182 protein-coding genes, 1 tRNA gene and 1 pseudogene (2 of these 184 only partly in view) are annotated in these 230686 nt (G+C 60.1%); 69 read left to right on the top strand and 115 right to left on the bottom strand.

Annotated features, from left to right (window positions below; genetic code table 11):
* Together JIN84_RS19565 and JIN84_RS19560 are read left to right on the top strand one after the other, a co-directional pair.
* Positions 1–669: the 3' end of a sensor histidine kinase gene (locus JIN84_RS19565; protein ID WP_200352758.1), read on the top strand. Its footprint begins 2187 nt before the window's first position; only the last 669 of its 2856 coding nucleotides appear in the window; the start codon falls outside the window, past its left edge; its stop codon occupies positions 667–669.
* Positions 670–684: 15 nt separating this feature from the next.
* The gene (locus JIN84_RS19560) at positions 685–1362 is read left to right on the top strand and encodes a response regulator transcription factor (protein WP_200352757.1); all 678 of its coding nucleotides are present in this window, start codon (positions 685–687) and stop codon (positions 1360–1362) included.
* Positions 1363–1380: 18 nt separating this feature from the next.
* On the opposite strand, the gene JIN84_RS19555 is transcribed toward JIN84_RS19560, so the two are convergent.
* From JIN84_RS19555 to rnhA, 3 genes are all read right to left on the bottom strand, one after another.
* Positions 1381–2337 carry an N-acetylmuramoyl-L-alanine amidase-like domain-containing protein gene (locus JIN84_RS19555; RefSeq protein WP_200352756.1) on the bottom strand — a complete coding sequence of 319 codons (957 nt, stop codon included), beginning with the start codon at positions 2335–2337 and terminating at the stop codon, positions 1381–1383.
* 75 nt (positions 2338–2412) lie between these two features.
* Positions 2413–3303, bottom strand: coding sequence for a lysophospholipid acyltransferase family protein (locus JIN84_RS19550; RefSeq protein ID WP_200352755.1), 891 nt, complete (start codon positions 3301–3303; stop codon positions 2413–2415).
* A gap of 54 nt (positions 3304–3357) precedes the next feature.
* Positions 3358–3831: a ribonuclease HI gene (rnhA, locus tag JIN84_RS19545; RefSeq protein WP_234043576.1), complete on the bottom strand. Its 474-nt coding sequence runs from the start codon at positions 3829–3831 to the stop codon at positions 3358–3360.
* A 145-nt stretch (positions 3832–3976) separates the two neighbouring features.
* Here rnhA and JIN84_RS19540 point away from each other — a divergent pair, with 145 nt between their 5' ends.
* The 3 genes from JIN84_RS19540 (at position 3977) to JIN84_RS19530 (ending at position 15068) form a co-directional block, all read left to right on the top strand.
* Positions 3977–4567 (top strand): RNA polymerase sigma factor, encoded by a 591-nt coding sequence (locus JIN84_RS19540; protein ID WP_200352753.1) that lies wholly within the window; start codon positions 3977–3979, stop codon positions 4565–4567.
* Between the two features lie 38 nt (positions 4568–4605).
* A complete protein-coding gene (locus tag JIN84_RS19535) occupies positions 4606–7902 on the top strand; it encodes a YfbK domain-containing protein (RefSeq protein ID WP_200352752.1) in 3297 nt (1098 codons plus the stop codon).
* Between the two features lie 404 nt (positions 7903–8306).
* A complete protein-coding gene (locus tag JIN84_RS19530) occupies positions 8307–15068 on the top strand; it encodes a hypothetical protein (RefSeq protein ID WP_200352751.1) in 6762 nt (2253 codons plus the stop codon).
* Positions 15069–15236: 168 nt separating this feature from the next.
* Here JIN84_RS19530 and JIN84_RS19525 read toward each other — a convergent pair whose 3' ends face one another.
* Together JIN84_RS19525 and JIN84_RS19520 are read right to left on the bottom strand one after the other, a co-directional pair.
* Entirely contained in the window at positions 15237–15500 is a 264-nt protein-coding gene (locus tag JIN84_RS19525) for a hypothetical protein (protein ID WP_200352750.1), read from the bottom strand.
* Positions 15501–15521: 21 nt separating this feature from the next.
* Positions 15522–16457 carry an RluA family pseudouridine synthase gene (locus JIN84_RS19520; protein WP_200352749.1) on the bottom strand — a complete coding sequence of 312 codons (936 nt, stop codon included), beginning with the start codon at positions 16455–16457 and terminating at the stop codon, positions 15522–15524.
* A gap of 77 nt (positions 16458–16534) precedes the next feature.
* Between JIN84_RS19520 and JIN84_RS19515 the strand changes: the two genes are divergently transcribed.
* A complete protein-coding gene (locus JIN84_RS19515) occupies positions 16535–18934 on the top strand; it encodes a serine/threonine-protein kinase (RefSeq protein WP_200352748.1) in 2400 nt (799 codons plus the stop codon).
* Positions 18935–19037: 103 nt separating this feature from the next.
* Here JIN84_RS19515 and JIN84_RS19510 read toward each other — a convergent pair whose 3' ends face one another.
* Positions 19038–20024, bottom strand: coding sequence for a glycoside hydrolase family 43 protein (locus JIN84_RS19510; protein ID WP_200352747.1), 987 nt, complete (start codon positions 20022–20024; stop codon positions 19038–19040).
* 13 nt (positions 20025–20037) lie between these two features.
* On the bottom strand, positions 20038–20766 hold the full coding sequence (locus JIN84_RS19505; protein ID WP_200352746.1) for a pseudouridine synthase: 729 nt from the start codon (positions 20764–20766) through the stop codon (positions 20038–20040).
* 232 nt (positions 20767–20998) lie between these two features.
* Here JIN84_RS19505 and lepB point away from each other — a divergent pair, with 232 nt between their 5' ends.
* Positions 20999–21487, top strand: coding sequence for a signal peptidase I (gene lepB, locus JIN84_RS19500; protein ID WP_200352745.1), 489 nt, complete (start codon positions 20999–21001; stop codon positions 21485–21487).
* A 144-nt stretch (positions 21488–21631) separates the two neighbouring features.
* Here the strand turns inward: lepB and secA are convergent, their stop codons facing one another.
* From secA to JIN84_RS19485, 3 genes are all read right to left on the bottom strand, one after another.
* Entirely contained in the window at positions 21632–24835 is a 3204-nt protein-coding gene (gene secA / locus JIN84_RS19495; RefSeq protein ID WP_200352744.1) for a preprotein translocase subunit SecA, read from the bottom strand.
* 131 nt (positions 24836–24966) lie between these two features.
* The gene (locus JIN84_RS19490) at positions 24967–25755 is read right to left on the bottom strand and encodes an SDR family oxidoreductase (RefSeq protein ID WP_200352743.1); all 789 of its coding nucleotides are present in this window, start codon (positions 25753–25755) and stop codon (positions 24967–24969) included.
* A gap of 134 nt (positions 25756–25889) precedes the next feature.
* On the bottom strand, positions 25890–26762 hold the full coding sequence (locus tag JIN84_RS19485) for an SDR family oxidoreductase (protein ID WP_200352742.1): 873 nt from the start codon (positions 26760–26762) through the stop codon (positions 25890–25892).
* Positions 26763–26906: 144 nt separating this feature from the next.
* Here JIN84_RS19485 and JIN84_RS19480 point away from each other — a divergent pair, with 144 nt between their 5' ends.
* From JIN84_RS19480 to JIN84_RS19455, 6 genes are all read left to right on the top strand, one after another.
* Complete coding sequence (locus tag JIN84_RS19480; protein ID WP_200352741.1) at positions 26907–27296, top strand: winged helix-turn-helix transcriptional regulator; 390 nt, start codon at positions 26907–26909, stop codon at positions 27294–27296.
* 56 nt (positions 27297–27352) lie between these two features.
* Entirely contained in the window at positions 27353–28321 is a 969-nt protein-coding gene (tilS, locus tag JIN84_RS19475) for a tRNA lysidine(34) synthetase TilS (RefSeq protein WP_200352740.1), read from the top strand.
* Between the two features lie 177 nt (positions 28322–28498).
* Positions 28499–28897 carry a thiol-disulfide oxidoreductase DCC family protein gene (locus tag JIN84_RS19470; protein WP_200352739.1) on the top strand — a complete coding sequence of 133 codons (399 nt, stop codon included), beginning with the start codon at positions 28499–28501 and terminating at the stop codon, positions 28895–28897.
* A gap of 54 nt (positions 28898–28951) precedes the next feature.
* A complete protein-coding gene (gene hisS / locus JIN84_RS19465; RefSeq protein ID WP_200352738.1) occupies positions 28952–30247 on the top strand; it encodes a histidine--tRNA ligase in 1296 nt (431 codons plus the stop codon).
* A 47-nt stretch (positions 30248–30294) separates the two neighbouring features.
* Positions 30295–32103: an aspartate--tRNA ligase gene (gene aspS, locus JIN84_RS19460; RefSeq protein WP_200352737.1), complete on the top strand. Its 1809-nt coding sequence runs from the start codon at positions 30295–30297 to the stop codon at positions 32101–32103.
* A gap of 200 nt (positions 32104–32303) precedes the next feature.
* Complete coding sequence (locus JIN84_RS19455) at positions 32304–32753, top strand: YiiD C-terminal domain-containing protein (RefSeq protein WP_200352736.1); 450 nt, start codon at positions 32304–32306, stop codon at positions 32751–32753.
* A gap of 8 nt (positions 32754–32761) precedes the next feature.
* Here the strand turns inward: JIN84_RS19455 and JIN84_RS19450 are convergent, their stop codons facing one another.
* The 4 genes from JIN84_RS19450 to JIN84_RS19435 all read right to left on the bottom strand — a co-directional run bounded on the left by JIN84_RS19450 (position 32762) and on the right by JIN84_RS19435 (position 37612).
* A complete protein-coding gene (locus tag JIN84_RS19450; RefSeq protein WP_200352735.1) occupies positions 32762–35083 on the bottom strand; it encodes a WD40 repeat domain-containing protein in 2322 nt (773 codons plus the stop codon).
* Between the two features lie 21 nt (positions 35084–35104).
* Entirely contained in the window at positions 35105–36079 is a 975-nt protein-coding gene (locus JIN84_RS19445; RefSeq protein ID WP_200352734.1) for a D-2-hydroxyacid dehydrogenase, read from the bottom strand.
* Positions 36080–36356: 277 nt separating this feature from the next.
* The gene (locus tag JIN84_RS19440) at positions 36357–36860 is read right to left on the bottom strand and encodes a hypothetical protein (RefSeq protein WP_200352733.1); all 504 of its coding nucleotides are present in this window, start codon (positions 36858–36860) and stop codon (positions 36357–36359) included.
* Between the two features lie 176 nt (positions 36861–37036).
* Positions 37037–37612 (bottom strand): TetR/AcrR family transcriptional regulator, encoded by a 576-nt coding sequence (locus JIN84_RS19435; protein WP_200352732.1) that lies wholly within the window; start codon positions 37610–37612, stop codon positions 37037–37039.
* 408 nt (positions 37613–38020) lie between these two features.
* Between JIN84_RS19435 and rplI the strand changes: the two genes are divergently transcribed.
* Positions 38021–38494 (top strand): 50S ribosomal protein L9, encoded by a 474-nt coding sequence (rplI, locus tag JIN84_RS19430; protein ID WP_200352731.1) that lies wholly within the window; start codon positions 38021–38023, stop codon positions 38492–38494.
* A 633-nt stretch (positions 38495–39127) separates the two neighbouring features.
* On the opposite strand, the gene JIN84_RS19425 is transcribed toward rplI, so the two are convergent.
* The 6 genes from JIN84_RS19425 to JIN84_RS19400 all read right to left on the bottom strand — a co-directional run bounded on the left by JIN84_RS19425 (position 39128) and on the right by JIN84_RS19400 (position 44683).
* Positions 39128–39784 (bottom strand): response regulator, encoded by a 657-nt coding sequence (locus JIN84_RS19425; RefSeq protein WP_200352730.1) that lies wholly within the window; start codon positions 39782–39784, stop codon positions 39128–39130.
* Positions 39781–41715 (bottom strand): sensor histidine kinase, encoded by a 1935-nt coding sequence (locus tag JIN84_RS19420; RefSeq protein WP_200352729.1) that lies wholly within the window; start codon positions 41713–41715, stop codon positions 39781–39783. Before JIN84_RS19420 ends, JIN84_RS19425 begins: the two co-directional genes overlap by 4 nt.
* Before the next feature lie 270 nt (positions 41716–41985).
* A complete protein-coding gene (locus tag JIN84_RS19415; RefSeq protein WP_200352728.1) occupies positions 41986–42999 on the bottom strand; it encodes a chorismate-binding protein in 1014 nt (337 codons plus the stop codon).
* Positions 43000–43129: 130 nt separating this feature from the next.
* Complete coding sequence (locus JIN84_RS19410) at positions 43130–43510, bottom strand: YraN family protein (RefSeq protein ID WP_200352727.1); 381 nt, start codon at positions 43508–43510, stop codon at positions 43130–43132.
* Positions 43497–44120, bottom strand: a complete 624-nt coding sequence (locus JIN84_RS19405; RefSeq protein WP_200352726.1) for a ribonuclease HII — start codon at positions 44118–44120, stop codon at positions 43497–43499. Before JIN84_RS19405 ends, JIN84_RS19410 begins: the two co-directional genes overlap by 14 nt.
* 11 nt (positions 44121–44131) lie before the next feature.
* Positions 44132–44683, bottom strand: a complete 552-nt coding sequence (locus JIN84_RS19400; RefSeq protein ID WP_200352725.1) for a CAP domain-containing protein — start codon at positions 44681–44683, stop codon at positions 44132–44134.
* A gap of 294 nt (positions 44684–44977) precedes the next feature.
* Here JIN84_RS19400 and JIN84_RS19395 point away from each other — a divergent pair, with 294 nt between their 5' ends.
* Positions 44978–45667, top strand: coding sequence for an RluA family pseudouridine synthase (locus JIN84_RS19395; RefSeq protein WP_200352724.1), 690 nt, complete (start codon positions 44978–44980; stop codon positions 45665–45667).
* Positions 45668–45680: 13 nt separating this feature from the next.
* Here JIN84_RS19395 and JIN84_RS19390 read toward each other — a convergent pair whose 3' ends face one another.
* The 5 genes from JIN84_RS19390 to JIN84_RS19370 form a co-directional block, all read right to left on the bottom strand.
* A complete protein-coding gene (locus tag JIN84_RS19390; RefSeq protein WP_200352723.1) occupies positions 45681–46232 on the bottom strand; it encodes a DUF1697 domain-containing protein in 552 nt (183 codons plus the stop codon).
* Positions 46233–46309: 77 nt separating this feature from the next.
* Positions 46310–47335: an arabinan endo-1,5-alpha-L-arabinosidase gene (locus JIN84_RS19385; protein ID WP_200352722.1), complete on the bottom strand. Its 1026-nt coding sequence runs from the start codon at positions 47333–47335 to the stop codon at positions 46310–46312.
* A 76-nt stretch (positions 47336–47411) separates the two neighbouring features.
* On the bottom strand, positions 47412–47801 hold the full coding sequence (locus tag JIN84_RS19380) for a YciI family protein (RefSeq protein ID WP_200352721.1): 390 nt from the start codon (positions 47799–47801) through the stop codon (positions 47412–47414).
* A 54-nt stretch (positions 47802–47855) separates the two neighbouring features.
* Positions 47856–48287 carry a YciI family protein gene (locus JIN84_RS19375; RefSeq protein ID WP_345714415.1) on the bottom strand — a complete coding sequence of 144 codons (432 nt, stop codon included), beginning with the start codon at positions 48285–48287 and terminating at the stop codon, positions 47856–47858.
* Between the two features lie 104 nt (positions 48288–48391).
* The gene (locus JIN84_RS19370; RefSeq protein ID WP_200352719.1) at positions 48392–49648 is read right to left on the bottom strand and encodes an RNA polymerase sigma factor; all 1257 of its coding nucleotides are present in this window, start codon (positions 49646–49648) and stop codon (positions 48392–48394) included.
* Between the two features lie 252 nt (positions 49649–49900).
* On the opposite strand from JIN84_RS19370, the gene JIN84_RS19365 reads away from it, so the two are divergent.
* The 7 genes from JIN84_RS19365 (at position 49901) to JIN84_RS19335 (ending at position 59798) form a co-directional block, all read left to right on the top strand.
* Positions 49901–50374 (top strand): L,D-transpeptidase family protein, encoded by a 474-nt coding sequence (locus JIN84_RS19365; protein ID WP_200352718.1) that lies wholly within the window; start codon positions 49901–49903, stop codon positions 50372–50374.
* A gap of 389 nt (positions 50375–50763) precedes the next feature.
* A complete protein-coding gene (locus JIN84_RS19360) occupies positions 50764–54405 on the top strand; it encodes a CHASE domain-containing protein (protein ID WP_200352717.1) in 3642 nt (1213 codons plus the stop codon).
* A gap of 150 nt (positions 54406–54555) precedes the next feature.
* Positions 54556–55284: an RDD family protein gene (locus tag JIN84_RS19355; protein WP_200352716.1), complete on the top strand. Its 729-nt coding sequence runs from the start codon at positions 54556–54558 to the stop codon at positions 55282–55284.
* On the top strand, positions 55281–56252 hold the full coding sequence (locus JIN84_RS19350; protein ID WP_200352715.1) for a stage II sporulation protein M: 972 nt from the start codon (positions 55281–55283) through the stop codon (positions 56250–56252). The genes JIN84_RS19355 and JIN84_RS19350 overlap by 4 nt, the downstream gene beginning before the upstream one ends.
* A complete protein-coding gene (locus tag JIN84_RS19345; protein ID WP_200352714.1) occupies positions 56242–57672 on the top strand; it encodes a hypothetical protein in 1431 nt (476 codons plus the stop codon). The genes JIN84_RS19350 and JIN84_RS19345 overlap by 11 nt, the downstream gene beginning before the upstream one ends.
* A gap of 11 nt (positions 57673–57683) precedes the next feature.
* Positions 57684–58763 (top strand): DUF4350 domain-containing protein, encoded by a 1080-nt coding sequence (locus JIN84_RS19340; RefSeq protein WP_200352713.1) that lies wholly within the window; start codon positions 57684–57686, stop codon positions 58761–58763.
* 6 nt (positions 58764–58769) lie between these two features.
* Positions 58770–59798, top strand: a complete 1029-nt coding sequence (locus tag JIN84_RS19335) for an AAA family ATPase (RefSeq protein ID WP_200352712.1) — start codon at positions 58770–58772, stop codon at positions 59796–59798.
* 49 nt (positions 59799–59847) lie between these two features.
* On the opposite strand, the gene JIN84_RS19330 is transcribed toward JIN84_RS19335, so the two are convergent.
* Positions 59848–62193, bottom strand: a complete 2346-nt coding sequence (locus JIN84_RS19330) for a glycoside hydrolase family 2 TIM barrel-domain containing protein (RefSeq protein WP_200352711.1) — start codon at positions 62191–62193, stop codon at positions 59848–59850.
* Between the two features lie 59 nt (positions 62194–62252).
* Positions 62253–62852, bottom strand: a complete 600-nt coding sequence (locus JIN84_RS19325; RefSeq protein WP_200352710.1) for a L,D-transpeptidase — start codon at positions 62850–62852, stop codon at positions 62253–62255.
* 133 nt (positions 62853–62985) lie between these two features.
* Between JIN84_RS19325 and JIN84_RS19320 the strand changes: the two genes are divergently transcribed.
* From JIN84_RS19320 to JIN84_RS19300, 5 genes are all read left to right on the top strand, one after another.
* The gene (locus JIN84_RS19320; RefSeq protein ID WP_200352709.1) at positions 62986–64473 is read left to right on the top strand and encodes a malate:quinone oxidoreductase; all 1488 of its coding nucleotides are present in this window, start codon (positions 62986–62988) and stop codon (positions 64471–64473) included.
* A gap of 87 nt (positions 64474–64560) precedes the next feature.
* Positions 64561–66816, top strand: a complete 2256-nt coding sequence (locus tag JIN84_RS19315; RefSeq protein WP_200352708.1) for an FdhF/YdeP family oxidoreductase — start codon at positions 64561–64563, stop codon at positions 66814–66816.
* Positions 66817–66829: 13 nt separating this feature from the next.
* A complete protein-coding gene (locus JIN84_RS19310) occupies positions 66830–68035 on the top strand; it encodes a prepilin peptidase (protein WP_200352707.1) in 1206 nt (401 codons plus the stop codon).
* 3 nt (positions 68036–68038) lie between these two features.
* A complete protein-coding gene (locus JIN84_RS19305; RefSeq protein WP_200352706.1) occupies positions 68039–68326 on the top strand; it encodes a hypothetical protein in 288 nt (95 codons plus the stop codon).
* Between the two features lie 81 nt (positions 68327–68407).
* Positions 68408–70207, top strand: coding sequence for an alpha-amylase family glycosyl hydrolase (locus tag JIN84_RS19300; protein ID WP_200352705.1), 1800 nt, complete (start codon positions 68408–68410; stop codon positions 70205–70207).
* 42 nt (positions 70208–70249) lie between these two features.
* On the opposite strand, the gene JIN84_RS19295 is transcribed toward JIN84_RS19300, so the two are convergent.
* Positions 70250–71188: a type I phosphomannose isomerase catalytic subunit gene (locus tag JIN84_RS19295; protein WP_200352704.1), complete on the bottom strand. Its 939-nt coding sequence runs from the start codon at positions 71186–71188 to the stop codon at positions 70250–70252.
* A gap of 147 nt (positions 71189–71335) precedes the next feature.
* Here JIN84_RS19295 and JIN84_RS19290 point away from each other — a divergent pair, with 147 nt between their 5' ends.
* Positions 71336–74740, top strand: coding sequence for a translocation/assembly module TamB domain-containing protein (locus JIN84_RS19290; RefSeq protein ID WP_200352703.1), 3405 nt, complete (start codon positions 71336–71338; stop codon positions 74738–74740).
* Positions 74740–76728, top strand: coding sequence for a BamA/OMP85 family outer membrane protein (locus JIN84_RS19285; RefSeq protein ID WP_200352702.1), 1989 nt, complete (start codon positions 74740–74742; stop codon positions 76726–76728). The genes JIN84_RS19290 and JIN84_RS19285 overlap by 1 nt, the downstream gene beginning before the upstream one ends.
* Positions 76729–76845: 117 nt before the next feature.
* On the opposite strand, the gene JIN84_RS19280 is transcribed toward JIN84_RS19285, so the two are convergent.
* From JIN84_RS19280 to JIN84_RS19235, 10 genes are all read right to left on the bottom strand, one after another.
* On the bottom strand, positions 76846–78108 hold the full coding sequence (locus tag JIN84_RS19280) for a hypothetical protein (protein ID WP_200352701.1): 1263 nt from the start codon (positions 78106–78108) through the stop codon (positions 76846–76848).
* Entirely contained in the window at positions 78105–79223 is a 1119-nt protein-coding gene (locus JIN84_RS19275; RefSeq protein WP_200352700.1) for a hypothetical protein, read from the bottom strand. Before JIN84_RS19275 ends, JIN84_RS19280 begins: the two co-directional genes overlap by 4 nt.
* 1096 nt (positions 79224–80319) lie before the next feature.
* Positions 80320–81045 carry a hypothetical protein gene (locus JIN84_RS19270; protein WP_200352699.1) on the bottom strand — a complete coding sequence of 242 codons (726 nt, stop codon included), beginning with the start codon at positions 81043–81045 and terminating at the stop codon, positions 80320–80322.
* Between the two features lie 9 nt (positions 81046–81054).
* Positions 81055–84711, bottom strand: coding sequence for a hypothetical protein (locus JIN84_RS19265; RefSeq protein WP_200352698.1), 3657 nt, complete (start codon positions 84709–84711; stop codon positions 81055–81057).
* 346 nt (positions 84712–85057) lie between these two features.
* Entirely contained in the window at positions 85058–89224 is a 4167-nt protein-coding gene (locus JIN84_RS19260; RefSeq protein WP_200352697.1) for a beta strand repeat-containing protein, read from the bottom strand.
* A 363-nt stretch (positions 89225–89587) separates the two neighbouring features.
* Positions 89588–91015 carry an anti-sigma factor gene (locus JIN84_RS19255; RefSeq protein WP_200352696.1) on the bottom strand — a complete coding sequence of 476 codons (1428 nt, stop codon included), beginning with the start codon at positions 91013–91015 and terminating at the stop codon, positions 89588–89590.
* Entirely contained in the window at positions 91012–91566 is a 555-nt protein-coding gene (locus JIN84_RS19250) for an RNA polymerase sigma factor (protein WP_200352695.1), read from the bottom strand. The genes JIN84_RS19255 and JIN84_RS19250 overlap by 4 nt, the downstream gene beginning before the upstream one ends.
* Before the next feature lie 57 nt (positions 91567–91623).
* The gene (locus tag JIN84_RS19245; protein ID WP_200352694.1) at positions 91624–92277 is read right to left on the bottom strand and encodes a class I SAM-dependent methyltransferase; all 654 of its coding nucleotides are present in this window, start codon (positions 92275–92277) and stop codon (positions 91624–91626) included.
* Positions 92274–93047: a glycosyltransferase family 2 protein gene (locus JIN84_RS19240; RefSeq protein ID WP_200352693.1), complete on the bottom strand. Its 774-nt coding sequence runs from the start codon at positions 93045–93047 to the stop codon at positions 92274–92276. Before JIN84_RS19240 ends, JIN84_RS19245 begins: the two co-directional genes overlap by 4 nt.
* A 101-nt stretch (positions 93048–93148) precedes the next feature.
* On the bottom strand, positions 93149–93967 hold the full coding sequence (locus JIN84_RS19235) for a lysophospholipid acyltransferase family protein (protein ID WP_200352692.1): 819 nt from the start codon (positions 93965–93967) through the stop codon (positions 93149–93151).
* A gap of 105 nt (positions 93968–94072) precedes the next feature.
* Here JIN84_RS19235 and JIN84_RS19230 point away from each other — a divergent pair, with 105 nt between their 5' ends.
* Complete coding sequence (locus JIN84_RS19230) at positions 94073–94489, top strand: 3-hydroxyacyl-ACP dehydratase FabZ family protein (protein WP_200352691.1); 417 nt, start codon at positions 94073–94075, stop codon at positions 94487–94489.
* Between the two features lie 149 nt (positions 94490–94638).
* Here the strand turns inward: JIN84_RS19230 and JIN84_RS19225 are convergent, their stop codons facing one another.
* From JIN84_RS19225 to JIN84_RS19175, 11 genes are all read right to left on the bottom strand, one after another.
* Entirely contained in the window at positions 94639–95622 is a 984-nt protein-coding gene (locus JIN84_RS19225) for a PDZ domain-containing protein (protein ID WP_200352690.1), read from the bottom strand.
* A 58-nt stretch (positions 95623–95680) separates the two neighbouring features.
* Entirely contained in the window at positions 95681–96313 is a 633-nt protein-coding gene (locus JIN84_RS19220) for a hypothetical protein (protein ID WP_200352689.1), read from the bottom strand.
* Between the two features lie 18 nt (positions 96314–96331).
* Complete coding sequence (locus JIN84_RS19215; protein WP_234043573.1) at positions 96332–96907, bottom strand: RNA polymerase sigma factor; 576 nt, start codon at positions 96905–96907, stop codon at positions 96332–96334.
* A 164-nt stretch (positions 96908–97071) separates the two neighbouring features.
* Complete coding sequence (locus tag JIN84_RS19210; protein WP_200352687.1) at positions 97072–97401, bottom strand: putative signal transducing protein; 330 nt, start codon at positions 97399–97401, stop codon at positions 97072–97074.
* Between the two features lie 68 nt (positions 97402–97469).
* The gene (locus tag JIN84_RS19205) at positions 97470–101522 is read right to left on the bottom strand and encodes a M60 family metallopeptidase (RefSeq protein WP_200352686.1); all 4053 of its coding nucleotides are present in this window, start codon (positions 101520–101522) and stop codon (positions 97470–97472) included.
* Positions 101523–101695: 173 nt separating this feature from the next.
* A complete protein-coding gene (locus JIN84_RS19200) occupies positions 101696–103501 on the bottom strand; it encodes an NPCBM/NEW2 domain-containing protein (protein WP_200352685.1) in 1806 nt (601 codons plus the stop codon).
* 308 nt (positions 103502–103809) lie between these two features.
* On the bottom strand, positions 103810–104835 hold the full coding sequence (locus JIN84_RS19195; RefSeq protein ID WP_200352684.1) for a glutamine synthetase beta-grasp domain-containing protein: 1026 nt from the start codon (positions 104833–104835) through the stop codon (positions 103810–103812).
* A 151-nt stretch (positions 104836–104986) separates the two neighbouring features.
* Positions 104987–106924 (bottom strand): response regulator, encoded by a 1938-nt coding sequence (locus JIN84_RS19190; protein WP_200352683.1) that lies wholly within the window; start codon positions 106922–106924, stop codon positions 104987–104989.
* A gap of 1 nt (position 106925) precedes the next feature.
* Positions 106926–108050 (bottom strand): FIST signal transduction protein, encoded by a 1125-nt coding sequence (locus tag JIN84_RS19185; protein WP_200352682.1) that lies wholly within the window; start codon positions 108048–108050, stop codon positions 106926–106928.
* 165 nt (positions 108051–108215) lie between these two features.
* Complete coding sequence (locus tag JIN84_RS19180; RefSeq protein WP_200352681.1) at positions 108216–109031, bottom strand: PP2C family protein-serine/threonine phosphatase; 816 nt, start codon at positions 109029–109031, stop codon at positions 108216–108218.
* Between the two features lie 16 nt (positions 109032–109047).
* Positions 109048–109479: a protein kinase family protein gene (locus JIN84_RS19175; protein ID WP_234043572.1), complete on the bottom strand. Its 432-nt coding sequence runs from the start codon at positions 109477–109479 to the stop codon at positions 109048–109050.
* A gap of 147 nt (positions 109480–109626) precedes the next feature.
* Between JIN84_RS19175 and JIN84_RS19170 the strand changes: the two genes are divergently transcribed.
* Entirely contained in the window at positions 109627–110055 is a 429-nt protein-coding gene (locus JIN84_RS19170; RefSeq protein ID WP_200352680.1) for a YlbF/YmcA family competence regulator, read from the top strand.
* Between the two features lie 122 nt (positions 110056–110177).
* Here the strand turns inward: JIN84_RS19170 and JIN84_RS19165 are convergent, their stop codons facing one another.
* The 8 genes from JIN84_RS19165 to JIN84_RS19130 form a co-directional block, all read right to left on the bottom strand.
* Positions 110178–111035 (bottom strand): ROK family protein, encoded by an 858-nt coding sequence (locus tag JIN84_RS19165; RefSeq protein WP_200352679.1) that lies wholly within the window; start codon positions 111033–111035, stop codon positions 110178–110180.
* Positions 111036–111045: 10 nt separating this feature from the next.
* Complete coding sequence (gene eda / locus JIN84_RS19160; RefSeq protein WP_200352678.1) at positions 111046–111678, bottom strand: bifunctional 4-hydroxy-2-oxoglutarate aldolase/2-dehydro-3-deoxy-phosphogluconate aldolase; 633 nt, start codon at positions 111676–111678, stop codon at positions 111046–111048.
* Between the two features lie 75 nt (positions 111679–111753).
* Positions 111754–112581, bottom strand: a complete 828-nt coding sequence (locus JIN84_RS19155; protein WP_200352677.1) for an amidohydrolase family protein — start codon at positions 112579–112581, stop codon at positions 111754–111756.
* 111 nt (positions 112582–112692) lie between these two features.
* A complete protein-coding gene (locus JIN84_RS19150) occupies positions 112693–113109 on the bottom strand; it encodes a response regulator (RefSeq protein WP_200352676.1) in 417 nt (138 codons plus the stop codon).
* 119 nt (positions 113110–113228) lie between these two features.
* The gene (locus tag JIN84_RS19145; protein WP_200352675.1) at positions 113229–114479 is read right to left on the bottom strand and encodes a tagaturonate epimerase family protein; all 1251 of its coding nucleotides are present in this window, start codon (positions 114477–114479) and stop codon (positions 113229–113231) included.
* Between the two features lie 57 nt (positions 114480–114536).
* Positions 114537–115568: a zinc-binding alcohol dehydrogenase family protein gene (locus tag JIN84_RS19140; protein ID WP_200352674.1), complete on the bottom strand. Its 1032-nt coding sequence runs from the start codon at positions 115566–115568 to the stop codon at positions 114537–114539.
* Positions 115568–116506: an aldo/keto reductase gene (locus JIN84_RS19135; RefSeq protein WP_200352673.1), complete on the bottom strand. Its 939-nt coding sequence runs from the start codon at positions 116504–116506 to the stop codon at positions 115568–115570. Before JIN84_RS19135 ends, JIN84_RS19140 begins: the two co-directional genes overlap by 1 nt.
* A complete protein-coding gene (locus tag JIN84_RS19130) occupies positions 116503–117306 on the bottom strand; it encodes a sugar phosphate isomerase/epimerase family protein (protein WP_200352672.1) in 804 nt (267 codons plus the stop codon). Before JIN84_RS19130 ends, JIN84_RS19135 begins: the two co-directional genes overlap by 4 nt.
* A gap of 121 nt (positions 117307–117427) precedes the next feature.
* Here JIN84_RS19130 and JIN84_RS19125 point away from each other — a divergent pair, with 121 nt between their 5' ends.
* On the top strand, positions 117428–118231 hold the full coding sequence (locus tag JIN84_RS19125; protein ID WP_200352671.1) for a helix-turn-helix transcriptional regulator: 804 nt from the start codon (positions 117428–117430) through the stop codon (positions 118229–118231).
* On the opposite strand, the gene JIN84_RS19120 is transcribed toward JIN84_RS19125, so the two are convergent.
* Both JIN84_RS19120 and JIN84_RS19115 read right to left on the bottom strand, forming a co-directional pair.
* Entirely contained in the window at positions 118221–119024 is an 804-nt protein-coding gene (locus JIN84_RS19120) for an SDR family oxidoreductase (RefSeq protein ID WP_200352670.1), read from the bottom strand. The genes JIN84_RS19125 and JIN84_RS19120 overlap by 11 nt on opposite strands.
* Complete coding sequence (locus tag JIN84_RS19115) at positions 119021–119341, bottom strand: nuclear transport factor 2 family protein (protein WP_200352669.1); 321 nt, start codon at positions 119339–119341, stop codon at positions 119021–119023. Before JIN84_RS19115 ends, JIN84_RS19120 begins: the two co-directional genes overlap by 4 nt.
* Before the next feature lie 65 nt (positions 119342–119406).
* On the opposite strand from JIN84_RS19115, the gene JIN84_RS19110 reads away from it, so the two are divergent.
* On the top strand, positions 119407–119793 hold the full coding sequence (locus JIN84_RS19110; RefSeq protein ID WP_200352668.1) for a winged helix-turn-helix transcriptional regulator: 387 nt from the start codon (positions 119407–119409) through the stop codon (positions 119791–119793).
* Positions 119794–119811: 18 nt separating this feature from the next.
* Here JIN84_RS19110 and nspC read toward each other — a convergent pair whose 3' ends face one another.
* The 8 genes from nspC to JIN84_RS19070 all read right to left on the bottom strand — a co-directional run bounded on the left by nspC (position 119812) and on the right by JIN84_RS19070 (position 126762).
* Positions 119812–120993, bottom strand: coding sequence for a carboxynorspermidine decarboxylase (gene nspC / locus JIN84_RS19105; protein ID WP_200352667.1), 1182 nt, complete (start codon positions 120991–120993; stop codon positions 119812–119814).
* A gap of 444 nt (positions 120994–121437) precedes the next feature.
* Entirely contained in the window at positions 121438–122529 is a 1092-nt protein-coding gene (locus JIN84_RS19100) for a phosphotransferase enzyme family protein (protein WP_200352666.1), read from the bottom strand.
* Between the two features lie 8 nt (positions 122530–122537).
* Positions 122538–123449: a nucleotidyltransferase family protein gene (locus JIN84_RS19095; RefSeq protein ID WP_234043571.1), complete on the bottom strand. Its 912-nt coding sequence runs from the start codon at positions 123447–123449 to the stop codon at positions 122538–122540.
* Between the two features lie 156 nt (positions 123450–123605).
* Positions 123606–124445, bottom strand: a complete 840-nt coding sequence (locus tag JIN84_RS19090; protein ID WP_200352665.1) for a metal ABC transporter permease — start codon at positions 124443–124445, stop codon at positions 123606–123608.
* 4 nt (positions 124446–124449) lie between these two features.
* Complete coding sequence (locus JIN84_RS19085) at positions 124450–125211, bottom strand: metal ABC transporter ATP-binding protein (protein WP_200352664.1); 762 nt, start codon at positions 125209–125211, stop codon at positions 124450–124452.
* On the bottom strand, positions 125208–125645 hold the full coding sequence (locus JIN84_RS19080) for a hypothetical protein (RefSeq protein ID WP_200352663.1): 438 nt from the start codon (positions 125643–125645) through the stop codon (positions 125208–125210). Before JIN84_RS19080 ends, JIN84_RS19085 begins: the two co-directional genes overlap by 4 nt.
* 365 nt (positions 125646–126010) lie before the next feature.
* Positions 126011–126364, bottom strand: coding sequence for an Hsp20/alpha crystallin family protein (locus JIN84_RS19075; RefSeq protein WP_200352662.1), 354 nt, complete (start codon positions 126362–126364; stop codon positions 126011–126013).
* A gap of 14 nt (positions 126365–126378) precedes the next feature.
* Positions 126379–126762: an Hsp20/alpha crystallin family protein gene (locus JIN84_RS19070; protein ID WP_200352661.1), complete on the bottom strand. Its 384-nt coding sequence runs from the start codon at positions 126760–126762 to the stop codon at positions 126379–126381.
* A 240-nt stretch (positions 126763–127002) separates the two neighbouring features.
* Between JIN84_RS19070 and JIN84_RS19065 the strand changes: the two genes are divergently transcribed.
* On the top strand, positions 127003–128202 hold the full coding sequence (locus JIN84_RS19065; protein WP_200352660.1) for a hypothetical protein: 1200 nt from the start codon (positions 127003–127005) through the stop codon (positions 128200–128202).
* An 8-nt stretch (positions 128203–128210) separates the two neighbouring features.
* Here JIN84_RS19065 and JIN84_RS19060 read toward each other — a convergent pair whose 3' ends face one another.
* The 6 genes from JIN84_RS19060 to JIN84_RS19035 all read right to left on the bottom strand — a co-directional run bounded on the left by JIN84_RS19060 (position 128211) and on the right by JIN84_RS19035 (position 134744).
* The gene (locus tag JIN84_RS19060; protein WP_200352659.1) at positions 128211–129167 is read right to left on the bottom strand and encodes an SAM-dependent methyltransferase; all 957 of its coding nucleotides are present in this window, start codon (positions 129165–129167) and stop codon (positions 128211–128213) included.
* Positions 129168–129175: 8 nt separating this feature from the next.
* A complete protein-coding gene (locus JIN84_RS19055; RefSeq protein WP_200352658.1) occupies positions 129176–130126 on the bottom strand; it encodes a PQQ-like beta-propeller repeat protein in 951 nt (316 codons plus the stop codon).
* A 102-nt stretch (positions 130127–130228) separates the two neighbouring features.
* Positions 130229–130558, bottom strand: coding sequence for a hypothetical protein (locus JIN84_RS19050; RefSeq protein ID WP_200352657.1), 330 nt, complete (start codon positions 130556–130558; stop codon positions 130229–130231).
* Between the two features lie 111 nt (positions 130559–130669).
* Complete coding sequence (rpsP, locus tag JIN84_RS19045; RefSeq protein ID WP_200352656.1) at positions 130670–130927, bottom strand: 30S ribosomal protein S16; 258 nt, start codon at positions 130925–130927, stop codon at positions 130670–130672.
* 126 nt (positions 130928–131053) lie between these two features.
* Entirely contained in the window at positions 131054–133813 is a 2760-nt protein-coding gene (glnD, locus tag JIN84_RS19040; RefSeq protein ID WP_200352655.1) for a [protein-PII] uridylyltransferase, read from the bottom strand.
* A gap of 37 nt (positions 133814–133850) precedes the next feature.
* Complete coding sequence (locus tag JIN84_RS19035; RefSeq protein ID WP_200352958.1) at positions 133851–134744, bottom strand: phosphatidylserine decarboxylase; 894 nt, start codon at positions 134742–134744, stop codon at positions 133851–133853.
* 214 nt (positions 134745–134958) lie between these two features.
* Between JIN84_RS19035 and JIN84_RS19030 the strand changes: the two genes are divergently transcribed.
* From JIN84_RS19030 to JIN84_RS19020, 3 genes are read left to right on the top strand one after another with little or no spacing between them, the layout of a single operon-like run.
* Positions 134959–135546, top strand: coding sequence for a hypothetical protein (locus tag JIN84_RS19030; RefSeq protein WP_200352654.1), 588 nt, complete (start codon positions 134959–134961; stop codon positions 135544–135546).
* Positions 135547–135585: 39 nt separating this feature from the next.
* Positions 135586–136821: a cytochrome c biogenesis ResB family protein gene (locus JIN84_RS19025; RefSeq protein ID WP_200352653.1), complete on the top strand. Its 1236-nt coding sequence runs from the start codon at positions 135586–135588 to the stop codon at positions 136819–136821.
* Positions 136814–138799, top strand: a complete 1986-nt coding sequence (locus tag JIN84_RS19020; protein ID WP_200352652.1) for a cytochrome c biogenesis protein — start codon at positions 136814–136816, stop codon at positions 138797–138799. Before JIN84_RS19025 ends, JIN84_RS19020 begins: the two co-directional genes overlap by 8 nt.
* Positions 138800–139009: 210 nt before the next feature.
* Here the strand turns inward: JIN84_RS19020 and JIN84_RS19015 are convergent, their stop codons facing one another.
* A complete protein-coding gene (locus JIN84_RS19015) occupies positions 139010–139777 on the bottom strand; it encodes an ABC transporter permease (protein WP_200352651.1) in 768 nt (255 codons plus the stop codon).
* A gap of 357 nt (positions 139778–140134) precedes the next feature.
* Between JIN84_RS19015 and JIN84_RS19010 the strand changes: the two genes are divergently transcribed.
* Both JIN84_RS19010 and msrB read left to right on the top strand, forming a co-directional pair.
* Entirely contained in the window at positions 140135–140887 is a 753-nt protein-coding gene (locus tag JIN84_RS19010; RefSeq protein WP_234043569.1) for a succinate dehydrogenase/fumarate reductase iron-sulfur subunit, read from the top strand.
* Between the two features lie 50 nt (positions 140888–140937).
* Positions 140938–141525 carry a peptide-methionine (R)-S-oxide reductase MsrB gene (msrB, locus tag JIN84_RS19005; protein WP_234043568.1) on the top strand — a complete coding sequence of 196 codons (588 nt, stop codon included), beginning with the start codon at positions 140938–140940 and terminating at the stop codon, positions 141523–141525.
* A 129-nt stretch (positions 141526–141654) separates the two neighbouring features.
* On the opposite strand, the gene JIN84_RS19000 is transcribed toward msrB, so the two are convergent.
* The 4 genes from JIN84_RS19000 to JIN84_RS18985 form a co-directional block, all read right to left on the bottom strand.
* Positions 141655–142536 carry an SCO family protein gene (locus tag JIN84_RS19000; protein WP_200352650.1) on the bottom strand — a complete coding sequence of 294 codons (882 nt, stop codon included), beginning with the start codon at positions 142534–142536 and terminating at the stop codon, positions 141655–141657.
* 62 nt (positions 142537–142598) lie between these two features.
* Complete coding sequence (locus tag JIN84_RS18995) at positions 142599–143243, bottom strand: PEP-CTERM sorting domain-containing protein (protein ID WP_200352649.1); 645 nt, start codon at positions 143241–143243, stop codon at positions 142599–142601.
* A 35-nt stretch (positions 143244–143278) separates the two neighbouring features.
* Positions 143279–144655: a YncE family protein gene (locus JIN84_RS18990; RefSeq protein ID WP_200352648.1), complete on the bottom strand. Its 1377-nt coding sequence runs from the start codon at positions 144653–144655 to the stop codon at positions 143279–143281.
* 247 nt (positions 144656–144902) lie between these two features.
* On the bottom strand, positions 144903–145391 hold the full coding sequence (locus JIN84_RS18985) for a hypothetical protein (protein WP_200352647.1): 489 nt from the start codon (positions 145389–145391) through the stop codon (positions 144903–144905).
* 142 nt (positions 145392–145533) lie between these two features.
* Here JIN84_RS18985 and JIN84_RS18980 point away from each other — a divergent pair, with 142 nt between their 5' ends.
* Both JIN84_RS18980 and JIN84_RS18975 read left to right on the top strand, forming a co-directional pair.
* Positions 145534–146670, top strand: coding sequence for a hypothetical protein (locus JIN84_RS18980; RefSeq protein ID WP_200352646.1), 1137 nt, complete (start codon positions 145534–145536; stop codon positions 146668–146670).
* A gap of 21 nt (positions 146671–146691) precedes the next feature.
* The gene (locus tag JIN84_RS18975) at positions 146692–147342 is read left to right on the top strand and encodes a hypothetical protein (RefSeq protein WP_200352645.1); all 651 of its coding nucleotides are present in this window, start codon (positions 146692–146694) and stop codon (positions 147340–147342) included.
* A 23-nt stretch (positions 147343–147365) separates the two neighbouring features.
* Here the strand turns inward: JIN84_RS18975 and JIN84_RS18970 are convergent, their stop codons facing one another.
* The 6 genes from JIN84_RS18970 to JIN84_RS18945 form a co-directional block, all read right to left on the bottom strand.
* Positions 147366–148406, bottom strand: coding sequence for an alpha/beta hydrolase fold domain-containing protein (locus JIN84_RS18970; RefSeq protein ID WP_200352644.1), 1041 nt, complete (start codon positions 148404–148406; stop codon positions 147366–147368).
* Positions 148407–148431: 25 nt separating this feature from the next.
* Positions 148432–149838, bottom strand: coding sequence for a DUF4340 domain-containing protein (locus JIN84_RS18965; RefSeq protein WP_200352643.1), 1407 nt, complete (start codon positions 149836–149838; stop codon positions 148432–148434).
* Positions 149839–149887: 49 nt separating this feature from the next.
* Positions 149888–151780, bottom strand: coding sequence for a Gldg family protein (locus JIN84_RS18960; RefSeq protein WP_200352642.1), 1893 nt, complete (start codon positions 151778–151780; stop codon positions 149888–149890).
* 33 nt (positions 151781–151813) lie between these two features.
* A complete protein-coding gene (locus JIN84_RS18955) occupies positions 151814–152545 on the bottom strand; it encodes an ABC transporter permease (RefSeq protein ID WP_200352641.1) in 732 nt (243 codons plus the stop codon).
* Between the two features lie 25 nt (positions 152546–152570).
* On the bottom strand, positions 152571–153302 hold the full coding sequence (locus JIN84_RS18950; RefSeq protein WP_200352640.1) for an ABC transporter ATP-binding protein: 732 nt from the start codon (positions 153300–153302) through the stop codon (positions 152571–152573).
* Between the two features lie 219 nt (positions 153303–153521).
* Positions 153522–154061, bottom strand: a complete 540-nt coding sequence (locus JIN84_RS18945) for a 5-formyltetrahydrofolate cyclo-ligase (protein ID WP_200352639.1) — start codon at positions 154059–154061, stop codon at positions 153522–153524.
* A gap of 54 nt (positions 154062–154115) precedes the next feature.
* Between JIN84_RS18945 and JIN84_RS18940 the strand changes: the two genes are divergently transcribed.
* The 4 genes and pseudogenes from JIN84_RS18940 (at position 154116) to JIN84_RS18925 (ending at position 155712) form a co-directional block, all read left to right on the top strand.
* Positions 154116–154682 carry a hypothetical protein gene (locus JIN84_RS18940; protein WP_200352638.1) on the top strand — a complete coding sequence of 189 codons (567 nt, stop codon included), beginning with the start codon at positions 154116–154118 and terminating at the stop codon, positions 154680–154682.
* Positions 154683–154759: 77 nt separating this feature from the next.
* On the top strand, positions 154760–154945 hold the full coding sequence (locus JIN84_RS18935; protein ID WP_200352637.1) for a hypothetical protein: 186 nt from the start codon (positions 154760–154762) through the stop codon (positions 154943–154945).
* A 17-nt stretch (positions 154946–154962) separates the two neighbouring features.
* Positions 154963–155232, top strand: a pseudogene (locus JIN84_RS18930) (type II toxin-antitoxin system RelE/ParE family toxin); the annotation flags it as partial.
* Between the two features lie 18 nt (positions 155233–155250).
* A complete protein-coding gene (locus JIN84_RS18925) occupies positions 155251–155712 on the top strand; it encodes a CYTH domain-containing protein (protein ID WP_200352635.1) in 462 nt (153 codons plus the stop codon).
* A gap of 26 nt (positions 155713–155738) precedes the next feature.
* Here JIN84_RS18925 and JIN84_RS18920 read toward each other — a convergent pair whose 3' ends face one another.
* From JIN84_RS18920 to JIN84_RS18905, 4 genes are all read right to left on the bottom strand, one after another.
* On the bottom strand, positions 155739–156308 hold the full coding sequence (locus JIN84_RS18920; protein ID WP_200352634.1) for an ATP-dependent zinc protease family protein: 570 nt from the start codon (positions 156306–156308) through the stop codon (positions 155739–155741).
* Positions 156309–157958 carry a DNA repair protein RecN gene (recN, locus tag JIN84_RS18915; RefSeq protein WP_200352633.1) on the bottom strand — a complete coding sequence of 550 codons (1650 nt, stop codon included), beginning with the start codon at positions 157956–157958 and terminating at the stop codon, positions 156309–156311.
* Between the two features lie 337 nt (positions 157959–158295).
* On the bottom strand, positions 158296–159618 hold the full coding sequence (locus JIN84_RS18910; protein WP_200352632.1) for a glycoside hydrolase family 183 protein: 1323 nt from the start codon (positions 159616–159618) through the stop codon (positions 158296–158298).
* A 66-nt stretch (positions 159619–159684) separates the two neighbouring features.
* Positions 159685–160620, bottom strand: coding sequence for a DUF6807 domain-containing protein (locus JIN84_RS18905; RefSeq protein ID WP_200352631.1), 936 nt, complete (start codon positions 160618–160620; stop codon positions 159685–159687).
* A 264-nt stretch (positions 160621–160884) separates the two neighbouring features.
* Between JIN84_RS18905 and JIN84_RS18900 the strand changes: the two genes are divergently transcribed.
* The gene (locus tag JIN84_RS18900) at positions 160885–162243 is read left to right on the top strand and encodes a replication-associated recombination protein A (protein ID WP_200352630.1); all 1359 of its coding nucleotides are present in this window, start codon (positions 160885–160887) and stop codon (positions 162241–162243) included.
* A gap of 47 nt (positions 162244–162290) precedes the next feature.
* Here the strand turns inward: JIN84_RS18900 and mgtE are convergent, their stop codons facing one another.
* Positions 162291–163661: a magnesium transporter gene (gene mgtE / locus JIN84_RS18895; RefSeq protein ID WP_234043566.1), complete on the bottom strand. Its 1371-nt coding sequence runs from the start codon at positions 163659–163661 to the stop codon at positions 162291–162293.
* 179 nt (positions 163662–163840) lie between these two features.
* On the opposite strand from mgtE, the gene JIN84_RS18890 reads away from it, so the two are divergent.
* Positions 163841–165718, top strand: coding sequence for a beta-L-arabinofuranosidase domain-containing protein (locus JIN84_RS18890; protein WP_200352628.1), 1878 nt, complete (start codon positions 163841–163843; stop codon positions 165716–165718).
* A 228-nt stretch (positions 165719–165946) separates the two neighbouring features.
* Positions 165947–166435, top strand: a complete 489-nt coding sequence (locus JIN84_RS18885; RefSeq protein WP_200352627.1) for a hypothetical protein — start codon at positions 165947–165949, stop codon at positions 166433–166435.
* Positions 166436–166692: 257 nt separating this feature from the next.
* Here JIN84_RS18885 and JIN84_RS18880 read toward each other — a convergent pair whose 3' ends face one another.
* From JIN84_RS18880 to JIN84_RS18835, 10 genes are all read right to left on the bottom strand, one after another.
* Positions 166693–167988, bottom strand: a complete 1296-nt coding sequence (locus JIN84_RS18880; protein ID WP_200352626.1) for an AAA family ATPase — start codon at positions 167986–167988, stop codon at positions 166693–166695.
* Positions 167989–168177: 189 nt separating this feature from the next.
* Complete coding sequence (gene speD, locus JIN84_RS18875; RefSeq protein WP_200352625.1) at positions 168178–168573, bottom strand: adenosylmethionine decarboxylase; 396 nt, start codon at positions 168571–168573, stop codon at positions 168178–168180.
* A gap of 53 nt (positions 168574–168626) precedes the next feature.
* Positions 168627–169019 (bottom strand): hypothetical protein, encoded by a 393-nt coding sequence (locus tag JIN84_RS18870; RefSeq protein WP_200352624.1) that lies wholly within the window; start codon positions 169017–169019, stop codon positions 168627–168629.
* A 20-nt stretch (positions 169020–169039) separates the two neighbouring features.
* On the bottom strand, positions 169040–169735 hold the full coding sequence (locus JIN84_RS18865; RefSeq protein WP_200352623.1) for a PspA/IM30 family protein: 696 nt from the start codon (positions 169733–169735) through the stop codon (positions 169040–169042).
* A gap of 12 nt (positions 169736–169747) precedes the next feature.
* Positions 169748–170161, bottom strand: a complete 414-nt coding sequence (locus tag JIN84_RS18860) for a CesT family type III secretion system chaperone (protein ID WP_200352622.1) — start codon at positions 170159–170161, stop codon at positions 169748–169750.
* Positions 170158–171267 carry a potassium channel family protein gene (locus JIN84_RS18855; protein ID WP_200352621.1) on the bottom strand — a complete coding sequence of 370 codons (1110 nt, stop codon included), beginning with the start codon at positions 171265–171267 and terminating at the stop codon, positions 170158–170160. The genes JIN84_RS18860 and JIN84_RS18855 overlap by 4 nt, the downstream gene beginning before the upstream one ends.
* Positions 171264–172100, bottom strand: a complete 837-nt coding sequence (locus JIN84_RS18850) for a hypothetical protein (RefSeq protein WP_200352620.1) — start codon at positions 172098–172100, stop codon at positions 171264–171266. Before JIN84_RS18850 ends, JIN84_RS18855 begins: the two co-directional genes overlap by 4 nt.
* Before the next feature lie 11 nt (positions 172101–172111).
* A complete protein-coding gene (locus JIN84_RS23450) occupies positions 172112–172999 on the bottom strand; it encodes a DUF350 domain-containing protein (protein ID WP_200352619.1) in 888 nt (295 codons plus the stop codon).
* Positions 173000–173017: 18 nt separating this feature from the next.
* A complete protein-coding gene (locus JIN84_RS18840; protein WP_200352618.1) occupies positions 173018–174001 on the bottom strand; it encodes a hypothetical protein in 984 nt (327 codons plus the stop codon).
* The gene (locus tag JIN84_RS18835; protein ID WP_200352617.1) at positions 173998–175680 is read right to left on the bottom strand and encodes a polyamine aminopropyltransferase; all 1683 of its coding nucleotides are present in this window, start codon (positions 175678–175680) and stop codon (positions 173998–174000) included. Before JIN84_RS18835 ends, JIN84_RS18840 begins: the two co-directional genes overlap by 4 nt.
* 199 nt (positions 175681–175879) lie before the next feature.
* On the opposite strand from JIN84_RS18835, the gene JIN84_RS18830 reads away from it, so the two are divergent.
* The 6 genes from JIN84_RS18830 to JIN84_RS18805 all read left to right on the top strand — a co-directional run bounded on the left by JIN84_RS18830 (position 175880) and on the right by JIN84_RS18805 (position 180446).
* Positions 175880–176527 carry a hypothetical protein gene (locus JIN84_RS18830; protein WP_200352616.1) on the top strand — a complete coding sequence of 216 codons (648 nt, stop codon included), beginning with the start codon at positions 175880–175882 and terminating at the stop codon, positions 176525–176527.
* A 186-nt stretch (positions 176528–176713) separates the two neighbouring features.
* Complete coding sequence (gene rpmI / locus JIN84_RS18825; RefSeq protein WP_200352615.1) at positions 176714–176926, top strand: 50S ribosomal protein L35; 213 nt, start codon at positions 176714–176716, stop codon at positions 176924–176926.
* Between the two features lie 140 nt (positions 176927–177066).
* On the top strand, positions 177067–177444 hold the full coding sequence (rplT, locus tag JIN84_RS18820) for a 50S ribosomal protein L20 (protein ID WP_200352614.1): 378 nt from the start codon (positions 177067–177069) through the stop codon (positions 177442–177444).
* A 168-nt stretch (positions 177445–177612) separates the two neighbouring features.
* Entirely contained in the window at positions 177613–179199 is a 1587-nt protein-coding gene (locus JIN84_RS18815) for an MFS transporter (protein ID WP_200352613.1), read from the top strand.
* A 294-nt stretch (positions 179200–179493) separates the two neighbouring features.
* The gene (locus JIN84_RS18810; protein ID WP_200352612.1) at positions 179494–179943 is read left to right on the top strand and encodes an RDD family protein; all 450 of its coding nucleotides are present in this window, start codon (positions 179494–179496) and stop codon (positions 179941–179943) included.
* Between the two features lie 44 nt (positions 179944–179987).
* Positions 179988–180446, top strand: coding sequence for a phage regulatory CII family protein (locus JIN84_RS18805; RefSeq protein WP_200352611.1), 459 nt, complete (start codon positions 179988–179990; stop codon positions 180444–180446).
* On the opposite strand, the gene JIN84_RS18800 is transcribed toward JIN84_RS18805, so the two are convergent.
* Positions 180443–181027, bottom strand: coding sequence for a glycosyltransferase family protein (locus tag JIN84_RS18800; RefSeq protein ID WP_200352610.1), 585 nt, complete (start codon positions 181025–181027; stop codon positions 180443–180445). The two genes, JIN84_RS18805 and JIN84_RS18800, sit on opposite strands and share 4 nt — an antisense overlap.
* 130 nt (positions 181028–181157) lie before the next feature.
* On the opposite strand from JIN84_RS18800, the gene JIN84_RS18795 reads away from it, so the two are divergent.
* Together JIN84_RS18795 and JIN84_RS18790 are read left to right on the top strand one after the other, a co-directional pair.
* Positions 181158–183653, top strand: coding sequence for an FtsK/SpoIIIE family DNA translocase (locus JIN84_RS18795; protein ID WP_200352609.1), 2496 nt, complete (start codon positions 181158–181160; stop codon positions 183651–183653).
* Between the two features lie 288 nt (positions 183654–183941).
* Positions 183942–184014: transfer RNA gene (locus JIN84_RS18790), tRNA-Phe, on the top strand.
* 349 nt (positions 184015–184363) lie between these two features.
* Here the strand turns inward: JIN84_RS18790 and JIN84_RS18785 are convergent.
* The gene (locus tag JIN84_RS18785) at positions 184364–185437 is read right to left on the bottom strand and encodes an NAD(P)-dependent alcohol dehydrogenase (RefSeq protein WP_200352608.1); all 1074 of its coding nucleotides are present in this window, start codon (positions 185435–185437) and stop codon (positions 184364–184366) included.
* A 67-nt stretch (positions 185438–185504) separates the two neighbouring features.
* On the bottom strand, positions 185505–186557 hold the full coding sequence (locus tag JIN84_RS18780) for an AraC family transcriptional regulator (protein ID WP_200352607.1): 1053 nt from the start codon (positions 186555–186557) through the stop codon (positions 185505–185507).
* A 429-nt stretch (positions 186558–186986) separates the two neighbouring features.
* Between JIN84_RS18780 and JIN84_RS18775 the strand changes: the two genes are divergently transcribed.
* Entirely contained in the window at positions 186987–195836 is an 8850-nt protein-coding gene (locus JIN84_RS18775; RefSeq protein ID WP_200352606.1) for an InlB B-repeat-containing protein, read from the top strand.
* Positions 195837–196326: 490 nt separating this feature from the next.
* A complete protein-coding gene (locus tag JIN84_RS18770; RefSeq protein WP_200352605.1) occupies positions 196327–197619 on the top strand; it encodes a PQQ-dependent sugar dehydrogenase in 1293 nt (430 codons plus the stop codon).
* A gap of 19 nt (positions 197620–197638) precedes the next feature.
* Here the strand turns inward: JIN84_RS18770 and JIN84_RS18765 are convergent, their stop codons facing one another.
* The 3 genes from JIN84_RS18765 to JIN84_RS18755 form a co-directional block, all read right to left on the bottom strand.
* Entirely contained in the window at positions 197639–198175 is a 537-nt protein-coding gene (locus JIN84_RS18765) for a hypothetical protein (protein WP_200352604.1), read from the bottom strand.
* A 92-nt stretch (positions 198176–198267) separates the two neighbouring features.
* A complete protein-coding gene (locus JIN84_RS18760; protein ID WP_234043565.1) occupies positions 198268–199707 on the bottom strand; it encodes a DUF1501 domain-containing protein in 1440 nt (479 codons plus the stop codon).
* A gap of 33 nt (positions 199708–199740) precedes the next feature.
* Positions 199741–202959: a DUF1553 domain-containing protein gene (locus tag JIN84_RS18755; protein ID WP_200352602.1), complete on the bottom strand. Its 3219-nt coding sequence runs from the start codon at positions 202957–202959 to the stop codon at positions 199741–199743.
* A gap of 296 nt (positions 202960–203255) precedes the next feature.
* Between JIN84_RS18755 and glmM the strand changes: the two genes are divergently transcribed.
* The 6 genes from glmM to glmS all read left to right on the top strand — a co-directional run bounded on the left by glmM (position 203256) and on the right by glmS (position 209096).
* The gene (gene glmM, locus JIN84_RS18750) at positions 203256–204614 is read left to right on the top strand and encodes a phosphoglucosamine mutase (RefSeq protein WP_200352601.1); all 1359 of its coding nucleotides are present in this window, start codon (positions 203256–203258) and stop codon (positions 204612–204614) included.
* 165 nt (positions 204615–204779) lie between these two features.
* A complete protein-coding gene (locus JIN84_RS18745; protein ID WP_200352600.1) occupies positions 204780–205619 on the top strand; it encodes a hypothetical protein in 840 nt (279 codons plus the stop codon).
* 10 nt (positions 205620–205629) lie between these two features.
* Positions 205630–206034, top strand: a complete 405-nt coding sequence (locus tag JIN84_RS18740; protein WP_200352599.1) for a hypothetical protein — start codon at positions 205630–205632, stop codon at positions 206032–206034.
* A 13-nt stretch (positions 206035–206047) separates the two neighbouring features.
* On the top strand, positions 206048–206635 hold the full coding sequence (locus JIN84_RS18735; RefSeq protein ID WP_200352598.1) for a YdcF family protein: 588 nt from the start codon (positions 206048–206050) through the stop codon (positions 206633–206635).
* A 50-nt stretch (positions 206636–206685) separates the two neighbouring features.
* On the top strand, positions 206686–207219 hold the full coding sequence (locus JIN84_RS18730; protein WP_200352597.1) for a GNAT family N-acetyltransferase: 534 nt from the start codon (positions 206686–206688) through the stop codon (positions 207217–207219).
* 35 nt (positions 207220–207254) lie between these two features.
* Complete coding sequence (gene glmS, locus JIN84_RS18725; RefSeq protein WP_200352596.1) at positions 207255–209096, top strand: glutamine--fructose-6-phosphate transaminase (isomerizing); 1842 nt, start codon at positions 207255–207257, stop codon at positions 209094–209096.
* Positions 209097–209205: 109 nt separating this feature from the next.
* On the opposite strand, the gene JIN84_RS18720 is transcribed toward glmS, so the two are convergent.
* The 4 genes from JIN84_RS18720 to JIN84_RS18705 all read right to left on the bottom strand — a co-directional run bounded on the left by JIN84_RS18720 (position 209206) and on the right by JIN84_RS18705 (position 220104).
* Positions 209206–209586 (bottom strand): hypothetical protein, encoded by a 381-nt coding sequence (locus tag JIN84_RS18720; RefSeq protein WP_200352595.1) that lies wholly within the window; start codon positions 209584–209586, stop codon positions 209206–209208.
* A 16-nt stretch (positions 209587–209602) separates the two neighbouring features.
* A complete protein-coding gene (locus JIN84_RS18715) occupies positions 209603–214141 on the bottom strand; it encodes a response regulator (RefSeq protein ID WP_200352594.1) in 4539 nt (1512 codons plus the stop codon).
* A gap of 325 nt (positions 214142–214466) precedes the next feature.
* The gene (gene gltB / locus JIN84_RS18710) at positions 214467–219131 is read right to left on the bottom strand and encodes a glutamate synthase large subunit (RefSeq protein WP_200352593.1); all 4665 of its coding nucleotides are present in this window, start codon (positions 219129–219131) and stop codon (positions 214467–214469) included.
* A 124-nt stretch (positions 219132–219255) separates the two neighbouring features.
* A complete protein-coding gene (locus JIN84_RS18705; protein ID WP_200352592.1) occupies positions 219256–220104 on the bottom strand; it encodes an alpha/beta hydrolase in 849 nt (282 codons plus the stop codon).
* 82 nt (positions 220105–220186) lie between these two features.
* Here JIN84_RS18705 and JIN84_RS18700 point away from each other — a divergent pair, with 82 nt between their 5' ends.
* Positions 220187–221065, top strand: coding sequence for a hypothetical protein (locus JIN84_RS18700; protein ID WP_200352591.1), 879 nt, complete (start codon positions 220187–220189; stop codon positions 221063–221065).
* Between the two features lie 26 nt (positions 221066–221091).
* Here the strand turns inward: JIN84_RS18700 and JIN84_RS18695 are convergent, their stop codons facing one another.
* On the bottom strand, positions 221092–221268 hold the full coding sequence (locus tag JIN84_RS18695; RefSeq protein WP_234043564.1) for a hypothetical protein: 177 nt from the start codon (positions 221266–221268) through the stop codon (positions 221092–221094).
* Positions 221269–221701: 433 nt separating this feature from the next.
* Between JIN84_RS18695 and JIN84_RS18690 the strand changes: the two genes are divergently transcribed.
* Positions 221702–222508, top strand: a complete 807-nt coding sequence (locus tag JIN84_RS18690) for a hypothetical protein (RefSeq protein WP_200352589.1) — start codon at positions 221702–221704, stop codon at positions 222506–222508.
* A gap of 55 nt (positions 222509–222563) precedes the next feature.
* Here the strand turns inward: JIN84_RS18690 and JIN84_RS18685 are convergent, their stop codons facing one another.
* Positions 222564–223967 carry a TonB-dependent receptor gene (locus JIN84_RS18685; protein ID WP_200352588.1) on the bottom strand — a complete coding sequence of 468 codons (1404 nt, stop codon included), beginning with the start codon at positions 223965–223967 and terminating at the stop codon, positions 222564–222566.
* 117 nt (positions 223968–224084) lie between these two features.
* Between JIN84_RS18685 and truA the strand changes: the two genes are divergently transcribed.
* A complete protein-coding gene (truA, locus tag JIN84_RS18680; protein WP_234043563.1) occupies positions 224085–224831 on the top strand; it encodes a tRNA pseudouridine(38-40) synthase TruA in 747 nt (248 codons plus the stop codon).
* Between the two features lie 36 nt (positions 224832–224867).
* On the opposite strand, the gene JIN84_RS18675 is transcribed toward truA, so the two are convergent.
* From JIN84_RS18675 to JIN84_RS18660, 4 genes are all read right to left on the bottom strand, one after another.
* The gene (locus JIN84_RS18675) at positions 224868–225032 is read right to left on the bottom strand and encodes a hypothetical protein (RefSeq protein WP_200352586.1); all 165 of its coding nucleotides are present in this window, start codon (positions 225030–225032) and stop codon (positions 224868–224870) included.
* Positions 225033–225078: 46 nt separating this feature from the next.
* Positions 225079–226317 (bottom strand): RsmB/NOP family class I SAM-dependent RNA methyltransferase, encoded by a 1239-nt coding sequence (locus JIN84_RS18670; RefSeq protein WP_200352585.1) that lies wholly within the window; start codon positions 226315–226317, stop codon positions 225079–225081.
* A gap of 132 nt (positions 226318–226449) precedes the next feature.
* A complete protein-coding gene (locus JIN84_RS18665) occupies positions 226450–227514 on the bottom strand; it encodes a BPSS1187 family protein (protein WP_200352584.1) in 1065 nt (354 codons plus the stop codon).
* A gap of 28 nt (positions 227515–227542) precedes the next feature.
* Positions 227543–228421 carry an alpha/beta hydrolase gene (locus JIN84_RS18660; RefSeq protein ID WP_200352583.1) on the bottom strand — a complete coding sequence of 293 codons (879 nt, stop codon included), beginning with the start codon at positions 228419–228421 and terminating at the stop codon, positions 227543–227545.
* A gap of 143 nt (positions 228422–228564) precedes the next feature.
* Between JIN84_RS18660 and hemB the strand changes: the two genes are divergently transcribed.
* Entirely contained in the window at positions 228565–229545 is a 981-nt protein-coding gene (hemB, locus tag JIN84_RS18655) for a porphobilinogen synthase (protein ID WP_200352582.1), read from the top strand.
* 319 nt (positions 229546–229864) lie between these two features.
* Positions 229865–230686, top strand: the 5' portion of a protein-coding gene (locus tag JIN84_RS18650) for an AI-2E family transporter (protein WP_200352581.1). 501 nt of this gene lie beyond the right edge of the window; 822 of the gene's 1323 nt are visible here — the first part of the coding sequence; its start codon is at positions 229865–229867; its stop codon lies beyond the right edge, outside the window.

The raw sequence follows: 230686 nt of genomic DNA, 5'->3' as shown, positions 1-230686 counted from the left end.
AGCCGGCTGAAGAGGCGCATTTCACTTTTGAAAATCCGCAACACCCGGGAAGTGGAACGTGCCCGGATCGCCCGGGACCTGCATGACGACCTTGGAGCCTCGCTCACCGAGATCGCCCTGCTCGCGGATCTCGGAGCAGAGCAGGCGGCTGGCAGCGCTTTCCAAAAACACCTCGACGAACTTTCCAACAAGGCCCGCATGCTCGGTCTCACCCTCGACGAAATCGTCTGGGCGGTGAACCCGCGCGAGGACACCCTGGGCTCGTTGCTGGACTATCTCGCGAGCTTCGCCACCGAGTTTCTCGACCGGGCGGGGATCACGCTCCGTATCAACATCGCCAGCGGGATGCCGGACGTTCCGCTGGATGCGAACATCCGGCACTCGGTTTTCCTGGCAGTGAGGGAGGCGTTCAACAACATCGTCAAGCATTCGGAAGCGAAATCCGCCTGGCTGAACGTGTCGGTCATCGGCGGCACTCTCAACATCAGCGTGGAAGACGATGGCAAGGGGGTGGACGACTACGCGCTTTCCCGCGGCAATGGTCTGAAGAATTTCGAAGTCCGCATGCAGGCCTGCGGCGGGCGGTCGAAGGTCTCGCTGCGTGCGGAGGGGGGCACGGTCGTCCGATTCCTCGTTCCCATGCTTGCGCCCCAATCCCACACTGACTAACTTTTTCACCACCCCATGCTGCCGGAAAACCAGAAATCCATCGAAGTCGCCATCGTCGAAGACAATGAGGCTCTTGGCGAGAGCCTGCAACGGGTGGTCGAGTCCATTCCCGACGCGCGTTGCATCGGCGTATGGGGATCCGCCGAGGAAGGATTGAAAAAAATCGATGCCTTCCGCCCCTCCATCGTTCTGATGGATATCAATCTCCCCGGCATGTCCGGCATCGAGGCGACCGCGCTGCTCAAACGCCACCTGCCGGAAATCCAGGTGATCATCGTCACCGTCCATCGGGAACATGAGAAGATCTTCGACGCGCTCAAGGCGGGGGCCTGCGGTTATCTGATCAAGCGGTCACGGGCGGCGGATGTCCGCCAGGCCATCCTCGATGTGCATTCCGGCGGCGCCCCTATGAGCGCGGAGATCGCCCGGCGGGTGGTGGAGGCCTTTCACCAGGGACCTGCGAAGGCCCAGGAAGACCAGGAGACCGTCCATCTCTCACAGCGTGAAACCTCGGTCGCCCAACTCATCGCCGAAGGGCTGGCCAACAAGGAGATCGCCGACCGCCTCGGGATCAGCACGGAAACCGTGCGAGGGCATTTGAAGAATATTTATGAAAAACTCCATGTCCGCTCGCGGACCGAAGCGGCGGTGAAGTATCTCGACTCCGTGCGGCACAAGAACGTCTTCCCGTGAGTTGGGTGTGGGCAGGGTTCACTGCCTGGCCATGCCATTCTGCCAGAGAGCGGATGGCGGCACGTCGTCCGGCCTGCAGATGATGATTCCGGCGTGTTTGGAGGCTGCGTTCACGTAGTCGGCGATGGGCCTGTCGATGATCACCATGCGGCCCTTGTCGCGATCCGAGGTGGCATGGGTGAAATACGCGCGGTCCTTCATCCGGACGATCAGCCCGACATGGGAGGTATAGCCGCCCGGACCATTGGTGGTGATGGCGCAGATGTCGCCGTTCCGCAGGTATTTTTCCGCGTCGCGGACCTTGGTTTTCGGCACCTGATAGACCGGCAGGTTGGAGACCTGTGCCTCGATTTTTCCCATCGGTTCGATCAATGCCGGGTTGGAGCGCAGGTAGCGGTAGGCCTTCCACTGCACGGTCATCTCACGGATCTCCCGGCGCATGCGCACGGCACCGGGGATGCGGGAGGTGATGTTCGAGGCATAGCCGCGGCGCTGGTTGTCGTAGAAAACCTCCTCAAGGTGGTGCATGCGGCTGAGGTAGTTGCCGGTACACACGCCGTTGCGGTAGCGTTCGATCTCCACCATGTGCAGCATGTCCTCCGGCTTGTAGGGAGCCGGCTTGTAACGCAGCATCCGGGCGAGCGCGAGTGCGTTCTCGTAATAGGTCCAGCAGTCCATGGCCCTGAGATTCACCACCGGAGATTCGATGCGGTCGTCCACTTCCAGCGAATAGTTCACATACGGGGTGCCGACCATTTCCCGTGCCACGCGGATCGTTCTCTCCCCGATCGGGAGCTGTCTCCAGTTTTCCCGTTCCGCCTTGGCGACGATCGCGTGAAATTTTGATTCCCCTTGGAACACCGTAGCCATCGGCAGCCGTGGAGCGGTCGGTGGCGGCACGGATTTTTGCGCCATCAGCGGGTGCGCGCCGGCAAGGGCCATGGTGAGGCCGAGAGCGATGATTCTCAAATTCATGCTCCCCTTATACTCGAAATTCACAATGATGGAAGGGAAGATGTGAGGTTGAACGGAAGTGTTTCCGGCCATTGGTCAGACTGGCCGGTCAACGTGCGGGGCTCTCTTTTCGAGAAGTGGTTCGAAGACATACCACTGCCGCCAATGCCGGCGCACGATGTTGAGAATCGTTCCCGCCCAGACTTTCGCCGCTTCGTCGTCGTCCCCGCGTTTCCTCGGCGGCAGCTCCATTTCAGGCAGCACGATGACCCGGTAACGCCGCCAGCCATCGCGGACGATGAAAAGCGGGAAACAAGGCGCGCCCGTGGCCCTGGCGAGGAAAAGCGGTCCCTTCGGCAGACGCATGGTCAGTCCGGACTCCACCTCCACCACCATCGGCGAGACATCGAAGATCACCCGGTCTCCCTGCACCGCCACAACGTTTCCCTCGCCCAGCAATCGGGAAAGCTCGATGCCGAGCAAATTGCCTTCCTGATTGTAAAGCGTGCGGAAGTTCGGGGTCAGCGCCTCCCGGCGGCGGATTTCCGTCTCGCGCAGCATCTGTGTTTCCGGTTCCCGCTCCGGAGCGCGCACCGTGTAGAGCGTGCGGTTGAAGCGTGAGGCGAACATCGGAGCGGCGAGGTCGTAATTCCCCATGTGTGCCGTGAGAATGATGCAACCTTCCTCCCGCTTCGCCAGATCCTCCAGCGAGGCAAGCCCGTCCACGACCCAGTCGACGGCACCGGTGCCTGTTTCGCAGCGCTGGGCGTCCACGTAGGTCAGGGCGAAATTCCAGAACACCTGCCACGCCCCTGCTGTCGCCCGCATCCCGCTCCATTGGGGAAACAACGCCCGCAGGTTTCCCGCCACCGCCCGCCTCTGATCCTTGGCGACGCCGAAAAAAACAGATGTCCAGAAGGCGATGAGGACGGGTTCCAAAAACCACGGCAACACCCGCAGGGTGTGCAGCATCAGGCGGGTCGGCACGTCGCCGAAAATCCCGCATCTCGCCACCCAGCGTGATTTGCCTGCCTGCTCCATCTAGCCACGGGCGGTTTCGAATCCCACATCCTCCAGCAGGTTCCTGCCCGCCACCGCGATATTGCCAAGCTCGTCGCACCGCTCGTTTTCCTTATGGCCCGCGTGCCCCTTCACCCAGCGCCAGTCCATCTTGTGTGGTGCGGCGGCGGCAACCAGCATCTGCCACAGGTCCTGGTTTTTCACCGGTTGCTTGTCCGCCTTCACCCAGCCGCGTTTCTGCCAGCCGGCGATCCATTTCTTCGACATCGCGTCGATCACATATTTGGAGTCGGAGTGCAGCTCCACCTCGCAGGGCTCGCTCAGGCATTGCAGCGCCACGATGGCCGCGCGCAGCTCCATCCGGTTGTTGGTGGTCAGGCGGTAGCCGGCGGACATCTCCTTGCGGTGTTTCCCGCACACCAGCACCACGCCGTATCCGCCGGGCCCCGGGTTTCCCTTGCAGCCGCCGTCGGTGTGGATGATCACTCGTTTCATGAGCGGCGAGGCTGTGTGCCGCGCCAATTCATGACAAGCCAAACGGCGGCGGAAATTCATTTCGGGAAATTGATGGAAATTTTCTAAGGATTTCCCGACATCCGTGTCTTGATACATGAAAGCATGACCCCGCCTCCAACGATTCATGGAAACCCTCGCCGCCAACGCCTGTCCTGAGGCCGATATCGGGTGCGCCCCGGTGGTTTCCTTCCGACAGCCGGACCCACCCGCGGAGATCCGGCCGACGATACGCGAGGTTTTCGCGACGGAGGAGTCGCCGTTGCTCCGTTTTGCCTACGGTCTCGTGGGACAGCGGGAAACGGCGGAAGACCTCGTTCAGGATGCGTTTGTAAAACTCCACGCCCATTGGGACGAAGTGACCCACCCGAGGGCATGGTTGTTCCGCTGTGTCAGAAACCTCGCCCTCAGCCATATCCGGGATCACAAACGCGAAATTCCCATTTCCGAAGACCACGAACTCCAAAGCACCTCCCCGGGTCCGGAACAGACTCTCGGAAAACTCGAAGCCATCGGCACCCTCCAGCTCCTCGTCGCGGAACTCCATGAAGACGACCGCAATCTGATCTCGCTCAAATACCACGAAGGTCTGAAATATGACCAGATCAGCCAACGCACCGGCCTCAGTGTCAGCAACGTCGGCTACAAGCTCCACCACGCCTTGAAAAATCTTGCCGATTCCCTCCGCCGCCTCGGCGTCGAGACCATCGACGGCTGATCCTTTCAAAATCACAAACTTCCAAATTTCCAATCACCATGAATGAAGAACCTCCAACCCCACCCGATGCAGGGAACGACGGATCCGTCGAAGCCCGCATCGTCTCCTGGGTGCTGGGTGAGGCCTCGGCCTTCGAGGCCGCCGAACTCGAGCGTCTCTGCGAGGAACGCCCCGAACTGCTGGTTTTCCGCCGCCGCATGCGCGAGCTTCACGGCTTGCTCACCGAGTCGGAAGCCTCCGAGCCTGATCTCTCTTGGAAACTTCCGGAGGAGAAGCGCAGGATTCTTGATGATATCTTCGGCGAGGAGAAAATCCCGCCCGCCGCCTCATCGCCGGAAGCGGGGCGCGTCAGACGCAACGGTCTCCGGGTGTTGTCCGCCATCGCCGCCTGCGTCGCGATCTCGCTGTTCGTCATCCGTCTGGAGCCATGGAAGCATGAGTCGGCAGTGGCGCGCGCTTACCAGTCCGATCGTGCGGAAAAGGCAGCACGTGAGGCGGAGAAGGAAATGGCCGCGCTGACCAAGGCCATCCGCGACCAGGAAGACGTGGTGGAGGACAACCGCAAGCTCCTGGCCACCATTTCAAAGACCAAGGGAATCATCTACCGTGGCCAGGATTCCTACTATGGCACTGGTGAGGCGGAGGAAAAAAGTGCCAGAGACGCGCTGGAGACCTACAATCAGGTTCGGAAGGACAAGATGCAACTGGAGTCGCAGATCGACAGTCTCCGGAGAATCGATTCCGACCAGCTCATGGTGACTGCGGCAGGACTGGATCTGCCGGATAATGCGATCAAATCGGACTATCCGAAATACATGGAAGCGCAGAGGGATTTGGAAGCCCTCAAACTCTCTGGATTGGGAAGCGATCATCCGGACATGAAAGCCGCTGAGGAGCAGGTCCATGCCATGAAGACGCGGATGGACGAAGGGGTCGCCAAAATCAAGGAAAGCCTGGAGACCAAGCTGGACATCGCGGCCAACACCTTGAAGAACGCTGAAATGACGAAAAACACGGTTGGGGAGGAAGCCATCAACCGTGGACTTTCCGGTCACGATTATGTCGATGCCAAGCGTGAGCTGGAGTCGAGCCAGCGGCTGTTGGAATCCATGAAACTCAGGAAAACCGTCGCCGAGGCCACCTTGAAGATGTCGCACGACGCGATCACCATTCATGGAGAATCCGAACTTCTTGCGAAATCGGAAAAGCCGGATACCGGATCCCAGCCGGCTGTCTCACCTGGGACCGGGATGACTCTGAATCTTAATACAACCGCCAGATACGAACAGCGCGCCAAGCGATCTGGACCGCAGGACCCTGCCACGCCTGCGGTGCCAGACAGCCTTGCGCTCCCGCAAATCGCCGGTTCCAAGGAGAGGGAATCGCCACCTGTGGACGCGTTCACAGATTCGGCGGGAACAGACCTGGCTCATGTTCCTCCTGCCGGACGGTCAGGCGCGGGATCACAGATGGAATCCCTCGCGGACGACTCGGTCTCGCCTGGGGTGGTGGATTCGTTCGCTCCTGCGCAATCGGCTGAAACAAGGAGTGGAACAAAGTCCGGGGCGGCTTCAGTTCCCGCCGTTCTCTCCTCCAGGCAACCCATAAATCCCGCTTCCCCCGAACCTGCCAAAAAATCAAGCGATCTGGTGCAGAAGGAGGTGATCCGCGATTTCGAAGCTGCCCAAACGACTGCCCGCGAAATAGGTCTGACCGCAGAACGCCAAAAGAATGTGGATGGCCTTGGTAGCGATCTTTATAATGTGGGAGGAAGCCATAATGATGTGACATATGACGATGACACTTCGCCACCCATCGGAGGAGTGTCCCAAGGCGATCTTGAGGCGCTGAAGAGAATGTATGGCACGGTTGAGACAACCGCCGGGCATACGCAGGAGACAAATTATCCGCTGTCGGAGATAGGACGGAATTCCGTAATCGCTGGCGAGCTTGCTGAGGATGCCGGGGATCTCCGTCCCGCGGAGCCGGCCGCGCCTTCCGAGGCGGACTCTTCAAGCGGTCCTCCCATTGAGGAAACCCCGGCTGCGGAGAATCCCTACTCCACCTTTTCACTAAACATAAACGACGCCTCGTTCCAACTCGCCAAGGCTGCTCTTGCGAAAGGAGAACGCCCCGATCCCGCAGGCATCAAGCCGGAGCAGTTCTACAATGCCGTGGATTACGGCGACCCTGCTCCATCAGCGAACGAACCTGTCTCCGCCGTCATCGAGCAGGCCGCCCATCCCTTCATTCCGGGGAGAAATCTCGTCCGCGTCGCGGTCCGCACGGGTTCCACCGGTCGCAGTGCCGCGCAGCCCCTGCGCCTGACCTTGCTCGTCGATCAATCCGGTTCCATGGTGAGGGACGACCGCCGTGCCGCGATGGAACAGGCGCTCGCCCAGCTCGGAAGCCTCCTGACAAAAGCGGACCTGGTCACCGTCATCGGTTTTTCCCGCACACCCCGTCTGCTTGCGGATGGCATGGCGGGGGATCAGGCGGCGGAGCTTGGCAAGCTCGTCAACCAGACCGCCAGCGAGGGCGGTACGAATCTGGAAGAAGCGATGAAACTCGGTGCGCAACTCGCCACCCGCCACCAGCTCGCCGGGGCGCAGAACCGCATCGTGCTCTTCACCGATGGCGCTGCGAATCTCGGCGATGCCAAGCCGGAGCGCCTCGCGGAGCAGGTGAAGGTCCTGCGCCAGAAGGGCATCGCCTTCGATATCGCTGGCATCGGCGCGGATGGCTTGAATGACAGGCTCCTCAGCGAGCTCGCCCGCAACGGGAACGGTCGCTACTACGTGGTCGGTGGTGAAAGCAACAGCTTCGCCCGCCAGCTCGCAGGCGCTTTCCGCCCTGCCGCGGAAAATGTGAAAATCCAGGTGATCTTCAATCCGCAGCGTGTCGGGAGATACAAGCTCATCGGCTTCGAGAAAGACCGGTTGAAGACCGAGGACTTCCGTAACGACTCCGTGGACGCGGCGGAACTCGCCGCCGACGAGGCGGGCGTGGCCATCTATCAGGTGGAACCGCTTGCCGAGGGACGCGGTGAGATCGGCGAAATCAGCGTGCGCTTCAGGGACACGAACAGCGGAGAAATGGTCGAGCGCGGTTGGACACTTCCCTATGACACCAAAGCTAGCGCCTTTGACCGCGCCACGCCATCCATGCAACTCGCCGGGTTGTCCATGCTCGCCGCCGAAAAACTCCGTGGCGGCCCGCTCGCCACCGCCATTGATTTCAACCAACTTTCCGGCTCCGCCGCCTTCGTCAGACAGTTCTACGGCAGCGCTCCCCGCGTCACCGAAATGCTGCGGGTCATCGAAGCTCTCAAATAACAATTGGAGCGCGGAATTCATTCCTCGCGAAGTCTCAGGAGCCCGGAAGAATATCGTTTCCCAATGAAATCTCATGATGCCAACCGCACCATTTGTATCAACCGCGGGTGGACGCGGATGAACACAGATCGAAGAAGATCACATGGAACAGACAATTAGCGCGAACGGCAGGGAACCGATACGTCGAACCTTTGTCGCAAGCATATCAAAGGCCGGAATCATTGCCCGGCAGCAACGCTTGTATCTTCTCTCTATTTGAGTTCATCCGCGTCCGGCTGCGGTTGGATAAAACGTCCTCAGCGAGGCATGGGTCTCACCCGCCCGCGCGGGATGAATCCCGCGCTCCGATTCTTTACACATCATTTACCCACCGGCCCTTCTGGCCGGGTTAGAAAACACAATCCATGAAAACGTTCCTTCAGCGTACCCTCGTGCCCATATGCTGCGCGGCGCTCGCAGCCATCTCAACCGCCCAAGAACCGGACAAGCGTTTTGTCGTGCTTCCTATCGGTGATCTCCCGACGACCGCACCCAAGCCGGTGCCGCTCTTTTTTTCCGTGGCCGCGGAGGTGAAGGCACAGGCCGGTCCGGAGACCATCACCAGCGAGCAGCGGATCGATTTCAAGATCCACCAAGGGAAGGCGGAAACCCTCACTCTCGCTCTTTCCGGCAATGGCGAGGTTGCGTCCGTTACCGGGGACGGACTGCGGGACTGGTCCGTCAGGGTGGAGGGGGATGGCGCGCGTTTCCTGGATCTGCGGCCGGTCATTGATACTGAAAATCCACCAACCGCCTTGCAGGTCATCGTGAAAACCCGGGCGAAAGCCGTAAGACCGACGAATGCGTTGCTTTTGCCCGCGCCCGGCTCCGCCACCGGATTTTCACTGAAGGTCGTCCTGGCAGCCGATGAAGGAACGGAACTCCGCATCGGCAGGGCGGAAGGATTGGTTCCTGTGGAGCAGGGTAAGGTTCACCAGTTTCTCGGCCATGGTGTGGCGTCATTGGAATTCGCCACCTCTCCCGCCGGCTTCATCTCTCCGGATATCGAATTGACGGACACCAAATTGACCGGCTTGCTCGCTGCCGATGGAAACAGCGTTTCATTCCGTCTGGAAACCCTCGCAAGGGCCGGAACGGAAGGTGTGAAAACCCGGTTGATCGAGGGAGTGGCGCTCTCAGGAAACATTTCCGGAGAAGGCTGGCATGTGGAGTTGGACAAAGCGGGATACAACCTCGTCACCGAACGGGGTGGCGATTTTCCCGTGGTGTTGGATTTCGTGGTTCCCGTTAAATCACGCGGAGACTGGCGCACGTTGGATTTCAAGGTTCCCGCCGGGACTGTCGTCCCCGTCGGCATCACGGGTTTGGCGGAGTCCGTGACCTTTGACCGCAGCCTGTCGGTAGTCCCGGAGCATGAGCGGGGCCAGTGGCGTGGTTTCCTTCCCGCGGACGGCGCGGCATCAGCCGCATGGAGGGCGGCGGGGGAGGTGGCGGCGGGCGCGCTGTTTTTTTCAAGCACGGAATCCAGCGACGTGCGGGTTGGCAGCGGGCTGATGCGCCAGCTCACCACGCTCGACCTGCGCGTGTTGCAGGGAGAGATCCGGGAGCTCAATGTCAGATTGGAGGGGCCGGGTGAAATCCTCGCGGTTACGGGGGATCCCGTACTTGGCTGGAAGGTGGTGGAGGAAGCGGGTGCGCGCCGGCTGGAGGTGAGGCTGAGCCGTCCTATCGAAGGAACCGGGCGCATCATCATTGAGGCGCAGGCCGCTCTTGGAGGGTTCCCGGTGAAGTCCGGGGCGCTGCGCATGCTTCCTCAGGGATCTCTCCGTCACAGCGGAGCCCTGCGGGTGGCGAACGACGGTGCGGTCAGGATCGAGGTTGCCGAGGCTACAGGCCTCATCCAGCTCGCCCCCGGACAATTCCCGGGTGGTGTGGATGATACCCTGCGCCAGGTGTTCGTCTATCGCTTCCCCTCGGCGGACTACGGTTATTCGGTTTCGGCGAACCAGGTGTTGCCCGAGGTTTCCGTTACGGAAGTCACCGTTTACGAACTCGCGGAGACGGATCGGAAAATCACGGCGGACATCGAACTGGACATCCGCGAGGCACCGCTGCGCGAGTGGGAAATGGAGATCCCGTCGGACCACGCAGTGGCTTCCGTGACCGGGGCGCAGGTCGCGGACTATGCGGTGGCCAGCGAGGAGAAGGATGGCAGGCGTCGCCTGAAGATCCTTTTCAAGCAAGCGGTGGCGGAGCGGCAGCTTGTCGCCGTGCGGTTGGAGAAGAATGAAGCGGCGAAGGCGGGCGTGTGGGACCTTCCGGCCCTGGGGTTTCCCGGCGCGAAATCCCGACGCGGCTACGTCGGAGCGATCGCGGCTGCCGGATACCGGCTGGACATCGGGAAAACCGCAGGCGTCGCAGAAGTGCCGGTCACGTTTTTTCCCAAGAAAACAGGCGGATTACAGCAGGCGTTCCGTTTGAGGGAAGGTCTATGGCAGGTTTCGCTGGATGCGAAGGCGCTTGGCCAGAGCCTGCAGGCGGACGTCTTCCATCTCTACTCGCTCAAGGCGGGAGCCGTGTATGGCAGCGTGCTGGTGAACTACTTCGTCGTCGGCGCCCCCGCCAGCGAGTGGCGCATCTCCGTGCCACCGGGTATCGGCAATATCGATGTCACGGGACAATACGTCAGCCGAGACTGGAGGCGCGAGGGGGATACGGTCATCGTGCCGCTTTCACGTCCGCTGTTGGGAACCGGCACGGTGCTCCTCACCTTCGAGCAGCCCATGAGCGAGCGGGGCGGGGATCTTTCTCCCGGTGTTGTGAGTCCGCTCGGAGTGCAGGCGGAACGCGGCTACATCCATGTCGTCAGCCCGCTTCAGGTGAAATTTGAAAAGCCTGTGGGCGAAGGTTCTCTGCTGGAGATCGATGCGAGCGAACTGCCCGCCGAGTTCCGCCTGCTCAGCAGCGCTCCGAGTCTCGGGGCGTGGCAATACACGGCGCGGGACTTCAGGATCGGCATGAAGGTCGAATGGTTCGAACCAGGAAACACCGTGGAACAGTCGGTCGATTTCATGAAGCTCGAGAGCAAGATTTCCCGCGACGGCCAATGGGTGACGGATGCCGGATTCTTCGTGAAATCCCGCGGCCGCACCACCTTGCGCACCACTCTGCCGCCTGGTGCGGTGTTGTGGGACGCACGGGTGAACGGAGGAGCGGTGAATGCCCAGAACGACGGTGGGGCCACCCTCATCCCGCTGCCGCCAAAGACAGATCCCAACGAGGCCGTCGAAATCAGCCTGCGCTACGGTGCGGCGGGCGAAGAGAAGGAGGTGGAACTCGCCGCTCCGCTTCTGGAGGCTCCGGTCATCATCGGCGAGTGGCGCGTGACCGGAGACGATGGCCGCCAGCTCGTTCCGCGCGGAGGGACCGCGGAGCTCCTGCGCTCCGGGCTTGCGGAAAATGGCTGGAGCTGGCTCGCACGGAATCCACTCATGGTAGGTGGGCTGATTCTTGCCGCGCTGGTGTCGGTGGCCGCGGGCAGTGCCGGGAGGTCGCTCGCCGCACGTCGGTTGTCGCTTTTGGCGGGTGTGGTTTTCATTGCCGTTGCGGGTATTGCCGCGATGTCCTCGCCCGGCTCGGCAACCGGTTCCTCCGCCCCATTGGAGTACTCCGTGCCGGTCATGTCTCCGGGGCATGTGGTGTCGGTGGTGGTCGGAAACCTCACCCCGTGGCAGGCGTCCGCAGGGTGGGGGATGTGGGCGTTGTTCCTGGCGGGTATCGGACTCGTCGCGTGTGGAGCATTTCTGGGTGGGAATGGTTGGCGCGCGGCGGGTGTCACGTTGATCGCCGCCGCGACCCTGATGGTCCGTGGTGGCGCGCCATTGTTCTTTGCCATGGCCGCGCTGGTCGCTGTGGTGTGGCTGCTGCCGGAAATCCTCAAGATGATGCGCGGGAAAGGAGTGGCGGTATCCGCCATGGTGGTTTGTCTGACGGTTATCGGCCTGGGCGACGCCCGGGCCGAGAAGACACCCTCGCTCAAACCTGCCGAATCCATGGTTCACGACTGGAGGATCCGGGAGGGGCGATTGCAAGGAACCGTTGAGGTCTGCGTGCGTGCGGAGGCGGGCGAGAGGTTTCTTTTCCTCCGTTCCCCGGCGGTGTTGCGCGGTTTCGAGGGCGAGGGGTTGCGGGTGGTCAAGGAGCAGGGCGTGTATTTCCTTGTCGCCGAAAAGGACGGACGCCTGACGGGGGAATCCTCGTTTGAAATGCCGCTTGCCGATCCCGCCAAAGCATGGGGGATACCCGCGGGCCCCGCCGCGATGCGGCAGGTCACACTTCGTTGGGACCAACCCGGATGGGAATTTTTTTCAGCCGGTGCCGCGAAGGTGGAAGCGCCCGCCGGACTTGGCGTTGATGAGAGCGGGGCCGTGATGGTGCTCGGACCCGCCGACCCCGTGACCGTGCAGGCAAGGCCGAAGCAACGCGATGTTGCCACGGAGGCAACGCGTTTCTTCTCGGAGGTATCCAATCTTTATCTGCCGGGACCCGGTGTGGTGAACGGTCGTCATAAGATCTCCATAAGGCCTGCCCAAGGGCGGGTGGCTTCGCTGCTGGTGACGGTGCCGGAGGGTTTCACGGTGAGCGATGTCATCGAAGGGCCGGCAGGAGCGTGGCGGTTCGATCCGGAAAAACGCGAGCTGCGCGTGTCCGTGGAGCCTGCACAGGAGAGGGCTTTTTCGCTGACGGTCGAGACCCAGCGTGGAACAGGAAGTCTGCCGCTGGACCTGCAGCTCGAGCCACTGCGGGTGGAGGAAGCGGGGGGAGAAATCGGTTTCCTCGCGCTGGCGTTCGGCGAGGACGCACAGCCGGAGTCTGTTGATGTGACAGGGCTGTCGCGGGTGAATCCGGAAGATTTCACGGATACCTTGCTGCCACGCGATGCCGAGGGGAATCCGCTGGTCGTCATGCAGCATGTTTTCCGCTATGGCTCGGGTGAGGTTGGTGCCCGTGTCCGCGTGTCTCCTGTCGCTCCGGAACTCCGTGCGGAAACCTGGCAACTGGTTTCGCTCGGGGAGGACCGGCTGGTGGTTTCCACTGATTTGAATGTGACCATCACCCGGTCCGGGGTGTTCCGGCTTGAGGTTGCGGTTCCGGATGGCCTGGAAGTCGAGACCGTCACCGGCGAGAGCCTCAGCCATTGGTCGGCCAGCGAAGACAAACGCACGGTAAGCCTTCACCTGGCCGGGAAAACCATCGGCAGGCGTGCGTTCAACCTGACCCTGACAGCCCGTCCGCCGGGCAATCAGGATGACTGGCAGGTGCCCCGGATTTCCCTGCGGGGCGCCTCACGCGAGACCGGTGTCCTCACGGTGGTGCCTGAGAGGGGGCTTCAGGTTCGTGTGACCGGAAGGAATCACGTTTCGCAAATGGAATCCCGAGAGCTGTCGGAAGCACCGAAGGAATCCGCACAAGCAGCGAAGCGTCCGGGTGCGCTTGCCTATCGGTTGCTGCAGGGGGATTGGTCGCTCGGCCTCTCGATCAGCAGGCTGAACCCATGGGTGACGGCGCAGGTTTTCCACGAATCCACCCTGCGGGAAGGACAGCTGTTGAGCCGTGTGGTCATCGGCTACAAGATCGAAAACGCATCGGTGAAATCATTGCGCGTCCGCATTCCGGGACTGGACGAGACCGCGGCCGCCACGGTGCGCGCGAGCGGCTCCAGCGTGGCCGGGCTTGTGCCGGTGGAAGGAGAGCCGGGATTGTGGGAGATCCGCTTCCAACGCGGCGTCGCGGGGGATGCGAACGTGGAACTGGAATACCAACGTGCCGGAAAGGAAACCGGTGTGGAGATGATCGAACCGCTGGTCTTGCAACAGGTCAACCAGACGACCTATTTCGCGGCCATCCGTGCTGGCGGACGGCTTGAACTCGTCGCCGGAAACCCGCCACGTGGTTGGCAGAAATCGGACTGGGCGGTGGTGCAGGCGACGCTCGGCCAGGCCGCGGGCACGGTCGCTCCGGCGATGGCTTTCCGCGTGGCGGATCCGGAGGGATCGCTGCCGGTCACGCTGAAGCGCCACGAACTGGCGGATATTCACAAGCTCCGTGTCTCGGAAGGACAGCTGACGACCCTGATGTCTCCCGAGGGTGTGGTGCTGACGGCCGTGGATCTTAAAATGAAGGTTGTGGAGAAGGGGACCCTTCGCCTGAAACTCCCGGCAGGTGCGTCGCTGTTCAATGTGCTGGTGAATGGCGAAGGCGCGACACTTGTGAGGGCGGGCGAGGATTGGTTGTTCCATGTTTTTCCCGCCCCGGAAGCCGGACGTCCGGCGTCGGTAAGGTTTGTCTATTCGGCGGCCAACCCGAAGGAGTCCCGGCTTGAAGGGCCCCTGTTGAATGTCCCGATGGAAAACCTGACATGGCGTGTGCTGGTGCCGGAGGGCTGGCGGATGAAGTCCCACAGCGGAGACTTCGATCTGAAACAGCAGGCGGCCGGCGGCAGGTTCCGCCTGGAGGATTACCAGTCGTTCATGAAGTCGAAGAAGCAGATCGACTCCAGGAACGCCGTCGCCTTGTTGGATCAGGCGAACGGCTGGCTGGCCGCGGGCGATCAGGAGAAGGCGAGCCAGGCCTTCAGCAATGCCGTGCGGAGCAACCAACTCGACGCGGCGTCCGGAGAGGACGCACGTGTCCAACTCCGCGAGTTGAAAACCGAACAGGCGGTGCTCGGACTCAACACCCGCCGCCAGAAGATGGTGATGGACAACCGTGGCGAGACTCCCCAGGCGGACCGCGCCCAACTGGATCGGGCCGTCGAGGCGAATCCGGTGCTGCGTGGCAACTACAACTACGATCCCAAGCAGTTCAACCGGTTCTTCGAAGGCAACACCGCCGACGAAAACTCCGCGCTGAAGGAAATCGCGAACCGCATCGTCACCCAGCAGCTCGCGGCGGAACCCGCACCGGTCTCGTTGGACATCGTCCTTCCCGAGCGGGGGACCGTACTGACATTCGGCCGCAGCGTGCAGACCAAGGGGGAAAGACCGATGTCCATCGACCTGAAACTGAAACGAACGGGCAATGGCATCGCCTGGCTGGCGATCGTGCTCTGTGCGTTGTTGGGAGGAATGGGGTGGACCATGTCCCGCACCAGGCCTGCCGCCTGATCCCAATGAAGCGAGCTGCCACCGGGAGCGCGGAATCCATTCCTCGCGAACGGCGGGAGGCCTGTGGGTTTCAGGAGCGGGGTTGCCGGATCATCAGGGCCGGAACTTCCATTTGAAAAATGGCGGCCTTATTGTCGCCCTTTTTCACCTTCGACCGGCGAGGAATTTTCATGACGGGTCTCCGTCTTTCTCTTCTTCAAAGGGCAGCTCATCCAACGCCGCGCGGTAGGCCTTTTCATTGAAAGGTTTGCGCGTCTCATTCATGTTGTCGATTTCCTCGCCGAGGCAGAGGGCGATCTGGGTTTTCGCCTCGGTGGCCTCGATGCCAAGCGCGACAAGCCTGTCGAGTGTGTTGGAGACATAAGGGGTCTCGGGTGAGACAAGCTGTTGCTCGATGGCCGCGAGAAGGTCGGGAAGGAGATCGTCGTTCATAGGATGAATGTGGGAGATTGTTCAGTGGTGCGGAAGCGCTTTTCCACCCGGGAGATCGAGCCACTGGTTGTATTCCGGCGGGATGGGAGCTTCGAATTTCATGTTCTTGCCCGTGACCGGGTGCTGGAAGCCGAGCCGCCACGCATGGAGCATGAGCCGGCCGGTTTGTTCCGACGCCTTGCTGGGTTTTCCGTAGATCGGGTCTCCGACGAGCGGAGTGCCCTTGTGGTGCATGTGGACGCGGATCTGGTGGGTGCGGCCGGTGTGGAGGTGGCAGAGCACCAGCGAGGTGAGGGTGGCGGCGTCCGTCGCGAGGATCTCGTAGTCGGTGATGGCTGTTTTCCCGCCGGGTGGATTGACGACCGCCATCTTCTGGCGGTTCACCGGGTGGCGGCCGATGTGGGTGAAGATAGTGTCTTTCTCCGGTTTCGGGATGCCTTGGGCGACGGCGAGGTAGAGCTTCTCCATCGTGCTGCGTTCGGAAAACTGGTTCACGAGCGATTGGTGCGCGACGTCGGATTTCGCGACAACCAGGCAGCCGGAGGTGTCCTTGTCCAGGCGATGGACGATTCCCGGCCGCTCGACTCCGCCGATGCCGGAGAGCCTGCCCTTGCAATGATGGAGCAGCGCGTTCACCAGCGTGCCGTCCGGATTGCCCGGAGCGGGGTGGACGACCATCCCGGACGCCTTGTTCAGGACCACGAGGTCGTCGTCTTCAAAAATGATGTCCAGGGGGATGTCCTGGGGGGCGTTGTCCAGCGGCACCGCTTCCGGCAGAACGATGGTGATGCGGTCGCCGAGCTTGACGGAGTCGCGCGGTTTGGCCGGGTGTCCGTTCACCTGGATGTATTGCTCGCGGATGAGGGTCTGGATGCGCGAGCGCGACAGCTCCGAGAGGCGTGCGGCGAGAAACGCATCGATGCGCTCGCCCGGACTGTCTTCGACTTGGATTTCCACGTCGCGATTCTCTCCGTAGGAAAAACTGCCGCAAGTTTCAAGTTTCCACGGCTCCATCGCGTAGATAGCATATGCCCATGCCGGAGCGCACCGAAATCATCGCCTACTGTCATTCCTGTGGAAACCCGATGAACGTCGCCGCTGTCGCTCCATTTTCCAATGTCGAGTGTCCGACCTGCGGCAAACACACGCGCGTCAAACGCGAATTCGGCCCCTACACGCTGGTCCGCCGGCACGCGGCGGGCGGCATGAGCATGGTTTTCGTCGCCCACGACAACACGCTCGACCGCGAGGTGGCGTTGAAGATTCTCAGCGAGGACTACTCGGCGGATGAGAAGCGCATCGCGGCCTTCGAGGAGGAGGCGCGCATCACGGCTTCGTTCAGCCATCCCCATGTCGTGCGGGTGCTGCGGACGGGAAAATCCTTCGATCGTTTCTACATCGCCATGGAACTCGTTCCGGGCGGACATTTCGAGCACCAGATCCGCGAGCGCGGGAAGATCCCGGAAATCGAGATGCTTCCTCTCGCCATCCAGGTCGCCCAAGGACTGAAGGCCGCGCACGCGGCGGGCCTGATCCATCGGGACGTGAAGCCCGGCAACATCCTGTTGGACGCCGAGGGACACGCCAAGCTCGTGGACTTCGGACTGGCTCTTGTCACGCAAGGGGGGAAAGCGAAGGCGGCGGAGTTGTGGGCGACACCGTACTATGTTCCGCCGGAGACCATCGAGGGGGATGCGGAGGATTTCCGTTCGGACATCTATGCTTTTGGCGCCACCCTTTATCATGCCCTGGCGGGTTACCCTTCCTGTGGTGAGGAGACGATGGCCACGGACATCCTGCGGGAGGCGAAGAAACAGGTCATCCCGCTCGGCACCGCGGACCCCACCTTGTCGGAAGGCACCTGCCGGATCGTCGAACGCGCGATGGCCTATCAGCCGAGGGACCGTTACGCGTCGTATGACGAGATGATCGGCCAGTTGGAGAGCGCTCTGAAAAGATTGAAATCGGGCAACGCCGATTCCGCGGAGTCGTCCGCCAACGCCGCACGCCGGAGGGCGAAGAAAAAACAGGGAGAGTATGTCACTCTCGGTGCCGCAGCTGTGGTGTTGTTGGGAGCCGCATCCGCAGGGATCTGGTGGATCACCCGCGAGGAACCCGCCCGCGACATGGAAAAGCCGCTCTCATCCACGACATCACCTGCGGTTCCATCCTCGAATCCCGCCGCAGCCGTGGAAATCGCGAAGAGCTACCGGGAGGCCCGGGCCGCCACGGAAGCGCGGGACTATGAGAAATCCGCTCCTGCATTCATCGCGTTGAGCGAAAATCCGTCGCTGCAGGAACCCACGCGGACCTGGGCGGGAGTCGAAGCCGTGCTCGCCTTGCTTCTGGATGGAAAATCCAACGCGGCGAAAGAGCGGGCACAAGCGACGGCCGTCCATGCGTCGGGCCTGCCTGACGAGCGGAAAATTTCATCAGGACTGCTGATCATGCTCGAAAAAATCGACGAGCGTCCGGGAATCCCTGCGAAGGATATTGATTTCTCCCCCGGCGACGCGGCACATGTCATCGGATGGATGCTCGCGGGTTTGAAAAATTGGGAACAGGGCATGCCCGGGGAGGCGAGCGTCTTTTTCGACGCCGTGGCCGCCGCGAAAATCTCTCCGGATGAATCGTGGCTCGGCATCTATCAGAACCTGGCACGGGAATATCTGGAGGATCGTCAGGCGTTGACGGCACCTGTTTTTGAGGAATTTCCCGCCGATCTGGCGGGTTGTGAGGCTGCGAGAAATGATCTCGACGGCATCCTCGCCAAATTGAAAACCCGGGGACGCGCGCGCTTCGATGTGAGGGCGTGGCAGCTCGATCTCGCGAGACACGCCAAACTCCTCAGAAATCCGAAACCCGCCGTCCTTCCGGCCGCCGCCCCGGAGGCTGAACCGGAGCCGGTCACTGGGGATGAAAAAACTCCCTTGGCCAAGCTCGAGGAATTCGCGAAACATTGCCAATTTTCCGAAGGGGTTGCCTATCTGAAATCTCTTACGATCGACCCGGAAGGAGCGTCCCGCGCCTCGCTGATCATGGTCACGGAAGCCTGTGCCGTCTTCCTGGGGGATTTGGAGACAGATCTCACCCGTGAACCCGCGGAAGGCGAGTTTCTCATGAAATCCGGCGAAACCGTGCGGAGGATTTCCAGCACCGTGCTCGGCATGCTCACCGTCACCGGGACGGATGGCCAGATACGCCCTGCGAAATGGGAGGACTTTTCGCCGGACGCGCTCATCTATCTCCACCGCTATTTCGTGAAGAACTCGAAGAGTGAACCGGAACGGCTCCGCCGCCACGAATATGCGATCTGCTTCGACTGGCTTGCGGGAAACCGCGAACGCGCGCTGAACGCCGCCGTCCAGTTGTCGACCACCAGCACGGCCTTCAGGAAACGTTGGGAAAGCATCCTGAGCGGTCTGCCGAAGTGACCGGCCGCACCGGTTTTTCCGTGGTCATCAGTCCGGGCCGGGGCCCTTGGTGGAGGGTGGTAGAGGGGCTGGCCGGTGGCCAACCCCGCCCTGAAAGGCCCTGTCAATCAATCTTCAGCGCCTTCACCCCTTCGGTGGTGATCTTGATGGGTTTGATATGGCCCTCTTCGTCGAAGAACATTTCCTCGATGCACGTCTCACGCGAGTTCGCGCCCTTCTCCGTGATGGGACGCCGGTGATAGACCGCGAACCAGCGGTCCTTGCCCGGCACGTGGATCACCGAGTGGTGCCCCGCTCCGTTGGCGATCGCCGGGTCTTGTTCGAGCACCTTCGCGATCCGTTTGAAGGGACCGAACGGGGAATCCGCGATGGCATAGGCTACGCAGTAGTCCGGGCCGGTCCAGCCGCCTTCCGACCACATGAAATAGTATTTCCCGCCGCGGATGAACATGAACGGCCCCTCGACGTATCCCTGCGGGGTGATTTCCTTGAAAATCGTTCCGTCCGCCTGGGGGATGAAGCCGGTGAAGTCGTCCTTGAGCTTGGCGATGTTGCAGTGCCTCCAGCCGCCATAGATCAGGTAGTGCGAACCATCGGCGTCCCTGAAGACGAACTGGTCGATGGGTTGCGCGCCGTTGTGGAATTTGTCGACGAGCGGCTTGCCGAGGTAGTCCTTGTAGGGACCCTGCGGCTTGTCTGCGACGGCAATGCCGATGCCGCCCGGTTGTTCGTCGTTCTGAATGTCGTTCGCACCGAAAAAGAGGAAATACTTGTCATCCTTCTTGATGATCGACGGTGCCCACATCGCGCGGTTCGCCCATTTGATCTCCTTGTTGGTGAGAATGTTTTCGTGCTTTTTCCACTTCACGAGATCGTCGGAGGAAAACGCGTCGAAGTGGATCTGCTGGTCGTATGGAGCGGAGAAGGTCGGGAATATCCAGTAGGTCTTGTCGAAGATGATGCCTTCCGGGTCCGCATACCATCCGGGGAACACCGGGTTGCCTCCTTTCTTCGCATCGGGAGCGGCGGTGGCGTTGAGGGTCAGGGCGAGGGCGGGGACCAGACGGGCGAGCATACGGGTGAATCTCATGCCCGCATGTTCGTCAAATGGGGCGGACTGTAAAGGTCCGCGATGGATGATCTGGAATGAAATACGAGATTTCATCTTTTGCCAGATGACGATACTCTCCCTCTGGCAGTGGTGCCAACACCAGTGGCCCGATGCTTTCGCGGTGCAAGCCCACCACCTGGTTTCCCACCGCGTGGAACATGCGCTTCACCTGGTGGTAGCGCCCCTCGTGGAGGGTCAGCAGAGCCTGGTGGTCATCAAGAATTTCCAACACCGCAGGGCGTGTAGTCAGGTCCTCGTAAGCGAAGTAGATTCCGGCGGCGAAAATGGCGGCGGTTGCCGGAGAAATGGGATCGCGTGTTTTCACCCGGTAAACCTTGGAAATTTCTTCCTTCGGTTCGGTCACGCCTTTCGACCAGCGTCCGTCGTTGGTGAGCAGGACCAGACCGGTCGTTGCACGGTCCAGCCGCCCTGCGAGATGCAATTCGTCTTTCAGGGGATGGTTGATCAGGTCGATGACGGTGGGATGGAGCGGATCGATCGTCGCGCTGAGGTAGCCGGCAGGCTTGTGCAGCATGAGATAGACCGCCTCCTGTGCCTGCAGGATTTCATCACCCAGCTCGATCCGGCTGAAACGGTCGATTTTCCGCAGGCCGCTGGTCTCTATTTCCCCATCCACCCGCACGGATTGTTCAGCCAGCAGCCGTGCGACTTCCTTACCGGAATGGGTGCCCCGGCGGATGAGGTAACGGTCGAGTCGCATGGGGGGATCAAACGACGGGATCCTCGCGATACTCAAGCGTCCATTCCTTCACAAGGCGGACCCAGGCCAGGGAAATTTGATGAATGATGATTTCAGATGATGGATGGAGCTTGCACGGATCAGGGAATTGTGTCCCAAACTTGAATAACAGCAGGTCACGGTCCGTGAGAACGAGTGGATGGAGACCGAACCCGGCCTGATATCATCCTGTTCCCCCCATAGCCGAACGAATATGAAAAAATGGCCCCTGATCCTCTTCGCAACCGTGTGCGTGCTAGGCCCGTCGATCTGCTTTTTTTCGCTCTATTTGAGCGGATACAGGCTTTTCATGATTCCCGGAAAAGCAATGGAACCCACCATCGCTGATGGCGAACGGACGGTGGCACGGCTGTCCGAGAATTATAGAAAAGAAATCAAACGGTTTGATATTGTGATCTATAGCGATGGCCGAACACCTCCTACCCTGAGAGCCAGGCGTGTGGTGGGGTTGCCCGGTGAATCGATATCGGGATCGGCGGCGGGAATCAGCATCGGGGCCATACCGATCAAGATGCCCTCCGGATTCAGGGTTGATGATATCAAGGACCGGCCTTTCCTTACGAAAATTCCCTCCGATTGTGTTTATCTCTTGGGAGACAATCCCCGCGAATCGTTGGACAGCCGTTACACCGGACCGCTTCCTCTCAGGTTGGTTGTCGGAAAGTTGCCTTTCAAACACTAGGATTCCACGAGAAGGCGAAAGCAAGAGACTTGCTCCACGGGTATCCGGTGAATCAGACCTTGCTCCCTATTGCCAAAAAGGGAGCTGGTCTCTGACAGGGACCGGCGACAAGCGGAGCCTTAGGAGCGGACCGGGGGATCCAATTCAGATCACCTCGCCCTGTGACTCCTCTTCTTTTCCGCAGCAATCCTTGAACTTCTTGCCGGAGCCGCATGGGCAGGCGGCGTTGCGACCGGTGGTCTCGATCGAGAAGCTCGGCTTCCGCTTGGGCAGATTCAGCTTGAGCTTGGTGCCTTCCGGTGAAGGAAGCGCGGAAGGGTCGAGATTTTCGGAGCTGCCTGAGGTGGCGACGTTGTCGTGGGTCAGCGCGGCTTCGCCGCCGTGGAGTTCCTGCGGGGCGCTGTGGAGCTGGCGCAGGAAGGCTTCGAGGTTCGCGGCCGAGCGGAAGAGGTTTTGCAGCGCTTCCTGCTTGATGGAGTCCATCAGGGTGACGAAGAGGTTGTATGCCTCGTTCTTGTATTCCACGAGAGGATCCTTCTGACCTTGGGCGCGGAGACCGACACCTTCCCGGAGGGCGTCCATGTTGTAGAGGTGGGCCTGCCATTGCTTGTCGATGGCGACAAGCACCATGCGGCGCTCCTCCTGGTCCAGCACTTCCATCGGCAGGTCGCCGACACGGATGCCATAGGCCTCCTTGACCTTGTCCACGAGGAGCGCGGAGATCGCCTCCTCGTTCTGGGCGTTGAGGAAATCCCCCTCGGTCACATTGACGGGCAGGGTGGCGTTCACCCAGTGCATCAGCTCGTTGTAGTCGGGGGTGTCCTGGTCGCGGTCGGAGAGATATTCCCGGACCTTGGCAGGGATGGTTTCGTCGATGATCTCGTTGACGAGGTCACGCGGGACCTCGGTGGTGAGCACCTCGTTGCGATAGCCGTAAACGACCTCGCGCTGGAAGTTCATCACGTCGTCGAAATCGAGAACGCGCTTGCGGCCGGTGTAGTCGCGTTGTTCGACACGCTTCTGGGCGGTTTCCACCGAGCGGTTCAACCACGAGTGTTCGAGGGCTTCTCCCTCTTTCATGCCGAAGCGCTCCATCATGGCGGTCATCTTGTCCGCCGCGGCGAAGTTCCGCATGAGGTCGTCCTCGAATGAAATGAAGAACTGCGAGCGGCCCGGATCACCTTGGCGCGAGCAACGGCCGCGGAGCTGGCGGTCGATCCGGCGGTTCTGGTGACGTTCGGTGCCGATGACAAACAGTCCGCCCGCTTCCGGCACACCCGCGCCGAGCTTGATGTCGGTTCCCCGGCCCGCCATGTTGGTGGAGACGGTGACCGCCCCGAGCTGTCCTGCGGCGGAGACGATTTCCGCTTCCTGCGCGTGGAACTTGGCGTTCAGCACGGAGTGGGCGATCTTCGCACGCTTGAGCATGCGGGAAAGGGTTTCCGAAGATTCGACAGACGCGGTGCCGACGAGCACGGGCTGGCCCTTGGCGTTCGCTTCCTCGATTTTCGCGATAACAGCGTTGAATTTTTCGCGGCGTGTCTTGAACACCTGGTCGTTGTCGTCGATCCGGATGTTCGGCGTGTTCGTCGGGATCGGAAGCACGTCGAGACGGTAGATGTCATGGAACTCCGCGGCTTCTGTTTCGGCGGTGCCGGTCATGCCCGCGAGCTTCTGATAAAGACGGAAGTAGTTCTGGATCGTGATGGTGGCGAAGGTCTGGGTCTCCTTTTCGATGGAGACGTTTTCCTTCGCTTCCACGGCCTGATGGAGGCCGTCTGACCAACGGCGGCCCGGCATTTCGCGGCCCGTGTTCTCATCGACGATGATGACCTTGTCGTCCTTCACCACGTATTGCACGTCCTTTTCGAACACGCAGTAAGCCTTGAGGAGCTGTGAGATGTTGTGGATTTTCTCCGCTTGGGAATCCATCCGCACCTGAAGGTCTTCCTTTGCGAGGATCCGCTGCTCGTCGGTGAGTTCGCGGTTCGTATCGATATCCGCGTAGAGGGTGCCGAGGTCGGGCAGGGTGAAGGATTCCGGATCGCCGGGGGAGAGATATTCACGGCCGATCTCCATGAGGTCGGAGTCGTGACCTTTTTCATCGATGATGAAATAGAGTTCTTCCTTGAGGGCGAAAAGTTCCTTCTTTTGTGCGTCCTGGTGGAAGGAAAGCTCGGATTTTTCGAGCAGCTTGCGCATCTCGGGCTCCTCCATGAAGCGCATGAGCTGGCGGTTGCGCGGTTGGCCGAGCTTGATCTTGTAGAGCGCGCGGCCCGCTCCGACGGTGTCGCCGGAATCGAGCATCTGCTTGGCCTCGGCGGCGAGCTGGTTGCAAAGCTCGGTCTGCTTCTTCACCAGCCTCTCGACGAGCGGCTTGTATTTGTCGAACTGGTGGGACGACTGGGTGGAGGGACCGGAAATGATCAGCGGCGTGCGGGCCTCGTCGATGAGGATGGAGTCCACTTCGTCGATGATGGCGAGGTAGTGGCCGCGCTGGACCTGTTCGTCCTTGGTGGAGGCCATTCCGTTGTCACGCAGGTAGTCGAAGCCGAATTCGGCGTTCGTGCCGTAGGTGATGTCGCACGCATACTCGGAGCGGCGCTCCCATGGGGGCATCTGGTTCTGGATGGTGCCGACGGTCAGGCCGAGGAAGCGGAAGAGGGAACCCATCCATTCCGAGTCCCGTTTGGCGAGGTAGTCGTTGACTGTGACGACGTGGACTCCGAGGCCGGTCAGAGCGTTCAGGTAGACGGGTAGGGTCGCAACCAGGGTCTTGCCCTCGCCGGTCTGCATTTCCGCGATCATGCCACGATGAAGGGCGATGCCGCCGATGAGCTGTACGTCGAAATGGATCATTTCCCATTTCAGCGTGTGGTCGTTGACGAGAATCTCGCTGCCACACATGCGTCGCGCGCCGTTTTTGACCACGGCGTAGGCTTCCGGCAGGATTTTTTCCAAATACTTCGCACGGGATCTCGGGAACTCCGCTTCGACCTCATGGAAGGCTGCCTTGGCAGCCTCGATGGACTCCGCCGTCGCAAGCACTGTGGAAGGAAGGGAGGAAAATTCACCACGCAGGGCGGCGATGCGGACTTCCAACGCTTGGGCGGTGGCGCGCAGTTCGGACTCATCCATCCGCTGGACAACCGGCTTCGGCGGCGCGTCAAGGACGTGGTAGCGGGCGAGGTCCGCCTGCCATTTCGCCGTGAATTCACGCAGTTTTTCGACAGGCTCGCGCTGCAGGGCCTCTTCAATTTCATTGATGCGGGCCACCGTCGGGCGGATGCGGCGCACTTCGCGCTGGTTCTTGCTGCCGACGATTTTCTGGAGAATCCACTTGATCATATAGGAAGGGGTAGGGGCGGAATCGCCCGCCGCGCCGCAGGCGATACACCATCAGTTCCAGAGGTGCAAGCCCGGCCGCGAAGCGGAAATTTAGGCGGAAACGGTCCGCTGTAAATCCCGGAGTTTGCTTATTAAATGGTCATCGCCTGGAAGCCGCCGTCCACGATCATTTCGATGCCGGTGATGAAGGAGCCGGCCTTGTCCGAAGCGAGCAGCAGCGTCGCGCCGATGAGCTCCTCCGCATTGCCGAAGCGTGAGGCCGGAGTCTGGCGGAGAATGTCGAGCACGCGGGACTCGTCGAGCACCTTGCGGTTTTGTTCCGCAGGGAAAAAGCCGGGGACCAGCGTGTTCACGCGGATGTCCTTGTCCGCCCACTCGCGGGCGAGGTTGCGGGTGAGGTTGTGGACCGCAGCCTTGGAGGCGGAATAGGTGAAGACGCGGGAAAGGGGATTCAGCCCGGAAATCGAGCCCAGGTTGATGATGGAGGCCGGGCGGGATTCGTCCACGAAGTATTGGCCGAACACCTGGCAGGCGCGGAAGACCGCGGACAGGTTCGTGTCGATGATGCGCTGGTATTCATCCTCCGGGATTTCAAGGAAAGGCGTGGGTGAGTTCGTTCCCGCGCCGTTGATGAGAATGTCCACCTGGCCCGAGCGTTCCAACACGGTGTCGAGGAGCGCGTGAAGCGACTCGCGCGACGTCACATCCACCGGAACGTAATAGCCTTTTCCGCCGAAAGACTCGATCTCCGCCAACCGCTTCTCCGCCTTTTCGGGAATCCGGCCGCCGAGCACGACTTCCGCACCCGCACGGGCCAGACCGACGGCCATGGTGCCGCAAAGTTCACCAGTGCCACCAATGATGACGGCGGTTTTTCCAGATAGGTCGAAGAGGTCTTTCAGAAATGCTGCGGTTTGCATGGCCCGAAGTTTCATGGCAATTCCGGCATGTGCCAAGCAAAGATTCCGAAGATGAAACGACTGTTGGATTTTTTGAAAATCCACGCGTGGATCGCCCACCGAATCTCTCGATCCGGTGGAATTTTTTCAAATAATCAGACGTGATCCTTGAGAAAATCGCTGAGGGTGGTGGGTTGTTTGCCTGTGAGATCGCGTACGGCGGAGGTGAGGACGTTGAATTCTCCTTTCGCCTGCGCCGTATCGAATGTCGCGAGCAGCCGGGCGAAAATGTCGGGCAGACCCGCGTTGAGAAGTGCGTGGGTGAGTGTCGCTTCATCGGTGGCGATGGCGGAAACGGGTTTTCCGGATAACCCGCTGATGATGGAAGCTGTCTCGTCATGGTCCAGCAGTTCCGCGCCGCTGATTTCGATGATGCGGTTACCGGAAAAATCAGATTCCAGTGCGGCCGCGGCAGCTCGTGCGCAATCTTCCCTCGTGGCCATCGCGATTTTCCCTCCCGCTGCCGCGTGGAACCACTGGCCGGACGACAGGATTTGGGGCAGGGACATGAGGAGATTGTCCATGTAAAGGGTGTTTCGCAGAATGGTATGCCCGAGTCCCGAGGAAATGACCGCCTGCTCCGTCTCATGATGATCGCGCAAGGCGATGGACGCGGAATCCGGGGATGCGTTCGTGGCGGAGGTGTAGATGATGTGTTTCACCCCCGCGTCGATGGCCGCCTGGATCGCGGCGGTGTGCTGGATGAGCCGGCGGCCGGGTTGGTCGATGGCATCGGTGCTGACGAGGAGCAGGCGGTCCACTCCGGCGAAGGCTGTGGCCAGGGTTTCCGAACGATTGAAGTCGACCGCCCGGGCTTCCGCTCCTTTTGCGACGAGGTCGGCGATTTTTTCAGGATCACGAGATCCTGCGATGATATTTCCTTTTCCCGAGGCGAGAAGGAATTCAACGGTCTTGCGACCGAGGTGTCCGGAGGCTCCGGTGACGAACAAGGTGGGGCGTGTGCTCATGATGGTTGTTATGGTTTGACGTGATACATCGGACTCGGTATGATTTGGTGAGTCGGTTACGAAAAGATACCGATTCGCAAATTTCCCACAAGAGGGGTCTTTTTTGTCAGTCAGTTACGCAAAAGTAACCGTCCTTCAAACTTCATGAACCTGAATTTCCCACCTGTCGAGCGAGGCACGGACCATGCCCTGCAGTGTCCCATCCGTGATGTTCTGGATCGCATCGGAGACCGCTGGAGCCTGTTGATTCTCGCAACGCTTTCCCGGGGCACCATGCGTTTCACCGTTTTGAAAAGGGCGGTGGGGGATATTTCCCAACGCATGCTGGCACAGACGTTGAGGACCTTGGAGCAGGACGGGCTGCTCACCCGCAAGGTTCATCCCAGCATTCCACCCAAGGTGGAATACACGCTGACGCATCTCGGAGAGTCGTTGCTGGAGAAGCTCACACCGCTTTTTCATTGGGCGGAGGACCATCACGAAGAGGTCAAGGCGGCGAGGGCGGGATACGTGCCTCCGGAGTCATCGATGTGATGGAAGTCATGAAAATGGGGTTTGTCTGTGGGTTGAAAGGAGGCGAAAAACAATCCGTGCTTCCCGCGAAAAACATCCCTTGGTTCGCCACCGCCTCCCGGGAAGAACGCTGGCTGGTTGGCGTGTCCGGCGGTGCGGATTCCGTCGCGCTGCTGCATTTCCTGGTGGAAGCGGGATTCGAGAATCTCGTGGTGTGTCATCTCGACCACGGATTGCGTGGCAGCGCTTCCGCAGGTGACGCGGATTTTGTCGGAAACCTGGCGGCTGGATATGGAATTCCTTGTGAAATCGGTCGGGCGGACGTCGCATCGCGGATCAAAGAGCGGAGCGAATCACTGGAAACCGCGGCACGGAACGAACGCCATGCCTTCTTTTTCCGGTGTGCGGAGAAACATGACTGCCCGAGGATTCTTCTCGCGCATCATGCGGACGATCAGGCGGAAACCGTGCTTTGGAACCTCTTGCGCGGGTCGCACGGTTTGAAAGGCATGCGCGAGCGGTCCATGATGGCTACGAAAAAAGGGACGAGCTTGGAAATTGTCAGGCCGTTGTTGGGCGTCCGCCGTGCCGAACTGGTCGGATGGCTTACATCCCGCGAGCTTCCATGGCGCGAGGACGCCAGCAACGCGGAGCCCATCGCCATCCGCAACCGCCTGCGGAATGAAGTGCTGCCATTGTTGGATGAAATCACCGGGCGTGACTCCATCCAAGCCTTTGCTCGTGGGGCGGCGGACACCGAGGAGCGGGCTGCTCTTGAAGATTGGGCGTTTGTTCAGGCGGATGTCCTGGACCCGCAGGGGCGTTTGCATGTGCCCGCCTTACGGAAATTGCCTGTCTCCTTGCAGCGCCTCGCATTGCGGAAATTCCTCATTGATGACGGAGTCACGGCTGTGGATCGGGAGCTGTTGGAATCCGCCTTGGGCTTGTTGGATGTTGGAAACGCCCCGGTCATCAACTTGCCAGGCGGCGGACGGCTCCGGCGCAAAGAAGGAAGATTGTGGGTGGAAAAGATGCATGAGGAGTGAAGTCAAGGAGTGGCGATCTCCGAATCGCCATGTCCATGGAGCGTCAATGAGCCGCGCTGAAGCACTCCTCATTGTCATCTCATGGGCTGCGGCGGATCTGAGTCCGTCGCTCCTTGGGGCTTCGCGTTTTTGGTAATTTGCTTTGGTAAAGGTTCATCCACAGCCTAAGTTGCTTCCATGAGCTGGGTACTATTCTTCGACGGTGACTGCGCGTTCTGCTCGCGTCTGGTCCGTCGGGTGGTGGCGTTCGACAAGCGCGGACATGTGTCCTTCGCTCCTCTGCAGGGCAGGCTCGCGGCGGAACTCGACCTCACCCGCCATTCTGCGAAAACCGGCGGCACGATGGTTGTCATGAGCCAACCCGATGGGAAAATTTTCATGAAAAGCGACGCACTCATCGAACTCGCCCGCGCTCTCGGCGGTTGGTGGCGGGTGACGAGAGCCGCCCGGTTCATTCCTAAGCCGTTGCGGGACATGGTCTACGGTTGGATCGCGGACAACCGCTACCGGTTCGTGGGGAAATCCGACGTTTGTTCGCTTCCGGACCCGGAGGTCCGGAAACGTCTTCTTGAATAAGCGGCAATCCTGTCTTGAAAAGCGGGGAACGCCGTGCATCCTCGCCGCCCGCCCATGGCAGGACCCATTTTCCAAGCACTCCCAGGATTCCGCGACTTCACCCCCCGTGAATGCGCGGTTCGCAATTATTTGTTCGAGACCTGGCGCGGCGTGGCACGTCGATTCGGGTTTGTCGAATATGAGTCTCCGATCCTTGAGGACACAGGACTGTATTTGAAAAAATCCGGTGGTGAACTTTCCACGCAACTCTTTCGTTTTGAAGATCAGGGTGGACGTGATGTCACCCTGCGCCCCGAGGTGACCCCGTCGCTGGCCCGTATCGCGGCACAACACCAGCGGGATTTTCCCAAGCCTCTCAAGTGGTTCGAGATCGGCCAATGTTTCCGCTATGAAAAACCGCAGAAGGGAAGGGGACGCGAGTTCCACCAGTTCAACGTGGACATCCTCGGCGAAGCCGGTCCGTCCGCGGATGCCGAGCTGATCGCGCTTGCCATCGAAACCATGTTGTCCTTCGGATTCGTCGCCGGTGACTTCGTGGTGCGGGTTTCCGACCGCAAGGCATGGACCGACTACGCCGCCGCAAACGGTGTCCCGGAGGAACGTGTCACGGATTTCCTCAGCATCATCGACAAGATCGAGCGCGACAAACCGGAAGCGCTGGCGCAGAAACTCGCGGAATTTTCCCTCACGCCGGAAGACGTGCGCGGATTCATCGCCGATCCGGCGAACGCTTCCGCCGCTTATCTCGCCATTCAAGAGGACTTGGCCGCCCGTGGTTTCGGGGATTTCGTGGAGCTGGACCTCTCGATCGTCCGCGGACTCGCCTACTATACCGGCGTTGTTTTCGAGGTGTTCGATTCGAAGAAATCCATGCGCGCGGTCGCCGGTGGCGGTCGTTACGACACGCTCATCGCGACCATCTCGGATGGTGCCGCGGACATGCCGGTGACCGGATTCGCAATGGGAGACTACGTCATCCGGAACCTCATCGAGGAGACCACCCACGCCGCGATGCAGATGGAGGTCTGGCTCCAGCGCAACGCGGCGGCCTGCGACATCTACGTTGTCGTGGCGGATGAAACGAAGCGCGCCGAGTCCCTCCAACTCGTCACCAGCCTCCGTCGCGCCGGGATTTCCGCAGACCTGCCGCTGGCAAATGCCAAGGTCGGCAAGCAGTTCCAACACGCCGAAAAATGCGGCGCGCGTTTCGCCCTCGTTGTCGGAGCCGAGTATCCCGAACTCAAGCTCAAGGTCCTCGCCAGCCGTACCGAGGAATCCGGTTACGCCTCCACCGCCATCGACTGGCTCACCGACCGCCTGCTCCAACCCGACGGTCCATTGCTGGCTTGAACGCCGCACCGTTTAGAACCTAAGATTTTAGAATCAGAATTTCCTCCATGCGCACCCATCATTGCAACGAACTCCGCGAATCCCACATCGGTCAAACCGTCCAGCTCATCGGTTGGGTCAATTCCGCCCGTGACCAGGGTGGGGTGATCTTCATCGATCTCCGCGACCGCGAGGGGGTGACCCAGTGCGTGTTCCGCGCGGAGGTTTCCCAAGAGGCGAGCGATCTCTCCCACAAGCTGCGCGTCGAGGACGTGGTCCAGATCACCGGCACCGTCGAAGCCCGCCTGAAGACCGCGGACGTGGACACCACCAATGACAAGCTCGACACGGGAAAAATCGAAATCGTCGCAACGGAACTGATCATCGTGAACAAGGCGGACGTGCTCCCGTTCCAGTTGGACAAGGAGCTTTCCAACGAGGACCTGCGGATGAAATACCGCTACCTCGACCTGCGCCGCGCGCGCATGAGCAAGAACATCCGCCAGCGCAGCGTCATCACCTCCGCCGCCCGCCGCTATCTCGACGAGTCGGGATTTTTCGAAATCGAAACGCCCATCCTCTCGAACCCGACGCCGGAAGGCGCGCGCGATTTCCTCGTGCCGTCGCGCTTGAACCCCGGTCGTTTCTACGCGCTGCCGCAGGCACCGCAGCAGTACAAGCAGCTTCTGATGGTCGCCGGCCTTGAGAAATATTTCCAGATCGCCCGTTGTTTCCGCGACGAGGACCTGCGCGCCGACCGCCAGCCGGAGTTCACCCAGATCGACATCGAGGCAAGCTTCGTCAACCAGGAAGACATCATCAAGCTGGTGGAAGGCCTGCTGGCCGGCATGTTCAAGGCGGGACTCGGCATTGACGTGCCGAGCCCGTTCCCCCGCATGACCTACCGCGAGGCGGAGGACATTTACGGATCCGACAAGCCGGACACGCGCTTCGACATGAAGATCACTGATCTCGCGGACGTCTTCGCGGCCACCGAGTTCAAGATCTTCCGTGGCACGCTGGACGGCGGCGGCGTGGTGCGCGCCATCAATGCCAAGGGCTTCGCCGGCATCACCACCGGCCAGATGAACCGCCTGAACGAGATCGCGGTGCAGGCCGGACTTCCCGTGAAGAACCTCGCGTTCATCAAACTGGAGAACGGCGAATACAAGAGCCCGCTCTGGAAAATCTTCACCGATTCCGAGAAGGAAGCGGTCATCGCCAAGCTTGATCTGGCCGATGGCGACATCGTCTTCTTCGCCGCAGGTTCGCGTGAGAGCGTGAGCACGATTCTAGGTCGTGTCCGCACCGAGTGCGCCGTGATGATGGAGCTCAACAACGACCCGACGAAGTTCAACTTCCTCTGGGTGGTGGATTTCCCATTGCTCGCCCACGACGAGGAGTCCGGCCACTGGGTTGCCGTTCACCACCCCTTCACCCGTCCGCATCCGGACGACATCGAAAAGCTCGACGCTGGCGACTATGCCAATGTCCGTGCCGTGGCCTACGACGTCGTGCTCAACGGTTACGAACTCGGCGGTGGCTCCATCCGGATTCACGAAAAGGACTTGCAGTCGAAGATGTTCAGCGTGCTCGGCGTCGGTCCCGAGGAGCAGCAGGTCAAGTTCGGCCACTTGCTCGACGCCTTCCGCTTCGGCGCGCCGCCGCACGGTGGTCTCGCACTCGGTCTCGACCGCATCGCGATGCTTGTCGCCGGTGAGGACAGCATCCGTGAGGTCATCGCCTTCCCGAAAAACAACAAGGGAGCCGATCTCATGGCGCAAAGCCCGTGCACCATCGAGCACAAGCTGCTGCGCGAGGTTTACGTCCAGTCCACCTACAAGGATCCGAAGCTCGCGACGGAAGCCAAGGCGTGACCCGCCACCGGGAGCGCGGAATTCATTCCGCGCGAACCGGGGACTCTCCTCCCGATTCAATAGCCCCGCACCGGATCCATCCTGGTCGTGTCTCCTCTTTTGGAGTTCGTGGGAAATTTTCAGCCGCCGTTTTCGTGTGAGCCGGGGAAGCGTATGCTTTTCCGGAACTCGTGCGGAATGAATTCCGCGCTCCAATTTCCATGTCCAACGAAACACTCCGCCGCGAAACCGAAGCGTTTTTCCACGCGCAGATCCCCATCACCCGGGCGATGGGCGTTGCCGTGGAACGGTTCGATGCGGAGGCCTTGATCCTGACCGCGCCACTGGCGGTGAATCACAACCACCTCGGCACGGCGTTTGGCGGCAGTCTCAGTTCCATCGCCACGCTCGCGGGCTACGGCGTGTTGTGGATGCTGTTGGATGACCGGAACTGCCACATCGTTGTGAAAAGCAGCTCCGTCGAATACCTGTGTCCGGTGCATGGGGATATCCGGGCGATCGCGAGATGCCCGGATGAAACAACTTTTGCCGCTTTCAAAAACCGGTTCGGGAAAAAAGGCAAAGCCCGCATCCGGCTCCACGTCACCATCGAGGAAGGTGGCGAAACGTGTGTCGGATTCGAGGGAATTTTCGTGGCGTTGAAGGAGTGAGTTTCCGTTTATCTGGAAGGAGGCAACGCCTGTTTCCCGCTGAACCGCCAGCGGACCAGCGAGCCATACCCACGGACTGAGCCGGGTTTTCCGATCAATGCGAACAGCCCGTCCTCTACCGCGACCATTGAGGACACCCAATTGCCTGTATACGTCAATGACTTGCTTGAAATGCCGCTTTTCACATCCACCCGTGCGATTTGATCCATACCGCCTTCGAGGTAAAACGATGCTGAATCCGGCGAGAATTCCACGGCTGCCGCATGGGATGTTGTATTGACCCATCCGTCGAGAGACTGACCGGTCCGGGCATCCCACAACAACACTCTCGTCTCCTCGCCGACGGTTACCAGCCACTTGCCGTCAGGTGAAAACGCCGCCTGTTGAGGTACATCGGAATGCCCCCGCAGCACCGCCACCGGTGTGCCATTTCCCGGCTCGAACAAGTGGATCAGCCGGTTGAATCCGTCGGATACCGCAAACCGGGATCCGTCGTCAGCCATGGAAATCATCCCCAGTCCACGGATCGGCATCTTCTTGTTCCACGCCAGCGCCTTGTTCTCCAGGTCCCATACCGAGATTCCGATATCGTTGGCTTCCCTGCTGGCCAGCCATCTGCCCTTCGCATCGATCACGGATTCGTCCAGCGGCATCCCGTTCAATTTCACCGTTTGCAAGAGTTTCACCGGATCAACCTGCAATGTGCTCATCAAGGATCCGTTCGGATTCCGTATCAAAAGTGCTCCATCAGAAATCCGGAAGCTCACCATGGGACCCTCTCCCGCAACCTTGGTTTCCCCGACCACCTTGCCATCCGTCGCGTCGTGAACCCGCACGCGCCCGGTGCGTTCCGCGACGGCCAGCCATCTGCCGTCCGGACTCAATGCCAGTGAGGTCGTGGGCTCCTCCACCGGGACCTCCCAAGCAGGCTCGATCGACGGTCCGGAAAATGGCCGGATGCGCTTGATGGATATTCCAGGCAGTCCGAAATGCTCCCGCAGCAGGTTCCGGATCTCCGACTCGTTTTCTTCCTTGCACGCCATTTCCTCGACCACCGTTTTGCCTCCGAGTTCGTTCACCAGGCGTGCGAGATGGATTGTTTCCAATGGATTCATCCGCTCGAAACCCTCATGTGCCACGAGTTCTTTGACGGATTCCCTCCAGTCTTGAGGCGCCCTTCTGCGATACTCTTTGATGAAAACCGACTCAGCGGTTGAACCCGTCTGCTGGGTTTCCAGTTGATAGAACCATTTTACCACGAAATTCCTTTCCTGGGCACCACGGAGATCCAGAAGAGCTGCCATTGCCCGGGCTCGATCCCATCCCTGACTGTCTCGGTTCCATTCCCTGCAGGCTTCCCTGAGCCATACCCCCGCCATTTCAGGATCCACATCCGCTGCTGCGATGAAGTGACCCAACCCGCGCAATGCGGGTGCGTCCTGCTTGCGGAAAATCTCTTTCGCGTTCAGCAGGAGGAACCTTTTGCCTCGTTCCGGATCATCCAGCTTTGGATTCTGCAGTCCCGCACGGGTCCCGTCGGTCAGGAACGCCAGCAACGCGTCCGGTCCCAGCCGCTTCGCCATCGCTATCAAATCCTCCCGCGTGCCGAACAAGGTATTTTCCTCGGGTATCATCAACAGGTCATCCGCATGGCCGAACGCCAGCCAAGCCCGCACGGCGAAGGGACGGTTTTCCAGCAAGTCATCAACAGCCAGGATACATCCCGCCATTCTTTCTCTCACCGAGAATGATCCCCGCATGATCTGCCTCAGCTTGAATTCATACCAACCAAGCCAGTCCGGATTTCCCAAGCGTGGCGCACTCCACTCTTCGAAATCCACATTCCCGTGAAATCCCACGTTGGCCAACATCATCCTTACCACGTCGCCGACTTTTTCTTCCTCCACCTCGGGTTCGCGATTTTCCGCTTCCGTGTCGAGACTCAGGGAGGCGCTTGACCCGAAGAACGGGATCGCGGGAAAGGTGATGCCGGGGTCGCCCGACCTCGTATGTATGGAACGGAACGCCTGTGGATCGCCGGATCGGTATAGCTTGAGCAATGCCAGCATTCTCACCCGTGGATCGGAATGATCCACCAACCGCTTCATCTCCGCCATTTCCATCGGTTTCGCAAGCGTTTCCCTCAATGCGACGTCGTCAATAGGCTCGGAAGGTGGACGATCATGCAGGACATCCTGATATGAAACATACGGAATCACGCTAGCCAGCCGCACCAGATCCGCTTCCGACAATTTCCCATGTCCAGGGGCGACGGCGGAAACCCAGATACAGCCGGCAATCAGCGTGATTTGGTTTGGGAAGAATCTCATGGGTTCAGGGTGCCCACTTCCTCACATGATCCTATCCCGCAGGGGTTCACCCGCCAGATATAGATTGAGATTGGTGAGGAAATGGCGGACCAGTGTCCCGCTTTCATCGCCATGACCCCCTGCGATGTGCGGGGTGATGTGGCAGTTCGGCACGCTCCGCAGCGGGTGGTCGGCGGGGAGGGGTTCCGGTTCGGTCACGTCCAGCCAGGCGGCACCGAGGTGGCCGCTGCGGAGGGATTCCAGCAAGGCATCCTGATCCACCGTGGTGCCTCGGCCGATGTTGTGGAAGATGACCCCGGGTTTCATCTGGGCGAGGCGCTCCGCATTGATGAAATGTTGTGAGGCGGCGTTGTCGGGGAGGATGTTGATGACGTGGTCCGCCGTCGCCAACGCGGCGGGCAGTTCCTCCGTGGTCACCGTGGGGAATCCCTCGTCCCCACGAGGCTGGCGGCGCATGGCGGTGATTTTCATCTCAAAGGGGACCAGCAATTTCACCAGCTCGGTCGCGATGCCGCCAAATCCGAGGATGACGACGTGTTGTCCGCGCAACGAAACCGAGTTCGAACGCAGGCGGAACCATTCTTCCGATCCGTTCGCCGCCTGGCTGGCGAGGGCTTCCGGCAGCAGCCGGGATTGGGCAAGCATGAAGGCGAAGACGTGGTCGGCGCAGGCACGGGCATAGACGCTGGAGCTGTTCGTCACCACAATGCCCCGCTCCGCGACCAAGGCGCGGAATTCCGGAGTATCGTAGCGGGTGAAGCCCGCGGTGCTGATGTGCAGCCACTTCAGTTTCCCGGAACTCCGGATGCTGTCCAGGTCCGGCTGGCCGAAGGCGATGTCGGCAAGGGCGAACGCAGGATCGGGCTCGGGCTTGGCGAGCACGGAGGCGACCGCCTTTTTCGGAAACAGGATTTCATGCGGTGCCGCACCATCCACGAGAAGGCGGGCATGGTCGGCACTGAGCGGCGAATCGGAGAAAATGCGGTGTGTTTCCATGCGACGAGCTAGTGGGAATAAGGACGAGGTGGCAAGAATGGAGATCAAGGATGTTGATCGCCGATAGATGACCGTTTATTGAAGGAAGAAAGCGGAGACCGAGGGGAGGCGATGGATCGCTTCATTTCGCCGGTCGGAAGAGAAAGCTGAAGCGCAATGCCTTCAGGGATTGGCATTTACGGGTTCTGGACTTCTTCTGAGGTTCTTATTTCGGATTTCAACAGCCCTTGGGGCGGGGAGCGCTAGGCTTCCCCGTCCGGTCCGGGTTTTTGCAGGCCTATTTGGCGATTGGCTGGATTGCTTCCGCGCGGCTTTGTTTCCTGAGCGAGCGTATTTGCAGTGTGAGGCCGATGATGAGGCCGAGCAAAAGGATGCCATGAACTCCTTTGAGCAGGGGCGAATTGAGGTCAGAGACGAAGGGATGGCCGTCAGGGACGCGGCGGAGGATCTCGGTGACGGTGGGGAGCATGAGCAGAAATGCAGTGAGTGTCAGGCTGATGGTTTCCACATGGACAGCAGCACGGCTTCTGTGGGGGATCCTGGAAATTCCGTAGCCGGTCAGGAGCAGCACGAGCGTGATGATCGCAAAGACATTTCCGACGGGTGAATGGGAGACGGGGAAGACAGTGGCGATTCCGATGAGCATGAAGATGAAGTAGAGCGCGCCAGCCCTCGACCGGGGATCGATCCGCCCGGCACGGGCGAACATGTAGAAGGCGACCGGGATCGCGGGAAGGCTGCCGAGGGTATGGAGCCAGCCTAGAGGAGATATTCCGAACATGATTTTGATTGGTTGGTTTGTTGTTGATGGGGGGATTTCACTGAGAATGATTCGAATCAGCGGAAACTTCATGGAACAGCTGATCGAAGGCATGACTACCTACTAGTTGGTAGTTTTTGTATCGCGGCTTTTTGCATCTGAGGGCAGGATCCTATTTGCTACGATGGGGGCGGACGTCAGCCGGTGAGGCGAGCGAAGGTCGGCTGGACGATGGCGTGGAAGACCTGACCGTCGCCATAGGCGCGGGCGGAAATCATGGCACCATGAATGGTGGCGACGAAAATCCCGGCTTCGACAGCAGCAGGGGCCGAGAGGCGGAATTGTTTATCAGCCACGCCCCGCTCCAGGACGGAAGTGACCCATTCAGTCAGCATATGAAAGTAAGCGCGGACTTGGGTGGCGACCTCTTCGGGAATACCGGGCATCTGCCCCGCGAGAAGGGCGCAGACACAGAATGGATCGGATGAATCGGCGAAGCACTTTTCCCAGTAGCCCGTGTAGGCGCGGAGGAGGTCGGAGGGACTCTGGAAATGATTTCCCATGGCGGCCAGTCCGGCTTCCGCCTCTTTCCGATATTGGGAAACAAGGGTGGTCACCAGATCCGCCTTGGTGGGGAAGTGATGATGGATGCTGGCCTTGCGGATACCTACGACGGCGGAAATATCCGCATAGCTGAAGCCGTTGTAGCCACCGGTGGTGATGAGGCGGCGGGCGCAACGGAGGATTTCTTCCGATGTCGAAGAGTCAGGCATGAATGATGTCTACCTATTGGAAGGTAGGATGTCAAATGATTCATATTATCTCATTATTCTGGCGGAGAGGTGGGGAAACAATCGACAGGTGTCGTCAGCTTCGGCCAGTTATACGACAGTCGCTTTCACGGGTCTCTTCCAAGAGTCGGGCAATCGACGCTTCTCACCCCGTCAAGCGCAGCGCCCAGCGGCGCTTGTAGGCGTGCCCAAGCGCTTTCCTATCACACGCTATTGCCAAGCCCCGCCAATGTCTTGGATCATTTTGTGTCACCAAGGGATGAAACCTGGTCCGGGTGGCCTCGGAGATATTTCGGAAATGTGAAATAAAATGGAATCATTCTTCTTGACTCAATTTGGTACGAAGCCTAAATCGCCGCCCCCAAACGAACTTTTTTACCTCAGACTCCTATGGCCAACGCACAAGTTATTCTCAAAGAAAAAATCGAAGGCCTTGGTGCCGAAGCTGATGTCGTCAAAGTCCGCGCCGGATATGCCCGGAATTTCCTGATCCCACAAGGCAAGGCGTTTGAAGCAACCAAGTCGAACCTTCGTCACGTGGAGGCGCTCAAGGCCACCCGCGCCGCCCGCGAAGCGGAAGAGCTCGTTGCTTTCCAAGCAACCGCCGCAAAGATTTCCAAACTGAAGCCGAAGTTCGTGCTTTCCACCGGCCAAGGTGGCAAGGCGTTCGGCTCCGTCACCAGCATTGACATCCACAAGGAACTCGAGGCCGCGGGCATCGTCATCGACCGTCACGCGATCGAGCTTGAGAAGCCCATCAAGAAGTCGGGCAAGTCGGAAGTCTCCATCCGCCTCCATCCGGAAGTCACCACCACGCTTGTCATCTCGGTGGACGCGGGTGATACCGAGGAAACAGAAGGCTGATTTAAAGCGATTCATTTTTTACAATCCCTGGCTCGTTTTTGGCGAGCCGGGGATTTTTGTTTAGACCTGAGGTCGGTGAGATCCTGAAGAGCAACCGGATGTCACCTGTTTGCGAAGAAATCGTATCTCTTCCAGGAAGTAATGTGACTCGTAATCGCGTCTCATCATTCTGTGGTGCATGAGCAACGACAGATTCCGCACGTCGTTTAGCCTTTTAAGGCGTCTTTTGGGCGTGCGAAAAACGCCTTAAAAGGCTAAACTACATGCAGAGGCGTCATCCCGCGCGTCCTCATAATCCTCTATTTGTTGGAGATGGGATCATACCAGTTTCCGAAAATAAAGTGACGATTGGAGCCAGCGACGTTTTCGGAATGCGTGCGGCTCGCTGGCCGCCTTCCGTAGTCAGCTTGCTGACACGGCGGAACCAGAGCCAATCATTGATTGCTCAGCAGGCTGTCGCACAAGGGGAGGCGCGCCCTATGAATTCGGACCTTCGTCCCGGCCAGCGAGCTGGCAGATGAAAGCGGCAACAAGCTGCACGCAGTCCACGGGGTCGCGACTCGGGATCAGAGTCAAATGGTATCAGCCGCCCTTGATCACAGTCTGGCAACCCGATCCAGATTGCCACGTGCCTCACACCAACCCTTGACGAAGCGCCTTGGAGACGGCTTCGGTCTGCGAGCGGACTTGGAGTTTCCGATAAACCGAGCGCAAATGCATGTCCACGGTGTGTTGGGAAATGAGCAGTTCGTCGGCGATTTCCTTCTTGATCAAGCCACGGACCAGAAGCCGCAGGACTTCTTCCTCCCGGCTGGTGAGGGGTTCGATGTGTTCCACCGGGCCGTAACGGGCGAATCCTTGGAGGATCATACTGGCGATCGGCGCGCTGAGCGCCGAGGCTCCGTGGATGACGTCCCGGATGCCGGAGAGGATTTCTTCGGGATCGGCGGTTTTCAGCAGGTAGCCGGAGGCTCCGCTGCAGATGGCACGGTAGACCTTGTCCCGGTCGTCCGATGCGGAGAGGATGAGGACTTTGAGATCCGGCAGGATCTGGCGGAGGTCCGCAAGAACTTCGAGACCACTGCGGCGTGGCAGTCCAAGATCCAGAAGCAGGAGATCGGGCCGCTCGGTCGTGAACTTGAGCTTGTCGAAAAGATCCGCCGCGCTGGTGAAGTGATGCGGGCAGGTGAGATCCGTCTCATGGCTGATCAAACGACGGATCTGCTTGGCAAATACTTCGTGATCTTCCAAAATCCAAATGCAGGAGGTGGTGGAGTCTCCGGAGATCATGCGAGTGTGGGGTGGGCGGTGAGGTGGGAACGTTTGACGAGTAGGCGGATGGCGGTGCCTTTTTCCTTGGATGAAGCGATCTGTAGAAGCCCGTCGAGCACACGTGCACGGTCTTCGAGCTTGTGCACGGTCGTTGACTTGGTGTCGTCATTGAGCGGAAGTCCTACGCCGTTGTCGAGAATTTCTAATGCAAGTTTGTCATCTTCGTCCCAAAGGCGGATGGATACTCGGTTGGCTTGGGAGTGTTTGAGCACGTTGTGGATGGCTTCTTTGTAAAAAAGGAACAGGTGACGCTTCGCATCAAGTGAAAGTTTCGCGGTTGTTTTGTTCGACTCGCACTCGACGGTGTAGCTGATCTCGCGCAAAAGGCGTCCCGCGGTCTCCCGCATCCGCTGGACGAGGTCGCCGATGGAGTCCTGGCGGCGTTCCAGCAGCCAGACAATGTCGCGCATGGCCAACGAACTCTCACGGGCGATGGATTCGACCTGGCCGAGGTCTTCCGCCACTTCTTCCGGCCCTTGCAGGCGGACAAGATCCTTGCGCGCGGTGCGGGCGATCAGGGAAATGCTCCCCAGGTTGCTGCCGATGTCGTCGTGGAGATCCGAGGCGATGCGTTTCCGGAGCTGGTCGAGCTGGTCGCGGGACATCAGGCGTCGCCGTTCCACGATGAAAACAGGGATCAGGAAGGTCAGCCCCAGCACGACGGCGGAGCCCCATGTGGCGTTCAATTCGCTTTCCGAGGCAAGCTGGCGGTGGACGGGCCGCAGGATGGCGAGTTCCCGTTCGATCCGTCCGCGTTCATAAAGCTGGTCCAGCCAGATGCCCATGGGGATGATTTTATTGTCCGAGGTGTAGCCGTCGGTGAGGGTGGTGACAGTGGCGGCAGCCCCCTCCGACTCGCGGATGACGGGAAGTGCCGTGGCGAGATTCTTTCCGGAGGACCAGACTTCGATTTCCGAAAGGGCGTGGATTTTCAGATCTCCCATGACCCACGGCCGGGTTCCGGTGATGCGGATGTTCCTGCCTGTCCTGCCATTGAGGGGAATCACGATCGGTGTCATGTTGACACTACCGGCGAGCGGATTTCTCCATTCCGCCGCGAGCGTTTCCTCCTGACCGCCGGCATCCTGGAGGTGGATGGTGACGGCTTCAGGAAGGACCGAGGATTCAAAGGAGCGGTCGATTTGATAAGGAAACAGGACAACCCGGTCGAGTTCCGCGGCTTGCGGCAGAGAGATGCTCCAGGAGACCGTGTCGCTTTCCCGGGAAACATTCACCGAATCGCCGGCCTCCGAGGTGGGTTTGCCGCCGTTCTGCCAGATGCCAAGCGGGGTCCGCCCGTCCGTAAGGGACTCCGGATACCAGATGCCCCGGACGTTGAGATTGCCGATGGTGGTTACCGGCGCGCCCAATGATACCGGATCGTTTTCCGATATGACGACGATTTCGGATAGCCCGAAAAGATCGAGCATTCCCTTTTTGTGACCTTCGTGAACCGTGAGCCGCACATAGCGCGCGGAGGTGTTCCGGGCGTTCAACGGAACCGGATTTCCATCGTTCAACCGACTGGACGGAGAAATGGAATTCGAGCTGAACAGCACGGTCCGTTGGGCGAAATCCGTCCGGTTCGAGAGTTCGACGGTGTAACGCTTCGGAAAAATGCCAGTGTCATCGATGGATTCCCGCTGGCACGGGACGAGGAAAATGGTGTCCAGAGGATGTTCCTTGCCCAGATCAATTGTGACGGCAGGATCTGCGCCCCCTTTTTTGGAGCGGTATCCCCGGTGGCCCAGGCCGACTTTCATTGAATGCTCCCGATGCGGGGCGAAGGTGGAGACGCGGTTGTCCAGCCATGAAACCCGGTCTTCGGTCCGAACCAGTTGTGAGTCGAAAATCCGGGCGATCCTGCCGATAGGGTTGCCGAGATTCATGGGCTCCAAAGCTTTGGCTTCATAAGCGCCCATGCATGTCAATGCCGCCGTCAGCGCGAGGCTGTGGAACGGACGAGCATGACTGTTAAACCACATGATCGAAGGATGCGATGCGCCCGCGATAATGTTGGATTTTCAAAAACAATCAATCTTTTTTAATTAATTGCCCGGAAGCATGCGGCGCCGGATTCTTGTTCTGAATGAGCCATATCCGGCGATTTTCCAAGATGGTCAGAAACCCGGGAAGCAGATCATGCCAAACATCATAAACTAAAGAATGAAATTTTTAACAGACTCGCGCTTCAATCTCAGTTCCCGCCACTCGTTGACGAGGCGGCTGGCCTCGATGATGCCGCAACCGGCCGGGAGCATGAGTTGCCGATGCTCCCACCAGATTCCGCGGATCGCCACGATGGCGTCGAAACGGTCATGATCCCAAAGTCCGAACGGAGCTCCGAACTCCGCAGGGCAGCCCAGGCGTTCCCGCCAGTCCAACAACAGCGCCAGAGTCTCCACGGTGCGTGGGAGCGGGCCGAGAGCGGGGGTGGGGTGGAGACGCCGGAGCAGTTTCGCGGGCGTCTGGGGAATCTCCAGGTCCAACGAGATGGTCGTGAGGAAATGAACGATGCTGCCGAGATCCAGGATCTCGCGTGACCGGCGCTGGATTTTTCCGAGATCCAACAATTTGGATGCGAGTGTCTGGGCGACATATTCATGCTCACGGATCTCCTTTTCATCCGCCGCGAAGACATGTCGGTCCTCGCTGCGGGCGGTGCCGGCGAGTGCCATGGTTTCCAGCCGGTCCCCATTCAAGGAGAAAAGCAGCTCCGGAGTGGCTCCAGCGAACCCGGAACTTCCCCGCACCCAACCGTAGGAATGGAGCGGGGAGGGTTGCCGGATCATGCCTTCGATGATGCCCGGTCCCGGGGCTTCCGCCGACGTTCCCCTCTCGGTGACCACTGGTACGGTTTTTTCAAAGATCCCGCTGTGGATGGACGACATCACCTCCTGGAAGACGACTGAAAAGGGGGCGGCGTCCAACGGGTCCCAGACCCATTCCGGAGGTCGCGTCGCGCGGTTCATCGCCCCCAGCTCGGCGGGAGTGCTCCGTTCGACACGGCTGGGGATTTTCCACGGTTCGGGGTCTTGGAGGGCGAAGTCCTGCACATGGAAGGCCACGCCACCGGCAGGAGGCTCGACCGAGCTTTCGAATGGTCCGTAACCGATCACCACGCTGCCGTCCGGCTTGCCCAGCCATGCCATTGAATCCGAAAAGTAATCCATGAAATCCTGCCCGGAACGTGGAGGTGCCGAACCGCTCCGGCAAGCAGGATTCGGGCACAGGTTTCCAGCGACGCATGGGCAAGCTGTCGTTCACCCATGTTCTTCGTAAGAGGACGGTCACGGACCCGCCTTAGAACGCGTCTTTCACCCGGTTCACCCGGGGCTTCCGTCCTTCCTCCACGCTGACTTCGATGACGTCGAACCTCCAAGGCAGGTTGCGGGTGCCGAGACGCTTGAGCCACGAATTCGCACCACGCTCGATCAGTGCCTGTTTGTCTTTTCCTACGGCGTCCAGTCCCCGGATCCTGCTGCCGGCCTGGCGGGTTTTCACTTCCACGAAAAGCAACAGCCTTCCATCCCTTGCGATGATGTCCACCTCGCCCTTCCTCGGGCTGCGGTAGTTTCTCGCCAGAATCCTGCATCCCTGCGAGCGGAGCCATGCGGCGGCGACGCGTTCGCCATAATTTCCCAACCAGATCCTGTCGCGCGTTTTGCCGTCAGGTCCAGCCAAACGGCAGGGTGAGTTGAGCGACGGGCTGAAACGAGCGACGATGGTGGCGACAAGGGCCGTGAATCCGTAGCGCTTCAAGATGCGCCTTGGTGCCATATCCTTGGTGTTTCGCAAAGCCGTATTGTGGAAATTCCTGGTCGAGGGCGTGCATGATGCGGTCGCGGGTGACCTTCGCGATGATGCTTGCCGCGGCGATGGAGAGGGACAGGCCGTCGCCTTTCACCACACCATCATGGGGAATGGGAAAGTTTTTAACCGGAAGACCGTCAATGATGCAATGCTCTGGCACCGGATCCAGCGCCTCCGCGGCGCGCCTCATGGCCAAGTGCGTCGCGCGAAGAATGTTGAGGCGGTCTATCTCGTCGCAGTCAGCGGTGGCGACCGCCCAGAAAATCGACGGATCGTCGGTGATCCGGGCATACAGAACCTCCCTGCGCGCGGGTGAGATTTTTTTGGAATCGTCCAGCCCGGGGCATTTGAACTTCTTTGGAAGGATGACCGCGGCGGCGGCCACCGGGCCGGCGAGGGGCCCACGGCCTGCCTCATCAATCCCGGCGACACGCTTGATACCGCGGGATTGATGGGCTTTTTCCAGGCTGAGGTCGGGCATGCGCCCGAGTATTAGTAGCCGTTGAACCGATTGCGAGATGTCATTTGTGAATAGCTGATGGTTCCGAACAATTGTGTGGAGAATACGGTTCCATCACTGTCTTTCACAATGCCGATGCCCGTGTGGGTCCAGTCGTCCACCATGTTTTTTTGATGGCTTTTGGAGTTTGTCCAAATCTTGACCAGCGTGGGGGCGATGCCATGACTCGTGTCGCTGGTGGATGCGACATTCTCGGCGCAGGTCAGCATATTGTAGTTCTGGCGGGCCATCAAGGCGCGGCCATCGAAGCCCATATGGCTTACGTTGGCTTGTCCGCGGATTCCGAACTTGCCCCGGTTCTGACGGAGGAATTCGCAATGCTTCTGTGCGAGACGATCAAGGCCGGCATGGCGTTGCAGCTCCCGCGCGCCGTGGTTGCGGCGGTAGCTATTGACTTCCTGAAGCAGCTGACCCGTAAGGGACGGATCTTGCTTGGATGAGGTGGTGGATACGGGGATCCGGGCTGTTTTAGGCGATGGGCTGGCGCAGGAGGCAAAAGCTCCCGTGCAGGCGATCGCGATCACTTTCAGGTTAGGGGTATTTATCATACAGGGACGGCACCCGAGATATATAACATATTTTTGTGAAAAGTAAAGATGTGTGGATATCCATTGGTAAAATATTTTAAAATATTATTGATTTTCTCAGGCTTGAGAACCCGAATTGTTGAAAATTCCGGACAATTTCTAATGTGTTTAACCAATTGATGTTTAGGTTTACATATCAATTTTTAACTATCGAATCGATATGTCGCGAATGATTAACTCCGGGAGCGAAAACAATTGAACCATTGTCGATAGGAGACGACCTTCCGCGCGATGCAGCCGCTGACCATTCTTTTTGAAGACGATTTCCTTGTCGCGATCGACAAGCCGCCGGGCATGCTGGTGCATCCGGCAAGTGGTGAGGATGAGCCGGCGCAGATCGCGATGAAGCGCTTGCGCGACCAACTGGGACGGCAGGTTTTCCCCATACATCGTCTTGATCGGCCGACCTCCGGTGTGCTGTTGTTCGCGCTCGATAAAACGACCGCCAGCGCGGTCCAGCAGGCATTTGAACGAAGGAATGTGATCAAGACCTACCACGCGGCCGTATGTGGTGCTGCGCCCCAAGCCTGGGTCTGCGAAACTCCGCTGCGAACGAATCCGGAAGACGAACCGCTTGCGGCCCGGACCTCATTCGAGCGTCTCGTGACGAAGCCTCCCTCCAAGGATTGCCCGGACCCGCTTTCGCTGGTCAAGGCGGTTCCAACGACAGGACGGTTCCACCAGATCCGCCGCCACCTGCTGGATGCCGGATTCCCGATCGTCGGGGATTTCCGCTACGCGGGAATGGAGAAGAGTCATGAATTGTGCGGAATTCTGGGAATCGGCACCCGCATGTTGTTGCAGGCGAAGTCACTGGAACTCACTCATCCCCGCACGGCTGAACCCCTCCGGATCCACGCTCCTGCGGACGAGGATTTCCTCAGGTGCTTCGGGAATGGAGCCGCGGCCGGGTTTTTATAGTTTGGAACGGTGATCACGGCTTTTCACCGCAGGCATGCCCGAGTTCCGAAAGCTTGAGCACGGTATTCCAGTTCCGCGCGGTGTTGGTCACGGCGATCCATTTGTCGAACTTCTCCGCCAGCTTGCTCCTTCCGAATCCGTTTGGCGTATGGAGGTAGGCAACTTTCCCGATCACCCGGATTTCTTCTCCTTCCGAGGCCACGGCGAGCAATCGCGCGAGGTTTTCCCCTGCGGGCACCGCGTCGAGCAAGGCCGCATGGACCGTGGTCGGTGCTTCCGCGGCGGCCTCGGGGAATGGATTCGCCGCGATAAGCTCATCCCACTCGCCGAGCGTGGGAGCAAAGATGGCCTTGTCGAAATCGAACTCCTTACGGCAGATCGCCGCGACGGTGGAAACCACCTGGTCCCGGCGCATCCGGCTGCGGACGATCGCGTTCCCGCTGTTGATATAGGTGGCCACGTTTTCAAAACCCGCCTCAAGGAGTTTTTCGCGCAATGGCTTGGTGGGAAGCTGGGTTTTCCCGCCCACACCACGGAAGAGGATGAGATGGACGACGGGTTTCATTGTCGGGGTGATATCAACCTCCTGAGGAATCCCATGGTCGGAGACAGGTCACGGATTTATTTCATGACGGGCGGACGTCACTTGGTTTTGTCCGGCGGCAGGACTTCCGGCCAGCCGTCCTCGCTCCATTGGAGAGGCATCACTCCGACGGTGGCCTTGCCGCTCATGCGCTCGTCCGCCTCAAAGTGGCAGCTGAACCAGCTCTTGCCGTCCTTTTCGATGATGCCGGCGTGTCCCGCGCCGATGAGGGTGCCGGTCTTCGTCGCGAGTACCAATGTGCCACCGCCTTCGAGCATCGGTGCGTCATCTTTGGCGATATACGGTCCTTTGATGTCCTTGCTGCGCCCGACGGTGATGTGATAGGTGCTGTCTGCTCCGGAGCAGCAGGTACCACGGTTGACAAAGAGGTAGTAGAAGCCCTTGCGCTTGTAAATGTAGGCTCCCTCGATGGGGTCTCCATCGGCGATCGAGGTCATCGCTTCGTCCGGCTTCAGGCGTTTGCCCGTCGCTGGATCGAGCTCCACCAATTTCAGCCCGCTCCATTGCGAGCCGAAGGACAGCCAGACCTTGCCATCATCATCCTGGAAAACAGCGGGATCGATGGTGTTGAAATCGCCGCCCTCCCGCGACTGGACCACCGGCCCCTCGTCCTTCCATTTGAAGTCCGGGCTCTCCGGGTCCAGTGTGGGGGTCGTCGCGAGGCCGATGGCGGAGTGCATCGCGTTCATGCTGGAAATCGAGTAATACAACAAATAGCGCCCGCCGACCTTCATCAGGTCGGGTGCCCAATACTCGCCATCATTCGCCGGAACCTCTTTGGAAATCCAGGCGGGTGCTTCCTTGAAAACGGACGGGCCGCGTTCCCATGTCACCAGATCCTTCGAATGCAGCGATGGCACGCCGTGTCCGCTGTAGAAGATCCAGAAGGTGTCGCCATCACGGACGATGGTCGAGGGATCACGGGCGGTGACCCCACGGCTGGCGGTGACTTCCAGCGGGCCGCCGGGGCCTTCTTTAGGGACTTCCGCCGCTGCCAGCCAGCCGGTGAGCGAACCGGCGGCCAGCAGGGTGAGAGGAAGGAAACGGAACGGGGAAGGTGTCATCCTGTGCATGGCATAAGAACACAGGGCGACGTTTCCGGTGACAAGGTGAAAAGGGTGGGGATGCGGGAATGATGCCTCACATACCCGCACGCCGCTTTTCGCTTTCGCTGATCATTGCCGAAAGATCCGCCGCGGGACGAATTTCGAAAGGACCCGCCTTCACGCCCGGGTGCTTCGACATGAGCTGGATGGCGTGGTTCAGGTCGCGGGCTTCGAGGATAAGGATGCCGCCGAGTTGCTCCTTGGTCTCGGCGTAGGGTCCGTCGGTGACGGACGCCTTTCCTTCCTTCCAGCGCAGGGTGATGGCGGTTTCGGGCGGCTGCAGCGCATGGCCGCCGGCGAAGTGGCCGTTCTTCCTCAGCTCATCGTCGTAGCTGAAGCATTCGTCCGCCATCGCGTGCCACTCGTGTTCGGGCATGTTCAGGGGTTTGTTCGGTTCGATGTATCCAAGGCAGATGTATTTCATGATGATTGTGGGTGGGTTGTCTGGTTCGTTATATCAGAAGGCTGGGGAGGGGAGTCATTCGGGCGCTTGTCCGTCTGTCGTCTCCATTTCCTTGCGAAGGTCCGGGGCGAACTCGGCGAGGAATTCATCGAATTCGTGGATCGGACGGATTTCGATGTCCGACTCCTCGCCTGGCATCGGATTCGGACAACGTTTGGCCCATTCGATCGCCTCCTGCAGCGAATCGCATTTCCAGATCCAGAATCCGGCGACCAGCTCCTTGGTTTCGGCGAACGGTCCGTCGGTCACGGTGCGCCGGATTCCGGAAAAGGTCACACGGGCACCTTTCGAGCTGGGTTGCAGCCCATCGGCGGCCAGGAGAACTCCGGCATGTTCCAGTTCCTCGTTGAACCGTCCCATCGCGGTGATCATTTCGAGTGTTTCGGGAGAGGGCGGTGCGCCGGACTCCGAGTTTTTCGTAGCTTTGACAAGGACCATGAATCTCATGCTTTTGTTTTCGGTTGTGGGTTGGGGTGAATCGAACGTGTCGTTCTGAGAAATGGACGATCGGCGGTTCCGGAATTCGACAACACCTGGTGTTTTTCCGGAAATTATTTTTCCTCCAGCTCCCGCAGCCTTTTTTCGAGGAAACGGCGCTGGGGCGGCATGTCCGTGAGGGCCAGCGCGCGTTCGTAAGAAGTCCGCGCCTCCTCCTTGTTCCCCAGCCGCCGATATAGATCCGCCCGCGCCGCATGGGCGAGGGGGTATGTATCCAGTCCTCCTTCGACAAGCAGCTTGTCGATCAACCGGATTCCCGGTTCCGGCCCGTCGCGCATGGCGACGGCCACGGCACGGTTCAGTTCCACGACCGGAGAGGGGGTGATGCGGGCCAGTTCTGTGTAGAGGGCCACGATCTGCGCCCAGTCGGTGGAGGCCGCATCAGGAGCTTCGGCATGCACCGCCGCGATCGCCGCCTGCAAGGTGTGGGAGCCGAAACGGCGTGAAGAGAGTGCCCGCTCGACGAGCGCCACCCCTTCCGCGATTTGGCCGTGATCCCACAACGTGCGGTCCTGATGCTCCAGCAAAACCAGTTCGCCATCGGCGGTGGTCCGGGCGGCACGGCGGGATCCTTGCAGGAGCATGAGGGCGAGCAGGCCCGTCACCTCCGGTTCCGGAAGAAGCTCCAGCAGCAGGCGTCCGAGCCGGATGGCTTCATCCGACAGATCCGTCCGTAGCAACGAGTCGCCGGACGAGGCATGGTATCCTTCGTTGAATACCAGATAAATCACCTGCAGCACGGGTCCCAGCCGCCCGGGCAGCTCTTCTTCGGATGGGATCTGGTAAGGGATGCGTTCGTCACGGATCTTCCCCTTCGCCCGGACGATCCGCTGGGCGAGCGTGGGAGCCGGCGTGAGGAATGCGCGGGCGATTTCCTCCGTCGTCAAACCGCAGATTTCACGCAGCGTCAGTGCCACGCGGGCATCCTGCGCCAGAGCGGGATGGCAGCAGGTGAAGATGAGGCGCAGACGGTCGTCCCCGACACTTTCGTCCGTTCCATCCGCCGTCGCATCGGCCCTGCTCTCCAATTGCTCCGCGATTTTTTCCTGCGCGGCATCGAACCGCGCGCGCCGGCGCAATCCGTCAACCGCCTTGAACCTGCCCGTGGATACCAGCCATGCGCGGGGATTCTCCGGGACGCCATCCCGGGGCCAACGTTCCAGCGCCACGGCGAAGGCATCGTGCATGGCGTCCTCCGCCCTGTCGAAATCCCCTAGCAGGCGGATGAGAGTGGCGAGGATGCGACCGGAATCCGTGCGGTAGATGATGTCCAGATGCCGCTGGATCTGTTCGTCTGCGATTTCCTGCATTGTTCGGAAGCTATTGGACGGGCTGGTATAAACTCAACGCGAAATCGCCCGGACGAACCTGCCGGAAGCTGAAATCACGGAAGGCCCTGATCCGGAGCCAGACAATCCGCCATTTGGGCAAGGATTACCGTTTGACCGGCGTGGCTCTCGGCTTACTGGTCTCAACCAATGACAAAACCCGCCGTTTCCCGACCTGCCGTATCCTCTTCCTGGTTTTTTCGCGCGATCGCGATGCTTTCCTGCCTATGGCTCATGAGTTGCACGACCGTGCCGGAACTGGGAGGCTTGATGGACCGGGGCGGCACAAGCGGGCGGCGCATCGTGGTGAGCCTCAAGTCCCAGCAGGCGACTCTCTATCATCAGGGGAAAGTCGTGGCGGTCGCTCCCATATCCTCCGGCCGGGAGGGCAAGGACACCCCTGTCGGAAGATACAGCGTCATTCAGAAAAGCCCGGACCATCGCTCCTCGATCTATGGGAACTACGTGAGGAACGGCAAGGTCGTGAAGGAAAACGTGGACAACCGCAAGACCCCGCGTCCCGCCGGTAGCAAATTCGAAGGCGTGCCGATGCCGTATTTCCTGCGCTTCACGGGTGCCTACGGACTTCATGCGGGGAACGTCCCTGGTTATCCCGCATCCAGCGGCTGTGTCCGCCTCCCCAAGCGCCATGCCAAACGTTTCTACGATGCCGTCAGAATCGGAACCCCTGTGGTCGTCCAACGGTGATCCGACCGGGTGCCGAAGAGCGGGATTTTGACAACAGGCGTCCCCGTGCCTCGGCATGGTGGATACAGGTATCCGCATGATCTCCGGTTGATAACCCGCCGTTCCGGACCGTGTTTTTCGGGACGCAAGGGTTTCACAAAGATTCTTGGCAAAGCATCTGACGGGCTTACGTTGGCCTTGGATGAGTGCCTCTTGGAAAAAGTTCCCGACCCCGACACAATCCCGTGTCGTCCGAAAATCCGTTCCGATGCCCATCGTTGCCGACCGGTACGCATCCCCCCGCCTCGGATCGCTTCCGGGATGTTCTTCATGTGGCACCCCGGACCGGTGGAGCGATCGCGTTCCGCATCAATAAATTTCCCCAGTATCCAATACGAAACGTCCGACGCATGCCGAAGTCATCGAATGTTCCCCGACTTATTGTCGAAATCCTTGTAATCGTTGGTCTTTGCGAGCTGCTGATCGTCCTCTTTCTCCCTGTGATCGCGCCGGGCGTTGGAATGGCACAGGAGGTGATCCTGCATGCGGCGATTCTGATACTGTTGGCCGCACCGCTGATATTCTGGCGAAGCCTGGTGGCCTACAAGGCAAGTCGCGAAACGGCGGACCCGGCCCTGCCGGATCCGCTGACCATCAGTTGGCTGCCTCCGGCGATCATCCTGCTTGCTGGATTCGGCTTTTCCCTCTGGGCGGGTTATGGAGTGAGAAAGATCGGGCTGGACCAGGCGCGCGTCCGCTTTGACCGGGTCGCCGAGAGACTCTCCCGCGAGGTGGAGCGGCGTGCGAATCTGAGCGTTTATGGACTCAATGGAGCCCGCGGCATGTTCGTGGCCAGCAAATCCGTCGAACGGGACGAGTTCAGCCGCTATGTGGCGTCCCGCGATCTGAAGAAGGAATTCCCGGGGGCGCTGGGCTTCGGTTTCATCAAACGCGTGCCCCGTGCCGAACTGGACGCGTTCATCGCGGCGGAACGTGCGGACAACGCGCCGGATTTTTCGGTCAGGACCACCGGAAACGCGCCGGATCTCTACGTGGTCAAGTTCATGGATCCGATCGAGACCAACCGTTCGGCCTGGGGCTATGACTCGGGCAGCGAGCCGGTCCGCCGGGAAGCCATCGAACGCGCTGTCCGGACCGGCCTGCCTTCCCTGACCGGACGTATCACCCTTGTCCAGGATACCGAGAACCATCCGGGCTTTCTCTATCTGGTCCCGATCTATAAAAACGGCACCCACCCGGTCACACCGGAAGAGCGCGAGGCGTCCCTTGACGGTCTGGTCTGTGCGCCACTGATCATCAACGAACTGTTCCGGGGGCTCCTGAATTTTACGGAAAACCAGGTTGATGTGGAAGTCTTCGACGGTATCTCGCTGACCCGGGAGCACCTCCTTCTCGATGCCGACGACACGCTTGTAGGAGCGACCGACGTGCCGACTGCCAAGCCGTTTGGCGGACGTTTGTTTCACCGCACCCTCCCGGTCATGATCGGCGGGCGGCCATGGAGCCTTGTCGTCACCACGAGCGGGAAGTTCGAGGCCGGCCTGGACCGCACCAGTCCGGTGCTGGTCGTTTGTGGCGGCATGATGATCACCCTGCTGCTGGCGGGGGTGGTGTTGTCGCTTTCCCGGAGCCGCGGGCGGGCGGTGGCGCTCGCACATGAAATGACTCTCCATCTTCGAGCGACCGAGGCCGAGGCTCGCAAGCTCGCCCGCGTTGCCAGTGCCACGAACAACGGGGTGGTCATCAGCGACACCGAGGGCCGCATCGATTGGATCAACGACGGTTTCACGCGCATCACCGGTTATACATTGGACGAGGTGAAAGATCAGCGTCTGGAGGATTTGTTCCAAGGGCCGCTTACCGACCCCGACACCCTCTCGACCATGCGCGGAGGGGTGTCCTCCCACGAGGGATACAAGGTCGAGCTCATCAACTATGACAAGGACGGCAGTGCCTACTGGGTGGAGATCGAAGCCCAGTCCCTGCGGGACCAGTCCGGCGTCCTGACCGGTTTCATGGCCATTGAGAGCGACATCAGCGAACGCAAGTTCGCCGAGCGGAAACTCCTGGCCAGCGAGCAACAGATGGTCGCTCTCACCGCGAACGCGCCAGGCGTGTTTTTCCAGTTCGAGGTGACTCCCGAAGGCCATCGTGCGTTCACCTTCATCAGTGCTGGCTTCCGCGACGTGTTCTGTCGCGATCCCGAAGGCGTGCTTGCGAATTCCTCGCTGCTCTATGTTGCTGTGGAGGAGGGCCACCGCGAGCGCATCCACGAGGGGTTGGAGAAAGCCATTGCCGCCGTTCAGCCTTGGTCCGACACCTTCCCGATCCTGCGCCCGGATGGAACGCGCCGCTGGATCAACGCCCGCTCCTCGGCCTCGACACGGGCCAGCGGCACGAAGGTGTGGTTCGGCATTCTGGCCGACATCACCGAGCTCCAGGAGGCCCGGCAATCCGCCGAACAGGCCAACATCGCGAAGAGCCAGTTCCTCGCGACCATGAGCCACGAGATCCGCACCCCGATGAACGGGGTCATCGGAATGACCTCGCTGCTCCTGGACACCCAGCTCACCTCCGAGCAGAGGGAATTCACCGAAATCATCCGCGTGAGCGGCGAGAACCTCCTGTCGCTCATCAGCGACATTCTGGATTTCTCCAAGATCGAATCCGGGGCGATGGATCTCGAACGCGAGGTGTTCAGCGTGCACGAGTGCATCGAGACCACCTTGGACCTGCTCTCCGCCACCGCCGGCAAGAAGGGCCTCGATCTCCTCTACGAAATCGGTGACGGCGTGCCTGCCGAGGTCCGGGGCGATGTCACCCGCGTACGGCAGATCCTTGTCAACCTGGTCGGAAACGCCCTCAAGTTCACCGAAGAGGGGGACGTGGAAGTCAGCGTCCGTGTCGGCGAGACTTTGGAGAATGGCAGGACCGAACTCGTCTTCTCGGTGGCCGACACCGGCATCGGCATCCCTGGGGATGCGATCGGAAAACTCTTCCAGTCGTTCAGCCAGGTGGATGCGTCCACCACGCGCAAATACGGTGGCACGGGCCTCGGCCTCGCCATCAGCAGACGCCTTACCGAGCTCATGGGAGGAAGGATGTGGGTGGAGAGCGAGCCGGGTGTCGGTTCCACCTTCTATTTCACGGTGGTTGCCGAATGGATCGCCGCCGGCCCGCGCCCATACATCGGTGCCAATTCCACCAGCCTCCGCTGCAAGCGTCTGCTCGTGGTGGACGACAACGAACACAGCCGGCGCATCCTTTTCACCCTCGCAGGAAAGTGGGGGATGTCCTGCACCGTTGTTCCCGATGCGTTGGAGGCATTGGAAATATTGCGGGACAACCAGCGTTTCGACCTCGCGATCCTCGACATGCAGATGCCCGTGATGGACGGCCTCATGCTCGCCACCGAACTTCGGAAGCTTCCTGCCGGGGCCTCGCTTCCGCTCGTGCTGCTTTCATCGATCGGCCGTCCCGCCGCTGCCTATGAACCGGAGATGTTTTCATCCGTGCTGACCAAACCGGTCAAGCCCTCGCAACTGTTCGACGTGATCGCACGACTGCTCGGCGAGAGCGGTATCACCTCGGTTCCCGCCAGGGAAAATTTCATCCCGGCGGTTGCCGAATCGCGCTCCGAACGCATCCTCCTTGCCGAGGACAACTCGGTGAACCAGAAGGTCGCCCTCCACATGCTGTCACGTCTCGGCTACCGGGCGGACGTCGCCGGTCACGGAATCGAGGTGCTCGCCGCGTGCGAACGCCGCGCCTATGACATCATCCTGATGGACGTGCAGATGCCCGAGATGGACGGCTTGGAAGCAACCCGGCGGATCAAGGCTGCTCCTGGAAAACCCCATCACCCCTGGATCATTGCCCTGACCGCCAATGCCATGGATGGTGACCGCGAGGTATGCGTGCAGGCCGGGATGGACGACTACCTGAGCAAGCCCATCAAAAAGGATGAACTGGAGGTCACCCTCGCGCGCGCCATCGCCGTCATCCAGTCACGGCAGAATCCTTCCAGTTGACGGTCGTCCGAGGATGGGTGCTGGCAGTTGCGACAACCGAAGCAGGAAAAGCGCGCACGCGGCGTGCGTTCCTGCAAGAGATGTGGGATTTTCTCTCCGCCTGTGCTTTACCTGTTCCCCCAGACGGATAATTTCCCAGCGACACCGACCATGCCGGAGCCAGAAAAACTAGACACCTTGCAGGCGGTGGAACTCGCCGAGGGCATTGAGATCCGCCTGCGGATGGCGGGACCGATGTTGCGTGCGAGTGCCTATCTCGTCGATTTCCTGATCCGGGGTGTGATTCTGATCGTTGGCGGGATCGCTGTTTCATTCGCAGGCATCGCCATGGGCGGCCAGGTGGCGCAAGGGGTGATATTGTTATCCTGGTTCCTCATGGACTGGCTTTACCCCGTTGTTTTTGAAGCCGGAAAACGCGGAGCCACTCCCGGCAAGCGCGCGATGGGGCTGCGTGTGGTGCAAGCCACCGGTTCACCGATCACGCTCGGCCAGGCCGTGATCCGGAATTTCCTGCGTTTCATCGACGGCATGCCGATGTTCACCTACTGCTTCGGACTGACGAGCTGCATGGCGACGAAGCGTTTCCAGCGTCTCGGAGATCTTGCCGCTGGCACGGTGGTGATCTATGACCGCATCCCTCCGCAGCCGATGTTGCCCTCGCCGCCCCCGGTTGTCGCGGTGCCGCTGCCGGTCGGACTGACGGCGGATGAAATGAGGGCGTTGGCGTTGTTCCGTGATCGTGCGGGGTTGTGGTCGGAGGGGCGGCGCGAGGAGATCGCGGACCAGGTTTCCGTGCTCAGCGGCTCGAGCGGCGTGGCGGGCGTGGACCGCCTGCTGGCGATGGCGCACTGGGCGCAGATGGGAAGGGGGGATAAATGACGTCGGGTGAATTCGAGAGCCGCAACGCCGCCCGCTGGGCGGAGTATGAATCCCTGGTGTCGATGCTGGAAAAAGGAAAACGCGGACCCGAGGCGGAGAAACTGCCACGGCTTTTCCGCGAACTCAGCCTGGATCTGTCGCTCGCGGAAGAACGCATGTATGGTCCCCGCATCACGCAGCGTCTGAATGAACTCGTCATTCGGGGTTACGAACTCATTTACCAGAGACGGCGCGGGAGCTGGGAGAATGTGGTGCGTTTCATCGCCGTGGGGTTTCCGCGTGCCGTGCGGGCCGACTGGCGCCTGTTCTGGATGTGCAACCTGGTTTTCTGGCTGCCGTTTTTCGCGATGATGCTCTCCGCACACCACGACATCCGCTGGGTGCAGGCTGTCCTGGGAGCCAATGGCATGGCGGGCATGGAGCAGATGTACGGTGGAAAGGAAGAACAGCTCAGCCACCTGCGGAGCGAGTATGGTTCGAATTTCATGATGTTCTGCTTCTACATCTATAACAATGTGGCCATCGATTTCCGCATCTTCGCCGGTGGCATGGCGGCGGGGGTGGGCACCTTGTTTTTCCTGCTGTTCAACGGCCTCCACCTCGGTGCCGCGGCAGGCTACGTGAACCACGCGTGCAATCCCGAGTCATTCTGGACGTTTGTCTCCGGCCATTCCTCGTTTGAACTTCTCGGCATGATCGTTTCCGGCATGGCGGGCATGCGCCTCGGTCTGGCGATCCTGCGGCCGGGAAGGCTGCCACGTGTGAGGGCGCTGGTCGAGGCGGCCCGGCAGGCGCTGCCGCTGATCTATGGCGCCGCCGTCATGACCACTCTCGCCGCGGTGGTGGAGGGGTTCTGGTCGGCGCAGGACATGCCTTCGAATCTGAAATACACCGTGGGCATCGTCGGCTGGTTGCTGCACATCGCCTATTTCACCCTTGCGGGAAGGAGGTTCGGGCATGCGCCTTGATACGGTGACCGCGGAGATCCGTCCCCGCAGCGACTGGGAGGCGGTGGATCTCGGATTCGCCATGGTCCGTCGGAGTTTCTGGCGGTGCCTCACGGTGTGGTGGCTCGCCATCGGCATTCCCACCGCCATCGCGGCGGTGTTTTTGTGGGACCATCCCATCGTTCTGCTCATCCTTTTCTGGTGGTGGAAACCCGCCGGGTCCCGGCTGGTGTTGTTCGAACTGAGCAGGCGGTTGTTCGGCGAGGAGCCGACGTGGAAATCCGTTTGGCGGGAAATCCCGCGCGCATGGTGGCGGCGGTTTTTCTATCGCTACATCTGGGCGCGTTTCTCGCCATGGATGCCGGTGACGCTGGCAGTGGAAGACCTGGAAGGATTGCGCGGGAAGCCCTACCGTCTGCGTTGTGGCCAGTTGGTAAGGCGTGGAGAAGGGGCTGTCATGTGGCTGTCGGGCATCGGTCATCTGACGGTGGAATGGTTGGGGTTCGGAATCCTCGTCCTGATCCACATGATGCTGCCGGAGGGGCAGGATGGGATCTGGCAGCAGACGAAGGAGGCATGGGATCCCAATTTTCCGCTGGAGATCCCCCTCGCCGCGTTGCGGGTCGTGGTCGGAAGCATGATGTTCGCCTTGTCCCTGACCGACATCTTCGTGATCGGCGCAGGGTTCGGCATCTACATCAACAACCGCACATGGATCGAGGGCTGGGATGTGGAGCTGGCCTTCAAACGGCTCGCCCAGCGATTGGGGAAGGTGGCGCTGTTGTTGCTTTCATTTTCCCTCATCAGCCTGTCCGCCAGGGCAGGGGAAACCGGATCTCCTGCCGAGGTCATCCAAGAAGTGAAATCCGACAAGGCTTTCGAAGTGCACAGCGTGATGGATCGGGTGCAGAAGTCGAAGACGTCATCCTCCAGGACCCTTCCTGTGGAGTTGATCCAGGCGATCATGGTGGTTTCCGCTGTCTGCACGGTGGTGCTGCTCGTGGGTCTTGTGGGCTGGATGGTATGGAAAAACCGTCATGCGTTCCAGCTCCGGGGTGGTGCCGGGAAGGAAAAAGGGCCGCCACCGGCAGCCCGGGTGGTGATGGGCATGGAGGTTTCTCCCGATTCCCTTCCCACGGACATTCCCACCGCCGCGTGGGTTCTCTGGCAGCAGGGACGGCAGCAGGATGCCTTGGGGCTGCTTTACCGGGGTTCCATTTCCCGGGTGATCGAGACGGGTCGCGTGGAGATCCATGAGTCGGATACCGAGGGCGACTGCATGCGCCGCGTGGAGCAAACGGGCGTGGCCGCGCATCCGGGATATTTCCGTGGCATCACCGGCATGTGGATCCGTCTTGCCTACGCGGGCGTCACGCCGCCGGACGCTGAGGTGCGGGCGGCGTGCGAGCAGTGGCCTTTTGAAGAAGGGAGGCGGCGATGAAATTTCTTCTCATGCTGTTGGCGGTTCTGGTCATCACGGGATGTGATTATACCGAGGTGAAGCGTGAGATCGGCTACAAGGGAAAGGCACGTATCAATCCCTGGCTCGCCGCCGAGCGGTTTTGCGAACAATACGATGGTGAGGTCCGTTCGCTCGCGGTATGGACGGCTCCGCAATACGACGATGCGATATGGTTCGTGCCGGCGTCCGTTCCCAGCAATACGAGCTACATCCGCCAGTTGGAAAGCTGGGTGGAAGAAGGGGGGCATCTGGTTCTGCTGGTGGAACATGCGGACGCGGAATCCAGCGACTGGTCCCGCCATGCGATGCCTCCGGATCTCGAACCGGTCCTCCTGGAGATGTTGGATCGCGCGGGGATCGAATTGAAGCCGGACGCCGCGGGTCGTGGGGAGGTGACCGCGGAAAGGATCCGCTTCCGGAAGGAATCCTACGAGGTTGATGCGAAGTCGGATGCCGGTGTGGCCCGCAAGGGCGGGAAACAGGGCGTGTTCGCATCTGTCAGAAGCGGGGACGGCCGCATCACGGTTCTGACGGACGCCAGGATTTTCCGCAACCGCTGGATCGGCGACAAGGATCATGCGGCATTGCTTGACGCCCTCGTCGCAGCCACCGAATACGAGGGCAACATCGGTTTCCTGCGGGGATCAGGCTTGTCGCTCTGGGGCTTGCTGAAAGACCATCTGTGGCCCGTGCTGGTGGGGCTGGCCCTTCTCATGGCGTTGTGGCTTTGGAGGAGTTTCAGCCGTTTCGGCCCCATCGAGTCGGCGGACGCCGGTTCCCCCTTGCGTGGTTATGACCATCATCTGGAAGCCCTCGGTGATTTCCAATGGCGGCTCGATCGGGCCGCCGCCCTTCTGGTTCCGTTGCGGGAGCAGATCATCGAACGCGGTCAGCGGATACGTGCCCGGGCCGGACGGCGGGATGACGACTTCATCCAATTCCTGGCCGAGCGTGCGGAGATACCCCGTGAACGCGTCCACCGCGCCCTGGTGGAAGCGGCACCGGCGGATTCGGCAATCCTCACCCGCACCACCGCGGACCTGCAACGCCTTCTCCAAGTTTTACATTAACTCCTTATGAATTCCGAACCCGACTCCCCGACACCTCAAGAGGCGCCGATCATCCAGAATACCCCGGTGCCACAGGACGCTCCGACCGCCCATGGACCCGCCGCGCTGATCCGGCAGATGCGCGAACAGATCCGCCACGTCATTCTCGGACAGGATGCCGTTGTGGAGCAGGTTCTCGCCGCATTGCTGGCGGGAGGCCATGTGCTGTTGGAAGGCAAGCCGGGGTTGGGGAAAACCCACCTGGTCACCACATTGGCGAAGACCTTCGGCGGCAGCTCCGCGCGGATCCAGTTCACACCGGACCTCATGCCTTCCGATGTGACAGGCTTCCGGCTTTTCGACATGAAGAGCCAGACATTCCAACTGCGGCATGGTCCCGTTTTCACCAACCTCCTCCTGGCTGACGAAATCAACCGTGCTCCTGCCAAGACACAGTCCGCACTGCTGGAAGTGATGCAGGAGCAACAGGTCACCATCGATGGCGAAACACTGAAGCTGGCACCGCCATTCATGACGCTCGCGACGCAGAATCCGGTGGAGCACGAGGGCACTTACCCGCTTCCGGAAGCACAACTGGACCGCTTCATCATGAAGGTGCTCATCGACTACCCCGTGCGGGAGGCCGAGTGCGAGATCGTCACACGGGCCGCCGCCGAGACGCCCGGTGCCGCCCGTGACGAGGTTTCGATCATCTGTGGCCCTGAGGAAATCGTGTCCGCACAGCGGGCTACCGCGGCGGTCCAGGTGGTCCCGGAAGTGGTGGCTTACGCGGTGTCGCTGGCGCAGGCGACCCGCGAATCCAGATCCGTTTCCCTCGGAGCGGGCACTCGTGGAGCGATCAGTCTGGTGAAAATCGGCAAGGCCTTCGCCGCGCTGGATGGCAGGGGCTTCGTCACCCCCGACGATATCAAACGCGCCGCCCTGCCGGTCCTGCGCCACCGTGTCCAGCTCACGCCGGAAGTGGCGATCAGCGGCCAGGAGGTGGACGAGGTTCTCCAGGCGATCGTGGAAAGCGTCCCGGCCCCGAGGCAGTGAGCCTGCCTGTGATTCGTTGCAGGGTGGGGTGGTCCCACCCTCCGGTGGATCAGCGCTCCGGGTTGATTTCGATGCTCTTGCCGTCAAGGCCTTCCGAACCGGCGGCCACCGTGATCTTGCCGGTGCCTGTCGCACGCACGATCGCTAGCGCGCGGCCTTGGTAAGCCTTTCGCCGGTTCGCTTGGAACGGCTCGGTGCTGACGACATTTCCGCTGTCCACGCCGATGATCCTACCGGGACCCGTGAGGTTGAATGTCACGAGATTCTCCGCGTTCGGGACGACAATGCCGTTTTCGTCCAGCAGACGGACCTCGATGTTGGAGACATCGTCAAAGCTGGTTCCAAGGGTGTTCCTGTCCGGCAGTAGTTCGATTTTCACTACTTTTCCAGCGGTGCGGAGCTGGTCGGTGGCGGCTTCCCTGCCGTTTTTGGAAGCGATGGCTTTGAGGGTTCCGGGTTGGTAGGAGACTTTCCAGTTCAGCGGACCTCCATCCTTGCGGGTGGACTTTTTCCCTAGCGATTTGTCGTTGAGAAAAACCTCCACCTCGTCCGCGTTGCTGTAGATTTCCACCTCCTCATCGTGTGGCTCGCGGTTGGAGGGTGTCCAGTCGGGGAACAACACCTGGCGGCGCTGCCATTCCAGCGCTTCATATCCGGGGTCCGCCGGGGTGGCGGCGGTGACCCCGATGCGGCGGAAAATGCGGACCATCGGTTCGTCGCTCCACCAGCTCCTCCGTTCCTCGCCCCGCGGCTGGATGAAACCCGCCCGGTCAAGCAGGCCGGCGTTGAACACGGTGAGCGGCCAGCTCCGGGATTCTCCCAGGTAGTCGATGCCCACCCACAGGAACTGTCCGGAATGTTGGGGATTGTCCCGGCAGGCCAGCCAGGTGGCCCGTTCATGACCCTGTTCGGTGCCGACGATCTTCCGCCCCGCCTTGTCCTTCCATGCCTCCAACAGTTCCTTGTCGCGATAGTTTGTCCCGATGACATCCAGCATGTCCGCCAGACCATTCTTGTAATCGCCGGAGACGTTGGAGCGGAACAACGCCTGGGTCACCGCGCGCGACGGATCCAGCTCATGGCAGATATCGACAAGGCCGCGGAGGATGGGCTTGGCAAGGTCCGGCTTCGGTGTGTCGTGGATCTCGTTTCCCACACTGTAGAGGATGATGCTCGGGTGGTTCCGGTCACGGAGAATTCCGTCGCGGAGATCCCGGTGGGACCATTCCTTGAAATGGAGGTGGTAGTCCTGTTTGTTTTTCCCCTTCGTCCAGCAGTCGAAAAACTCATCCATCACGAGAAATCCCATCTGATCGCAAAGATCGAGGAATTCCGGCGCCACCGGATTGTGCGCCGTGCGGATGGAATTCACGCCAAGTCCGCGCAGGGTTTCCAGGCGCCTGCGCCAGACGCCCAACGGAACAGCCGCACCCACGGCTCCTCCGTCGTGATGGAGCGCCACTCCCTTGAGTTTGAGATTCCTGCCGTTCAACCAGAAGCCGGTGTCCGAACGGAACTCCGCCTTGCGGATGCCGAAGGGAGTGCGCACCTCATCCAGATCGACTCCTCCGGCCGTGACGCGGGTGACGAGCGTGTGGAGATGCGGGGAATCGAGGTTCCAGAGCTTGGGGGAAGAGACCTGAAGCTTCTGCGTGAGAGCGATCTCCTTGCCCGGGCCGAGTGTGGTGTGGGATTCGGTATTGCCGAGGGTTTTGCCGTCCGGTCCGACAAGGGAGGATTGAAGGATGATTTCCCCTGATTTTTCCGAGGTGTTCGCGAGGGATGTTCGGATCTCCACCGTCGCGGATTCTTTGGAAACCTCGGGCGTGGTCACATACACCCCCCACGGGGCCACATGCACCGGGTGCGCGGCGACGAGTCTCACATGGCGGTAAATGCCGCCACCGGCATACCAGCGCGAGGCGGGTTGGGCCGAGGTGTCCGCCCTGACGACGAGCACGTTGGCCCCGTCCTGCCTGAGATGTTCCGTCACGTCGTAGCGGAAGCTGACATAGCCGCTGGGCCGGTGCCCGAGCAGCTTGTCGTTCAGCCAGACATCGCTGTTCGCCATCACCCCGTCGAACTCGATCCACATGCGCTGTCCCCCGCTCCCGGCAGGTGGTTTGATCTCCTTGCGATACCACGCCACTCCGGTCGGCAGCCAACCACCGGATCCTGTGGCCGGGGCGGATTGCGAGAAATTTCCAGCGATGCTCCAGTCGTGCGGGACATCGGTTTTCTGCCATGAGGAAGCATCGAAATCCGGCTTCTCTGCCCCCGGAGCGTCACCTTGGAAGAATGCCCATTCCGCATCCAGGGGGGTGATCGTGCGGGCGGCAAGCGATGTGATGCACGACAAAAGGGCGGCGAAAAGGGCGGACAACGTGGGTTTCACCCGGTGATTCAACCCGCCTCCGCCGGAAAATCCAATTACCGGAACGGGTTAATTTCTTCTCAGCCCAGTGTCCCGGGGCGGCTGAGCCTGGGCTTGCCCCGCGTGATTTTCACCGGCGTTCCGACCTTGGTCACTTCATACAATTTCGGAACGAAGTCCCGTGGCAGACGGATGCAGCCATGGGATGCAGCCTCGCCGGGGCGGGGGATTTCCCCCGCATGCAGGCCGATGCCGTAATTCGTGATCCGCATCCAATAATGCATGGGGGACGGGTGATAAAATTCGCCGGGCGGGACCGGTGTCGTTGGCTTCGCATCGCCGTTGGTGACGGTACCTTTGGCATCGGCGATCCAGCCGTAACGATTGGACAGCTTCAGCGGCAGCCTTTCCGTGATGGTGTAGTCGCCGGTTGCCGTCGAGTGGCCTTCCTTTCCGGTCGAGACGAACGACCATCCGATGACGCGGTCGCCACGCTTGTAGGTCGCGATTTGTTCGGAGAGATCGATTTCCACCGAGATCTCGCCGGGGCCGCCATCGTCGGCCCACTCGTAAAGCACCGCCTTCGCCTTCGCCGGCTCTTCGGGTTTGAAAAGTCCGCAGGAGGTGGTGAGCACGGACAGGCAGACGAGGGAAAAACTGATGAACAGGCGGGGGATCATGTGGCTGTGCCTGAGATAGGTAGACGGCACGCTCCTGCCAAGCCCGTTCATTTCGCACGATGCGGTTATCGAAATTTTCTCCCAAATGGCTTGCCGGATGGGGCGGGCCTGCCTATCGCACCGCCAGCTTGTCATGAAAAGGGTCGAAACTATCGCGGAACCGGACGTCATTCTCATCGGCGGAGGCATCATGAGCGCCACACTCGGCGTGCTGCTCTATCATCTGGATCCCACGCTGAAGATCCAGATCGTCGAGGCCCTCGCCGAGGTCGCGAAGGAAAGCACCAATCCTTGGAACAACGCCGGGACCGGCCACGCCGCACTTTGCGAGCTGAATTACACGAAGGAGAACGCTGACAAGACGGTCGATATTTCCAAGGCCATCGAGATCAACGAGGCCTTCGAGGTTTCCAAACAATTCTGGGCCTATCTTGTGGGCGAGGGCGTGCTGCCCGATCCCGCCGAGTTCATCACCAAGGTCCCGCACATGAGTTTCGTGCGTGGAAAACAGGATCAGGCCTATCTCAAGCGCCGTCACAAGACGATGTCCAAGCATCACTTCTTCGCGGAGATGAAATACAGCGAGGACTCCAAGACCATCGGGAAATGGGCGCAACTGTTGTTGGATGGACGAAACGCGCAGGAACCCATCGCCGCGACCCGCGCGGAGGGCGGCACCGATGTGAACTTCGGCGCGCTCACCCGCAGCCTTGTGGATTTCCTCTCTTCCAAGGAAACCATCAAGGTCGCGACCCGTCACCAGGTCCACGACATCAAGCGCAAGCGGGACGGACGGTGGGAGCTGGTCATCCGCAATTTGGAAAAAGGCATCAACCGCAAGGTGACCGCGCCCTTCGTCTTCGTGGGGGCCGGCGGCGCGTCGCTGCCGTTGTTGCAGAAATCGAAAATTCCCGAAGGCAAAGGCTTTGGCGGATTCCCGGTCAGCGGCCAGTTCCTCGTTTGTGACAATCCGGCGATCGTCGAGCGCCACCACGCGAAGGTGTATGGAAAAGCCGCTGTCGGCGCGCCACCGATGTCCGTGCCGCACCTGGATACCCGGGTTATCGACGGCAAGCTTTCACTGCTCTTCGGCCCGTTCGCCGGATTCTCTCCGAAATTCCTGAAGTCCGGTTCGTTTTTCGACCTTCCCGGCTCGGTGAAAATCTCCAACCTCATCCCGATGCTCGCGGTCGGAAAAGACAATATCGACCTCACCCGCTACCTGATCGAACAGGTGATGCAAAGCCCCGAGGACCGTCTTGACGCCCTGCGCGAGTTTTTCCCCGACGCGAAGCTCAAGGATTGGAAGCTCCTCACCGCCGGCCAACGGGTGCAGATCATCAAGCAGGATGCGAAAAAAGGCGGAGTGCTCCAGTTCGGCACGGAAGTCGTCGCGGCGGGGGATGGATCGATCGCCGCATTGCTGGGTGCGTCTCCCGGTGCGTCCACCGCGGTGGATGTGATGCTGGACATTCTTGAAAAATGCTTCGCCAAGCGGCTTCCCGAATGGCGATCCAAGCTGGAAACCATGATTCCATCCTACGGCAGGAGCCTGGCGGGAGATCCGGAATTGTACCAGAAATTGCGTGTGGACGCGGATCGTGCTTTGGGACTTGAGTGAGTCTGCCACTCCCTCCACGGATCCAGTGATTCGAATTTTCCCCTTTTGGGTTGAATCAGCCGCATCGCCGCACATGTTTGGGGTTCGATGCTTGAACCCGAGAAGCTGAAACAAACCCCTCCCAAGACGTGGGCCGCCGGGATGCCGGCTGTCAGTTCGTCGATGCAACATATCCTGCGGGAAGCCGGCGCGCTGCGGGGCACCCGCGGGCTTCTCGACATGAACCAGATCGGTGGTTTCGATTGTCCGAGCTGCGCGTGGCCGGATCCGGACGGGCATCGCTCGCTTGCCGAGTTTTGTGAAAACGGGGCGAAAGCCCTCGCGTCCGAGGCCACCCTCACGCTCGCCGATCCCGCGTTTTTCGAAACCCACAGTATCGAAGAGCTCGAAGCCGAGAGCGATCTCTGGCATGACCGGCAGGGCCGCATCGCGTATCCGATGGTCCTGCGGCAGGGCTCCGACCATTACCAGCCGGTGACTTGGAGCGACGCTTTCGGCATCATCGCCAAACACCTCAACAGGCTCGCATCACCGGATGAAGCGATCTTCTACACCTCCGGCCGCGCCAGCAACGAGGCCGCTTTTCTTTACCAGCTCTTCGCCCGCAGTTATGGAACGAACAACCTGCCGGATTGTTCGAACATGTGCCATGAGTCCAGCGGTCTCGCCATGAAGGACGCCATCGGTATCGGAAAAGGGACCGTGACGCTCGATGACTTCCTTGAGGCTGATACCATCCTCTGCGTCGGGCAGAACCCCGGCACCAATCATCCCCGGATGCTCGGCACGCTGGAAGCCGCCGTGAAAAACGGGGCGAGACTCGTCGCCATCAACCCGTTGAAAGAAGCGGGACTGGTGGGCTTCGTCCACCCGCAGCATCCCGTCGCCACCGTGTTCGGCCGGGCGACCGCGCTCGCTTCGCAATTCATCCGGGTGCGGGTCAATGGTGATCTGGCCCTGTTCCGGGGCGTCGCCAAGGCGCTGCTTGAGGACGAGTCCCGCGAGCCCGGCACGGTGCTGGACTCCTCTTTCATCCGGGAACATACCGGGGATTTCGCAGCCTACCGCGATCTCGTGCTCGCCACTCCGTGGGAAGAGATCATCGAAATGAGCGGAGTGGGGGAAAGCGAGATCCGTGCCCTGGCCGAAACGCTTGCCGGTGGCAGCCGCCGCGTCATCACCTGTTGGGCGATGGGACTCACCCAGCATCGGAATGCCGTGGCCACCATCCGTGAGGTGGTGAATGTCCACCTCCTGCTCGGTGCCATCGGCCGGCCCGGAGCGGGCCTCTGCCCCGTGCGCGGCCACAGCAATGTCCAAGGGGACCGCACCATGGGTATCTTCGAAAAGATGCCGGAATCCTTTCTCGCCGCGCTGGATCGGGAATGCGGGATCACCTCACCCCGCCGCCACGGTTACGATACCGTCGCCGCCATCCATGCCATGCACTCCGGCCGGGCCAAGGTGTTCTTCGCCCTCGGCGGAAATTTTCTCCAGGCCTCGCCCGACACCGATTACACCGCCGCCGCCCTGCGGAACTGCGAACTCACCGTCCACGTCTCCACCAAGCTGAACCGCAGCCACCTCGTCACCGGTCGCACCGCTCTGATCCTGCCCTGCCTTGGTCGCAGCGAGCGCGATGGAGAGGGCAGGTTCATCACGACAGAGAACTCGATGGGAGTCGTCCAGATGTCCCAAGGCGCGCTCCCCCCGGCTTCTCCCTACCTGCTTTCGGAAGTGGAAATCGTCGCCCGCCTCGCCGAGGCCGTGCATGGTGTCAAAAGCCCCGTGCTCTGGCGCTGGCTCGCCGAGGACTACGACCGCATCCGCAGCATCATCGAGCGGGTCATTCCGGGTTTCGAGAACTTCAATGAACGTGTGCTCGAAGAGGGCGGTTTCTATCTTCCGAACGCAGCCAAGGAGCGGATCTGGAACACTCCCACCGGCAAGGCGAATTTCAGCCTCGCCCTGATGGACGTCTTCCAACCCTCGCCCGGCCGCCTGGTGCTGCAAACCCTCCGCAGCCACGACCAGTTCAACACCACCATCTATGGTCTGGACGACCGCTACCGGGGGATCTCAAACGCCCGCCGCATCCTCCTGGTTCATCCGGAGGATCTCGCGCTGCGGAAGATCCCGCCTTGTTCTCAAGTGACGATCACCAGCTTCTGGGGCGACGAACGACGCGTTGCCCGTGGCTTCACCGCGGTTCCCTATGAAATGCCCCGGGGCAGTGCCGCCGCCTATTTCCCCGAAGCCAACGTGCTGGTCCCCGCCACCAGCCAGGCTGAAGGCAGCGGCACGCCGACGAGCAAGGCGGTGGAGATCGAGATAAGCGGATGAGGATAGGCGATCCATGCCCGATCATTATCCTTGGCAGTCGCACGGGGGTGGCTTGAATGGCGGGACTTTGGACGCAGTGATTTCCCAACTTCCTTTCGCGCCGTGGAGCTGGCTGGTACCGGCGTTTGTCCTCGGTGCGTGCATCGGCTCGTTTTTGAACGTGGTGATCTACCGGGTGCCGTTGGGAATGTCGGTGAACGAGCCGAAACGGTCGTTTTGTCCGATCTGCAAGGCCGCCATCCCGATGTGGCTGAACCTGCCGCTGGTGAGCTGGTTATGGCTGCGGGGAAAATGCAGACAGTGTCACGCGCCGATCGCTTTCCGCTACTTCGGTGTCGAGTTGCTGACCGCGTTGCTTTTTGTGGCGGTGGCATGGATCTTCCTGCCCCAGTCGGCCGCGGTGGTGATCCCGCTGTGGATTCTGATGGCACTTCTGGTGAGCATCACTTTCATCGATGCCGAGCATCTCATCATCCCCACCTCGCTGACCTGGGGGGGATCGGTGGTAGGACTGGCGGGTTGTGCCCTGTGGCCGCAGCTTCCGGTCCTGGCAGGCTATGGTTATGAGTGGTTGAGCGGTATGAAACAGGGAGGCATCGGTTGGGCGGTGGGTTTTTTCGGGCTTTGGGGTGTGGTGGAGCTGGGCAAACTGGCTTTTGGCAAGAAGGCGCTGAAGTTCGACAAACCGGTGGCCTGGTCGCTGCGTGAACCGGAGAACGACACGGATCCGATTTATTTTGTCATTGGTGAGGATGAGATCCCGTGGTGGGACATCTTTTCGCGGAAGGAGGACAAGCTGATCGTGGACACCACGGAGGTGCGTGTGAACGGCGTGGCGGTGGTGGCGGGAAAATTGGTGATCCGGGAGACCGGTATCGAACTGGCGGATGGAACGACGCACGCGCTGGAGGACATCAAGGCGCTGGACGGGGTTGCGACGAACGCGGTGATCCCACGTGAGGCGATGGGCATGGGGGACGTCCATCTGTTGGGGATGATCGGCGCGTTCTTCGGCTGGTCGGGCGTGCTGTTCTCCTTGTTCGCCGCGTCCCTGTTCGCGATTTTCGCGGCGATCATCGGGCGGATCGGTTTTGGCAGGCAGTTGCCGTTCGGGCCGTTCCTCGCGATGGGCGCGGTGGCGTGGATGTTCGGCGGGTGGAGACTGTGGGCGTGGTATCTGGATTTCCTTGGACCAATCGGAATCGGGAGTAATTTCTGAGGTATGAAAAACAAGGAGCCTGGAAGTTGGGATGCGAGTACCGGTCTCGCGCGGGCGATCCTGCATGACCGCACGGAACGCCGGAAGTGGATGGGCCGGATGGTGCTCGTGCCGCTCGGCATGCTGGCCGTGGGACTGTGGGTGATTGACGCATGGATCTGGGAAAGCCCGTGGCGCGTGCTCTTCTGGTGGGGGGGATGCGCGGTGGCGACGGTGATGGTGATGCTCTTCGCGATGTATGACGCGCTGGCGGTCATCCGGGAAGAACGTGAAAAGCATAAGGACTCGTGAGAGACGTTCGTGGGGTCGAGGCCCCGCAGTCTCCAACCATTCTCTTGGCAGTCGCCCGCTTCTGGTGTAGTCGTGGCCATAATGACATCAAGTGCCCTGTCCGCCGTGGCGACGCGTCCGGTAATCTATCAGCTTCTGGTCCGGACCTTCGGAAATACGAACGAAACCCGCAGAATCAATGGCACGCTCGCTGAGAACGGCTGCGGGAAATTCAACGATATCAATGATGCCGCGCTGGGTTCGCTGAAGGACATGGGTTTCACCCACCTCTGGCTCACCGGGGTCTTGGAACAAGCCAGCGGCACCGCCTATCCGGGCCGCCCTGCGGATGCGCCGGACATCCTGAAAGGCATCGCCGGAAGTCCCTATGCCATCAAGGATTACTTCGACGTCTGTCCGGATTACGCGATCGACCCGTTGAAACGACTCGAAGAGTTCAAGGCCCTGCTGGACCGCTGCGACACGCATGGGTTGAAGGTCGTCATCGACTTCGTGCCGAATCACGTGGCGCGTTCCTATCAATCCGACGTCAAGCCAGAGCTCTCTTTTGGCGCGGGTGACAGGCACGACGTGTTCTTCGACCGGGACAACCATTTCTATTACCTCGGCCCGGAAGATCCCGGCGAAGGACCGCCGCTCAAGCTGCCCACGGCAGGGATGCCGGGATGCAGCGGACTCTTCGAGATGGAGACGATATGTGGAAGGGTCACGGGAAACAATGTGATCTCATGGGCTCCATCCATCCATGATTGGTATGAGACGGTGAAGCTGAACTATGGTCATGATTTCACCCGGGGCCGTGCGACAGGGGACCTGCCCGGCGCCGGTGCCGACGTGTCCGAGGTGCCGAAAACGTGGCGCACGATGGATGAGATCCTCGCCTACTGGCAGGGAATGGGCGTAGGAGGATTCCGCTGCGACATGGCCCACATGATACCGATGGAGTTCTGGCGTTGGGCGGTGAAGCGGGCGCGTGCGCGCCATGAGGATGTGTTTTTCTCCGCCGAAGCCTACGACAGCGACCCGGCGAAGCTCACGGACAAGGATGTGCTCGACGAGTTGTTGGATTCCGGGTTCGACGCCGTTTACGATCATCCCGCCTACCGCCTGCTGGAGGCGGTCTATGACGGCGGAAAGTGGGCGAACGACCTCGATCCGCTGACATTCACCGGGAAAAAATTCCACCAGTCCGTACGTTACGCCGAGAATCACGACGAGGTGAGGATTGCAAATCCGAAGGTATGGGGGGGGCTCGGGATGAAAACCGGCAAGCCGGTCTCCGCGGTCTTGTTCGGCATGGGTCGTGGCGCGGTGATGCTCTACAGCGGCCAGGAAATCGGCGAACCCGCCGTCGGATCGGAAGGTTTCAGCGGCGACAACGCGCGCACGACGATTTTTGATTACTGGTCCATGCCCGAGTTTGTGAAATGGGTGAACGGAGGGAAATACGATGGCGGGAGACTCGGCGACGAACAAAAATCACTGCGTGGGTGGTATGGGAAACTCCTCGGAGCGATCGGCTCTCCCGCATTCACCCAAGGAGAATTCTATGGCTTGAACCATGCGAACCACGGCAATCCGAAATTCGGAAGGATAGGAGACGAAACAGCGTCCGGGCACTGGCTCTACGCCTTCATCCGTCACGACCCGGGAAGCGGTGAATCCGCCCTGGTCGTGGCGAACTTCCACGGCAGCGAAACCCTGCGGGGAGTGAAGGTGGACATCCCCCGGAACGCATGGGAATTCATGAACCGGACGGAAAAGCCTTCGTGGAGATTCACCGACACTCTCGACAGCGGTTGGGCGGGTGAATCGGATGCGGAAGGCCTGGCTCTCCCCGACCTGCCGCCGTGTGGCGCGATGATTCTGAAAATCGGGTAGGGACATTTCTTTCCCCACCCGAATCGCGATGTGACGGGCAGCTCAGAGCGGCAGCGTGATCTGCAGGACCGTGGAGTCCGCCACCGCCTTCAACGGGGCACCGCCACGAGGCACCAACAGGAACTGTCCTTTCTCAAACCGTGTTCCTTCGGCGCTTTCCAACTGGCCGTTCGCGACCGAGAGGATCGAGAAGCGGTCTTCGCGGGGATTGACGATGCTTTCGCCCGCGTTGAGCAACTTGCGATCCGTCTTGAAGTAATCACAGCTCGCCAGGTTGTCACCCAGCGGGGTGTCCATGGTGGGCTCGAAGTCGTGGAAATCGATGCTCGCCAGCGACTCGGCGACATGGAGTTCGCGGGGTTTCCCATCCAGGCCGAGGCGGTTCCAGTCGAACACCCGGTAGGTCGTATCCGAATTCTGCTGGATCTCATGGATCAGGAATCCCGCGCCGATGGCGTGCAGGCGTCCGGAGGCGATGAAAATGGAGTCACCGGCCTTGGGTTCGACGGCGTGCACGCAATCCGCGACCGTTCCGTCCGCGATGGACTTCTCGAAATCATCGCGGGTGATGCCGTTCTTCAAGCCGACGTAGAGTTTCGCGTCCGGCTCGCAATCCGCGATGTACCACATTTCGGTTTTCGGCTCGCCACCGAGGGAATCAGCAAGGTGGACGGGCGGATGGACCTGGATGGAGAGGTCGTCCCGGGCGTCAAGCACCTTGATGAGGATGGGGAAGCGAGGGTGGTTCTGGTAGCCAAGGCCGAAGATTTCCTCGCGGTGGTTGGTCCACAGGTCATGCAGCGCGGCACCGGCATAGGTGCCGCCCGTGACGACGGACTGCTCGTTTTCCCGGTCCACGATCTCCCATGCCTCGCCGAAGGGCAGGGACGGATCCGGCAGTGAGCGTCCATAAACGTGTTCCAGTTCGCGGCCGCCCCAGACGCGTTCCATGTAAAGCGGGGTGAAGATGATCGGTTCCATGCGCGGGGTTGATAGATGGAGGTTTGGCAATTGGCAATTCTTGAGAATCGAGCTGTTGACCGGAGCGGAAGTTCCGTCAAGGTTACTGACGCTTTGGCAGAATCAGAACCCATTACCAATGCCCCCGCAGCGCCGCGTAAACGGCGTTTGAAATACCGACTGCTGATTTTGCTCGGCCTTCTGTTGCTGGGGCTTGTGTGGCTGAACGGACCGGGGTTGCGCCTCATCACCCCGAGGGTGGCGGTGCATTTCCTCGAAAAAGCCGGACTGCGGGGAAATTTTACTGTCGGAGGGAATTTGACCGGCGGACTCTCGTTTTCGGATCTCCACATCGAGGGGGACAAGGAACTCGCCAGTCTTTCCATCGACAAGGTGACACCCGAATACGAGTGGAGGGGACTCATCAGGGGGGAATTGAAAGGCCTGACCATCGATGGTGTTCATGCGGATCTCCGGCTCGGGCTGGAAAAGCCTGAGGAGCCGGAAAAACCGCCGCTCGACTTGAAAAAACTCGTCACCACCGTGCGCTCCATCCGCGGTCGGGTCATTCCGTTGAACTTGGAACTCAGGAATCTTACCCTGGCTGCGACCCGGGAGGGTAAACCGGTGATCGGTCTTGCGAAAAGCGGTCTCTCCCACGCTGCGGGAAGCGATGACATCCGGCTGGAGTTGGGAGCCATCACCGATGCGTCCGGTCGCGAATGGCCGGCCCAGCAGTCCGCCATTGTCTGGTCGCAGGACGCGCTGGACATCCGGCGGATCGATCCGCTGCCCGGGGTAAGCTTGCGGGACCTCGTCGTGCAGCTCCCTGCCGGTGGCGAACCTTCGCTTGATGGCGAACTGCATCTGGATGAGGCCGTTTTCCTGCTTTACGCGGCACCGGGTTTTTCTTCGGCCAAGATCGACCTGAAGGAGGGGAAACTCCAGGTGGACGAGACCGCCAGACGTTTCGGCGTGGAGTTGCCCGCAGCCGCGACCCTCACCTCCCTCTCTGTGGAGCTGGACCAACTGCTGCCAGACCCGAAGTCCGCCACAGGCACGGTGCGGACGCTGTTGGAGAATGTCGCCTGGCAGGATTGGCTTTCATCGGAGTTGAGCCTGGACGCCACGCTCACCGACGCGCAGGCCACCGTGAACGGCCGTAGCAAGTTGCTTGGCACGGAGATCGCGGTGGAGGCCACCGCTCCTGTCGCCCGCTCGGAGAAGAGTTTCACCCTCGGTGAAACGACTGGAAAATTCAATGTCGCGGACGTCCCGGCATTGCTGCGGGAATTGTCCGCGAGGGTTCCAGCCATCGATCCGGAAGCGGTGGCTCCGGCGTCCTCGATTGACGGCAGTTTCAGCGTCGCCTTCGCATCCAACAAGCCTCAGTCGGCCGACGTGGATCTGTCGCTCAAGCCCCAGGATGTGACGATTGCCACTCCCATGAACATCAAGGCACGCTGGGCTCCTGATCAACCGCTTGCCGCGGACCTCGTGTTGGATGGTGCCAAAGTGAATACCACTTACCAAATCCAAACCGCCGGTTACAAGGCTTCGGCGGAGTTCGAGGAATTCACCACCGCCCGGATCGAGCGCTGGCTTTCCATCGCCAAGGTAAAGTTGGGAGGAACCGCAAGTCTGACAGGCCGGTGGGATGGCGGAGGCGAAATAAAGGCCAACAAGCACCGGGGAGAACTGTCCTTCACCCAAGCCACCTGGTCGAGGGAGATGGCCGAGCCGATCACCGCCATCGGCGGGATGGCCTATGATTGGCCCTCCGGGTTTGAGACCAAGGGGCTGAGAGTGCGCATGGGGGAGCAAGGTGTGGCATTGGAAGCGGCGCTTTCCCATGGGTTGCTGGACCTCCGTAATTTCACGTGGACCCGTGGCATCGAGGAACTCGCCCATGGCACGGCCAGTCTTCCCATACCGGAAGACTTTTCAAAATGGCGCGACACACTGGCGAGGGACGCACGTCCGTTGGATGTGTCCATCGACTCGAAGGTGCTTTCATTGGGACTCCTGAAGGAGTGGGTTCCCGCTCTGGAACAACTGGATCCACGCTCCACCGGGCAGCTCGGCATCCATGTCTCCGGGACCTATTCCGATCCGCTGATCGACGCGAAATTCGTCGCCCGCGACCTGCGTTCGCCCGCCCGGCCGCAACTTCCGCCCGCGGATTTGAAGATCTCGCTCGTCGGGGGCGAAGGACGTCTCAGGTTGGAAGGTGAGGCGACCTCACCCGATTTCCCCGCCGCCGTGATGAAGGCGGACATGGCGTTCCGTCCGGCGGAATGGGCGCAGAACCCGGCGTCCATCAAGGACGAGGATTTGGTGGCACGATTGGACCTTCCCCGCCTCGACCTCTCCCGTTTCAACACCCTGGTCCCCTCAGCGGAGCAACTCTCCGGTGCCTTGACCGGGAATGTCGGCGTCAGCGGAAAAGTCGGCAAGCCTGAGATCAAGGGGCTGCTGGAACTGACAGGTGGCGCGCTCCGACTGAAAGACCAGCGCATCCCGCCGCTGGAAGGGGTGGCGGCAGCCGTGGAATTCGCGCTGGACCGGGCGGTGGTGAAAAATCTTCGCGCGACCGTCGCCGGTGGCAGCTTGCAGGGGGAGGGAACCCTCTCGCTGAGCGAGGGCAAGCCGGGTCCTCTGGATGTTCGCCTGCGTGGCAACCATCTGCCATTGCTGCGGAACGACTACCTGATCGTCCGTGCCAATGGTGATCTACGGTTGCAAGGCGCTTGGGAAAATGCGGTCGTTTCGGGCAGCGTGGGCCTGGTGGACAGTATTTTCTACCGGGACATCGAGCTGTTGCCGATCGGCACGCCCTTCACCGGTCCCTCCGCCGCCGCGATTCCCAAGTTCGACAAATCACAGACGCAGGTCGGCGGCATGCCCGAGCCGTTCCGGAACTGGGGACTGAATGTGACGGTGCGCACCGATGCCCCGCTCATCATCCGGGGGAATCTTGCGAATGGTGATATCTCGGGCAGCATGAAAATCGGCGGGAATCTGGGCAACCCCGCCCCGGACGGTGACTTCAAGGTCCGCAATTTCAAGGCGAGCCTGCCTTTCAGCACCTTGTCTGTCAGATCGGGACTGATCAGTTTCAAACCGGACTCCGGTTTCGATCCCATCCTTGAGATAAGGGGGACCGCCGAGCCCCGCCCCTATACGGTGAATGTCTATGCCTATGGGAACGCCTCCAATCCACAACTTCTCCTGACTTCGAATCCTCCTCTGCCGGACAACGAGATCATGACCCTTCTCGCCACCGGCACGACAACTTCCGGATTGGAGGACCCGTCTGTGGCCTCATCGCGGGCGATGCACCTGCTCGCCGAGGAAATCCGTCACGGGCGTGTCAGCTACACCCGCAGGCTGCGACCGTTGCTGGGTTTGTTGGACAAGGTGAACTTCAGTGTGGCGGAGAGCGATCCGTATTCGAACGACAAGTTTTCCACAGCCACCATTTCACTTACTGACAAGTGGTTCCTCTCCACCGGCATGGGAGAGACCGGCGATTCACGAATCCTCGCCATCTGGCGGCTTACCTTCCACTGATGATGCGCCGCACTTTTCCCATCCTCATGCTCACCGCGCTCGCCGCGACGGCCGAGACGCGCATCCACATCACCGGCCTGACCCGCAAGAGCGAGGGGAACGTGCTGGATCTGATGGGCGGGCGGCTGGAATATGTGAGGAACAACCAGGCATCCGCATCAAGTGCGGACGATGCCGCCTTCCTTCTGACCCAGGTGTTGCGGAAGGACGGATACGCCGATGTGCGGGTGAGTTCGAAAATCGTCAGCCGCGACGAAATCCTGCTGACCGTATACGAAGGCCGGAGATTCTCCCTCGGGACCGTGACGGTCCGCGGTGTCGATTCGGATCAGGCGCCCAAACTGGCCAAGATCTATGCCGCACCCGCCGAGAAGGCTCGTCCGTTGGGAGCCGGGTCCGCCCCCTTCAGGGAGGAAGACGTCGAGAAGGGGGTATCCAACATCCGGCAACAACTCAACTCGCAAGGCTATTGGTCAGCCGAGGTGACGATCGCCTCCCGCAATACCGATCCGGTTGAGGAGCGGGTGGATCTCGCCATCGACGTGGTCACCGGACCGCTTTTCCGAATTTCTCCCGCGAAAATCTTCAGCCCGGACAACCGCGGGGTGATCCGCACGAAGACGACCGTTGACCCATTCATCGGCAAGGAAGCCACCACCGCGAACCTGAATGCCATGCGCCTCGCGGTGGAGGAGGCTTTCAACAGCCGTGGTTATCCCGACTCCAGAATCACCATGGGCCGCATTCTGGAGGCTCCGAAATTCATCCCGGATTTCTACATTGATCTCGGCAACCGCGTCCGGCTGAACAACGTCCGTATCGAGGGGCTCGAGCGGACGAATCCGAAACGAATCGCCCAACGAATGAAGGTTTTGGAGGGGGAGTGGTATGACGAGGCGGCGATGAACAAGCGCATCCGTGGATTCCTGGCGACCGGAGCATTTTCTTCAGCGACCGTGGAGAGGGTTCCGGTGAGCGAGAAACGGATCGATGCCTTGCTGCATTTCGACGAAACACGCGCGCGAGAGATTTCAGGTGCGGCGGGGGTGGATTCCTATCACGGACCTCTCTTCCGGGTATCCTATGCGGACAGGAACCTGTTCGGGCAGTTGCTGGGCTTCAGCTCCGGTTTCGAATTCAGCGCGCGTGGCATTCTGGGAGAAACGAAACTGACGGATCCCTGGATGTGGGGTTCCGATGTTTCGGGAACAGTCCGCGCTTACGCGCTGTTTTACGGACGGGAAGGCTATACCGCCCTGGAAACCGGTCTGGAGGGCAAGGTGAATTGGAAGCTGGGCGACCACTATTCGTTGGAAGTTCTCGCGGGCACCTCCATCGTGAACCTCGAACCTGACGGCCTGCCGCCTGCGGAATTGGGCGAAACGGTATATGGAAACCCGCGGCTTCGCTTCACCCAGACATTGGATTATCGCGACAGCACCGTCCTGCCGAAGAAGGGATGGCACCTGGACAGCCCGTTGGAAATCGGTGCCGCGGTGGGGGATCTCACCACCTCCTACGTGAAGGGAGGCGTCAACGGGGGATGGTATCACCCGATCAATGCGAACTACAGCGTTGGTTTGGGAGGTGAGTTCGGCATGCTGGTCCCGACGGGCGACGGTGAGAACCTGCCCATCGACCTGCGGATGTTCAATGGTGGCGCACGGAGCGTTCGCAGCTTCCCCGAGCGGGAACTGGGGCCGACGGTGAACGGCCATCCAACAGGCGGCGAAGCCGCTTGGAATGCGAATGCCGAGCTGATCCGCAGTATCACGGGAAGTGTCAGCGCGGTGGTGTTCCTGGACGCGGGTGCGCTGTCCCGCGAGTATTATGAACTGTCCCAGAGCGAACTGGAGATGGCGGTCGGTCTCGGCGTCAGGCTGAATCTGCCGATTGGCCCTGTGCGGTTGGAGTATGGTTACAATCTGACCCAGGATCCCGGCGAACCTGTTGGCACGCTGCATTTCGCAATCGGAACGGCGTATTGAACGCGGGCAACGAGGGAATTTATTGCCCCTCTTTCCATCATGCTGGTCCGAATGGAACAGTGGCGGGGGCGATTCTCCCAAGGCTTCGGCTTGGAAAAGTCCGAGCCCGAAAGCGAGCTACCTTGGATCTGGATCCTGCGGAGTGTTGAGCACGGTATCGACCTTTTCCCGCGATGCCGGACCGAGGTCGAGCTGATCCATGGTTTTCCCGAAATAAGTATGGATATCCCTGGCTGAAGGATCGTCAGGATCGGAGGCGACCCGGCTGAAGGTTTTCGCGGATCTCACGAGCGCCTGCACCTGCAGCGACTCGGAACCGAGCGATTTCAGCACATTCGAGCCTGCCGTGGGATTGGCGAACGGATTGACGATGCTGGCCGCCAACGCGACGCGGTCGGCATCATGCGGAAATTCCGCCATCAGGGTTTCGTAGGTGGCGTTCTGGGTCAGCTCATTGGTGAGGAGCGAGGAAACCGCGCGTTCCCGGAGATCCGGCGGGAGTTCGTCCAGTTTGCCGGAAATCCAGCGCGCCGCCTGCCGCTCTCCTTCGATCGAGGCGATGCCGGTGAAAGCCGAACCGAAGAAATTGACGCCCTTGTTGGCATCTTTGACCATGATTTCCCGGACTGCGGCCCAGGCGTTCTCGCGATCTTTGGCAGTCCAGTATTCCATGGCCTGTCCCAGTGATGCGAGGTTCGGGGATTCCGTGATGAGCAGGTGGAAATCAAAGTCGTTGGGTATCGGTCCCATGGGAGCGGTTGAGCCGGTTCCCATGATTATCCGCAGTTGAAGAAGGTCCGCCGCGCCGCGCCGGGTGGCACCGGTTGCAGCGGCGGAGGGAAACGGACTGAATCTGTCTTTCCCGAATTCCTTCTCATACCGGTCGATCCATTGTTTTCCCATTTCAGGCGAGGCGGAAACCGCAGCCACAACGACATGCTCGAGAATGGCACGACGTCCGGACGCGGGATCGAGAGAGTCCGCCCATTCGAGTGCCTTTTCTCCTTCACGGTGGAAGAGCTCCTTTGCCGCGGCATCCAGGATCAGGCGGACCTCCATCGGGCCATCCTGTTGTGCCGCCAGCACACCGGTCATCATCTCGCGTATGGTCGAACTATCCATGCGTCCGATTTCGTTCCGGATCCCGGGGTCTCCATCGGCCCGTTGCGAACGCCAGCGGAGGAGGGCGGCGAGATTGTGTTTTTCCTGTGGCGGTTCCGTGAGATGATGAGGTGTTTGTTCGTTTGGACGGGCAGAAGCGGAGGGGAGGAGGGCCGGTTTGGATGCGATCCCGGAAAGCGTCGTCAGATGATCTCCCGACCAATATCCGGTGATGAAGCCGGCACACGCGAGCACGGGGAGTGAAATGGATTTCCTCATGGCTTGTAGCGGGAAACAATGGATTCGATTTGTTCGGGCGATGCTTTCCAGTCGATGAGCTTCTGTCGCAGAAGGGGCTCGCCCGCGCCGTCCGTCTCCGCCGGTGGCACATTTTTCAACAGGGAGATCCTGATCGCGGTGTCCCCGATTTCTTCCAACACCCTCATCTGGTCTTCTACATTTCCGCGTAGGATGTTCTGCGCCAGCATTTCGTAGGCTCCCTGAAGAGCGATTGGATCACCGATACCTTCGATGAATCCTGCGACGAGGGCTGGTGGGATCGTATTTGAAGACTTCAGGTCGTCCATGAATTCGGCGCGTTGCCCGGCATCGAGTGTTTCAAATTTGCTGCCGAGCCACTTGCAATCCTGCGAGCACTTGAAAAGGAGGGGCAACGAATCCGCACCCGGGTATCCCAGAATCCAGTCGAAGGCCTGATCCGAATTCTGGGCAACCCATTGTTCCAAAAATGCCTTCGAGTCACTGTTGCCCCAGATCGCCTTGATTTCCGTGCTCCGGCTCAAGGTGGCGAAGTCGAAGTCTGGGGGGAAACGCCAAGACCCACCCGGTGTGTCGATTTCATTTTCCCGCAGGATTTTCAGCATCTTCTCCATCGCCGCGGGGCCTCTCCGTGCGGCGGCTTCAAATGCCTTGTTCAGAATGGAGTCGCCGAGACTTAAGGGGAAAAGTTCGCGATTCGCTTGAAGAAAGGCGAGACCTTGATCCGCTTTGTCCGCAGGCCAGCGGTTGCCGAGTGTCACCGCCAGCCTGCTTTTCGCGGAGCGGGATTCGAGTTTTTCAAACCATGCGAGCGCGGAATCGAAATCACGCCGCATCCATTCATCCAACAGATTTCCATCCAGGAATTCCGCGGAGCCGGCCCCCAGAACCACATCAGGATCGGTGAGACAGGCATCAAGGGCGGCGATGATTTCCGAGTCGGTCCAGTCGGCAAGGGTTTCGGCGAGGGGATTGTAGCCGGGCTGGCCCATGATGCGGGCGCGGTCGCGGGCAAGCTTGATGAAATCATCGGTCGTCCAAACGGGACGTGGTGGACTGGCGCGTGGAGAGGTCTTCCTTGTGGTTTCGAGAGGTGCCGGGGTGGGTGACTCCATATGATTCCAACCTGCCGCCAGCCCCGCAATGAGCGCGCAGGAAAAAAGGATCAGGGACCGCTTCAGCACAGATCGACCTAACGGATTGAAAGGGAATGCGTCAACGGATTTCGGCAACGGAGCGGACAGGAAAAGGAGCGGAGATCTCCGAATCGCCAACATCATGCATGGCGGACGATGAAAGGGCTGAGACAACTGGCATTGATTTCTTCCGTGCCGGACGAGCTGGCCTCTCCCTAGGTGGCGGTTATGAATGCTTCTGTTGTGTTCGTCGGGGTGAGGAAGAGAGGAAAAAAGGTTGAAAAGCCAAGGACTCCGGAACCCGTCGAATTCCTGTTAAATTCGTCATCGACCGAGCGGTCTGAAGGTTGTTCACGATGTCCTGATGCCGTGCCGGCCTCTTCAGGCCGAAAGGTGGTTTTTACGGAAAATTCTTCAGACTTCCGGCAAGAGTTACCGGGTATTTCACCTCCTACCTCGTGATAATCAGATGAGAGGATGCTCTTTTGAGTTGATGATGAGAGAGTTGATCTGTGTGCGAAGTCACGTGGCACGAAACGTGCGTGCATCAATGGTTTTGCTACCTACGTCCAGCGATCGTGCCCCCTCCCCACATCATGGATCGAACTGTTTGCCCCCGATGAATATTTGTATCAATTCCAGAGGTTTATCCGAATGCCAACGCGGTCGGATCCAGCAATATTTTGTGGATCATTTTACCTTTGGCGGGAAGGGCCCCAGATTGATTTGGAAAGACGATGAGTCGGATTACATCCTCTTGGGATTCCCTCAGGGACAGGGGGCGGAGAGTGGGTTGAAGCCCTTGGGGAGGGACGCACACGAGGCTCCGATTGTGATGTTCCGCGTGCACGAGGACGAACTGCTGCGCATCGCGGGGAGGAAATTGGAAAATGTCGGAAAATGCGGGCTTTCTTGTTCCACAGAGCCTCTGCCGAATCTCTGAAAAGGGAGGGGAGGGATGGGAAGTTACCCTGGAACTGGGGCGGTGGTGATCAGGCAAACCGCCCGACATGTATCAAAAAAAACGGCGGTCGATCGACCGCCGTCTATGGATGGATTACCGAAGCAAAACGGATTATGGTTTTCCGGCCTTCTGCTTCGCGTCGTTGACCGCCTGGATCACCCGGCGGTCCTCCAGAATCATCTTCGTGGCCACAGGGCCGAGCCGTTCATCCTCGCTAGGCAGGAGGAAAACCAGCTTCCTGACGTTGCTGTTGATTTCCCAAACCGCGGAGTAGATGGGGCGCTCGGGTTGGTCACGGAAGAACATCTTCACTCCCACATTGCGATCTTCACCACCCGGCGACAGTTGGATAGGGGTCCATGAGGGTGGCAAAGAGGTGCCTTTCTTCTCTTGCACGAAAATCACTTCCTTGCCCATCGCATTGATGAAGCGGGTTGTCCCCCATGAGAAACCGCTGGTGTCGTCCTCGAGAACAAATATGCGGATTCCGGTGGTGGCCTTTTCATCCGGAAGAATGACAAGAAGCGGATTCTTGACGCCTGCGGGAATCTTGATCGGGCTGACCGCCGGCTTGCCGTCCGGCCCCTTTTTGTCCAAGGCGACAATTCCGGAAGGTGCGTCTCCAGTGTTGACCTCGTAAGGCTCGGTGCGCTGCGTGGGGTGCATCGCGACGATTTTCGAATTCTTGTTCGCGTCACCGATGGCCAGGGATCTCCCCGCGATGTCGGTGTCCCACGCGAGTACGCGGGCCGGTATGGCGAGGAGCGGGCCGCAGAGCAGCGGGGTAGCAAGGGCGAGGACGAGCGGGCGAACGAGACGCAGGGCTGTGTGATTCATGGATGAAAATTACGTGGTTGGACCGGGAACGACCTCATTATCGGAAAGATACCGGAACGACACAATCTTGAATTTACGTCCGAAATTCTGGTTCGTGGTGTTCAGGTCGGCGATCTGCGTTTCCGGTGGGTTGATTTCATCCACGAATTCGGCGACGCGCTGGACCACCGCTTCGCAGCGTGCCGTAGCGATGACTTTTCCTGTCCCGTCCTTGGCTTCGCCGTAGGCACGGATGGTGAAGGTGTCCGAGCGCGGGGTGATGACTGGAGCAAGGGATTGCAAAAGATCCGCCTGGGTCAGGTAGCCGGGGATGCCGACGCCGATGTTCGGGGTATTGTTGGGATTGGAGACGTTTGGACGGAACGGATAGATGTTGGGATCAAACGGATCGCATGAGTCTGTGACAGCCTTGTTGATCGTGGTGCTGTCGATGGCCGCTTGGAGGGCACCCTTGTATGAGAGGTTCGAGCTGTCGACCCGGCGGTTGACAAACTCACCGAGGGAAAGAAACGGTCCGCGCAGGCGGACCTGGGCGATGATCTTGTCGGCGAGGAGGTCGATGTCGGAGTCCGTCAGCGAACGGTAGCCCTGCCACAGGTTCGAATCGGTACCCATGGGGTAGCGCATGCGCGGGAAACCTGTTTTCTTGAGGCCGGAGGCGGAGCTGGTGCTGCCATTGTCGTTCTTCAGGGTGAAGGCTGCTTCCCGCAGACCGCTGAGAACCGCGATCCATGCCTTGCGGCTGGTGGAATTGATGTTGAAGGCTCCGTCGACCTGGAGGTGGGCTGCGATCTTGAGGCAGCCTTCGGGTCTCATCAGGTCCGTCTTCAGGTCCGCAATCTCGGACTTGCCTGGGAAGAACTTCATTCTGGGATTCCGGAGCGGATTCTTTTCAGGATCGTCGAGGAAGTTGGCGAGCACAGTCTCGGCCTTGACCTTTTTCGTGGCGATACCGTTCCCCTGCCAGGCTGCCTCGGTGCCTGCGGTGCTGCCAAGCTGGAAGGTGTCGGTGATGCTGCTGCAGAAGAAGGAATCCCAAAGGGCCTCGTTCGCGAGGTAGGAATAATCATAAACCCCCATCATCTGACGGGTATAGTTCGCTTCGGTGCCGGTATTGGCACCGCCGCTCTGGATGGCATTCATCGCACGGCTCTTGTCGAGATAGGGGCTGGCCCAGCTGTTGCCGATCTGATAGGAGGTGGAGAAGGCGGTTCCGCCGAGATCCGCGTGCTGGAACGCGGCAAGGGAGATGATCGGCTGCTGGGGAGCTTCGAAGAAGGCCAATTGCGATTGTCCGTCGGGCAGCGCATTGGATCTGCCATAGAAGGCGTTGCGGCCCGTCTCGTCGGTTCTGATCACTTCCTCGAAGCTGGAAACGGTGCGCACCACGGTTTCATAGTGCGGGGCTGTGAGGAAGGAACCGTCGCTGAGCGCACGATTGACGAAGGGCTGGCGCGGATTGACGGTATAAACGATGTCGGAGCGGCGGGCGGTCCTGCTTTCCTTGGCGACGCGGTGGTAGGTCTCGATGACGCCGAACGGCTGACGGGTCACACTCAACTGGGCGAATGGCACTGTGGGTGAATTTAGATTTGCGATGGTGGCCGACTGGGCGAAAGCGGTCATCTGGACATCGGTGATGGCCTGGCCCCGGGGGAATGGAGGATTGGTTTTAGCCCGTGTGGCATCCTCCAGCGTTACCGAGAACGGGTAGTCCTGAGCCCTGTTGCTGTAGAAGTTGACATTGACAGTGTCGCCAGGACTGAAGGACCGGGTGAAACCATCACCGGATTTCGCGTTTTTCATCGGAACCGCCAGTCCTCCCTTGAGGTTTTTCATGTCGTTCGCGTTGGTGACCGGTTTCATGTAAACGGTTTGGCCCACAGGCAGGGCTCCATTTCCAGGAATGGTTGCCGCGGTATTGTATTGCACGTCGATCTGACTCGCAGGTGCGAATACACGAACCTCACCGGGTTTGAAGCGGATGGTTTGACCGGGGCTTATAGGACCGCCGTTGGGTGTGATGGCAGCATAAAAATAGGGTCTGATCTGCCGGCCCTCCACCCTGGGGTCGACATTGCCCATCATTTTCGACATGGCCAGAGGGTCTTTCGGATCACCTTCCTTTGCGGGGGTGAAGGTCCATTTGGCGCTGTATGGCATATCCATCCAAGGGCAGGCGACGGCGCCCTCGATCTCAAGCGCCACATTGTAAGGATTCCACAGGGTGATGACAGGGGTGAAGACGAGACGGACTTCGCTTCCGAAAGAACCAAGGCTCAAAACGAACAGGACGCGGTCCAGCACGGGACGGAAACTGGTCTGGCTGTATTGCCCGCGAGGAGGAGCACCGGGATAGGGGAAAGCGGCGTCGACTCCGTTTGCGGCGGTGGAAAGGGTGGTGCTGTCCATGGCACGTTCGAAAACCGTGGGACCGTCCGATGTGTTATACAGGAAGTTGGGAGTCCTGTAGTAGGAGCGCAGGGTGGTGAAGGTTGGAATGATCGAAGCGGGGAAATGGAAGAAGCCGTCCGCCGACCTGAAGTTCAGTTTCGTCACGGTGGTGCCGGAGCTTACGTTGGTCGGATTCTTGAAAAGCGGTCTCTGGGTTCCGCGGAACATCGCTTGGGTGAAAGTCTGCACCCCCCGGAGGCCTGCACCCATGAAGGGATTCCTATAGGACGGAGATGTTCCCCAGGTGGTTTGGGTGAAGTTGCCGTTCGGCATGTCAAAGCCGAGGTTGATATCGGTCTTGAGGCCGCCGTAGACGGTGTCGGTCAGAAGGCCCATGCTGGAAGCGGTGTAGTCGCCCGATTCCACCGTGTTGGTTACTTCACCTTCCCATAGAGCCGTGTCGAGTTTCGCCTGGGCGGTGGTGAGGATCTTGCCCGCACGGATGTTCCATTCCGATGACGGCTGTTTGAAGTTGTTGGAGCCGATGAGGTATGGCCGGGGTTGCGCCTGGAGCCGGTCGTTCTGATCCTGCAGGTTGTTGTTCTCCGGGCCTCCGACATTGATTTTCGCCTTGGTGCCTTCCTGAACCACGGTCCAGGCGATGCTGCCGCTGAATTCCTTGCCCGGCGTGCTGTTCTCACCCTGCTTGACCAGATTCACGTTCACCTTCGAAGCCGATTGGGCATGTCCATCGGACTTCATGGTGAAGAGTTCGACAGGGTCGGCGTGCGAAGGATTCGTAGCCCAGGTCGTGGCCTTCAACTCATCCGGGGAGGGGCTGGATGAGAGCCAGCCCTTGAAATTCGAGGTTTTCTTGGCCGCATAGGTCCCGCTGGCGGAGGTCAGCACGCCGTTGCCTTCCGTTGCAAGCTTTGGAGACCAGCTTTCCCAAACTCCCACGGTGTTCTTGTCCGGAGTGTCGTCCGGGATGTTGGGGTTCGAAGCTGCGGGCTGGTAGATCGACGCGTCCGCCGTGACCCGTTGGTCAGGACCGGCATTTCTCTGCAACTCGCCCAACGCAAGCATGAGCGCCATCTTGGCGTTCGCCCGGGCGACGGTCGTGGCGTTTTCGTTGCCGGATTTCCGCAATGAAATCGAACTGAGGGACAAGAGACCGACAGCGATGACAGTCAGGAGGATCATCATGCTGAGCGTGACGACGAGGGCAAAGCCTCGATCCTTGTCTCTGGGGAGCTGGTGGTTTGATTTCATGGGTGAATATGGTTTTTTGAGAATGAATTTACCACTTTTGTGTGAAAAAGCGGTGAGGGGATGGCGGTAATGTGGGTGACGGTGTTCGCGGGGGCGGGCTGACTGCTTGGCACGTGATGGCCTGAATTGGCACTGAAATGGGATTTTCGAGGGTGTTCGTGCGGATCGGTATTCCTTATGGCAATACAAAGTAAATTTAATTTTCCCCTAGTCGAATAAAAAATTAACCCATTTGGGAAAAATTTCACAACCCCAAAAAGCGGATAATGTCTGAAAAATAAGGAACAATGACGAAAAAACAGCCGCCCCGGCTTGATGACCGGAGCGGCTGGATTCTTAGCAAGGATTATTTCACCACTTTCAAACGCCCGAAGAGTTTTCCGCCGCCCGCGTTGGTGGTGGGGATGCGGACCACCACGGTGTCGGGCGCGGTGCCGTTGTCAGTGATGTTGACGAGGACGCCGTTGGCATCAGGTCCCGAATTCGCGTCTCCGAGGATCACATCCGTCCAGCCGGTCAGGCCCGGGCCGTATTGGGCGAACTGGGAGGTGACGTCGTCGTTCGCATCATCCCGGCGGTGGAAGGTGAGCGTCAGGTAGTTGGCATCCGTGGTTTGCGTGACCAGGGAGGCTCCGTCGGAGGCAAGCGGATTTCCATCGAGGTAGAATTCGAGGAGATTGGCGAGTCCGTCGTTATCGGGATCCTGTGTGGGACCGTTGTTGGTGGCGTCCAACCCCTTCTCAGCCGCCCATGAGGAATAGCCGCCGGCGATGACAACACTGCCCGTGCCGGTGAAATAGCTGCCGTAGGTGGGGTGGCTGGAATTGTAGGTGCCGGGTGGCACGCTGACGCCGCCGAGGATGAGCACGCCAATGGTGTCGGCCGCTCCGGTGGAGAGATCCAGGTGGGCTCCGCTGGAGATGCTGACCGTGGCGGTATCACCAAGGGAGGGGGTGGTGAATGACAGCGTGCCTTGGCTGACGGTGGTCACGCCGGTGTAGGCATTCGCACCGCTGAGGGTGAGAGTTCCACTTCCGGTTTTGGTGAGACCCAGCGGGGCCGTGGCCCCGTCGAGGATGACACCGGTATAGGTGGAGCTGGTGTTGTCTCCACCCACGGTGAGCACGGATGGTGTCGTGGCGTGGTAGTTGCCGATTTTTCCGCCTGTTCCGCTGAGATTGGCGAAGGTGAAATCGAATCCGTTGAGTTTCAACATGGACTCCGCGACGACGAGCGGTCCGGTGCTGAAGGCGTTGGCATTCCCAGCGACCGTCGAACCTCCGACGCGACCGTTGATTTTCGTGATGGTGTAGGAGTTCCTGCCGCCGGCCGGGTTGATCACAAGCGTGCCATTTTCCCCGGCGTTGTCACCCGTGTAGAATTCACACTGGTAGTTGCCGGAGATGGGACCGGTGATCTCAAATGTGGCCCCGCGTTGGGAGGTGATGCCGGAGTCGGCGGTGAGTGTCACAGCGCCGGCCCAGGTTGCCGTGGCGGTGGCGGCCAGCCGCAGGCCGTTGGGGTAGCCGGTTTCTCCCCAGCCTCCACCGGCGATCTCGATGGGAACCGTATAAGGATCAACATTGCTGAAGGCGAGCAACTGGGCACCGGAGAGAATCTGGATTTTCGTTGTCCCGCCGAGGGCGGCGGAACCGCCGTTCAGACCGATCCGGCCTTTCTCCACCACCAGGGTGCCGCCGAAATTCTGCGAAAGGGCGATGGCTCCCCAGTCGAACGAGGTGGGGGCGGTGAGACCGATCACACCAGTTCCTGTGATGCTTCCCCAGTTCTTGGCGACGGCGGAAACCTGGTTGAACCTGAGCCTGGCGTTCGGAGCGATTTCATAAATCGCGGACGAGCCGAAGGCTCCGTTCACAAGCCCGTCGCCTATCTGGTAGGTTCCCTCGTTGATCTGGATCCGGCCGGAGTAATCGTTGACCGTGCCGGTGAAGATCTGAGTTCCGGGACCCACCTTGGTCAGGCTGGCCGGGCCGCCCAAGTCATTGTAACCGGCGAGCGATCCGGACTGCGTGGCGCTGGCGGTCGTGTTGTAGATCACATTGGTGTCGTTGACAAGCAGCGGACCGGCGATGGAGCCGTCATTGACACCGTCTCCAAAGCGGAGCGTGCCTGCGATAACGTTGGTCAGGCCGGTGTAGGTATTGACGGTGGCGAGGGTGAGCATGCCGCTTCCCGTCTTGTTCAGCGTGGTGCCGCCGGTGATGGACCCGGTTCCCGATATCGTGTAGGTCTTGTTGGTGTTTTCCACGTTGATCGTGGCCGGAGCCACGACAGCCGCCAGGGAAATGCTGGTGATCCCCGAGGCCGTGTCGTCGAAGCGGACATTGTCATTCTCCAAATACTTGGCCGCCGGGATTCCGAGCGTCCAGTTGGAGGTGGAGTTGACATCCCATGTGGAATTCACGTTTCCTTTCCATTTCAGGACGTTCAAGGCCTTGACGTTCAGAGCAATCGAGCTGTCATACACGATCAGCTCCGCATCGACGCCGCGGGGCAGGGGGGCGAGCTTGAAAGAGCTCAAGCCGTTCGGAGCCAGGGAGCCGAACCGGATGAGAGGGAATTTGTTGACAGCCGGCATCCCGGTGATCTTGAGGGTCACATCGCCATGAGGAGTTAGGGTGCCCGTGGCATCGATGGCGGCTCCTCCCGCAACCGGGTCGAAATTCCGGATCTCCACGGTCATTCCGGTGGAGGAGCCGAGGGTGAGATTGGTGGTTCTCCACGGCAGGCTGGGTTCGCCCGTCACGATGAGTCCGGTCCCATCAGCGAACGTCGCCGGAGCGCCTTCGTTGTTTCCGGTGGCGACCTGCAGCGCGCCGGCGCTGACGGTGGTGAGTCCGGTGTAATCGTTGAAATTGGACAGCGAGAGAGTGCCCTGGCCCAGCTTGGTCAGGCCGCCGGTGCCGTGGAGGCCCGTTTGGATTCCCACATCGAATCCGTTGGTGTCGAATTTCAATCCTCCCGCCTGCAGGTTCAAATAGACCCGGCCTGGGGAGAGGGTGCCGTTCTTGAGGAAATCCGGCTCGGTCGCGAGCGCCTTGATGGTGCCGCCGTCGGCGTTGACAAGGTTCCGGGTGGCGTCCGAAAAGTCGCCACCCTTGATGATGTAGCCGGTGGAAAGTGTCCCGCCGTTGAGATTCAGCGAGGCGATGATGCTGGAATTTTCAGCTCTGTCATCGCGACCCATGGTGATGAAATTGGTGACCGTGAGGTTCGAGGAGCCCGTGAGAGTCACCGTTTCCGTCGCTGTCGGACCGCCGATGTGGCCGATGGTGAATTCCTTGAGCGTGAGAGCCGCGCTGTCCGCCAATGAAATGGTGGTGCTGCCCGCGTTGCCGTTGCCGCCGAAGTCACCGGTCTTCCATTTCGTCGTCGCGGCGTTCAGTACGCTGGTTCCCGATAGGCTGACCGTGGCGTTTCCATTGTTTCCTCCGCCGATGATGTCCACGCCTGTGTTGGTGACGGTGAGCGTGCCTCCGCTCATCGAGAGGGTGCCCTTGCTGGTGCCGGTGCCGACCGCGAGATTCCCCGTGATGTTCATCACGGCGGCGCCGCTCATGAGGCAGGTTCCCGCTCCGTCGTCCACAACGGCGTTGCCCGTGGTGCCGATGCCAAGCAGTCCCTTGATGTTGACCTCGCCGCCATCGATCTTCAGCAGGCCCTTGTCGTTGTAGCCCACCCTGACATTCGTGTTGCCCGCTGCGTTCGTGAAGTTCAGCGTGCCGCCGCTGACGTTGATCTTGGCCTGCTGGTCGCCGTTGGCAGCCAGATAGCCGACCCTGGCTTCGGTGTATTTGTCGAAGGTGACCGTTCCGTTCGTGACATTCAGCTCGGCGCTGCCGGAGAGCTGCACGTTCGCGGTGGATCCGCCGGTTTTTTCAAAAGTCGCGGTGCTTCCGGTGATGTTGAATTTGTCGGTTCCGACGCCGTTCCTGCCTTTGCCGAACCATACGCTGCGAAGCTCCTCACCGACCCCGGAGTCGGTCGCGGACTTCACGCTCAGTGTTCCGCCGGAGAGATTGTAAACGGAGCCGGAATCGCCGTCACCATCCGAGAGGAAGAATCCGCGTCTCAGGGTTGTATCCACCGAACCGCCGCTCTGGGTGAAGGTGCCGACTCCGCCGTTCCCCACGATGAAATACTCGCCGCTTTGCACGAACTGTCCGCCCAGCATGTTGAAGGCTCCGTTGTTGAGAAAGCGTGCCCCGCCCAGCGCGAGGTTCACGATCCCGGTGCCGTCGATGGTGGTGGTGCCCGCGCCCTTGCGTTCCCAGTTCCCGGAAGGAATGTTGGTGGGGTTGGGGGTGCTGGTGTTGATCAGGACGTTGTCGGCGCCACCGGGGGTTCCGTTGGGATTCCAGTTGCCGGCCACATTGGAGACGTTGCTGGTCGTCCCTGTCCAGGTGTAGTCCAGCGCGAGGAGCCGGGTGGCCGGAGTGAACGAGGCGATCACGGTCGTGAGGCCGAGAAGGTTGCGGAATTTGGATTTCATGAGGTGGGGTTCAGGTGGGTGAATGTTTGTTTTCGAATTCGGCGGGATCGTTCCTCCGGAGATGTATGTGGGCAACGGATTCCATGTATCGAAAATGACACAAAAATATAATATATTATCACGAGATACTATAATCGATCAAAAGATGCGATATCGATCGATGAAAAGATGATCGAGGAAGCTCCGGGATATGAGGACTTCCGATGGTGGCTCGCCCGTTGGGTGGGGGCTGGCGCTTTTTTTACCTTATTTCAGGCTGTTTTGAGAATGGCACGCCGATCATGTGGAGATCGTCCCCGGGTTGTGGGCCGATCAGGTTCCATTGCCGCCGATGGTGTCGGATCAGTTATGGATCGGGTTTTCCTATGGTTCGTTTCTGGGTGTGGCAAGCAAGGTGGTTTCTATAGATGAAAATGCAAGATCTCCGCCATTGCGGTTCGCTATGGAAATGCCGGAAACCGGGTCGGGTTTGTCCAGTCTCATCTCCGCGACGACGGGGGCCTGGGCGGTCGCTCCGTCATGCAGTGTCGCGCGTCCGTCCAGTCCGTAGCAGAGGGTGAGGGAGTGGGTCCACAGCGCGCAGACGGGGGTCAGCGCGGTGACCGCCTTCGACCTTTCATCCCGGAGCTGCCAGCGGTGGCTGTTGGCGGCCTCCGCGAAAATGCTGATGATGGGCTGCCCGGCGGAGTCGGTGAGAGAGATGAGTTCGACGCCTTCCCTGCGGCTCACCTTGTCGTGGATCCACTGCGGCGGCACGAGGTGGAAGGTGAGGATGTAGACCGAGCGCGCGCCACCGGCATCGTGCGGGGCGAATGTTCCGAACAGATTCCGGGCTCCGCTGGAGGTGTCGAGGGTCTGGTTTCTCAGGTAGGTGGGATTGGTCTCGTTGGTCGCTTTCCATGCCTGCCCGATCTCCGGTCGGTGGGACGTCAGGAGCTGATCGCCCGTGGTTTGGAAATCGTCGCGGAAGATGGTGACCTGCTCGGGCAGGCCGGAGAGGAAATGTTGGTTCGGCAGGCGGATGGGGTGGCTCGCGCCATTGGACTCCAGGCGGATGGCGTCCCCCGCTTTCAGGTAAAGCGCTTCCCGTCCTCCGCGCGGACGGATCTCCAGCATGCCGGACTCGATGCGGACATTCGCTCCGCCATCCGCGAGCACCTCGGTCGTGAAGCGCGAACTCATGTCCCGCAGGATGCCGCCCGGGACCCGCACATCGAAACGGTTCGCGCTGGTGCTGACCTGGAAGGACGCCATGCCTTCCAACAGGCGGATGTTTCCGGACGAATCCGCGAGTTCGATCGCGGCGGGGCCTTCGAAGTTTCCGGAGACCGACGGATTGAGCTGGATGGCGGCGGTTCCGCGTTCGAGCCGCAGGAGTTCGCCGACTTCCCAACGGGAGCTGTCCTGCCGTTGGGCGATGGTGATGCGGCTGTCGATGCTGCCGGCGATTCTGGGACCGGATTTTTCAGATTCCGGGAGCTGGCGGGTGAGGAAAAACGCGGCGAAGAGCGACAGGGCGACGAGCGCCGCGATGGCGACGATTCTCGCGGGGAAAAGGCGGATTTTCGGAGAGGAGGTGGCGAGGTTGTCCGCCAGCGAATTCATCATCCCGAGGCTGGAGGAAACCGTTTCCTGGGTTTCGTTCAGCATTTTATCCACCATCAGAAGCTCATAATAAACGCGGCGTGCTTCGGGATCCTCAACCAGCAGGCGTTGCACCGCAGCCTCTTCAGGAGGCGTGAGATCGCCCTCGAGCCAACGGTTCAGCAGTCGTTCGAGTTTGGGATTCATGCGGACACCTCCGACAGTCGTTCGCTGATACAGAGCCGCAGGGCGGCACGGAGTTGGAAAAGCCGGGCTTTGAGAGTGCCGATGCTGCGGTCGCTGGAACTCGCGAGGATCTCCAGCGAGCTTTCCGACCAATAGCGGTGCCGGATCAGTTCGTGATCCTTCGGAGTCAGGCGCTCCATGCAGCCTTGCAGGGCCCGCCGGCGCTCGGGAAGCTCGTCGGTGGAGGCGGGAAGTTCCGCGGCGAAGTAGTCCAGCAGTTCCGGATCAAGGGAGGTGACCGAACGGCGCTTGGTCTGACGGAAATGGTTTTTCACTTCCAGGTGTGCGATCCGGTAGGCCCAGCTTCGGAAACTCGTGCCCGGGGCGAATTTTCCCCGCTTGCGCCAGAGCACCATGTTCACCTCCTGACGGATGTCCGCAGCGAGATGAAAATCACCGCAAATCGTCCGGATGAACAGGATGAGATCATCCTGACAACCGGTCAGCTCCTGTACGAAGCTGTCTACGTCGTCGATTTCTGGTGAGGATTCCACTCCACCTAGACGGTCCATTTCGGCAAAGGGTTTAGTCGGGGATGATAAAAAGTGAAAAAAAGGCTCACTTTTTTATCAAATCGGCCGACTGAGGACGATCAGATAATTGTTGAACGGTGTTTTTCCCCACAGGGACGTGACCTCCACGCTGCCGAAGGGGGATAAAACACGTTCGAAATCCTCCCGCGTCGGATAGTGGGTGGGGGCGGCTTTCATCCAGAATGTCGCCTTCGCCAGCAGGTCGCCGAGAACGGTGACCTTGAAACGCAGCGATCCATCCCGCAGCCCGGAACGGATGACGAGCTTGCCCCCCGGTAAGACCCTTGAGGCGGCGAGCTGCAACAGATTCTCCTGTTCGGAGGGGGTGAAGAACTGGAGAATGTCCAGGATGCTCACATTACCGTGATGTTCGGGCAGGCCGGTACGGGCGTCGTGATGAGCGAAAGAGAGATCACGCCGGCCGGATTTTTCCGCAGCCTGCCGTGCCGAATCGATTTTTCCCGCATCGTAGTCCAGACCGAGAATCGGGACCTCGATACCTCTCGATCTCAGGAAAAACGCCAGCAGGCCGAGACCGCAGCCGAGATCGAGCAGGGGAAACGGCGAATGCCCGAGGGTGTCCGCGAGCGCGGTGTAGAGCGGATCCGTCCGAAGCTTGGTGGCGACGTAGTTCCGGTTCCAGCGGCCGGGAAAAAGCGCTGCGATTTGATGTTCCGCAGGATCGCTCATCGGGCGGGTGGGCTCAGGCTCTCGAGCGGGTTCGATCCGCGGGCGATGAGCAGTGGAAGGCGGGCGAAAAATCCGAACAGCAGCCGCAGGTGCATCCAGGTCAGCAACGTGTTGTCCCGGAGATAGCGGAATTGTGAAACGCCGCCGTCCTCCTTGCTCGGGTAGCGCACCGGCGTCGGAAGGTTGATGACAGGTACGCCACGCCAGCACAGGCGCACGGCCACCTCCGGGTCGAAATCAAAGCGTCTGGCAAATGCCGTGGATTCGAAAACCTCCAGCAGGTCCTGTGCGGGGTAAAGCCGCATTCCGAAGAGGGAATCATCCATCCCCCAGCCGAGAGTTTCCAGATTCGCCCAGAAATTGGATACCTTACGCCCGTTCACGCGCAGCGCGGGGGCGGATGAGTCGAAGATCGGCCGGCCGAAGACCGCAGCCTCGGGGTGAGATGCGGAAAGCCGGAAAAATTCCGGCACCGCCGTCGCCGGATGCTGGCCATCAGCGTCCATTGTCAGGACGTGGGTGAAGCCGTCACGGATCGCCTCGCGAAGACCGTACAATACCGCCGCACCTTTGCCGGAATTCTCCGGCAGCTCGATAACACGGAAATTTTCCCCTTTCAGGTTATGGATCAGTGCGGGAGAGCCGTCCGTAGAGCCATCGAAAACCACCCAGACCGGTGTTCCCAGCGAGAGGGCGGACTTCACCGTTTCCAAAAGAATCGGTCCGGTGTTGTAGCTCGGAATGAGGATAAGCGGTCGCGCATCTGGCATGTACCCCTTGCTTTAAACGCCAAATCCCGTTGGGGCAAGAGCTGTGATGAAAGTTGGGTCTGGAGATGTCGACGGGCGGCACGGCTTCAGTCCGGCGTGGATCAGCCATGGGTTCTGCGCAGCGGATCCGGCTTGGAGAGCTCCCGCTCGTACACCGCCGCGAGGCGGGCGGTGAATTCCTGGGAGCTTTCGCCCGGTTCCGGCACCATGGGTTCGCCCACGTCAAACCGCATGTGGATCGGAAAAACGGGCCTCCGCCATAGCGGCCAGCCTTTTTGCAGGAAACGGGTGTCGCTGCGGATGAAAATGGGATAGACCGGCACACCCGTCCGTTTGGAGATGATCGCGCAACCACCCTTGAGCGGGTTGATCCAGCGGGCGTCCGGCCGTGTCCGCGTGCCCTCGGGGAACATCAGCAGCTGGCCGCCGTCCGCGAGCGACTTTGAGGCGTCGCGCATGACGCGCTTCATCCCGTCGTTCGCGATGTAGCCCGCCAGCCTAGCCCCCCCACCGAGCACGGGATTGGTGAGGATCTGTTTTTTCATCACGCACACGGCGCAAGGCAGGCGGGCGATGATGAACACGACATCCCATAACGAAGTGTGGTTGGGTGCCACGATGAACGAATGGGTGAGGCCTCCCAGCGCGTCCAGGCCTGTCAGGTCCGCCCGTACCAGATCAGACAAGCGCAAGTAGACGACGAATTTGCTGAACAACTGTTGCAGGAGTCTCCTGCCGATTTTCTGGCCGATCCTCTGTGGCAGGACCAGATGCAATGGCCCTCCGACCAGTGTCAGCAACCCTCCGAAAACGCCCCAGTAAAGCAATCCCAGAGCCATCATCACATAGTCCCACGGCGCGCGCAGCCACCGCCGGAGCGGTGAGCGGAGGGGGGAGGCGATGGGGTCGCTGATGGCCACGGGGGTTGAGGCTACAGACGAAATTCCAGCGGGTCAACACGGCGATGATTCACAGGTTGGCTTGGGGGGCGGGACGTGCCAGGGTTCTTTCACATGACATCAGAAATGCAGGTCGCACTCCAGTCCCTTCCTCACGGGCCGTCTTTCCGCTTTCTCGATGAACTCGTTACCTTGGAACCTGGAAAAGAAGCGTCGGCGAGGTATCTCGTGCGGGGCGATGAGGGATTTCTCGCCGCTCATTTTCCCGGAAACCCGATGATGCCGGGCGTGCTGCTCATCGAAGCCATCGCACAGCTCGGCGGCATCGTCGTCCAGCCCGCGCTGACGGAACTGCGCCTGACCGGAGTGCGTGCGGCGAAAGTCCTGGGAGCGGCGGTTCCGGGGGACGTGCTGGAGATCCGGGCGAAAATCGAGGGATCTCTCGGAGGGCTCGTGCAGATCGAGGGGGATGTGAGCGGACCGCACGGACTGCTTGCGAGCGCAAAAGTCACGCTGAGCGGAGCGGTGCCAGGCAATGGCTAGAAATCGGAGCGGCGGGCGCGGGAGGGCGGCATTTTCGTGAACCGGGATCCGGGATCGCACGTTCCAGCAAGGTGGAGACCGAAAAAACACACCCGCACCCGTGTGAACGGATGCGGGTGTGAACCCTTTGCCATAAAAAACTCGTTCGATTATTCCTCCGGAGGGACGGGATGGGAGTTCATGCGGAGCCGCAGGCCGCCACCCTTGAAGCTGGAGTCGAGGTTGAGCCGGGCCACCCGGGTCTGGACATCGCCGGGAGCGGCCTGTTTGTCCGCCGCGGTGTCCCAAGGACCGCTCCAGACCACGTTGTCCTGATGGTCGCGGACGGTGACCTGCTTGGCACCGTTCTTGGACTTCACCTCCACGCTGCCATCATTGTCAGACATCCTGACCGTGGCCTCGCTGTTTGTCGTCCGCGTCTCCTCCTTGCTCTCCTGTTCATCCGCCATGGCTTCCGCAAAGGCGCCTTGCATGCGCTTCTGCATCTGCTCGACGGCGTTTTTCATCTCCAGCGAGAGTGTTTCGGCATCCATGTCCTGCTGGAGGTCGAGGGCACCGACGTTGCCGGCGATGGCACCGCGCACCCGGTCGGCCAGTTCCTTCGGCAGGTTCTCCAGGTCGAGCTGCTCTGGTGGGAGCTGGTCCATCATCGTGAGCTCGGCAGGCTTGCTCTCCAACTTCACCTCCAGTTTGGATGGCTGGCCCTTGTGGATGATCTGGAGGACGACGCTTTCGCCCGGTTTGAACGAGGTGATCTGCTGGGTGATGTCGGCAGGACTGCCCACGGAGATCTCGCCCACCTTGGTGATCACGTCATTCACCGCCAGTCCGGCTTTCTCGGCAGGGCTGTCCGACACGACCGAGCGGACTACCACTCCCTGGCCCTTGTCGAGGACGAGGTGGTCGGCCAGGAGTTTCGGGAGCTCGCCGGTGACGACGCCGAGGAACGCCGCGGCCGGCTTCGGTGCCACCAGTCCCTTGACCTGCGGGATCTGGATTTTGGGCACCGCCGCCCGGTCCTCCTTCACCGCGGGTGGTGGCGGGGCGTTGTCCGCCGGGGCCTCCAACGCGAGGGCGGGGGAGATCATGGCGGCCAGGCCCGCCGTAACAAGATGGAATGATTTTGTTTTCATTGTTTACATACTATAAGCGTAGTAGTTTGATGTCTTTGTCTTTTTTTGAATCGTGTTTTCAGTCCGTTTTCGCGGGAACCAGCATGTATTTGACCTTCGGCTGCTCGACCTGATAGGTCCGGCCGTCCCCATCCTTCAGGGTGATGCGGTCCTGATAGACGACACGGACGACGCTGTGCGGCTGGTTGTTGGACTTCCAGACGATGCCCTCGTCGCTCACCTCGCTCACGCCGCGGTTGAAGCTGGCGGGAATGAGGTTTGCCGGACCGTCTTGAGAGAGAGGGGCGGGGTCTGCCTGGCGGGCGGTCCTCTCCGGAGTCTTCCCGGTGGGAATCATCAGGGCGGAGATGGCGCCGACCAGCGCGACGGCCGCCGCAGCGCTCCACATCGGACGGTTGGTGCGGGCGGCGGGTGTTTGTTTGCCCTGCTGGGCCTTGGGAAACATCACGATCTTCTCATTCACCGGGAATGGAACCTCATGCACCACGGCTTCGAGACGTGTGAGGAAATCGAGAGAAAGCCGGGCGGGTGAATGCCTGCGGAGGGAGTCCTCGAACCGGAGTTCCTCACGGGTGAGCTGCGTCTGGGTCCCCTCCGCGGCGGCTTCGAGCCGCCGGAGCAGTTCGTCATCGAGCATCGCGGCCTGCAGCGACCGGAGTTCCGCTTCGATGGATGAATGATCTTGCTTCATGTGGTTTGGTGGAAGGTGTCAGATGGAAAGGTCGCCACGGTTGCGGGCGTTGCTGAGAAGTTTCTTGAGCGCTTCAAGGCCGTAACGGTAGCGCGAGGCGGCGGTGTTCTGTGAGATGCCGAGCGTTTCGCCGATTTCCGCGAACGTGCGTTCGCCCCATATTTTCATGGTGATGACCTCGGCGAACTTTTCGGGCAGTTCCTTGAGACCCCGTTCGAGCTGGGAACGTGTCTCGTCGTCGGATGACTCGGTTTCAAACCATGGCTGGAGATCGTTGGAAAATGCTTCCGCATCGGCGGACACATTGTCCTCGCGGCGCTTGCGGCGGTCGTCCCGGCGGCTCAGATCGATGGCGAGGCGGCGGATGGCGGTATAGAGGTAGGGAAGCCATGCTTCCTGCCCGCCGACGAATTCGCCGCTGCGGACCTTTTCGACGAGTTTGACGAGAGCATCCTGGAAGATGTCCTTGGCATCCTCATGAGATCTGGACTGCTGGCGGGCAAAGAGCAGTAGCTTGGGGCCGTGCTCTTCCAGCCACTCGCGCCATGCGGAGGCTGCGGGAGATGCTTCGGTGGCCGCGGTTGAATTTGCCATGGGATTGTCGCTGGTTTCATCCATAGAGCGTTGCGGTCGGGAGGATTTGTTTTTTGTGATGATAAAATATCGAATCCGGCACCCATCGTCGCGTGTTTCTCCGCGTCCGGCCCGCCGGTTCCCAAAGGTGGGGGGGAGAAGCCGGATCCCGGTTGCCTGTGCCACTAGTCCTGACGCCACGGCTGTCGTCCGAAGATCGGCAAGGGCACGCTGAAGAGAATGGAAAGCAGTATCACCACGGGCCACGCGCGGACAGGTTGCAAAGGATAGGGGCCTTTTCTCAGGGTGTCCATGTAGGCCTGATGGATGTCCGCCGCATGCTCCAGATCCTCGTCCTGCACCGCCAGTCTCACTCCGCCGAGGGTGTTGCTGTAATACCAGAAACTCTGGATGAAATGCTCATCCAACAAAAATGCCTCGATCCCGTGGGACCCGAGAAAGGTGCGGAAGAGATGTGCGTCTTCCGGGGTCGTGAAGGTGGCCACGGTTTGCATGGTCGGACGCTAGCCTGGATTTCCCCGCGTGGCGATCTGCTATTTTCCCCCCACAGCCCCGCGCGCCCTCAACGAAGGGAGGCATGGACGCGCATGAATCTGCGGATGGGGGCGGGGGAGTCGTTTGCGACGAAGTCGCTGACGGATACGTCGCGAGTTGCTCCGCCTGGGGATTCCGTAACCACCACCCCCGGGATCAGGGCTGAAAACGCTCCTCCATCGGTGCTGACGGCGAGGTCGCTCCATTGCCCGGTAACTTCGTCACTTGCCTGCACCTTCAAGACCACATCACTGGCGGAAGTGTTGCGGGAGAATGAAAGAGTAAGCCGGTTTTCGAATATCGCTCCTCGCACAGGGGGAGAAGAAAAAGGGGAGTTTGGTTCCGTGCCGAGAGCATACTCCAGAAGGTTCACGAGGCCGTTGTGATTGGGGTCCGCGTGAGGACCCGAGACTGACGGGTCGCCCGCCGCCGCACCAAATTTGGCATTTTGCCAGGACGTCATGGGTGTTTGCGGAGCCACGGTGACGGTGATGGCGATGGAATCGAGCGTGCCGACGGTATGGAAAACACGCGCGCTCAGGGAATGGGGGCCGACCTCCGGATTGATCCAGTTGATGCTGTAAGGCGGGGTGTCGTCCTCGCCGATCAGCGTCTCACCATCAAAAAACGCCACTCTGAAAATGGTGAGCGTGTTGTCACCGGGTGTGGCGGATACCGGGAATGTGCCGGGGGTGAACAGTCGTTCACCCGAGTCAGGGGTTGTCAGCGAGACCGTCGGCACGGATGGGCGGGGAGGGAATGCGGCTGTCGCATTCCGCGGGATGAGCACCGCGTTCGGGATGACCTGCCGCGCGATGCCGGGGCCCTCCCATGCCACGGAGACATGGTCGCCGCCGGAGCCTTCCGTCTGGATCGCCTCGATGTAGTAGGCCCGACCCATCTCCAGAAAAACGGGTTGGGATTTCTGCGACGAGGATGCCGTCCATTGCTGGAAATTCGTGTAGCCGCTGACGGTGGCGATGGCTCGTTTGTTGGCTTCAGTCCCGTCGGTGCTGAGTGAGAGCGTGCTGCCGTCGTCCGAAGAGATCCAGAAGGTGTGAATCCCTGTTTTCATCGGGATCAGCCAGCCGGATACGCGGCGGATGTAATTGTTCGACACGTTCTGAGCGGAGGTGAAGGTGGTGTAAGTGCTGGTTGACGAGGGGTTTCCGCCGATGGCGGAGCCGGCCCAGCGCTCTTCGAGGATGCCTTTCGTGCGGTTGCAGAGGATCGTCGCGGTGCCGAAGCCGCTGGCTCCGCTGCTGTCCGTGACCTTGACGGTAAGAACGATCACACCCGGATCGGGAAGGGTGCTGGCGTTGGTGACGGTGATGGCTCCGGTGCTGGAGTTGATGGCGAAATGGCCGTCGTTACCCGCCACGATGGAGCGGCTGACGACCGTGCGACCTTGTTCGACAGTGGCGGCCGGCGTGCCGAGCGACGTACCGTCGGCCATCGTCTTCGTCGCCGTCAGGAGCTTGCCTTCGACCTGCGGCGGTTCGCCGGTGTTGAGGATATTGATGGTGAAAGTCTGGGTCGCGGCGTAGCGCGGTACTCCGCAATCCTGCACCTGGACGGTGAGCGTGTGGCTTGCCAATGTTTCCGCATCCACCTTCTGAACCCGGAGCCTGCCGGTTCGTTTGTCGATACTGAAGGCGTTGTCGGGATTTCCGCCGGTAATGGAGTATTCGTAGATCTGGCCCGGCTCTTCCGCATCCGTGGCTGAGAATTGGTAAATCTCGGTGCCCGGCACGGAGTCCTCCCTCAAGCTGAGAGCCGGAGGGGTGGAAAGCGAGTCGATCGGTGTGTTGCCGGTCCAGGTGGGATAGCCCTTTGCGGCGATCTGGTCCTTCACCGATTGGGTGATTTCAAAACCCGCACCTGCTTTTCCCAAGCCGTAGCGTTGGAAATAAGCGTCGAGATTCCGCCCCGTGGCATCGCAAAACAACAGGTAGAAGCGGTTGCGCTTGAAGTTCGGATCGGCGGTATTCAAAGCCTTCAACGGAGCATCCGTCGCGGAGGTGGGATCCTGCAGGTAGCGCATCAGGCGGGAAAGGGCCGTTTTATAGCATTGCCAGCCGAACGCCTCGGCCAGGTTGAAATAGAAGTCGTAGGCGACAGGGTAGGAATCGTTCGCCTTCTGCCAGGTCTGCTGATCCACCGGCAGTGCAAGATACGTGTTTCTTGCCGCAATACGGTCGACCGCATCGTAGCTGGAATGTGCGCCGTCCCATGCCGTGCGGTCATGGAGGATCGTGTAAATCATTCCGGGAAACAGATTCACATCCACCTCGGCGCTGGTCGCGATCACGAAGGAGCTGTCGAAATCATCCTGAAACCCATGGCCGAGCTCGTGATAGGTGCCCCAGTCTCCGTTCACCCGTGCGGAATTCAGCAGCGATTCCGCATCGGTTCCCCAACCCGCTTCGATCGGGTAGCCCGCATAGGCGGCACCATAGGCCACGTAGCGTGACGTGCTCACGACTTCCGCGCGTTTCCGATAGTTGGAATAGCCGTAGCAGTCGTCCGCGATGTCCATCACCTGTTTCCAATAGGCGGTCACCTCCGTCGGGTTGCTCATCTTCGAGAGTTGGGCGCTGGGCAGATACAGCGTCAGCTTTTCATTCCGGATGTAGCCATAGGGGGCGGGATTGTTCTTGATGCCGTCATTCCATTCGGCGTCGGTGGTCTGGCCGAGTACGAATGCCGGAGCCTTGATCCCGCCGTGCACGGTCACCTCGAAATTTCCCAGCGATTTGCCTGCGGGAACAAGGATCGTCACCAGCCCGCCCAATACGCTGCCGGTCTGGGTGGCGGCTTGGGTGAGTGGCACACGCCGCCAGAGTTTCGGGAAAAACGTCCAGGTGGTGGTGTCGAAGGTTGAGTCCTCGCTACCGTTTGGTGAGATGAGGACTTGCAGGCCTTGGGCGATCTTATCCACCGGAATGGCAACCGTCACTGTGGCACCGGGGGCGGCGTAAACGCCCGTTTCGACACGGGTCGGTTTGCCGCCTTGGTTCATGTAGAAGTCCGTGGCGGTGTTGCCATTCACCGTCACCGTTCTGCTCACAGGGATGGCACCCGCGGCGGCGGAACCCGGGAAATCCGCAGCACACGGATGGGCGAACAACTGCCCCGGAGCCATCGCGTCGTAAGTCTGCGATTGGTAGCGCGCGAGCATCTTTTCGACCGGTTTGGCCGTGGTATTGATCGGTGAGGCGAGTGTCGGCGCGATAATGCCGTAATGGGTGGCGTCACCCAAAATGTCCAATTTCGCGGCCAGGGTCGGGATGTCGATACGGACCTGTGTGACTTGGAAAATCGCGTTCGCCGCGATGCCGCGGTTCGCTGCAGTCATGACCGCCGTGCCCTCTTTGTCAGCGATCAACGCGTCTGCGGCCACCAGAGCCGAGTTGATCGCCGGGTGCGCGGCCGGCGCAACCGTGTATGAAGGATCGGCCGAATAGTCTCCGGTAAAAACGAGTCCGAAGGGTTTTAAAATTTCATTGCTGTCCGCATAAGCGCCCGCGGATGCCGCCCAAGGGGTGGCGCTCATCACGATGCCGCCGCCCGCCGTCGCGAAACCGGCGATGCGTGTCATTACGGTGTTCGAATAGTCCGTATTTCCACCCAGAATAAGCACATGCGCGCCATTGAGGTTCGCATCCGTGATACCCGATGAAACATTGCGCACCGTGTAGCCTGCGGTGGTGAGGAATGTTCCGACCGCCGTGTTTCCGACAACGACCGCGATCGTTCCGACCGGAACCGGCTGACGGCTCGCCCATAGCACCGAGTTCGCAAACAAGGTCCCGCGCGGACCCGCCACTGTATCAAAAAATCCCGTGTGTGAAAAGCCCACCGCCCGGGCTGCTGTTCCGGCGTAGCTGTCACCGTAACGCCCCGCGCCCATCACCGACTGGGGTGGACCGGCCGTTCCCAGGAGAACGGGAAACGCTGCCGTGCCAAACATGGCCACCGTCCCCGGAGTGCCCGGTGCGGTGATGACCTGCGATTCCGCTCCGCTGACGAGACTCGCGTAATCCCCGGATAAATCCGCACGGGATGATGCTGTGAACACGAACGAGAGCGCCAGAAAGACGGCCCGAGAGATCAAAGGGAAACGATGCATGGCAACAAGGGATGGGGAATCGTCCGGACGGGTAAGCTCCAATTGATTTGGTCATATCATTCCGAATTATCTCGTGCTAGTAAAAATTTCAGCCGGTGGGCCGCACGTGGCGGAGGCGGGCTTCAACGGGAAATTTCGGGAGCGAGCCAGAGCCCCCAGTCACCCCGGGTTTCGTCCCCGCCGTCTTCCGTACGCAGGGTGAGTTTTCTGATTCCGCTGAGGTCGGCTTGGAATGGCAGGCTCTTGCCGGCCTTGACCACGTCCGATTGCCACAGCAGCTTGCCATCGCCCTCGATGACGAACCGGACGGTGCCGTCATGACCGTCCGCGATACCGGCTCTTCCTTGAAGGGACTTCCATGAGCCGTCCAGTTCCCACACATGGCGGGCGGGTGCGTGGGCGTAGAGTCCGCGTGCATATGCCCGGCCGCCACAGATGAGAATCCCGTCTCGTCCCGGCAGTCCGTCGCGGGTCGGTGGACCATAGCCGGTAAGCGCCTCGGCGGTGGCCATTTCGGAGAGAAGCACCCGGTTGGTTCCGGGGCCGATTCCTGATTTCAAGCGGGGTGAGATGGAATTCGCATAGCATCGGGCGATTTCCGAAAGGGAATCGTCTTTGAATGAGGCAAGTTCTTTCAACCGCAGTTCCACAGCAGCCGGGGCACGGGCGGCGACCGCGGCGACGAGTGGTTCCAGAAGCAGCCGGGTTCTCGATGCGGAAATATCAACCTTGCCCGAAGAATCCACCAGATAGGGATAGCTGTAGGGGGTGGCGCTCAAGAATCCGGAGGCTACGCCGTTTGACTGGAGATAGACCACCCGCAGCTCACCCGCCTTGCCTTTGGCGAAGGTCTGGCAGTGCAGGACGAATTTGCCGTTCTTGTCCGGCACCGCCGTGGTGGTCGTGGCGTCGTAATCGCCTCCACCCTCGGGATCCATGTAGGCGACCACCCCATATACCGGCGGGTCCGCCTTCACCGTGGCGGAGAAATCGCAGCCATTCCCGGCTTGCTGGATCGAGGCATCCGTCACCAATACGTTTGCGGGAATGTCCACGCCCTTGATGGAGCCGCAGAAAATCGGGTGGGACGCTAGCCGCAGCGCGTGGGCGAGGGTGAGGAACGTGCCCTTGCCTTCGCCCCGCAGATTCTCACCGTAAGAGCGGTTTCCGGATCCCATGAGCGCGGTTCCGAATGATTCTTTCTCGTCCTCCCGTTCGCACGCATGGGGGAGACCCAGGGCGTGCCCCAACTCGTGGGCCACGCCACCGATGAAGATCGAATTATAACGGCCGACCGAGATGTTTCCATACTGGCCGTCATGGAAAACCGGCTCCTTTTTCGCCAGGAAGTCCAGGTTCAACAACGGGGAATCCACCTGCCATGCGGTGCCCTTCATATGGGTTCCGCCGGCATAGTAAGGGCTGTTCTGGGTCATTGTTCCCTTGTCGGCATCCCAGTTCGCCATGTTGCAGAAGATCACGATCGTTTCCTTGTCCGCGTCCACACCGGCCTGCTTCAGCGGCTTGAGGCATTCCTCGCGGATTTCGCTTCCGCTTTTCGTGGCGTAGTGAGCGTAGGGGTGCCTGCCCCGCACCTGATGAATGCGGATCATGCCGCCAGATTCTTCATCAAATCTCAAGGTGCGGGGACCGAATCCGACGCGTGTCATTTCCTTCGCATAGAATTTCTGGATGTCGTGCAACACGGCGGAAAGCCGCTCGCGATATCCCGGTGCGGGTTCCCGGTCGGAGGGGGTCCACAAGATCACGTGCAGTTTTCTCTGGGCCCGCTCCGGTTTTTCCGCCTGCCATTCATCCAGGATGGCCCTCGCCGCGGGTACCTGCGAGGCGATGTCATTTTCGGGAGTTGCAAGACCTGTCATCAGGGATGCCAACAGGAGGCAGCATGAGTTGATTCGGATTTTCATCGGATAATGGGTTGGACCGCGTGGGTGGCAGGGGTTGTCGCCGGCGTTGTAAAATCCACTACGTCTATTATCTCGCGATAATTCGCAAATGAACCAGGATTTTCAAAAAAGGTATCCGAGGGTTTTCGGCCGATGACGAAGCGACTGTCTGCCACCCGCCGCAGAAGTCCTGGCACCCCGTTGCGATCACCGGAAGGGCGGCACCGGAGGCCATGCAACAGGCCGTTGTCGGTTTCCCTATCTCAAAAAACAAGCCGCCTTCCCGTGAAGGAAGGCGGCTTGAGGAAAACTCACTCTAAAGGGTCAACTCAAGGAGTCGGCACGAGGGAGATCGTCTTGAGGATCCGCGAGGCGATCTGGTACGGGTCGCCTTGGGAGTTCGGACGGCGGTCTTCGAGATAGCCTTGATATTTGTCGCCCTTGACGAAGCTGTGCGGGATGCGGATGGACGCACCGCGGTCAGCGACACCGTAGGAGAACTTGTCGATGGCCTGGGTCTCGTGGAGACCGGTGAGGCGCATGTGGTTGTCAGGACCGTAGACGGCGATGTGCTCTTCCACGTGGTCGGCGAAGGCACCCATGAGTGCTTCGAAGTACTCCTTGCCGCCCTTGGTGCGGAGGTACTCGGTGGAGAAGTTCGCGTGCATGCCGGAGCCGTTCCAGTCGGTGTCACCGAGTGGTTTGCAATGGTATTCCACGTCGATGCCGTATTTTTCGCAGACGCGGTTGAGGAGGTAGCGGGCGACCCACATTTCGTCGGCGGCTTTCTTGGAGCCCTTGCCGAAGATCTGGAATTCCCACTGGCCTTTCGCCACCTCGGCGTTGATGCCTTCGTGGTTGATGCCTGCGTCGAGGCAGAGGTCGAGGTGCTCCTCGACGATCTGGCGGGCGATGTCGCCCATGAACTTGTAGCCGACACCGCAGTAATACGGGCCTTGGCCGATTTTCGGGAAGCCATCGACAGGGAAGCCGAGAGGACGTCCGTCCTGGTAGAGGAAATATTCCTGCTCGAAGCCGAACCATGCGCCGGGATCGTCAAGGATGGTGGCACGCGCGTTGGTCGGGTGCGGGGTGGTGCCGTCCGGCATCATGACTTCGCACATCACGATCGCACCGTTCTTGCGGGTGGTGTCCGGGTAGATGGCGACCGGTTTCAGGACGCAATCGGAGCTGCGGCCTTCAGCTTGCTGGGTGGAACTACCGTCGAAGCCCCAGAGTGGGAGCTCTTCCAGGGTTGGAAAACTGGCGTATTCTTTGATTTGCGTTTTTCCGCGGAGATTTGGCACGGGGGTGTAGCCGTCGAGCCAGATGTATTCCAATTTGTATTTGGCCATATGTGGTTGTTTTCAGTGATTAACGGTAATTTTGTCTCAGAAATCCTTGTGAATCCGGGTGCTCCCGTGGCCGCCAAGGATGACTGACATTCATGAAAAAGCATCATGCATGCCAAGCCAAATTGTTTTTGGCATTCACGTTGGGGGGTATTTAAGGGTTTGCCATGAGCCAGATGTGGGCTCTTTCGAGGGCGTTCGCGAGTGATTCCGGGCGCAGCGGTTTGCTGAGGTAATCCTGGAATCCGACCTCCCGTGCTTCAATCTGCTGCTCGGACTGGACGTTCGCGGTCAAGGCGATGATGTAGGGGCGCGAGGCGCCGTTGGGGTTGGTGCGGAGCATGCGGGTGGCGGCGACACCGTCCATTTCCGGCATCTGGAGGTCCATCAGGATGATGTCATGGTTTCCCGCGGCGTGGGCGGCAAGCACCTCCAATCCGTCGGCGACGATGTCCGCCCGATAGCCGAGCCGGGTGAGGAACAGGCTGATGACCTTCTGGTTTACGGCGATGTCTTCGGCGACGAGTATTTTCAACGGATACTTGTTGGCGAAGGAGGTGTCGTATTCCGGCGCCGCACGGGTCGGCACCCGGATGTGGCTGGTGGGCAGCAGCGTTTCGGAAATCAGTGAGAGCAGCTCGCTGGGTTTGACGGGCTTGGCGAGCCTGCGGCTGATCAGGGGGCCTGCCTCATCGGTCAGGTGTCCCCGCGAACTCAGGAGAATGAAGGGCGGCAGGCTGCGGGGATGTCTGCGGTCGAGCTCCAGGGCGAGTTCCGCACCGTTCATGACCGGCATGTTGTAGTCCAGCAGGACGAGGTCGCAGGAATTCCCGAGCAGGAAAAACTCGATGGCGGCTTGGGGACTCGGGGCGAGGGTGACGACAAATCCCGCGCCACGGAGTTGCTGTTCGAGGATCCGGCGGTTGATCGCGATGTCGTCCACAATCAGGATATGCCGTCCGGCGAGAGGACGGATGTCGAGTTGTTGTGGCGGACGCAGCTCATTGAGACCGACCGCCTCCGCGCGGATGTCGAAGTGGAAGGTGGTTCCTTCGCCGGGCTCGCTGGTCACGGAAATTTCTCCTCCCAGCATGGACACCAGCCGCTGGGAGATGGCCAGTCCGAGCCCGGTTCCGCCAAATCTCCGCGTGGTGGAACTGTCCACCTGGGTGAATGCCTTGAACAGGCGGTCGAGCCTCTCGGCTGGAATGCCGATTCCCGTGTCCTCGACATGAAACCTGATGTTCCATTTGTCTTCTTCCCGCATCGCGCTGACGAAGATGCCGATGCCTCCCTGAGGAGTGAACCGGATGGCGTTTCCCACGAGGTTCACCAGAATCTGGCGCAGCCGGGTGGGATCCGAGTTGACCCATCGCGGCACCTCCGGGGAAATGAAAGCTCCGAGATCCAACATCTGCGCGGAGGTCTGGGCGGAGAACATGTCGATCACCTGTTCCACCGTGGTGTGGATGTCGGTGGGAATGCACTCGACCTCCATTTTTCCGGCCTCGATCTTGGAAAAATCCAGGATATCGTTGATAATGCTGAGGAGCGCGTCGCTGCTGGCGCGGATGGTCTCGGTATAGTCGAGCTGGTCGGGAGACATCTCCGAATCGAGCAGAAGGCTGGTCATCCCTACCACGGCGTTGAGCGGCGTTCTGATTTCGTGACTCATGTTCGCCAGAAACTCGCTTTTCGCCCGGTTGGCGGAGTCCGCGGCGACTTTCGCGGATCTGAGGGCGTTTTCCGTATCGCGCCGCAGTTCCGCGAGTTGCTCGATGTCATGGGCGACCTGCAGAAGATCCAATCCGCCGCGGTGGCCGGATTCGTCGTCGTTCAGCAGGTTGATCGCCTTTTCCAACCGTTGGAGCACTTCGGCATTGCGGTTGTTCTGTTCGATCAGGGTGGCGTTGGATTCGGTCAGTTCGCGGGCGCTGACAGTCATCACGTGCTCCGTCAGCAGGCGGTCGCTGTCAAACTGGGCGTAAGCGCCATCCACCAGCTTGATGAATGGCAGCACTTCCGGTGGCACCGTGTCTGACGAGCCGAAAACTCTCCGCAATTGCCGGGCCAGTAGCGGGTGATAGGTCATATCAGACTTCCCGGAAACTGGTGATGGTCATGGTTTGATTGTGGAGCTGGCTTTCCAGTTGATGCCCGGAGGGGGCCAGTTCGCCGTAGGAATAGAATCCGCCGATCACCGGAGAGTCCCCGAAGGCCGCCCGCACGCTCTCGAGTTCCTCCTCGGTGCGCTGGCCCAGCACGATCCTCCGGCCGACGCAGCTGACGCAGAGCACCAGTTCCGCTCCGGGCAGTTCCGCTTGTTCCGCCGCCGATTGCGCGCCATCGATGAGATCCTCATAGGACGCCCGCATGAGCTGGACCTTGGCCCCTTCCGGGACGTCACCGGCGAAAGTCATGGTGTTCGCATCCTCATCGATCGAGAGGATGGTCCTGACGATGAAGGGGGTGTTTTCTCCCTGCGACACCCGGAGGGGGAACCTCAGGGCGGAGGCTGGCAGGCCGGCTGCCTGGCTGCCAAGGTAGGTTTTGTAAAGATGGAGTGCCGGCTGCCCGTCCAACTCGTGGAGGCAGTTGCCCTCGGACCGGGTGACCAGGCGTTCCGGGCCGAATCCGCTCCAGCCGCCCGCGCTGCCGAAGGCCAGTTCCACATTTCCGTAAAACCCGATGGCGACGATAGTTCCGGTCGTGGGGACGCTGTCCAGGCCCACGACGGTCTTGCTGAAGGCGGTGCCGTCTCCGGCCAGACCGCCGCTGAGTGTCACCTGAGGTGGAAGCTTGCTGTTGAATGTGTTGCTCAATTCCGTGCCGTTGACGGAACTGCCGTCCGAAAGCACGAATACGTGACGGAGATCGTCCGCCGCGAGCACGTCGGCGAGGTGGGCGCACAAGGTTTCGAGGTCCGGGTGGGATGATAGATTCGCAACCTCCGCACGGGTGCGGGACTTTTCCATGCGGAGAGCGGTGCAGAGCACTCCGCTGTCATCGATGATCTGGTCCGCCAGGTTGCCGGAGGTCGAGGCGAGGGCGATGTGGGCGGCAGGAAATCGTTTTTTCAGCTCCTGATAAATATCGGGAGACTCGATGATTTCGCGGATTCCAAAAGCAAACACCAGTTCGGCGTCAGCCGGAGCGAGCCGCCCGTGGTCGTTTTTCCATTCGAGGGAGGGCAGGAGGAGGGTTTGAAGTAATTTCATGGAAATTCTAGGGAGAAGGTGGGGCGGATCTGAAGAAAACCACGCATCAGTTTCTGTTAGAAATGTTTTGTCTGATCCTCCACCCAACCAAGGAATAGGAAAGCCAAAAAGTTGATTGCCGCAAAAAGTGCTGCGGGAGGCCGGGGGGAGGAGGGTGGGGGTGTTTCAGGCGATCACCGAGATCACGATCAGGCTCGTGTCGTCGATACCCGAGTTGTCCACGGCGCGTTTCAGGAGTTTTTCGGCGGTGGCCATCGGACAATCCGTGCAACCGGCGAGGGCTTCCGAAATGTGGCGTTCCCACAAACCGTCGATGAGGCCGTCCGAGCAGACGAGGAAACAGTCGCCCGGTTCGTAGGATACGGCGGCGAAGTGGGGATTCACCCGGGCATGGCCCCCGCCGACGACTTCATAGAGCGCGGCGCGGCGGGGGTGGTTCCGGTATTGGATCTCGCTGATCTCCCCCCGTTTCCACTGCCCCCAGGCGGCGGTGTGGTCTCGGCTGAGCTGCTCCAGCACGCCACCGCGCGAGCGGTAGATGCGCGAATCCCCTGCATTGGCGAGGTAGAGGTTTTCCGGAGTGAACCAGGTGAGCGCCAGCGTGGCGGCCATGCCACTCTTGTCCGGGCAACCATTGGCGGCGGCGTTGATCTGTTCGTGGATGCTGCGCAATGCGTCTCCAAGGTGGCTGATGGAATCGGGGAAAAAGCCCGCGGCAGCCGCCTTGAACGTTTCCGGGATGATCTCCGCCATCTGGGTGACGATGGTTGAGGACGCGATGTCACCGGCATTTCCTCCGCCCATGCCGTCGGAAACGGCGAAGACGAGATCATGCTGGGCAAGGGGCAGGCTGCCCTCGGCGGGTAATGTTTCCGCACCGAGCGCTCCGGAGGCGAAGGCGATGAGCGAATCGTCATTGCGGGGTTTCCGGGAGCCGCTGTGGGTCAGCGACGCCCAGTGAAAAATGGCGGATTCCGTCACGAATGATGGGTTGGGTTTATGGGTGTTCGGGATTTTTGGGTGAGGGAGTGCCGAGCTCCGGCGGTGGTGGAAGCACCTCCGCCAGCTCGAAGTCGATGATGCAGAAGCAACCGAGCTTGTCGGAGTAGGTGATGTTCCGGGGCTCCGCGTCGAGATGGCGCACGCCATACTCGCGCTCCAGTTTCGCGAAAAGCTGGTTGGCCTTCTCCTTGGTAATCATGGACGCGGGCTTCCCGCAGTTCGTGGAGACGAAATAAAGCTCCTCCGGATGTTCTTCCAGCAGGCGTGGGACATACGGGCAGCCGCGTTCTTCCAACACCTTCAGGACGGAGACCTCCATGGCGTAGCGCTTGTCCGCATCCGTGCCCCGCAGGCGCTTGTGGACGTGGCCGTAGAAATCGATCCGGACGTTGGAACGGATGCCGTCTTTGAGTGGGTCGATGGCCATGGGGAAGTGAGTTGCATTACGAAAACCGGGCTTCCGCCCGCTGTCACGCTTTTTGAGGAGCACCGTGTTTTGAAGGACGCCGGCGGATCGACCGGCCCCCGTTTTTATTTCCGTTGCCAGTCCGGTTTTACAGGCGTATTGAGCGGCATGTCCATTGTTGCCGAAGACTCACAAGTCATCTCCAAAACCAAGGAACTGTGCGCGCAAATCGTCAGTGATCCTACCTTTCTCAAGCTTCAGGCCCAGGTCGAGCGCTTCCTGGGCGACGACGCGGCCCGCCTCCAATACCAGAGCGTGCATGAGCGCGGCGAGGAACTCCACCACAAGCAACACGCCGGCATCGAGCTGGGCGCTGTTGAAATCCGCGAGTTCGAGGCGGCCCGTGACGCTTTGTTCGCCAATGAAATCGCCCGTGATTTCCTTACCGCCCAGCGCGAACTGGAAGGCCTCCAGAAGGAAATCGGCAAGTACGTGAGCAGCACCATCGAAAACGGCCGCGTGCCAACGGCTGACGACCTCGTGGAATCCGGCGGCGGTTGCTGCGGTGGCCACGGTGGCGGCGGCTGCGGTTGCTAAAACGCACCGGTGAATCTCCAAAGCCCGTCATCCCTGCGGATGGCGGGCTTTTTCGTTTCCTCCTCCATGCTTGTGGCTGTCACTGGATCGGGGGCGCGATCACAAGGCAAAACCGCACCCGTTCAAGAACCCGTCAGCAGAAACGCCCCGCATATTCCCGCTTCCTGGCCGAGGGCGGGCGGGACGACGTAGTCACCATCGGTCAACAGAACGGGGAAATACCCCGCGCCGATTTCCACAAGCAGCCTGTTGATCTTTTCATGCAATCCCGCCACCTGGGAGACCCCTCCGCCGACGATGACCTTCTCCGGAGAAACGATGGCAAGCAAGGAAAGGATCCCATGCGCGAGGTACCACGCCTGCATGTCCCAGGCGGGATGGCCGACCGGCAGTTCATCAGCCGGTTTCCCCCACCGGGCCGCGATGGCCGGGCCGCTTGCCAAGCCCTCCAGACAGTCCGCATGAAACGGGCATACGCCTTTGAACGTGTCCTCGGGATGACGCGGCACCTTCAGGTGACCCGTCTCAGGATGAAGTGAACCGTGGATCAGATGTCCTCCGGACAGGATCCCCGCTCCGATGCCGGTGCCGATGGTGATGTAGGCGACGTCATCCAGCCCGGCCGCCGCGCCGATCCGTGCTTCCGCCAGGGCGGCCGCGTTCACGTCGGTGTCGATGGAGTAGCGGGCCTCGGGAAATACTTCCGCCAGCGCGCCTGTCAGCGAGAAGTCCGACCAACCGGCCTTCGGTGTCGCGAGGATTTTTCCATAATTCTCCCGCCCTTTCACCACCCCCACCGGACCGAATGCGGCGATGCAGATGTCCCCCGGAGTGCCTCTCGCGCGCAGCCATTCCGCCGCAACGGCAAGCGTCTCTTCCGGGTGGGTTGTGGGGAAGCGGAACTCTTCCACGACCTTCCCTTCAGGCGTGCCAATGGCGACGACGGTCTTCGTCCCGCCCAGTTCGATTCCTGCGATCATGGGAACGGTGTTAGCGGGCTTCCGCGGCGGCGGCAAGAGCCTCGCGTGTGATGCGAGTGATTTCCGCCCACTTCCCATCGTTCACCAACTGCTTGTCCACCATCCACGAACCGCCGATGGCGGCGACGACAGGCAGCTTGAGATAGGCCGACAGATTGCCGGAAGACACGCCACCGGTCGGGATGAACCGGACACCTGTATGACCGTATGGACCGGCGAGGGCCTTGAGCATGTCCACACCGCCCGCGACCTCCGCCGGGAAAAATTTCAACAGTTCGCAACCGAGCGACAGCGCCTGTTCCACATCGCTGGGAGTCATGACCCCGGGGGAGAATTGCAGGCCGATCTCCTTCGCCGAGGCGATGATGGCCGGGTTCAGGCCCGGTGCCAGGCCGAACACGGCACCCGCGTCGCGGGCACGCCGGACCTGTTCCTTTTCAAGCAATGTTCCGGCCCCTAACAGGATCTCCGGAAACCGCGCGGCGATGCGCCGGATGGACTCCTCCGCCGCCGCCGTCCTGAACGTGATTTCCATGATGTCGAGCCCCCCCTCCAACAGCGCCTCCGCAAGCGGCTCGGCGGATTCGACACGGTCGAGAACAACGACGGGAACAATGCGTTTGGCGAGGATGCGGTCAATCATGGGATGGGTTTCGAAGTTGAAGGAAATTCTCGGGATGACAATGGAAATGGCGGTGTCCTTTGGAAAGTGCAGGATTTAAAGACCATAGATCCGCGCGGCATTGTCATGCCCGACGGCGGCTTTTTCATCACTGCTCAAGGAGGCGGTGAAACGGCGGAACATTTCCGTCCACGTTTGGCAGGAATCCACACGAAGCAGGCACACCGGCCAGTCCGTGCCGAACATCAGGCGGTCCACGCCGAAGATCCGGAGGGTTTCCTCGAAGTAGGCGCGCAGCGTGTCTTCATCGATCTCCGGGTCCGACACTTCCGTCACCATGCCCGAGATTTTAACGCCAAGGATGTTCTCGCGTTTGGCAAGCTCCGTCATGCCTGCTTTCCAAGCGGGATCGATCCTGCCTTTGAGGATCCGGGGTTTGGCGATGTGATCGATGATGATGCCCAGGTCCGGCTGGCGATCCACCAGCCGGATGGAGGCCGGGAGCTGGTTTTGGTAAACCAGCAGGTCGTAGCGCAGGTCCAGATCGGGAAGCAGCGACAGGCCGCGATGAAAATCGTCCCGCAGGAAATAGTCATCCGGTTCATCCTGCAGAACATGTCGCACGCCCTTGAACTTGTCATGTGCCGCGAGGCGGGCGAGCGGCTCGGCGACATTTTCATCCACAAGAGGAACCCAGCCGACAACCCCGGCGATGAGTTCCGACCGGTCCGCCAGGGAAAGCAGCCGGTGCGACTCCTCCACCACCTGCCGCGCCTGCACCACCACGGTGGCATCCACCCCTGCGGAGGCCGTGGCTTGTTCCAACTCCGTGAGGAGATGGTCGTTCGCCAGAGGCGAGCCGGGAGGAATCCACGGGTATTCCCCGGCGGAGTAGCTCCAGAGGTGGTGGTGCGAGTCGATCATGCGGAAAACAAGGAGTGGACGTTCCTTCCGGACGGGCGAGGAATTGATGCGGGTGGATCCGGAAACGATCTTTCAACGGGCCTGCCCCGGTCGGATGGACCGGCCGCAGGCTCATTTGCCGGTTGTCAGGACCGTCTTGATGGTCTCAGCCAGGGTGTCATGATCGAAAGGCTTTTTCAAGGTGGCGGATGCTCCGAGATACTTGGTGACGGTGAGGCAGTCCCTGCCGATCCCGCCCACTCCTCCGGAGATCGCGATGATTTTCAGCTCAGGACGTTTGGCATGGATTTCGCGGATGGTCTCGATTCCATCCTTCTCCGGCATGAACAGATCCGTGATCACCAGGCCGAAGTCACGTGATTCGAGCCGCTTGAGCGCTTCGGCCCCATTCTCCGCCATTTCAACGGCGAAGCCCTGGGAGATGAGCATCAGGCGGAGGATATCACGCGTATGCTTGTCGTCATCGACGACAAGGACCTCGGTTTGAACGGGCGTGTGGTCCTGAGAAGAAGCGGTGTTGGTGGTCATTGTTAGGGCCGGGCTTTGGCTATGAGAAGCCATTACCCGCACTTGTCAAACAGAACCGGGAATAACAGGAATCCTTGGCGGTCTTCTTCCCGAACATTTGCGGCCCTTGTGGCTTCCTGTCACAGGAAAAGCGGCTTCATGTGACGTTCCAACAGGTTTCCCGTCACATTTTTCGCAACAACGGCCGAGTTGTCGTGCAAGGCCTGGATGTATTCCGGTCCGAGCTGGGCGGCGATCTTGAAACCGACGTGCAGAAGCTGCCGGAGGTCCGCGTTGTAACCGGGGTTCGAGGGATCATGACGCAGTGCGTCGGTGAAACGGGTGCTGCTCCAGCCTTCCACTTCCGTGGCGGACGGGAGGTTGGCGTCATTGATGTCGATGACGGTGGCGTAGGGTTCGCAAAGGGCGGCTTTTTTCTCCAACGCTTTCGCATAAATCGTCTTCGCCAGCGCGAGTCCGGCACCACCGGCCTCCGCCAGACCGATGATTTCCTCCAGCCAGTTCGTGCCCGCCGTCTTGATGTGCAGCCCGGCTCCGGTGCGCTGGATGGCTTTCCTGATGATCGGATAGATGGAAAACTTGTCCGACCCCGAGTGCACGGAGAGCTTCAGCCCGGCTGGCAGTCCATAGGTCCTGATGGCGTGGGCGATGACGGCGAGGTCGTCGTTGAACTCCTTTTCGAACTGTGCGGGATCGCCCACATAATCAACTCCCTTGTTGAAGCGTCCGGTGAACTTCGGAGCGATGGTCTGGATCGGCACACCCTGGTCGGCGATGGCGGCGAGGATGATCAACAGCTCGGGCGGAGTCTGCGGGCTGTCGGTCTCGTCCATGGAAACCTCGGTCACGAAGTTGTCCACCCCGCCTTTCGCCGCGACGATGTGCTGATAGATCGCAGCGGCCTTCTGGGTGGCCTTGAGGAACTGGTTGGCGGTCTTCTCCACGTCCGCACGGGTGATTTCAAACGGAGTGTCGATGCCCTCGATGGCGACGGTGCCGATGAGTTCCGGGTGCTTCGCGATGAAGGCCGCCACGTCCGAGGGATCGGCGGCTTCCCCGATGTCTTCCGCCACATCGAGCGTGAAGAAATCGCAGGGCGCGACGAAGCGGTCCACGGTGGTCAGGTTGATGTGGTCCGCATCCAGGAGGTATTCATCCGTCCATCCGAGATCCGCCACCGCCTTGTCCGCCGCCTCGCGCGTCTGGACCGGCTCGGAGCCGATGATGTTGTGCTCGCGGTTCGACTTGTTCCATACTGGGACGATGTCGATGCCGAGTTTCTTCGCCTCGATGAAGGCGGCGAGTTGGGCATGTGCGCCGTTGGCGAAGCGATCGCCGACGCCGAAGGTATATTTGGGGCAGGTTTTCATGAATGGTTCGGAAGGGTTTTATCCGGCGGTGCGGACAGGTGGAAGGGACCAAACGGGTTATCGGACTTCGATGACCGCCTTGATCGCGCCAAGCGACGGATCGGTGAAATCCGCGAACTTCGAAGGCACTTCATCGAAGGAAATCCGGTGGGTGATCCATGCGTCGGTATCGATCTTTCCCTCGCGGATGAGCCGGATGATATGGCGGAAATCCTCCGGCATGGCGTTCCGCGAGGCCATGAGGGTCAGCTCGCGGCGGTGGAAAACCGGCGCGTGCGGGAACGTGAGTTCCGAGGTGGTGATGCCGACGTAAACCACACGGCCGGTGAAGGCGGCATAGTTGAAGCAGGTGGACATGGACACCGGGTTTCCCGTGGCATCGATGATGACATCGGCGAGCCGGCCATCGGTCAGGTTTTCCAATTCCGCCAGATGCGAGCCATCCGCCTTGAATGGAATGGCGTGGCGGATGCCGAGATTTTCCCGACAGAAATCCAGCCGGCTTTCCACCATGTCCATGACGATGGTCGTCACCTCCATCAGTTTTAAAAACTCCAGGCAAGCGAGGCCGATGGGGCCCGCCCCGATGACGAGCACGGTTTCTCCCACCGCGGGGTTCCCGCGTTGCACCGCATGATAGCCGATGGCCAGTGTTTCCACGAGCGCGAGCTGGTCGTAGGTGAGATCGTTGCCCGGATGCAGCTTGCGGGCGGGCACAGCGAAGACTCCCTTGCGCAGGCCGCCATTGTTGTGGACGCCGATGACCTGAACGCCGGGGCAGCAATTCTGTGCTCCCTTGAGCGAGGTGGCGGAGTCCGGATCATTCACATAAGGTTCCAGCGAGCACTTGTCGCCGGGTTTCACATTCGTCACGTCCTCCGCCACCGCCACGACTTCCAGTCCGAGTTCATGGCCCGGTGTGCGGGGATAGGCGAAGAAGGGAAATTTTCCGAGGTAACATGCGAGGTCCGTGCCGCAGATGCCCATGCGGTGCGTGCGGACGAGAGCCTCGCCCGGTTTCGGGACGGCGGGTTCCTCCAGATCGACCAGATTGATCTCCCGAGGCGCGGTGAATTGGATGGCTTGCATCAGTTGTTTTCCGGAAGGCCCTCGGTGTGGCCGATGTTCCTGACCGGGGAGAAAATGGCGAGCACGTCGGCCAGCAGTTCGCGGTCGATGGGTTGTTCGAGCCATTCCGCCCACTTGCGGATGTTGGCCGGATTCGCGGAACCGGCGATGGTGGTCGCCAGACCAGGATGCTCGCAGGAAAACTGGAGCGCCAGTTGCGCGAGATCCACACCGCGGCCGGCGCAGAGCTTCGCGGCGGCCCGTGCGGCGGCCTTCACTTCCTCCGGCTCCTTCAGCCATGCGGGCAACTCGGCATTCGTCAGAAGCCTCGCCGAGAACGGACCGGCATTCATCGCGCCGATGGATTTCGCCTCCAGGCGCGGGAGCAGATCTTCCGCAAATGACGTGTTCTGCAAGGTGTGTCGATTATAGGAAAGCACGCAGTCGATCTCATCCTCCACGTGATCCAGCACCGAATGAAAGGTCTTGAGCGGATAACAGGAAAATCCCACCGCGCGGACCTTTCCCTGCCGCTTCAGTTTCAGGACGGCGGGCAGGGTTTCCTCCCAGATTTGTGCGAGGGGCACGAATTCCACATCATGCAGCAAAAGGATATCCAGATGATCCGTGCCGAGCCTTTGCAGCGAGACGTGTACGGATTCCTCCACACGCCTTGCCGAGAAATCAAAGTGGATGTCCGAGTAACGTCCCAGTTTGGTGCCTAACAGATAGCTCCCGCGTGGAATTCCCTTGAGGCCCAGGCCAAGCATGATTTCCGACATGCCGCGCCCGTAAAATGGCGAGGTGTCGATGAAGTTCATGCCGAGATCGATGGCTGTCTTCGTCGAAAGCATGGCTTCCTCCAGAGTGATGGAACGGAACTCCGCCCCGAGCGACGACGCTCCGAAGGAGAGGATCGGCAGCTCGATGCCCGTCTTGCCAAGCGTGCGGGTTTTCATGATGCCGACAGTTCGCGGATGATGGAGATCGTCTGGCGGGCGGCGGTTTCCGGATCGGGCAGGGGAAGGATCTCCGCGGACAGGTAGCCGGGGTAGCCGATCTCACGCAGCGCGGAGATCACCGCCGCCGCGTTCGTATGGCCGAAGCCCATCGCCTGCCTGTTGGAGTCCGCGAAATGAACGTGCCCGATGTGTCTGCCCGCATCCGACAATGCCGCCGCGATGTCTGATTCCTCGATGCTCATGTGGAATAGGTCGGCGAGCAGCAGCACGTTTTTCAGGTCGTTGGTTTCAATGAAAAGCGCGGCGTCCGAAAGGCGGTTGAAGAGATTCGTCTCATAGCGGTTCAGTGGTTCGTAGACGAACGGGACCACATGCGCGGCGGCGGCTTGCGAGCATGCGTGCAGACCGGACAGGAAATGGTCCATCGATTCATCATCCACCTTTTTTCCCTGCATGGACCCTAGGATGGCGGGCGCTCCGAGCTGCCCGCCGAAGTGGATCATGGAAAGGATGAACTCCAGCGCAGCTCCGCGTTTTTCGGCCGAGGGATCGGTGATGGAAAGTCCGTGTCGCAGCCAGCCGGCCCCCGTGCCGATGGCGGCGATCGAGAGGTCGTGTTTTTCCGCCAGGGATTTCACCTCATCCACCGAAACGAAATCGGGTCCGGGCAGAAACAGTTCCACCGCATCGAATCCGAGTGCGGCGGCGGTGGCGAATGCTTCCGGCAGGTGAGTGCGCAGGACGAAGGGACCGGAGGCCGCTTCCGGGACTTGGCAGAGGGTGATGGCGGTTTTCATGCGTGCCGTTTCCACGGCGGGTGGGTTTCAAGATGTCATACCATTACTCGTGTCCCTCGGTTTTTCATACGGAAAAAAGCTAGCTCATCGCGGCGCGGTGACATAAAATGCTATTACGTCCATGATGATTCCGAAAGGTACCCTCAGCCCGCCGCCGGGCCGCCCGAGCTGGGGTGGGGGAGAGGAACTGCCGCTCCTCTATCTCGGCTGGGGACAGCGCGATTTCGAGAAGGATCCGCTCGCGTTCCATTATGATCTCGGGACGAATTATTATCTGGTGCTGCGGGGGGAGGTAATTGTCACGACGGGGAACGAAAGCCATACGGTGAAGGGGCCGGTGGCGATGTTGTTCGATCCGGACTGCGCGTTCGGCATATCGCAGTTGAAGCGGACGGCGGTTGAGATCCTCGTTTGGATCTGGCAGGGTCGGCCGGTGCTCCCTGAATTGCGTCCGGAGGAGGGAGGCTATCTCGCGTTGGAACTACGGCCAGGCTCCGTGGCGGCGCTGACAGAGTTGCACAGCCGCTGCAGGAATGAGGTCGCCCTGGCCGATGGACAATTGCCGCGTGCCTTGGCCGCCTTGCGGGAGTTGTTGGAGATCGAGATTTCCAGATCCAGCCAGACCGCTCCGGCGGTGGACGAGATGCGCTGGAAGCTCGCCCATGCGTGGATGGCTGGAAACCTCGCCATCCACGCACCGGTGCCCGCGTTGTGCGATTACCTCCGGATGTCCCCCAGCACCCTGCACCGTTTCTTCCGGGCGCAGACGGGGTTGTCTCCCGGCGCTTATTTCCGCAGGATCAAATCCGAGGAGGCACGGCGGCTGATCCGTGAGGAAGGCTGGCAGGTGAAGGCGGTGGCCTACCATCTGGGTTATCGTCATCCGAATGATCTCAGTCGCGCGCTGGCTTCGCTCAAAGCGTAGGGATCGTTCCCCCGTCGATCACCAGTTCCGCGCCGTGGATGGATGCCGCGCGGTCGGAAGCGAGAAACGCGGCGAGTTCCGCAACCTCTTCGGGCCAGGCCGCACGACCGATCGGAATGCCTCCGAGAGAATCGACGATGCCCTGTCTGGCGGTTTCCTCATCCGTCCCGGCATGTTCCGCCATGCGCTTCACCAGCTTTTGGGCGGCGGTGGTATTGATCCACCCGGGAGCGATGGAATTCACCCGAACCCCTTGCGGACCGAGTTCTTTCGACAAAGCCTTGCTGTAAGCGGACAGCGCCGCCTTCGCCGCGGCATAGGCGGTGGTCGATTCGTGCAAGGGCAGCGTCCGCTGGATGGATGAAATATGGACCACCACACCCGCGCCCTGGCGGATCATCGTTGGCAACAACGCGCGGTCCAACCGCACCGCGGCCAGCAGGTTGAGGTTCAGTTCCTGCGACCACAGCTCATCCGTGATCGCGGCGAAACCGCCACCCGGGGTGCTCGAGCCACCGACATTGTGAACGATGATGTCGATTCCCCCATATGCCTCCAACAACGCGGTTGAGAGTTTTTCGGTTCCATCCGGAGAGCCGATGTCGGCTTGGATGAAGAGATCAGGAGACAGTCCTTCCGGCAGCGTGGACCGTGCCGCCGTCGCCACCCGCGCACCAGCGGCGATGAACCGCCGCACGATGGCCTCCCCGGCTCCTTTGGTCCCTCCCGTCACCAGAACGCGCTTGCCTGCGAATTCACGGGGATCACATGAAAATTGTGGGGCTGTTTTCATCCGATGGACAGGTTGGAAATGGTGTTGTTTTGAAGGGTGAATTGGTAATCAAGCTCTGCCGGACTGCCCGGAAAGTCGCCCGATACCAGCCCTGTCACACAGAGGATCGTGTCTTTTTTTCCGATGCGGAGCATCTCGACCTGCGGATGATACTTCTTCGTCGTCGAGTCGATCCATGTACGGATCGATTGGTTTCCCTCGTGGGTTTGTCCTTCGTCGCTGACGGCCGCATCGGAGGCGAAGCAGTCGCAGGCCTCGTCGATGTTGCCAGCGTTCGCGGCGTTGAAATAGCGGATGATGATGTCGGGCGGATTCATGGAATATTGCTTGTGGAATTTGGGATGGCGGCACGAGCCGATCCGGACGAGCATGCACGAACACCATGGAACCGACAAGAACCCACAAAAAAGTAAGTGACCCACCTGCGGGTGAGGAACCCGGGTGGACACCCGTCACTGCTGCTCTCGCGGTCGGGGAGGCGCTCCGTGTATTGGAAGGGCGCTGGAAGCTGTTGATCCTTTTCCAGCTTTTCGGCGGAAACGTCCGGCGCTTTTCGGAACTTGAACGGGCGATCCCGGAGGTGACCCAAAAGATGCTCGCACAGCAGCTCCGCCAGCTTGAGGCGGACGGTATCGTCCGACGGGTGGTCCATCCTGAGATTCCGCCCAAGGTGGAGTATAGCCTTACCGTATGGGGGCAATCCCTCTGTCCCGTTCTCGACGCACTCTTGAAATGGTCCGCAAGACGGGAAGAGACTCCGGAGGCGTGAACGTGGCGTGGTCGTCCGTCAGGCCAGCCGGTCCCGGAAATCCGCATAGCCGAACTCACGGATGACTTCCAGCGAGCCATCCTCGTGCTGCAGCGCGATGGCCGGGTGTTTCACTCCGTTGAATGTGGTTGTCTTCACCATCGTGTAGTGCGCCATGTCATCGAAGACCAGGGTGTCGCCGGTCTTGAGTTCGCGCGGGAAGGAAAAGTCACCCACGACATCGCCCGCGAGACAGGTCGGGCCACCCAGTCGATAGAGCCATTCTCCGGCCTCGCCCGCCGGATGGTAGTTCTCTCCTGCGAATGTCACCGCAGGCTTCGCATCCGATGGTGCGGGATCGACCAGGAAAACATCCGGACGATAGGGCATTTCCATCACGTCCGGCATGTGGGCGGTGGCGGAGATGGAGAGGATGGCCAACCGGTGTCCTGCGGATTCGAAGACGTCCATGACCGTGGCGCGCAGCACGCCCGTGTGGATGGCGACCGCCTCGCCCGGCTCAAGCCAGACCTCCACACCATACTTTTCCCGGGTCTCCCGCACGAGGCGGATGAGCCGCTCGCGATCATAGAACGGCTTGGTGATCCAGTGGCCGCCGCCCATGTTGAGATAGGTGAACTGGTCCGACCCCAGCAGGTGGCCGAATTTCTCCTCCACCGCGGCCAGGGTTTTTTCGAGATCGTCCGAATTCTGCTCACAGAGGGTGTGGAAGTGCAGGCCTGACAATCCGGAGAGATCCGCGCCTTCGAGTTGCTCCGCAGTGATGCCGAGTCGTGAGCCGGGTACGCAGGGATCGTAAATCGGAGTTTCGCCCGTCGAACATTCCGGGTTCACCCGCAATCCGCATTTCAAGTCGCCACTGGTGAAACGCGGATGCGCCATCACGGTTTCCCGGAAGCGGTACCATTGAGAGAGAGAGTTGAAGTCCAGATGGTCGGTGAATTCGCACAGCTCCGCGATGTCATTTTCGTCGTAGGCGGGCGAATAGGTGACGACGTGCTTCTTGAAATGATCCCGCGCAAGAAGCCCTTCCCACAAGCCGGAAGCGCAGCAGCCGTCGAGATCGTCACGCAGATGGGGAAACGCCTTCCAACAGGAAAATCCCTTCAGTGCGAGTACCAGATGACAGCCTGCGGCTTCCTTTACCTGGCGTAAGATGGCGGTGTTTCTCTTCAGTGCGGGGATGGAAATGACAAACATGGCGTATGCCCGCGACTGAGAGGCGAAATCGGGTGGGATGCCAGCAAGAATTTGAGGCGATGTTCTGGAACGGATTCCGGCTCTCTCCTCCAGAATCATGTGCTGGTCGGCGTGCTCTCCTGTAAACTTAAAAACCAGCGTGCCGGTGGAATGTTGTTCCGATCGACACACTGGTTTTAGCGGGACCGGAGTCCCTGTTTTCTCCCCCCGGAGAACATCAGGAATATCGCAAGGAGTGTGCCAAACAAATACATATCGCGTAACTTTATGGCTATGAGTTTGTTAAAATGATTATTTTGTTCTGCTACGAAGAATTGCTTAGGAATGCTGTAATATCTGCAATCAATGGCTGCAAATTTCGCTAAATTTGCAGGATCTCGCTGAAAGTGAGTAAAATGAAAACGCCGCCTGTGGGGAGGCGGCGTGAGATTTGATCAGGGCTTGTCAGGCGTTCGCAACGATCTCTTCCATGGCTGGCATGTTTTCCTCAAGCGTGCGGACGAAGGCGAACTGGTTCCGGCAACGATCAAGGTTGTGCCTCGGCCTTTTGATTTTGAAATAGGTGTCGCCGTTCAGGTAATCCGTCAGGAAACGGATGCCGCATTCCAAGGTGAGAAGTTTGCCCGAGAACGCCAGGTTGGCCCGTTCCGCCGGATTCAGGAATGTGGCGGTGGAAAGATAGCCCCGGACCAGCGCCTCGAAGCGGTCCAGCCGGAGGCCGATGTGGGTGACATCCGGATCGTCTTCCCGCGTGGTCGGGGCGGCGGTGCGCACCATATCGCCGAAATCATAAAGCGCGGAACCTGGCATCGTGGTGTCCAGATCGATGACGCAGATGCCTTCGGCGGTGGTTTCGTCCAGCAGGACATTGTTGAGCTTCGTGTCGTTGTGGGTGACACGCTCGGGGATCTCGCCGCTGGCGATGAGATCCGTGATACGCGAGCAATCCGCCGCACGGGCGCGGGCGAAGGCGATTTCCTCCGCCACTCCAGAAGCGCGGCCCGCGGCGTCATTCAGAACGGCCGCCTCCAGTGCTTCCAGACGCCTGGGGGTGTGGTGGAAATCCGGGATCGTCTCATGCAGACGCTCGCCCGCGAGACCGGCGGTCAGGTTTTGAAAGGCCCCGAACGCTCTCGCCGCCTCGTAGGCCTGCTCGTTGTTCTGGATTTCATCATATCCGATCGCCCGCTCGATGAACGGATAGGTGCGCCAGAGGCTTCCTTCCGCATCGAAGGCATACGGCTTGCCATCTTTCGCGGGAATGCAAGTGAGCGTCCGGCGGTGGGAGTCCGGATTGCCGCTCGCCAACAACTCGTCCAACGCATGCCGGGTCACACGCGCGACATTTTCCATGACCTTCACCGGCTCCTTGAAAACAAGGTGGTTCACCCGTTGGTGGATGTACCTGACACGCCTTCCGGCCTGGTCATACCAGGCGGAATACGTGTCGTTGATATGGCCCGAGCCGAATGCCTGCGCGTCGAGGAAATCGGCGCGCATGTCGAACAGTGCGGAAATCGCGCGGATGTCGTGCATGGCGATGCTTACGAGAGATTCGCAGGGTATTCTCCGGCCTCGATGAGGCGTGCGATGGATGCCACGACATGCTGCTTGTCATCCGGGTAGGTGACGCCGAACCAGTGGCTGCTCGTTTCAAGCACGGTGCAATCGGCCTTGCCAGCGCGGATCAGCGCGTCGACGACGGTGGGGATGTAGCACTCTGATTTCTCCAACTTGCCGTTGATCTTCAGGAATTCGGTGAACTCGTGTTCAAGGAAATCAAAGAAGCAATGGCTGAACGCCCAGAAGTTCATGGACACGGGGGAGGTCTCGCTGACCTCGCGGCGGGTGCCGTCCAGCGCGTTTCCACGGACCACGCCATCGGCCTCGCGCTCGATGTTCACGTATTCCTCCACCGTGGTGAGGAGAGCGTCTTCATTGGTGGCGCAGATGCCCCGGTTCACGTCGCCGTGGTCGGAAAGGGTGTTGATGAGCGGGTAGCCGACCATCGCGTAATGAGCGCGCGCGAGTTCGGCGCGCGGGTGGGTGAGGAAATTCGCGGCACAGACATAAGCGTCGGCTCCGTAGAAATCGTCCGCGTTGATGACGGCGAAGGATTCTTTCACGAGGTCGCGGGCCGCGCGGATGGCGTGCGACGTGCCCCATGGCTTGGTGCGTCCCTCAGGAACCTCGAAGCCCTCCGGCAGGTCCGTGAGTTTTTGAAACGCGTAGTCCACCTGGATGCGGTCGGCGAAACGGGAACCCACGCCCTCGCGGAACGCGTCCGCGAAATCCTCGCGGATGATGAAAACGACGCGGCCGAAACCGGCGCGGATGGCATCATAGACGGAGTAATCCAGCACGGTTTCACCATTCGGACCCATCGGATCCATCTGCTTGAGGCCGCCATATCGGCTGCCCATTCCGGCTGCGAGAACAAGGAGTGTAGGTTTCATGGGAGGCAAATCACCGCAGGGTAGGGAAAAAATCGCGCGGCGCGGCCTTGCAATGCCAACTGGCGGGCTTCCTTGCAATCCCTCATATCGGGGGAACGGGAAGTATTTGGGGAGAAAGCCGCTCCGTCCTTACCATTTCAAGCCACTGACAGGGAATCAGTGCCGCTTCGGAGCGAAGAGCCCGTACTTCGGACTGAACAAATAGGCCGCGACGAAAAGCAGTCCCAGCACGATCACGATCGCCGGTCCCGGGGCGATTCCGAAGTTGCCTGAAAATAACACCGCCGCCACCGAACCGAACCCGCCGATGAGTCCGCCACCCCAGAACAGCGAGGACGTGCGGTCGGTGAGCAGCGAAACCGTCGCGGCGGGGGTCACCAGAAGCCCGACGGAAAGCACACAGCCAACGGCCTGCAGGGAGGAGACCAGCGCCAGGACCAGCAGTCCGAAAACCAGATACTGGATGAACCGGACCGGCACGCCCTGTGCCGCCGCCACATTCGGCTCGAAGAGTGTCAGCAAGATGGGGCGCATCAGCAGATTCGTGATGAGCAGGGTGAAGGCTCCGATGCCGAATGCGATCCAGATGTCCGCATTTCCCACGGCGATGATGTCTCCGAAGAGCCAGTGTTCCAACTCCTGTCGGGTGTCGAGCTTGGGCAGAAGGGCGATGCCCGCCGCGAAGGCTGCGGTGTAGAGCACGGCGAGCGCGGTGCCCTGCTGGACACGTTTCCCACGCGCGACCGCCACCGAACCGAGGCCGACGAGCAGGGCCGCGAACATGGCTCCGAGAAACGCGTTCCATTGGCTGAGCGCTCCTGTGAGAAAAATCCCCAGCGCGATGCCCGGCAGCATGGTGTGCGAGAGAGCGGAGACGGAGAGAGCGTCCCGACGCAGCACCACAAAGCCGCTGAAGAAGCCGTTGGCGAAGCCGATGAACCCCGCCGTAGCGAGCGCGCGTTGATAGAATGGATTGGTCAGCAGTTCGAAATCCATGATTTCAGGCGCCGGGGGCGGGTTGATGGAACGTGTGCTCGATGAGTTCCGGTGTCAGGACTTCTCCAACCGGGCCGAATGCCAGCGGCCGGGTGGCGAGCACCAGGGCTTCGTCAAACAGGCGAGGTACCGTGTTCAGGTCGTGATGCGAGGCGATGACGAGACGGCCTTCGTGCGCGAGCTTGTTCAAGAGATCACCGAGAAGCTGCGAGGCATTTCGGTCGAGTCCGGTGAAAGGCTCGTCCAGCAAGAGCACGTGCGCTTCCTGCGCCAGCGCCCTCGCGAGGAACGCCCGCTGCTGCTGGCCACCGGAAAGCTCGCGGATCTGGCGGTGCTGGAGTCCTGTCAGGGCGAGGGATTCCAGGGCCCTGTCCACGGCTGCGGTATCTTCCGAGGAAAATTTTCTCCACCATCCGGTCTGGGGATAGCGGCCCATTTCCACCAGACCCCGGACGGTGATCGGGAACGACCAGTCAACCTCCTCACGCTGGGGCAGGTAGGCGAATTCCCGGGACCACTTTTTCACCGCCGTACCCCGCCAGCGGATCGTACCGCTCTCGCGCGGGACCAGCCCGGCGATGGCCTTGAGCAGCGTGCTCTTGCCGGCACCGTTTGGTCCGATCAGCGCCACGCGGTTTCCGCATGAGGTGGCAAGCGAGACTTTTTCCAAAGCCAGGACGCGGCGATAGCTCACCGTGAGCCGGTCGATGACCAACTCATGATGTTGGCCGTGGTGGGCGCAGCAATCGTGGTGGGTATCACTCATTTTGCGATCGGGAGTTCCAGGAAATCATCAATATCGCCACCGGCATCGAACACGTGGTTGAAGGTGTCCTGTCCTGCGGCTTCAAGCGTGAGTTTCGCAAAGCGGTGTTCACCCGGCGCGGGAGGATTTTTCCATCGGACGGAGAGGGAAACGGCTGGATTGGCTGGATCGATTTCCAGAGTCCCGGAAACGCCGCCGCCTGCCGCACCGGTGCGGATCTCGTTGGTAGCGCTCAACACCACCTCCGTCGCGGGAGCGGAAAGAACCAAGCGGAACGGAGCCGCATTTTTGGTCTTCTCCGGTTTAGCTACCGGAGCGGAGGATTCCGTCGGAACCGGACCACTTCGGGAAGAAGTCACCCGGGCAAGTCCCGCCGCTGTCGCCGCCAGGGCGAGAGCGAGAAGAAAAAAACGGATGAGTGGTGAGCCGCGCACGCCGCGAACTTGGAACTGCCATCATCAATTTGCAAGAAACTTGCATATGTCTTTCTGCGTCGATTTGAGGAAAGCGGTTTCCGTGATCACGTATACGCGATCACGCGCTGGTGGAATGGCCGGGAATCAGATAAATCTACTTCCGTCGCCGCGGGCAACCTTCCCCCCAAGCAAGCAAGTAACGATCCCCCCAACTCCCCCCGCTGAGAAAAACCGGCGTGAATCGCAAGCTCCCCCCGCTTCGATTCCGCCGGTTTCTTGTTGGAACGGTGATCCTCAGTTCCGGCACGGAAAAACCGGCCTGCCGGAGAGCGCGCACGCGCTGACCTGCAAGCCGGTTCCCATCAATTAACCACCCAGGAAAATCAGTTTACCGCGATCTGACGAGGCTTGGATTCCTCGCGCAGCGGGACTTGCAGCGTGAGGACTCCCGCATCGATGGTGGCCGTGGTCTTGGTCCCGTCGAGCCGGTTGGTCAGGCGGATGTCGAGGCCGTAGCGTTGGACGGCTCCGGTGTCGCGGTGTGTTTTCCAATCTTCCGGCACCGTGTCGCCACGGGTGGCGTCGATGCGGAGACTGGATTCATGTAAGGTGAGGTTGATGTCTTCCTTGCGCACGCCGGGAAGGGCGATTTGCAGGGTGGCTCCGTTCTCATCCTCGCGGGTGCGGAATTGCGGACGGACGGCGGCGGTTTCGGTGGGGCATTGGCAGTTGCTCATGATGATGGATTGGTTCAGTTGTTGGAAGATTGGATCTCGATGTTGGTGGGCTGGGGGACCGCCTTCGGCTTTTTCGGAAGTGTCAGTTCCAGCACGCCGTTATCGAGGCGGGCGTTGGTGTTGGCTCCGTCCACATCCCCGCCGAGTTTCCACCGGCGGACGAGTTTTCCACCGAAGGCCGTTTCGGGCGATGTCTCGGCGGTGAGTTCGAGGATGTCGTCGGTAAGCGAGAGTTGGATGTCTTCCTTGGCATAGCCCGGAAGATCGATGCGGAGCACCCAGGCATTCTCGGTTTCGTGAAAGGTTTCACGCGGCGCGTTGAAGGCGCTGCGGTCGAACAGACGGTCGAATTCGTTGAACCAGGTGCGGGTGGGCTGATAGCGTTGGGTGAAGTTCATGTGTTGAGTTCGTTGTTACGTCATCTCTTGTCGCAGGAAGCGTGCGAGATGGTTTTTGATGGATATAATTCGTTTGAAATGAATGAAAAATGACAGTTGGTGCCGGGTGAATCATTGTCTGCCAGGATCGAAAAAGCGCGCGAAGACGTCGCACTTGTGACTCCTTGACCCGGTCACTGTGGCGCGGGGGCCGCCTCTTGGAATGTGGACAGAAGCAACGGCAGCTGTTACGGGTGCCGCATGAATTTTTTCCGTGCTTTGATCTGTCTGCTGCTTTTCGCATCCGGTGTCCGGGCCGCGGAAGAACCCGTGCCGACGGTGCCGAAAGCCGAGCTCGTGCCGGGCGTGGCGCTCAGCCAGGGTATCACGGAAATCACGGGTGTGGCGATTTCCCCGTTGCTCGGCGTGAGTTCGGTGGGGGTGTGGCGTTACTGGCATACACCGGCGGAACACAGGGCGAAGCTGCCGTGGTATGCCCAACCCTGGGCTTGGGGAACCGGTTTCGCGCTGCTCTCCCTGTGTTTTCTCAAGGATTCGCTGGGCACCGCGGTTCCCGGATTGCTGAAGAAGCCGTTCGACATGGTGGAGCTTTTTGAAAACAAGCTGAGCGCCTTGGTCGCGAGCAGCGCCTTCGTGCCGCTGGTGGCCCACGAAATGGCGAAGCACATGGAGGCCGGACGGGTGGCTGTGCCGGCGGCATGGGTGGCTGGCCCGGGCTTTGCCATGCTGGATGTCTCCTGGCTGATGATTCCGGCGGCGGTGGTGGCCTTTCTCGTGGTGTGGGTGTGCAGCCACGCGATCAACGTGCTGATCATCCTGTCTCCCTTCTCGACGCTGGATGCGTTGCTGAAACTGGCGAGGACCGCCGTGCTGGCGTTGGTGGGCGTGATGTATTTCATCGCGCCCTGGCTCGCGGCGGCGCTGTGTGTCGGGATCATCCTGCTGGCGGCATGGCTGGCTCCGGCGGCGATGCGTTTCGCGATCTTCGGCGCGCGTTATGCGACGGACATTCTCCTGCCGTGGCGGGCGCGGAAATCCGCCACTCCCGAGCAGCCACACGCGTTCACGCTCGGCCGCGTGGCGGGTCTGCCACCGCGGACCGGAGGACGTGTGGTGCTGCTGGGTGATGGTTCGATGGTGTTCCGTTACCGCCGGTGGTGCGTGCTGGACGAGCGGACCGTGCCACTCCCGGACGGACGCCGCCATGTGGAGAAAGGCTTGTTTTCCCCATCACTGATCCATCGCACCGACGAGCCAGAGGAGCAGAAGCTGCTGCTTTTCCTGCCGCGTTATCGCGGACATGAGGAGCGTGTGGTGGAGCATTTGAAACTCCACGGAGTGCGCGATCACGCGGTCGCACGTGGATTCGCCGCGTTCAAGGGCTGGTTGAAATCACTTTTCCGCCAGAAGGAGGGCGGTGCTCCGGTCCATCCCGGTTGATCAGCGAATCAACCCTCCGCACGTTTCTGGTCCAGCACGAGGAAGGCATTTCCCGCACCGTCCGGATCGATCAACTGTGAATCGCCGCAGTCCGCGCTTTTCAAAAATTCATGGAATGTCAGGAGCTGGTGGTCATCGACCCATGGCCGCGACCACTCGATGAGATCGGTGAAATTCACGTCCGCAGTCAGATCCTGGTGTCCCGCGTTTTCATAGACTCCCGTGCCCTGGATGAGCTGGTGGTGCAGGTAGGCCCGGACGCTGCCACGCGGACGGCGGTGGTAAAGCGTGCGGGAAATATCTCCGTAGTCGATGGTCAGCAATCGCCCGGATTTCCACCCGGGCATCCACTCCGCGAGATGGCGGTGGTAGGAGTCATGAACCTCGATCTGCTGGCCGGGCGGGTGGTTTTCCCGGAAGCCCGAAGAATCCGGCAGCGGGGAAGGGGGAAGCAGGGATTCGACGGGACGCTTCCGCTCGTCGAACGCGACGGCCATTTCCTGCCAGTCTGGTCCGTTTTTCTGAAACCGGCGGACAGGAAACGCGTCCACTAGCTCGTTCGAGTAAATGACCGCGTTTCCTCCGCAAACGGCGAGCGCTTCTTGAATCGTCCGATGATGTCTGACCCGGCTTCCCAGCAATTCCTGCTGGCGGGCGGCGAGGGGGACTGACGTCTCCACGAGGTGGAAGCGGGTTTTCCAGCGCACCTGCCAAGGCAGATGCCGGAGAACGTCCGCCGCAAGCCTGCCTTCTCCCGGGCCGACCTCGATGAGATCACGGCAGCCGGTTTCCTTCATCGCCCGCACCGCCCACGTGGCGATGGCGCGGGCGGGGGCGTCCGAGAGCATCGGCGCGGTGGTGAAATCCCCGCGCCGTCCCACGCCGGAGATACGGCGTGCGTAGTAGCCGTGCTGTGGATCGTGCAGCGCACGCGCCATGAATTGTTCGAAGGAAACGGGCTGCATGTTCACTTTCAGCGGAATTCGCCGAAGTGAGCGTCTTCCGGCGCGCCGGGCTTGTCGAGCAGTTGGATCGTCGTGGAGGGGCCGAGGTTCTTGTCCCCGTTCCATGACTTCAACGTCCACACGATTTTCTTGTCCGGAGTGAGTTCGAACGCCTGCGCCGGAGCGGTGGCGAAGTCGATGGGGCCGTCCCACGAGTTCACCCAGTTGTTCACGAGGGTGTTGCCGTTCGGCAGGCGGTTGGCGATCTGGAAGCCCTTGATGTCGTGCCCCGGGAAGTCCTCGGCGGTGCATTCCCACACCGTCTCGCCCGTGGTGGTGATCTCGCGCACCAGCTTGGTGGAGGTGATGAGGGTGTTGCCGTTCGCCAGGCGTTTCGCCGCCCAGGGGCCGGTGGGGAACTTCGCCGTCCACACTTCCTTGCCGTGGTCATCATACTCGGACACCTTGCCATTGTCCATGTGGGCGACGAGCAACGTCCCCGCGGCCGTGAGGCTGGCGTGGCGGAACTGCCCGTGCGTGCCCTTCGGATTGCCGACAGGGAGTGGGAACTCGCGCTCGGTTTTTCCCGTCACGATGTTGACGACGACGCACTTGGGCTCCGGGCCGTTCTGGATGAATACGACACGCTCCTTGCCGATCGGCTGGGCGGTGTGGGTTTCGCATCCCTCCGGGGCCTCATATTTCCAGAGGACCTTTTTCTCCGAGTTGATGAGGGTGATGCCGTATTGGTGGGCGAAAAGCACGCTGCCGTTCGACATCAGCACCGCGTCGCTGATCTCGCCACGGCTGCCGGGGTTGTGGAAACTCCAGACGATCTCGCCTTTTTTGACGAGATACATGTCCTGGGTCTTCGCCTCACCGGCGTAGAAAAAGTCATGCCCGGCGAGCGGATTGGCATCGGCGGCGAAGCTGTGGGAAATCGCGGCGAAGAGGGAAACGAGAATGAGTCGGGTTTTCATGGATCGGGTGATGGTGTGCGCATGATGTCCTTATCAAACCCCATGCCAAGCTGACATACGGGTAGTTTGTGCCCGGTCATGCTTGGAATTTTCAACGTCCGTTCACGTTTTTTTCTGTTGCTTGCGGCCATCTGGCGGGGTGTCGGCAGCTTTCGTCACAAACCCGCCAACGGTCGATTTCGCCATCCGGTCCACTTGATCGTAGGCTTCCTGAGAGGTCCGTGACGACTTCGTGGCGCGGACGGCCGCGATGCGGGAGAGATAGTCGTTCTGGCTCATCAACGTCGGATGCTGGATCGTTTGCCAGAAGTTGATTCTGTTTTCAAGCGGTTCACCGGATTTCGGGGGAACAAGGAGTTGCGGACTCCGATCCGCCGCAGCCCATGGGGTGGCAATGGGAAGAGCTTCCGCACGGTTCATTGGCTTTTCCATGGACGGGGGCGATTCGGAGATCGCCACTACTTGAGGAGTCCGGATCCGGACACGAAAAAACAACCGCGTCTCTCCTGAGACGCGGTTGTTGGAAAAGTTCTGAAAGTCAGATCAAGCGGAAGCGGCAGCAGCGGTGCGAGCCTTGCGGATCATGCTGTTGACGGTTTCGGAAGGCTTGGCACCAACGGCGAGCCACTTGTCGGCGATCGCGAGGTCGATGGTGTAGTTGACACCTTCGAGAAGCGGATCGTAGGTGCCGATTTGCTCGATGAAGCGGCCATCGCGGCGCTTGCGGCTGTCAACGGCAACGATTTTATAGTAAGGGCGGTCTTTGGTGCCCTTGCGGTTGAGACGGAGAGATACGGCCATGATATTGAAGCTCTTTTACGTTGCCCGGAGACGGGCGGGCGCGGAAATTGCAAGAACCACGGCCACTTGCCAAGCAGAATCTTGCGGAATTTGGAAATTATTTCAGTTTTGTTAAGTTTTATTGCTTCAGCCCGATGTCTCAGGTCGGGAAACAAGTGCGGAAAACTCCGTCTCCAGTTGCTTCAACAGTTCCGGGTCCTCGATCTTCCGTCCATCGGCTGTCGTGATGTAGAGCGTGTCCATCGCCACGCCTTTTTCCGTGCAGATGCGGGCGTGCGCGGTGTTGAGACCGTGGTGGTTGATGGTGTGGAAGAGGTCGTGCAGCAGGCCGATGCGGTCGAGGCCCTGGATTTCCACGGCGGTACAGGTGGGGTGCAGCGAGTTCGTGACGTAGGCTCGGACGGGCACCTTGATGCCGTGGTCGGAGCGGGGCTTGAGGAAGTTCACCTTGCGCCGGAGGAATTTTTCCGGGTCGTAGCTGTCGGCGACGAGGATGGCCTCGAAGGTGTCGAGGAAGCGCTTGCGCGTGGAGTTCGCGGAGACCGGTTCGAAGTTCGTGGTGCAGACGCGGAAGATGTTCACGACGATGCCGTCCTCACGGGTGAAGAGATCGGCGGAGAGGATGTTGATCTGCTCGGAGGCCAGCGCGCAGCAGACTTTTTCCAGAAGCAGCGGCTTGTCACGGGTGGCGAGCACCAGTTCGGTGTAGCCCTTGTCCGTGTGGTCGATCCACTTGATGCAGGAGGCGAGGGGATCGGATTTTTCGGTCTCCCGGTGGAGGAAGTGACGGACGGTGCGGACCTGGGTGACGATGTGCGCCGCCTGGCGGTAGTGGAAGGCGGCGGGCGGCATTAGCTCGAAATGGCGTCTGACGTCCGGGTGATAGTCCTCCCGCATCATGGAAATGACCTCGTCCTGGAGTGCGGTGCGGTCGGCCAGCAGCTTGAGCGAGTAATTTTCGTGACCCGCCTTGAGGTAGTGATGGGTGGCGGTGTGGAGTTGGAGCATGAGGCTCTCTTTCCATCCGTTCCAGCCGTCGGGCGAGGTGCCGTTCGAGTCGGCGAAGGTGAAAAGGAACAACGCGTCGAGGTTGGCAGGGGTCTTGACGATTTTCGCGAACTCGCCGATGACTTCCGGGTCGTCGAGATTCCGGGTCGTCGCCGTGCGCCAGAAGGTGAGGTGGTTGTCCACCAGGAACATGATGAGGGTGCGGCGCTCCCCTTGGATCTGCAACCGGTTGCACAAGCGGGACGCCAGCATCGCGGAACCATCGATGTGTTCGCGGACGTTCTCCGCGCGGCCCGTGTCATGCAGGATGACAGCAAGGTAGAGCGCGTAGGGATCCTGGATTTCGTGGAAAAGCCGGCGGTAGATCTCCCGGCGTGGTTCCGTCTCGGCGACCAGTTGGTCGAGCTGGTCCACGCAGCGCAGCGTGTGTTCGTCCGCGGTGTAGCGGTGGAAGAATTCGTGCTGCACGAGGCAGTCCAGCGCTCCGAACTCCGGCAGATATCTCCCCAGAATGCCCACGCGGTGCATGAGCCGCAGGATGCGGGCGACCTCGCCCTTGCGTTCCAGGATTCCTTGGAAAATCTGGCGGTTCGTCTTCGAGTAGCGGAAGGGCCGGTCGATGTCGCTCCAGTGGTTCGCGATCAGCCGGCGGATCTGCGGGCTGAGTTCGAGATTCCGCAACTGGCAATGTTGGAAAAGCCGCATCAGGCGGTGCGGATCGTCGCTGAAAATGTCCTGGCTGGAGGGGAACAGGCGGCCGTCCCTTGCGATGAAGCCGTCGAATTCCTCGCGGTTTTTCTGCCGGAAGGTGAGGAACGACCGGAACCCGGACTCCGCGCGGGTTTCCTGTTCGATCTGGAAGGTCTCCATCAGCGAGTTCGTGTGCTGGTAGAGGTGGCGCGTGTGGCGGTAGTAGTCGCGCATGAAGGCCTCGACGCGCCGCAGGATGTCCTTCTGCGGGTATTGGAAGGCGGTGGCGACCACGCCCTGGAGCTGGAGGGTGAGCTGGTCCGTCGCTTTTTTGTTATGGTAATGCAGTTCGTTGCGGACGCGGTGGAGGAAATCGTGAGCGGCTTCCAGTTCGTTGCGCGTGTTCGCCGTGATGATGCGGTCCTCGACGAGCGTGGACAGGTCGGTGCTGCCACGTTTCACCCGGGCGACCCACAGGATGTTGTGGAAATCGCGCAGCCCGCCGCAGCTTTCCTTCACGTTCGGCTCCTGGAGGAAAACCGTGTGGGAGTATTTCTTGTGCCTTTCCCGGAGGTCCTGGCGGCGGATCTCGAAAAACTCCGCCTGACCCTTGCGGATGCATTCCTTCTCGAAGCGGCTCTGGAATTGCTCGAAAAGCTCGACATCACCCGCGATCAGCCGTGCGTCCATCAGGGCTGTTTTGTTTTCCTGGTCCGCCCGCGCCTGTTCGACGCACTCGGTGATGGACCGGCAGGCGTGGCCGACCTTGAAGCCCACATCCCAGAGCAGGTAGAGGATTTCCTGCACCAGTTCGCGTGGTGCCTCTGGCAGCTTGGTCGATGCGCGGGGCAGGAGAAACAGGATGTCGATGTCCGATCCGGGGTTCAGCGTGCCGCGGCCGTATCCACCGGTGGCGACGAGCGAGATCGGCAGCATGTCGCCGGATTGGCGGCTGTTGAGGGACGCCAGCATCGTCGAGCGGATGAAGGTGTCGATGAGTTCGGCCCGGGCCCGCGCGACTTCCAAACCACCCGCACCGGAACGGTGAAGCAACAGGATGCGGTGTTCCTCGGTCTTGATGAAGCGCTTGTAGAGAGCGATTTTCTCGGCAGGCGAGAGGTGGCCTTCCAGAGCGGGCTTGAGGGCTTCGCGGGCGTGCTCTTCGAGATTCTTCAAGTGGTGCTGCATTGGGGAGAACCGGATGGTGGGTGCTTTTCCCCGGAGGTCAAGCGAAGCGGCCCATCCGGGTGCCGATACGCGCGTAGAGTTCCGTCTGTTTTGCGGAATTCTCCACCAGATCCTCCTCCAGAACCACCGATCCGGGTTCGAAAAGCGTGATGGTGGATGATCCGCCGAAAGCGAAATAGCCTTTTTCCCCGCCCTTTCGGACAGGGCGTCCAGGGGTGTAGGTTTGATGGATGCTGCCCACGCAGGTCGCGCCGATCTCCATGCAGATGACGGTTCCAAACTTTTCCGTCCGCAGTTCCGTGACCGTGCGCTTGTTGGTCCAGAGATAGGAAAGTTTCTGTCTCAGTGCGATGGGGTTGACTGAAAAAAGAGGCCCTTCGATCAACCGTGTCTCGCCAGGAATTCCGGCCACAGGGAAGTGGAACCGGTGGTAGTCCACCGGACAGAGCCGCGAGAGCACCAGCGCGCCTTCCGCGTATTTCGCCGCCAGCTTCGCGTCGCCCAGCAACGACGGGAGGTCGAATTTCTGGCCCTTCACGAACACCCCCGAGATCCCGGATGCCTTCTGGAATCCCAGATGCCGCCCGTCCGCCGGAAAGACGACACTGTTCTCGTCGGCATCAATCGGGCGCGCCTCGGGCTTGAGCTTGCGGAAGAAAAATTCGTTGAAGCTGCGGTAGCTCTCCGGAGCGTCGGCGAAATCCGCCGGATCCAGTCCGTATTGTTTGATGAATGGCAGCACCCGGGCGGAGGACTCCGGAGCGCTCATCCGTTGTCCGTACCATTTCGAGAAGAAAGGACGTTTGACGAAAGCGTTCAGGGAGATGGCGCCCAGCGGGTTTCCATAAGACCAGCGCAGGAATCCCTCCCCGTAAACTTGTTCGGTCTCTATATTTCCTGAATGACGGTTATAATAGCGGATGGCTTCCACACAGCGCATGTAACCGCGATGTGGGTCCGCCGCAAGTGTGGCGGCTCGTGGAAATCCAAAACCGGGATGGAAATTGTGTGTTCGAGGAGGTGGATGATGGAATATTCCATATTTTTCATCCCGGCCACATACTTTGATTTTTAAGCGGAAACTTCCATTTCCATCGTCACTTCCGCCTTGCACGGGCCCGTGGGCGGCCTTACGCCCCTTCGGCATGAAACACCGTGTCGCCTGCCTGCTTGCCAGTGTCGTGATGTTCTCCGGATGCGAAAAGAAGACGGAAGTCACCGTCACGGAAACCCGCGAACCCGTGGCTCGCGACGCGAATCCGAAACTCTTCGCCACCAGTGACGAGCGTTTCCGCGATACCAAGCCCAGCCCGGTCAAGGCAGACACCCCTGCCGGTTGGCTCGCGCTGCCCGGCACCCAGTTCCGGATCCTGAACTATCGTTTCGGCGAGAGCGGCACGGGTGAGACCTGGGTGTCCCTGTCGTCCGGCAGCGTGCTGGACAATGCGAACCGCTGGCTCGCCCAGTTCGGCGAGAAGCCGCTGGACGAGGAGGGTGTGAAGCAACTGCCCGCAGTGACCCTCGCCGGCGGGACGGGAGTCTGGATCACCGCCTCGGGAGAATATGCGGGTGGCATGGGTGCTCCACCGAAAAGCGGGTATGGCCTCGCCGGAGCCATCGCGACGGTGAACGGCCAGATCCTCACGGTGAAGATGGTCGGGCCCAAGGCGGAGGTGGAGGCCGCCAAACCCGTGCTGGAAGCTTTCGCCAGGAGCCTGCGCATGGCTGAATGATCCGCCCTTGGAATTCCGTATTTCGATCCGCTTTTTATCATGGAAATCACCGAAACGCCGCCGCCGAACAAGGCATCCAGATCCCTTCCGGGGAAAATTTTCGATGTGCTCTCCGGCTTCGGCCTCGCCACCATCACCCTGCTCCTGCTCGCGCTGCTCACGTGGTTCGCCACGCTGGAACAGGTGGAGCACGGGCTTTACGTCACGCTGAACAAATACTTCGCCACGGATTGGAAATCGATTTTCATCCTGCCCGAGCTGAACGGGAAAATGGTCCCGCTGCCGCTGCCCGGCGGCTACTGGATGTGTGCGGTTCTCCTGGTGAATCTTATTCTCGGCGGCGTCGTCCGCATCCGCAAGGGTTGGAAACACGTGGGAAATCTCATCGCCCACTTCGGCATCATCTTCATGCTCATTGGCGCTGGCGTCACCTATCATTTCTCGGAACGAGGAAACATGGTGATCTGGCAGGAGGGCCAGAACAGCGTGGCGGAGGACTATTACGAGCATGTCGTCGAGATCACGGAGATCAAGGACGGCGGGGCCGCCAAGATCCACGTCATCCGTGGCAAGGACCTTACGGATCTTGAGCAGGACAAGCGTCTCTTCCGTCTGCCGGAGCTGCCGTTCGATATCGAGCTCGGCGGTTATCAGGCGAACGTGGTTCCCATTTCCGCGGGAGAGCGTGCCCCGGACCGGAACCAGCAGGTTTTCGACGGCTATTACCTGGCGGAGAAACCGAAACTCGCAAAACCGGAAGAGGCTGAAAACTATACTCCCGGTGTCCTGGCGAACATCGTCAACCGTGATGGCACGAAGGTGCCACCTTTCATCCTGGCCGCCGCGAGCTACAAGCCGTTCACCTACCAGCGGGAGGGGAGGATCTTCACGATCGACATCCACAAGCGGCTGTGGCCCATGCCGTTCACTCTGAGGCTGGACGAGTTCACCGCGGACTTCCACCCCGGCACCATGATGGCTTCCAAGTTCATCAGCAAGGTCACCCGCCTGGAAAACGGTGGCGAGGCGAAGGTCACCATCCAGATGAACGAGCCGATGCGCTACGAAGGTCTCACGTTTTTCCAAGCCGGCTACGGCCCCCGCGACGCCAAGCCGGGCGACAAGATGTATTCGAGTTTCGAAGTCGTCAGAAACCCCGCCGACCAGTGGCCGGTCTACAGTCTCTGGATCGTCGCCATCGGCATGGCGGTCACTTTTGTCATGAAATTCGTCTCTTTCCTCTCCGGTGGTTCACGCAAGAAAAGCCATGTCTAATCCTCCATCCAAAATCGGCCGCTGGATCGCCGCCGGACTCGCGTTGCTTTTGTTATCCGCGGTGTTTTACAACGTCGTGAAGGACAACATGCCCCAGGCGGAGGCCCGCAAGATCGAGGGCTACACCTCATGGGACCCGCAGACGATCGAGGTAGCGGAAAGCATCCCGTTGCAGGATGGCGGCCGTATCAAGCCTCTTTCCACCTACGCGGGATTCTCCATGCTCAGCCTGCACGGCGCCCGCTCGATGGTGGTTCAGGATGAGAAGGGGAAGAAGCATTCGATCACACCCACGGCATGGATGATGGACACGCTGTTCCGCCCGCAGTTCGCCGTCAAGCTGCCGACCTTCCGCATCGACAATTCCTCCATCCTCGAAGCGGTGGGTCTCAAGACGGGCGACAAGCGCGACCGCTACAGTTACGACGACATCGAACCGGGCCGTGAGAAACTCATCGAGCTGGCGAAAAAATACGAGATGATCGCCGATGACAAGCGCGACAGCGTGCACAAGCAGACCATCGCCCTTGCCTACCAGATCCGGAACTACGAAAGCCTGTTGGGATATTTCGGTTTCGCCCGCTATGGCTTGGTCTTGAAAGGCTCCGGCAAGGACGGCGCGCCGGACCAGCATGCGAATATCAGCACCGTGATGGCGGGACTCCCGCAGATCCGCCAGGAAATTTCCCAGTCCCAGGCTCACGGCCACCAGATGGAGCCCCGCCTCCAGTCGCTGTTGCAACAGGTCATCGACGCCGCGAATTTCGCGAAATACGGCCTTTTCATCCTGCCTCCCGCCGATCCGAAGGAAGCCATCTGGCTGAGCGCCGGGAACACGATCATGAGCGCTATCGCGGATCCGAAGGCCGATCCGCAGCAGGCCATCGCCGACATCCAGTTGCTGGAAGGAACCGTCCGCTCCCTCGCGGTTGATGAGGCGAGCTTCCGAAAGGAACTCACCACGTTCCGGGACACCCTTGAAAAGCGTGCGACGGCACGCGGGGAACATGAACATGTCAAATTGGAGGCGGAGTATTACCGCATGAACTGGTTCCTCTACGCGATGATCTATTTCATCCTGGGGACCGTGGTGTCGTTGGCGATGTGGACGGTGGGGAACGGCAAGGCTGGAAAAGTCCTCTATTGGGGCACTCTCGCGGCCACGGTCACGGGTCTTGTCTACTGCATCATTCCCATCGTGAAACGCTGCATCATCATGCAGCGTCCGCCGGTGGGAAATCTGTATGACACCATCATCTTCATCGCCGCCACCACCGTTTTCATCGCCCTGCTCATCGAGTGGTTGACCCGCCGCCGTTTCGCGCTCGGCATCGCGCCGATTCTCGGGACATTGCTCATCATCCTCGCCCGCCGCTACGAGGTGGGGGATGCGAAGGACAACATGGACCCGCTCGTGGCGGTGCTCGATTCCAACTACTGGCTGACCATCCACGTGCTCACCATCACCCTCGGCTACGCGGCGGGACTGCTCAGCGCGTTCCTGTCATTCTGCTACCTGCTGATGCGCGGGCTGGACCTGGACAATGGCGACCGCGACATCCGCCGCTCGTTCACCCGTGCGGTATATGGCATGATCTGCCTGACGTTGTTCCTCTCGCTCGTCGGCACGGTACTGGGCGGCATCTGGGCGAACGACTCGTGGGGCCGCTTCTGGGGCTGGGATCCAAAGGAAAACGGCGCGCTCATGATCGTGCTGTGGACGCTTGCCATCCTGCACGCCCGTCTCGGCGGCTACATCAGGGATTGGGGCCTGCACTTCGCCTCCGTCTTCACCGGTGCGGTGGTGGCCTTCTCGTGGTGGCACGTGAATTTCCTCAACACCGGACTGCACACCTATGGCTTCACCGCCGATAAAAAGGTGATGATCTTCGTCTTCTATGGCATCATCGCGGCCATCCTGGTGTTCGGTGCCATCGCCCGGGCGCTGGAGGCGCAGAACAAGGTAAAGCAGCGCTGAAACAATTGGAGCGCGGAATTCATTCCTCACGAAGGGTCTTGCCGGCCAACCAGGTCCCCGCTGGTTTCCGCAAATGGGATCACGTCCGATGTGAATCCGGGTCGGCATCCCAGCCAGCAGGCTGGAGCAGGGAAAATTGATCTGGGGGTGGTGAGGCTGCCTTAGTCGCTCTTCCCCACGCATGTGGGATGATGTATTCCCGGCTCCAAATTACTTCCGGGTCAGACGTTGCGACCCCCATACGGTGAGGAATGTCACCACCAGCAGCAGCGAGCTCAGCGCGTTGATGACCGGGAACTCGCGGCTTTTCTTGATCATGCTGTAGATCACCACCGGCAGTGTGTCGGAGCCGGGACCCTTGACGAAAAAAGTCACCACGAAATCGTCGATGGAAAGCGTGAATGCCAGCAGACCGCCTGCGAGGATTCCCGGTGCCAGCAGGGGAAGAACGATCTTCAGGAAGGCTTGGAAGCGCGACGCCCCGAGATCCCGAGCCGCATCGACGATCTGGAAATCAAAATCCTGCAGCCGCGCCTGGACGACCAACGCCACGTAGCTGACGCAAAACGTGATGTGCGCCACTCCCACGGTCAACAGGCCGAGCGGTTGGCCGACGGACACGAACAGCAGCAGCAGGCTCATTCCCATCAGTATTTCGGGCAGCACCAGCGGAACGGTCACGAGAGCCTGGTGTGCGATCTGCAATCGCGAGCGGAAACGATGCAGGGCGAAGGCCGCGCACGTTCCCAGGATCATCGAGCCGATGCTCGCGAAAGCCGCGATCTTCAGGGAATTCCCCAAGGCGGTCCACAGGTCCTGGCGTTCCAGCAGCCGTTCATACCACTTCAGGGTGAATCCCTGCCATGTGGTTCCAAACCGTGAGGCATTGAACGAATTCAGGATCAACACCCCGATGGGCAGATAAAAAAACGCCAGCACCAGCCAGGTGGTGAATGCGGGGACACGGCTGGATTTCATCCTGCTTGCTTACCGGAATGGTCCGGATATCCAAGAGCAACCTGCTCCGGGCAAAAAAGAAGCGGCCCGATCGATAATCCCCGGGAAAAACCCAAAACCCAAAGGGAAACTCAATCGGACCGCCTTGTGTCGCGACGCGGGAAAATAAGCACGATCTGGATTTGTGGTCAACTGATTTTTTAATTATATGACAAAAAAATTTCGAGCGACATTTTCATGTCCCACGTGAATGGAATTGGCCGCCTGCCTCGCGAAACTTGATTTTTCTCCTAGCCCGTCACGCAAAGCCATTTACTCTCGTCGCGAAGTGAACGCGGTGGCATCCGTCGGTTTCACTGCAAATCGTAGCAAATTCCCATGAATCTGACACTCAAAGTTTGGCGGCAGTCCGGGCCCAAGGCTCAGGGCAAGATCGAGACCTACGATGCGAAGGACATCCCGTCCGAAGCCTCGTTCCTTGAAATGCTCGACATCGTCAACGAGCGGATCATTGAAAAGGGCGACGAGCCGATCCACTTCGACCACGACTGCCGTGAGGGAATCTGTGGCATGTGTTCGTTGACCATCAATGGAATACCGCACGGCAAGGAGCGTGGCATCACCACCTGCCAGGTCCACATGCGCAAGTTTTCCGAAGGTGACACCATCTGGATCGAACCGTTCCGCGCCAATCCTTTTCCGGTCATCCGCGACCTCATCGTGGATCGCACCTCGTTCGACCGCATCGTCGCCTCGGGCGGCTACATCGACGTGCGGACAGGTTCCGCGGTGGATGCGAACGCCACTCCGATCCCGAAAAAGGATGCGGACACGGCGTTCGACGCAGCAGCCTGCATCGGTTGCGGCGCCTGTGTGGCCTCATGCAAGAACGGTTCCGCGATGCTTTTCGTGGCGGCGAAGGTCTCCCACCTCGGTCATCTGCCGCAAGGCCAGCCGGAGCGCAACAAACGGGTGCTCGCCATGGTGCGCCAGATGGATTCCGAAGGCTTCGGCAACTGTACCAACCAATACGAGTGCGAGGCCGCCTGCCCGAAGGAAATCAGCGTGGATCACATCGCACGCATGAACCGCGACTACACGAAGGCGGTGCTGGTGGAACAGTTTGCCTGATATTGTTGCGAAAGAACGGAACAGGTTTACGTTTCAGTGTTCCAACCGTCATGAACCCCATCCGTTCGCTCACCGCCCTCCTGTTTTCAATCACGCTCACCGCCTGTTCGGCGGAGGACAACAAGACCCCAGTCATGGAAACCAAAACCGAGATTCCGGCCGAGCCGGGTGGAAAGGTCGTCAAGACCGACGAGGAGTGGAAAAAAGAACTCACCCCCGAGCAATACCGCATCCTGCGCGAGGCCGGCACCGAGCGCGCCAACGGCGAGGTTTACAAGGAGTTCAAACATCAGGGGAAGGGGACCTACCACTGCGCCGGTTGCAACGCGCTGCTTTTCTCTTCCGATCAGAAATTCGATTCGGGCTGCGGGTGGCCTTCCTTTTACGATCCGGCCAAAGCCGAGAACGTCACGCTCAAAAGGGATACCACGCTGGGCATGACACGCATCGAAGTAATCTGCGCGAAATGCGAGGGACACCTCGGGCATGTCTTCGAGGGAGAAGGTTTCGACACTCCGACTGACAAGCGTTTCTGCATCAACGGCGGTGGATTGATCTACGTCCCGGCAAAGGAAGCAGCCAAGGAAGAGAAACCAGTGAAGGACGAAAAGTCTGCTGCGAAGCCTGAAGAAAAGTAAGGTCCGACGGCGGGCGATGAGTTGATCCGCTCATTGAGTGCGGTGGGAAACGTTGGCGTCACACCGCTTGGGATGTCTAATCGTCGTCGAGGGGCTCGTCCGGAGCTTCGACTTATCCAAAACGGTGCATCATGGTATCTTTTCCGAGCACGCACACGTTTCCTTCTTCGCCGCCTTGATCAATTCTTCTGAAAGCGCTTTTGAAGAAAGTTCGTCTTCCGCGAAAACCTTGGTCACACGCCCGGAGGGATCGGCAACGAGGGTGCGCAGATTGTGCTGGATGAGGCCACGGTCATCCCAGAAATTGAGCCCGCTTTGGACGGTGAGCCGGGTGATGTTCCGGAGTGTGCCTGTGGCGAATTTCCAGTGCGAGGGATCGGCCCCTTGAGTTTTGGCGAAGCTGGATAGAACCTCCGGAGTGTCGTGTCCGGGATCGATGGTGATGGAAAGGAGCCGCCAGTTCTTCGGCGCCGCAGGGTCGTTTTTGAGGAATGTCTGGGCTTCCCGGAAATGAGTGTTGATGCGCGGGCAGAAGGTGGGAAAGGGGCAGCGGGTGTAGATGAAGGTGACGGCGATGGCCTGGCCCTGATGGTCGGAAAGTTTGAATGGTTGGCCCTGTTCGTCGACGAGTTCAGCGTCTGGCAGGTTCTCACCAGCGGCGATGGGGATGAGAGGAGAGGGGGCCGCTGCGGGTTCGTCGGAAGTTCGAGCGGCGGATACCAGTTTGAGTTGATCGATCCAGCCGTCGTCTTCCGTGACATTCATGCGGAAAGCGATCTTGTCTCCCGCCTTGATACCGTTGAACTCGGCGATGTCGCGCACTTCGAGGGACATCGTCATGGCGTCCATGTAGCCGGGTATCTCCTCGTGATCGATGACGGCGGTGCGGATCTCCGGCTTGAGTTTCTTCACCACGCCCAGCACTTGGAACGTGCGAGCGGTCTCATCTTTCGCGTCGCTGATCTGCGAGATGATGCCGACAGCAAGCACCCATGGCAGGAAAAATTTCATGATGGAAATGGTGGGGAGAAAAGCACCGCCAGACGGATTGCCTGGCGGTGCCCGTTTCAAATTCAGAATGCCCTGCGCCGGCGGGCCATCGTACCGAGCGCCGCGATGCCGCCCAGGATGAAGGCGGAGGGTTCGGGGATGGTGACGAGATTGTCGATGGTCGCCCAGCCCGCCACATTCGTCGGATCCGACGATGAGACGAGCACGGACGCGAGAGGCGAATCCGAGATGAATCCTCGGAACGAACCCGCCTGTGAACCACTGGTGACAGTGTAGGTGCTGTTGTCGCTGAATGTCAGGACGACCGAGCCGGGGAGGTAATTGTCCTCGATGTCCCCGAGGAACCAGTCGGCACCGATGGTGTAAAATCCGCCGACCTTGCTGATGCGGAGCTGGTCGCTGTAGGTGGTGGACGCTCCGAGGGCGGTGTTCAGATCGCCGGTATCAGACAGCCACAGATTGTTCCCTGCGAAAGTATTGGCGACGTCGCGCGTTTCGATGAGCAGGGTGGCGGCCGCGTTGTCGCCAAACAAGGTGAGGGAAGTGCTGGTGAGATCACCCGGAACGAGTGTTGAAAAGTCCGTGGAAACGGGCGCATGGGTGAGCGCGGCGAGGAAGCTGGGGCGATCCGTGTATTGGACGATCGCTCCATGCACCTGCGTGACGGAGACAAGGGCCAGGGCGGAGATGATTGGATGGAATTTCATGTGGGTGGGGTGTGGAGTTTTGATCAGGTATCCGCTTACGGGACTTCGAAGGTGCGGACATGGATGCCGTGCGGATCGGACACTTCCGCGCCTGCGGCATTCCGGAACGAGGTGCGGATCACGTGTTGGAGTTTCGCGTTCAGGCCGTTGTCGGTGACGTGGAAGATGCCGAGACCGGGAGTGGAGCCCTTCGCGTTGTTCACCGTCGCGTTGTTTCCGCTGAGAGGCACGGGACCCCGCAGGGAGGCATAGGCGCGGGTTCCATCAGGAGAGAAGCGCACGAGGTCGGGAGTCGGATCTCCGGTGGCGCGGCTCACTAGATTGATGCGGTTGACGATCTGGTCGGTGGTGGGATTCACCACGATGATCTTGTTGTCCGCCCGATCGACCGCCCAGAGATAGTCCGCGTTCGGCTTGCTGAACTGGATGCCGTGGGAATCCGTGACCGGGCTGGAGCGCGTTTCCGTGGCCGCACCCGGAGGAAGTGCTCCGAAATCGAAAACGACGGTGGGAGTGGGAGTGTCGGCCGGCTTCGGCGTTGCCGGAGCGGGTGAAAACGCGTCCCAATCGAGCGTGTAGAGCACCCCTTGGTGGCCAAGCGTGGAAGCGCCTCCACCGCCGGAGTTGAAGTAGAGTTTCGGGCCTTTCTGCACGGCGATGAGACCGGCAGGCTCGATGGTGTCCTTGGAGAATTCACCCACGATCTCGATGGGAGTGGAGCGGGGATTGACCACGAAGCCACCGCCGCCGCGGAGGGTGATGAAGGCGAGGTTGCCATCACGTTGGTCCGGATAGGTGATGACCGCGGCGTTGTCCGGACGTTCGGTGCCCTGGCGTGGTGCTCCTGTGGGAGTGACGCCGTTCGCGAGATCCAGCGTGGCGGTGCTGTCGAGGGCGAAGGTGTTGGTGCCGAAATTGGCATCGATGCGCTGCACCAGCTTGCCATTCTGGTTGGCTACGAGGATGTAGTCGTTCGTCGGTGATACATTCGCCGCGTGTGCCTGGACTCCCACATCCACGCTGTAAACCACGTTGCGGGTGGCGGCCTCGATGATGAGGACATGTCCGGTCGCGACGAAGGTGATGACCGCGTGGGTGCCGGTGGGATTGAAGCTGATGTAGTGCGGGCGCACCGGAGCCTCGCCGGTGGTGGTTTTCACATTGGTGGCGATGGTGCCGCCCAGATCGATTTTCTGCGGCACGGGATTCGGCACGCCTGTGCCGGCGAAATCGTCGCCATTGTAAAGGTAGAGATGACCGCCGCTGTCGAGGGTGCCGTTTCCGTCGGAGTCGTAGGTGTTGGTCTGGTCGAGCAACCAGATTTCATGTTTCTGCACCGCTTGGGCACCGGTGAGAAGAAGATAGCTGAGAGCTGCTGTGAGCAGGCGGGGATCGGGTGATTTGAATTTCATAAGGTATCAGGTTTCTTGATGGATATGGCCACGGTGGGGCCTGGATACGCCGCCTTGTCACGGGGTGGGCGCGAAGGAAGAAGGGAGCTGGGATCTGCCGCAGGTGGGCTGGATCTCTCCTTGGTTCGGGCAGCCTCCGCGAACGGGCGGTCGGCTGGGGAGGGGGATTCTCCGGACGAATGCCGGTGGAATAAAAATGTGGAGAACGAAGCGGGGGCGGATGGCTTGTCCATCCGCCGTGTACGGATCACTCGACGAAAATTCTGACGGAGCTCGATTCCGTCTGATACCGCGCCTGCCATTCTTCCAGCCGTTTCAACAGATCGAAGGCATTCTCGCCACCGTATTCGATTCTGCCGAACTCGGAGCCATCAGGACGGATCGCAAGCAGCGTCGGCCATTTGGTGATCTTGTGGCGGCTGGCGAATTCGGTGTTTTCCGCCAGCAGTTCCTTGGCCGGGAGATTGCGTTGCGGGAAATCCGCATTGGCCAAGGCGAAATGGCGGGTGGCGAAATCGGTGAACTCCACATTCATCAACACTTCCTGGTCGAGTTGTGCAGTGCTGCGGCTCCAATCGGATCCTGTGAAAACGACTATCGCCAGACGGTTGGTGAGTTTGGCGGAAAGCAGGGCATCCGCCGGATTGGGGGACCACGCGAGGCCGCAGGCGCAGGCTTGTCCGACAGAGGCGAGCAAGAGGACGGAGGCAACGATGGACCGGCTGCGAAAAGGCATGATTACTAAAGTTGGCAACTTAGTATGTTTTGTCTTGAGATTGGTCAAGAATTGTTTCAAACATTTTCCCATCAAACTGGTTTTCATCATCATCCAAGCCGCCGCACTGCTTCCTGCCACTGCTTTTCAAACAGGCGGTGCTATGGACGCCCCTGCCGCAACCACGCGTGCGGAGGCCCTTTGCGGACCGGAAATCGTTCTATTGGGCGACGCGTGGGAGCATGTGCAGCTTGAGAGGGATGCGTTGCTGGAAATTTCCAAGAGCGGTGATCTGGTCAAGGTGCCCCAGAAACTGGCGGCGCTGATCTCCCACCTCGCGTTCATGCAAAATCGGGCCGTGATGGTTTTCGGTGAGCGCAGGGAAACGCTTCTGGCCTTGATCAAGAAAACGAATGATTCAACTTCCCGGTGGAATGCGCTGGCGCTTGAAGATCGCCGCGACGCGCTGCTTGGCGAATGGCCGTCGTTGGTCGAAACCATCTCAGACATCGGCAGGCAGTTTCCGCCGGAAGCGCTGGTGTCATCGAGCGAGGCCAGCTTCGTCCTGCCTCCGGTGGTACCGACCCTGCAGGTGAAGTTTGTTCATCCTCCCAAGCTGGAGGTGGGAAAGCCCTCTGAGGTTCGTTTCCGGTTGATCGGACCGGGTAAAATTCCGGTCGTTCCAGACCAGTTGCATACCACCCATACCGAAAAGCTGCACGCGCTTCTGCTGGATCCCTCGTTCGCTGACTACCACCACGCGCACCCCCAACCGACGGAGGTGCCGGGCGAGTATGCCTTCACATTCATACCGAATGTCGCCGGGCCGTACCGGATGTGGCTGGACGTGATGCCGGTCGCTACTGGAAGAGGGGAATTTCCTATTGCGGATCTGGAAAAAATTCCGAGACCTATCGCAAAGGCACCCGCGCCCGGAGCCGCGGTCACGGTTGCAACGAGCGGCAAATACCGGGCGAGGCTCGAACTGCCCGGAGGAGAACTGAGCTTCGGGAACGTGGGCAGCATCCGGGTGGTACTGGAAGAAAACGGGAAACCGTTGTCCCGGCTCGAGCCGCTGATGGGGGCCTTCGCGCACGTCGTGGGCTTCGCCGATGATTTTCAATCCATCCTTCATATTCATCCGACCGGGACGATGCCGGTGGCGGGCCAATTGGGCGGGCCGCAGGTGGATTTCCAACTCCGCCCGCTCCAGCCGGGCTGGCTGAGGTTGTATTTCCAATATCAGGTGGACGGCGGGGTGCGTCTCGCCGCGTTTGTGGTGCCGGTCACGGTGAAATGAATCATGTCTTTTCCCAAGGTCATGTTTCCCCGTAACAGGCAGGGCTGGTGGCTGGTGATGCTCTTGTTGTCGATCGCCTTGAGCATGCTTTTCAAAATCGGTGACAGGACGGAAAAGGAACCGGCAGCTGATGAAAAACCAAACCGGAGCGATACGAGGGCGATGGTTTCAGATGCCCCACCACGCGGATACCGCTCCACCGGTGATTTCCTACGCGATGTGGAGACCCTTTTCGGCAGGCATGAGGCGGGGCGGGCTCATCTGCTCAGCCGGAAGGAAACGGTGGACTCGGAGCTCCATTTGTTGGGTGTCGAGCCGCCCGCACCTGATGAAGTCCGGAATATCCGGCAGCAGGTGGAGCGTTTGTTGAGCGAGGTCGCTCCCGGGAATCACACCTTGGCTGAGGCCCGGCTTGCGAAGTTGATCCAAGAGTATGATCCCTACGGATATGAGGGAAGGCGGGTGATCCAGATCGACGTGCCGGACGAACCGAACGGCCGTCTCACCGGCTTCACCTGCCAAGCGCCCGACTTCACGGAAATCACGGCGCGCTTCATCAATGGCGAGATGATGGATCTACAAAACCTGCGGGGGTACTCCGCGAGTTACGCGGGCATGCCCCTCACGCGGTTCGACGCGCTGATCGTCATGGATGATCAGGAGAATCGCTGACCGCGCGGGGCGGGACAGGCAATTCATTGCACGGTGATCGCCTCTTCGGAAAATTTTCCGGCCTGCATCCTGAGATGATTGTCGAGGAACTGGCGGATGCGTCCGTTCAGATCGTCGCTGAGGAAGCCATGACCGCCACCCACCATGGTGATGAGGTGGGATTCGACTCCGGCGGTCTTGAGCGCGGTGTTGATTTCCTCCGCCTGGCTGTAAGGAACCAGCGGATCCTTTGTCCCGTGGGCGGTGAAAAACGGCGCGTCGCTTTTATCGATCCAAGTGACAGGTGATGCCTGTTTTGCCTTGGTCTTCAGTTCGGGGCCCTCGCCACCCAGAAGTTGGATCACGGGATTGGGTTTCATGGAATCACCCGACATGGTCAGGAAATCCGTGGGACCGAAGAAGTTCACCACGCACTGCACCCCGCTGTTTTCCTTGGGAAACGGCCCGATGTCTCCTTCCAATTCCGCGACCCCGGCACTGGTGCCGAGCATCGACACAAGGTGGCCGCCGGCGGAGATTCCCATGACGCCGATTTTTGTCGGATCAATGCCATACTCCTCCGCCTTCCCCCGCAGGAAGCGGATGGCGGCCTTGCAGTCATGGATCTGGGCCGGCCAGGGAGCTTGCTGGCTGAGGCGGTAGTTGATCGTGGCGGTGACGTAGTCACCGGTGGACGAAAGAGCCCGGATGACCCCCAATCCATTCTCCTTCTCGCCGGAATGCCATGCCCCGCCGTGGATGAAGATCACGAGCGGCCGTTTGTTGGTGGCATGATCTTTCGGGACGAGCAGATCCAGGGTTTGGCGGGGATTACCGTTTCCGACGTAGTCCACATCCTTCAGATGGTCCGTGGCGAAGGCTGCCTTCGTGAAGCGGTTTTTCTCCTCAAGGCTGATGAATCCGTCGCCGTCCGCATCAAGGAGCTTGAAATGGCCGCGCAAGGCTTCCGGCACCTCCGCCAGGGAGACCCTGCCGTCCTTATCGGAGTCGAATGTGGTGAACGGATCGTCTTGGGCATGAGCCGTCAGGGAACTCGCGAGGATGAGGAAAAGCAGGTGTCGCATTTGGGTTTGTCGGGTGTGTCAGGACTTACTCTCCTTCTTCGCCACTACTTTCACCATCCGCGGCACCTTCCTCACCGGGATTGATTTCATTGCCATTCTCATCCTCATAAACGGTCGGAATGGAAATCGGCGGAGTGGTGGCGGAAACGGGAGGACGGGAGCCGACGCCCGGCGGACGTGCGATCAATCCGCCGGGAAGCTGCTGGACGGAGCCTTGGGAGTCATCGGGACTGAGGGCCGGATCCGGCTTGGTCGTAAGGGTTTTCCTGTCCTTCAACAACGGCTCCACCGTGGACTTCGCCACCTCGAAGGTGATGCCCGCGAAGGCTTTTTCCTTGGCGAGTTTCTCGGTGAGAACTTTCTGCCGTTCGGTAAAAGCGGTGTCCTTGGTCTTTGCGTCTTCAGGTTTCTCTCCTTCCTCCTTCTTCCGCTCCTTCGGAAGTTCGGCGTTCACGGCGACAGTCATCAGGTAGTTGTCGGTCGCGGGAGGCTCCGCACCGGGAACGGCTGGTTCGGATGGGGCCGCGGATGCCTTGGTGGGGGTCAGGGTGATGTTGTAAATGAAGCCTTCGAAAGTTTCGAGGGTGGCGGTGAGTTTTCCGGCGGCGGCGCGCTCCGCGACCTTCGCCGCGGGAACGACGTCATCGAAGCGGGCGTAGGACAGCACGCTCCTGAGGGCGGTGGCGGCTGTGGAGTCGAGCACTTCCGTCGCGGCGGCGGCGTCGAGCTTGAATTCGGCTTCTTCGTTGTCGCGGACGAGTTTCCAATCCGGATCGGTCTTGTCCGGAAGGCTCATGGTGATGGACTTGATTTTCTCAGGATTGATGAATCCGTCGGCGAGCCAGCGTTTCACCTCATCACTGACCGACGGGAACATCTCGCCCACCGCGTAGAAGCCGCTCTCGTCGGCATAATTGCGGACGTAACGGCCGACCGCGCCGGATCCCATCTCCATATCCATCATGTCGGATTCGGAGTCCGCGCCGATGTTCTTGCCAAGCGCGACCTTTGCGATCTCCTTGCCGGCGGCGTCCTTGAAACCGGCGGTCAGTCCCCGCTCGGCGGCGACGGTGGCGCTTTCATCCATTCCGAAACGGGGGGCCAGCGAGGGGCCTGCCTCCATCCCCTGGGTGACCTTCAGGTCGTTGAGCGTGCGGATGAAGTCGTTCACGTAAGTGGTGTTGGCGGGGAAATTGTCCCGCTGCGCCACCACCCATTTACCATCCTTCTTGGTGAGGGTGACGGTGCCGTCCGATCCCTGGATGTCGATGGTGGCGGTTTCGGCGGCGGGGAAGGATTCGAACAATGTCTGGCCGGCGGTGCGTTTCGTCGCGCTGCGGGTGGATTCGTTCTGGCTGAATTTCACTGCGGCCACCGCGACGCCGAGCGCGAGTGCGATGCCCCAGAGGATGATGACCTGGCGTTTGTTCATGTTGGAAGATGTTGAGGATTGAAATGGATTGTCGGAATGGCCCGGATGTTTATCTGGCCCGCGTTGAGGAGCGGCGTTTGATGAAGAGGGCCAGGCCGACGATGACGACGAGGGCCGGCATCGCGGCGACATTGAGCAGGGTGATGTTCCCGGCCAGCTTGTCCTTCTGGCGGCGGAGCTCTTTCTCCTGTTCACGGATGAGTTTGGAATACTCGACCTGTTCCTCGCGCAGTTTCTTGATTTCCGCTTCCTGTTCGGGCGAAAGGTAGAGTTCCGCTCCTTGTGATTTCTGCGACTGCAGGTCGTTGAGTTTTTCCTGAGCCGCGTTTTGCTTGGCCTGGAATTCCTCGATCTTGGCACCGACGGTCTTGTTGAAATCCGCCTCCATCTGCTGCACCACGGTGAACGGGCGGAGGATGGCCGAGCGCGAGCGGGAGCCGATGAGATGCTTGGAACCGGTCGCCTGGTCGAGCAGGTTGAAAAGAAGCGGGGCATTTCCGTTCATCTGGGACACCATTTGTGTGCCACCGAAGTTCTGCACGCTGTAAGCGAAACGGTCGTAGAAGGCATCCACGTCTGCGATGAGGAACACATTTCCGGGGGCGACGCTCTCCTTCAGATTCTGGGGTTTGGGGGCATCCTTGTTTTCCGTTCCTTCGGTGGTGGGCTTGGGCTTGCCTTCGGGGAAGGCGGTTTTGAACTTGCCGGACAGGTGGGTGACGAGATCATATGCCGTTCCGTTGGACTTCAGGGTACGGGCGAGAGAGGGATCGAGCTGTGCCGCCTTCGTGGGGTCGACGAATCCGGCCTGGGTGGTCGAATGGATGATGCTGTTCACCGTGAGTCCGGAGTTGCCGTTCGCGGTGAAAGCTCCCGGAAGGAACAGGGTGACGGAACCGAGATTCTTGGTGATGACATTGTCCTTCTGCGGCATGGAATCCTTGCCAAGGGTCAGGATCGCCAGACCGTTGCGATCACCGAATTTGGTGGCGAGCGTAGGATCCGCCAGCACTTGGGCCGACTCGAATTTCATGCCCCAGGTACCAAGCAGGGTCGGCAATGTGGAGCTCGTGGGGTTTGGCGGCATCTGGCCCATCATCGGGTTTCCCTGCGGGCTGGTCATCTGGGCCGCCACGGAGTAGGGGTCGAGGCAGGCGACGACCGTGCCGCCATTGAGCAGGTACTGGTCCACGGAGTATTCGACCTCCGGAGTGATGCCGGCTGGGTGGAAGAGCAGGAGGACCTTGATTTGTTTCGGATCGAGGGTGACGCCCTCCATGGAGATGTCGACCACGTCGAAGGATTGTTTCAACTGTTCATGGATGACCCAGCCGGGAGTCCTGGGTTGTCCCGGCATCATGGCCGGACCGCCGCGGAGATTGAGCGCGGACATGATGCCGATCTTCGGCTTTACCGCGGTGCTCACCTCGGCGATCGCCTTGGAGAGCTGGTACTCCAGCATCGTTTCCTCGCGCGGGTCGAGGAAGGGGAGCGGCTTGGTTTTACCGAGGCAGGAAATGGCGACGCCGAAGAACAGGTTCTGGTCGTTCATGCGCTGGCCGTTGATGCCGTCGAGATTCGCGGAGTCCTCGGCGTCGGTATCGGGCTGCGGGTCGAGGTTCTCGATGCGGATCTTCCCCTTGGAGATGTTGGCATATTCCTTGAGCAGGTCGTCCACACGGCGCATGTGGAGCTTCAGCTCCTCCGGCATGTAGTCGGTGCTACGGGATGCATAGTAGCGGATGACCACGGGGGTGTCCAGTTCGGTGAGGAGCGAGCGGGTGCCGTCCGACAGGGTGTGGATCTTGTTTTCCGTGAAGTCGGCCCCGCGGTTTCCGGCCGGGGTGAGGGATACGAGCCAGTTCGCCAGCAGGGCGATGGTGACGAGCGCGGCGACGCCGAGGGCCGAGCGGGTGACCGGGTGGTTGGTTTTTGCAGACATGGTATGCTGTTTGAGAGGAGGTGCTTTTGAATGTTACGCGCGCTTGGAAGAGAGGATCGCGCTGGTGCCGAGAAGGCAGACGAAGATGATCGAGCCGAACCAGACCAGGTCCTTCAACCGGAACAGGCCGCTGTTCGGGGACTGGAAGTGGTCCCACACGCCGAACGAGACGATGCCCTGGAGAACGCCGGGGGAAACGATCTTCGACAATTCCTGAGTGACCGGGTCATAACCGCAGAGCAGGAGCAGCACGCAGACCGAGACGGAAACGATGAGGCAGACCACCTGGTCGCGCGTGCAGGCGGATACCAGCATGGTGATTGCGAGGAAGGTGCAGCAGACGAGGAAGCTTCCGATGTAGCCGGAGAGGATGGCCCCGTTGTCCGGGCTTCCCAGGTAGTTGACCGTGATGACGATCGGGAAGGTGAGCGCCAGAGCGATGAACCATACCGTGGCGGCCGCGAGGAATTTCCCGACGATGGCGCTCCAGGTGGAGACCGGAAACGTGCCCAGCAGTTCGATGGTTCCGGTGCGCTGCTCGTCCGACCAGAGTTTCATGCCGACGGCCGGTGCCAGCAGCATGTAGACCCACGGGTGCCAGAAGAGGAAGGTCCACTCCAGGGAGGAGTCGCCGACACGCATGAACTGGCCGAAGGTGAAGGTGAGTCCGAGTGAGAACAACAGGAAGATGACGATGATGGCGTATGCCGTCGGTTGCGAGAAGTAGCTGGACAGCTCGCGTTTGTAGATGGTGCAGGAAGACATGGTGGAAATTGCGGGTTGGAGGTTTTCAGGCGGCGGCTTCGGTATCGCGCGAGGTGACCTTGCGGAAGAGGTCGGTGAGCGAGCCTGTTCCGGACTGCGCCACCAACTCGGCGGGTGTGCCATCCGCGACAATTTTTCCGCGGTCCACGATGACGGCGCGGCTGCATGAGGCTTCCACCTCCTCAAGGATGTGGGTTGAAAAAAGGATGGCCTTTGTCTTGCCGAGCCGCTTGATGAGCTGGCGGACTTCGAACTTCTGGTTCGGATCGAGACCGTCGGTGGGCTCGTCGAGGATGAGGACCTCGGGGTCGTGCAGAAGGGCCTGGGCGAGGCAGGTCCGGTGGCGGTAGCCCTTGGACAGGGTGTCGATCGACTGCTTCGCGACGGTGGTCAGGAAGCATGTCTCGATCGCACGCTCAATGGCGTCATTTTTCGCCACCCCCTTGAGCCCGCGGATGGCGGCGCAGAATTTCAGGAAGCCGAGCACCGTCATGTCGTTGTAAAGGGGGGCGGATTCCGGCAGGTAGCCGATCTTCGTCTTCGCCTCGTTCGGGCGGTCCACGATCGAGATGCCGCAGACCTTCGCATTCCCCGCGGTTGGCGGGATGAATCCGGTGATCATGCGCATGGTGGTGGACTTTCCGGCGCCGTTCGGCCCGAGAAATCCGAGCACCTCGCCTTTTTTCACGGTGAACGTGAGGTCGTTCACCGCACGTTTGCTTCCGAACTGTTTGGTCAGACTTTCAACTTCGATCATGGGATTTGGAAAAAATTGGAAATAGCAACTATCTCTGCGATACCGCTTTAAGCGCCGCCGGAGAGGATTCTTGTTTGAAAAAATCGTTTTGCGGGATTTTTCAAGTTAATACGGCCACTCGCCCGGGATCTGATCCCAACAGGTGACCTCCGGCGCTCCGATCAACCTCCTGCAGAACATTTCAGCCCCCTCGCGTTCCGGCTTTCAATGACGCGCGTCCTATGTCCGGTATTCGAACACCTTGTCCATGAAAACATCGTGTGGCTCGGAAAAAGTGTCATCCACCATTTGGAAATCGTGGCAGACTCCGATGTTGAGCGAGTCGGGCCGCGCATTGGCCAGCACGCGGTCGTAGAAACCCCGGCCACGTCCGAGGCGGCCGCCTCGTTTGTCAAAGGCAAGACCGGGGCAGAGGAAGGCGTCTATCTCAAGAACGGGGATCTCCCCGGCATTTTCCGCCGGCTCGAGGATACCGAAGCTGCCGGGGACCAGATCGCCTCCCATGTGGAAACTCAGGTGTTCGCCGGCGACCCGTGGATAGACCCAACGGACTTCCGGCAGCGCGGCGATGGTTGCCGACAGGTCGACCTCACCCGGGAGCGGCGAATATACCGCGATGGTTTGTAGTTCCGGGCGGACGGAAAGCCATTCCCGGAGTTCGGTGAACACCCCGGGCGCGCTTGGAGCTCTCGCGCGCAGCAATTGCCGCATCCGGCTGCGGAGCTCATGTTTTGTCGGTGCGGGGTCGGGGATTGTCATCAGGAAGCTGATTGCCACTTGCCAAAGAACGTTCTTTTCCCATCCTTAGCGCAGATGATGCGTTTTTGGCAAGCAACGGCGGCGATATGCGCCACGGTATCGGTTCTCGGGGCTCAGGAGATTGCGAAGACTTTCGTCTGGAACGCTCCGAAGGTGGAGAAAAGCATCTTTTCACAGGCTTTGGGCATGCTCGACTCCGAGCGCGAGGACTACGCCACGAACCTGTCCGCCGTGGCCTCGAACCATCTCATCGCCGCCAAGGCCTCCCCGGCATCGCTCACGGAAGCACGCCACATGATCGGCCTGGCACTCCAGTTGTCTCCGCGGAACAAGCGTGCCGTGGTGCTGAACTTCCAACTGGCCAAGGGTATCCTTCCGGAAGCCTCCGAGAGCAACTACAGCCCTCAGGCGTTCTCCCGGCTCATCCTGACCCGCGGACTGCTCCTCGCCAAACAAGGGGGATTGGAAGATCAGAAGCTCGCCCGTTACTTCATCCAGCTCGCAGCCGATCTCGATCCGAAAAACGAGGACGCCGTCTATTCCAGCGAGGTGCAGCGCCTCGACCACGGCACCGTCGACTGGACGGCGGTGACGGGAGCGGCGGCTGCGAAGGGGCAGTGATGGATATTCCGTGGATTGTTGACCGGGTTTGGAAATTGGAGGATTGATCAACAGCCGGTTTGAGGCATAAGTGATTCATGTCAACGAAGCAATTGGCGATGGAAACCATCAGGGATCTTCCTGACGATGCATCCTGGTCCGAGATCGAAGAGCGTATCCATTTTCTCGCAGCCATAGAAGCTGCGAGAGAAGATGTCCGGCGGGGAGATGTTGTGCCTCATGAGGAAATTCGCGGACTTATCGAGACATGGATTTCCAAGTAGTCTAGACCCAGCGTGCTCTTATGGATTTGAGGGCGTTGGTGCGCTACATCGCTCAGGATGATCATGTTTCGGCCAAGCGTTTCGGCGATCATCTCATCTCAAAAGTAGACAAGCTCGTCTTATTTCCCCGCATTGGTCGCACAGTTCCCGAATTTCATGATGACCTGCTTCGTGAAATCATCGTTTCGCCTTACCGCATCGTTTATGAGATTGATGATGGTCGGGCAACCATCGCTGTACTCCGAATCTGGCATGGCGCGCGAGGAGAATTGCAATTTTCCCGGTAGCGGTTTGAATCATCCGCCATGCCCTCGGAAATCGAACGCAAATTCCTCGTCACCGCAGACACCTGGCGTGACGGCTCGCCCGGCGTCAGGATTTCCCAAGGCTATCTTTCGCAGGATCCGGAGCGCACCGTCCGGGTCCGTATCGGCGGGAAAAACGCCTGGCTGACCATCAAGGGGCAGACGCAGGGGATCACCCGGGCGGAATACGAATATGCCATACCGGTGGCGGAGGCGCGGGAACTGCTGGAGATGTGCCTGCCCTCCGTGATCGACAAGACACGCCACAAGGTTCCCCATGCCGACCACATTTGGGAGATCGATGTCTTCCACGGCGCCAATGAAGGACTCATCGTCGCCGAGGTCGAGCTGGCGGATGCGTCCATCTCCCCGATCCTTCCACCGTGGGTGGGGGCCGAGGTTTCCGACGATTCCCGCTATTTCAATTCCTGCCTGGCGGCCGAACCGTTCACCACATGGTGATACGGGCTTCGTGATGAGGAGTTTTTCTACCTCGGTTCCAACCCCGGTCTTGCGGCGGATTCCGTGGTCGAAGAATTTTCCAATTCCCTTCTCGGACCCAACAGGTGCGCGCCTTGGGGATCGATCAGGAAATACCCGGACAACGCGCGCCTGCCCAACAGCATGGGACACCGCATTTCCGACCTGTTTGCCAGACTGACCATGATGGACCAGCTGAATCCGCCCGGCAGAACCGCCGTCGTCCGGATGAAAATCCGCTTTTTCGCCACCCCGGACGAACTTCTCACCGAGGCGGTCCGCACCACCGCCGCCTCGCAGGAAATCACCTCGCTGTAATGGTTCCTCGTCGTGAACCTCACGCTCTTCTCGTCAGGGGAGAGGATGACGTTTTCCGCATGAATGCTGGAGCTCCGCGCGCCGCTGTCTGTCTTCGCATTCAGCGGAAAGACCCCCAGTTCCGGCAGCGAGATCCACTCGCGCCGCCCGATCACCAGCCGTGGCATGCCCGCGCCTTTCCATGGCAGTCCGAGCGCCGCCGCCAGCTCCTTGGAGGGCGACTCGACCAGTTCGGGGATGCATTTGAAGGTTCGTGGCATCTAGGGATTCAGTAGTGATGCGGCCATCGCCCGTGCCTGTTCGCCTCCGCCGCCGAGCATCCGCACGAGTTCCTGAATGCGTGTCTCGCCTCCCACCGGGTAAAGCCGTGAACGGGTCCGGCCGCCGGAGACTTCCTTCTCCACCACGAAATGATGCGCGGACATCGCCGCCACCTGTGGGAAGTGGGTGATTGCCACCACCTGGTGACGAGTACCGAGGGCTGCCATTTTGCGACCCACCGCCTTCGCCACCTCGCCGCCGACGTTTGCGTCGATTTCGTCGAAAACCATCAACGGTGTCGCATCTTGATCCGCCAGCGCGGACTTCACCGCGAGCATCACCCGGCTGATCTCCCCGGACGAGGCGATCTGGCGGAGCGGCAGCAGCGGTTCTCCCGGATTCGGCCCGAACTGGAACTCGACGCCTTCCAGACCATGTGGTCCCGGCTCCGGCAGTGGTTTCAAAGGAACTTCAAACGAAGACTGCTTGAATCCGAGATCCTTCAACTGCGAGGAAATCTCCTTCGCCAGCTTCGGCGCGGCTTTTTTCCGCACCGTGCCGAGGGTTTTGCCCGCCGCATCAAGGGTTTCCCGGCAAACGGACAGCTCCCGCTCCAATGTCTCCAGTTTTTCACCGCGGTTCTCGATCGTATCCAACCGCGCCGCCGCCGTCTCACGGCGCGCCAGCACGTCCGCGAGCGACGGTCCATATTTCCGCTTCAGCGTTTCGATGACATTTACCCGTTCCTCGAGAGTCGCGGCTTCTTCGGGATCGATGTCCAGTTCGCCGGCGTAGTCCGCGAGATTGCTTTCAAGATCCTGCAATTCCAGGCAGGCGGTTTCCAGAGATGCGGTGCGTTCGCGGATGGATGGATCCAGTTTTTCCAGATCCCGCACCAACCGCTGGACTTCGGTGAGCCGCTCCAGAATCCCATCATCTCCATTCAGCGCGGCGGTCGCGGCGGCGGCGGTTTCCACCAGCCTGCTCGCGTTCGACGCCCTGCGCCAGCGGTCTTCCAGATCGTGTTCGTCCTCAGGTTTCAACTGTGCCCGGTCGATTTCCTCAAGTTGGTAGCGCAGCAGGTCGAGTTCCTGCTCGCTCGCGTTTTCCGCGTGGCGGATTTCCTCAAGCTCCGCGGCTTTCTCCCGCCACGCCCGGTAAGCCTCGCGGTAGCTGGAGACCGGAGCATCCGCTCCGGCATAGGCGTCCAACATGGAAAGCTGTCGCTCCACCGAGAGCAGCGACTGGTGGTCGTGCGGCCCATGGAGGTCCACCAGGTGTTCGCCGAGCCGTTTCAACAGGGCCAGCGTCACCGGTGAATCATTGACGAACTGGCGGTTCGCCGATTGTCCGATCACCCGGCGGATGATGAGTTGTTCGCCATCGCAAGCCTCCAGCCCGCCGTCCTCCAGCACGGCATTCACCTCCGACGCGTCTTTCAGCTCGAAAACCGCCTCCACCGAGCAGGTTTCCTCGCCCGTGCGGATCAGCGATTTCTCCGCCCGTTCGCCCAGCACCAGCTTCAGCGCCCCGACGATTACGGACTTTCCAGCCCCAGTTTCCCCGGTCACGCCGATGAGACCCGAACCGAGTTCCCAGACCAATTCATCGACCAATGCCAGATTGCGGATTTTTAAAAGAGTGAGCATGCGCGTGACGGAACACGGGCATCATGCGAACACTATCCGCAGGAATCAACAGTGGAGTGATGGCATTGTTGTGCCAAGTGGAGCGAAGAATCCGAGTGGGGATGTCCGGGTGTCCTGTGATCAGCAGATCCGCCCCGCCTCGCGACAACAACGGAATCCATGCGGAGAACATCTTGAGTCGGGGCTTGCGTCTCCTCCTTTCGATTTGTGGATGAAAACTTGGCGAAAGGGCGATCAATGTCTGTCTCTCTCCTGTTCAGGAGCAAATCAGTGGTCCGTGAGATGGATGTGGCTTCGCTGTTTTCGCGCGAGATGAATCCCGCGCTCCAGTTGGGGTTCACTTCACCTCATCGAGATCCAGCCGGTAGAGGATCTGGTTGTAGTTGTAGCGGGGGGTGGGGGGCGGCTTGTTGGCGAACTCGGCGGTATAGGTGCCTTCGAAGAGGATGAAGGGGGCGTCAGCCGGGGTGAGGTCGGTTTGGATGCGGGGGTTGTAGAAGGTGTAGTTGTCGTGGGTGAGCACCTTGGTCGCCTTTTCCCATGGGCCGAGGGGGGATTCGGATTCGGCATACCAGATTTCCCCGATGAAGGAGGGCTTGCCGTGGTTCTGGGTGAAGATGGTGACCCAGCGCTTCCGATAGGCGTTCCAGGCGATGGAGCCACGGTGGGGCTCGATTTCCGCGCCGTCAGAGGCGCGCGGGTTGTCGGGGGCGTCGAGTTTTTCCCACGTGCCTGGGTTTTTCCACGACTCGAAATCGTCCGGGCAGCGGGCGGTGGGGAAGGGGTCCCCGAAGAGAAGCCAGTTTTTCCCCGCCGGATCCTTCCAACGGACAGGGTGCCCCCGGAGGATGAGCGGCTTCGCACCATCGGCGGATTTCCAGAGGGTCTTGTGGGTGGTGAAGTTCCGCGTGGCGGGGTCCCAGATGCAGGTGCCCACCTCGTATTCGTCGAGATGGTTGCTGATCTTCGAATAGGTGGCGCCGAGCTGGTTGTCAGGGAAGGAAACCATCGCGCCCAGCCATGTCGGGCCGGAGCCGGGGATGGGGGCCACGCCGCGTGGCCTGCCCTTGTCATCGCGGAAATGGGTGTAGGGCATGGCGATGGGTGGCTCGAATTTTTTCAAGGGCTGCCGTGGCGTGGTGGCGGCGCTGGAGGTGTAGATGCCGAGCGGATAGCCGGGGATCATGGTGTCGCCCCACAGATGGAAGATCTTGTCGCCGATGGGGGCGGTGAGCACGGAGTCGCAGCCGAACACCCCCGTTTCCGGCAACAGCGGCGGGATGCCGAGTTTCTCCCCTTCGGCGAACAGGCCGGCTCCGGTGAGACGTCCGAGGCGTTTGGCGAGGTTCTGCCGCTCGACCTCGATGCGGAATTTTCCTCCGGACTTGAGAGTGGTGCGGACGCCCTGATAGCCGAAGCCATCCTTCGGCACGCCGTAGCCGTGGCCTCTCACGGCGAAATAGACTTCCTGGTTCAACAGCTCCGGCTCATCGATGGCGATGAGACCGAGATTGTCGCTGACGTGGATGGTATCATGCACGCTGCGCAGCTCGACCAAGGGGACCGGCCAGCCGTTTTGTTTGTCAACGATCTCGATGCGGCATGGCTCCGCGGCGAAGGCGGTGCAGGAGAGGATGATGAATAGTGCGGATCTGAGCATCTGGGTAAGGGATGCCCGTTACGAACCATGGTGGGGGAAATGTATCAATGGATGTGTGAAGAAGGATCAGTCCTTGGCATACTCCTTCCACCACTTTTCCGCATCCTTCGCGTCCGGCCTGCCATCCGCGATGACAAGGCGGTAGCGGGAGATGTGTTTTTCCCCCGGCTTGATCTCCATCCCGCCCATCTGCTGCGGAGCGTAGCAGAAGAAAGGCTGGTCAGGGTTCATCCGGACGGGTTGTGGGAAACGGAAATTCTCCGGATGGCAGAGGATGGTGACGCCGCAGGTCTTGTCATCGACCTTGCCGCCGATCCAGCACCATTTCTCGCGGGAGGAATTGAGCTTCTGGCGATCGCTGATTCCTGTGGAGGAGAGGACCTCACAGTTCTTTTTGTCGATCCATGCCTTGTTCCCCCGGAATCCGAATCCGCCGTAGTGGTATTCCGGAAGCTTGAGGGGGGACCCGGTGGCGCAGGTTTGGGTGGAGGTGAAGTCGATGACAGGGTTGCCGCCCGAGAGCGAAACTGTGATCCGCCAGGTGTCGGCCAGGGCGACCTTGGATGGTTTGGCGGTCATGTCCACGAACTGGTGGCGGGCGGTGAATCCAGCCTTGCCGTCCTTCTGCCAAACATCGTCCAGAGCGACAAACTCGACCTTTCCGGTCTCAGCACCCATGTTCCAGAAGTCCGGGTGACGGCCTTCGAATTCGGTTTTCGTCCATGGATTCCAGACGCCGTGGTGGTGGAAGTGGTCGGCGGGGAAATCGTCCGTGACGAGCTGTCCCGACGGGGTGTGGATGGACTGGATGTAACCGCCGCGTTCGAATTTTTTTGGAATTTCGGGACGCGGGAGTGGGCCGGGTTCGGCCTGATAGCGGAGGATTTCTTTTTCCCCGGTGCGAATGACCACCTGGCTGCCCTCGCGTTTCGCCGTGAGCGTGTCCGCCGCAGTGAGAGTGGAAGCACAGGCAAGGGACGTGAGGAGCGTGAGGGATTTCATCTGCCCGGATACGCACAGGTTTTTCGAAGGATTTCAAGCAAGGAAGGTTGGCGTATCGGAGGGTAGCACTACGGACTCTCCGAATCGGGTTTGGAGCGGGGCGATGGCGGTTGAGCCATAACTTTGGGGGGGTGAGAGGGACGTCGGGAGGAGGGGAACTTTGCGGTTTGGTGCGGGTATTACGGATATCCCGTAGTGCTACCCTCCTGCCTGCCGCCCGAGACTCGGTGAAATATCCGCTCGCACGGGGCGGATATCGCGTCGATGATTGCTCGCGACTCCACCGTGTCCGATCTTTTCACCACTCCCGCCGCCCGTGCGGACAAGCCGAATCCCGCAGAACCGCTTGCCGCACGCATGCGGCCGCGTTCTCTTGATGAGGTGGCGGGGCAGCGGCATATCTTGGCGGAGGGTAAATTGCTGCGCCGGGCCATCGAATCGGACCGCTTTACCTCGCTGATTTTTTACGGACCGCCGGGCACGGGCAAGACGACCCTGGCAAGCGTGATCGCCCGGACCACCGGCTCGCGTTTCGAGTCGCTGAACGGGGTGGAATCGAATGTGGCGGAAATCCGTGCGAAGATCGACCAGGCGAGGACATGGCGCGATCTTCGTGGAGAAACGACGATCCTGTTCATTGATGAGATCCATCGTTTCAACAAGGCGCAGCAGGATGTGCTGCTGCCGCACATCGAGCGGGGCGTGGTCCGATTCATCGGCGCGACGACGCACAATCCTTATTTCCACGTGAACTCGCCGCTGGTCTCGCGGTCGCAGATTTTCCAGCTCGAACCGGTGCCGGTGGAGGACGTGGTGAGGGTGCTGGAGAGGGCGCTTTCGGACACCGAACGAGGTCTGGGCGAGCATCTGGTGAAAGCCGATCCGGAGGCGCTGCTACACCTCTCGGAGAAATCCGATGGCGACGTGAGGAGGGCCTTGAGCGCGCTGGAACTCGCCATCCTCACCACCCCTCCGGAAGGTGGCGAAGTGCGTCTTACACTGGCGGTGGCGGAGGAATCCATCCAGCGCAAGGCGGTGGTTTATGACGCGCATGGCGATGCCCATCACGACACGATTTCCGCATTCATCAAATCCATCCGTGGTTCGGATCCGGACGCGGCGCTGTATTGGTTGGCGAAGATGCTGCACGCGGGTGAGGACCCGCGTTTCATTTCGCGACGGCTGGTCATTTCCGCCTCGGAGGACATCGGCCTGGCGGATTCCAACGCGTTGAGGGTGGCGATGGACGCGCATCAGGCGTTCGAATTCATCGGCATGCCGGAAGGACGGATCCCGCTGGCGCATGCGGCGGTTTACCTGGCCACCGCTCCGAAATCCAACACCGCCTACGCCGCTCTTGGGCAGGCGATGGAGGATGTGGAAAAGGGGCGCACGCTGGCGGTTCCGGTGCATCTGCGGACCAAGACCCGCAAGAAGCTCGCCGCCGCTTCAGGCGAGAACGATGCAGCGATGGTCTATCGCTACGCGCACGACTACGAGGGCGCCTATGTGCCGCAGGCATATCTGCCCGAGGGGCGGATCTATTATCACCCGGGGGATCAGGGCATGGAAAAGCGCATCAAGGAGCGGCTGGATTACTGGCGGAGCCTGATGCAGGCCTGAATCGGCCTAGGGATCGGAGGCTGACCATCGAGGCTTCTAGAGACTACTCAATGCAGATGCAGGATCGCGCCGACGGTGGTGAAATAGATCATCATCCCCGAGATATCCACCGTGGAAGCAAGCGAGGGGGCTGAAACCACGGCGGGGTCGAGCTTGATGGCCCGGGCACAGATGGGGAGCAGCGCACCGAGAACGGTGGCGGACAAGACCTGCACGATCAGCGCGCTGGACACGGCGAAGGCGAGGTGGAGGAAGTCGAAATCCGCCCCCGTTCCCCGCTGGATGTGAGGAAGGATGAAACTGATGAAAACCGCCATTGTCACGCCCAAGGTAAGTCCCAGCAGGATTCCGGTGCGGGCTTCTTTCCATGCGATGCGCAGGGCGTTTCCCGTCTTGATTTCACCGAGGGTCATCGCGCGGATCACCATGGTCGCGGCCTGGCCTCCGGAGTTTCCGCCCGCCGCGACGACCATCGGCAGGAAGAGCGAGAGGACGAAAGCCTTTTCCAACACCGCGCTGAAGCGGAACATCACATATCCCGAAACCACCGACAGAAACGCGAGGCCGATGAGCCATGAAACGCGGCGTTGGTATTGTTCCACCACGCTGGTGTTCAGGTAGGAAACCTCGGACTGCTCACCGCCGATACCGGAGAGTTTTTCGATGTCCTCCGTGGACTCTTCCTGGAGAATTTCCAACGCGTCATCGTAGGTGAGGACACCCAGGAGGTGGTGGAATTCGTCCACCACCGGGAGCACGATGAGGTCGTATTTCGAAAGGATGCGCGCCGCTTCTTCCTGGTCCGCGGAGGCGAGGATGGTCTCGTCCGCCTCTTCCATGATGTCATGGATGGGGGTGTCCCAGGTGCTGAAGGCGAGGTCGCGCAGTCTCACTTTTCCGACGAGGCGGCCTTGTGCGTCCACCACGAAGATGCGGGCCAGCGTTTCCGCGTCCTCGCGGTCGCGGCGCAGCACCGTGATGGCTTGTTTCACCGTCATGTCCGCGGTGATGCGGCCGACATGGGTGGTCATCCGGCCACCCGCGGTGTCTTCCTCGTATTTGAGAAGGTTCCGCGTCAGTTCCTTGTCGCGCGGACCGAGCAGGCTGAAGAACCGCACCTGGGCTTCCTCGCTGACGACCTGGAAGACGTCCACGCGGTCGTCGTCCGAGAGATTTCCCAAGAGCACCCGGAGCTGGGCGGGTTTGAAATGGTTCAGCGCGCCCTCGATGAGAGGGTAAGGGAGTTCCGCCACGACGTCGGTGGCGAGTTCCGGACCGATGGTCTTGAGGAGGAGGTCGCGTTTCTCGTCGTCGAGGTTTTCGTAGAGATGTGCGAGGTCCGCGTAGTGGATGTCCTCGGCGGCGGCAAGCAGGGCGGAGCCGTCCGATGCGTCGAGCGCCCGGAGCAGTTCGTTCATCGGAGTTTCCATATATTCTTCCGCCACGCGCGGAGGTTGGGGGGCGGGCTCCATGCGGGCAAGGAAAAGGAGGTGAAATGATTGGGGAAGTGGAGCGACCGCCTCGATGCAGCCCTTCCGATGCGACCCGATTGGGGGCGTTGTCGGGGCGGGCCGGTATTTCCAAGATCCGGGCACAAATGGCGAGAGGCTGGACATTGGTGTTGGCGGGATCGTTTTCCTGGGCTTTTGCGGCGGAACCGCCTGTGAAGGTGGTGACAGGGATACCGGTGGACGACGTGCGCCTGCTGGATGGGCCGTTTCTGGATGCCCAGGGACGGGATCTGGACTACATGCTCTCGCTGGATCCGGACCGCCTGCTTTCCGGGATGCGGGCGGCGGCGGGGTTGAAGCCGAAGGGACCGCTTTACGGAGGCTGGGAGAAAAACGGCTCCGGCATCGTGGGGCATTATCTGAGCGCCTGTGCGTGGATGTCCGCCGCCACGGGGGACGAGCGGATCAAGCGGCGTGTGGACTATATCGTGGACGAGATGGCGGAGTATCAGAAGAGCAGGGGGGATGGGGGGCTCTACGCCTCGCAGTGGGAGGCGGATGATTGGTACGCCCGGCTGGGCCGGGGTGAGCTGCGCCTGAGCAATGTGCTGCCATGGTATGTGGGTCACAAGACGTTGGCCGGACTGCGCGACGCGTGGCTTACCGGTGGAAATACCCAGGCCAGGGACGTGCTCATCCGTTATGCCGACTGGTGCGCCACCATCACGTCCAAGTTGGACGAGAAGCAGTGGCGGGACATGACGGCGAAGGAGATCGGCGCGCCGAATGAAGTCTTCGCCGATCTCCACGCCGTGACCAAGGAGCCGCGTTATCTCGCGCTTGCCGAAAAATTCACCCGGCGCCCCATGTTCGATGCCCTTGAACGCGGTGAAAGATCCGCGATCCACGGGCACCATGCGAATACCGAGATTCCGATGTTCGTTGGATATCAACGGACCTACGAAGCTACTGGAGAAGAGCGGTGGCATCGGGCGGCGGTGAATTTTTGGGACGCCGTCATTCAGGATCAGACTTTCGCGTTCGGCGGGAACAGCATCTGGGAAGCCTTCATCGCACCCAAGGACTACGAGAAAAAACTCACGGAACCCTGCGGTCCGGAGACCTGCAACACCTACAATCTCCTCAAGCTAACCCGACAACTTCAGGAGGACAAGCCGCAAGGGAAATACCTGGATTATATCGAGCGCGCGCTCTTCAACCACATCCTCACCTCCATCGGTCCGGCACCGGAAAAAGGATTCGCCTACTATACACCGACACGGCCCGGGCATTACAAACGGTACTCCACTCCGTTCGACGCGTTCTGGTGCTGCGTCGGCAGCGGCATGGAGAACCATGCCCGATACGGTTCCTATCTCTATGCGGAGCAGAAGGACAGGTTGCTGGTGAATCTCTTCATTCCGTCCGAGGTGCGGTGGCGGGAAAAATCGGTCGAGATCCGTCAAACGACGGATTTTCCGAACGAGGGAATCATCCGGTTCTCGATCAAGGTCTCGAATCCAACGTCCTTCACCCTGTCCATCCGCTGTCCGGGTTGGGCGGATAAGACGAAGCTTGCGATGCAGCTGAATGACAGGTCCGCCGTTCCGAACGTCGGCGGAGATGGCTTCATCGACGTCAGGCGGACCTGGAATGACGGCGATGTTTTCAAGATCAACCTTCCTCCACGTCTCACAGCCGAGTCCACCCCTGGCGGAAAGTATGTGTCATTTTTCCATGGACCCATCCTGCTTGCGACGGCAATGGGCAAGGAGGGGTTGCAGCCCGCGGATTTCCATGCGGATGGCAGCCAGCCATTCATCCAACTGGGACGCGAGGAACTGGCGGTGGAGAAGGTGCCTTCGCTGGATGCGGGGAAATCAGACGTGCTGTCGCTTGTGGGGAAATCTCCGGCGAACGAAATCCGTTATCCCATCCGGACCACGCTGGGATCAAAGGAACTTGTGCCGTTCTACAAGATCGGGCTGGAACGTTATTCGGTGTATTTTCCGGTTTCGCGGTGAAGTCGGAGGGTAGCACTACGGGCTACCAGGAAAATACAAGTCGCTTGCGAACGGAATACGTCCTGTTGCATGCTAACGTCTGTTACCCCACTCCTTACGCCCTGCCATTACGGGTAGCCCGTAGTGCTACCCTCCGACTTGGGCGGGGCGTTTGAGCTGGCGGGGAAGCGACGCGTGTTTTCCGAAAGGCTGTATTGACGGAACCTCCTTCCCTTTCATCATGCGCGGATGCCTTCCGATTATCTGAAAACGGAACGTCTTATCCAAAAGCACGGGGACAAGCTTCCGCACTGGCAGCAGAACGAGGCCATGCAGTTTGTTACTTTCAGATTGGGCGACGCGCTGCCCTTGAAAAAGGTGAGGATGTGGAAAGAGCAACGATCTGACTGGATTCTCGCCCATCCCAAACCATGGACGGCGGAGGTCGCGCGGGAGTATGAGAAACGGTTCACGTGGCGGATCGAGAAGTGGCTGGACGAGGGGAGCGGTTCCTGTTTGCTGAAGGACCTTGCCGCGAGGAATGCTCTGGCGGAGTCGCTGATGCGTTTCCAAGGCGAACGCGTGCGGCACGAGGCGTGGGTGATCATGCCGAATCATGTGCACTTGCTTTTCATGCCCTTGGTCCCGCTGCCGGATTTGATTGAGGCGTGGAAAGTGTTTCCGCCAGATATATCCGCCGCGGGCCGATTTGGCAGCGGAATTACAGGGATACGATGATTCGCGATACGGATCATTTCATCAATGTGGTCCGATATATCCGGAACAATCCCTTTAAGGCTAAATTGACGGAGGGGGAGTTTTCCCTATGGGAAGGCGAGCGGGCTGCGAACGTGTCTTCCGGAGGGTAGCACTACGGGCTACCCGTAGTGGAATGGCGTATTGGATGGGGGAACCGACGTTTGTATGCAACACGGCATATTTTGTTCGCAAGCGATGTGTGTTTTCCGGGTAGCCCGTAGTGCTACCCTCCGGCCTCATCCGAGATCCTCGGAGGTGAGTTGTGCGAGTTCCTCCTTCGTCCACTCGCGCTTGCGGAGGGTGAGGCGGACGGCGTGGCGGCGGATGGCCTTTTCGAAGAGGTTGCGCATGTGGCGGCCGTTGCCGAATCCTCGTCCCGCGGTTTTGAGTTCTTCCTCAATACGGGTTTCGAGCGCGGCTTCGGCGGAAGCTTCGAGGGTGTATTGGTTTTTCTCGCAGAATCCCTTGAAGATGTTGACCAGCTCCGGGGCCGTGTAGTCTTCGAAATTCAGGTGGATGGTGAAGCGGGACTGAAGGCCGGGGTTGGTGTCGATGAACTGCTTCATGTCGTCCGGATAGCCGGCGGCGATGACGATGAGCCGTTCGCGGTGGTCTTCCATGCGCTTGACGAGGGTGTCGATGGCTTCGCGTCCGAAGTCGTTCTCGCCACCGGAGACGAGGGCGTAGGCTTCATCCACGAACAACACTCCATCGAGCGCCTGGCGGACGATGTCGTCGGTTTTTTTCGCGGTGTGGCCCACGTATTGACCGACGAGTCCGAGGCGGTCGGTTTCGACGAGGTGCCCCTTCTTCAGCACCTCGAGCGCGGCGAAGATACGCGAGACGATGCGTGCGACGGTGGTTTTTCCTGTGCCGGGGTTTCCGGAAAAGACCATGTGCAGGGACATCGCCGCCCCCTTCAGATCGTGGGCGGCACGGGCCTTGTTGATTTCCAGAAAGCGGACGAGGCTTTCGATCTCCTGTTTGACGTTCGCGAGTCCGGCAAGGGCGTTCAGCTCGGCGAGGCAGGTTTCGAGGTCTTCCTTCGGCACCTCGACCGGGGCCGGCTCGGCGGGTTCCTCCCCGCCGGATTCCAGCCATGCGAGGATCCGCTCCATGCGCGACATGTCGCCGCCGAGGAGCTGGAAGGCGAGGTTGCCCAAGAACAGACGTTCGTCGTGATTCACCACACCGTCCGCGAGGACGGTCCCGGCGGCGATGCGGAACAACTGTTCTCCCCATGCCGGGTGTTGGCTGCCGAAGCGAAGTGCGGAGAGATCGTAGCCGGGCTGTGCGAGCACACGGGCTTCCAGCATCCGGTCCTGTGCGGCGGACCAGTCCAACTTCCTGCCTACGGCGGCGGTGTATTGTTTCTCGGCATGGTTCGTCTCACCATCGATACGGGCGGTGAGGAAAAGAACCAGCTTGAGTTCGTAATCGAGTTCGAGCGCCTCGCAGCCGTGTTCCGCGATGAGGGATTTTCGGACCGGGGGAACTCCGCGGCTGGCGCGATCTGCTAGAATTTCTGACATGTGGGAAATCGATGGTGGGAATGCCGTGCCGGATGGTAGGGAACGTCTTTCTTTGGTTTTGGATTTTCAATCATCGAAGGACGCGGATGGACGCAGTTGAAGAGGATGCTGATAAGTTCAAAACCAACGAAACTTTCATCATTGCCCCCTTCATCTGCGTCCATCCGCACCCATCTGCGATCAAACGAATCAAACCGCGGTCGGGACGGCGTGAGGGCCCCGGTGGAAGGAGGTGCGGTTGACGGTTCCGGCGGAGAGGGAGGCGATGAGCAGGGACATGACGGCTTCCGCGATTTCCGGGCGGCCGCAGGTGAAGACATCCACCGCCGCGTAGCCGTGTTCCGGCCAAGTGTGGACGGTGAGATGGCTTTCCGCGATCACCACCACGCCACTCACCCCTTGCGGGGTGAAGTGGTGGAAGTGTGAGGAAACGAGCGTGGCCCCGCCCTTTTCCGCGCAGTCGCGGAAGCAGGTTTCCAAGGCACGGACGTCGTTGAGCACCTCCGGCGGGCAGCCTGTGAGTTCTGCCAGGACGTGCCGCCCTGCGGGTGGGGTGGGGCCGGGCTCCGCCAACCTTGTATCCAAGACTGGCGGAGGGCAGGATTCGGGATGATATTTGATCATGATGGCAATGCGGCTTAATTTTGATTTTCCAGCGTGATCTGTGAATTCATCGCGGGTGAAAGTCCCATTCCAAGGATGCGCAGGGTTCCCTTTTTGTTGGATATGTGCATGCGGTTGAGAGGCGTCTCTCTGCCATCAACAACAAGTTGTTGATCCGGAAATCTCCATCCGACGACAAAGTAGGTCAATGCCGCCCAGCCTCCACCCTTTAACTGGTGAATCTGCCGAACGGATTGGCCAGCAGGAACTGTGAAGGTTCTGCCTTGAAGCGAAATGGTGTGATTGGTCGGCGTGGCTTCCCGAAATGACCAGTTCACCTCAACATCATAGCGAGCCTGAAACCGTATTATCGGAATAACCGACAACGTCAAGGCGGTGAAAATCGCTATTTTGGTTGTTTTGCCCATGATCACTTTTCAAGCGAACATCAGCCTGGCGTGGTAGTGCCGAGCTTGGCCTTGAGAGCGTCCAATTTGGACTGGACGTCGGGATTCGCCGCGCTGGAACCGAGGGACTTGAATTCATCCTCGAGGCGGGTGGAACCGGAATTGTCGGCCATTTCCTTGGCGGCGTCGGCTTCGTAGCCCTGGCGCTCGGCCTTGGCCTTCATGCGTGCCATCAGGTCGTCCGGGCTGCGGTTGGTCGTCATGCGGGCCTTGGCCTCGTAGATGTCCTTCTTGACCTGCGCGGCCTTGCTCTGGGCGATGATGAAGTCCTTGTTCCGGCGGTATTCGGCGACCTCGGCCTCCATCTTGATGACCTCCTGCTTCAGTTCGGCGACGGAGGATTGCTGCCCCTGCCAGACGGGTTCCAGGGAAGCCGCGCGGGACTCGTGCTCGCTGGCCCGTTCGAGGGCCTTCACCGCGAGATCCTCGCGGCCCGCGCGCATGGCGGCTTCCGCCTTCTGTTCCCACTGGAATTTCTCGGCCTTTTCCTTTTCAAGCTGGGCCTTGCTCTGACGCTCGGTGGCGATGACCTGCTGGACGGATTGCTTCACCTCGCGGATCTGCTTTTCCTTGTCGGCGATCGCCTGTTCGAGCATGAGCTCGGGTTTTTCAAATTTTTCGACCACCTTGTTCGCGGAGGCCTGGCCGATCTTGAAGATGCGTGAGAAAATGCTCATGATGAAGGGATGTTAGGAGTTGATGGATGGGCTGAGGAGTTCGGTGACGCGGTCCACGGCGAGTTCGAGCGCGTCGAACACGGCGAGGAGTTCCTGGTCGTTCAGGTCGCCGGTCTCGCGGCTTTCCACGAGGACGAGGCGGCGGTCGGCGGGGTTGCTGGTGTCCAGTCCCGCGCTGACAGGAAGGATCTCGGTGTTAAGAGCGAGAAGGGACAGCAAGAGTTCCTGGGTGATGATGGCGTCGATGTTTCCGAGGTCCACCTCGAAGTAGATCTGCTTCTCGTCCACCTTGAGGAAGACGGGGAGTTCGTTCTCGCGGTCGACGCGGTAGACATCGTTTGAAAGCGCTTCGACGGTGAAGCCGTTCGCTTCGAGGAAGCGCGGGAGTTCTTCGTCGCGCTGGAGCTTGATCTGGATTGGTTTCATTCGGTTGGAGGTTGTGGGTGGTTGTTGAGATGGGTGGTTTCGAACGCGTCGTAGTCGGCGCGCTTTTCCGCGAGGAGGATGAGTTTGTCGGTGGCTCCGAGGCGGAAGGATTTGTCGGGAGTCATCAGGGCGGCTCCATCCCGAAGCACCCCGACGATCTGCAGATTCGACGGATGGTCCAGGGCAGCCCTCTGGATTTCCCGCAGGGCGCGCCCGCCGAAGCGGTGGGGGACGATGTAGAATTCGCAACCAGTGTCGTGGGTCGCCAGGTTTTCGACGACGTGACGGAGGCCCGGGTTGAACATCTCCTGGGTAAGCAGCATGTCGGTGATGCCCTCCGCCGGCACGATGCCGTCGGCACCAGCGCGCTCCATCATGCGCAGGTTCTGCCGGCGGGCGAGTTCGATCACGACGGAGATGGAGCGTGTCCCGCTTTCTTCGATGAGTCTTACCAGGGTGCCCGCCGTGAAGCTTTCTGCATCGCTGCCTTCGTCGCTGATGTCGCGGGCGAGGATGATGACCCCTGTGGCGTTGGCGACTCCGGCCCGAAGCAGGGTTTCTTCGGATGTCGGCAGTCCCTTGACGAAGTGGATGGATTTCTCGCGGAATTCCAAGGGCAGTTCGTCGAGCTGGTTGGTGACACAGACCGCCGGACGCTGTGGGTCGGCATGGGCGGTGCGGAACTGCTCGACGAGCTGGATGACCCGCGAAACGGACGGGCACTGGCAGATGACGAGATGGTTTTCAAAGTGCATGGTCGCGGTGCCCTTCCGGCGTTTGTTGAATCTTTCCATCAGGGTTTCGACGATGACGCCGAGCGAGTAGCCGATGAGGCCGATCCCCAGCAGCATGCAGGGGTAGGCGACGAAGAACCGGCCGAAGAAGGTTTTCGGGAAGAAGTCGCCATAGCCGACCGTGGTCATGGTGACCATGGACCACCACACCGAGTCCCAGAACCCCAGCTCCGGCTGCCTGCCGGATTCGGCGGTCAGGAAGGCCGCGCCGAAGATGAGATTGAGGGCCAGCGCGATGAGCAACGCCGTGCCCACGCGCACGACCGGCTTGTGGCGTTGGCAGGACCAGCGGCGGATGAGCAGCAGGATCATCTGTCGGAGTCCCAATTGTCTTCCCAGAAGCGGTCACGGTTTGCGGGTTCGATGTAGTTGGCGAAATCAAAGTCAGATGCGGGTGGGAAGGTGACGGGCGCGACGACGCGGTCCGCTTCGTTTCCACCGGAGGGGGAGGGGCCTTTGCCCTGGAGCTCGCCTTCGGCGCGGGCCAGCAGTTTTCCCAGCAGCGCACCGCCTTGCTGGAGGATGTCCTCGGCCACGACCGGGCCTTCGATCCAGCGGTCTCCGTCCTGGTAGCCGAGTTCGTGGAGGTCGATGGCTTCATTGCAGACGCCGAGGATCTCGTCCCACACGCTGCCCAGCAGCAGGTCGAACTGCCAGCCCGCGGCGTCGCGGCCGAAGCGGTCCTCGCGGATGAAGCTCATGAAGACGATTTCCACCGCATCGATGCCGAGGTGTTCGGCGATGGCGATGCGGACATCCTGGAAACGTTCGTCGTGCAGGTGGTCCAGCCATTCCTGTTCATCGAGGATTTCAAAATATTTGGCGAACGCGAATTCCCCGGCACCCAGATCGACTCCGGAGAAGACATCGAAAAAATAGACGAAGCGGGCGTAGCGTTCCATGAAACGCTTGATGACATTCCTTCCCTCCTCGGATGGCACGTAGTCCTTGCCCTCGCGGATGAGGATCCACTCCTTCACCAGCAGCCATTCGAGGATGGGCTCCAGGTCCGCGTCATCCCGCTCCAGCCAGACCTGGAAGATCTGGGGATGGTTGATCATGTATTCCAACAGGAACAAACCGGCGAAGCGGAGTCTCTGCTCGTCGGAAGCGGTCCAGGGTTCGTCTACGTAATCGTCGGACATGGTCTTGGTGTTCAGGAAAACGATGCGTCCAGCAACAGTGCGACTCCGATGGCGGCGGCTCCCTCGATGAGAGCCACACCCCAGTTCCTGTCGCGTGCGATTTCATCATGGATGCGTGCGTCCGGCAGGACCACGAGATCCACCAGCCAGCGGCTGCCGAGCAGGACGAAAAGGGAGATGGGAATCCACACCGCGAGCGCGACGAGCGAGTCGTCACGGCGGATCTGCCCGGAAATGAGGATGGCGAGCGCGATGAGCGTGGCTCCGAATGCGAGTCCAGCGCCTTCGTTGTCGCGTTCGATCTCCCCGTGGATGTCATAACCGCAGGTGCGTTGGTAGATGGCTCCGAGCAGGATGAACCCGAGCTGGCCGATGACGAAGTAAACGAGGGTATCGAGGATTTCCATGCCAAGTCCGCCGCCGGTGGTGCCGCTGATGGAGGCCGAGATCATGAAGGCGGTGCCGATGTAGGTGCCTGCCAGAACCGCACCGGTGCCGACGTTGCGGTCCGTGATGAGCTCCTTGTGAACCTCGAACTGGTTAAGCAAGAACTTCCGGTTGATCCATGCCGATGCGAGCAGCAGGGAAAGGGAGATAACGGTCCAGAGCGCGACAGATAACAAATCCCGCCCGAGTGAGCTGGCAGGATTTCCTCCCGAAATCAGCACGCCACGGATGAGGGTGAGCACGCCGAAGATATAACCAGCGGTTGCGACTCCGACAGCCTTGTTGTCGTGTTTTGTCAGTTCGTCACTGAGGTGATAACGGGTGGTCAGGCCCTTGACCGGCTTGGCCAGCAGGACGAGCAGCAATCCCACGGCGAAGTAAAGGATGGCGGGAGATGTGAAGATTCCGACAACGGAGGAGGTGTCGAACCAGACTTGGAAATGTTCGTTCACGGGATATGGGATTTGGGTTTATTTGCCACCACGGGAGAATCCGCCGCTGCGGGAGGAGCCGGAACTGCTGGAACGCCCGAAGCCACCGGAAGAACTGGGACGGCTGGGAGCGGCAGGCTTGAAGGAGGAGGTGGGTCTGCTCGGAGCGGTAGAAGTGTTTGATGAAGTGCCGGGTCTGCTGTTGGAGGCAGTGCCGCTGGTGCGCTGGCTGCCGGACGTGCTGCCCGAAGGGCTTCCGAACGAGCGCTGCGATTGGGTCGGATTCGCGAGGGCGCGTGACTTCGCCGCGATCTTTTCCGCGTTCGGCGAAACGGCGGGCTGCTGGATGACTGACTGCTTCGATGTTCGGATGGTGGATCCGGCCGTGCGCGATTTCATGGTGCCCTCGTAACTGTCCGGTGCCTGGCGGTTCCAACCGCCGCCATAGGACGGCGGGTAGTTTCCATAGCCATAAGGCGAGCTGTATGAAGGCCGGTTGGAGGAAAACAACCAGCCCATGAGCAGCATGTCGGTGAGTCCGAAGCTGGAGTGATGGTATTGAGCGGGGCCGTAGAGGGAAGGATTTCCGGTGGTTTGCACGGTGGCCTTGTCGGCCTCGCGCTTGATCTCGATGGTGGCGATCTCCTGGACCTTGCCGGGTTCGAGTTCGGTGGTGAGGGAGAATCCACGCTGGTCTCCGCTGCCATATTCGCTGACCTTGATGTAATCGACCTTCTTGTCGTCATTGAGGTCGAGGTTGTTGACGCCTTCCGACTGGGTGTTGAGCAGGAGTTCGAAGTCGGCGGCGTCCTTCGCTTTCTTCGCGAGAAGCGTGACGGCATCGAGATTGAGGCCTTTTGAGTATTCCTTGAGGACCACTTCGGTTGTTTTCTCAACCGCGGCCGGATTGGATTGGGTGACACGGGCCTCCTGGGCCGGATTTTTCCTGCCGCACTGTGACATCATCGAAAACGCGATGATGATGGCGAAAATGCCGACGCCGATTTTTGTCAGGGAGTTCATGGGGTTTCTTCGATGTTCCAACCTTGGAGGTGATAGTGATAGACGCGTGGTTCTGTCAGAGAAGTAAAATCCTGATGATTGGAAAAGAGGTCGTTTTTTCCAAACGCAAGGGATGCCGATACCAGTTCGGGCGTGAGGTAGCGGGTGGGCACCTGCAATTTCCCGAGACCGCCGAGTGCGTTCCGGGTTTGCTCCGCGGATCTTCCCATGGTGGCGATCCACCAGCCCCATTCTCCGAATGAGGGGACATTGTCGTGGTAGGGCACCGCGTTGAATCCGGCGGCCTGGAGGGTGCGGCCGATGCAGAGGAACGCCTCGCGGGCTTGGAAGCAGCCGCCGGATTGCTGGACGATCACGGCTCCGGGATTGAGCCGGTTCCTCAGATGGTCGTAGAACGGGCGGCCATAAAGCTTGGCAAGGTCCGGCGAGTTTGGATCGGGAAAATCCATGAACACGACGTCATGCCCGGAATCCATGGTCTTCACGAACTCGGCGGCGTCCAGATTGATGACGTGGAGTGTCGCGATCTCATGGGTCTCGGTGGGAAACAGCTCGTATTGGCTGGTTTGCGCCGCCCGGTACTCCACTCCCGGATTGATCCCGGTCGCCGCCCTCCGCGTGACCCGTGGATCGGACAAGCTGCCGCCGTTCATCCGCACGAGGTGCGGATCGTTCGTGGCCAGATCGGTCATCATCGGGTCCAGATCCACCAGGGTGACCTCGCGGACCTCCGGGTATTTCAGGACCTCACGCAAGGCGAGGCCATCCCCGCCGCCGAGGATGAGGATTTTTTCCCGCCTCGGGGCGATGTGCATGGCGGGATGGACGAGGTTTTCATGGTAGATCTGCTCGTCCGCCTCGTTGAACTGGAGGTGGCCGTTGATGTAGCAGCGCAGGTTTCCGCTGCGGTTCTGGGTGAGGACGACGTGTTGGAACGGGGTTGTCAGCGAGGTGACGATGGGATCGCGGTAGAGGAATTGTTCCGCCCGGAGCGTGAGACCGCGTCCGAAAACAAAGCCCAGCGTGACCAGCACCGTGGCACCGGCGATTTCGCATACCCGGGCGCGTGGCCCGGATAGCCGTCTTCGATAGAGGAAATAACACAGCACCGAGGAGGCGATGGTCGCCAGTGCGACGATGAAGCTGATGCGCTCGATGCTCAGGTAACGCACCAGCAGGAAGGTCCACAGCAGGGCTCCCACCAGCGCGCCGACGTAGTCCATTTTCAGGACCTGGGCGAGATTGAACCGCATGTCCGGTTCGGACTCCTCGTTGATCCGCATGACCAGAGGGATTTCGTAACCGATGAGCAAGCCGACGGTGAAGGCCAGCGCGTACTGGATGATGATGTAAAGCTGCGGCAGCAGCGCGAAGCCGTGGATCATGATCAGCGGGCCGAATCCTCCCAGCACCGCCAGGGCGATCTGCGAGCTGATGAGGCGGTCCGCCAACCGGTCCGCCGGCGTGTGTTTTTGGAAATCCGCCCCCATGCCCATCGCGAAGAGCATCGTGGCGATCATCGTCGCCCACTGTTGCACGGAATTTCCCAACAGATCCGATGCGATCTTGCTCAGGGTGTATTCGTAGGCCAGTCCGCAGCCGCCGAGCAGGAACATCAGCAATCCCAGCGCCCAGCGGCTGCGGGGCGTGGGAGTCAGGGCATCCGTCCGGCTTGTCATGACCGCAGGCTAGAGGTCTCCCGCGGGAAATGAATTACAAATTACGCCGCTGGTTCCAATCGCGGAGTTGGCTAGCCGATGGTGATAATGGCGGGGTATGGCTCTCATCCGCACTTGAACCGGCTTTATGTTTGTTGATATGGCGGGATCTGTTGACCAAGCCCCGAAACCCGGGCATACTATACCGGGCACAGAATTTATGAAAAGCTCCCTCAAATCGAGTTGCCTTCTCTGCCTTGTTTTGAATTCCCTTTTGTTTGCCGATCCGGTTGCCGAAGTGGTTCCTGATCTTTCGGGTTTGGCCGGAGCCGAGGCGGTTGATTTGACCAGAGGCATGATCAACAAAGGTTTTAAAGGCTTTACGATGTCCGATATTGAAACGGATCTGACGGGGGTTGTATTCTGGAAGTATGAAGTCGGCCCCCAAGGATTTGAGGCCGATTCGAAACAGAATTTCCGCGGAGTTGTTTTTGTGGTGAAGGAAAGCGGCGAAATCATCGCGATCAAGTCGATCCTTCCAAAGCAATCCCTGCCCGACCAGCACGTGCTGAATGTGGCGGTAGACTCGCAGGAAAAAATATCGGAGTTGCTCACGCGCAGTGGTTTCGAAAAAATGGATGAGCTTCAGGCCTATGGGTTGCTGAGCAAACTGGCCACCGCTATTCTGGCGAGGAGAGACAACACTGTCGTCAATTTCGACATCAGCGATTCCCAAAAAGGAAAGATTGAGGCGTTGTTCGAGAGGAAGATCAGGATTCCCGCTCCGACTGCGGCTGACAACAGTGGAATCAATGGCAAGGAAATTGACGATTTCGCCAAAGCCGTCATCAGGTATTCTTTGTATTGAGGAACCCGACCACTTGGCGGAAGAAATGCAGAACGATGGCCAGATGGAAACGCGCTGCTTTTCGCCCCTGTTTGAGGTCCGCAATTGTAATGAATGAAGGTGGCTCCAATCCTTTGGTTCGAGAATGAGGAGAATTCCCCACTTTTCCCTTGCCAAGGCGGCGCCGATCCCTAGCTTGCCCGTCCCATGCCAAGAGTCGGAGGAAAAGCAAAAACACGGAAAGCCGTTGCCAAGCGTTTCAAAGTCACTGGAACAGGGAAAATTCTACGTCGCAAACAAGGGGCCCGCCACTTGTTGCAAGGCAAGAACAGCAAGCGCAAGCGTCGTCTTGGGCAAGCTGCTCTCGTCTCTGACGCTGACCTTCGTAACGTCAGAGAGAATCTTCCTTTCTCCCATTGATCGAGATCGTAGCAACGAAATACGCCCCCGTCCGCGAATCGGACGGCCTTTACACAGCCTGATCCCGCGAGGGAGACAAGAACAGTCGAGACTGTGGAAGGAAATGAAAACAACGGTCTGTTCAAACTGAAATAAACTAAATGCCACGTGCCACCAACTCACCGGCCAGCCGCGCCCGCCGCAAGCGGACGTTGCTCCGTGCCAAGGGTTTCCGCGGTTTCCGCTCGAAACTCTTCCGTTACGCCAAGGACGCAGTCCGCAAGGCGATGACGTATGAATATCGCGACCGGAAGCGCCGCAAGGGCCAGTTCCGCCGTCTGTGGACCCAGCGTATCAACGCTGCCTGCCGCAACGAGGATCTGACCTACTCGCGCTTCATCGAAGGCCTGAAAGCCGCCGGTATCGAAGCCGACCGCAAGATCCTCTCGGATCTCGCCGTCAACGATGCCGCAGCCTTCTCCGCCATCATCGCGCAGGCCAAGAAAGCCCTCGAAGCAAAAGCTTCCAAGGCTGCCTGATCCTGAAGCGATATCACGAAACATCATCACGCCGTCCGGACTTGTTCCGGGCGGCGTTTTTTTGTGGAAATTTGAGGCGTCGGCGGGAGCCGGTCTTCGCCTGCCAATCCGTCCGGAACGCCGGTGCTACGTCTGGACAGGGCGGGAGATTGCTTCCAGATTGATCGGATGCCCGAGGTTCAGTCACCGCTGCGATTGCCATTGTTCAGGGCGCTTTGGCTGGGGAGCATCGTCTCGAACATCGGCACCACGATGAATGACACGGCGGCGGTGTGGACGATGACGACACTGACCGGATCTCCGACGATGGTCTCGCTGATGCAGGCGATGTCGAGTCTGCCGCTGTTTCTCTTCGCCCTGCCGGCGGGTGCTCTCGCGGATCTGGTGAACCGGAGGCGGCTCATTCTTTTCGCACAGGCGGGGGCCCTGCTCACAGCCCTGGGCATGGCGGTCATGGTATGGATCGCAATGTTGAACCAGTCCCTGCTGTTGCTGGCGACGTTCCTGCTCGGGGTGGCGGCGGCGTTCACCACCCCGGCATGGCAGGCTCTCATCCCGGAAATCGTCGGCAGGCCACAACTCGCTCCGGCCATTGCCTTGAACGGCGTGGGCTACAACATCGCGCGGGCGCTGGGGCCCATCGCGGGTGGACTGTTGCTGGCGTCGTTTGGCCCGGCACCGGTTTTCGCATTGAACGCGTTGTCGTTCGTGGCGGTGATCGTGGTGATGAACACCGGCAACTACATCGCCACCCCGCGAAGCGCACAGCGCGAGCAGATGCTGGGAGCGATGGCGGCGGCGATCCGCTACGTAAGTCATTCCTCTCCCATGCAATCGGTGCTGGCGCGGGGAGGCGTGCACATTTTCGCGGCGGTGGCTCCGGTCGTTCTACTGCCCATCATCGTGCATTCGCGGGGTTGGAACGCGTCGGATTTCGGCTTGATGATGGGGTGCTATGGTTCGGGCGCGATCCTCTCGGCCATCTTTGTCATGCACCGGCTGCGGGCGAGATTTTCCTACGACCAGGTCCTGTTGGGAGGGAGTCTGGCATCCGCGCTGGCCGCGATGCTGGTCGCCTTCGTGCCAGGAAAAATCCTGTTGGGCATGGTGCTGGTTCTTGCCGGGGGCGCGTGGCTGACGGGGATGAACACCTTCAGCGTCGCTTCGCAAAGCGCGTTTCCCAACTGGGTCCGCGCCCGGAGTTCGGCGATCTATCTGGTGGTGATGCAGGGTTCCGCGGCGTTGGGAGCGGTCGTATGGGGGCAGATTTCCGGTCATTTCAACGCCCAGACGGCGCTCGGTGTGGCGGCGGCGTGTTTGGTGGTCAGCGGGATCCTGAGCCGCCTGCTGCCGATCAGTCATGTGGAGAATCTGGATTTGAGGCCTTCGGACCATTGGAATGGCCACGCGCTTGCCAATGAACCCGCGCCGGATGACGGGCCGATCCTGGTCACCATCGAGTATCACATCGACCCGGAGGAGGCGTCCGCCTTCCGGGCGGCGATGTTCCACCTGAGGGAGATCCGGCTGCGGGACGGAGCGTTCCGGTGCTCGGTGTTTGTCGACCTTGAGGATGCGACGCTCTACCGGGAGACGTTTCTCGTGGGCTCATGGGCGGAACACATACGCCAGCACGAGCGGGTGACCATGGAGGACCAACGTGTCGAACTGGCGGTGCTTGCATTTCACCGGGGGGAGGAGGCTCCGGTGGTGAGGCATCTGGTGATGACAAACCTCCGCGAACGCCGGGCGTAACCCGATCTCATCAGACCTGCGCCACAGGGGGAAACGGGCGGTTGAGAAAAATTGCCAAAATCGCCGTGCATCATGGCGATCCACCTCGACCTTTCCCGGAGGAGTGCTATGCGTTGGGTTATGGATGATGAATCAGGAAACGCAGCGGAGGGTGGTTCGCAAGGTTTGCCCAAGCCCGTGATACCTCCGCCGAATCTCAACCCTCCTCCGCCGCCTCCCCGCGCGCCATTGGATCCGGGCCCGGTTTCCTCTCCACCGCCCCTGCCTTCGGGAAGCGAGGGCACGCGCGTGAACATGAAGACCAAAAGTGATGGCGGCGATGAATCGGCCACGGGGGCGGTGAATTTCAACACCCGCGCGACCGCGGCGGTCATCGACGGAGTGATTTCCACGGGAATCACGATTTTACTGGCTCTCCTTCTCCCGACCAAGGTCGCGATGTTGGGAGGATTCGCGTATCTGGTCATCCGGGACTCCCTGCCGTTTCTCGGTGGCCAGAGCGTCGGGAAAAAAGCGATGAAGATCCAGGCGGTCACGTTGGAGGGGAAATCTTTGATAAGTGACTGGCAGACGGCCCTGATCCGGAATGGCCCGTTGCTCATCCCGCTGTTTGCGTTTGTGGAGTTGTATATCCTGCTCACCCGGGAGGAGAAACCGGAGCGTGGCCGCCGTTTGGGCGACGAGTGGGCGAAGACCAAAGTCATCGTGGAGACAAAACCGTCTCAACAGGATGAGATCGGGTGATATGCATGCTTTCCAAACGGAGCGGATCTTGTCAGCTTCCCGCCATGGAAAGCCATGATGTGTTGAAACAAGCGTTACGAAAAACCACCCCCAAGGCGGTCGCCGCCGAACTGGGAGTGTCCTTGTCGCTGGTTTACAAATGGGCGGAGAAGCCCACTGAACTCAGTGCGGGCAGCAAGAATCCGCTCGACCGCCTGCTGCAGATCATCGACCTCAGTGGTGACAACGGAATCGTGGAGTGGCTTTGCCGTCAGCAAGGCGGGCATTTTGTGAAAGATCCGGATGTGAGCGGCCATCAGGTGGACCACGTGTTACCTGCCACGCAGGAGATCATCGGGCAATTTTCGGATTTACTGAACGAAATTTCGAACGCGGCGGACGATCATTCCGTCACCAAGGAGGAGTCGATCGCGATCCGCCAGTGCTGGGACAAGCTCAAGAGCTACGCGGAAGGTTTCGTGCGTGCCTGCGAGAACGGTGATTACAAGACGATGGTCCGTTAAGCGTCATGTCCCTCCAGTTCCCACGCTTTTTTCAAGGCGGGGCCGAGGATGCCATCCAGCGCCAGTTGCCAGTCCCCGCTGGTGCGGATGACCGGTAGTTCCGGCAGAATCCGCGATGGCAGGTCCGCCGGGCCTCCATCAGCGATGGCGGTGAAATAAACGCCGCCATCGGTCGCGGGACCGATGACCTCGGTCGCGGTGCGGCCCATGCCGAGCAACGCCGCGTGGACCCAGCGGGCGCCGAGATTCGGGCAGAGAATTTCTCCGGTCGCGTGAACGTCGAAGTTTCCGGGATTTCCTCCAAAATCGATTTCCCAACCTTCGCTGTGGAAAACTCCTTCCTCAGCCCGCCATTTTTCAGCGAGGCGGGGTAGCAGCCAGAAACGAACGGCTTCATCCGCATCAGCAGGCTCCACTTCGAGGCGCAGCCTCGCGTCGCCCAGCCCCCGGAGTTGGCGGAGGGTGGTGACCACGATTGCCCGGTAACGCCGTGCTGCCTCCTCCGGGCCGTCGATGGCAGCCATTTCGGGCAGGACGTGGCCGGGCACGGGTTCTTGGATTTTCAGTGTGAGAAGTCGCACAAGCGGACATTTGCCCGGCTCCACCCGCGTGTCCAAGCCCGGATTGCTTTGTAAATCCTTATTTTTCGGTCTCCGAAAACAATCTTGCTCCCGGAGGCGTCAGATAGGATGCTGTCGCCGCAGAGAATTCATGGCAGCCAAGGATAACAAGAAGCGGGGCGAGGAACCGGAGCCTACCCGATGGTCGAACGAAATCATCGGGATCATCTGGGTGACGGCGGGTCTCCTGCTGCTTCTATCGCTGGTGAAATACAGTCCGGCGGATCTGCGCGGGCCGTCCAAACTGTGGCTCATCGGTCCCTTCCTGGAACCGATGGCGGATAAATCCGGCGCTCCTAGTGAGAATCTCATCGGAAACGTGGGTGGCATCCTTGGCTTTTTACAAATCCTGCTTTTCGGAGCGGCGAGTTATCTGATCCCTGTGGGATTCATCTGGTTCGGAGTGGTCAAGCTCGCGTTTGACTCCCGCATCTGGCCGCGCGCGGTGATGGGCTTTTGTGTGATCCTGCTTGCGGGGGCCACCTGGCTCGACGCGTCAGCGGTCTTTTTCGCGGATTGGGCGCAACGCTGCAGCACGAACGGGCCGGGCGGCGTCATCGGTCACGGCATCAGCGGCTCCATCCTCAGCTCCGTCATCGGGCGGGCGGGAACCATCATATTGACGACAGCGGCCTATTTGATCGCGGTGATATTGCTGACCGGCCAGCACCCCGTACGGTTCATCAAGGCATGCTACCGTCTCGGTCGCATGCGTTTTTCCGAATGGCGTGAGAATCGCAGCGAGGTTGGGAAAATCGCCGCGCGTGAGGCGGAGATGCTCGCCATGCGCGAACGCCAGCGCGAGCAACGCCGCGTGGAGCGGGAAACCGCGAAATCCGCCACCACCGCGAAGACCGCCGCTGCCGCAGACGATCCGCAGTCCATGCTCCCCCTGCGCGAGACACCTCCGCCACAGATCATCGATTCTTCACAACGCCGGATCAATGAAGCCTTCGAACCCGGAACCAAGCCCTTCGAGCGCAAGAAACCTGCCGGTCACCAATTCCTCTCCGTCACCGGATTCGAAAACTACGAACTGCCCGGCTTCGACCTTTTGGATATTGATGACACCGTCCCGGCACCCGAGGCGAATCGGGAGGAGCTGCTCCAGACCCAGAAGACCATCATCGACACCCTGCAGGCCTTTGGCATCGAGGTGAGCGCGGGAGACATCACCCGTGGTCCGACGATCACGCGGTATGAAATCTACCCTTCCACGGGTCTCCGCGTCTCCCGCATCTCCCAACTGGAGGCGGACATCGCCCGGGCGACCTGTGCGGAACGCATCAACATCCTCGCGCCGATCCCCGGCAAGGACACGGTCGGCATCGAGATCGCGAACTCCCAGAAGGTCGCGGTGCCTTTGCACGAACTGCTGCACGATCCCGAATTCCGCTCGGCGAAAAAGAAGATCCCGCTCGCGCTCGGCAAGGATGTCTACGGCAAGACCGTCATCGGCGATCTGGCCGCCATGCCGCACTGTCTCGTCGCCGGTGCCACGGGCTCGGGCAAATCCGTCTGCATCAACTCGATCATCGCATCCATGCTCTTCAAGTTCGGGCCGGATGAGCTGCGCTTCATCATGGTGGATCCGAAGGTGGTGGAAATGCAGATGTACAACCGCCTGCCGCACCTGGTGGTGCCCGTCGTCACCGACCCGAAGAAGACTGTCGCCGCGCTCAAGTGGGTGGTGAACGAAATGGAGAAACGCTACCGCATTTTCGCCAAGGAAGGGGTGCGGAATTTCGACAGTTTCAACACCCGCCCACGTCCTGAGAAGGAAACCGTCATCGAGCCGGAACAGGAACCGGAGCCCGAACTGCCGGTGGATGATGAGGCCATCGAGTCCATCGCCATGGCTCTCGAATCCGGCGAACTTGGTCCGGAGGCGGATCTTGAGGACGACGACGCGATGCTCTTCGAGGACCGCATCCCGGACAAGTTTCCCTACATCGTGGTCCTCATCGACGAGCTTGCGGACCTCATGCAGACCGCCCCTGCGGACGTGGAGATGTGCATCGCCCGCATCGCCCAGAAAGCACGTGCGGCGGGGATCCATCTCATCATCGCCACCCAGACGCCGCGTGCGGATGTGGTGACAGGTATCATCAAGGCGAACATCCCGTGCCGCATCGCATTCCAGGTTTCCTCCGCATTGGACTCCCGCGTCATTCTCGACACCAAGGGAGCCGACAAGCTCGTGGGCAAGGGAGACATGCTCTATCTGCCACCGGGTTCCGCGAAACTGGAGCGTGCGCAGGGTGCCTTCGTGACCGACCAGGAAATCGAACGGATCATCGACCACTGTGCCAAGCAGGGGGCGCCGAAATTCGAGACCGACATCCAGGCCTCCATCAACAGCGAGGACGGGGAAGGGGAGGATGACGATGTCTCACAAGCCGATGAGGAACTCATCATGAAATGCATCGAAGTGGTGCGTCAGGAGCAAAAGGCCAGCACCTCTCTGCTTCAACGCCGCCTGCGCCTCGGCTACACCCGTGCCGCGCGCATGGTCGACATTCTGGAACAGCGTGGAATCGTCGGTCCGGGCGAGGGTGCCAAGGCCCGCGAGGTTTTCCTGAAGTGAATGTCGCCCGCGTGGCGAGGGAAGGGTGGGGACGGCATTGTGGACTTATCGGAATGCCTCGTCGTGTTCGCGTGTTGAAGCGATTGATGATCCCACGCATGGTTCGTGATCCGGGTGGCAAACCAGCCCGAAGACCTGTGGGAATCGTTCTCTAGCAGGCGATTCCGAAGGGATCAGACGGGATAATTCGGTCTTCTTAAAAAACTGTCTGAAAAGACAATTTTCAGGTTGTCAAAACCCTCCGTGGCGCTCTTACTGCCGCCGCGCCCGCGAGGGTGTCAGTGCTAAGGCCCGATAGCTCAGTCGGTAGAGCAGTGGATTGAAAATTCACGTGTCGGCGGTTCGAATCCGTCTCGGGCCACCTCCTTTAAGTTTTGGGGGGGCGGTTTTTTATGGTGATTGTTCCCTCATGGTTTCGCCTGACGGGAAATTGTGGCTCCTGCCAATTACCTGCCGAATCGAACGATTGCTTCAGATTCTTCTTCGGAAATCAAAACATCTCCGCCCGGTGGAAACGTTCATTCGCCCGGAGGACAAGCTCTGGGTCTTTGACCAACTCAAATTTGTCGGGAGCGCGTCCCATTCGACATCTTTGACGCCTTCTCCCAGTCGAATTCGGCACCGGCAACGTGAGCGTGATGTCTACCGATGTCAGCAGGTCCCGGCTGACACCGGCCGCGCAAGCCTGGGACAGGATCAAAAGCCCGCGTCTATTCGGATTTCAAAGAAGCCATATCGATTGCGAAACGATACCTCACGTCCCCCTTGAGCAGCCGCTCGTAGGCTTCGTTGATTTTCTGGATGGGAATGACTTCAACGTCGGCGGTGATGTTGTGCGTCCCGCAGAAATCCAGCATTTCCTGGGTTTCGGCAATGCTGCCGATGGGTGAGCCCGCGAGGTTTTTCCTTCCCATCAAGAGGGAGAAGGCGGACAGGACAATCGGTTTCTCAGGTGCGCCCAGAAGCGTGAGAGTGCCGTCAGGAACAAGCAGCCGCAGGTAGGCGTCGATGTCATGCTGCGCGGAGACCGCGTCGAGAATGAAGTCGAAGCTGCCGGCATGCTTTGCCATCTCATCGGCCTCGTGGGAGATGACAACCTCGTGTGCGCCCAGACGCAGTGCATCGTCCTTTTTTCCAGGTGAGGTCGTGAAGACAACCACCTGGGCTCCGAAGGCGCGGGCGAACTTCACGCCCAGATGACCCAGCCCGCCGATGCCGACAATACCGACCTTTTTTCCCGGCCCGACCTTCCAGTGGCGCAGGGGCGAATAGGTCGTGATACCGGCACATAGCAGCGGAGCCACGGCAGCGAGCGGAAGATTGGCGGGAATACGCAGTGCGAAATGTTCATCCACCACAATGCTCTCCGAATAACCTCCGTACGTGGGCCCGCCGATTACCGGCTCGGTCGCGCCATAGGTCCAGATCCCGGTGGGGGAGAATTGCTCGTTGCCCACCTTGCACATCGGGCATTCCAGATCCGCGCCAACCATGCAACCCACGCCGGCGAGGTCGCCTGGTTTCATTTTGGTAACCTTGGAGCCGACTTTGGTCACGCGACCGACAATCTCATGGCCGGGAACCGCAGGATACACCGCGGGCATGACACCGCTCCATTCGTTGCGGACGAAGTGAAGATCGGAGTGGCAGACCCCGCAGAAGAGAATCTCGATCTGAACATCCCGGTCGGTCGGTTCGCGGCGTTGGATCGTATCAGGTGCCAGCGGCGAGCTGGAGCTGGTGGCGGAGTAGGCTTTGGCAGTGTATGCGTTTGGTTTAGACATAAATTTTGTTAGAGTGGTCATCGGCGGGTTTCGATTGCCGGGCCTCGTCTTTGTTTTTTAAGCCGGCTCAAGACGCCTTGGCCGGATCGAGGCGCCGCGCCGCCCTCCACTCGCCGGGCGTGGTGCCCTCCCAGGAACGAAAGGCGCGGTAAAACGAATTCGGATCTTCATAGCCGACCAGAAAGGCTGCTTCGATGATTTCGATCGATTCGTCTCCCAGATATTCGCGGGCGAGTTCGTGACGGGTTTCATTCAGCAGTTGCCGGAAGCTGCTGCCTTCATCGGCAATCCGGCGCTGCAAGGTGCGTTCCCCCATGCCCAGCTCCCTTGCGATCATGGGAAGGTCGGGCTGACTGCCCGACAGAAGGCGTTTCAGAACCCATTTCACCTGTCCCAGCGTGGTTGGCTTGTCGCGTCCCGATTCCAACTGGGTTTCGAATTGGGACGCCAGCATTTGCAGCAATTCGTCGTTGTGCGTGAGAAAAGGAAGTTCCATATCGGCCGAACGCAGGACTATCGAATCGCGGGCGGCGCGGTATTTCACAGGACAGCCAAAGTAGCCTCCCAGGCCATTTCCGCGTTCGGCCGGCCGGGCGAGTTCGATGCGTTTCGCGCTCAGCTCCGTCTTGGTGCCGCGACGGCCGAGCTCCATGATGACAGCGAACCCGGCGTCGATCAGAAACTCCGGCACCGGCTCCCCGTCGGAAAAAGGGAAGGAAACCTCGATCACGGTCTCATCGTTTTTCGAGGTGATGCTGTATTCCTGGGCGCCGCAAAGGCGTTTGTAACGGGCAAGGCGCTCGATGGAATCCCGATAAGTGCGGGCATGCAGAGCGGCGAGAAGCGTCGGGTGAAACTGGTCGGTCTCGACCTGGCTCATGAATTTCCAGCCCATGGAGGGATCGTCTGCCAACTCACGAATGGCCCGGAAAATGGCGAAAAACTGCGTGGTGGTGACGACGCTCTCTTCGCGGTGAACTGTCGGCGGGAGGTTGCAGCGACGGATAAGGATGGCGGGGGTGATACCGATGGATTTCAGTCCTGCCCAGAAGACATTGGGAAGCTTGATGCGGTCCTGGGCGGTGCCGCCAAGGTGAAAATGATCTGTTCGGGACTTCATGGATGTTCGTTGGCCAAGCCAAACACAAGGCCAACATATCATTGAAGCCGGGCCTGTCACTAGCACGAGGCGACAATCAACTTGCAAAAGGCGTCATGTGTTTCCAGCCAATCGCGCCTGTCGATCCCCATCCCACGTCGCGCGGGAAGTGAATGTGGATGCCGCTTTTGATCGGATGTCATTCCTCCGGTGGAGGAAAAAGCAGTATCGGAATCAAGCGGTTGGCCGTGATTTCAGGCTGGGTTTGATTCTTGCGGTCACCCGTCAAATGAGGTTGCGATTTTTTTTGATCCAAATCGGACCGAGGTATCGGATCAATCCTGCTGTCGGAAATTCCCGTCTAACTGTTAGGTGGGATCGGCTGCGAATCCTGCCGGACAATGCCTAGCGGGCATTGTCCAACCCTCCAAGATAACCGTCTGATATTCCATGATCCACCGCAGTTTCGCCGGCATCGCGCCGATTCTCCGTCTGTCGTTGTTCCTCATCTGCCCGGCCACTCTTCAAGCGGCCAGTGATGTCACCATTTCCTCCGTCGCGACCATCGGCGGTTCGTTCACGGGGAGCAACCCGAAGATCTTCACTCCGGCGTCCGCGACATCGAATGTCCAGGTTTCATCGATCCAGTCGGAATTGAACGCCGGCGTCGGGATAACCATCAATACGGCCAGTGGATTTTCATCTCCGGGAGACCTGATTCTAAGTTCCAATCTGAGCAAATCAGGAGGCGCTTCCAGCCCGTTGATTTTCACCGCTTCCCGTGACATTTCGCTGACTTCCACCATTTCCGCAACCGGCGGTCCCTTGCCGCTGGTTCTCAATGCCGGGCGCAACATCAGCGGCAACCAGAACATCGGCACCAACGGCGGCAACGTCACCTTGGGTCCGGCGGGTGAATACTCCACGAGCGGATCGATCAACGCGGGGGCGGGGACGATTCTCCTCCAAACAGGCACGCTTCGTTCTTCCAGCAGTGTCACCCTCACCAGTTCGGCCGGTATTGTTATCGCCGCACCGGCGTCGCTCCGGATCCAAGGAACCATCGCGGGCAACCTCGATGTCGCGGGAACCATCTCCGCTGCGGCTCCAGGTACCGCAGGGGCCTTGCAGGTCAACGGCGCGCTGACGTTGCAGCCAAGTGCGACGACCGTGGTGGATGTCACTGGCACGGGTGCGAATTGTGACAAGATCACCGCCACGGGAGCGGTCAATATCGCCGGGAATCTCCAACTGGAGCTGACAAGTTCCTTCCATGAAACCATCGCGGGCACCTCGGTCTTCACCATCCTGCAAGGGGGAAGCATCTCGGGAACTTTCACCGGCCATGGCAATGGATCCCGCTACGTGCTCGCGAACGACCGGGGCTCTTTCCGGGTGAATTACACCGCCACCAGTGTTACCCTTGATGACTGGCAACCCGCCGTCGTGACCCTGGCGTGGGATCCGGGTACCGCTGAAGCCGGGACCGCGATTTTCTCCAACACGAACACCCGTGCGGGGCGTCATTATTTCAAAGTCACGACCCAGGCCTCCGACACCGGCGGTTGGCGGACTCGTTTGAAAGTCACCAGCGGGGAAGCAGCGCTTTACCTCATCAAGGGCTCTCTGGCCACGACCTCGGCCACCTTGCATTCCGCACAAGCGGGTTCGGATGGGATCGTGCTGCGCGACGACCAGTTCGCCGCCAACGAGGAGTGGAGCCTGCTGGTGTTTGCCGAAGAGGGCGCGCAGTGGAGCATCGTCAGCGGAAAACCCTACGTGCAGGACCTCGGGCCTCTTCCTTTTTCCGACACGAACGCGAACGGGCAGTATGACATCGGTGAAACAGTTTCTCCACAAAGCTTTCCAGCGACGCCGATGCCTCCCGAAGGAATCCGTTTTTTCAAATCCAGCGTGCCCGTCGGAACTCCCGCATGGAGTCTTTGGATGGGTGGCAGCAGCCGCGAAATCGCCTTGCGCTCCAACAAGCTTCCCTTCCACAACGCCTCGTCCAACCATACCCGCAAGCAATCCTCCCAGATGTTGTTGGTGCCGCCGGTGCTTTCCCCGGGAAGCTGGTTTGGTAGTGTGGTCGCCCCGATGGGGGAGATGATCGGTCTGGAGTCATCCATCCAGGCGGTGGGAGATCTCCCTTACAATGGCACGGTCAACAACGTCTCCGTGACAGGTGCTCCCTATCGTGTCTACCGCGTGCAGGTTCCCGTGAATCAAATCGCTTGGGATATCAATGCCACCCCTATCACGGGCAATCCGAACATCGCGGTGCGGAAGGGAAATGTCCCGGCTGAATTTGACAACGAGGCATTCTCGGCCGCTCCCGGAAATGCCACCGAAGGCATCACGCTGGTTCCAAACTACCTGACGGACGGAACTTGGTATATCACCGTATGGGGAGACGCTCCCTATGGTTTCAACCTGAAGAATGGCGATCCGGTCATCACGCCACTGTCGTTCACAGATACCAAGGTGAATGACCAGCCGGCGAGAGCGGGCTGGCGGTTTTATGCCCTGACAGACATACCTTCGCAGGTTGGCGCGCTTGGATGGGAACTTCAACTCGGCAATCAGGTCGCGGGCACCCAGATCGCCCTGCGCCGCAACAAGGTTCCCAGCCGGTGGCAGAAGCGGGACGCTGGTTCCACCACCGTGACCGATACCGAAACCACCTATACCGATGATTCCAGCACCAACGGATTTCTTCAACGCGTGAACCATCAGGCCGACGTGTGGTATGTCGGCGTGTTCACGCCACAACAGCCTTTGGGATCGTTCACGCTCGACGTGCATCCCATCGCACCTCCGGTGATCAGTCCGCAAAGCGCCACGGCTGTGAACAACATCGAAGCCTTGAAATGGCGCTATTTCCGGATGGATATTCCCGCCGGAACGCAGGGGTGGGACCTGCGTTTGGTCGGCACGAGTGGTGGAAACTGCTCATTGGTGGTCCGCCGCGACCTGCTTCCCTTCAATCTTGGCACGAACAACGGCGGCAGCAGTGGATGGACCCCATCTGGCGAGACCACCTGGCCCACCGGATATCAATGGGCGGGCGGCAGCGACTGGACCGGCCGCCTCTATGACAGCCCGACAACTCCACGACGCGACATGAACGACCGGATCATCGCGGCCGCCGGCCGTCCGCTTGTCGCCGGGACCTATTATATCGGCATCTATAACGACGGTTCCGATCCAATCACCGGCCTATCCCGGCAAACGGCGTCACTGACCTTGGAGAGCCGTCGCATTGGCAACGGAGGGACCATTCCCATCACGGATCTCCCGTTCACCGCCGGGACCACGGCCGCGATTTCCAATCTCGCCCCGCGGGAGGCCGCCTACTACAGGATCACCATTCCCCCTAACACACCAAGCTGGGAATTCACGCTGTCACAGGCCATCGGCGAATCCCTGCTTGTCGTACGCCGGGACGCGGTTCCGGATCTTACCGCTGCCTACAATGGGAACGTGCAAGAGACCGCGGCCGGATATTCCTACCAGGTGAAACAGCAACGTCCGGGTGGAGAGCGTTACCTGCTGCTCCCCGAAAACAACCAGAATTTCATCAAAGCCGGGGATTACTATCTCGCCGTGGTCGGAGAGGGACTCAATCCGGTTGGCACCAGTGTCATCGGCACGGGTAACAGCAGCGCGACTTTCACGAACCTGGGACCACTTTCCTTACAAGATCTGGGAACCGCGAATGCCGCCGGTGTGGTCCAGCCGCTGGGTCTCGTTGGAGCGCAGGTCAAGGCCTACCAGTTCACCGTGCCCGTTGGGACCGCCAGTCTGGAGGTCCGTCTCGACAACCGCTCGGGCAATCCCCAGATGGCGCTCATCTCCGGAAGCCGTATTCCGCAAGCGGATTCCCCGGCCTATGACTACGGAATCGGAGGCGGTCAATCCACGGCTCCGGCGGGATCGATCGCACGGGTTGCCGATGATGATCTCATCACCGTTCCCAATCCTCCGGCGGGAGTCTACACAATCGCCGTCCGGGCCGACGATATCTCCGGCAGCTACCCGGACGCCGCCGCGGACCTGGTCGTTGTGGCGAACGCACCCGTCCCACTGACTTTCAATGGCGGCGTCGCCACCGTGGCGAATCAGGCCGCCACCGCGTGGCGGTATTTCCAAGTCACCGTGCCGGAGGGCATCATGGGTTGGGACATCCGCGTGACCAACATCACCAGCGGCAATCCCCAGATGGTGATCCGTCGTGATCAACTGCCTTTCAATACCTCCACCAACAACGGAGGCAGCAGCGGATGGAGCCCGTCATCCGAAACCATCTGGCCGTCCGGCTATCAATGGGCGGCGGGTGTTGATTGGACAGGGCGCTCTTACGATTCTCCCACCAACCCGAGGCGGTCCGTGGGCGATCGTCTGGTGGCTGCCGCCAACCGCCCGCTGGTTCCCGGGACCTACATCGTCGGCATCTACAACCAAGGGTTGGATCCAATCACCAATATTGCCAATACTCCCGCTTCCTACGGCATCGAAAGCCGTGGCATCGGCGCGGGGCAGGGGATCACCATCAGTGAAATGCCATTCACACCGAATTCCACCGTCACGGTGGCAAATCTTCCGGCCCGCGAGGCCGCTTACTATAAAGTCACCATTCCGCCCAACACGCCGAGGTGGGACTTCACACTCGCATCCACGGCTGGCGAAACCATGCTGGCGATGCGCCGCACCGCGATTCCCGATTTCGCCACGAGCAGTTCGGGAAACATCCAGGATGCCCTCAACGGCCGCGAGATGGAACTCCAGCGGACCGGTCTCGAACGTTACTCGGTGTTCCCGGAGAACAACCAGGACTTCATCGTCGCGGGTGACTATTATTTCGCGGTGATCAGCGAGGGCAACAATCCGTCCTCGGGTGTCGTCGGCACCGGAACCAGCGGCGCTGTATTCACGAATCTCGGTTCGCCGCAACCCGTGGATCTCGGCACGGTGACAACCACAGGCATCCAACAAGCTGTCGCCCTGGCAGGAGCCCAGGTGAAAACCTACCGGTTCACGGTCCCTGCGGGAACGGCGTCCATGGAAGTCCGCATGGACAACCGCACCGGCAATCCGCTGATGGCTTTCATGTCCGGGACGAGACCTCCACAGCCAGATTCTTCCGCCTACCTCTACGGCACCGGCGGCGGACAGACATCGACCCTTCCCGGTGGCCTGGCGAGGGAAACGGGCACCAGCCTTGTGAATGTGGTGAGTCCTCCGGCGGGAATCTACACGCTGACGGTAAGGGCGATGGAAACAAGCGGCACCTGGCCGGATGCGATCGCGGATCTGGTGATCACCGCCCGCAGGCCGGAGGATCTTCCGGACGGTGGTGGAAGTTTCCCCGTGACAAACCAAGCGGCGACCGCGTGGAAATATTTCAAGGTCACGATCCCTCCGGGCATCGCCGGTTGGGATCTCCGTCTCAAGGACATCACCGGCGGTGATCCCACCCTGGTGGTGCGCCGGGATCAGCTGCCCGTAAACACGGGCACCAACAACGGAGGCAGTTCCGGTTGGACACCTTCCTCAACAAGCGTCTGGCCGACCGGTTATCAATGGGCGGCCGGCAAGGACTGGACAGGCCGCAGTTATGATTCACCAAGTGGCAGCCGCCGCATCGCGAACAAACGTCTGGTGGCGGCCATGGGACGCCCTCTGGAAGCGGGCACCTACTACATCGCGGTTTACAACGGCGGTTCGGATCCCGTGACAGGACTTGCCGGGCAGCCATGTTCCTATACGCTCGAAAGCCGCTTCATCGGCGACGGGCGGGCAATCCCCGTCGGGACTCTGGGCTTCACCAGCGGCAGCAGCGCCAACGTGAACAATCTGGCTCCCCGCGAAGCGGCGTATTACAAGGTGACCGTGCCGGAAAACACGCCGAGTTGGGAATTCACCCTCGCACCGACCACGGGCGAGATGATGCTTGCCGCGCGCCAGGGATTCATTCCCGACTTCTCCGTCTCCACCACCGGTGATCTCCAGGATGAATACAACCGGGAAGTGAAAGTGCAGAAGGCCGGTTCCGAGCGTTACCTGCTGCTTCCGCCGAACAACCAGAGTTCTGTCATCGCCGGTGACTATTACATCGCCGCGGTTTCCGAAGGGGTGAACCCACCCTCCGATGTCATCGGGACCGCAACGAGCAGCGGAATCCTGACCAGCCACGGTCCGACTCCCGTCACCAATCTGGGAAGCGCGAGTCTGACGCCGATCAACCAGGCTGTCAGCCTTGCCGGAAGCCAGGTGAAAGCCTATCAGTTCACGGTTCCGGAAGGCGTTGTGAGCCTTGAGTTGCAATTGAACAACCGCACGGGCAACCCGCAGATGGCGCTGATCTCGGGAAACCGGTTGCCATTCCCGGACAGCTCTTCAAACGAGTTCGGCACGGGAGGAGGGCAATCGAGCACGCCTGCCGGCGGAATCGCGCGTGTCGCCGCCGCTTCACTGATCACCATTCCGAATCCTCCGGCCGGGACATATAGCCTCACGATCCGGGCGGACGATCTTTCGAGTGCCTACCCGGATGCCACCGGGGACCTGGTCATTGTCGCCAAGCCACGTGGTGTGCTGAACTTCGCGGCCAGCCTGAACGGCAACGGCCTCTCCCACACCGACACCAGACAACTCGCGGACGGGCAGAAGCAGTTCTACGAAGTTCAGGTTCCTTCCTCCCTATCGGGACAGGAGGTGCTCGGCTGGCTCGTCAAAGTCAACCACGCCCAGGGTGATACCAGCCTGCGGATTTACAAGCAGTGGGGTAGCCCGGCCAACGGGGTGTCCATCGGCGGCAACACCGGATTGATCGTTCCGCCTTTCCTCACTTTCAACCAGACCTGGTTCATCGAAGTCACCGCGACAGGTCTGACCCAATACACCATCACGAGCCAGCCGGTCACGATCGAGCGGCCCGCATGGCAGATGCCCGCGGGACATAACTTCACCTTCGGTGACAGCGGGAATGACGCTTCCGGAAATCCCCTTCCGGGCGACCGTGGCGTGGACATCGCCCAGGACGACTGGCATGTTTATGCCATGGATGTCCCTGCGGGGAACTCGGGTCTCCTCCGCACGGAACTGAAGGCGATCAGCGGCAATCCGGATCTCTACATCCGCGAGGATGGCGTTCCAACGACGGATCACGACAGCAATGGCGGCGAGTCCGGCGGCGACTCCCTGGTACATCGCAAAATGGAAGACAGCGGTTCCGAATATGGAAACTGGGTGCCGATCTCCGGGAAAACCGAACAGCGGTTGAAATCCGGCCGATGGTATCTGGGAGTGAAGGCAAAAGGCGGCAGCAACGCACGTTACCGCCTGATGGTCTCCACCGGGCAAGTCACCGATCTGGACCTCTCGAACGCGGGCATCAACAACCAGACCCTCATCGGTCGTGACTGGCGCTATTACCGCTTCACCGTTCCCATCGATGCTCCGGCGACTTGGAACCTGGGCTTCACCCAGCAGGTGGGGGACGTGGTCATGTGGATCCGCGATACCATCCCGCCGGGCCAGAACAGCAGTTCCACCAATGCCAGCACGTCCATTCAATCCTGGTCATCCGATGCCAAGAACCAAGGACCCTATGAGAGCGCCGGACAGGATTCCGCCGGTGTCTATCAGTTCAATACCCCTCCATTGCGGCCCGGGCACACCTACTATGCCGGCTTCAGGGCGAACACGGATGCCACCTTCGGATTGAGCAGTTCCACCACCGGAGCCGCCCCCGTGGCCACCCCGGTGGCATTTTACGGCGGCGTCATCGACATCAGCATACCGGCGGGCGGCAGCGTGTTTTATAAGATCTCCGCACCCGCCGAGGCCACACGCCTGAAGTGGACCTCCACACACGCTTCAACGGTTCAAATCCGCGTCGAACAAGGCACGTTGCCGGCGGCTACGGGAAACCAACACAGTGTGAGCAGCGTCGCCAACTCTTCGCTTAACAGGGCTCTCACCACCACGGACTGGCCGTGGCAACCCGGGCAGACCTACTACCTTCGCATCGTGAACTCGGGAACTTCCTCCACGCCGGTGCTCGTCAACATCTCCGGTCAGAATTCCGGCACCGAGGATGAAGACAATGACGGTCTGTTGGATTCATGGGAGATGACCTTTTTCAACTCACTGAAGTGGACGGCTGCAAATGATCCCGATCTTGATGGCGTGACCAACGCCGTGGAGCATGCCGACGGAACCAATCCGAACGACATCACCTCAGCGAAGTATTTTCTCACGGTGAACGCGAACTTCGGTTCCGTTTCCCGGTCCCCTGATCTGCCGAAATATGATCGCGGTACCGTGGTGACGCTGACGCCTTCTCCGAACCCCGGCCTGATCTTCACGGGTTGGACGGGGTCGGTCACCGGCACGACGGATCCCCTGGTCCTGACGATGATCGCGAATGGAAGCCTGACAGCGAACTTCGGCACCAGCCTGCCCGTCGCTCTCGATACCGGCCTGTCCTTCACCACGGGCGGCGATGGCATCTGGACCGGACAAGTCGTTACCACCCGCGATGGCACGGATGCGGCGCAAAGCGCGCCGATCACCCATAGCCAGGAGAGCTGGATGCAGGCGACCGTCAGCGGTCCCGGAACCCTCCAGTTCTGGTGGAAAGTCTCCTCATCTTCCAGCGACTATCTGGAGTTTTACATCGACGGAGTTCTCCAGAGCGGACGCATCAGCGGCAACGTCGACTGGGTATCCAAGTCCTATAACATCACATCCGGCACCCGCGTGCTCCGCTGGCGCTACGTCAAGGACTCCAGTGGCAGCAACGGATCGGACGCTGCTTGGGTGGATCAGTTGACTTGGACCGCCGCGGGCGGCTACAACGCCTGGCTTGCCGGATACTTCAATCCGCAGGAGATTGGAAATCCGCTCATCGCCGCGCCTTCCGCCGACCCGGATCGCGACGGTCTTTCGAATCTCGTCGAATACGCATTCGGAGGGAATCCCGAGGCCAACGACCTGACACTTGGCAACATCGTTCCGGACACGGTGAAGGTTTCCGGGATGGATCGGCTGAGGCTCCGTTTCACCCTGCCTGAAAACCCACCGGCCGATGTCACTTATTGGATCGAGGTATCCAGCGATGCGATCAACTGGTCGGAAGTTGCAAAACGGACTCCGTCGGTGGATTGGTCAGGAAATGCGACGGTGACAACCGGTGCGCCAGCGAGTGGCCGCCGACCGATCACCATCATTGATGCCGGCACTTCGCCTTCTTCCCGGAAGCTTGGAAGGCTTAAGGTCACACTACAGTGAAATACGACGCCAGCCGTGGGATTTCGGGTGCCACGGCAGGTGAAGAACGCGCCGAAGCGAGCAGGCCAACCTGTCTGACTCGCTCCTGCATCTGACTTTCTTTAAAAGTCAAGAATAGGCGGAATTTGCGGAATAATTGGAAAATAATCGCTTAACATCAATATGTTGATGTCAGGATTGTCAGTTTGAAAATTCATGTGTCGGCGGTTCGAATTCCGTCTCGGACCACCTTTTCAAAGTTCCAAGAGGTGTGCGTTTTGAGGCTGAACAAAAGAGAGTTCACGCCAACGGTTGGTGAGGAGGCGATCTTTGGAATCCGGGGTGGGTTGAGTATTTGACCTTTGAAAAGGTTCATCCGCAATTGGAAGGATTTGAGGGATCGGTCTTGTGTTTGGCTCGAGTAACAGGTGGGACAGACTTCCGCCGCCAAAACGGCGCGAGCCATTTTTTCCTTGGTGGCACCCGGTTTGCTTGGCTAACAGTCCCGCCGATGCCAGAACCCTTAAAGATTTTATTGACCCTTGCGATGGTGGCGTGCCTTCCAACTGTTTCCCGGGCGGATCTCCAGTTGAAAATCACTCCGGCTTATCCGGCGCTGTCATTTGATGACAATGCGACGGCGCTGGCGATCACTCCGGGGAAAAATCCACGTGCCGTCGTCGCGTTCCAACGCGGCCAGATCCGCGTGCTGCCTGAGGACAAGGACTCGGCGGATGCGCCGTTGTTTCTCGATCTGCGGGAAAAGATGCGCGAGGAAACCGGATTTGAAGAAGGGCTGCACGGGCTCGCGTTCCATCCGTCATTTGCGACCGAGAGACGGGTTTTTGTCTGCTATTCCCAGAGGGATCCGAGGCGGACGGTGTTGAGCGAGTTCAAGGTTCCTGCGGAGGGTCCCCTCCGGGCGGATCCCGCTTCCGAACAGGTCCTGCTGGATCTCCCGCATCCGATCGGCAACCACTGGGGTGGTGGCATCGCCTTTGGTCCGGACGGTTACCTCTACATCAGCATCGGAGACGGCGGCGTCCGTGACGATCCTTACCGGCTGGGCCAGAACCTGTGGACCCTGCATGGAAAAATCCTGCGGATCGACATCAACGGCAGGACCAGTTTCCAGCCCTACAAGATTCCGCCCGACAATCCTTTCGTCGATAAACAGGAGATCCGCGACGAGATCTGGGCCACGGGTTTCCGCAATCCTTGGGGCATGTCCTTCGACAAGGTCACGGGCACGTTGTGGTGTGGCGATGTGGGGCAGGATGCCTGGGAAGAGGTCAATCTGGTGAAGGCGGGAGGGAACTACGGCTGGAGCGAGCGGGAGGGCCCGGCACGTTTTGAAGCCCGGGCTAACGCACCGCAGGAAAACACGACATTCATCGACCCGATCCACAGCTACGCGCATTCCGAGGGAATCAGCGTCACCGGAGGTTTTGTTTATCGGGGGAAACGGTTCCGGGGATTGAAAGGGAGTTATTTGTTCGGCGATTGGGGGACCGGCATCATCTGGTCCCTGTCTTGGAATCCGAAGGATGGCACGGCCATCGGCACCAAACCGGTTTATACCACCACTCCGGACGGCATTCGCTTCAATCCGACCGTGATCGCGGCGGACGCGGCGGGAGAGCCGTTGTTTTTCTCACACAGTCCGTCGATCATTTACACCTTGGCGGACTCCCTGCTCGCGGATGCTGAAATTTCCGAAGACGCCCAGGTCGAAGAGCCTCCTACTCCGGAAGATGCGACCGAACTGCCGGGTGACCCGGAAACCACCGAAGGCGAGTCATGATCCGCCCGATGGCAGGGCCTCAGTGTTTCCAATATCGCAGCAAGGGACCATCCGCGCCATAGACGGGGTCGAGTTCCGGAGCCGCAACTCCGGCGATGCGTTGCCGGGCGATGGAGATGTCTCCCTCACCGGCGGCGATGAGATCCGGTTCACGACCTCCCGGATAGGCTCCCACCACTTGGAAATCATCCGAAGAATCAAGACGTTTGTGTCCCACTCCGGCGGGAATGATGATGACATCCCCGACATCCACCCGGAATTCTTCTCCGGATTTTCCACCCAACACCAGCCTCGCGAAACCTCGTGACACACCGAGAACCTCATGGTTCGTCGAGTGATGGTGATGGTATGGATACACCGTCCATCGCCAGGGTGAACCCCAGTCATGGGTGACGAACCGCCGTTGGAACCAGGACGCCGGATCCTGATGACCCTTCGCACCGGTTCCGCGAAAGATCACGACTGGAAGGGCCGGATTGTTCGGTGTCGAACCATCGTCCCCGAAGAGGCGTGTTATCACTTCGGATGGCATCTGGGCGGATGGCGGGGTTTCCATGTTGGAAGAGGGCGTGTCCGGATTCATTTGTCAAACAACCGCGCGATTTCCGGGGTGGGCGGCATGGAGGATTGACCGGCGATGGCACCGGCTCATGCGAAAATCCCTTTCACCACCCGCGCGGGTTCCACTCCGGTGAGGCGTTGGTCGAGGCCTTGGAACTTGAACGAAAGCCGTTCATGCTGGAGTCCGAGGGAGTGGAGGATCGTGGCGTGGAGGTCCCGGATATGGACCGGATCCTTGACGATGTTGTAGGACATCTCGTCGGTCTCACCGTAAACCTGGCCGCCCTTGATGCCTCCCCCCGCCATCCATATGGAAAAGCACCGCGGATGATGGTCCCGGCCATAGTCGGTTTCGGTGAGATTTCCCTGGCTGTAAATGGTGCGGCCGAACTCGCCGCCCCAGATGACGAGCGTGTCCTCCAGCATCCCGCGTTGTTTCAAATCCTGGATGAGGCCGTAGCAGCCTTGGTCCACATCCTTGCACTGGGAGGCGAGGTCGCGGGGAAGGTTGCCATGCTGGTCCCAGCCGCGGTGGAAGATCTGGACGAATCTCACCCCGCGCTCCATCAACCGGCGGGCCATGATGGCGGAGTTCGCGAAGGTGCCGCGGGTTCTGCTGTCGTCGCCATAGAGACGATGGATGTTGTCCGATTCCCCCGAAAGATCGGTGAGTTCCGGGACCGATGACTGCATGCGGAAGGCCATTTCATACTGCTGCATGCGGTTCTCGATTTCGGGATCCCCGATGGCGGAGAAGGAACGGCGGTTGAGTTCGTTCAGTCCATCCAGCATGCCCCGGCGGGTTTCCCGGGAGACTCCGGGCGTGTTGTCGAGAAACAACACGGGATCGCCAAGCGAGCGGAGGGCGACGCCCGCGAATTTTCCCGGCAGGTAGCCGGAACCCCAGAGGCGGGAGGAAATCGCCTGCACGTTCGAGTAAGGCGAACTGTGGGTGGCATGGAGCACCACGAATGAAGGCAGCTCCTCATTCATCGAGCCGAGGCCGTAGGAAAGCCACGAGCCGATGGACGCCTTTCCCGCCTGCATCGAGCCGGTGCAGATGAGCTGGTTCGCCGGCTCGTGGTTGATGGCGTCCGTGTGCATCGACTTGATGACGCAGATGTCGTCCGCCATTTTCGCGGTCCAGGGCAGGAGTTCGCTGATCCATGTGCCGGACTGGCCGTGTTGGTTGAACTTGAACATCGTCGGGGCCAGGGGAAATGTCGCCTGGCCGGAGGTCATGCCGGTGAGGCGCTGGCCCTGGGCCTTGAGGTAGCCGTTCAGGTCTTCCTTGAACCGCTTGCGCAGATCGGGTTTGTAGTCGAAGAGGTCGAGCTGCGAGGGAGCGCCGATCAGGGAAATATAGATCACCCGTTTCGCCTTTGGTGCGATCTGCGGTAACATTTGATCCATGCCTGCGATGCTCCCTGCGGCGGACATGCCGTGCTGGCCGAGCAGTGTGGCGAGCGCCGCCATGCCAAGACCTGTTCCGGATTTGCGGAAGAACTGCCGGCGGCTGTAAGCCATGTTATGGAATTCCAACGGATTCATGGGCGGAGATCAGCGGGTGATGGTTTCATCCAGATTGAGGATCTGGCTGGTGAGCAGGGTCCAGGCGGCGAGTTCCGGCACGTCCGCATCCGGACGGGGTGGAGTCGCGCCCGTGGTGATGAGCTTGGAGGCATCCTGGGGATTCTCCCGGTAAGTGGAGAGGGCGGCGGCGAGGGATTTTTCGAGAATCTCCCGTTCGGCCGCGTCAAAGGTTCTGCCGGTCAACCGGGTGGTGATGTGGTCGAGACGGGTGTTGAATTCATCCGCCGCGGCGAGTGCGTGGGAGGCAAGTTCGCGGGACGCCTCGACGAATTGCGGATCATTTAAAAGAACGAGCGCCTGGAGTGGTGTGTTGGTGAGATCCCGCTGGACGCAGAATGTTTCGCGGGTGGGGGCGTTGAAGATTTCCATGCTGGGCGGTGCGGCCGTTCGTTTCCACAAGGTATAGAGGGAACGCCGGTAAAGTGCCTCCCCCGTGTCCTGGCGGTAGTTTCTGGTATTCGACTCCTTCATGGCGACAGCTTCCCAAATACCTTCCGGCTGATAAGGCTTCACCGAAGGGCCTCCGACCCTGTTCGCGAGCAACGAGGCGGAGGAGAGCGCCAGATCGCGGATCACCTCGGCGTCCAACCGGTGACGGGGGCCACGTGCGAGCAGACGGTTCGCCGGGTCCTTTTCCAGTTTCTCCGGACTGACGTTGGCGGATTGCCTGTAGGTGGCCGAGGTGACGATGAGTTTGAGCATGTGACGGTAATCCCACCCGGAGTCGATGAATTCGGCGGCCAGCCAGTCCAGCAGTTCCGGATGACTGGGCCGGGCTCCCATGATCCCGAAGTCCGAGTTCGTTTCGACGATGCCGGTTCCGAAGAAATAATACCACGTGCGGTTCATGGTGACGCGTGCGGGCAGGGGATTCGCCGGATCGTTCAGCCAGCGGGCGAGGCCGAGCCGGTTTTTCGGAGCATCCGCAGCCATCGGGGGCAGCACGGCAGGGGTGGCGGGTGTCACTTTTTCGCCCTTGTCCGCGTAACCGCCACGAGTGAGGACATGGGCGAATGGTTCGTCCTTTTTCTCCTCCATCACCAGGCTGACGGAGGCTCGCTGCCGGAGAATGCCTTGTTCGGACTTCAATCCTTCAAGGCGGGCGCGCAGCTCACGGGTGGGGGCATCGATGTGGGTGAGGAAATACTTCATGGCGACCTCCATTTGCTCCTTGGTGCGCTTGTCCTCCGGAAGGGAAGCGACACGCTGGAACCGGCTGTTTTCCGCCAATTCGCGGATCTCCGCCGGAGTGAGCAACCGCCGGTAGAAGCGGAAATCCTGAAGCGCGACCTGATCGGAGAGTTTCGAGTCGCCACCTTCCCGCGACCCGAGGCGCAACGGCACCTTGGTCTCGATATTGCCTCCGATGGTGCCGGGAGACGTTTTGCCCCCGACGTCCTTTCCGTCCACGTAGATCGCGCTGGCCTGGGTGCCGGAGAGGGTCCCGTCGAAGGTGATCATGACGTGATGCCACTCGCCCGGCCTGATCTTCTCCGGGGCGACGATCTTGTTCGCCGACTTGTCCCAGGAATCGATGACATGGGCCGCCGGTTTTCCGCCTTCAAGATACAGGTCCCATCCGCGGAACGATTCCGACGGATTCATGCGGGCCACGACAGCCCCTGTTGGAGTTCCCCTGATGCGGAGGAAGCCGCCATACGTCACGCGATCACCCCGGGAAAAATTTCCGAAATCTCCCAGCTCCACAGGTGACTCGCTGACGACGGGGGCCTTGCCGAACAGGGCCTCGGTCCGCGCGATTGCGACCGGCCATTCCCTTGGCTTGCCATCGACGAGTCCACGCAGCGGTCCTTCAGATTCATCGAGAGGGAGGTGGAGTGACAGCATGGGGTCCGGCTCACCCGGGGTTACGGGCGGAAAGGATTTCAGCCAGGATTGGAACTCGGGGGCGGCCGATTCCGCACGGGCGGCGAGCTGTTTCCCAGTCTCGGAGATATCGATGGCGAGCGTTTCCCAACGAGCGCGGTCCTCCATGGCCGGAACGATCACATTGGGTGGGTGGTCCTCCTTGTTTCCATCCAGCGCGGACATCGGGGTATTCCGGAAAAAGGAGGTAAGCGAATAAAATTCCTTGGTGGAAACGGGGTCGAACTTGTGGTCGTGACAGGCCGCGCAACCGGTGGTCAGACCGAGCCAGATGGCGGAGACCGTCTCCACACGATCCTTGGCATAAACGGCATCATATTCTTCCGGTATCGCCCCTCCTTCACCGGTGGTGGCGACGCAACGGGAAAAGCCCGTGGCCACGAGCTGGTCCAATGTGCGGTTTGGCAACATGTCTCCGGCGATTTGCTCGGTGGTGAACCGGTCCCACGGCATGTTCGCCTGGAACGCCCGGATGACCCAGTCGCGGTACGGCCAGATCGAACGATAATTGTCGATGTGGATGCCGTGGGTGTCCGCATAGCGCGCCGCGTCCAACCAATGACGGGTGGAGTTTTCCGCGCATGCGGTGGTGGAAAGCAGTTCATCCGCCGCCGCACCGACCGCCGACCCGGGATCCCCAGCGAAGGATTTTCTGAACGCATCAATTTGCCCGGGAGACGGAGGCAGGCCGGTGAGATCAAGATGAAGGCGGCGGTAGAAGCGTCCCGCGTCTTCGGGAGGATTCGGCGTGAGTCCCGACTTCCTAAGCTTTTCCGCGACGAAATGGTCGATGGGATTTGCCGACCGGTTGTTTCCCACGGCCGGAACATCAGGTCTCCTCACCGGTGAAAACGACCAGTGGGATTCATATTCCGCACCCTGTTCGATCCATCGCTCGATCACGGCGATGTCCTCCGGTTTCATCGCCTTGTGGCTTTCCGGTGGCGGCATGATGGAGTCCGGGTTCTTGTCATGGAGCCTCCTGACGAGTTCGGATTCTCCGGGCCTGCCCTTGAGGATCACCGGAACGCCGCCTTCTCTTGGCAAAAAAGCGTCCTCCCCCCGGTCCAGGCGCAGCGGTTCCTTCTTTGGCTCGCGGGTTCCCGAATCCGGTCCATGACAATGGTAGCAGTATTCGGAGAGAATCGGCTGGACATGCTGGTTGAAGGAAACTTTTCCGACCCCGGCATCTGTCTGGGAATCAGGGGATTCCCCGGCCCTGCCCGAATCATAGACGGCGAATGTTCCGGCGGCCAGCAACGGGATGATGCGGGCGGCATATCTGAAATAGGGCTTCATGAATGGATCGAGGATGAACACCCGCGCTACCGGGAAGCGGCGATGCCGCCGGGGTGTGGTCGGAAGGTGGGATCGTTTGCTGGCGGGTGTGGGCATGTGATCATTTAGCACCTGCTAACCAGCTTCAGGGAAAAGCAGGATCGCCGGACAGTTACTAGCGAATGGGAGGCGGGATTTCAATTTCCGGCTTATTTCCTTTTCAACCTGCCCTCCGCCGGTTCGTGCCGGGGATTCCCGGGTCGATTTTTATTTTGTAACTTCGAAGCATTCCGAACATTCTCCGTTTTTTCCACAACGTGAAACAGTCCTCTAAACTCTTTGGTACCGACGGCATCCGTGGCCGTGTTAACGAATTTCCAATCACCGCCGAGGTCGCGCTGCGCATGGGCAAGGCGGTGGCGAACGTGCTCCGCTCGTCAGGGCGCAGCAGGAACCGGGTCCTCATCGGCAAGGACACCCGGATTTCCGGTTACATGTTGGAAACCGCGATCACCAGCGGCCTTGTATCGATGGGGATGGACGTCTATCTCGTGGGACCGCTCCCGACTCCCGCTGTCGCGCATCTGACGAAATCCATGGGGGCCGCCGCCGGGATCATGATCACTGCCTCGCACAATCCCTATGAGGACAACGGCATGAAAATCTTCGGGCCGGACGGCTACAAGCTTTCCGATGATCTGGAGAGCCTTATCGAAGGCCACATCCTCGGTGACGTGCCGGAGTCCGCGCCGCTGCCTCCCGCGAACATCGGCAAGGCCCACCGCATTGATGACGCGCGTGGCCGCTACATCGAATTCGCGAAGAACACCGCCGACAATCTCTCGCTGCACGGGATGAAGATCGTCATCGACTGCGGTCACGGCGCCGCCTACTTCATCGCTCCTCTCATTTTCAAGGAACTCGGTGCCGAGGTCATCGTCATGGCGAACCAGCCCGATGGCATCAACATCAACGATGGCTGTGGCGCGCTTCACCCGGAGGCCGCCGGCGAACTTGTCCGCAAGCACAACGCCGACCTCGGCATCTCATTCGACGGCGACGCCGACCGTGTCATTTTCACGGATGCCAACGGCCAGGTCGTCAGTGGCGACCGCATTCTAGGTCTTTGCGCCGTCAGTTTGAAAGAACACGGCAAACTCAAGCACGACACGCTCGTCGCCACCGTGATGAGCAACCTCGGCCTCATCGAAGCCATGAAAAAGAACGGCATCCACGTCGAGACCGCCGCCGTCGGCGACCGCAACGTCATCGAGTGCATGAGGAAGAATGGTTATAACTTCGGTGGAGAGAATTCCGGCCACCTCATCTTCGGAGATCACGTCACCACCGGTGACGGCATCCTCAGCGCGCTCCAGGTCCTGCGCATGATGATCGAACGCAAGGCCACGCTGGCCCAGCTCGCGGCCATCATGCACGAGTATCCCACCCAGCTTGCGAACCTGCCGGTGCCGGCCAAGCCGCCGCTCGAGACATTGCCCAAACTCCAGGAACTCATGTCGCAGGCCACCGCGGCGTTTGGCGAGAGCGGCCGCCACCTCATCCGTTATTCCGGCACCGAGAACAAGATCCGCGTCCTCGTCGAACATCGCGAACTTTCCGAAGTGCGGGCGTGGACCGACAGGTTCACCGCCGCCATCCGCGAGGAAATCGGTTGAACGGGTGGAGGAAGAGAAGGGGAGCCACGGAATACCGGGAACACACGGAAGTGGAAGAACGGCATCAAAATTTCCGAAATGTGATTGCCCTGAACTCTTGGTTTCCGTGTATTCGGTATATTCCGTGGTTCCTGTTTCCGAGCCGTTCCTGAAGTCCTTTTTTCCATGTACTCCGATCCCTCCGACTGTGCCCCGCTTTCCCTCACCCGGCAGATCTCCGAGTTTCCCATAGGAAACATTCCGTTGAGCGAACATCATCGCCGCGTGGTTGCTGATGCACCGGTCGGCGTGCATCCATCCGCATGGATCGAGCCTTCCGAACTCGCGGAGTTTCTTTCTTCAGGCAAAGCCTCTCTGGTGGATGTCTCCGGCCAGCCTCTCGCGTGGAAGGGAAGCGAACCCGGCACGGATGAGACCTTCGCCGCGACAACATCGTTCCTGATCCGTTTCCCATGGGATGTGCTGCGTGCGAACGAACTGTTCGTTTCGGCGCTTACGGGGAGTTCCGTCCACGGTGATATCCACCCGTCAGCGGTCATCGAGGGAAACATCCACCTCGGAGTCGGAACCCGCATCCTGCCCGGTGTTTTCATCGAAGGAAACGTCGTCATCGGCGACAACTGCAAGATAGGTCCGAACTGCTACATCCGTGGAAACACCAGCATCGGCGACAAATGCCACATCGGCCAGTCCGTCGAGATCAAGAACTGCCTGATCCTCTCCCATACCAACGTCGGCCATCTCTCCTACATCGGCGACTCGGTGCTGGGAGAAAAGGTCAACCTGGGTGCCGGCACCACCACCTCCAACCTGCGCCACGACGGGAAAAATCATCGCTCGACCGTCGATGGAGAGCTCATCGATACCGGCCGCCGCAAGTTCGGTGCGATCATCGGTGACGGCGTCCACACCGGCATCAATACCTCCATCTACCCCGGCAGAAAATTCTGGCCCTACACCACGACGAGGCCGGGAGAGATCGTGCAGCGTGACATTTCCCAATAAACAAACCCCCATGAAACCCATCCGATCGTTCGTCCTCCTGATATCCTGCGTCTTCGCGTCTTGTGTCCCCGCACCGTTTCCCAGCGATGGGCAGAAGGCGGATCTCGTCTCGGGTTCCTCTCACCTGGCACAGAAAAGGGCGGCTTGGTTGAAAGAGGCTCCGCGCAAGAATACGGAGATGGACGTGCCCCGGAAGGAACTTCCGAAAGGGTTGAAAGACATGGGCTTCGCCGAAGCCACCGTATCCGAAAATTATGTGATTCTTCCGAAGGAGGGTAATCTCAGGGAAGGTGTGCTGGTGTTCACCGGACAAGTTGCTCCGATTCCCTACCTTCGGGATCTGGGCGTGGAGGTTTCCGATACCGCTTACCCGGAAATCAAGACGCTGAAGATGAGGTCGAGAACGGCCCGCTAGGCAACCGACCGTCATGCGGCATCGTTTCAGAAAGATCGCTGTATTCGCATTCCTCGCCGGTCTTGTCTGGTTGCTGGCATCGGGTTGCATGATCTGGCGCTTTGGTGCCGTCGACCATGCGGTGAAGTCCGACTGCATCATCGTGCTCGGAGCGGCGGTCCAAGGCGGGGTTCCCTCACCGGTTTTTGAAGAACGCATCCGCCACGCCATCGGACTCCGCCGTGCCGGGCATGCATCCAAACTGCTTTTCACAGGAGGTTTCGGTGACGGTCGGAAACATTCGGAAGGTGCTGTCGGAAGGATGTTCGCGATCGGTCAAGGCGTCCCAACCGGTGACATCCTCATCGAAGAACGGTCCCACACCACCCGGCAGAACCTGTCGGAAGCGAAAGCCTTGATGGATAGTCATGCCCTCAAGACCGCGATCATCGTCAGCGACCCTCTTCACATGAAAAGGGCCCTGACGATGGCGGATGGGTTGGGACTCGAAGCCGTTTCATCACCCACTCCCACGACCCGTTACCGATCCTTGCGGGCGAGGCTTGGCTTTCTGGTCCGCGAGATTTACTTCTTCCATCATTACCTGATCACAGGTAACTGAGGCGCGGGATTGTGGCCAACGACCACCGGAAGTCCACACAACGACAAGGAATGAAAGCAACCATCCGGAGATTGAATGTCGGTGAAGCAGATCTCTACCGGCGGGTCCGGCTGGAGTCGTTGAGGGAATCCCCGGAGGCATTCGCCTCGCTATACGCAGATGCCTTTCTTCGCACGGAGGAAAGCTGGTCGTTGCAGGCGGACGCCTCGGCGGAGGGAGGAGACCGGGCGACTTTTGTCATTCTGGCGGATGAACCGATCGGTGTGGCGGCCCTCTATCGGGATGATACGCGTCCCGAAGATGGGGAACTGATGCAGGTGTGGATTGCGCCAGGGCATCGTGGGGGCGATCTCGCCATCGGGTTGATGGACACTGTTTTCCACTGGGCCTCCTTGAACGGATTCCAGACCATCCGCGCCGAAGTAACTCATTCGAACGGAAGGGCGCTGCGATTTTATGAAAAATACGGCTTTGAACGGGGAAATGAGGGAAACACAGCGATTGACCGGAACCCAATTTTGATAAAGAGGGTTGAGCGCCCGCGAATAGCCCCTAAAATCACGCCAGCGCCAGCCTCTTCCTGAAAAAGCAATCTTTCAACCAGCAAACTTTCAATTACATGTGCGGAATCGTCGGATACATCGGAAAAGCGGACGCTGCCACCGTCCTGATCAACGGCTTGCGCCGTTTGGAATACCGTGGCTATGACTCGGCCGGTCTCGCCATTCTGGATAACGACCGCGTCCTCGTTTCAAAGTCGCCCGGCAAAGTCGCCAAGCTCAACGACCGGGCGCATGCGGACTGGTCTCCCGAATTGTTCAGCAGGGCATCCACCGGCATCGCGCACACCCGCTGGGCGACCCACGGACCGCCAACAGAAGTCAACGCGCACCCGCACCTCGACCAGTCCGAGGACATCGCCCTGGTTCACAACGGCATCATCGAGAACTACCGGTCCCTCCGCGCACGGCTCGAAGGGAAGGGCCATCACTTCTACTCCGAGACCGATACGGAAGTGCTCGCGCACCTGATCGGGGATTGTGACAAGGGTGATCTTTTCCAAGCCGTTTGCGACGCGCTGCACCAGGTGAACGGCACCTTCGGCATCGCCGTGCTTTCCGCACAGGAACCGGGAAAAATCATCACGGCCCGGCGTGGCAGCCCCATCGTCATCGGAGTGGGGGATGGAGAGACGATCATCGCGTCCGACGCATCCGCCATCGTCGCCCACACGCAGCGGGTCATTTATCTGGATGACAACGACATCGCCATCGTCACCGCGGATTCCGTGGATATCCGGGACCTGAACAACGTGCCTGTCACCCGCGAGATCGCGGAGCTTGGGCTCGATACTGCTGCGGCGGAAAAAGGCGGCTATGAACACTTCATGCTCAAGGAGATCCATGAACAACCGGATTCGCTGGCGAATGCCATCCGGGGCCGTTTGGATTTCGATCTCGGTTCGGCCGTTCTCTCCGGCATGGGCACCTCACCGAGGGAACTGGCGGAAATTTCACGGGTAGTGCTCATCGGTTGCGGCACGTCGCTCCATGCGGGGCTCGTGGGCGAATATGCCTTCGAGGACCTCGCCGACATCCATGCCGAAGTGCAGCAGGCGGCGGAATTCAGGTACCGGAATCCCATCATCGCCAACCGCGACCTCGTCGTCGCGATCTCCCAATCCGGGGAAACGGCGGATACCCTGGCCGCGGTTCGCGAAGCCATCCAGAAGGGTGCGTTCGTGATGAGTCTCTGCAATGTGGTCGGTTCCACCATCGCCCGCGAAACAGGCAGGGGAGTCTATCTCCACGCGGGACCCGAGATTTCCGTTGCCTCGACCAAGGCCTTCACCTGTCAGGTCGCGGTGCTCCTGATGATGGCGCTCAAGCTCGGGCGGGGCCGCCGCTTCTCGCGGGAGGACGGCTACAAGCTCGCCCGCGAGATCGAGTCCATTCCCGAACTTGTCGCAAGGGTGATCACACAGGACGCCCGAATCGCCCGAATCGCCGAAGACTACGCGAAAAACGAACACGCGTTCTTCATCGGCCGCGGACCGATGTATCCCGTGGCTCTTGAAGGCGCGCTCAAGCTCAAGGAAATCTCCTACATCCACGCGGAAGGCTATCACGCGGCGGAACTCAAGCACGGACCCATCGCGCTCCTGGAACAGGGCACGCCGATCATCGCCCTCGCGGTGGACATTCCGGGCAAGGACAAGACTCTTGGCAATGTCGAGGAATGCCGTGCCCGGGGTGCCCGCATCCTCGGAATCGTCACCGAAGGAGACCATGAGACCGCCGAGTGCATGGATGACTACATCACCATCCCGCGTTGTCATCCGCTTGTCGCCACCATCCCGGCCGTGGTCGCGTTGCAGCTTTTCTCATACCACGTCGCGCGCATCCGTGGCTGCGAAATTGATCAGCCTCGCAATCTGGCGAAGAGTGTGACCGTGGAGTGATGGTCCACGACGTCATGTCGGGTCCCGCTTCCGGCAATCCAGCATCAAGGATGTTGGATTGCCATCGATCGACAGAGATCCCGGAGTCAGCGTTCCTAAGCTGATCCGTTCAGGAGTTGAACTCCGGAACGCCGCTCTCCCATTCCTTGATCGCGACCACACTCTCGGCCCAAAGTGCGGTGAGTTCGTTGAAAACGATTTCCGCTTGGGACGGGTCCACCGTTTTGAGGGCTTCAATGACGGCCAGCCGCTGGTTGAGGGCGACACAGCCGAAGTAGGAAAGAATGCCCCGTGACGAATGCGCCACGGCGGACGTTTCTTCAGCATCACCTGTGAGCATGGCCTCGCGGACGGCGGCGAAACTTTTTGGCATGTCACCCTTCATGTCCTCCAGCAGTTCCAGGAAATTTTCGTGGCCCAGCACCACGAAGGATCTGAGTTGGCGCAGGTCCAGCAATGGGGGATCGTGAGGAGACGGAGACGGGGACATGTCCATAAGGGAGGTTTTAATCGCCGGGTGGCAGGCTCTGGGAGATATGGTTCATCATTTCCCGCAATCGGTCCAGCGTGATGGGCTTGGAAAGATATTCATCCATGCCGGCCGCCGCCGCCCGGTCGCGATCCGCCTGGAAGACATTCGCCGTCAGGGCGACGATAAAAGGTCGTTTCGGCAGAGCGGTGCTCCGGATGGCCTCGCATGCCTGGACACCATCCATCACGGGCATCTGCAAATCCAGCAGAATCACATCGTAGGGTGTTGCGGAGGCGGCATCGACCGCTTGTAATCCGTCGGCAACGATGTCCGGCTGGATTCCGAGACGCTTGAGGAGGAGGCGGATGACTTTTTGATTGTTGGGATTGTCCTCGGCCACGAGCACCTTGAGATCGGAGAACCATTCGCTCTCGACGTTCTTGGCAGGAGGAACGGTTCCCGGGCCAATGGTGCCGCCGCCCGGAAGCAGACGTTCGAGCATGGAGTGCAGGGACCCCGGCCAGACGGGTTTGGTGGCCACCTCATCAAAAAGTTCCCGCGCGGGCGGAGCCAGGCTGCTTTCCGTTCCGAGAAGGGCAAAGCGTGTGGACGAGGCACCGGGCAGTGAACGCAGGTGCCGTGTCATGGAAATGCCATCCATTTCGGGCATATGCTGGTCCGTCAGGACGAGATCGTAGGGGCCGGAATCCCCCCACATCCGGATGGCCTCTTGCGCCGAGGTGGCGGCGTCATGGGGAAGTTGCCAACGCATGAGGTTTTCCCGGATGATGCGTAGGCTGGTCCCGTTGTCATCCACCACCAGAATGCGGGGTGAAGGAGTGATCGCGAATGGTGCCGGCGAGGACAGGGCGGGAACGTCCGCGGTGGTGGCGTTCAGAATCACCGTAACGGTGAACGCGGCCCCCTTGCCTGGAGTGCTGGCGATGGTGATGTCTCCATTCATCACCTCGGCGAGCCGCTTGCTGATCGCCAGACCCAGCCCGGAGCCACCGAAGCGGCGGGTGGTGGACGAGTCTTCCTGGACAAAGGGACGGAACAGCCGGTCGATGGCCTCTTCCGAAATGCCGATGCCGGAGTCGCTGACGACAAATTCCAACTTCCAACGCCCGTCCGCAGCACGTGTTCCGCCCACCTCGAGACTGACAAATCCGCCGGGGGTGAACTTCACCGCGTTGCTCAGGAGATTGATGAGAATCTGGCGGATCCGGGCGTGGTCTCCCTCAAACTGGAATGGAATGTCAGGAGAGATGAATCCGATCAATTCGGTGTCCTTGCCGATCACTCCATGTCGGATGACGTCGAAAGCCTCCCGGCAGACATCGGCGAGCACGAGAGGGGACTTGTCCAGCTCGATGTGTCCGCTCTCGATCCGTGAGTAGTCCAGGATGTCATTGATCAGCTCCAACAGGAAATTTCCCGAACTGAGGATGGTCTGGGCATAATCCTGCTGCTGGGCGTTGAGTGAGGTGGTTTCCAACAGGGATGCCATTCCGATCACCGCATTGAGCGGAGTGCGGATCTCATGGCTCATGGTGGCGAGGAAGGTGCTTTTCGCCAGATTCGCCCTGTCGGCGACGATGGCGGCGCGGTTCGCCTCGTCACGCGCCAGCACGAGTGCGTCCGCCTCACCCTGGGCCACCTGTCTCAGGCCGATGTTCGCCGCCGCGGAACGTAGGATGGAAATTTCCCAGTCCTCCCAAATCTTGTCTTCGTGACAGGCTACGAAGCTGAGGAACCCCCAGAGCTTGCCCGCCGCGAGAATCGGCAGGATGAGGACGGAGCGGACGTTCCTTTTCTCAAGCAAGGACCGTTCGCAAACTGGAAAGTCCTTGATCAGGCCGCAGATCTCACGACCGGCCGACAGTTCATGGAACCAACGGGAGTGGTCGGAATCCTCGAATGGCCGGTTCTGCAACTCGGGTTCCTGCATCCATGGAGAGTCGGCGGTCGAGTTCCAGACCGCGATCTGGCTTGCGTGAAGCGAGCATCCTCCCTCGAAGGTGTGGACCTTGGACAAATGGCAGCGTTCCACATTCGCCGCCATGCCGAGGGACTGGAGGATGCCGCCCCAGACCGACGGATCGATGCCTCTTTCCAACAACGTGCTGCTCATGGTCGCCACTGCTTCCAACAAGAGGTTGGTCCGCCTGGTCTGGGTGATATCCCGTTCGATGGCCATGAAACCGGTGAGTTTGCCGGATTTGTCGAACAACGGCTGGCATTCGATATGGACGATGTAGGCGCGGCCTTCCTTGCTGTAGTTGAGGGTTTCGGTTTCGAACCCTTTCCCGGCCTTCACGCATTCGCGCATATACGCCCTCGCTGGAGTCAGGCTTGCGGTGGCACCCTGCAGGACGCTGCCGGGTGTTTTCCCCAGCATGTCCTCCCGGGTGTAGCCGCTGATTTTCGTGAAGCCTTCATTCACCCATTCGACCCGTCCTGCGGCATTGGTGATGACCACCGCATTGTCCATTCTCTTGGCCACCAGCGCGAGGCGGTTCGCTTCGGCACGGCTCCGGAACAAGTCGCGTTCCGCTGTTTTTGCCGATGTCAGATCGACCAAGGCAAGAATGAACCCGGTATCATGGTTGTTTCTCTTGATCGAGGCCCGGTAGAGAAGAACGGGAACCGGTTCTCCGATGGCACAGGTGAGCACCGTTTCATAACCACCGGCCGGGTGTGCGGAAAAATCCGTGTTCTCGAACAAGGAGGAGAGGGAGGTGCCGACGAGCTCCGTTCCCTCCGAGCGGGCCATGCTGACGAACGCCGGGTTCGCGTAAGTGATGATCCCTTCCTGGGAAACGACGGCCAGTCCGTTGGGAACGGATTCCATGACCTGCTGGGCGAATTGTCGCTGCCTGTCGATCTCCAGACGGGAACGGTGGCGGTCATCAATGTTGAGAATGGTTCCAACCAGACGCACGGGGGCGCCGGGCGAACTGTGGATGACCCGGCCCCGGAGCATGAACCACAGCCAGCGTCCTTCCGTATCCTTCAACCTGACCTCCACTTCGGGGGATTCCTGGAGCCGGAAATAGCGGAACAACTGGGCCCTGTCCTCCGGATGAATCTGCCGCCACAGCATTCTCAGGCTGGGATCGGAACGGGCTATTCCGAGAATGGAGGAGATGCGTTCGCCCACGCTCAGTTTGAATGGTCTGGGGAAGCATTCCCAAGTGTCGAACTCCGCGGCGGTCATCGCATCGGTGAGACGCTCGGACAAATGGTCGACACGCCGTGCCGTCTCGATCGACTTCAGATGGAAAACAAACAACGCGACCAGCAGCAAGGTGACGGAAAACGTCACCCCCATCGCCGCGACGCGGCGGGATGCCACCGGTTTCAGCCACTCGGCCGCCGGATAATCCAGGCCTAGCAACGCGACGAGCCTTTGGTTCGCGTCCCACACGGGAACGGTCGCGCTGAACCACACGCCCCACACATCCCGATCCGGCCCGACGAAAGTGGACTGGCCGGCGAGCTCGGGCTGCCAGCGGGCGGGATAGTCCTCCACGGGTTGGCCCGGTCGGGAAAAGGTCGCTTTGTTGGCGGGATCCTCCGCGTCCACGATGAATACGAGACGGTCATCCCTCATCGCCAGCAGATAGACGAAGCGGGAGCCGGGAAGGGCCTTGCGGATCTCCAACAACTTGTCCCGCAGATTGATGAACGGAGCGCCGTTCACCTCGTCCGCCCTTCCCGCGATCCGGACCACTTCCTTGGCGTCGATGTTGTCACCACCCAGATGGAGCGCGCTGAGCAGGATGGAAGTCTGCTCGTTGCGGGCTTGGTTTCCCAGCCAATGGGCGAGCCATGCGCCGTTCACTACGGTAAAGACCGCTGCGAGAAGGATCATTCTCGTGCCGATTTTCCGTCGGCGCAGGATGGCTGGGGTGAAATCGAGATGATTTCTCTGATAGATCGCGCGCCACACCAACACGCAGAAGGCCAGGCTGCAGGCCGCCGCACCGGCAATCGCGGAAAGCATGACGATCCGGCGGATGGAGAGTCCCTGTCCCTCCGTATCGAACGAGATTCTCACCAGATCCCCTTGGAGACAAACACCCGCGACGACCGCCAACAGCAGGGCCAGGATGACCGCCACTCCCTGACGGTTCCCCCGATCCTTCGAGGCATGGTGACGGCGGGCGAATTTCCAGGTGGCCGCGAACGTCATTGCCAGGACCGGAGCATGCAGCCATGCCGACTGTCCCTGATTCGCCCCGATGACGAAAAACAGAACGAAGACCATCACCATCGCCATCCACTTCACGGCAAACAGCCAACGGCGTCCGCTGGTCAATGGAGAAAGACAAACCCCCAGCAGGGCTGTGGCGTATCCCGCGCCCAAGGAGGCGTCGGTAAGCGCCAGCCATTCCTTCGGGGCGTAGGCGAAGACGAGGATGTCGGACCAGACTTTAAGCCCCAGAATGCCCAAAGCAGCCGCGAAAAGCGGCCATCGCATAGGAAGCGGATCCTCGCGATAGAGAAACAGGCTGCCGACCCCGGCGGTCAGCAAAAACAGCCCGATTAAGAAAATGAAATAGTCCATGAAACAAGCACAAGGCTTACAATACGGTAAAGCTAGGTTGACTCGTGGTTGCGAAGCAAGTTCCAGTACCCGGGATCGAGGAAAATCGCATGAAAGCCGGATGATCGTTTGTTATCAAAAGGTTGATTCCGGTTTTACCGGGGTTCCGAGGCGGGTCTTCCGCCCGTCCCTGACCCGCCGGATGGACGATTCGCGGGCATGGGGTCGCCGGGGCCCACAGGGCGATCGAGATACAAAGGCGGGGCCATGTAGAACACGGGCGCTTCACGAAAAATCCGCTGGCAAAAACTTCCTTTTGCCAGCGGATCCGTGAATTCCGGTAATGTTACTTCGCGCCGATCGGGGTGGATGCCGCCTCGTGAAGCTCTTCGGCAGCCTCAAGCTCGGCGCGCTCCTTGGCGATGACGCGGACGAGCTTGCGCTTCGTTTCGTCCCAGTTGGCGAGCAGTTTGGAAGCTTGCACGCTGCCGGTTTTTTCCAAGTGAAGCTCGATGAGCGACCTGATCTCGGTGAAATCCTGTGGACGGCGGACGGGCAGGGCCACAACCATCTCCGAGTTCACGCGGGAGAAGAATTTTCCGTCCACATCCAGCACGTAAGCCGTGCCGCCGGACATGCCCGCACCGAAGTTTTTCCCGGTTTTGCCGAGAATGGCGACGATGCCGTTTGTCATGTATTCGCAGCCGTGGTCGCCCACTCCTTCGACGACCGCGGTGGCACCGGAGTTCCGCACGGCGAAGCGTTCGCCCGCACGACCCGTGGCGAAGAGTTTTCCACCGGTTGCTCCGTAGAGGCAGGTGTTTCCGGCGATCGAGTTCGCCGCCGCTTCGAATTTCGCATCTTCCGACACGCGGATGATGATCTCTCCCGCGGTCATGCCCTTGCCGACATAGTCGTTCGCCTCGCCGATGAGTTCGAGCTTCACGCCGCTGACCAGGAAGGTGCCGAACGACTGGCCCGCGCTTCCGCGGCAGGTGATGTGAATGCTGTCCGCAGGCAGGCCGCGGTCTCCGTGGATCTCGGCGATGCGCCCCGAGAGGCGGGTGCCGATATTGCGGTTGGTGTTGATGACGTCGTAGCTGAGTTTGACCGGGGGACGGTCCGGCAGCAGTTTCACGGCATCCAGAATTTCGCTGGTGACGGAACCTTCGCCGTATTCCGGAGACTCCGAAGCCTTGAGACCGGAAACGGTGGCCACAAGATCATTGAGGATCTGGAGATCCAGCTCGGGTTTGGTCAGGCCATCATTGCGCACTTTTTTGCAGGTGCGGGAAATCGAAGCCGCGTCCTGACCGCTGTGGGCGGCAAGGGCCGGCACCACATCCTTGAGCAAGGCCGAGAGATTCAGCGTGTTTGCCTTCGGGTGATTCGGGATGTGACGCTGTTTCAGGAACTCCGGACGACCGATGAGTTCATCCAACGAGCGGACACCGAGCTTGGCCATGTAGGTGCGCGCTTCCTCCGCAACCGCGGTGAAGTAGTTGATCACCATCTCAGGCGTACCCTTGAACTTGGCGCGGAACTTCGGATCCGTGGTGGCGACGCCGACCGGACAGGTGTTCAAGTGGCACTTGCGGACGTAAACGCATCCCATGGCGATCATCGCCGTGGTGCCGAAGTTGAACTGCTCGGCTCCGAGGATGGCGGCGATCACCACGTCACGGCCGTTGCGGATGCCCCCGTCGGTGCGGAGGATCACACGATCACGCAGATTGTTGATGAGCAGCGTCTGCTGGGCCTCGGCGAGACCCAGTTCCCAAGGCGATCCGGCGTGTTTGGTGGACGAAAGCGGCGATGCTCCCGTGCCTCCATCATGTCCGGAAATAAGGATGTTGTCGGCTGATGCTTTAGCACATCCGGCGGCAACCGTGCCTACGCCTGACTCCGCCACCAGCTTGACGGTGATGCGGGCGCGCGGGTTCACCTCTTTGAGGTCATGGATGAGCTGGGCCAGGTCCTCGATGGAATAAATGTCGTGGTGCGGAGGCGGTGAGATGAGCTGGACCCCGGGCTGGGTGTTTCTCAAACGGGCGATGAGCGCGTTCACCTTGTGGCCGGGGAGCTGGCCGCCTTCACCGGGCTTGGCTCCCTGAGCCATCTTGATTTCCAACTCATCCGCATTCACGAGGTAATATGCGGAAACGCCGAAACGTCCCGATGCGACCTGCTTGATGTAGGACCGAGCGAAATCACCGTTCGGATAAGGCCGGTAGCGCGCCGGGTCCTCGCCGCCCTCACCGGAGTCCGACTTGCCGCCGATGCGGTTCATGGCGATGGCGAGTGTTTCGTGAGCTTCGGGGGACAGCGCTCCGAGCGACATCGCGGCCGTGGTGAAACGGCGGCGGATCGACTCCATCGACTCCACCTCGTCAAGCGGAACCGGACCACCGGAGGCAGGTGAGAATTCGATGAGGTCCTTGATGGCCACGGGATTGGTTTCCAACGCGACACGCACATATTCCTCGTAATCCTCGGGCTTGCCGGATTTTACATAGGTGTGGAAATTCTTGATGACTTCGGTGGTGTAGACGTGGCGCTCGCCGGCCTTGCGGTAGCGGTTGTATCCCGGATCACCAAGGTCGAGAGTCTGGCCGTTCGCGACGACCGTTTCAAATGCGGCACGGTGACGGATGATCGATTCGTCCGCGATTTCCTCGAATCCGACGCCGCCGATTTTCGATGGAACTCCGGTGAATGAGAAATCCACGACTTCCTTGCCCACGCCGATGGCTTCGAATGTCTGGGCCCCCTGATAGGAATTGAGCACCGAGATGCCCATTTTCGACATGATCTTGAGGATGCCTTTTTCAAGCGCCTTGCGATAGTTGGTCATCGCCTTGGCCGCCGTGATGTCCAGCTTGCCTTTGTCCGCCGCGACAAGCTGCCGCACGGTGGCATAGCCGAGATACGGGCAGATGGCCGTCGCCCCGAAGCCGAAGCAGCAGGCGATCTGGTGCACATCCCGGACTTCGCCCGACTCGATGACCAGGGACGCCCGCATGCGCTTGCGGATGCGGGTGAGATGGTGGTGGATGGTGCCGGTGTAAAGCAGGGCAGGGATCGGGATGCGCTCCGCGGAGGTGGCACGGTCCGAGAGGATCAGGACATTGCGGTTTTCCTGAACGGCGGCTTCCGCTTCCAGGCAGAGTTCGTCCAGACGGGCCTTCAATCCAGCGGCACCGGCGGATGCCGGCCAGGTGCAGTCCAGAACCAGCGCCGGGAAACCTTGTTCGTCCAAGTGCTTGATCTTCTCCAACTGATGCTCGAAGAGGATCGCACTGTCGAGGCTCACCGTGTTGCAGTGCTCGGGAGTTTCCACCAACAGGTTGCGCTCCGGTCCAAGTCCCGCACCCAGCGACATCACCGCCCATTCGCGGATCGGGTCGATCGGCGGGTTGGTGACTTGAGCGAAGAGCTGCTTGAAGTAGGTGTAAAGCAGGCGCGGGTGTGTCGAAAGGACCGCGAGCGGGATATCATCACCCATCGAGAACACAGCCTCCTGCGCACCTTTTATCATTGGCGGAAAAACCATATCAAGTTCCTCACTTGAAATACCTTGCGCGACTTGTTGGCGGGACAGATCCAATGCGGAGTAGTCGAGTTCCGGCACATGCGCGTTCGGCGAGACAAACTTGGCCAGGGAAACCTGTTGCTCGTCGATCCAGCGGCGATATGGCTGCTGTTTGGCGAGCTCGTTCTTGATTTGCGCGTCGTATTTGAATTCGCCGGTTGCCGTGTTGGCCGAGATCATTTGGCCGGGGCCGAGGCGTCCTTTGCGAACGATCGTCGAATCTTCAAGGATCACCGCACCGGCTTCCGAACCGATGTACAGGATTCCGTCGTCTGTGATCTTATAGCGTGAAGGACGCAAACCATTGCGATCCAAAGAAGCGCACAATTTTTTACCGTCTGTGAATACAAGGCCGGCCGGGCCGTCCCAAGGCTCGGAGAACGAGCGGATGTATTGGTAGAAGGCGCGCAACTCGTCGGAAATGTCCGCGTCGTTGCGATAGGCTGGCGGCACAAGCATGCACATCGCATGCTCCGGAGAACGACCGGAGAGGATGAGCAGTTCCAATGCATGATCGAGTGAAGCGGAGTCCGATTCGCCATGACGGATCAGGTTCTTCACCAGCTCGATATCGTCACCCCACACCGGAGAGGCGAAAAACTCCTCACGGGAGGTCATCCAGTTGCGGTTGCCCTCCACGGTGTTGATCTCTCCGTTGTGGCACATCATGCGGAACGGCTGGCCCAGCGGCCATGCCGGAAATGTGTTGGTGGAGAAACGCTGGTGATAAAGAGCGATGGCGACCTCGTAATCCGGGTCTGCGAAATCCAGATAGAAGGCCCGCAGCGCCGCCGGCATGGCGAGCGCCTTGTAGGAGATCAGGCGGCTGGAGAATGATGGCATGTAAAAGCCATTGATCTCCTTAGTCTTGTGCTCGATTTCACGACGGCACAGATACAGCTGGCGCTCGAAAAGATCCGCGTCCATTTCCGCCGGGCGGGTCAGCAGAAGATGCTCGATCTGCGGGCGGCTGGTGAGGGCGATTTTTCCAAGCGCCTCCAGATCAACCGGAACTTCACGCCAGCCGATGCAAGGGATACCGCGCTTGGCGGTGACTTCTGCCGCAAGGGCCTTGATTTCTTCCAGCTTGGACGGTTGGTCCTGCGGAAAGAAAAACACCGCTACGGCGAGATCTTCGTCGTTTTCCACGGTGTGACCGAGTTTCTCCGCCGCCTTGCGAAAGAGTGGGTAGGGAATCTGGGTGAGGACGCCCGAACCGTCGCCCGTCTTCATGTCCGCATCCACCGCGCCGCGGTGGGTCATGCAGCAGACGGAGGTGAGCGCGTAATCGAGGACCTTATAGCTACGTTTACCATGCAAGTGGGCGATGGCGCCCATGCCGCAGTTGTCATGTTCTTGCGAAAGCTGGTGCAACGAGCCAGCGACTAACGGGGTGCTTGAGTGATAAAACGCGTTCATGGAAAATCAGAAAGTCCCAATCTTGCGACCGGGGCGGCGGAATAAACGACACGGAGCCTTGACTGCCAAGCAGGAATTATGCCCGCAGCCATTCATCTGTAAATTTCCTGTCAGATGAGAAATCTCAGAATTCCGGCTCGGATTCTTCCGGCGGAAGCAAACCGCGGTCCACCAGGAAACGATCCGCGGCTCCCAGCGTCAGCTCGAAGTTCTTATGGCTGACGTTGAAATTGAAAAAGCTGTGATCCGCCTTCGCGAAATCGACGATTTCACAGGAATTCCCCCGCCAGCGCATGCGGCGGCGGAACTTGTCCACTTCATCAAATGGAGTGATGCGGTCGGATTTTCCGTGGAAGAAGATCATCGGAGGCAGCTTGCGCCGGATCAGGTGGGTCGGGCTCAGGCGTTTGGCCGTCTTCGGATTCGGGAAGCGCTCCATCGCCGTGCCTTTTGAGGCGGTGTTGATGAGGGAGCTGAAAAGGATGAGGGCCTGCGGGAAACAGTCGACACCGTCGACGGGCGGCAGCTCCTTCGCCGTGGGCATGGTTGCGAGAAGAGCGAGATAGGCTCCGCCCGCCGCTCCGCCGATGGTGATCTTCGCCGGATCCAGATTGAAGGTGTCCGCATTCTGGCGCAGCCACCGGATGAGGGCGCGGGCGTCCTCAATGGCCTCCAGCGGACCGGTCCCGTGTTTCGCCGAAGTCCGTGTCTCCGCCGCGACGGCGACGGCGCCCCGCGAGGCGAAGTGCAGGCAGTGGGGGACAAATTGGGTGGGGGTGGGGGAGTCCCAGAAACCACCGTGGAAAAAGACGACGACAGGGCGGGGGATCCCGTGATCCTTTGCGGGAAGAAACAGATGTGCGAGGACATCGCCCTCGGGCCGTTGTTCGTAAACGTAGGTTGAAGCATCCTTCAAAATCTCACGATCGCGCGCCTCGCCGATCGGCGCCACTCTCTGCAAAATACTACTCATAGGGGATACCCGCCGCATTCAAATGAATCGGCTTGCAATTTGTTTGTTGTGGGAACGCCCATCTTGTCCAATCGTTTCGCCAATGAATCGAATAATTTTCGCCTTCACGCTCATTCTGACCTCGCTGGCGACGGCCCAGGACAACCTGCGTCCGTCGCTGGAGACCACCTACAGCGCCTGGAGGGAGGCGATGATCCGCAAGGATGTCTCCGTGTGGCAGCGTGTCACCGCCGAGTCCCGGCGCGTCGAGGTCCGCAATCGGATTCTGGCGGAAAAGCAGCCGTTTCCCGCCGCGGTTTTCAATCTCCCGTCTCCTCCTCCGTCACTCCAGGGGCTCAAGTTTCTGGAAGCCAAACAAAAGGGGCCCACCGCGAAGGCATCCTATTTCGGAAAGGTGGACTTCGGTGTCGGTGGCGATCCCACCGAGAATCTCCTTGTGCTATCCTTCATCAAGGGCTCCGGCGGCTGGCTCTATGACCGTGCGGACTTCGTCAACCTCACCGCCCTGGCAACCGTGCGCAAGGAGCTCGCCGCCGGAAACCTCAAGTATCTCAACGAAACGCCCGAAGCCCAGCCGTCGGGAGTGGTCCCGCCGACTCCGATCGCCGCCGGCCCCGCTAAATATATCGCGAAAGTCTATGTGTTCTGCCCCGGCCGGGAAGTGAAGGTCCAGATCAACAAGATCAGCGCCCACCGTTTCGCGAACGCCAAGGAGGCGGAGGTTGTCATCGGGGGGGCAAAAGAGGGTTCCAACGAAATCCAATATGCCATCACGAAACTCGAAGGCGGCACAGGCAAGGAAGCGATGACCATCCGCGTGTATCTCATGTCGGAGGTGGAGGGAACCCAGCCGATCAAGGCATTCGAGTATCAACTCGCCGAAGGCGACAAGCTGAAATCTTACGGAACGGAAACGTTCACCCTGGATGCGGCGACCATTTCAAAGCTCACGGGCAATTGAGTGAGGGGTTTTCCACCCACACCTTTTCATCGGGGGCGGGCGAGGAATATTCCGGTGGCGAGCGCGGCAGAGAGATCCGCCCGATGTTCCCGGAGTATTTCCACGGGGTTGGACACCGCATCGACGGTGGTTTCGGAGGAGGTGGCTTCTACCGCAGGTGCGGAGGCGGCCAGGACGGCAGCCGTTGATCCAAAGGCGGCCATGGGGACGTGTGCTCTTGTGAGGACACGCGTCATTTGACGGACAAGGGGGGATGCTTTCATGGGGGAAGCCGCCGCTCGTTGCCGAAGGCGGTGGGTTGGAGATGATTCCAGCGCTGAATCGAGGGAGACGCCACCGGGGGAGTTCGTTTGGCGACGAATCAGCGTTGGAACGCCAGAGTAGGAAAGCCCGCACATGCGGTCAAACGCGGAAATGTTAAGATTCTGTTAAGCCCGGCCGTCCAAGCCCCACAAGATCAGGGCCGTCCGCGATTCCGATTTCATCGGGATCGCCCCGATATGGAGAAACAGATCGGGCGAGGGAGAAAAAAGAAAGACTCCCATGAAATATTCCGTCACATGACAAACCTTGATCGTTCCTGAACGATGCGGTTCAAGAACGGCAGAATTCCAAAACCCTCATCACTTTCATCAAATGGCTGATCTACGTAAAATCATCGCTTCTCAAATCCTGGGCGGACTGCTCGCCGCGCACGCCTCGGCCGCCGTCCAGATCGGTTTCGACACCGCGGCCGACCTGACCGACAATTTCACCGTCTCGTTTGTCACCACCGGCAGCGGAAACAATCTGACCCCGGTCACATACAGTACGACGGCAGGGCTGGGCGGTGGCGGCGGGATGCTTGTCCTCGAAGACTCCCGTGACCAGTATGCCATTCTCAACGACCCTTTCACACTGGCGGCGGGAGTTGAATACAAGGTGGGAGCCCTCATCCGCAGCTATCACTACGTCGGGATCGGTTTCACCGACGACAACAGCTACGCATCGATCGATTTCCAGCCAACCAACTCGATCATGCTTTCGACCGGGGACTCGCAGTCGATGAATGTCTCCAACTACTACAACGGAAACCAGGAATGGAACTCTCCCAACAGTATCGATCCGGTTCCTCCGATCCCTGTCGGGAGCTGGATGGCGCTCAACCTGAGCATGACCTACAACGGTGCCGGAAGTTTTGACCTCGCCTATTCCATCGATCTGACCGACGCCGACGGCAATGTGCTGGATAGAGCGCTGGACGGGGCTTACAGCGTCACCAATACGGGATTCACCGGGAATCTCCATCCCTTCATTTTCTTCCAGAAGGATATGGGCAGGGCCGGCGAGATCGCGGCGGACAACTTCACCGCTTCCGCTGTTCCGGAGCCGTCATCGGCCATGGCGGCGATTGTCGGCCTGGCCTTGGGCCTCACGGCCATCCGCCGTCGCCAGCGCCCATGAGATCCTGGGAGAGGCAAGGGACTCGTTGGACTGGTTTCCGGATCCCGTGGCGGGACTAGCCCTTGTATCCGAAAAACCGGCGTTTGCAGATGAGATCGCTCACACCGGCGGGGACCATGTCCTTCCATGCCTCGTCCCCGCTGGCGATTTTCTTCAGCACATCTCTTGAGAAGATGCTGAGATACTCTGGTTTGAAGTTATCCAGCCCGACGAAACTTCCCCGATCCGCCAGATAGCCGTAGAGTTTTTTCAGCTCGGTCGCGACCGGCAGGTTGTCGATGGTCGTCAGTCCGCCCGAGGTGGGATTCGCAAGGGGGTAGACGTAGAGCTTGAGGTTGTTTTTGAACAGGCGGCCGAAAGACTCCAGAATGCCTCCGGGCAGTTGGGTATAGTATTTCTCCTCGAACAACTCGATGAGGCTTGGCGCACCCATGACGATGCCGATGCGCTCCTTTGTCCGCCATGCCAGATAGGCTGCGAGGCGATAGTATTCGAAATAGTCCGAAATGAGGACCGTCATGCCGCAGGCCGCCAGAAGATCGGCGCGGGCGAGGAAATCCCGGCGGTCGATCTGGTCACCTCCGGCAAGGAGATTTCTCATCGTCAGCTCGAAGATGGGGAGCACTTCCTTTCCTTCCACCGCGGGGTCCGCCTTGAATTTCTCCAGAGCGCACTCCAGCATGTCGAAGTTCACATGGGTCGGCGGGCGGAAGCTGCCGCGCTCGACAAGGACCGCCTTCTTATAAAGAATTTCCGAAGGCTGGAGGACCTCACCATCGGCACCGAACATGGCCGCGCCACTCAGACCGAGCTGTACGAGCTTGAGGCTGATGAGCCGGTTGTCCACGGAGCGGAATTCGATTCCCTTGAACTCGATGACATCGATCTCGATGCGCCCCGTGGTCAGCTTGTCCAACAGGCTTTCCACCAGCAGTTCCGGCTCGTGATGCAGGAAAAACGCGCCGTAGAGCAGGTTCACCCCCACCACGCCGAGGGCCTCCTGCTGGAGTGATGCTTCGGCATCCAGCATGCGGACATGGATCAGGATCTGGCTGGGTTCGTCGCGAGGGCGGGATTGGAACTTGATCCCCATCCAGCCGTGACATTCGTTGCCTCCCTTGAAGCTGCGGGCGACGACGGTATCCGCGAACGCGAAAAACGCCGTATGGTCTCCGCGCTTGTCGCTGAGCCGCTCGACATTGAGCTGGAACTCCCGGTCAAGCATCGCCTGCAGTCTCGAACGGGACACGTAGCGGTCGCCGCTGCCATAGATCGCGTCGCTGACGATCATGTCATAGGCGGAGATGCTCTTCGCGACAGTACCCGCCGCGGCTCCGACCCGGAAGAACCACCTCACGACTTCCTGACCGGCTCCGATTTCCGCCAGGGTCCCATACCACCGGGGATCAAGGTTGATCTTGAGTGCCTTGGAATGGGTGTCGAGCTCCACTTGTTGCATGCGGCAGTCCTAGCAGGGTTCAAGCCAGCAGTAGGAATGAAATATGGGGCGTTGGCGAAAATATCGGTTTCCGGAGGTGCATAGGCCGTTGGTTCATGATTTGAAGTTCGCGTGGCAATGCTCCGTTTCAAACTCATCATCGCTTACGATGGCGCGGGCTATCATGGCTGGCAGTCGAGGCCGGAGGGCACCGGTGTGCAGAATCGGGTGGAAGCGGCGCTCGCCCGGTTGTTTCCAAGCGGACCAACGGTGGAAAGTGCAAGCCGGACCGATTCCGGGGTGCACGCTCTGGGAATGACCGCACACTTCGAGGTGGACGATGGAGAGGACGCTATTCCTCCGGCAAAACTGGCCTTGGCGGTCAACGCGTTCCTGCCCGATGACATCCGCGTTCGGGTGGTCAGACCCGTCCGGGAGGATTTCCACGCCCGCTTCGACGCGAGCGGAAAGCAATACCGTTATCACGTCTGGAATGGTCCGGTCATGAATCCCTTGCGCCGGACCCAGGCATGGCACGTGGCGCGCGAACTGGATCTGGACGCGATGCGTGAAGCGGCGGGACGGTTGCTGGGACGGCATGACTTCCGTTCGTTCACCACGAACCGCGGTGTGGTGCTGGAAGATGCGGTGCGCACCCTGACCCGCTGTGAAATCCGCAAACAGGGCAGACTGGTGACCTTCATCATGGAAGGCGAAGGCTTCCTTTACAAGATGTGCCGTTGCATCGTCGGCACATTGGTGCAGGTGGGCGAGGGGAAATTCAGCACGGCAGAGATTGCAAGCATGCTGGAATGCCGGGATCGCGCCGCGGCGGGGGTGAACGCCCCGGCGCATGGCCTGGTCTTGTGGAAGGTATTTTATTAGGGGGGAGCCGTCCCAGGTGCGAAGCCCCTTTTCTTCCTATCGTGCCGGAGCTGCCGGCACCGCTGGAGCGGAGGCCGGGGTGGGCGTCTGCGCTTTCCGCGAAAATTCCGAAGTGTCGCTCAGGAACCAGATCAATACCCCGCCACCGACCACGGCGACGAAGGTGGAGAAGACGATGAGGAGACCGAGACAGGACTTCATGCGGAGATTTTTAAAACGTTCGATGGCCGCTAGCCAGCGGTAAAATTCAGGACTTCCGTTCGATGCGTGCGGCGAAGGCCCCGTCCGTCGCATCGCGGAACGGCAGGGCGTCCCGGGTGCCGCGAAGCTCGAGTTCCGGATGGTCGGCGAGGAAGCTTTCCACCAGCCCGAGATTCTCGGTGTGCTCGATGGAGCAGGTGGAATAGACGATGCGGCCGCCCGGCTTCAGGCAGGCCAGGGCGTTCTCCAGAATCTTCCGCTGGGTGATGGCGATCTTGTCGATGTCGGGTGCCTGCAGGCGCCAGCGGACATCGACCCGGCGCCGGATCACGCCGGTGTTCGAGCATGGCACATCCAGGAGGATGCCGTCGAAGCTGCCATGCCACTCCGCCGGTGCGGGTTTTGTCCAGTCGTGGACGGAAACCACCGCTTTCCGCGCGTGCAGGCGTTCGAGGTTTTCCTCCAGACGTGGGAGCCGCTTTTCGTTCGAATCGGTGCAAACCAACCCCTCTGCGGAACCGAGAGCGGAGGCGATGAGAAAAGCTTTTCCCCCCGGGGCCGCACAGGCGTCCAGAATGCGTTCGCCCGGTTTAGGATCGAGCAGTTCCACCGAGTGCCGCGTCGCAGGGTCCTGGATGTAAACGGAGCCGCTGGCGAGCAGGGCGGTCGGGAGCGAGCCATCCAGTTGGTAGAATCCCGGAGCACCTTCCACCGGATTTCCGGGCAGGGTGTCTGGTGTCGGGGCGAGGGGATTCACCCGGAAGAACGTCACGGCGGGAAGGTTGTTCCACTCCATCAGGGAAATCGCGTTGCGGGTGCCGAAGGCCTGGCGCCAGCGGTTGTAGAGCCAGTCCGGGTGCGAGTGGATGACGGGCATCGGCACGTCGTCCAGATCGTCCAGCATGCGTTTTTTCGCGAGCGTCGCACGGCGGAGCACCGCGTTGATCAGGCTGCGGACGCTGGCCTTCCCGGCCTCCACCGTTTCGTTCACCGCCGCGTGGTCCGGCAGGCCGAGGATGAGCAACTGGCACAGACCCACCCGCAGGATGTCGCGTGTTTCCGGATCCAGCTTGCCATCGCGCAGCTTGCCGATCCAGTGGTCCAGCAACCGCCGATGCCTCAGCACACCGAAGAGGATCGCCTGCAACAGCCCCCGGTCCGCAGGAGAAAGCTTGCGGCGTTGCGCGTGTCGTTCGATCAGCGTTTCGGCATAATCATGGCCTTTTGCCCAAGCGCGGAGCGCGGATACGGCGGCTTGGCGGACGTGGAAATTTTTAGCTGGCATGGAGAAACGATGGACAAATCCACGATCGCGAAATGTCGCGCACCGCGGAGGTGGAGTATCCGTATTTCGCCCTCAGGATAAATGACAGCAAAATTCAGGCCCGGTCCACGTTGCCCTCCGGGCACGTGTCCGTCATTTCCGGGAGCCGGCTCCTTTCTTCCGTTGGTCGATCCTGCAATCGGCATCCGGTGGCACGGCCCTGCCGACCTCCTCCACGGGATGGGTGAAGAGGTAACGCCAGACCGCCTCATGGATGAATTTGCCGTCGGGCCCCTTCACCGCCGCTCCGCCGGGAATGGAGGAATTGTGCGCGTGGTCGTGATTTCCGCCGACGTCGGCGTCCGTGATCAGGCGGCGGGTGTCTCCGTAGGGAGGGGAAGTCTTCTCCACATTGACGATGGGACCGCAGGACTGCAGGTCCATGAGCTGCCACGACCGGCGGTAGTGATCGCCGGTCCAGCCGTCATCGAGCACGTGGGAAAAACCGAAGTAGCGGTTCGTTGGCGTGGCGGAAGGGAGTTTCTGCCAAACCTCGTACTGATCTCGTGGCCCGGAAAACATCACCACACGGTCCACCTTCACCGCTTTCGCCATGCGTGCGGCGGTGGTGGAGCCATGGGAGATCCCGGAGAGGATCACCTTGTCCCACAGCAGACCCTTGCCGTCGCGGGTGATGAACTGCTTCCAGTTCCCCTCCGGATTCTCACGATCCAGCCATTTCACGAACTGGTAGGCCCGCTCCATGATGCTGTCCGGCTTCGGGATATCCACCGCCTTGCTGGCGTTTTCCCCGGTGGCGGCTTCGAGGCGGATGTTGGAAAGGAACAGATCGTCCTCCGGTGGTGGTCCGGAATAAAGCTTCCCGAACCACTCCCGCGCGTAATGGATCTGGATGGAGTGCATGCCGTAGCCGTCGAGGTGGTCGAAGAGTTCCTTGTTATGGCCCATCAGCCAGATGACCAGTTTTCCGCTGGAAGGGACCCGGGTGTCCACGCTGGCGTGCTGCACATCCTGTGGCTTGCCGTCCTTCTCAAAAACGAAACCGATCTCCGGGTGCGGTTTGGTCCGCTTGTCGATCTCGCTGGCGCGGGCGGTGAGATCATGGTTTTTTCCCTCCGCCGCAGCCGCCACGAGAGGGCTGGCCAGCAGGACGGTCAGAACGAGGGAGGCGGAACGGTGGAGGGTTTTCCGAATCATGATCGTGGGTTTTGGAGATTGCGGCGATTCACTTCGCATCCGCCACGGGGATGAATTTCTCTTTCGCCAGCCACTTGAGACACTTGCTTTTCCACTCCTCCCACAGCGGTCCTTGGTAACCATTGATGCCGTGGCCGCCGGACGGGAGTTTCAGGTATTCGGCAGGGACCTTGTTTTTACGGAGCGCGTCGTAGTAGAGTTCGCTGTTCGCAGGGACGACGAGCGTGTCATCTTCAGCGTGCACCAGAAACGTCGGCGGCGTGTCGCGGGTGACCTGTTTTTCATTGGAAAAGAGCTCGATGGCCTTGGCATCCGGAGCGGGGCCGAGCAGCGCGCCCTTCGAGCCGCCGTGGGTGAGTTCACCCATGGTGATGACCGGATAGATGAGAATGGAAAAATCCGGGCGGCTGCTGAGTTTGTCCACCGGATGGGCGGCCTTGTCATCGCCCTTGTCGAAATGGGTGGCGGCGGTGGCGGCGAGGTGGCCGCCGGCGGAGAAGCCGATGTTTCCGACGCGCTTCGGATCGAGTTTCCACTCGGTGGCATGCAGGCGGACAATGCGGGTTGCGCTTTTCGCATCGGCGAGCGGAAGTCCTGAATTTCCGTTCGGCAGGCGGTATTCGACGACAGCTCCGGTAATGCCGTGCTCGCCGAACCATTTCGCGATGCGGTGTCCCTCCGGTTCGACAACGAGCGTGGTGTAACCGCCGCCGGGGTAAATAACGACAGCGGCACCATTCGGTTTTTCCGGGTGATAAACCGTCATCACCGCCTCGCCAGCGGGCTTCTCACCCTCGGTCAGGGCCTTGCCCGTCGCGACAGAGAAGCGTTCCGGAGCCTGCTGCGCCGGGGAGGGAAGGGAGAAAATCAATGTGGAGGCGAGCAGGGAGGCGATGGGAAATTTCATGGTTTTCTGGATGATCGCAGGTGGTCCGCGCGGCGCAAGCCCTCGCTACGTCCTTAAACGGAGTGATTTTGCGGCATCGATTCTTTTTGTCCCCTCCGATGTTCAATGTTTGAAGTTCGATATCCGATGTTCATCCTCCCCGCATGAACCGTCCACGCCGCAACCGCCGCACGCCCGCGATCCGCTCCATGGTGCGCGAAACCATACTCACTCCCGCGGATTTCATCCTTCCCGTGTTTTTCCATGAAGACGCGGAGGACACGCCCATCGCCTCCATGCCGGGAGTGACGCGCTGGTCGCTCGAGAGTCTGGTGAAGGAAGCGGGGGAGGCGCACGCGCTCGGCATTCCGGCCATCGTTCTTTTTCCGAAAATCGAGGAATCGTTCAAAACCCCGGATGCCGGAGAATGCTCCAACGACGACGGACTCGTCCCGCGTGCGATCCGTGCCATCAAGGCCGCCCACCCCACGCTCTGCGTCATCACGGATGTCGCGCTGGACCCCTACAACTCGGACGGTCACGACGGCATCGTCGAGCGGGATGAATGGGGCGAATTGGAGATCCTCAATGATGAAACCGTCGCCGTGCTTTGCGAACAGGCCCTGTGCCATGCCCGCGCCGGCGCGGACATCGTCTCGCCTTCCGACATGATGGACGGTCGTGTCGCCGCCATCCGGGAAGCGCTCGATGAGGAAGGGTTCACCAAGGTTTCCATCCTCAGCTACACCGCGAAATACGCGTCCGCATTCTACGGTCCCTTCCGTGGCGCGCTCGACTCCGCACCCAAGGAGGGCGACAAGAAAACCTACCAGATGGATCCATCAAACTCGCGCGAAGCCGTCCGCGAAACGCTTTTGGACGAAGCCGAGGGCGCGGACATGCTCATGGTGAAGCCTGCGGGCATCTATCTGGACATCATCGCGAAAGTCCGCGAAACGACGACTCTCCCGGTCGCCGCGTACCAGGTGAGCGGCGAATACCTCATGCTGAAAAGCGCGGCTGCGGGTGGCTGGCTGGATGAAAGAAAAATCGTGCTGGAATCGCTGACCGCCATCAAACGCGCGGGAGCGGACATGATCCTCACCTATTTCGCGAAACAGGCGTGCGGGTGGCTGGCGAAATAGAACCGCCCGTCATTCAGCGCGGGATACTATGAACCGGAGTGGTTGCAAACAACCGATAGGCGTCATCCACCTCGGTTGTGGGTGACTGTAAACTCTGTGACCTCCAGAAGTGCCATTTCGGGGAGGGGGCCTTTCTTGAATTCCATAAAATTTCAAAGGCTTTGGATCGATTCATTTTTCGAAATGTAAAAAAATCACGCGACCGCCGCCAATGATCAAATTTTCAATAAAAGGTTTCGCCGGAGGAGTCGGACAATCGGCATTTCTGACGAAAGTGACTGGCGGAACCGGGAAAAGCTGTCTAACCTCACCTTTATAGATGGCAACGCAGAATATGAACAAGCGCTTCAAGATCGAGCCCCTGCTGGGTGGTCTGGCGCTCCTGCTCATCCTGATCGGGTGCTTTTTCATTCTCAAGCCGTTCATGACGGCGCTGATGTGGGCGATGATCCTCGCCTACTCGCTGCATCCGCTGCAGAGCAAGTTCACCAAATGGTTCCGTGGATCCCGGACGATGGCGGCGATTTTCGTGACCCTGACGATCACGGTGGTATTGGCGGGGCCGATCACCTTGATCGGCTTCAGCATCGCCCAGGATGGCAAGGATCTCGCCTACGCCACCCGGAACTGGTTCATGGCGGCTCCAGAGAAGGCCCCGGAATGGGTGGCGCAGCTGCCGGTCGTGGGAGATGATGTCGCCGGATATTGGGGTGGGGTGACCGGTGACCGGAACCGCTGGATGGAACAGCTCGACAAGGAGGTGGTGAAAACACCGCCCCGCCCGAAGATCGTCATCGAAGGCACGGACGGTCCTGTCCTCCAGGACGCCGCACCCGCACCCTTGACGGAGAACGCGGCGGAAGAAATCGCTGCGGTGGAAAAGAAGTCTGATTCATCGAAGACCATCGAAGTGGTCGGTCAATTCATCGTTTGGGCACGGACGTGGCTGTTTGCCGTGGGACTTGGGGTTCTTGAGGGAGTGACGCAGGTGTTGCTGAGCGCTTTCCTGGCATTTTTCCTCCTACGGGATACGGACATCCTCGCGGAACGCCTCTCGGTGGCGGCGGACCGGCTTGCGGGACCTCGGGGCCAGCATTTGATCAAGGTGGCGGGAAACACGGTGCGTGGAGTGGTTTACGGT

The sequence above is a fragment of the Luteolibacter yonseiensis genome (genome assembly GCF_016595465.1).
Taxonomy (GTDB): domain Bacteria; phylum Verrucomicrobiota; class Verrucomicrobiia; order Verrucomicrobiales; family Akkermansiaceae; genus Luteolibacter; species Luteolibacter yonseiensis.
This window is presented reverse-complemented; position numbering and strand designations above follow the sequence as displayed.

Bases quoted from the DNA above. Each gene is read 5' to 3' on its own strand.
- JIN84_RS18890 (WP_200352628.1), top strand. From the start codon at position 163,841: ATGGCGAGAGGCTGGACATTGGTGTTGGCGGGATCGTTTTCCTGGGCT.
- JIN84_RS19470 (WP_200352739.1), top strand. From the start codon at position 28,499: ATGAGCTGGGTACTATTCTTCGACGGTGACTGCGCGTTCTGCTCGCGT.
- truA (WP_234043563.1), top strand. From the start codon at position 224,085: ATGCTCCGTTTCAAACTCATCATCGCTTACGATGGCGCGGGCTATCAT.
- JIN84_RS18685 (WP_200352588.1), bottom strand. From the start codon at position 223,967: ATGCAACAAGTGGAGCTCGACACCCATTCCAAGGCACTCAAGATCAAC.
- JIN84_RS18880 (WP_200352626.1), bottom strand. From the start codon at position 167,988: ATGTCAGAAATTCTAGCAGATCGCGCCAGCCGCGGAGTTCCCCCGGTC.
- JIN84_RS19270 (WP_200352699.1), bottom strand. From the start codon at position 81,045: ATGAATCACACAGCCCTGCGTCTCGTTCGCCCGCTCGTCCTCGCCCTT.
- JIN84_RS18815 (WP_200352613.1), top strand. From the start codon at position 177,613: ATGCCCGAGGTTCAGTCACCGCTGCGATTGCCATTGTTCAGGGCGCTT.
- JIN84_RS18695 (WP_234043564.1), bottom strand. From the start codon at position 221,268: ATGGCCGCCTTTGGATCAACGGCTGCCGTCCTGGCCGCCTCCGCACCT.
- JIN84_RS18745 (WP_200352600.1), top strand. From the start codon at position 204,780: ATGTACTCCGATCCCTCCGACTGTGCCCCGCTTTCCCTCACCCGGCAG.
- JIN84_RS18765 (WP_200352604.1), bottom strand. From the start codon at position 198,175: ATGGAAACCCCGCCATCCGCCCAGATGCCATCCGAAGTGATAACACGC.
- JIN84_RS19510 (WP_200352747.1), bottom strand. From the start codon at position 20,024: ATGAGATTCACCCGTATGCTCGCCCGTCTGGTCCCCGCCCTCGCCCTG.
- JIN84_RS18850 (WP_200352620.1), bottom strand. From the start codon at position 172,100: ATGTCCGACGATTACGTAGACGAACCCTGGACCGCTTCCGACGAGCAG.
- JIN84_RS19445 (WP_200352734.1), bottom strand. From the start codon at position 36,079: ATGGAAACACACCGCATTTTCTCCGATTCGCCGCTCAGTGCCGACCAT.
- JIN84_RS18835 (WP_200352617.1), bottom strand. From the start codon at position 175,680: ATGACAAGCCGGACGGATGCCCTGACTCCCACGCCCCGCAGCCGCTGG.
- aspS (WP_200352737.1), top strand. From the start codon at position 30,295: ATGCGCACCCATCATTGCAACGAACTCCGCGAATCCCACATCGGTCAA.
- JIN84_RS18700 (WP_200352591.1), top strand. From the start codon at position 220,187: ATGAATCGAATAATTTTCGCCTTCACGCTCATTCTGACCTCGCTGGCG.
- JIN84_RS19310 (WP_200352707.1), top strand. From the start codon at position 66,830: ATGCCCGATCATTATCCTTGGCAGTCGCACGGGGGTGGCTTGAATGGC.
- JIN84_RS18975 (WP_200352645.1), top strand. From the start codon at position 146,692: ATGTTTCCCCGTAACAGGCAGGGCTGGTGGCTGGTGATGCTCTTGTTG.
- JIN84_RS19085 (WP_200352664.1), bottom strand. From the start codon at position 125,211: ATGAGTGATACCCACCACGATTGCTGCGCCCACCACGGCCAACATCAT.
- JIN84_RS18715 (WP_200352594.1), bottom strand. From the start codon at position 214,141: ATGGACTATTTCATTTTCTTAATCGGGCTGTTTTTGCTGACCGCCGGG.
- JIN84_RS18860 (WP_200352622.1), bottom strand. From the start codon at position 170,161: ATGAAACCAATCCAGATCAAGCTCCAGCGCGACGAAGAACTCCCGCGC.
- secA (WP_200352744.1), bottom strand. From the start codon at position 24,835: ATGATCAAGTGGATTCTCCAGAAAATCGTCGGCAGCAAGAACCAGCGC.
- JIN84_RS19210 (WP_200352687.1), bottom strand. From the start codon at position 97,401: ATGCAAACCGTGGCCACCTTCACGACCCCGGAAGACGCACATCTCTTC.
- JIN84_RS19405 (WP_200352726.1), bottom strand. From the start codon at position 44,120: ATGCCCGACCTCAGCCTGGAAAAAGCCCATCAATCCCGCGGTATCAAG.
- JIN84_RS19265 (WP_200352698.1), bottom strand. From the start codon at position 84,711: ATGAAATCAAACCACCAGCTCCCCAGAGACAAGGATCGAGGCTTTGCC.
- JIN84_RS19320 (WP_200352709.1), top strand. From the start codon at position 62,986: ATGAAAAGGGTCGAAACTATCGCGGAACCGGACGTCATTCTCATCGGC.
- JIN84_RS19420 (WP_200352729.1), bottom strand. From the start codon at position 41,715: ATGAATCTCGGCAACCCTATCGGCAGGATCGCCCGGATTTTCGACTCA.
- msrB (WP_234043568.1), top strand. From the start codon at position 140,938: ATGAACCCCATCCGTTCGCTCACCGCCCTCCTGTTTTCAATCACGCTC.
- JIN84_RS18770 (WP_200352605.1), top strand. From the start codon at position 196,327: ATGCCAGAACCCTTAAAGATTTTATTGACCCTTGCGATGGTGGCGTGC.
- JIN84_RS19115 (WP_200352669.1), bottom strand. From the start codon at position 119,341: ATGAATCCGCCCGACATCATCATCCGCTATTTCAACGCCGCGAACGCT.
- JIN84_RS19150 (WP_200352676.1), bottom strand. From the start codon at position 113,109: ATGACCACCAACACCGCTTCTTCTCAGGACCACACGCCCGTTCAAACC.
- JIN84_RS18970 (WP_200352644.1), bottom strand. From the start codon at position 148,406: ATGCGACACCTGCTTTTCCTCATCCTCGCGAGTTCCCTGACGGCTCAT.
- JIN84_RS19380 (WP_200352721.1), bottom strand. From the start codon at position 47,801: ATGAAATACATCTGCCTTGGATACATCGAACCGAACAAACCCCTGAAC.
- JIN84_RS19480 (WP_200352741.1), top strand. From the start codon at position 26,907: ATGAACCTGAATTTCCCACCTGTCGAGCGAGGCACGGACCATGCCCTG.
- JIN84_RS18740 (WP_200352599.1), top strand. From the start codon at position 205,630: ATGAAACCCATCCGATCGTTCGTCCTCCTGATATCCTGCGTCTTCGCG.
- JIN84_RS18855 (WP_200352621.1), bottom strand. From the start codon at position 171,267: ATGATCCTGCTGCTCATCCGCCGCTGGTCCTGCCAACGCCACAAGCCG.
- JIN84_RS19220 (WP_200352689.1), bottom strand. From the start codon at position 96,313: ATGAAGCAAGATCATTCATCCATCGAAGCGGAACTCCGGTCGCTGCAG.
- JIN84_RS19530 (WP_200352751.1), top strand. From the start codon at position 8,307: ATGAAAACGTTCCTTCAGCGTACCCTCGTGCCCATATGCTGCGCGGCG.
- JIN84_RS19350 (WP_200352715.1), top strand. From the start codon at position 55,281: ATGACGTCGGGTGAATTCGAGAGCCGCAACGCCGCCCGCTGGGCGGAG.
- JIN84_RS19560 (WP_200352757.1), top strand. From the start codon at position 685: ATGCTGCCGGAAAACCAGAAATCCATCGAAGTCGCCATCGTCGAAGAC.
- JIN84_RS19315 (WP_200352708.1), top strand. From the start codon at position 64,561: ATGCTTGAACCCGAGAAGCTGAAACAAACCCCTCCCAAGACGTGGGCC.
- JIN84_RS18830 (WP_200352616.1), top strand. From the start codon at position 175,880: ATGAAAAGCTCCCTCAAATCGAGTTGCCTTCTCTGCCTTGTTTTGAAT.
- gltB (WP_200352593.1), bottom strand. From the start codon at position 219,131: ATGAACGCGTTTTATCACTCAAGCACCCCGTTAGTCGCTGGCTCGTTG.
- recN (WP_200352633.1), bottom strand. From the start codon at position 157,958: ATGCTCACTCTTTTAAAAATCCGCAATCTGGCATTGGTCGATGAATTG.
- JIN84_RS18990 (WP_200352648.1), bottom strand. From the start codon at position 144,655: ATGAAATTCAAATCACCCGATCCCCGCCTGCTCACAGCAGCTCTCAGC.
- JIN84_RS18705 (WP_200352592.1), bottom strand. From the start codon at position 220,104: ATGAGTAGTATTTTGCAGAGAGTGGCGCCGATCGGCGAGGCGCGCGAT.
- JIN84_RS19155 (WP_200352677.1), bottom strand. From the start codon at position 112,581: ATGATCGACTCGCACCACCACCTCTGGAGCTACTCCGCCGGGGAATAC.
- JIN84_RS19440 (WP_200352733.1), bottom strand. From the start codon at position 36,860: ATGTTCGGAATATCTCCTCTAGGCTGGCTCCATACCCTCGGCAGCCTT.
- JIN84_RS18870 (WP_200352624.1), bottom strand. From the start codon at position 169,019: ATGGGCAAAACAACCAAAATAGCGATTTTCACCGCCTTGACGTTGTCG.
- JIN84_RS19070 (WP_200352661.1), bottom strand. From the start codon at position 126,762: ATGAACTTCACCCAACGCTATCAGCCCACCCGCACCTGGTTCAACGAA.
- JIN84_RS18900 (WP_200352630.1), top strand. From the start codon at position 160,885: ATGATTGCTCGCGACTCCACCGTGTCCGATCTTTTCACCACTCCCGCC.
- JIN84_RS19505 (WP_200352746.1), bottom strand. From the start codon at position 20,766: ATGCGACTCGACCGTTACCTCATCCGCCGGGGCACCCATTCCGGTAAG.
- JIN84_RS18865 (WP_200352623.1), bottom strand. From the start codon at position 169,735: ATGAGCATTTTCTCACGCATCTTCAAGATCGGCCAGGCCTCCGCGAAC.
- JIN84_RS18960 (WP_200352642.1), bottom strand. From the start codon at position 151,780: ATGTCTGCAAAAACCAACCACCCGGTCACCCGCTCGGCCCTCGGCGTC.
- JIN84_RS19255 (WP_200352696.1), bottom strand. From the start codon at position 91,015: ATGAATCCCAAACTCGAACGACTGCTGAACCGTTGGCTCGAGGGCGAT.
- JIN84_RS19490 (WP_200352743.1), bottom strand. From the start codon at position 25,755: ATGCAAACCGCAGCATTTCTGAAAGACCTCTTCGACCTATCTGGAAAA.
- JIN84_RS19090 (WP_200352665.1), bottom strand. From the start codon at position 124,445: ATGGATTTCGAACTGCTGACCAATCCATTCTATCAACGCGCGCTCGCT.
- JIN84_RS19140 (WP_200352674.1), bottom strand. From the start codon at position 115,568: ATGCAAGCCATCCAATTCACCGCGCCTCGGGAGATCAATCTGGTCGAT.
- JIN84_RS18795 (WP_200352609.1), top strand. From the start codon at position 181,158: ATGGCAGCCAAGGATAACAAGAAGCGGGGCGAGGAACCGGAGCCTACC.
- JIN84_RS18810 (WP_200352612.1), top strand. From the start codon at position 179,494: ATGAAGACCAAAAGTGATGGCGGCGATGAATCGGCCACGGGGGCGGTG.
- JIN84_RS18730 (WP_200352597.1), top strand. From the start codon at position 206,686: ATGAAAGCAACCATCCGGAGATTGAATGTCGGTGAAGCAGATCTCTAC.
- JIN84_RS19170 (WP_200352680.1), top strand. From the start codon at position 109,627: ATGTCCATTGTTGCCGAAGACTCACAAGTCATCTCCAAAACCAAGGAA.
- JIN84_RS18780 (WP_200352607.1), bottom strand. From the start codon at position 186,557: ATGAAGTCCCGAACAGATCATTTTCACCTTGGCGGCACCGCCCAGGAC.
- JIN84_RS19540 (WP_200352753.1), top strand. From the start codon at position 3,977: ATGGAAACCCTCGCCGCCAACGCCTGTCCTGAGGCCGATATCGGGTGC.
- JIN84_RS18805 (WP_200352611.1), top strand. From the start codon at position 179,988: ATGGAAAGCCATGATGTGTTGAAACAAGCGTTACGAAAAACCACCCCC.
- JIN84_RS18965 (WP_200352643.1), bottom strand. From the start codon at position 149,838: ATGAACAAACGCCAGGTCATCATCCTCTGGGGCATCGCACTCGCGCTC.
- rpmI (WP_200352615.1), top strand. From the start codon at position 176,714: ATGCCAAGAGTCGGAGGAAAAGCAAAAACACGGAAAGCCGTTGCCAAG.
- JIN84_RS19295 (WP_200352704.1), bottom strand. From the start codon at position 71,188: ATGGAACCGATCATCTTCACCCCGCTTTACATGGAACGCGTCTGGGGC.
- rpsP (WP_200352656.1), bottom strand. From the start codon at position 130,927: ATGGCCGTATCTCTCCGTCTCAACCGCAAGGGCACCAAAGACCGCCCT.
- JIN84_RS19415 (WP_200352728.1), bottom strand. From the start codon at position 42,999: ATGGATTACTTTTCGGATTCAATGGCATGGCTGGGCAAGCCGGACGGC.
- JIN84_RS19000 (WP_200352650.1), bottom strand. From the start codon at position 142,536: ATGAAATTTTTCCTGCCATGGGTGCTTGCTGTCGGCATCATCTCGCAG.
- JIN84_RS19075 (WP_200352662.1), bottom strand. From the start codon at position 126,364: ATGAGCAACTGCCAATGCCCCACCGAAACCGCCGCCGTCCGTCCGCAA.
- JIN84_RS18910 (WP_200352632.1), bottom strand. From the start codon at position 159,618: ATGCTCAGATCCGCACTATTCATCATCCTCTCCTGCACCGCCTTCGCC.
- JIN84_RS19355 (WP_200352716.1), top strand. From the start codon at position 54,556: ATGCCGGAGCCAGAAAAACTAGACACCTTGCAGGCGGTGGAACTCGCC.
- JIN84_RS19525 (WP_200352750.1), bottom strand. From the start codon at position 15,500: ATGAACGACGATCTCCTTCCCGACCTTCTCGCGGCCATCGAGCAACAG.
- JIN84_RS18840 (WP_200352618.1), bottom strand. From the start codon at position 174,001: ATGAACTCCCTGACAAAAATCGGCGTCGGCATTTTCGCCATCATCATC.
- JIN84_RS18670 (WP_200352585.1), bottom strand. From the start codon at position 226,317: ATGCCAGCTAAAAATTTCCACGTCCGCCAAGCCGCCGTATCCGCGCTC.
- JIN84_RS18720 (WP_200352595.1), bottom strand. From the start codon at position 209,586: ATGTCCCCGTCTCCGTCTCCTCACGATCCCCCATTGCTGGACCTGCGC.
- JIN84_RS18905 (WP_200352631.1), bottom strand. From the start codon at position 160,620: ATGAAATCCCTCACGCTCCTCACGTCCCTTGCCTGTGCTTCCACTCTC.
- JIN84_RS18920 (WP_200352634.1), bottom strand. From the start codon at position 156,308: ATGCCACGAACCTTCAAATGCATCCCCGAACTGGTCGAGTCGCCCTCC.
- JIN84_RS19030 (WP_200352654.1), top strand. From the start codon at position 134,959: ATGAAACACCGTGTCGCCTGCCTGCTTGCCAGTGTCGTGATGTTCTCC.
- JIN84_RS18885 (WP_200352627.1), top strand. From the start codon at position 165,947: ATGCCTTCCGATTATCTGAAAACGGAACGTCTTATCCAAAAGCACGGG.
- JIN84_RS18945 (WP_200352639.1), bottom strand. From the start codon at position 154,061: ATGACAATCCCCGACCCCGCACCGACAAAACATGAGCTCCGCAGCCGG.
- JIN84_RS19485 (WP_200352742.1), bottom strand. From the start codon at position 26,762: ATGAGCACACGCCCCACCTTGTTCGTCACCGGAGCCTCCGGACACCTC.
- JIN84_RS19275 (WP_200352700.1), bottom strand. From the start codon at position 79,223: ATGGAGTCACCCACCCCGGCACCTCTCGAAACCACAAGGAAGACCTCT.
- JIN84_RS19135 (WP_200352673.1), bottom strand. From the start codon at position 116,506: ATGAAAACCCGCACGCTTGGCAAGACGGGCATCGAGCTGCCGATCCTC.
- JIN84_RS19195 (WP_200352684.1), bottom strand. From the start codon at position 104,835: ATGGCCAAATACAAATTGGAATACATCTGGCTCGACGGCTACACCCCC.
- JIN84_RS19130 (WP_200352672.1), bottom strand. From the start codon at position 117,306: ATGAAAACCGCCATCACCCTCTGCCAAGTCCCGGAAGCGGCCTCCGGT.
- JIN84_RS19185 (WP_200352682.1), bottom strand. From the start codon at position 108,050: ATGAAATTACTTCAAACCCTCCTCCTGCCCTCCCTCGAATGGAAAAAC.
- JIN84_RS19340 (WP_200352713.1), top strand. From the start codon at position 57,684: ATGCTGTTGGCGGTTCTGGTCATCACGGGATGTGATTATACCGAGGTG.
- JIN84_RS18995 (WP_200352649.1), bottom strand. From the start codon at position 143,243: ATGAAATTCCATCCAATCATCTCCGCCCTGGCCCTTGTCTCCGTCACG.
- JIN84_RS19065 (WP_200352660.1), top strand. From the start codon at position 127,003: ATGAATTTTTTCCGTGCTTTGATCTGTCTGCTGCTTTTCGCATCCGGT.
- glnD (WP_200352655.1), bottom strand. From the start codon at position 133,813: ATGCAGCACCACTTGAAGAATCTCGAAGAGCACGCCCGCGAAGCCCTC.
- JIN84_RS19515 (WP_200352748.1), top strand. From the start codon at position 16,535: ATGCCGGAGCGCACCGAAATCATCGCCTACTGTCATTCCTGTGGAAAC.
- JIN84_RS19535 (WP_200352752.1), top strand. From the start codon at position 4,606: ATGAATGAAGAACCTCCAACCCCACCCGATGCAGGGAACGACGGATCC.
- JIN84_RS19100 (WP_200352666.1), bottom strand. From the start codon at position 122,529: ATGCACGACATCCGCGCGATTTCCGCACTGTTCGACATGCGCGCCGAT.
- hemB (WP_200352582.1), top strand. From the start codon at position 228,565: ATGAACCGTCCACGCCGCAACCGCCGCACGCCCGCGATCCGCTCCATG.
- JIN84_RS19455 (WP_200352736.1), top strand. From the start codon at position 32,304: ATGTCCAACGAAACACTCCGCCGCGAAACCGAAGCGTTTTTCCACGCG.
- JIN84_RS18755 (WP_200352602.1), bottom strand. From the start codon at position 202,959: ATGAAGCCCTATTTCAGATATGCCGCCCGCATCATCCCGTTGCTGGCC.
- JIN84_RS19060 (WP_200352659.1), bottom strand. From the start codon at position 129,167: ATGCAGCCCGTTTCCTTCGAACAATTCATGGCGCGTGCGCTGCACGAT.
- JIN84_RS18980 (WP_200352646.1), top strand. From the start codon at position 145,534: ATGGACGCCCCTGCCGCAACCACGCGTGCGGAGGCCCTTTGCGGACCG.
- hisS (WP_200352738.1), top strand. From the start codon at position 28,952: ATGGCAGGACCCATTTTCCAAGCACTCCCAGGATTCCGCGACTTCACC.
- JIN84_RS18940 (WP_200352638.1), top strand. From the start codon at position 154,116: ATGATGCGTTTTTGGCAAGCAACGGCGGCGATATGCGCCACGGTATCG.
- JIN84_RS19425 (WP_200352730.1), bottom strand. From the start codon at position 39,784: ATGATCTCCGGAGACTCCACCACCTCCTGCATTTGGATTTTGGAAGAT.
- JIN84_RS18665 (WP_200352584.1), bottom strand. From the start codon at position 227,514: ATGATTCGGAAAACCCTCCACCGTTCCGCCTCCCTCGTTCTGACCGTC.
- JIN84_RS19010 (WP_234043569.1), top strand. From the start codon at position 140,135: ATGAATCTGACACTCAAAGTTTGGCGGCAGTCCGGGCCCAAGGCTCAG.
- JIN84_RS19300 (WP_200352705.1), top strand. From the start codon at position 68,408: ATGACATCAAGTGCCCTGTCCGCCGTGGCGACGCGTCCGGTAATCTAT.
- JIN84_RS18660 (WP_200352583.1), bottom strand. From the start codon at position 228,421: ATGAAATTTCCCATCGCCTCCCTGCTCGCCTCCACATTGATTTTCTCC.
- JIN84_RS19215 (WP_234043573.1), bottom strand. From the start codon at position 96,907: ATGGCAAATTCAACCGCGGCCACCGAAGCATCTCCCGCAGCCTCCGCA.
- JIN84_RS19395 (WP_200352724.1), top strand. From the start codon at position 44,978: ATGCAGCCGCTGACCATTCTTTTTGAAGACGATTTCCTTGTCGCGATC.
- JIN84_RS19095 (WP_234043571.1), bottom strand. From the start codon at position 123,449: ATGAAACCTACACTCCTTGTTCTCGCAGCCGGAATGGGCAGCCGATAT.
- JIN84_RS19240 (WP_200352693.1), bottom strand. From the start codon at position 93,047: ATGCCAGATGCGCGACCGCTTATCCTCATTCCGAGCTACAACACCGGA.
- JIN84_RS19190 (WP_200352683.1), bottom strand. From the start codon at position 106,924: ATGACCTATCACCCGCTACTGGCCCGGCAATTGCGGAGAGTTTTCGGC.
- JIN84_RS18775 (WP_200352606.1), top strand. From the start codon at position 186,987: ATGATCCACCGCAGTTTCGCCGGCATCGCGCCGATTCTCCGTCTGTCG.
- JIN84_RS19245 (WP_200352694.1), bottom strand. From the start codon at position 92,277: ATGAGCGATCCTGCGGAACATCAAATCGCAGCGCTTTTTCCCGGCCGC.
- rnhA (WP_234043576.1), bottom strand. From the start codon at position 3,831: ATGAAACGAGTGATCATCCACACCGACGGCGGCTGCAAGGGAAACCCG.
- JIN84_RS19165 (WP_200352679.1), bottom strand. From the start codon at position 111,035: ATGATCGCAGGAATCGAACTGGGCGGGACGAAGACCGTCGTCGCCATT.
- mgtE (WP_234043566.1), bottom strand. From the start codon at position 163,661: ATGAACGAACTGCTCCGGGCGCTCGACGCATCGGACGGCTCCGCCCTG.
- JIN84_RS19055 (WP_200352658.1), bottom strand. From the start codon at position 130,126: ATGAAAACCCGACTCATTCTCGTTTCCCTCTTCGCCGCGATTTCCCAC.
- JIN84_RS19050 (WP_200352657.1), bottom strand. From the start codon at position 130,558: ATGGAAAAGCCAATGAACCGTGCGGAAGCTCTTCCCATTGCCACCCCA.
- JIN84_RS19390 (WP_200352723.1), bottom strand. From the start codon at position 46,232: ATGAAACCCGTCGTCCATCTCATCCTCTTCCGTGGTGTGGGCGGGAAA.
- glmS (WP_200352596.1), top strand. From the start codon at position 207,255: ATGTGCGGAATCGTCGGATACATCGGAAAAGCGGACGCTGCCACCGTC.
- JIN84_RS19325 (WP_200352710.1), bottom strand. From the start codon at position 62,852: ATGATCCCCCGCCTGTTCATCAGTTTTTCCCTCGTCTGCCTGTCCGTG.
- JIN84_RS19385 (WP_200352722.1), bottom strand. From the start codon at position 47,335: ATGACACCTTCCCCGTTCCGTTTCCTTCCTCTCACCCTGCTGGCCGCC.
- JIN84_RS19225 (WP_200352690.1), bottom strand. From the start codon at position 95,622: ATGAAAACAAAATCATTCCATCTTGTTACGGCGGGCCTGGCCGCCATG.
- JIN84_RS19450 (WP_200352735.1), bottom strand. From the start codon at position 35,083: ATGAGATTCTTCCCAAACCAAATCACGCTGATTGCCGGCTGTATCTGG.
- rplT (WP_200352614.1), top strand. From the start codon at position 177,067: ATGCCACGTGCCACCAACTCACCGGCCAGCCGCGCCCGCCGCAAGCGG.
- lepB (WP_200352745.1), top strand. From the start codon at position 20,999: ATGAAAAAATGGCCCCTGATCCTCTTCGCAACCGTGTGCGTGCTAGGC.
- JIN84_RS18760 (WP_234043565.1), bottom strand. From the start codon at position 199,707: ATGGCTTACAGCCGCCGGCAGTTCTTCCGCAAATCCGGAACAGGTCTT.
- JIN84_RS19250 (WP_200352695.1), bottom strand. From the start codon at position 91,566: ATGGACCGTCTAGGTGGAGTGGAATCCTCACCAGAAATCGACGACGTA.
- JIN84_RS19145 (WP_200352675.1), bottom strand. From the start codon at position 114,479: ATGAAAACCTGCCCCAAATATACCTTCGGCGTCGGCGATCGCTTCGCC.
- JIN84_RS18935 (WP_200352637.1), top strand. From the start codon at position 154,760: ATGTCAACGAAGCAATTGGCGATGGAAACCATCAGGGATCTTCCTGAC.
- JIN84_RS18675 (WP_200352586.1), bottom strand. From the start codon at position 225,032: ATGAAGTCCTGTCTCGGTCTCCTCATCGTCTTCTCCACCTTCGTCGCC.
- eda (WP_200352678.1), bottom strand. From the start codon at position 111,678: ATGATTGACCGCATCCTCGCCAAACGCATTGTTCCCGTCGTTGTTCTC.
- JIN84_RS19230 (WP_200352691.1), top strand. From the start codon at position 94,073: ATGCAGGTCGCACTCCAGTCCCTTCCTCACGGGCCGTCTTTCCGCTTT.
- JIN84_RS19345 (WP_200352714.1), top strand. From the start codon at position 56,242: ATGCGCCTTGATACGGTGACCGCGGAGATCCGTCCCCGCAGCGACTGG.
- JIN84_RS19260 (WP_200352697.1), bottom strand. From the start codon at position 89,224: ATGAAATCCAAATTCCGCAACCTTCTCGGCCTCACGACCGTGATCGCC.
- JIN84_RS19555 (WP_200352756.1), bottom strand. From the start codon at position 2,337: ATGAATTTGAGAATCATCGCTCTCGGCCTCACCATGGCCCTTGCCGGC.
- JIN84_RS18985 (WP_200352647.1), bottom strand. From the start codon at position 145,391: ATGCCTTTTCGCAGCCGGTCCATCGTTGCCTCCGTCCTCTTGCTCGCC.
- JIN84_RS19020 (WP_200352652.1), top strand. From the start codon at position 136,814: ATGTCTAATCCTCCATCCAAAATCGGCCGCTGGATCGCCGCCGGACTC.
- JIN84_RS19025 (WP_200352653.1), top strand. From the start codon at position 135,586: ATGGAAATCACCGAAACGCCGCCGCCGAACAAGGCATCCAGATCCCTT.
- JIN84_RS19285 (WP_200352702.1), top strand. From the start codon at position 74,740: ATGATGCGCCGCACTTTTCCCATCCTCATGCTCACCGCGCTCGCCGCG.
- JIN84_RS18785 (WP_200352608.1), bottom strand. From the start codon at position 185,437: ATGTCTAAACCAAACGCATACACTGCCAAAGCCTACTCCGCCACCAGC.
- JIN84_RS19305 (WP_200352706.1), top strand. From the start codon at position 68,039: ATGAAAAACAAGGAGCCTGGAAGTTGGGATGCGAGTACCGGTCTCGCG.
- JIN84_RS19435 (WP_200352732.1), bottom strand. From the start codon at position 37,612: ATGCCTGACTCTTCGACATCGGAAGAAATCCTCCGTTGCGCCCGCCGC.
- JIN84_RS19125 (WP_200352671.1), top strand. From the start codon at position 117,428: ATGATGATTCCGAAAGGTACCCTCAGCCCGCCGCCGGGCCGCCCGAGC.
- JIN84_RS19280 (WP_200352701.1), bottom strand. From the start codon at position 78,108: ATGAGGAAATCCATTTCACTCCCCGTGCTCGCGTGTGCCGGCTTCATC.
- JIN84_RS19200 (WP_200352685.1), bottom strand. From the start codon at position 103,501: ATGAAAATCCGAATCAACTCATGCTGCCTCCTGTTGGCATCCCTGATG.
- JIN84_RS19015 (WP_200352651.1), bottom strand. From the start codon at position 139,777: ATGAAATCCAGCCGTGTCCCCGCATTCACCACCTGGCTGGTGCTGGCG.
- JIN84_RS18925 (WP_200352635.1), top strand. From the start codon at position 155,251: ATGCCCTCGGAAATCGAACGCAAATTCCTCGTCACCGCAGACACCTGG.
- JIN84_RS18950 (WP_200352640.1), bottom strand. From the start codon at position 153,302: ATGATCGAAGTTGAAAGTCTGACCAAACAGTTCGGAAGCAAACGTGCG.
- nspC (WP_200352667.1), bottom strand. From the start codon at position 120,993: ATGTTTGTCATTTCCATCCCCGCACTGAAGAGAAACACCGCCATCTTA.
- JIN84_RS19370 (WP_200352719.1), bottom strand. From the start codon at position 49,648: ATGCAGGAAATCGCAGACGAACAGATCCAGCGGCATCTGGACATCATC.
- JIN84_RS19175 (WP_234043572.1), bottom strand. From the start codon at position 109,479: ATGGCCATCGACCCACTCAAAGACGGCATCCGTTCCAACGTCCGGATC.
- JIN84_RS19110 (WP_200352668.1), top strand. From the start codon at position 119,407: ATGGAACCGACAAGAACCCACAAAAAAGTAAGTGACCCACCTGCGGGT.
- JIN84_RS18955 (WP_200352641.1), bottom strand. From the start codon at position 152,545: ATGTCTTCCTGCACCATCTACAAACGCGAGCTGTCCAGCTACTTCTCG.
- JIN84_RS19120 (WP_200352670.1), bottom strand. From the start codon at position 119,024: ATGAAAACAGCCCCACAATTTTCATGTGATCCCCGTGAATTCGCAGGC.
- JIN84_RS19335 (WP_200352712.1), top strand. From the start codon at position 58,770: ATGAATTCCGAACCCGACTCCCCGACACCTCAAGAGGCGCCGATCATC.
- JIN84_RS19375 (WP_345714415.1), bottom strand. From the start codon at position 48,287: ATGAGATTCATGGTCCTTGTCAAAGCTACGAAAAACTCGGAGTCCGGC.
- rplI (WP_200352731.1), top strand. From the start codon at position 38,021: ATGGCCAACGCACAAGTTATTCTCAAAGAAAAAATCGAAGGCCTTGGT.
- JIN84_RS18735 (WP_200352598.1), top strand. From the start codon at position 206,048: ATGCGGCATCGTTTCAGAAAGATCGCTGTATTCGCATTCCTCGCCGGT.
- JIN84_RS19365 (WP_200352718.1), top strand. From the start codon at position 49,901: ATGAGTTGCACGACCGTGCCGGAACTGGGAGGCTTGATGGACCGGGGC.
- JIN84_RS18690 (WP_200352589.1), top strand. From the start codon at position 221,702: ATGGCTGATCTACGTAAAATCATCGCTTCTCAAATCCTGGGCGGACTG.
- JIN84_RS19360 (WP_200352717.1), top strand. From the start codon at position 50,764: ATGCCGAAGTCATCGAATGTTCCCCGACTTATTGTCGAAATCCTTGTA.